The sequence below is a fragment of the Methanomassiliicoccales archaeon genome (genome assembly GCA_013415865.1).
Lineage (GTDB): Archaea > Thermoplasmatota > Thermoplasmata > Methanomassiliicoccales > UBA472 > MVRC01.
Window position 1 is genome coordinate 1 of the sequence record CP058896.1, and the last position, 230686, is coordinate 230686.

Genomic DNA, 230686 nt, shown 5'->3' on the forward strand with positions numbered 1-230686 from the left:
TTTAATACGACCTGGCCCAATTGAAGCTATGTCAATGCCGACCGATGCAACAGACTCATCCGTGTAACCAGGTTTAATACGACCTGGCCCAGTTGAAGCGCCTTCGAGAAGCTGCAGCATATCCATGAGGCGACGATGTAACCAGGTTTAATACGACCTGGCCCAATTGAAGCTGCCGCTGCCCGATCACCTTCGCGTTGTGCTCGTCGTAACCAGGTTTAATACGACCTGGCCCAATTGAAGCTCTTTCTTCTGACCATCTCCGTGGTACAGTACGTAGTAACCAGGTTTAATACGACCTGGCCCAATTGAAGCTAGCCGGTCGCTCTCTCATTGGCGCAGCGCATTGATGTAACCAGGTTTAATACGACCTGGCCCAATTGAAGCGATTCTCCAAACACAATGTATGCGATTCTGTCAATGTAACCAGGTTTAATACGACCTGGCCCAATTGAAGCACAAGCTCGACACTGACAAGGATGGTTCCATATCCGGTAACCAGGTTTAATACGACCTGGCCCAATTGAAGCGACGCGTTGACGAGGGGAACCCACCAGTTGGCACCGGGTAACCAGGTTTAATACGACCTGGCCCAATTGAAGCCGAAATGAAAAGGGGAGAAATGGAAATGGATACAAGTAACCAGGTTTAATACGACCTGGCCCAATTGAAAATCAATAAATTTTAGCTGGACCTAAACTGAATAACCTCAGTTCAACGTTGATTTATAGCCACGTTTGAAGGTTTGAACAATTATCAAACGTGCAGAGTTCATATACTAGTTGATCCGAGAAGGTGGACCGTAAGAGGGAAGAATGCTAGGATCTCCACCGATCATATCGACGAATGGCCTGACGAAATATTATGGCAAAAGGAACGAGGTGAAGGCCGTACAGGATCTGACCTTCGACGTCTTCCAAGGAGAGACCTTTGGGCTTTTAGGCCCCAATGGGTCCGGGAAGACCACGACCATCAGGATGCTCAACGGTATCATCCGCCCGACGAAAGGCACGGCGACGGTGAACGGCTTCAATATAATTGATCAGGCGGAGGATGTGAAAAGGTCCACTGGCCTCCTCGCCGAGTCGCCGGGCCTCTATGAGAAGCTGAGCCCCAAAGAGTATCTTCAATTCGTAGGCTCGCTTTATGACGTCCCGAAGAGGGCCCTGGAGGACAGGGTGGAGAAGCTACTAACATTATTTCATCTCCAAGATCGAAAGGACGACCTCATGGAAGGGTTCAGCAAGGGCATGAGGCAAAAGGTATTGATAGGTGCGGCCTTGGTGCACGACCCGCCCATCGTCTTCCTAGACGAGCCCACCTCCGCACTGGACCCAAGGGCCGCCCTGATGGTCAAGGACCTCATCAAGGACCTCTCCTCAAAAGCGAACAAGACCATATTCATCTCCAGCCACATCTTATCGCTGATCGAGGAGGTGTGCGACCGGGTGGCCATCATCGACAAGGGAAGGTTGGTCGCCATCGGCAGCGTCGACGAGATCGCCGAGATGACAGGAAAAGAGACCTTGGAGGCGGCCTTCATATCCCTCACCGGCGGCGAGGACAGGTCCGAGCTGTTATCCTGGAGGGGGGACCCTGCGGACGCCTAAGTGGCTCATCATGGCGAGGAACGAATACTACCTCAGGACGAGCGGGTTCAGGAGGTACAGGAAGCTATTTCCTTATGTCGCCTTCCTGTCCTTGGCCATCTACATCCTTTTTCTGTCCCCCGCGATGTTCTCGGCGACGTCTGAACTGACCAAAGAGTTCATCCTATCAGAGCAGGCGCTGTCCTTCATGCAGGTCATACTTTTTGTGATATTCATCTCTGTCCTCACGATCCCGGTCATGCAGACGCTACAGGACACGAACGTCACCCCCTTGGAGACGCTGCTCTCGACACCGATAGAGGCAAAGGACGTCCTGATAGGAAAATATCTTGGCTCATTGCCTACATATGCCATCGTCATATCTCTGATGGCAGGGACCTTCCTTGGACTGTTCATCCCCTTCGGTCTTTCGGTCGCACAGGTGGTGATATTGGTCATTGTCTTCGTCCTGATCGTCCTCATAGCGCTATGGGCAGGGATCGTCCTGGCTGCAGTCATAAAAGCAAGGTTGGCAAGGAGCCCTCGGGGGAGGGATGCAGGTCAGGCCCTGGCCCTCCTCATCGCCCTGCCCCTCGTGGGCGTCATATATGCGGTGATGAACGGGGGATTGTTGAGCGCGATGCAGGGTGATGAGACCTCATTGGCCAGTGCGCTTTGGGCGGTCCCAAGCTCCTGGGGGGCGGACGTCGTCCTCTCCTTCCTGAGGGCCCCTGGAGGTCTGGGTCCGGAACCTATTAAAATGGCCGCAGAGATACTGGGCCTCTTGTTTTTCTTGTTAGCATCCATATATGCCGGGTCCAAGCTGTCGGGGAGGTTCTATGACCTCGAGCCTGTCTCTTTCAGCACATCCAGGGCGCCAAGGGAAGGAAATGCGCTTAGAGTGATAAGATGGTTGACGGGGGACGGACCCTTCTCCACCGTGGAGGTTACCGTGCTCAAGGATTATGGAAGAAGACTGGAGAACGTTTCCAGGGTGATATACATACTTGGTCTGGTGGTATTGATGGAGCTATTCATCCTAAGCTCCCTCCCCCGAGGTAATTACGTGAGCATCGCCCTCCTGACGGTCTCCTGGATGATGGCCTTCCTTTGCGTGTTCGTGGTCGGGGAGGTCACGGCGAGGGGAAAGGAGAACCTTTTCGTCTACCGGAAGGCCCCTGGTGGTGAGACGCGGTTGGTCCTGGCGAGGGTGGTCCAAGGGTGCCTTGTCGTCCAGCCTATATCGGCCATGTCGGCGGTGATAGTGCTATTGCCGTCCGGAGTGTCCTTCTGGCAGGGCGCATCGCTCACCTTCGCGCTCATATGGGTCTCCACGGCCTATGTGATGATGTCCATCGGACTTTTCCTTCTCTCTCCAGCTTTCTCGGAAAGACCTTCTGAGATGATAGGGAATGCGGTCTCCATCCTTGCCATATCTTTTTTCCTTTATGTGCTATGCGTGGTCCTGTATGGCCAGACCTATGGCATATGGGCATTGGCCCTGATGAGCACGGCCATCGGGTCGGTGATGCTGTTCCTTGGCAATAAAAAGATAAGAGCTGTCGAATGATGATCGTACCTGGCATCCGACCTCGCGCAATGATCGCAACAGTCGGCCCGGAAGCTGCTCATACCTCACGCTCCCTGAGCTTCCTCACCAACCAATCGATGTGGCGAGTGTACCTGATGTATTCATCCAGTCCGTAGCATTTATATAGAAGCACTAAAATACCGGGGCTCAAGGAGGATCTAGTTATGGCATATGGTATGGGCAGTAATCAGCCGATCATTATCCTCAAAGAAGGAACCGAGAGATCGAAGAACAAGGACGCGCAGTTCAACAACATCGCTGCCGCCCGCGCGGTCGCCGATGCAGTGCGCTCCACTCTCGGCCCGAAGGGAATGGACAAGATGCTGGTCGACTCGCTGGGGGATGTCGTCATCACCAACGACGGCGTCACGATATTGAAGGAGATCGATGTACAGCACCCAGCGGCCAAGATGGTCGTGGAGGTCGCCAAGACCCAGGACAACGAGTGCGGTGACGGCACGACCTCGTCCGTGATCATCGCGGGCGAGCTCCTGAAGAAGGCCGAGGGCCTCATAGAGAACAACATCCACCCCACGATCATAGCGAACGGGTACAAGATGGCGGCCAACGAGGCCATCAACATCTTGGACAACATCGCCATCACGGTGACACCGAACGACTCGGACATGCTCCAGAAGGTCGCGCAGACGGCCATGACCGGCAAGTCCGTCGGCGGTCAGAGGGACTTCCTCGCAAAGCTTGCGGTTAAGGCCGTCCAGGCCGTCGCAGAGAAGGTCGATGGCAAGTACAACGTCGACGTGGACAACATCAAGGTGGAGAAGAAGACCGGAGGCTCCATCGCCGACACCGAGATCATCGAGGGCATCGTCATCGACAAGGAGAGGGTCCACCCGCGCATGGCAAAGCAGGTGAAGAACGCCAAGATAGCGCTCATCTCGGCCCCGCTCGAGATCAAGAAGACGGAGGTCGAGGCAAAGATCCAGATCCGCGACCCCGCCTCGATGCAGCGCTTCCTTGAGGAGGAGGAGAACACCCTAAAAGGATATGTGGAGAAGATCAAGGCCTCGGGCGCGAACGTCGTGTTCTGCCAGAAGGGCATCGACGACCTCGTGCAGCACTACATGGCCAAGGCCGACATCTTTGCCTGCCGCCGCCTAAAGGAGTCCGACATGGAGAAGATCTCCCGTGCGACCGGGGCCAACATCGTCGGTAAGCTCGACGAGCTCACCGAGAAGGACCTGGGCAAGGCCGAGATGGTCGAGGAGAAGAAGATCGGCGAGTCCGACATGGTCTTCATCACCGGCTGCAAGAACCCGAAGGCGGTCAGCATAATCATACGCGGAGGCACTGAGCACGTCATCGACGAGGTCGAGCGCGCCCTGCACGATGCATTGCGCGTCGTCGGCGTCGCGATCGAGGACGGAAAGGTCGTCCCAGGCGCCGGTGCCCCTGAGATCGAGCTCTCATTGAGGCTCGCCGCCTATGCATCCACCATCGGAGGACGCGAGCAGCTCGCGATAGAGGCGTTCGCCAACGCGATGGACGTGATCCCATGGACGCTGGCCGAGAACGCTGGCCTCGACGCGATCGATGTCGTCATCCAGCTCAAGAGCGCCCATGAGAAGAAGGGCGGCAAGAACATGGGCATCGACCTTGACTCCGGAAAGCCGGCCGACATGTTGAAGCTGAACGTCATCGAGCCGCTCCGCGTCAAGACCCAGGCGGTCAAGTCCGCGGCCGAGGTCGCGAACATGATCCTCAGGATCGATGATGTCATCGCGGCAAAGAAGGCCCCGCCGGCACCACCCGGTGGCCAGGGCGGACAGGGCGGAATGCCGGGCGGTATGCCTGGCATGATGTAAGAAGAGCGCAGGCGCTTACAGGACCCTAAACCACTTCCTTCCATCTAATTTTATTATAACCGATGCAAAATATTATAATCTTCTTGACCTATCTCCACGACCAGAGGAGAGAAAATGTCATCCTTTATCAAGGTCATGATCTGCATGATAGTGACGGTCCTGATAGCAACCTTGGTCATACCCCCCGTGGCCGCAGTGGATGCCGAGGCCCCTGCTTGGCAGGAGGGCGAGGTCTGGGCCTATGGTAAGAAAGTATATCTGGAACCAGCGATGAGCGAGCTGATAGGGTCTGTGGAGGAATTGCTGGAGCAGTCCGGTACCGGCTCTCTTGAAAAGGCATATATCAACGGCTCCGTGGAGGCTTACACCTATTGCAAGGTTACATCAGTGACAACGAACGAATGCGTCATGGAGGTCTACATAGCGGTCGGCCTCGACGCGGTCGTCGACATCAGGGCGAACATGATGATGTCCGTACCTGGGACATATTGGATCTGGGAGTCGAACATACCTAAGGAACAGGTCGCTGTCACCGTGCAGGGTAACGCTGACCTGATGGCCTTCGAGAAGGCGACGATCACCTTCGAAAAGAGCTCGATGGCCCTGAAGTCGATCACCTCATTGACATCTTTCAAGGCCGACGTCTCACTGGAGGCAAAGAACCTTGGTGAGAAGATAAGATTCGAGGGCGATGAGAAGATAATCACAAGGGCAGAGGACATCGACCTTGACCTTGAGATGGACCTTGACATCAACACGATGTTCGAGTTCGACCCATACCTCGACATATTGGACTTCCCGATCGCGGTCGGTGAGGAATGGACGGTGTACTCTGTGATGACCGCGACCGGCAATGTCAGCGGGAGCCTCGATGCCCACGGTCTTCCAGAGGGAGCGCTTGAAGACCTGGTCCAACCGACGGTCGGCGAGCTGACGTTCCCGTTGGACTTCTCCACGTTCACCGGACAGATCGGGGACCTGCACGTCGAGAACGGGCAATTGGATGGCGCCTCAGAGACGATATCGGCAGATCTGAGATGCACTTCAAAGCTCGAAATAGAGGATGAGGTCCATGGAGAGCTCACCGTGTATGAGATAAAGGTGATGGCAGAGGACGGTTCGACATCGACCTTCTATTACTCCCCTGAGCTCTGTATGTTCTCCTCAATGAGATTATCCGGCGAAACCGTCCCCGACGACATCTTCGAAGAAATCCCGTTCGGTATAGCTCCAGAGGAGGACCTGGTCATAGGTCCGATGGAACCAAAAAAGGCGGCCCAGGGCATCTATGATGTCAGTGGCATCGTTGTCGCCGAAGGGGTCGATACCAGCGACGGAGATGATAATGGCCTAGGTCTTGGCATCATCATGATCGGTTCTATCGCGGCCTTGGTCGTTGTCATACTGGCCTTTGTCATCGTCAAGAGGAAGAAGTAAAGAACCTATTTAGGAATATATGCCTCGGGACCCTCCGGGGCGGACTTGATTTTTTATCCTTGCTGAGCACTTCAGAGGTCATGTTCGTTCGTTCCATAGATCCGAGGAATGGAAAGCTCGTGGCCGAGACCCCTTGCACTAGACCTGAGGATGTTCAGACGGTGTTGGCGAAGGCGAAAAAGGCCCAAAAGGCCTGGGCCTCGATGGAACGGTCTCATAGGATAGAGGTCCTGAGGAGGGCCGAGGAGATCTTCCAAAGGGACAAGGAGGAGATCATCGACCTGATACAGAGAGAGGGGGGATTCCCTCGCAGGGACATCGCCGGAGCGTATGCGGGTGCCCTAAGGGGCGTCGAGTACTACGCTGAGCAATATTCGAAAAGAGGGGTTAGAAAGTTAGAACTGGATCAGAATTCATTGCCTTCCACCGAGGCCGAGGTGGAGTTCGTCCCGCACGGCGTGATAGGGCACATCGGGATCTGGAACTATCCTTTCTGGCAAACGATGATCACCGCCATTCCTGCCCTCATGGTAGGCAACGCGATAGTCTTCAAGCCATCTGAGCATACCACATTGACCGGGCTCAGGATCGAGAAGGCTCTGAAGGAGGCAGGCATCCCTGACAATGTGTTCAACGTCGTGGTCGGAGGCAAAGAAATCGGCGAGGAGATGGTGAGGTCCGATTTTGATGCGATCGTCTTCACCGGAGGGATCGAGACAGGTCTGTCCATCATCCGCAATGCAGGGATCAAACCGTTGATCCTCGAACTGTCAGGCAACGATCCTGGCATAGTGTGCGATGACGCTGATATCGTGCAAGCGGCAAGAGGGATAGCCAATGGCACATTCAGCCACGGAGGCCAGGTCTGCATCAGGATAAAGCGCGTCTATGTGACCAGAACCGTTGCCGATGAGTTCCTTGAGGAGTTCCTCAAGGTCGTCGATAGGATAGATGTGAAGGAACGTGTGGGACCATTGATACGCGAGGAGGCAAGGACCTCGGTGCACGCATCGGTAATTTCGCTCATCGAAAAGGGAGCGAAGCTCTTGAGGGGGGGAAGGTACATCGAGGGCGAGGGATATTATTATGAACCGACCGTGCTGCTCGTGGACAGGTCCATCGATATCGACAAAGAGATCTTCGGTCCGGTCTGCCCCATCATCATTGTGGATAATGAAGAAGAAGCGATAGAGCTTGCGAACAGGTCAAGATATGGCCTTGGGGCAACTGTGTGGTCTTCTGACAGAACGAAGGCAAGGGCCATGGCATCGAAGCTCGAGGCGGGGACGGTGTGGATAAATGAATGCGGAAGGACGTTGACGGGAGGAGAATATTTCCAAGGTTGGAAGTGCAGTGGGATCGCCACCTCTCAGGACAGACTATCGATGTTCATGAAAAAGAGGACGATCATCCATAATACCTCCTGCGAGCCCAGAGGGCACTGGATGAAATAAATTAATTTTTTATATAAAACAAATTATGCTAAATTAGTTTAACAATTATCGAAATCTAATATAATAATTAAATAAGAGCAATACTTCCTTTTTTCCCCTTTCCAACATCGGTCCCATAGTCTGTCTGTTTAACATAGCAGTCCTGACATCTCAATCGCGAACCGACCGTGATCCCTAGACGCTCTATCAGATCTGTATCATCATCCCATAGGGCCAACCTACAGTCACCAGTATCATCCTTGACCATGATGTTTCTTACCTTTCCAGGTCTCCCATCTTTTCTTATAAATTCTCTGGGTGCGAAGATCTTCACCACCTCGACCTCCATGGTGACCTCTTCTCTATCCTTCAGATCTACGATCTTTTTCACATTGGCCATCTCAACACCGATCCCAGGGGCCTCTTTTATCGTGAAATTCAAATGCCCATGTTAGATGGCCAATTATCATCAGGAATATAAATTCAAGTAATCAATATTGACGTAAAATAATATACTTGGTAACTATACAACATTAAATTTATTATATTTTACATTTTTATCAGCTTCAGCCCGATGTCGCTTAAATTAAATTTCGGATTGTTTTAAGTTATTCTAATTAAAATTAGCATCTATCTAAATCAACTAAAATATATCAATATGATATTTTACAACACTGACCAAACAATCCATCACAAAAACCTTTATGTCTGACAAATAAATATCATTCGTCTGTCATTAAGCTGACATAAGGGTGGGATGACATCTGATGCGTGCTGCCATCTACGCAAGGGTCTCGACCGAAGACCAGGCGAAGGAGGGATTCAGCATCGCCGCCCAACAAAAGAAACTGATCGCTTATTGCAAGGCGAGAGGGTGGCAGGTCGCTGGTGAATACATAGATGAAGGTTATAGTGGCAGGAGCACGAACAGGCCATCATATCAAAGGATGATGTCCGAAAAAGATCTTTGGGACGTTTTGGTGGTCCTCAAGATGGACCGTATCCACCGCAATAGCACTAACTTCGCGTTGATGATGGACGACCTCCGACATTGGGGAAAAGAGTTCAACTCCATGCAGGAATCGTTCGATACCACTACGGCCATCGGTCGTTTTGTCATGGATATAATCCAGAGGATCGCTCAGCTTGAGAGCGAGCAGATAGGAGAAAGGGTAAAGGTCGGGATGGTCCAGAAAGCAAAAAAAGGGAAGGGCGTCCTTGGTTCTGGGGTGCCCTATGGATATCGCTTTCATAACCATCATCTCGAGAAGGTCCAAGAAGAGGAACAGGTCGTCAAGGACATTTTTTCCATGTATCTCGATTGTCTTTCTCTGAACGATATCGCATCGTCCCTGAATGCCAAGGGAATACCTACAAAACAATCTTCCAAATGGGAGAAGGCCACGGTCAGGAACGTATTGACCAACAAGCTCTACATTGGGATGTTGGAGTGGGACGGGATAGCGCAAAGGATGCCTGAGATCGCCATCGTGGACAATGATAGATTTTGGGAGGTCCAGGCACTTCTCGCTCATAGGAGGAGGAAACATCACGTTTTAAAAAACAAAGCGGAGAGGGGAGTGGAGATAAATGCCTAGGGTCGCCATTTACGCAAGGGTCTCGACCGATGACCAGGCCAAGGAAGGATATAGCCTTGATGCTCAGCAAGAGCGGTTAAAAGCCTATTGTGAGGCCCAGGGGTGGGATATTTCAGGCATATACGTCGACGATGGCCATTCAGGAAGGAACACAAAAAGGCCTGCCTATCAAAGGATGATGGAGGAAAAAGACTCTTGGGACATTATTCTGGTCATGAAGATGGACCGTATCCACCGTAACAGTAAGAACTTCATGATAATGATGGAGAATCTGGAGAAATGGGGCAAAAAGTTCACGAGCATGAACGAATCGCTCGATACATCGAATGCCGTAGGTAGATTTGTTGTGGATATAATCCAGCGCATTGCCCAGCTGGAGAGCGAACAGATCGGGGAAAGGACATATATGGGCATGAGACAAAAAGCCGAGACCAGCAATGGTCTGCTCGGTTTCAATGCACCATATGGTTATCGGATGGAGGGAAAAAAACTGATCTTAGATGAAGAGGAATGTAGGAATGTCCGGGCGATCTTTGATATGTACCTATCTGGAAAAAGGCTCGTAGATATTGTCAGGGAACTGAACTCTGGTGGGATACGGACAAAGAGGGGAAAAGAATGGACGATCTGGTCTGTTAAACGTCTGCTCAATAACCCCATTTATGCTGGATTTATCAGATGGGATGGGATAGTATCGCTGTCCGATCATTCGCCGATCATCACTGTAGAAGAATATGGTAAGGTGCAAGCGATGGCCATTGCAAGATCTGGAAAGAATGGGACAAGGCACGTCTTTGAACTTCCAAGAAAAGCGCCAGTATGAACAAGAATCAATATCTGGAGAATCCAAGAACAATCGTTTATTATTTAATCTTTTTTCAAATTATCGATTTATATTCAAAAATAAAAAATAAATGAAAAAATGTTTCATTCTATTCTGTTTTAACGAACTTAAAGAGCTAGGTTTATATATTCTTCCATTGAGCATATGGGATACAAGGACTGTGATAACGGTCCTGGTGACAAAACTAGGGGGGACATGGGAGATGGGGTGTATGAGGTCGAGTTTTGACAATTTTATCTGTCAAGCTCGATATCTGAAGCCTCGATCTTTTCCCTTTGTCCATAAAGAGGAGAGATATATATGGCTGAGGAAAAAAACATGCATGTGAAGGTAGCGATGGCCGAGGTGTTTGGCCTTGTGCTGATCGGTTTCATCGCCACCTTGGTAGGAATGTTTGGATTGGAACAGTATGACGACCTTAACGTCATCATCGGGGTGGCACCGACGGTCGGTCTTTTGTTGCTCGTCGCGACCATTGTCGCATACCTGAACGAGAATATCCTGCTCACTGGGATATTCGGTGTGTTGGCCCTTTTCCTGATGGCGTTCGAGGGCATAATACAGCATGACGCAGCTGGCGCGACAGCTATAGCATTCGTAGGGGTCATATTGCTAGTGATGGCTCTGGTCTCGTTCGCACAGCCGGTCAAGATGTTGCCAATCCTGCTGATTGTAGCGGGCATCGCATTCATCCTTTTGGCCCTGTGGTGGGCAGAGGGCGATCTGTTGAACAACGATTACAGGATGATCACTGGCGTCTTCTGGACCCTGGTGGCGGTGATCGCTGTCTACATGGCCGCGGCGATATCCCTGCTCGTTGTAAAAGGGAAACCGGTCCTGCCCCTTCTAATAAAGGCATAAGCGGGGCATAACGGACTCAAACCTTTTATTATTAATTTCTTATTATTTATTAATGTTCTAAAATATTCTAGATTTATATTTTATTAATAATATTACATGAAAATTTTTTTATTTCAATCTCGTAATATCTCAATTGGTCAGCTAGGTGTTCAATGCATCTTATCCTAATAATAAAAATGAACCAATGGATAAGAACATCGGGTACCTTGTTGAGGTGGTGCTATTATGGCTGAAGATAGAAATATACATGTAAAATTGGCAATGGCAGATGCACTTGGCCTGTTATTAATAGGATGGATAGCCTTTATGGTCGGCATGTTCGGACTGGACCAGTTCGACGCTGGCGGTCTAGATGCGATCACGGCTGTGAGCGGCGTTGTAGGGTTGGGCCTTATCATCGTCACAATTGTGGCATACCTGAATGAGAATCTCTTAGCAACGGTGATCTTCGGTGTTCTGGGCTTCTTTTTCCTTGCATTCCCAATGATCTCCTCGACTGGGATGCCGTACGAGGCCGGAGCCTCTGCAGTAGGTTTCATAGCGCTTGCCCTCTTCATTGCGGGGGTGGTCTCTCTGTACCAACCGGTCAAGCTGCTACCGATACTGCTCTTCATTGCGGCGATATCCTTCCTCCTGATGGCGCTCTGGTGGAATGAAATGGACAGCTCCGAAGGATTCGATAACAACTTCAGAGGACTCATGGGGATGGGAATGACCCTGGTATTCATGGTCGCCACGTATATGGGAGCAGCCATCTTGATGATGACCATCCGGGGCAAGGCTATCCTTCCGCTTCTGATAAAGTAAGGTTGGACCCAACAGATAACAAAACCCTTTATCGCCCATATTTTTCGTGAAGTTCATATTCATCTTATGGCCATTCGACCTCTGGAGAAAACAATATGCCTGAAGACCCAGAGAGGTGGACCGTAGTGGACATCGATGACGCCATCTCGCTTTCGATGAAAAGAAGGTCTAAGGGCATCAGGACGGTCCTAGACCTTTTGGGAGAGAACATAAGGTCCCCGACGGGGGCAGATGAGGTCGTGCGAGGCTATATGGAGCTCATCGACAGGATATCGATGGAAGGACTGGGCAGCTCTATCAGCGTAAAGTTAAGCGCTCTTGGCTATATGGCCGATGTAGATGGCGCATTCAACAGATTGTATAGAATCTCAGATAGGGCCAGATCGAAGAGTGTGGGATTCGAGCTGGATATGGAATGGACACCGATGGTCGACCATACGATCGAGGTCGCTGAGATGTGCAGCAAGGCCGGGCACCCAGTGACCCTGGCGATTCAAGCGTATCTCAATAGGTCTTCCGATGATATCGGGTATCTCCAGAAGCGCAATATCAGGGTAAGGCTGGTCAAAGGGGCGTATCGTGGAGAGGTCTCAGATTTCAATGAAATACAGAAAAGATTCGTCGGACTGCTCTCTCAGCTCGCCGACTCGAAGAAACCATTTGCAATAGGGACCCATGATCCTGACATTATGAAATGGGTCGGTGAGATGATGATCGGTTCAAAGGACCAAATCGAGCTAGGATTCCTTCGAGGATTATCCGACGCGACAAAGTATCAATTTTCTTCGAACGGTTGGAAGGTGGCAGAGTATATACCGATAGGCCGGGACATCAAGGCTTACGTGGGTAGGCGAGAGGCCTACCTGAAAAAATTGGGTGAAATTGGAAGATATCCGGCACCTTAACGATAGAGAATTATCTTAATTTCCTAAAAACGTCCTTTTTCAACGTCTTACATACCCTCTATGACCGTTAATTCACCCTAATTTATTTGATATTCGGGAGACCGTCTTTTACTAAAATGAATATTTTTGAACATTATACTATAATTATTAATAAAACAATTAAATTTATAACTATTTGTTATAACATTAAAATTATAGTAATTATTTCTATATATTATAATTATAATAACTATAAATACTACATAATATATAATATACTAAATACTATGGGGTGGTAATGTCTTGAGCGATGAAAATAAGACTAGCATTCAAGTCTCAACTGAATTAAGGGACAGATTATACCGTCTTAAATTTCGTAAAACTTATGAACAGTTTTTAAGGGAGCTCTGCGACCTATACGAAGAAAAGGAAGCTACAAAACCACAGGACCAATTAAAATGAGTTCGAAATGGTGAAAAGAATAGATGAAGGATATACCATATACTACTCAATCTTATGATGCCCGTCCTTTTGTAGAAATTCCAAATATGGACAGCGATAGTGATTATTTTTTAAGGACCAATAATCTATATGGCATTGTCCCCCAAATCTTACTCATCAGATAGTTTAGATCATTCCATTCTATCTAAATATAGAATTTTAAAAAAATGATAATAAATTTCTACAGATATTTGGACATATTGAATTGGTATTAATTTATTTGAAGAACTGGCCGGGTTCCAAATCCATCCTTCAATTATTATTTCTGAGTTTAGGCCTCCTATAGACCAAGACTAAGTTGATGGGTCGCGATAAATATTCCTTTGGAAAATCCTTAAGTGGGGGTAAATCCTACCAATTTATTTGTATTTAATTTTTAATCTAATAAATAATATGCGTTAACGATATCAACTATATTTTTTAATATTTAATTTAAAATTGAATTTAGCTTTATCTACAAAGAGAGAATAGGTGAGCATTTTCTCATTTTTAATTTAATCGAGAGGTGTAGTATATATTGAGATTTGGCAGTTGATGCCGACTTTATTCTAATTTGGAATTGGAATGGGGGCATTATGTTCTAAAATCATATATGTTTAGTTCAAAGCTAAAAAATATTATGTTATTTAGATAGTAAATTGATAAAATATAGATTTACATTTAATATTCCCATTACCCAATTTATCTATAAAATTGAAAATAAATCAAAAATAATGATTTTAAAATTCCACATATACAATTATAGTTGATTTAGGTATCAAATTAAAAATTATTATATAATTACGATCAACGAATAATTTATTTTATAAATATAATAAACATATTAATAAAATTATTTTGCTCGTTTACATGATAAAAAATTTAAAATAATTTTTCTAAATAATTATTTATTCATAAAAATATTTATAATGAACAGGGTACACTTATACATAACAAACGATAGGCCAAGAATCATATTACGATCAGAGTAAATCAGAAAGACTTATTCTAAGTTAGAAAATCTCTGGCCGAATTTGGGACTCTGTGTCCTATGTCACACTAAAATGACATAAATAAACAAGGATAAATAAAAAGGGAGTGAACATATGGGTCTGTTTGATAAGATCAAAGGAGCACCTGAGGCGAAGATGACAAAAGAGGAGGCATTCGCGGGCGTTGCCCTGGCGGCCATCGCGGCAGACGGGGTAATCACCCAGGAAGAGGCGAACCAGATGATCGTCTCGATGTTCAGAATGAAGCTTTACGAAGGCATGAACGACAGGAAGTTCAACGAGATCCTCACTAACGACGTTAATGTGCTGAAGAAGGAAGGACTCGATGCCTTGCTGGCGAAAGCAAAGGAAGCTCTTCCGTCAGACCTCCGAGAAACGGCTTTTGCCGTCGCTACTGACCTAGCACTCGCCGATGGTAAGATAGCCAATCAAGAGAAGGAGATCCTCGAGAAGATCGCCAAAGCCATGGAGATCCCTGAGGAAAAGGCCGTCAACATCATCGAGGTCATGTTGATAAAGAACAAAGGCTGATCTTTTTTTATAAAAGTCCGGCCAGATGGCCGGCATGCATTTCTTATTGTTCTTTGATATCTGGAAACCTTACAGCCTTGGATGGCTTCAACAGTTTCACCCCGTCCGCCCGCATGAGCATGTTGGTCAGGGCACTGAGCGAACACAAAGTACCTCTCCCCTCGATCACCTCGTCCGTTCCAGCGACCTTTGCTATGATGAGGCCATCGGCCCTTATCTCGATCTCAGTGCCGAGTTCCGTCAATCTTTTTAGCACGATATTGCCCATTGCCCCCATCGACTTCTCCATCCAACAATGTTTCATCGGGCAGAGGTTGCAATAGGCCTTGAACCTCTTTGCCGATTCCCCTATGATCAACCCCGCCGCTATCTCTGCTTTCGTTGTTCCATATGCAATGCAACAAGCTGCCACATCCTTGGCCAGGACATGATCCCCCTCCAATATGCTGACCTTGATGCCGCCTTTACTGACCCGATACACGTTCTCGAGCCTTCTCTCATACTTCAATTTGCCAGTGTTCCTTGCTCCTCTCAGTCTCTGTCGTACATATTGATGGATGTCCTCGTTGCCAAGTATCGCTTTTGCTATGGCGCAGGTAGGACAATAGGAGATCGAGGAATGGCTCAGCTCGTTGCCCTCGCTATCGAACATGATGGCCCTGACACCGAGCCCCTCTCTTCTGATGGTCGTTCTCCCTCCATTGAGCTGAACGTACTCCAGTGCAATTACCCCAGGCGTCAGAACCCTACCATAGCCATAAAGCGCGGCCATCTTTGCGATCTCCTCGATCGAGCTGACACCTTCTCGTCGGAGCTGCTCAACAAACTTGAACGGCATAGTTCCGGCCTCGATCTCGGCAGACAATATGGCAGGGGACCAAACGATATCAAACCCTTCTCCAATGACCTTTCCCCGGTCATCACGGACGACCGCTCTGATACCATTTGGCTCTTCATATGCGCTAACCCCCCCGCCCTCCTCGACGATACCCTCAAGTACGCCGTGGCAGAGACCGCATGCCCCCTCTTCCGGACCTAGGCTCTCACACCGCTCCCTGACACGCTCTGAGAAGCTCATCGGACCACCAATATTGTTCACTGGACAGCCACCTGAAAAAGGTATCGGACCTTTGTTCGCATAAGGTCTATGGGACTATCACCACGGGGACCTTTGACTGCTGAGACACCCTTAGCGACACGCTTCCTGTGAACATTCCTTTGACAGCACCTTTGCCCCTGCTGCCCAGAACAACGAGGTCTGCGCGCTCCGAATGTTCAAGGATCTTGACCGCTGGATGGCCAAAGTCGATATCTGTCCTGAACGGGACCCCCTTTGAACTAAGATGTTCAGAAGCCTTCTTCAGTTCGGCAGCACCTATCTTGGCGCCGGTGTCAGCCCATACTTCCTTTGCCCCCAACATCGGATAGTCGGCCGGTCCAACGACGAACAGCAGCGTTACCTCTGCACCAAGGCACTTGGCCAGCTCACTTGCGAACTCGGTCGCTCTCAATGAGTTCTCAGAGCCGTCCACCCCTACCAACATCTTCGCGATCTTTTTCATGACAACACCTCTATTATACAATTCGCGCAGGGGATTCAAAAAGATGCCGACCATATAGGACGATATTTGAACAGGTCTACAAGGCCAGACCGAAATATTGAAGAAAATTAAATATAAGTCGTATGAAATATATTCTCGATATCAGGATGGGATTTGGGATGCACAAGAGGAATCTGTCGTTGGTGATAATAGGAGCGCTTCTTTTGCCTCTGTTGGCGGTCATGCTAGCCCCCTCAAACGTAGCTGGCCTCCCTGGCACAGGGCAAACGCAGATATCATGGGTCTCGGCGACCATTGATATGACATCTAACCCAGGGTCGTCGGTTTCTGCCGCGCTTGACTCTGAGGGTTTTGTTCATGTGAGCTATTACGCCGAGGACGATGCCTTGAGAGCGATCATGTATGCTACCAACAAGGATGGGACCTGGGCGACCCAAAGGGTGGACAGCTCATCGAACATGGGCTCCTTTAACTCGATCGCCATAGATGCAAACGACAGACCCTGGATCATCTATTATGACTCGATAAACAAGGACCTCAGGTATGCCACGATGAAGAGCGATGGAAGCTGGGCGAAAGGCCTCGTGGACAGCTCCTCCGATGTTGGTAAATATTGCGACATCGCCTTTTCGCCTGCCGGTTCTCCGGCCGTCTCCTATTATGACGCTGATGGTATGTTAAAGGTCGCATTCTTCGACGGCTCGAAGTTCAAACCGGAAGCTGTGGCGAGCATGGCCGCTGGTTCTACTTGGATAAATTTCTTCAGCGATGGAAGGCCGGTCGTCGTTTACAGGGACATGTCGACGACACACCTCTATTATGCTTTGAAGACAAACGGTGAATGGTCGGAGGAGCCGATAGATGGGACACCGGCAGGGTCGATCAGCGCGGCCACCATGGGACCAGATGACAGGCTCATGGTCACGTATACCTCAACAGCAACCGGCCTGCTAAGGTTCTCGTCGTTCGATCATGGCAATTGGACATCTGAAAACTTACCAGCGTCAGTGGCCTCATCCGCCTCAAAGAGCATCGCTGTGGACGGTTCAGGTTCAGTGCACATAACATATTACTCGACGACCGATGGCGCGCTCATGTATATGGACGGCACAAGCGGCATCTGGGACTCAAGGCCCATCGATACGAATGATGGTGCAGGGGTCGTGAATGCGGTCTGCGCCGATAAAATAGGAAAGATCTCAATGGTATATGTGGAGAGCAGCGGTGTCAGGTCCACTCTGAAATACTTGTCGAGCAACATGGCTGTATGGAAGGTCTACAAGGTTGATACGACCGGCGGAAACGTTGGCAGGTCGAACGACATCGCTGTCGATCTTAATGGTAAAACGCACCTGGTCTATTTCGATGGAAATGCATTGATCTATGCCACGGATGTGACGGGGTCCTTTGTCTCTACAATTGTCGACGCCCACGCTGGTCAGAACCCGAGCATCGCCGTTGATGTTGATGGGGCGGTGCATATAAGTTATCATGATCAGGTCGGAAAACATCTGAAGTATGCATCCAACCAAGGAGGGGAATGGACAGTAAGGACCATAGACAATAGCGACAACGTCGGCTATCGCAGCGCAATAATAGTAGATCCCACTGGAAATATCACGATCATCTACACTCAGGACGAGCTGAAGAATCTCAAGTATGTCGTTGGAAAGAACAACGATTGGCAGGGGCTCTTCAACCTGGACGGCTCGAAACTTGTGGACACCTACAGCAGACCAAGCCTGTCCTATGACAAGGATGGGGTGTTGCATTGCAGCTACATAAGGTCCCAGCATCTGTACCATGTTCAAAGGTCACAGGCCGGATGGTGGGGGGTGCCCACACTGGTCGACGGTGACCTGGAATGCAGTGGAGATACCGACATCGTCGCCAACCCATTGGGGAAGATATTCATCTCCTATCACGGGGAGAGCAGCAAAAAAGGGCTGAGACTGGCCATATTCGATGGGACCTGGACGAAAGATTGGGTCGCGAGCAGCGCCGTCTATGACCAGGGGAACTGGAACAGTCTGACGTTGGACAGATATGGCCAGCCCCAGATAGCTTACAGTGGGCCATATGGAAATACTCTGGAGTTCGCAGCATGGTATGGGAGCCTCTGGCAATTCTCAACGTTATCATGGGGGGGAGTGGACGGCATCATATCCTCATCAGCGGCCCCCTATGGCGCAGCAAGGATAGCGTACTATGACGAGGATGATAACGCGTTGAAGATGGCAATGCACCTGACAACGCCAAGTAAGATGTCATTGTCGATCTGGCCGGACAAAGGCTCAGCCTTTTTAAGCTGGACGGGACCGATATGGAATGGCGGCGCCCCGGTCACTGGATACAAGATATACCGTGGCGAGAGCCTGACCGACCTGAAGGCCTATGTGAACCTACCAGCGGACACCTACTCCTACAACGATACCGACGTTGAAGATGGGAAGACATATTACTATGCGATCAAGGCCTGCAACTCTGAAGGTCCAGGCGATCTTTCGGATGTCATCAGGGCGGAGATACCCGGGGAGGGCACCAACATCGATTATACTGTGCTGACCATCGTTGCGGTGGTAGCGGTCGCGGTCGCATTTGTCGCTTACGTGGTGTTGACCAGAAAGAAACGCTAAGTGGACCAAACATCTTCCTCTTTTCATTTTTCCCTGGGTCAATTATTTATCTTACCTTATGATAGCAGAATGTGGTCATTAACGTGGATTGGACCGAGCTTTACCGGCCGAAGGACCTTGGGGAGGTCCTTGGGAACCCCAAAGCAGTTAAAGAACTAAGGGAGTGGGCCATTTCCTGGGAGACAGGACGTCCGACCTACAAGGCCGTAGTTCTCATGGGCCCTCCAGGCATAGGTAAGACCTCCACCGCGCTAGCATTGGCAAGGGAGTTCAACTGGGGGGTGGTGGAAATGAACGCGTCGGACCAAAGGAACGCCGACGCCATCAGAAAGATAGCGGTCCGCGGGGCACTGTCGGAGACCTTCTCGGACACAGGAGAGTTTCTTTCATCGAAGGACGGTCGGAAGAAATTGATCGTACTCGATGAGGCGGACAATATTTTCGGCAGGGAGGACCAGGGTGGAATACCCGCCATGGCCGACCTTATCCGACAGACGAGGCAGCCAGTTATCCTGATCGTTAACGACTTCTATGAGCTTGGCAGAAGGAGCTCTGTCATAAAGACCGAGACGAAGCAGATCAGGTTCTCAAAACTCCAACCGGCCACAGTAAGGAACCTTCTCAAACGGATAGCGGGTGACCAAGGGGTCGAGGTGGACGAAAAGGTATTGGTCACCATATCTGAAAGGTCGAATGGTGACCTCAGGGCGGCCATAAGGGACCTTCAGGCCGTCGCCACTGGAATGGAACACGTGAGGGAGGAGGACATCAAGGGCCTTGGCGACAGACTATCAAAAGGCTCGATGTACGACCTTATGGCCGACATCTTCCAAGGAACGAGCGGGGCCAAGGCCAGGAAGACTATGAACGATGCTGATGAGGACATAGATTATGTCATGAAATGGGTCGACGAGAACATCCCCCTCGTATACAAGGAGCCAGAGGAGCTATTCCGTGCATATTTGCACCTTTCGCGCGCCGCCAATTATCTGGCATGGGTCAACAGGCGTCAATATTATGGGTTCTGGTCATACGCCGGCGAGATCATGACATATGGCGTGTGCTCAGCAAAATCAAGCGTCCGAAGAGGATATGTGCAATACAATTTCCCCAGACTGCTCCTGCGCCTCTCAAGAAGCAAGGACTCAAGAGGAACGAAGGCCTCGGTGACGTTGAAGATAGGGATAGAGACCCACACCTCGATCAAGCAGGCCGCTGATGACGTACTACCATATTTCAAGGAGATCTTCAAGCGGGACCAGCAGTTCAGGTCCAATATGGCGGCGAAGTTGGCCTTGGACCAGGAGGAGGTCGCCTTCCTGCTCGAACAGAAGGTCGACTCCGCGGCCGTCAAGCATGTGATGCAAGAATTAAGCCTGGCAAGAGGGCCTCAGGAAGATGGGTCTGAGACCGTGCGGGGAAGGCTTGATGCCCCTAAGGGTAAAAAAGGCCGGAAAGGCGCCAAGGACAACGATCTGGAAAGCTCAGAGGTCCAAACGGAACAAAAGGTTGATAGGAAAGAGGTCCTAAAGGATAAAGCGAATAAGGAAGAACGAACGCCCGTTGAGCCTAAGACCGAGGAGCCCAAGGGGAGACAGAAGACGCTCTTCCAGTTCTGAGCTGATATCTATGAAGGACGACCTCAAAGGGATACTTGAAAAGCAGCAGTATAAGCTGACCGGGGGCCACGCCGCGGTGAAGCTATGCCATTGGATGAAAGAATCCCTTCTGAGGGGGCGCTCCTGCTATAAGCAGGACTTCTATGGTATCAGATCGCACAGATGTCTTCAGATGACGCCGGCGGTGAACGATTGCACCCATAACTGCCTGTTCTGCTGGAGGGTCCGGGGCTTCGAATCATCGGTGAACAAATGGTTGGAACCTGAGGTCATGTTGGATTCCCTCATAGAGCATCAGAGAAAGCTCGTGACCGGGTTCAAAGGCGATCCCCGATGTTCAAAGCAGATGTGGGAGGAGTCGCGCGACCCGAAGCAGGTGGCCATCTCCCTTGCAGGGGAGCCTACCATGTACCCACATCTCAGCGATCTCATAGGGCTATGTCATAGACGAGGGATGACGACGTTCCTGGTCACCAACGGAACATTCCCGAAGGTATTGGAGGAGATGGATGAGCTACCGACGCAGCTCTATGTCACCGTGGCCGCGCCGAACGAAGAGATCTACAAGAGAATATGTGTACCGCGGATACCCGATGGATGGAGCAGGCTCATGCAGACCCTTGAGCTTTTACCATCTCTCTCCACAAGGACCGTGATCAGGCACACTTTGGTCAAAGACCACAACATGGGCTGGGAGAAGGAATATGCAAAGCTAGATGTCATCGCTGGTCCGACCTTTGTTGAGCCGAAGGGATATGTTTTTGTCGGAGACTCTAGGACCAGGATGTCCATGGACAACATGCCTTCCCATAATGACATACTCGAGTTCGCAAGAAGGGTGGGCGAAGAGATCGGTATGGTCGTATTGAAGGATAAGAAGGACAGCCGGGTGTGCGTCCTTGGGCCTCCAGGGACGGACACAAGGGTCCCAGGTCTTCAATGAGCCCTCAGGGTCCGTTCTCTATCTGGACCATAATCACAGTTATTTGAACGACGAAAAAAATGCGGTCAGGGAGGGACATCGAACAACGCATAGTGTGTCGCTCTCTGAACCTTTTCTTCCATTGACCCCAGGATGTGAATTAGGAAGATCAGAGCAACATCAGTCGACCCCCTCTGAATACGATCGATGATTTGGCTCATGCCGCTATCGCCTGGGATGGGCCCAGGTCCCGGTGATAACCTTGATCGGTGAACAGGACGATATGCTATTTTCATAGCCGGTCAATGTTGCCTATGTGTTCTTCGACCTGTCCTGTCCCAATGGCCCGACAGAGGTAATATTAAACACGGTATTCCCTCGACCATTGCGGATTATTCATATCCCCAGATTCAACAGAACACAGGTCATCTCTGCGACGGGTCACCTTCCATCCGAGCGTTCACTCGGACCTTCAGGTCATTCCATTCTTGGTCATATGAAGGAACGGCCCTCTAGATATTGTAAACAGCCACAAAGAGCACGACCCGCATCAGAGACGTTTGCTCATATGGACTGTCTCGACCTTGAACCCTTCATGTCTATAGAGTGCAAGAGCGGCCTCGTTCTCTGCACCCGCATTGAGCCAAAGCGACCCAGCATTCTGCTTTCTGGCCCATTCCTCCGCCTTGGAGAGGAGCATCGAGCCTATCCCCCGTCGTCTGTGCTCAGGCCTTACATATATATCCAGGACCCATCCGCAGAACTCACCGGTACCGAGGCCTATCTCTGTGGATACCCAGATGAACCCCGCTCTTACACCACAGACCTCTGCTATGAAGGCGGCCTCGGGCTTCTTAGCGTTCCTATGGAAACGCTCGATGTTCTTTCGTGCCTGGTCTCTCAGGGTCTCCAAAGATAGTTCTCCACGGCGCTCGGCCCGCTCTGTCAGGAGGGAGCTCTCGATCAATCCTTCCTCGATGAAGTCCCAATCATCCTCTGTGCCATCTCTTATCACGATGTCGCTCATGTCCTCATATCACTTCATCCTGATCGTCTCGAGGTTCATGGGCGCCTTTGTCTCTATATTGAACTTCTTATAGATGGCGCTTGCCAGCTCCGTACATTTATGCTCCTCGCCATGGCAGACGATGATGCGCTCAGGTTTTGGTTCGAGCGTGGCTATGTAGTTTATGAGCTGCCTTCGGTCGCTGTGTCCTGAGAACCCATCACAGGTCTCGGTGTTCATCCTATAGTTGATGGTTATCGGCTTGCCCTTATCCGTCATCTGGATCTCGGTCACTCCCTTCTGTATCTTCTTTCCGATCGTGCCCTCGGCCTGATAACCTACGAACACAAGGGAGTTGAGCGGGTTGTCAGCCCAGGCCTTTAGATACTCGAGCACAGGCCCGCCATTCATCATGCCGCCCGTCGCGAGAACGACACAGGGTTCGGGATCATTGCAGATCTTTTCCCTCATCTCTGTCGTCTCGACCCTCTTGAAGATATCAGACAAAAACGGATTCTGTCCCATCTGGAATATCTGCGTCCGAAGCTGGGAATTAAGGTACTCTGGATATGCTGTGTGAATGGCAGTGGCCTCAAAGATCATCCCGTCAAGGTACACCGGTCTCTTCTCGATCTTACCGGTCCTCATCTGCTCTTCGATGACCAGCATGACCTCTTGGCTCCTACCGACCGCGAAAACAGGGATCAGGACCTTCCCTTTGTTCTGGAATGTCCTATCGATTATGTTGCGAAGAGTGGTCGCGGCATCGGTCCTTGACGGCTGGATATCATGGTATCCCCCATATGTGGCCTCGATGACCAGCGTCTCCAACCTTGGGAACTTGTTAGTAGTGGCATTGAAAAGCCAGGTCCTTTCAAACTTCATGTCCCCGGTAAAGGCGATGTTGTAGAGCCCGTCCCCGATATGGAAGTGGCATACTGCTGAACCAAGGATGTGCCCAGCATTCTGGAATGTAAGCCTGACATCTGGAGCGATGTCGGTGGTTTCGCCATATTTGAGGGTGATGCAGTGCTTGACCACGTTCCTGACGTCATCAGAGTCAAAGGGCACCTTTCGGTTCTCTCCTGCAGAGACCTTTAATGAGTCCAGCAATAAAAGGGACATCATGTCCCTCGTAGGGGCCGTGCAGTAGATCGGACCGTCGTAGCCGTACTTGTACAACGAGGGCAACAGCCCACAATGATCAATGTGCGAGTGAGTGATGATCACGCAATCCAAACGGTCAAGTGGTTGTATCTCTGGCGCATCAAAGTAAGGCCTTGAGGAGTCCGACGCGTCGATGCCGCAGTCGATCAAAATCTTGCTCTCCTTTGTCGACAGCAGCGTCGCCGACCTTCCGACCTCGCGATAACCTCCTAGAGCGGTCATCCTGAGCCAACTTTCGCCTTCGATCCTGGGTCTTGCCAGCCTCCTGCCTACCTTTTTAAGGAATTCCTTCCTTTCGGCCTGAACCTTTTGGTGCCTGAGGTAGTTTCGGATGTCCGATACTGTCTTCGAAGGTATAGGTGGAGCACGGACCACCTTAGGGGCCCAACCGACCTCTTTCTTGATCTCATTGAGAACAGCGCCTTGCTTTCCTATGACGATCCCAGGTGCCATCGCCTCTATCGTCACCTCGCCCGTCTCAGGCTCGAAGTAGATGTCAGTGATCTGCGCCTCTTCAGGTATTATCTCCCTTATCTTCTTCTCGACCTCATCCGGATCTGCGAGCATGGATGGGTCTGGCCTTATCGCCACGCGCTTCCGCAGTCCTTGAGCAAGCTGCCTGACGATGTCATTGTTGGAAGCAAAAGCTTCTAGGTCTTTTGTATAGATGACGACAATGGGGCCCTCAAAATCAATAGAAGTTATGTTGATGTGGGAAGGTACTATCTTCCTCACATGTTCGCGGGCCTCTTCGAAAATCCGTTCTGCGCTCATACAGGTTCACTTTTGAAATTTTTTTGGAAATTAAATGGAGATCAAAGGATGAAACGAAGGTAGGGTTTACGGCTTTGGAACGGTTATGCCCATTCTAGAAGCCCGCTTGTTTATCTCATCGTCAGAGACCTCAATGAACCCATCGCTCGTAATGGTCACGACCGCCATCCCATCTCCGCTCGCTGAGTCCCTCTTGACCGCGGCGTTCAAGCTTCTGATGGCCAAGTTGATCGCCTCATCCAATGAGAGGTCCTTCTTGTAATGGTCCTCAAGGACACCATATGCAAAGAGACTGCCTGAACCTACAGATACATAATCGTCGCGGATACATCCGCCCGCGGCATCTATGGAATAGACATGGCCGCCCTCTTTGTCATATCCGCCGATGATAAGTCCAACATAGAAGAAACCATTTGCACCACCACCTCTCCTCAGAATGTTGGAGAGCAATGTTGCGGCAGACTTGACCGTCATAGGGGCCTGGCGCTTGAGCTTATAAAGTTCTACCTCGGCCTTGATATATCTGGCCAATATCTGGGCGTCTCCGACCAGCCCAGCGGTTGTAAGTCCCAGATTGTCGTCGATCTTGAAGACCTTCTGAACTTCCTTGTGGGCTATGATGTTGCCCATGGTGGCCCTGCGCTCGGAAGCGAGGACAACCCCTTCTGAGTTGACTATACCTATCGTGGTCGTCCCAGTCTTTAGTTGCTCTGACATTATGAACACCTTCTAGAACAGGAAAAGGATTACAATGACTACAGCAAAACGGATAGAAGCATCAATATAAATATGTTCCGTATGGAAGGTCAATGCTGGGGAATCTAACTTACACTGTCTGGGAGTGCCCGGTCCTCATACATCTCGGAGGCTATCATGATCAGGAAAAAGGCAATGGCCAACCCCCCCAAAAGTCCGGTGACCAGCCTTAGCTCGTTGAATGATTCGTATTCTGTAAGTGCCTGGGCCCCCCCGTCCATGGCCATAGGGGCCGCCAGCGCGATCACATGCAAGAACTTCGGTCGATATTTCGTGTTAAGGCCAAATATCAATCCAGCAGCTAATCCGATGAATATCCCAAGGTCCCTAGAGCATATTGGCATCTCGTTCCCGTTCAGTGAATAGGTCCTTTCATCCATCTGATGACAATTCATGTCCCCAAAATAGTATATCACCGCGGCGAATGGGTTCATTTCTTCATATTTGGCGGCGTTGTCCACCTGACCTATCTTGCCAGACAGATCGGTAACGCTGCCCTTCGCCAAGGTCAATGGTGCAAGCACCATCATGATGGTCAGGCCAAGTACGATGAGCCCCATCGTCATTTTGAACCTTTCCAACGGTCGCATTTTAGGGAGCATCAGTAATCTCCTTAGGCGCTATGGGTAATAATCCTTTCCTGACGCCGATGATAGATCATAAAAAGATCTTTACTTTTTTGAGGATCGCGGGATGAAGGGGCCAAGGGCTTGATTTATATGTCGGCAAGAAGTTCACGCATTGTGCATTCCGAGATCCCTCCTGAGCTCAAGGCCCTCAGCTCTTTCCATGGACATCTTGGCCCCTATGTTGTTGTCGGATATAGGATGGGCCTTTTCGCCAGGTCAGAGCTCAAAGGTAAGATGAAAGCCACCGTTTATACGGGTCTCAGACCTCCCGTTTCATGCATCGTGGACGGTATCCAATTTTCATCTGGATGTACCCTGGGAAAAGGTAACATACAGGTCCTGGATGGAAATATGGCAAGGGTGGTCTTCACCTCTGAGGATGAGGAGATGGTGATGGACCTGAGGACCACGGTCCGTAACGACATCGAATCGCAGATGACGAAGGAGACCGAGGAGCATCTGGCGATGTCGATATTCAGGGCCCATATGAACGATCTCTTTGACATCAGAAGAGCGAAGAAAGCCAATGCCCAGCGATCAATGACGTCGCAATGAACGCCAAGGCGGCCACAGGCACCCTCCTGGCAAAGTCACAGATGGTGAAGGCGAGATCCCCCTCTCCTAGAAGACCTGCGTTGAAGTAACTGACGATAGCGCAAAGTTCGATGACATAAAGGCCCCCTACGATCGTTAGTTGGGAGGACCCTTCGAATCCAGTAATGCCAGAGACCAACTCATAGAGACTGCCAGTCACTCCGATAACTATAGGTGCGAAGAGCATGGAGGTGTATGACATCATCTCGATGACCGACCTTATCCTTTCCCTGCCTTTCCTTTCGCTCTCCCGAAGCTCCGATATGTACTTAGCAAGGTTCACGGCAATCATACCAGATGACCGGGGATCGAGAGAAGAGGACCTAGCGACCGTCAGGAAGGCGTTCCTTGTCAGGGACGATACGTTGCTTAGGACCTTGCATGATCTGAAGGCCTGCTCCATCGTGAGCCCCTCCGTCTGCAGCCTATGCATTATCTCAGATACCATTTTTTTAAAGGATTCGGACCTGATAGACCTCGATGTAGTTAGCAACGCCGACTCCATGGAACTACCAGAGAGCATGTAGTTGCCGACCTGAAATAGAGCCATGACCAATTCCTTCTCTGACCTGAGAGCTTCTTTTGAGGCCCTTTCCACTTTTATGAACTTCGTATATGCGAATATCGATGGCACGATGGCGACCAAAAAGACGGTCAGATATGGTCGATAGATTTTCATGGAGTATGTCGTGACCCCGATGAAGAATGCTAATGCGACCATGAAGAGGATGGACCTGGTTTCAATGCTCGATGGTCCGAACTGCTTTCTCATCGGGTGCTTGATGAGCGTGGAACGGGCAAAGAGGAAAGTGCACGTGGGAAAAATCACCAACATCAGGAACGCGGCCTGTTCGGACCCTATCGACGAGACCGCCCTGGGATCCCCCATCATCAACTTCATGTCCAACATCGGCACGAGCGAGAAGAGCATCACAGGCAGAAGGACGCCAAACGCGAAAAGGACCATGGTAGGGAAAGAAAGAGAATTGACATAGCGGTCCATTCTTTCTTTGGTGCCCTGGACGACGAGGTGGTTCGCTTTTTCAAGTAATCGCTCAAGACCGATCCTTGACCTTTCGGTGGCGGCCGTCATGATCATCTGTAACGAGAGCTTGAGGTCCCGAACCTCCTCGCTCAAGGAGGAAGAGAATTGGACCAGTCCTGTCCCAACGTCGCTGCTCCAAGCAACTGCCGCCTCCCAGCATACTGACCTGAGACGCGTGCTCAGCGGTCCATCTCCATGTTCTGAAGCATATGATACCGCCCGCTCGATCGACGGGGAAAGGAGCATGCTCATGCTCATCAGACCAACGACCGATGTGGACTCCATCAACATCTCCGTTTCCTCCCTGGACACAAACCTGGCCGGGGCCTGAACAAGGGATACCGTGGACAAGAATGGAATCAATGAAAGGGAGCCGATCATAACCAACATCGCCACGCCCTCGAGCAAAAGAGAGCATAAGAGCGCGCATATCATGGACGCCGTGGAGACCATCATCAGGTCTGTCAAGGCCGCCGAAGAGAGCTCTTCAATCTTGATCTGGTTCCTCTCCATCCATGCCTTGACCTCGGGGGATAGGCGAGATGAGATCAAGGCGACCGACCATCGAGGCGCCTTTAACCTTGAGGACCTTTTGATACGAGCGATGAACCGCTGAACATCATTCATCCTCAACACCATCCTTCGAGCTCTCGCTCGAACTCCTCAATGACCTCTTCAGGGTCGAGGCTACGTTCAGCCATTTTTTTCCAGAGAAAATTGTTACACCTTTGCACTGTCTCAGGTCCAAGAAGATCTTTCACCGATGACCTTTGCGCCTTGACCATCTCCAAACGCATCTGGGCCCTAAGTTTTATATTGTCCAATGCCTGCTGGTAGGTGATACCCCAATCCTTCGCGATCTTCTCGACCACCTCCGACCTTTCCAAAGAGAGAGCGAATGAGCCTCTTTGGGAATGTAATAGTTGTTCGAACTCACCAGGTCCGGACGACTTCCTGACCTCTGCCAGTTCTACAAGCCTTCTTTCCTGTTTCTGAGCCCCGTTAGGCCTGATCAGCCCTAATGTCGCTATGAAGTCAGTGGCCGAAAAGGCCTCTGGTGCCACACCAAGGTCGTGCACGGCCCTTTCATAGACCGACCTCGCTGAGTCACCATGTATGGTGCCAAGAACGGAAGATCCGGCCTTGCCAGTCCTCATGCTTTCGTAGAGGGTCCTCGCTTCGGAACCTCGGACCTCGCCAAGCACCAGGGCCGACTCTCCGAGCCTCAAGGAGACCCTCAACGCATCTTCCGACGCCTCTTCGACCGAACGGTCAATCCCTGGCTGTACTTGTATCGACTGGACTTTGAACCCAAGCCCCTGCATCTGCCTCACGGGAAGTTCCAACGTATCCTCGATGACGATGATGCGCTGTGATGTTGGGAACTCGAACATTAGCGCCGAAAGAAGTGAGGATTTCCCAGCGCCCCTAGGTCCGCAGACCAGTATGCTCGCGCGCCCATCTATCAGGAAAGATAATAGGCCAGCTGTTTCGGCATCCAGACACCCTAGTGCCATCAATCTGAGGAGGGTCCATGGCCTCTTCGAATGACGTCTGAAGGCCATCGCTACACCATGTGGGCTCAAGGGAGGGCCCATGACCGTGGCCCTTGCATCGAAACCGGGGACATCGGTCTCGAGGACGGGGACGGCCTCCGAGAACGGTCTGAGACAATGCTGTTTCAACCGGGAGATGAGGCCGATGGCCTCCTGCTCCTGTGAAGAGATGTTCGTCGATGCCCTCAATGTATGCCTCTCACCGGCCAGACCAGCTATGGTCACGTGCCATCGGTTCTCAGAGCAGGGGGCATCTAAATAAATGTCCTCCACACGGTCGTCGTTAAGGAGGTGTTCCAGTATACCAAGTCCCACCGTATACCTGACGACGACATCAGCTAGCTGCTCTGCCCTCCCCCTAGTACAACGAGGCACCAAACTTTCGTTCGCAATAGTCCATACATATCTTCGTAGCTCAGGTACGCTGATATCTAATGAGGGTGGGGGGGATGACCTGACGTGAGATATCGAAGAGATCACGAGGTCTTTTTCCTCTTTTGGGAGCATGAACTCACTCGGAACTATATGGTACAGATGGCCACCATCGATCGTGGAAAATATCCTGATACGAGCTCCAGACTTTGTAATGTCATCGATGATCTTTGAGCCGGGAGGGATCGAGGGGTCGACAAGGCTGTATGAGAACTCCTTCTGCCCCAAAGGTGACATAGGGGCCTGGGTCTCGGCCTTTTGCCCATATATCCTCTTTGGCAATCGTATCCTGTTGTTGTTCTCTATGTCGGTCCCGGGATGACGGTCAGCGTTTAAAATGCTCATAGTGCTCATTGCTGTGAAGAGATCGCCTATAGTTGTCGTAGAGCACTACAATAACACTAACCTGCGAGGACGCACGTTATAAATGGGCGGAGGCGATGAAGCATCATGGAACTCCTAGCCCCCGTAGGATATAAGGACGCTCTGAAGGCCGCGGTCCTCGGAGGAGCGGACGCCGTGTATATGGCCGGCAAGGATTTTGGAGCGAGAAGACTGGCTGACAACTTCTCCGATGAGGAGCTTAAAGGGGCGGTGAAGTTCGCTCACGATAACAAAGTAAGAGTTTACATTACCGTCAATACGCTGATCAAAGAATCAGAGCTAGATTCTGCCGCGGAGTTCATCAATTTCCTTCATTCGATTGATGTCGATGCGGTGATAGTCCAGGACAGAGGGCTGATGAGATACATCAGGGAGAACACCGCAATGGCCGTCCATGCCTCGACCCAGATGGGCATTCACAGCCTAGAAGGGGCAAGGTGGGCGCAAGAGCAGGGACTTCAGAGGGTAATATTGTCCCGGGAGCTCAATCTAGAACAGATACGGAAGATCAAAGAGGGATCCAGCATTGGACTTGAGGTCTTCATCCACGGGGCACTTTGTTACTCCTTTTCTGGAGGATGCCTTTTCAGCTCGATGCTCGGAGGCCGCAGTGGGAACAGAGGCCTTTGTGCTCAGCCCTGCAGGAAATCCTATAGGTTAGGTGATCAGAAAGGGTTCCTGCTCTCAACCGCGGACACGTTTGGCGTCGATTCTGTGCCAGAGCTTATGAGGATAGGGGTCGAATCTCTTAAAATAGAGGGCAGGATGAGAAGCCCTCAATATGTCTACCTGACCTCCATGGTCTATTCGAACGTCATCAGGAGGGCCAAAGAAGGAAGGAAAGAGATCATAACCCCTAGGGAAAGGGAGCTCCTCGAGACGGTCTTCAACCGTGGTTTCAGCCGAGGTTATCTGAAGGACAGCGAGGTCGTCCAGCCTTTGTTCGCAGATTCCAGGGGGCTACCATTGGGAAAGGCCGTTTCAGAAGGTCATCAGATAACGGTGCTGAGCGACAGGATCTTCGTCGGAGATGGTTTAACATTCTACCGTGGTGACGAGAAAGTGGGCGGATTCCTTGCAAGGGAGATGACAAGGAAAGGTAAGGCGACCATTCTCCGCTCCCCCTTCTATCTGGCCAAGGGAGAATATAGGGCTTACAAGACCAAGGATAGGGAATTCGATGACATCCAGGCAAAGATCGGGTCTATAGACTTTGGCCCAATGAAGGTGATAAGGACACCGGTCCATATTGACCTTCCCAAGGTCAATAGAGGGTCCCGGAAACCACAGCTCTCTTTTTATGTATCCTCGGCCAGCGTGATGGATGTGGTCCTTCCTTATGCGGAAAGGGTCTATTATGAGATGGGAAGGCATTGGGAAGATGCGAGGGAGGTCTGTAGATCCGCGGGCATCGAGTTCGTGCTCATACTGCCAAGGATATCACCTGAGATCCCCGACATTGATGCCGACAGCATCATGGTAAGCACATTAGGTCAGATGTACAAGTACCGGAACAGAAGGTTGTATACACATTATACGTTGAACTACTTCAACTCGTTAACAGTACCAAAGGTCTATCAGCAGACCTTGTCGGTAGAACTTTCACGGAACGATATCAGCGACATCTGTTCTCACACCGATGAACGGCTGGAAGCATATGTTTTCGGAAGGGTCGAGCTCATGGTCTCAAAGGATCCGCGCCTCAGAGAGGGTACGCTGATCGACGAGAGGAACAAGAGGTTCCAGACGTATCGTGACGCACAAGGATATGTCCACATACTCAACTCGTCTGACACATTTTTACTGGATTATCTTGATGAGCTAGAGGCATTAGGGATCGACTCATTTGGCATAGACCTGAGAAGGAGGCATCCCGATTTAGCCAAGTTAGTGGCGGAGGCATATGTAAAGAGAGACCTCAGTATGAAATCGACTATACGAAAAAAGACGGGTGGACTTACGGCGTCACATTTTGAGAATGGTGTTCCCTGAGTGTAGCATGAATGTATAGGTGAGTGAGTTAAATCGATAAGCATTTGAATGGGCCGTGCTCAGAAGAAAATGGTTGATGATGGACGAATATGGTCTAGGAGGCTTCAATGAAGCGATCATGGTCTTGATGATCGTCACAATGGCCGTGATCCTTTTTTCGACATCGCTCTCTTTCTCAGCTGAGCATCTTATAAAAAGCAAAGAGAACGACCGATATGACAAGACCACCGAAAGTCTCTTCGATGTCCTGCAGGACGATATAATGCTGTGGGATGATGGGCTCCTGGTCCTCACCTCATTCCATTTAAGATGCGAGGAGCCCTATCCTGTTCCAGAGGGGGCCCTTGGATATAAGATAACCCTGATAATGGTGTTGGAAAAGGGATCGCCCACTTTTTCTTTCAATAACGGCCTTGAGATGGAGGGCATCGATGCCCATCATGATAAATTTCCAGTGAGCGTCGTCGCACAGACAGGGGACGTTGTCCCGGGAATGATCGAGATGGTGGTGTGGTGAATGTCGCTCAAAGATGATCTTGGGATGGCCCTTATATTTGATTCCCTCGCCTTCCTTACCATCATTTCTGTGATAGGCGTCGCCCTCATGGGCTCTGTTTTATTCACAAATGGTAATTCAGAGATCGGCGAATACGTCTCTTCAGTCCATTCAACGACATTGTCTTGCACATATCGCTCAGAAGGGGTCATGGGCCTGCTGAGCCTAAAAGATGTATTGTCCGTCGCGATCAGCACCATGGACCACGATCTGTGGAAGAATATCTCGATCCAGATGAGCGAGATATTTGATGCATACCTCGAACCACTTTATCGTTTCTATTATGAGGCCGAGATGGGCGGGACCTCGATGTCCTTTGGTGATGGCATCGTTCTTTCTGCCAGAGATATATACACATCCACCATTGAAATAGGTGAGAACCTCAGCTTAACTCTCAGTGTCTGCTATGCTTGATCATTTTAGACGAGGGTCATTGGCCTTTTCTCTAGCGATCGCCTCGGCCCTCCCTATCTCGAAGAACATGAGCACCATGGCCATCATAAGGAGACCGAACATAAGATAGACATGATAATCCCCTAATCCTAGGTCGTAATCTATGATATTCGCTAACACTAGGAGAGCCGCGATGGCCGTGGCCGAATATGCAGCATAGCCAAGTATGCCGGTGCTGACCGTTATGACAACACCCTCTGATCCGCATCTTCTGCAGGTGAAGAACTGAAACCAGCTTCTCTTCTGAATGGTCTTGCAATTCCGGCAGACCAGGAACTTCATGCATCCGAAATGTTACCAAGAGAATAAATCAATTGCCCATCCCTCAATGGAATAACCCCCTTCCTTTCGTCCAAACGTAATCGGGAAGGGACCTATAGATATCCGTGCTCCTCCAGACACCCTCTCTCCTTGAAATGGTCTTCCGCATTCTCGGTTCTTTCAACAACCAATAAAAGATCCGCCAATTCTTTCCAGATATGAGCTGCATCTCCTCCCATCTTGTACCTAGTATGCCGAGGTCCTGGAGGAAATAGAACAACTTCCGGTCGTCACTATCAAGCATGTTATCTATTATCTCGTCTGAATAACCGAAATAGTTCATCACCCGCAGTGCAACCTCGAACGCGGTATTGTCGTCAAAATCCGCCTCCTTTTTGAGAATTGCCACGATGAGGCTTAACTTGTCGCCATATCTATCTTCGATCATACCTATTATGTCAGAAATCACTTTCGCTAGGGATGATAAATAGATTGTCATTTGTCGACATCGTTGAACGATGAAATAATTTTATGTAATAAAAAATATTCAAATTAAAAAGAGGCCTGAACAAGCCTCAATATTTCTTTAGTATCTCCGTGAAGAAACCGGAGTATAATGGCGCGATAGCATTGTTCCCAGTCATCCGGTCCTTGACAGACAGGGTCGTTACATATGCCTTCGAGTTCTTTATGAACAGCATATCATGGCCAACACAAAGCCCTAGGACTATGTTCAGCTGCGTGCCCGCCTGATTTAAAAGTTCCGCTTGATAAACTGGGTTGCAGACAGATTCGTTCACGCTCTTGATGCAATCCTCCGGGGGTATGTCGAACTCACCTTTTTTCATAGAGAAGTTGCGGCAGATGACAGAGCAGACCTCGAACCCCCTCGCCTCCAGCACCCTCGTGAGCTTAATGCCCTCGTCCCTGGCAGCAAGACAAAATGCCACGCCTATCTTTTTCCACCCCATAAGTTCTGCAAAGGCCATGATCTCTGAGATGCGTGGCCTGATGGGTGTAAGCACGCCGTTCACAGGTTGCATCGTGCCCCTTTCTACCTTCGAGGCGGTCTGCATTATTTTTTGGGTCTCTGGCTCATGATAGCGCTCGATGATCTCCTCACGCTTGATGTCCGAAACGTTCGTAGGGCAGTCCCTGAATCTGCCTGGTTCACCCGACTTGCATCCAGCATCGCCACATCTGTCACACCTTGGGAAGTCCATATTATCACAATCAGGTAAAACTTAAGGGAGTTAATATAACATCCTTTAAAAGTCGCATTTAAGAGGTGATACTATTACCGACGCATCCATAATTTTCACTTCAGGTAAGGTCAAATTAGGATCAGAATCAAGATCTGTGAAAAGCTTCCAAAGAAAAGAGATCCCTGATGACATCCATACTATGAAGAGGGTAAGGGATGCATTTTAAATCATAGGTCGGACACATCCCATCAAAGGTCATGGTCATATTAGGTGCGATTACACCATCTATAGTGTTTGAACCTCATGTTTCCAACCTTCTTTAAGCCATCTCCTCAAGAATGCTATCTGATCACCGAAATCACAATCCCAGGAAACAGGAAAATGAGCCTTCTAGATATTTTAACGAAAATAATAAAATTTAATGGCCATCTTGGCCTCGATCCTTTCGGCGGTAGAAAGCTGTTTATGATTTTTAACGATGAGATCTATTTCAAATAATTACAAATACCGTCTCATTAATTTGAGTGGGCCAATTAGATCAAGGCATAGATCTCATATTGCGATGGACCAATCTGTTTGAAGCAATTACCTGAGATTATATGTCCTGCGCCCATGGTATCAACGGCGTGGGACAGATTGTCATAAGGTTTGCTTTTCTCAGAAAAAACAGTTATGAGGTCAACATGCTAAGATCGAGATTGAAAAAAATGGGTGCCTGTTTGCTCGTGCAAACCAAATGCGGTTGAACCGCAGGGCTGAGAACATACCATAATAACTTGATCTGGGTAATGCCAGCGGAAGGAATGGAAATGACGTCGATAAACAAAGGGGACCTATGGTACCAGATGGTCCATGCAGTTGAATTGGTGAGGAAGACCAACCCGGTCGTGGGATCGATCACGAATACAGTGACGGTAAATTTTGTGGCAAATGCACAATTGGCCATAGGGGGTTCTGCGGCCATGGTATACCTACCTGACGAGGGGGAGTTCTTGGCGAAAAATGCTAGAGCCATGTACATCAATGCTGGCACTTTTTTACCAATATATGAACAGACTTTACCTCGAACGGTCAAGGCCTTGAACGAACATAATAGACCATGGGTCTTAGACCCGGTCGGTATAGGGATAGGGGCGCTTAGGACGGAGGTCTTACGATTTATCAAAGAAAATAAACCTAGCGTAATAAGAGGAAACGCCTCCGAGATAATCGCCTTGGCAGGTCTCTGGGGCCTCGACGGCGGGGATGATGAAAAAAGTGTGCGAGGTGTGGATGCCACCGATCCTGTCGCTTCGGCCAGGGATGCAGCGGTTTCTCTGGCCAAGTGGACAGAAGGTGCGGTGGTCGTCTCTGGCGAGACAGACCTTGTAACGGACGGTTCAGTTGAGGTATATTCATTTGGCGGGTCAAAGATGATGAAGAACATAACAGGTGCTGGTTGTTCTTTGGGAGGGGTCGTGGCTGTTTTCTCGTCTGTGGCCTCTCCATTCATCGCGGCGCTGACTGGAACCCAATTATATAATCTGGCCGCCAGTCGGGCCGAACGAAGGGCAAACGGTCCGGGAAGTTTTCAGACACACTTCTTGGACGAGATCTATAGATCCTCCGCAGAGGAGATCGCGAACAATCCTTTTGAGATAAAAGGGGTCTAGATGGATGCAGATAATCGTTTCCCGAGGAACGCAAACTTTTGAGAGAAGATAAGTTGACATCAGGGAGATTTCAAATAACGAGTATCTTCAAGTTCAAGCTCGAAATTAAAAAGGGGAAATTTGGGACTTTAAAATTGTAGTCATTATTGATATCACGTTTTGATGGGAAAATAAAACAAAGGATCATCATGGGGGCGATGGAATTGAAAAAAAGATTCGACATCTCCAACTATCTTGTGGTCGGACCCGAGAACACGAAGGGAAGGCCAGTTCATCACATAATCAAGGAAGCGGTCGGTGCGGGATTCACATGCGTGCAGATCCGTTCAAAGCTAGCATCGGCCAAAGATATGATAGACCTCACGCGCAGCGCCTCTCAGGTCATAGCGGAATCCGACAGGCCCGATAAGGTCGCATTGCTTGTCGATGATCGGCTCGATGTGGTCCTCGCCGCCAGAAAGTATGGCATAAAGGTCGACGGCATCCATGTTGGACAGAGTGACATACCCGTAGACGTGTGCAGAGAATATCTTGGAGAGGATTCCATAATCGGAGTATCCGCAAGGACCATCGATATGTTGGATTACGTTACAACCATAGATGCTGGGTTGATCGATTATTTGGGCGTGGGCCCGTTGCGTGAGACCAGGACAAAACCTGACTGTGGGATGGGCCCGGATGGTAAGGTGAGAACAATGGACCTCGATGAGATATCAGCACTCGCTCAGATGAGCCCGGTACCGGTCGTGGTCGGAGGTGGAGTGAAGCTCTCAGATGTACCGGGACTGGCTAGGACAGGGGTCGATGGTTTTTTTGTCGTCTCTGCCGTCACCGAGGCCGATGACCCTGGATTAGAGGCAAAAAAGCTGGTCGAGGCCTGGAGGTCAAATAAGATCAATAGATCCAGGATCCCGCGCTTGGCATGAGATTAAGAATCTTGAAATAAAATGGTGCAGGGGGTGCGATTTGAACGCACGGACCACTAAGGATAGGATCCTAAGTCCTACGCCGTTGGCCAAGCTTGGCTACCCCTGCTCTACAGCGCTGATGGAATGCATATAATTAATCCTTGCCATCCGCCAGCTTTTCAAGGAACTCGGTGACGTTCCTTATCGCCACCTCGCGTTTCTTAGGATATGTCTGGACCTTCCCCCTGACCGATATGATGTCGTCCCCCTTGGTCAATACCAGCTCTCCCAAGTAGGCCTTCTGCTTATCGATCCTGGCGAATATCTGGCACTCATCATCGACACGGCTTTCGATGGTATCGATCAGCGCCCTAATGTCATCCTTCGAAAACGATGAGAAGAACCTTTTGATGGCCTTCTTGTCCTTCAGGTTACCTTCCAACACCAGGATCTTATTGCCATGGTAACCTGTGGTGACATCCTTGTGGTATTCATCGAGCCCTGATACGTTCTTCAACGCCTGGAGGACCTTTCCCTCATCCTCGGTGGCATGAACGAAGGTTCGAAAATACACGGAACTGATGGTCATCGGGAACAGAAAGGGGTCCGGTTAGATAAAGCCTTCAAAGCTCACTCGAGCTTGACAAGCCTTTCATATCCATAGCCCACGAGGACCCTCCTGAACCCTGAAAGGTCGTAGTCCAATGAGCCGTCCCCGGTGTCGGCCCTCAACGTCTTCAGACCGTTGAGTTTGTTCCTCGTTGCAGCAATTATAATATGATCTATGCCGGCCCTCCTTATGACCTGCGGAGAGATCTGCTGGTTCCCCCTTCCGAAGATGAAACCTTGTCTACCTATCGGCGTAACGACTATCCACACATCTTTTTCGCTCACCATATGTGATAAGATATCCTTTTCGGACGCGTCCTTATGCACCATGCGTCTGTTTTTCACCAGGTCCACACCTAACAATGTCTTATCGATGCCCAACACCTTCCCGACGGCCTCGACCGTCGTCCCTGGCCCAAGCACGTACAATGCATCCGGAACCATCTTGTCAACGATGTAAGAGGCTATCTCCTGTTTCTCCTCCTCTTCCCCCTGGACCTCCATTGTGCCTTTTGGAAGCTGTACGAGATTAATATCATCGATGACCCTCAGATAACCCACGAGCTTGGCGGTCAGCACCCCTTCTCGGAACATGTCCTCGTCGATGTCCATCACCTCGGCCTCGACGGTCCTCCTATTGCCTTTAATGAACGATGAGATGAGCAGGCCCGCATCATGTGGATGGTTGGCGAACACGCCGGAATGCATCTTGACACCGGCCGGTATGCCGACACAGGTAATCGGGCCGTCCACACCCTCCATGACATCCCTCGCGGTACCATCGCCGCCACAGAATATTATCAGGTCACACCCCATCTGGCAGAAGAGCCTTACCACCTCGGTGGTGTCCTTCCCCTGGGTCACCTTTCCAGGATGATAGATGATTTCGTATGTCAACCCCATCTCTTCAAGAAGGCTCCCTCCCATCTCACCTCCCGCGGCCAAGAAATGTATGCCAGAGAGGTCTCCAGCGGAGATCAATGCTTCTTTGGCCCTTGAACGGGCCTTTGGAATGGCACCACGAGCGATCGCCTCATCCTTTGAGGCCCCGTCGGTCCCCTTAAGGCCGACGCTGCCGCCCATCCCCGCATAGGGGTTGATGACGAGACCGAACTTCATAGCCACTTGAACGACATGAACGGATAAAAAACAACAAGTTGCATGGACATGAGGTGCGGCGGCACTTCAACCGCCAGCACCTGGGAGAAATCATTGGGATCTTTTCACATGTGCAGCTGTGCAGGAGGTATCGGCTCAAGCTTAGCCTCACATGCGGACGGTCTGCTGGAGACGACCGCATCCGAGATCAGGGCAGGCCTAGGTCGAACGTGCTCTGCGGCCTCGTTACCGATGACCTCATCGATCTCCTCCCTCAGCGCAGAGAGAAAGGCCTGGTTCGCCTGAGCGCAGAACGAGTCGATCAATCTTATCACATTCCTGTCTATGATGCTGAACGCCTTGTTGAGCGGGAGGTTCTCACCTCCTTTCAACAACATGTCATTCTCGAAGATGTATGTGTTGTTCTCTATCGATCTGAGCTTGGAAACGCCTTCCTTTGCCTTCTCGATGCGCTCACCTTCAAAAGAGAACGGATTGATAGCGATGACGAATGTGAAGGACTTCATCTCTTTAGATATCTTCGCCACAATAGGTGCGATGCCGGTACCCGTCCCACCGCCCATCCCAGCGACAACGAAGACAAGGTCATTGCCCTTGATGACGTCGCGGATGGCCTCTTTGGCACATTCCCCACAATATTCCCCGACCTCGGGGAATCCGTTGGTGCCTTTCCCCTGCGTGACGTCCTTTCCTACCAGAAGCTTAGTGTCGGCAGCCACCCTTTGCAGAGACGATTCGTCTGTGTTTATAGCAACAGTATGAACATTGTTCTTGCAGCTCGAGTGTACGCTGCTCACTATATTGCTCCCTGCGCCCCCTATCCCAATGACGGCTATCTTAGGTTCCGTCATACCTTTCACCAGCGCGCCAACGAGCTGTTCTCGTTTAGCGATATGGTCCAGTTCCCCTGATCTCATTTGATTTCCCCCGGTGTCCATCCTAAGAGGTTTTCACACCGAGCCCCAACCCAGTGTGATGTGCATCCCATCCCTTCCAGCAGGCCCTCCCAAGGCCTTTAAGGCCTATCACATCCTTTCGAGGATCTTCCTCTCCCCATCGAACAGCTTGCCCTTCACTTCTTCGATCTTGTCCTTGGGCAGGAATTCGCGGCGGAGAACTTCCTCGACAGCAGATTCGAAGGAAGAGTAGTATCCCATCTCTACCATCCTCTCGATAATGCTGTGGACCGCCCCGGGCACCCTGATGGATACCCGGTCTGCCGAGTTCTTGAGGTGGATGCCTTCATCACGTTCGATGAAGGAGCGGATGGCGATCCTCGCGAGGTGCGACCTGTTGGAGAACTCAGGATGCTTTTCGACGAAATCATCAATCAGCTCGAGGTCTTCGGGTTCAAGCCTTAGCGATATTCTTTCTCCATCCACTATACCCAGTCCTCTTTCGGTGACAGACTTATGTATGACATTGTCATACTTAGTATTTAATAATATTCCATTTGTTATTATATTGTCATATTCTAATTATAAAATCCCTTGGCCAGAAATATGGTCATTATTGTAATTCCCTGACAATCATCCCGTTCCTCTGCACAAACGCTAATAATGTATTCTTCAATTACCAACGAACTCACAAGGTGCAGACATGCTCAGTAATCCGACCGAGATCGAGGCCAAATGGCAAGAAAAATGGTACTCAAGCAAGATCAATGAGGCCAACCGCGACGGTCGAAAAAAATTCATGATCATCTTCGCTTACCCAGGGGTGACCGGCTATCTTCATGTTGGTCACATGAGGGGATTTTCCTATGTCGATGACATCTCTCGATATATGAGGATGCGTGGATACAATGTGATGTTCCCAGTTGGCACGCACGCGACAGGAAATGGGCCGATATCTTTGGCAAAGAAGGTCCGTGCGGGAGATGAGAACACTATCTCCTACCTCCTCAGGAACGGCTGTCCAAAGGAAAGGCTTGAGGAGCTCAAGGACCCGGTCGGAGTGGTCGAGTTCTTCAACCAGGTATATGTTGAACAGTACTGGCGGCGCTTTGGATTCATGGCCGATTGGCGCAGATTCGCCTGCACCGTTCATGAAGAATATGGTAAGTTCATACAATGGCAGTTCAGAAAGCTCATGGAGGCAGGCCTTCTCATCCAAAAACCATATTATGCTCCGGCCTGCGTGAATTGCGGTCCGGTCGCCATAGATGCCTCTGAGACCGACATCTCCTGCGGTGGGAACGCTGAGACCACTGAGTACACGCTCATGAAGTTCAGGTGCGATGACCTGATATTGTTGGCGGCAACTCTGAGACCTGAGACGGTCTTTGGCCAGACCAATTTCTGGGTCAATCCCGAGGTCGAATATGTCAAGGTCAAGGTCGGGGAGGAGATATGGGTCATGAGCCGACCTTGTCTGGACAAAATGAGATACCAGAAAGAAGGTCTTACAGAGGTCGGAACGATCCATGGCCGCGACCTCATAGGCAAGTTCTGTACCGCTCCGATGACAGGGAGGAGGATACCTTGTCTACCTGCGTCGTTCTGTGACCCGAACGTGGGGACTGGCCTCGTTGTCAGCGTCCCATCCGACGCCCCTGATGACTGGGTCGCACTTATGATGCTGCAAAGGGATGAGGAGCTCTGCAGAAAATATGGTCTCGACGTCGATATGGTGAGGGCGATCGTGCCGATTGCGATCATTGACACCAAGGGCTGGGGCCCTATGCCGGCGGTGGAGATCGTTGAGAGGATGGGCATAACAACGTCCGGGGACCCGAGGCTCATCGAGGCTAAGAAGATAGTTTACAAGGAAGGGTTCCACGCTGGAAGGATGAACTCCAATTGCGGCAGATACTCGAACCTTCCGGTGGACAAGGCCAAAGAGATGATGAAGGAAGATATGCTGAGGGCGTCCGAGGCAGACCTATTCTATGACCTGTCTGAGAAGGTGGTCTGCAGGTGCGGGGAACCTGTTGTGATCAAGAAGGTCACCGATCAATGGTTCATCGACTATGCGAACGAGGACCTCACGGCCCGCAGCAAAGAGCATGCGAAAAAAATGCTGATAATGCCCACAGATTACATGACAAACATACAGGGTGTGCTCGATTGGTTCCGGGAGAGGGCATGTGTCAGACAGGGCAATTGGCTGGGCACGCGGTTCCCGTTCGATGAGAAATGGATAATAGAGGCGATCTCCGATTCCACGCTCTATCCTATTTATTATACGGTCTCTTTGTATGTGAACAACGGCTCCCTGAAGGCCGAGAACATGACCACAGAGTTCTTTGATCATGTCTTCCTCGGCAAAGGAGATATCGAAGAGGTCGTCAACGCGACCAAGCTTGAAAGGTCTTTGATCGAGAAGATAAAGGCCGACGTCGACTATTGGTATCCTCTCGATGTCAATCTTGGCGGAAAAGAGCATATGACCGTTCATTTCCCTGCGTTCGTAAAGAACCACGTGGCGATACTTCCTGAGGAAAAGCTTCCAAGGGGGATCTTTGTCAATTGGTATGTGATATCTAAGGCAGGAAAGATATCGAAATCCAAAGGCGGCGCACAACCGATACCGGGGGCCGCTGAGAAATACGGTGTGGACGCGCTGAGATTGTACTATGCCCATATCGCATCTCCCTTCGCTGACGTCGAGTGGGATGAGGAGGTCATAGAGAACTATGTGTCCAAGGTCGAAAAGGTCATGAGGACCGTGGAGGAACTCTCGTCCATCAGGTCGATGGGCCCCGCGTCAGGGATCGACATGTGGCTGCTCTCACGATTGAACTCAAGGCTCGAGAGGGTCATCTCTGCGATGTCCCAATTTGACCTGAAGACCTTGGCGAACGAGGCCTACTTCGAGATACCGAATGACCTGAGATGGTATGTCAGGCGGGGTGGTGGGAACGCAGAGACCATCTCCAAGGCGCTCAGCGTCTGGGTGAGGATGATGGCCCCGATAACACCGCACATCGCCGAGGAGATGTGGGAGCATCTTGGGAACAGAGGGTTCGTCACAGACGCCTCTTTCCCTGAGCCTGACACATCATTGTGCTCATTGCGGTCAGAGATCGCTGAGGACTATCTCAGGGCATTGATGGACGACATAAATGAGATACTGAAGGTGACCAAGATCGCACCGAAAAGGGTGTTGATTTATACGACGCCATCTTGGAAGGAGAAGGGCATGGTCATGGCCCTCGAACTAGCAGAGAAGGGGGAGCTCAAGGTGCCCACGCTCACAAAGGCCATGATGCAAGATGAACATATCAAGAAGCATGGGAAAGAAGCGTCAGATTATGCCCGAAAGACGGCGGAAGACCTTCTAAAAAGGTCGAAGGTGGAGCTGGATAAGCTGAAGTCAGTATTCGATGAACTTGAGTTCATCAGGTCCGCATTGCCCTTCCTGATAAAGGAGTTCGGGTGTGAGGTCGCGGTGTTCAATGCAGATGACCCGCAGCGTCCAGACCCCCAGAACAAGGCACGAATGGCTCAGCCTCGGAGACCCGCGATCTACGTCGAGTAGGATGCCATATCTTCCACTCCCCGAAAGTAACGCAATCTTAGATATATCCCCGTATGAAATCCTTAATAAGCCATTGCCTGAGGGGGAGGGGCTCGTACGTTATTCGAGGGGTTGGCCAAGACCATAGTCAGACATCATAAGAAGATAATACTGTTGTGGGTAATGCTCCTCATCATTGCCATCCCATTCGCGCCGCTGGCTAGGGATGCAGTTGTCTACGACGACAGGGCGGGCGCCGAGGATCTGGAACTGGGATCGGTCAAGGCACAAAAGTGGATAGACGATAATTTCGCCAGTTCATCGGGCTCTGGATCCATCATCTTGGTCATGGTCTCCCCTGACGCTTTCAGTGCAGAGACAAGGCAGATAGTCTATGAGCTCACCGCCAAGATAATCAGAGGTTCCCCAGTCTTTGGAGGAGAGCTGAAGGACAATGCCACGGTGCAAAGCGTCTACTCTATGGTGTCACAATACGCTGCTGGATATCTGATAGGGACCAACGATGCGTATTATGAGGTCTTCGACGAGATGAACTCGACAAGATATCTCATCTTTGGTATCCCGATGAACTTTAGAGAGATCTACAATCAAACGGTAGATGTCCAGGCTTTGCTTTTCGGCCTTCCTTCAATGTATAAAGACATCTGGGATCAGGTGAACTTCACCATTCCGGGCTCCGCTATGGAAGATATCGATAATGTCACCTATTTCCAGGCAAGAATGTCGGCCGAGGCATATCTGACCTCGAAGGGGGCCGATGAGGTCGAGAGGGCCTTGACGATGTCCTATCTTGAGCACTTCTCTTCATCCTGGAACTCCACTGCACACATCCCGGCGGTCAACAGCTCCTCAACGTCACGGCTTGAGGCCTCCCTGATGTCAGGTTTCGTTTCATTCACCAACGGGACCACCTTCCTATCGATACCAGAGGATGATCGCCTTTTCATTAGCGCCGTCTTTACCTCCTTTTCCCTTGATGATCATGAGGATATTCAAACAAGGAACTCATTCTGCGACGAGATCTTCTCAGGATACCTGACGAAGATGCTCGAGGATATGCCAGGGCAACGCGCCTCATTGGCCATGACCTACTATTCTATTTTCTATCAAGCTTGGACCTCTGATCTGGATGGTGTCAACGAGACCGAATATCGCAACATCATATCGTCCTCGGTCAGTTCAGTATCTGCCCATATTTCAATTGAGGATGCGATGGTGTTCCAGACATTGTTTGAACAACTTGGTTGGACCGGTTGGGAAAGCGATGAGCGCCTATGTCAGATCGTGTCTGAGGTCGTGTCCGAGGTCACAGGTGTGGAGAGGTGGTTGGTCAAAGAGGTGGCCGATGCAGGGCGCAGGCCTTCCATGTTCAAACTATCCTTATTGGCCGATAAGATCGTCCAGAACCGTTCGCTTGCAAATTTCCCTATCCCTTTGGTACCGGCCATGGTTCAAGGTTTCATTAATGTCCCTAAGAACGACACCATGCTGATATTGCTGTCCTTCCGTGGGCCGGGCGGCGAACTTACCTCAGGTTCTGACGATGTGAAGGAGATCAGGAGCATGATCGATGAGGTCCTGGAAGGTCGTCCTGAGGTCAAGATCTATGTCACCGGGACGGGAGCGATTGGACAGGACATAGAGGAATCGGTAAAAAAGGACATCGAGAGGATAGACCCATTCACCATCGCGCTGGTGCTCATATTGATAGGCCTGTATTTCCGGTCCTTCGTTGCCTCTGCCGTCCCTCCTGTCATAATAGGGCTTGGCGTCGGCGTTGCTTATGCCACGGTCTATTTCCTCGGTACTTACTTCCTCGACATCAACTACTACCTTTTGACGCTTCTTTTGACATCGATGCTCGGGGCGGGGTGTGATTATTGCATCTTTATCCTTTCCAGGTATCGGGAGGAAAGGAGAAAGGGTTCCACCAAAGAACAGGCGGTGGTGACATCCGTCACATGGGCGGGCGAGGCGATCACCATATCAGGCCTCACGGTCATCATAGGTTTCGGTGCTCTTTCGTTAGGGTCACTGGATGTGATGAGATCGATGGGGCTCTTGGCCGTGGGCATAGTCTGTGCCCTATTATTGGCGCTCACGCTCCTCCCATCAATATTGATGTTGTTGGGCGATAGGATGTTCTGGCCCTCGATAATCATATCTCAAAGAGGACCTAAGATGAAAGGATACTTCACGAGGAGCGCAAAGTTCGCGATCAAACATGCCAAGGCGATCTTGGCCGTTTCCATCCTCGTCTCGGTCCCAGCATCGTATCTGTCCATCTCGTTGGAGACGAGCTATGATTTCATCGGTACAATGCCAGATACAGAGTCGAAGACAGGACTGGCGCAGATGTCCGACGGCTTCGGCGGGGGAAAGATCACCCCCACCGAGGTAGGGGTCGAGCTGAGCACGTCCATCTTCAATTCGACCGGAGGCTGGGACCTCGACAACATGGACAGGATCGAGGCCTTATGTGCTGCTTTAAGCGAATTGGACAACGTCAATATCGTGACCTCACCGACGAGACCATACGGAGCACCTATAGATTATTCGTCAATATCGGGCAACAGTTCGATCGAGGCGATGCTCTACGATCAGATCATGAGGACAATGGTCGGAGCCAATGCAACGGCAGTGCTGGTGACGGTGATACTTGAGGAGGAACCATTCTCGCCGGTCTCCATAGAGAGCATAAAGGACATAAGGGAGGTAGTTGACGGCCTCGTCCGTTCAGATACCGGGTTCGATGCCATATATGTCGGGGGAGGGACCGCCATGATGTACGACGTTGCGCATACGACGCAGGAGGATTTCAGGACGATCGTGCTGGTCGTGATCGTCCTGATATATGTCGTTCTTCTTGTGATGCTCGGCTCTGTTATAAACCCTATAAGATCGATACTCACCATACTCGTCAGCATCTCATGGACCCTTGCTGGTGCGATGATAATTTTTGAACAAATATTCGGCCAGACAATCAACTGGCTTGTCCCGCTCATCCTATTGGTCGTCTGCCTTGGCCTTGGAATGGACTATGATATCCTCCTTTCCACGAGGGTTAGGGAAGAGACCTATCGCGGCCTCCCCAACAACGATGCCATCATCCATTCGGTCGAGCAGACGGGAGGGATAATCACGGCATGCGGCATCATCATGGCCGGGGCCTTCGGCACGATGATGCTCTCCCAGGGATGGTTGCTCCGGGAATTCGGGTTCGTATTGATGTTCGCGATATTGCTCGATGCAACTGTTGTGAGGATCTACATGGTCCCAGCGATCATGTCCTTGCTCGGGAGATGGAACTGGTGGATGCCGAAGAGGTTAAAAAGGACCTAGGACGCTCACAGCATCGGAAGTAAGGAGCTAGAACTAAGCGTTCCAGTACATCTCATTCGCCCCATCGTTTGAACTTGTCATTCTCCTGTCCTAACCGGTCCAAGATCTTACCCACCACGAAATCCAGCATCTCGTCGACCGTTCTCGGGTGCGAGTAGAATCCCGGGCATGCTGGAAGGATGACCCCGCCTGCCCTGCTGACCCTCAGTTCGTTCTCGATCATCGTCTGTGATATAGGGGTCTCCCTTGGGACGAGGATCAAGGTCCTGCCCTCTTTCAAACATACCGACGCTGCCCTGGTGATCAGCGTGTCCGCGATACCGACCGCTATCTTCCCAAGGCTTGATTCCGAGCAAGGACAGATGACCATACCATCGTACTTGTAAGAGCCTGATGCTATCGGGGCGAACATGTCATGGTCGTCTAATACCAGGTCAGCCAAGGCCTCGACGTCATTGACGCTCATATCAGTCTCCATCTCGACAATTCGTTTGGCCGTATCGGACATTACGAGTATCTTCTCCCCCTTGAGGGATTGGAGCAACCTTATGCCATAGGGGGCGCCGGAGGCCCCGGTCATAGCGATTACGAATCTCACACGTTCGTGTAGGGCGCGCAGGCTATATGAACCCTGTTCCCCTTCAGAGGCATGGCCATATGTGTTCTGAACTAAAGAAATTGTTATATATGGGTACCATATTAGAGGGCGACAGCATTATCATCTATTCATATAGAAATTGAAGTGCTGGTAGAGGTTGATTGAAATGGTTACTATCTATGATGTCCCCTCAGAGAAGGTCATCATGAAGCTCGCGGGAAAGCTGAAGGAGACAAAGGGCATTTCCCCTCCCGAATGGGCCGACTTCGTCAAGACGGGGAGGCACACCGAAAAGGCACCGGTCCAGCCAGACTGGTGGTACACCCGCGCGGCGTCAGTCCTTCGGAAGGTCTACATAAAGGGCCCCATAGGAACTTCAAGGCTTGCAGCCGAGTATGGCGGATTTGCTGACAGGGGCTCGAAGCCCAACAAGGCCGTCAAAGGCTCGAGGTCGATCGCGAGGAAATGCCTCATGCAGCTCGAGTCCAGCGGTCTGGTAGCGAAGGACAAGAACAACGGCCGTGTTGTGACCCCGAAGGGACAGGCACTGCTTGACAGCACTGCCAAGGAAGTTTACGACGAGATCAATAAGTGATCCTGGAGGTATCTGCTATGGAAGATGCTGAGCTGGAGATGCTTCGACGTAAGAAGTTGCAAGAGCTTCAGCAGCAGCAATCCCAGGCCGCCGCGGCGCAAGAACAGGAGCGCCAGATCGAGGCCCAGCGCCAAGCTATAATGCGCCAGGTGCTGACCCCGGAGGCCAGGGACAGGTTGGCGACGGTGAAGCTCGGCTATCCTGAGGTCGCAAGGATGGTAGAGGACCAATTGATAAGGTTGGCCTCCGCAGGACAGATCCCAAAGCCCATCGACGAGCCTACGTTGAAGCAGATATTGAGGAGAGTTGCGCCCCAAAAAAGGGAGATCAACATCGAGAGGAAATGATTGTTATGGCAACCAATAAGCCGACGGCTATGAAGAGACGCCTCATGAAGAAGATGAATCAGAACCGAAGGGTACCTGCATGGGTCATGATGCGGACCAACCGCACGTTCGTACGTCACCCTCACAGGCGGAGCTGGAGACACAGCAAGCTTAAGGAGTGATACAAATGGCAGATGCAGCTGAGGAGAAGCAGGTCGTTTATACAATACCCCTACGGGGCGTCAGGACGGTCCCAAGGACCGAAAGGGCCAACAAGGCGGTCAAGGTCATCCGTGAATACATCATCAGGCATATGAAGGCAGAACCCGAAAAGGTCTGGATAGACACAAAGGTCAACGAGGCGCTTTGGGCCAGGTCCATGCAGTCCCCCCCATCCGTGATCAAGGTCAGGGCGGTACGGTTCGAGGACGGCCTGGTCGAGGTCTCCTTGCCCGAAGAACAGTAAGATCGGTGCCAAGGGAATGTTAAAACTGTCTTCGTATAACGGCGTCGAGTTCGTCGGTGTATATGCAAAGGCGAACGAGCTTCTAGCACTTGCACCAAACGACGCCGAAAAGTTCTTCATCGACGACGTGGAGGAGTCGCTCGGGGTCGAGGTCAAGCGGTCTACCATAGCCGGGACCAATCTCCTCGGCTCACTGATCGCGATGAATTCTTATGGGGCCGTGGTGACCTCTATGGCAATGGATTCCGAGGTCGACATGCTGTCCAGGAAAATGAATGTTGCAAGAATAGAGGACAGGCTGAATGCGGCCGGTAACAACATCCTGGTCAACGACAACGGGGCAATCGTCAACCCTGATGTTCACGAGATGACCTTGAAACTGATAGAGGAGACCTTGCAGGTCGAAGTGGTGCCGTCAAGCATCGCTGGGCACAAGGTCGTCGGGTCTGTCTGTTCTGCCACCAACAAAGGTGTCCTATGCCACCCCGATACAAAGAGGTCAGAGCTCGAACTGATAAGGTCGGTGCTTAAGGTCCCATCAGCGATAGGGACGCTCAACTACGGTTCCCCGATGGTGGGCGCTTCGATCATCGCCAACTCAAAGGGTGGCGTGGTAGGATTCAGGTCAACGCCGATAGAGCTTGGCAGGGTCGAGGACGCGCTGGTCTTATATTGACCCCCCCTTTACAAAGAAAATATCCAATATTCCGTGCTCTTCGGAAGGTCTTCTGGCTGGAACTCCACCTCGTTCCCGACCTTGTTGACCTTCTCTGGTCTGGCCATCCTTTCAAACTCGTCTAACGTTTGGATAGATAATGATAGGCCGCCGACCCGGTAATGCATCGGCACCGCGATCTTTGGTCGTATCATGTCGATTAGACGATGGGCCTCTGCAGCATTGATCGTGAAGACTCCCCCGACTGGAATGAAAAGAACATCCACTTCGCCTATCTTTTCGATCTGGTCTTTGCTCAAGAGATGGCCAAGGTCCCCGAAATGACAGAACCTCACACCGTCGACCTCGAATTTGAAGATGACATCCTTGCCTCTCTTACCTCCTTGCTCGGCGTCGTGGAAGGCTTGGACGCCCAAGATTTTGATACCTTTCTCTGTCCTTTCACCAGGCTCCTTGATGGTCGTAAAATCTCCCTTGACTATCCTGATGCAATTGTGATCAAAGTGGTCGTGGCTGACCAGCACTATGTCCGCTTTGACGACCGGTTGCTTGATACCGATCGATTTCCCATCGTGAGGGTCCGTTACGACCACAACTCCATCTTTGACCGAAAAGCAGGAATGTCCGTGCCAGATGATCCTCATCAGAAGACCTCACTTTTGCTCAGATGGTTCGAACTCCGTACCGCATGCGGGGCATCTTTCGTCCTCTCTGTACACCCTCTCGTTGCATTCAGGGCATATCTCTATCATCTCTTCAAAGCAGGAGACCTCAAGGTGTGCTGGTGACCAATCGATCGCGAGCTGGGATATGCCCGTGACGACCATCAGTCCAGACACCACGACGATGCTCCAGGCCCCTAAAATACCTAAGGTCGAGGACATCATGATCGATGTGATGTAAAGGACCACGCCCGCTAATAAGATGCTCATAAATAGAACACTCTTGCGGTTTTTAGGGTCGAATCTCCATTTGAAGAGCCTGTCCGCCTTGAAAGTCTTTCTTTTTTCAGGTCTTTCAGCCATCAGAGGGGGAGAATCTTTACCACTTTCCAGAATGTTTTCGGGCGCCGGCTCGCTTTTTATCTCCATGATGGGCAAAGCCTCGTCTGCAACTACGGACTCCTTGGTAACAATCTCAGATGAAGGCTCGACGACAGTAGCATCACCACCTACCTCTTCTGGGGCCGGCTCGGTCGCCGTGAACGTCACCGTGGTGTTCGGTTTTTCCTCATCGATCACAGGCCTGACCTCAGGCGGCTCGATCGTTTCTCTTTCCTTGGCCACGCTCTCTATGGTCTTTTCCGATACAACATCTGTATTCTTCTCGATGGACGTGTCGTGATGTCCGACCGGCTCTTTCTTGACGATCGTCGCCTCTATCTTCTTCGATAGATCCTCTGTCACCTCGAGCTGCCTTGTCTCTTTGCTAAGCTTCTCTAGCGCATCTATCTGGAGCTCCCACTCGTCGACCTGATCAAATTTTTGACCGCAAAAATCACACTGCTTTGCCGTGGGTTTGTTCCTTAGGCCACAGCGAGAGCACTCCTTGAACCCCGATCTGTTCTCCATCCTTTCCGACCTTGTAGCATAGTTCTGTCTAATAATTCTTTTGAGTTTGAACTGGTATCGAAAATGTATAAACTAGGTTGTTGAAGACCGCTCCCATTATCAAAACTTATTCTCCAACAAAAACCTAAAAGAACAATGTCATGCATTAATCATATGCAGTTACAACTGGTACGTGATCTAGATTGAGGATTTTGGTCCTAAGCGTTGACAGGGATGATGACTTCGGGGCGAAGACAGGTCTCAACAGCCCCTTCATCGGAAGAGAGGAGAACGTGGAGGCGGCCTTAGCGCTAGGGATCAAAGATGCGGAGGACTCGGACGTCAACACTTGCTTGGCGGCCATTGGCATATACGATGAGATGATAAAAAAGGGGATAGACGCGCATATTGCCACCATCTGCGGGGACCCGAAGGTAGGATATGAGTCCGACATGGTGCTGGCCACCCAGCTGGAGACCGTGCTGGAAAGGATAAAGCCGGACAGGGTGATACTGGTTTCTGACGGTGCCGAGGACGAATATATCTATCCGATGGTCTTCTCTCGGGTCAAGGTAGACTCCGTAAGGAGGGTCTGGGTTAAACAGGCCCCGACAGTGGAGGGCACTTATTATATTTTAGTAAAAATGATGAAGGACGACAAGATAAGGAAGCGGATACTGACCCCTATCGCACTTATAATGTCAGTGGTAGGTGCGTTCGCCCTTATCCCGCGCTTCATCGAGCTCAGCGAGAATCCTGAGGACATAAACGTCCTTGCGAACATGACCTGGGGCATGTTGAGCCTGATTCTAGGGGTCTATCTTCTGGGATATGCGTATAAGGTAGGGGAAAGGACAAAGGCTTGGTTATACCGCACCGCGAATGCTGTAAGGTCTGGTAGCCAGATGATACCTTTTGCTATCTTCGCCATAATATTCTTCTTTATGGGGATATTCTTTGGATATGATTATGCTACGACCGACCCAGATGACGATCCGGTCGTCCAGGTGACCAAGTTCATGAACGGGGTCCTATGGCCATGGACGTTCTCAGCATTATCGTTCGAAACGGGCAGGTTCATAAATTACTATCTATCGAGATCGAAGGTCTATTGGCAGTATATGGTCGCCGCGGTCACAGTGCTCGCGACAGGTTTCATCGTGCAAGGTGCCTTAGATGCCACATTCTTCTTTTTAAAGGAGCCCAATGTGGGTGAGACGATGATCTTCTTAGAGTTCATAGCAGGATTCCTTCTGGCTGGATTTGGAGGGCTTCTCAACGTCACTTTGAGGAATGTGGCTGAGAAAAAAGGAGAGGACGTCTGCAACAAGGTGGAGACGATCGACTACCCCGAGGCCTGAGGTCAAAATGGATTTTGAGAGATGGGAGCCTTATTATCTCAGGATCTTGAGCGAGTTCGGGTATTCCCGAGCAGAGGATGAGAAGGCGGCTAGAATTATCGATTCGTTGGTTCCTGATGAGAATATCATATCGATCGAGGAGATCTGTATAAAGGATTGGTCGACCGTAAGTGTGCTAGGTGACGCACCTTCTCTATCAGATGCCCTAAAGAAAATGAAATTAAGGGGGATCATTGTTTCGGCCGGTCCCGCCACTGCGAGATCGCTTGAGCTTGGAATTATACCAGATCTATTTGTGACCGATCTTGATGGGCCTGTTGAGGCAGACATTAAGGCCAATGAGAAGGGCTCAATAGGGGTCATCCATGCTCATGGGGACAATATTGATCGGATCAAGACATATGCTGAAAGGTTTAGGAAGATACTATTGACGACCCAATCGGCCCCATTTGGCAGGCTCCATAACTTCGGGGGATTCACTGATGGGGACAGAGCTGTAATGATGGCCCGGCATTTAGGGGCAAAAACCATCGATCTCGTTGGATTTGATTTCGAGTCCCCAACATTAAAAGAAGGGTCAGAACCGAACACTAAGAGGAAGAAGCTCCAATGGGCGAAAAGACTGATATTTGAAGAAAATCCCGATGACGTGATCATAAGGATGGTCTAGTTCAAGTTGGACAGCGAAAGGTCTTCGCACAATATATAATGACCCTAAATGCACGGGCAAAAATAAAAAAATAATAAAAATGGATAATCCAGAATTATATTATTATATATAGTATATATATACAATATATAAATAATTAATTGTATATTTATATATTATGTGCAATTATAAAAAATATCCTGTTATCTTATATTAAGATAGATTATTATCAAGAATAAAATAAAATTTTTGTCATTATGTCAAGATTTTTCAATTTTGTTGATAAATATTACTTAAGAACAACAATCAAATCGCCTTTTACTGATTTTTTCCCTGCTGGCCATCAGATTTTTGTTCTCAAATTTCTCGCAACGTATATATAGCAACAAGCACCTTTATTGAATATCTCTCACTCAGTATTTTGAGAGTAAGGAGGAAAGTGAATGGAAGGAACGGGAATAAAAATGCCTGACGATAAACAAATGAAGAAGGGCAATAAAAATAAAATAATGGTGATGGCCGTTGTTGCAATTTTGATAATTGCAGCGATAGGAGCTGTTGTCATACTAAACAATAATAAGAAAGATATAAAATTGGACGTCACATCAGATGCAACGACGATTACGGCTGGAGAGAGAATTTATTTTGATGCCAGTAAAACCAGTGGCAATCCAAACAAATTCAATTGGAGGTTCGGTGACGGCATTGAAGTGAATACGACCGACGGCCTCATATCGCATGTTTATCAGTATCCTGGAAAATACCTGGTGGTTGTTAAAGCATCAAATGATGGTAAAAGTGCTGACAATCTTAAATCCCCAATATCAATAACAGTGAACAATCCAGACCCCCCATCCATACCAGATGATACAACGAAACCATATGTTGTCGTCGCGGTAAGTTGAACTCAGATCGCTTCTGGAACAACAGTTAGTTTCGATGCATCTGCGTCTCTTGGATATAAATATGGACAAGACCCAGACGTCTCATTAATCGAGAGCTTTTCCTGGGACTTTGGAGATGGCTCGCCTATGGTAATTGGGAATTTGTCAGTAGCTGGGGCAGTTGAACACACATATACTGGGAAAAACGTGATGTATGTTGCAGCGGTGACAATAACAAGCACTGAGGGAGCTTCCCAAAAATATCTTATAACGATAATTGTGAGAGAAGAGGGTGGAAGTGCTGGGAAGACAAAAACATTTGTCGAAGAGACAATAGGAGATCCAGATACACTAGATCCGGCTGTAGACTATGAAACAGCAGGAGGAGAGATACTTCAAAACGTCTATGAAACTTTGATCTGGTATGATAATGAAAGTGCATCAGTACTTAGACCAATGTTGGCAACCGAGGTTCCAACAGTCGAAAATGGAGGGATATCCCCAGATGGGTTAACTTACACTTTCCACTTGAGAGAAGGTGTTATGTTCCACAATGGGGAGATTATGACATCAGAGGACGTCGAGTATTCGATTGAAAGAGTATTGACTATTAACGATCCAAATGGTCCTGCATGGATGCTGGGTCAGGTAATGGTCAATAATTTTGACTATGGTATTGAGCTAAATGCAACAGAAATTGCAAACTCGGTCACATGCCCAGACTCTTCGACTGTCGTGTTCCATCTTGTGAAACCATACCCAGCTTTCATATATGTATTGGCTTTCACAGTGGGTTCGGTGATTTCAAAGAAATTTGTCGAGGAGCATGGAGGAGTCAAGGTAAACGAACAGAATGAGTATGTGAAATATCACACCTGTGGGACCGGTCCTTTCAAATTGGTCGTATGGAACTCTGGTGACAAGATTGTCCTTGAGAGGAATGATAACTATTGGAGACCTCCTGCAAAACTCAATGTGGTCATCATAAAGCAGGTAGCGGACTTCAACGCCAGACTATTGCACCTCCAGAACGGCGATGCTGATTGCATTTATGTTCCAAGAAAGTACATTCAGAGTGCAACAGGGCTGCCAAATACAAGGGTAGTTTCAGGATATGGCACATTCTCTATCGACTTCTTGGGAATGAACCAGGATATCAAGAGTTCAGATTTAGATATTGGTAACATTCCGGCAAATTTCTTTGCAGACGTCAATGTGAGAAAAGCCTTCGTTCATGCGTTTAATTATACCTTGTATTTGCAGAGTCAGATGCTGGGCACCGGTAAAATTGCAAACGGTCCGATTCCAGAAGGTATGGCATATTATGATAATACTACGCCAACATTTACTTTCGACCTGAATTTGGCGAAACAGTATCTTAAGAGTGCCATAAATCCGAACACGGGGAACAGTTGGTATGATGATGGTTTCACCATAACAGTGTTCTACAATTCGGGCAATACCGTCAGGCAGGGCGCAGCCGAAATACTAAAGGCGGGTTTGGAGTCCATAAACTCTAACATCCATGTTACCGTAACTCAGTTGGCCTGGCCGACCTATCTGAGCAATCTTTATGCAGGAAAGCTATCGATGTTCATGCTAGGTTGGGCTGTTGACTATGCGGATCCTGACGACTTTGTACAACCATTCCTTCACCAGAATGGAACTTATGGCGGTCCGCTCGGATTTAGCAACAATACTCTGACCAACATGGTGATGGAGGCCGCAATGGAACTCAATGCGACCTTACGTGCACAGCTCTATAAGGATATAACCAGGGCCTGCTATGATCAAGCATTATACCTATGGCTAGCCCAACCAACAAACTGGCACATTGAGCGTGATTGGGTATCTGGGTACTTCTTCAACCCCATGTATTCAGGCTTGGTGTTCTACACATACGACAAAAATGTATAAACCTTTTAATTTATTATTTTTTTATTTTATTATATATATTTATGCCATTCACCTGTAATTTATTATTTATCAATAAAAATCCTTTTATAGCATCAATCCTTTTTGTAGAAATGGTGCATCCAGTTGAGGCTAGGTACTTTCATTTTACGAAGACTTTTATTGTTGATCCCCGTATTGCTGGGGGTATCGATAATTGTTTTTGTATTGATGGGTTTCAGTGGAGACCGCTGGACAGCATATACCACATCAGATCATCCCAGTCAAAAACAAATATGGGCGATTGAAGAAAAATATCACCTAAATGATTCTACACCCGTCCAATATTATTATTGGATCAATGGGGTCGTTCATGGTGATTGGGGTTACTCAAAAACTGCCCGAGCACCAGTAACGGAAGCTATTGAAAAAAGGTTCCCTGTCACATTTGAACTTGCATTGGTAAGTACATTCATCGCAATTTTTGTAGGTGTAACAATTGGGACAATCTCTGCAATAAAAAGAAATAAACCGATAGACCACGTGGTGCGCTTTGTAGCATTGATAGGTGTATCAATACCGATATTTTGGTTGGCATTGTTATTATTACAAACCTTTTATTTAAATTTAGGTTTGGCTCCATTGGGTGGACGAATATCGTGGGAGTATGACCCTAACAATCCGTTATCTTCAAATCCAATTGAGCCCGTCACAAATTTCTATTTAATCGATTCTTTGTTAATGGGCGATCTCCACATATTTTTAGATGTGGTCTGGCATCTGATGCTTCCGTCGATATGTCTGTCTTTTGGAACCATAGCTATACTGACGAGGATAATGAGATCGAGCATGTTAGAAGTAATGAACATGGATTACGTAAAAACAGCTAGAGCTAAGGGCTTACCAGAAAGGATTGTGTTGAAAAAACATGCTAGAAGAAATGCATTGATACCAACAACAACTGTGATGGGCCTAGCGTTTGCAGGTTTGTTGAGCGGGGCCGTTATAACCGAGAGCATTTTTGGGTTACGAGGATTGGGTAAATGGTCTACTGATGCTTTATTAAATAACGACCAAGCTGCAATTCTTGGATTTACCATGCTAATAGCGATTACCGTGGTTTTAGCGAATCTCATTGTGGATATTATGTATGCCTTCCTTGACCCGAGAGTTAAACTGGAGTGAAAACATGGGCAAGAAAGAAAAGGTTAGTAAATTGGTATCGAAATTTTTTGATTCTATAATAAAATCATATACACCAAGAATCAGAGAATTAAGATTATCTATGTATTTGATGTCCAAAAGTTTATTGGCCATGTTAGGGCTTTGTATTGTTTTAGCCATGGTTCTTATTGCTATTTTTGCCCCGGTGTTGGCACCACCCCCAGAGGGTTGGACTGAAACCAATATCGTGCCAAAAAATTTTAATCAGGGCATAAGCCCGCCCGGCTCAACATATATAGATAATAATGGAGAAAAATATACGTATATTTTTGGTACAGGAGAGGATGGGTCAGATATTTATTATGGAGTTATTTGGGGAGCAAGAACATCCATATATATTTCTCTGATCGTGGTCGGATGTGCAGCGATTATTGGAATCGTATTGGGTGCAATTGCTGGTTATTATGGTGGCAAGCTCGACGAGATTTTAATGAGAGTAACTGATGTATTTTTGTCTATACCTGCATTAGTTCTAGCGATGGCGGTAATCGCAGTCCTCAAACCTTCTTTAGAAAACATAATCATATCTTTAGTGATTGTATGGTGGCCATCATATGCAAGATTGATCCGTGGTCAGGTATTGACCGTTCGGGAAAATACTTATGTCGAAGCAGCTATGGCGATAGGTGCAAAGAAAAATCGAATATTGTTCAAACACATATTGCCTAATGCAATTTCTCCCATGCTTGTCAGTGCAACAATGGACATCGGGTCCGTGGTACTCACTACATCTGGATTGAGCTATATTGGCTTTGCACCACCAGGTATTGCTGAGTGGGGAAGGATGGCTTCGGAAGGTGCTTCATACATTGTGGGATATATTGTTTATAACGGACATCAGTACAGCCCATACTGGATTATATTTTTCCCAGGAATGATGATATTCTTGTTTGTAATGGGATTCAACCTGTTGGGGGATGGGCTCAGGGACATATTGGACCCAAGGTTGAGGAGATGAATTTATGAGTCAAGAAAATATTATTGAGATCAATGATTTGTATATATCTTTTTACACCAGATCCGGTATCGTAAAAGCCATTGATGGCGTTAACCTCACTATTAAAAAAGGAGAAACACTAGGTTTGGTTGGAGAAACAGGTTGTGGTAAAAGTGTAACTGCAAATAGTATCATGAGACTAATCCCCCAACCGCCTGGAAAAATCGAAAATGGATCGATTTATTTTCTTCCCCCAAAGGGGGACCAAGCTGAAATTGAAGAGTTAGAAGAAAAAATCGATTCTATTAAGAAAATCATTCTTTCTGGCGATTACAAAGATTTGGAAAATTTAAATTCGGAGTTAAAGAGGCTCGAAGAGAACTTACAACGTAGCAAAGAGATTAACGCTTGTAAAGTTCAATTAGAAGAATATAAAAAACAACCGAGAAATGAGGAAATAAATAATAAAATTAAAAAAATCGAAAAGAAAATCGAAAAGCTCCTTGAGGAATATGATTTATTGAAACGATCCAAGGGATATATGCAACAAATTCGAGGTAAATATATATCGATGATTTTTCAAGAACCTATGAGTGCATTGAATCCAGTAATGACAGCTGGCGACCAGATAATGGAAGTATTATTGTTACACGATAGAAAACAACTTGCAATAGGTGCAATAAACCGGTTGGAAAAGGAATTGGACATATATGTTAGTAAGAAGAAGGTTACAAAAAGTAAAAATTCTAAAGGAGAATACGAGTGTGATAGATGTAAAGCAATTGTAATCGAAGGGCAGGATTACTGTCCTGGATGTGGTAATTATTTCGAGGTTAAACCTTTTAAAATAGTTAGGAAAAATTATTTAAAATATCAGCTAACGATTCTACGTCGTATTAAAAATAGGTCGAATAGTAGGATACTTTCATTTTTCAGTAAAAGGGAATTAAGACGAGAGGCTTTGGACCGTGCTGAACGGATGCTGAGACTTGTAAGAATTCCAGATCCTGAAACGGTGGCCAAATCATATCCTCATGAATTAAGTGGCGGAATGCAACAACGTGTAATGATTGCAATTGCTTTAGCTTGTAAACCTCAATTGTTAATTGCAGATGAACCTACAACAGCCCTCGATGTCACAATACAGGCTCAGATTTTAAAATTGATGAAAGATCTTCAGGAGGAGACTGGAACTGCAATATTACTAATTACTCATAATTTAGGAGTGGTCGCCGAAATATGTGATAGAGTTGGTGTTATGTATGCGGGGACCATGGCCGAAATCGGTCCAAAAATGAGTGTATTTAAAGAACCATTCCATCCTTATACTCAGGGTTTGATAAACTCGATTCCAAAAGTAACATCTGATATAGGTAGACTTGAGACGATTGAAGGTAATGTTCCAAACTTAATGAAACCGCCTTCCGGTTGCCGTTTCAACCCAAGATGCCCTTACTCGATGGAGATATGTTCTAAAGAAAAACCTTCCTTGGAAGAAATTCAACCAGGTCATTTTGTTGCTTGTCATCTTTATCGCAAGGTGAGAATATGAATGATGATGGTGAGATACTTATCGAAGCGAGATCCTTAAAAAAATATTTTCCAATAAGGGGAGGGTTTCTAAATCGAAGCATCGGTAGCATCAAAGCTGTTAACGATGTTACATTTCAAATTAGAAAAGGAGAAACATTGGGGTTGGTTGGCGAAAGTGGTTGTGGAAAGACCACTACAGGAAGATGCCTCCTTATGTTAACCAAACCAACTCAGGGCAATATTTATTATAAAATGCCAAAAGAAACTAGGAAAAAAATGCTGGAGCTCGAAGAAATTGAAGCGAAGCAAATGAACAATGGATCCTTTTCAAGTTCAATGAAAATAGATAAATATTATCCAAAAAATAAAATGAATAATAAACAACGCCATTCGAATCCCGAGATGGCCGAGTTGATCGAGATTCGAAAAAAATATTCATTGTTATATAAAGATGAAGAATCGATGAGAAGGACTAGAAGAGAAATGCAGATTGTGTTTCAGGACCCTTATTCCTCTTTAAATCCTCGAATGCTGGTAAAGGACATAATTGCGGAACCAATTTTAGTTCATGGTATATTGAACAACATAGAGGCCGCTCAAAGAGTTCAAGAATTGATGTTGAAGGTTGGATTAAATCCGGATTATATGTATAGATACCCTCATGAATTTTCTGGAGGACAAAGGCAAAGGATAGGGATAGCACGAGCCCTTGCCCTGAATCCAGATTTAATAGTATTAGATGAACCCACATCGGCCCTGGATGTCTCGGTTCAAGCCCAAATATTAAACTTGTTAACCGATCTACAGTCTGAGCTTGGCCTAACATATTTATTTATTTCTCATGATTTAAGCACCATAAGATATATGTGTGATAGGATTAATGTTATGTATCTGGGCAAGATTGTCGAGTCGGGGACAAAAGATCAAATTTTCAAAACCCCATTGCATCCTTATACCGAGGCTTTATTGTCAGTGATTCCAGTTCCAGACCCAGAGGTAAAACGTAACAAGATTGTTCTCAGTGGAGACGTCCCATCGCCATCAAACCCACCAAAAGGTTGTCATTTTCACACAAGATGTCGGTATAGACAAGAAATTTGTGAAGTTGAGGAACCATTATTGGAAGACAAAGGAAATGGTCATATGGTCGCCTGCCACTTCCGATGAGAACATGGCAAAGAAACGTATAATAACAATTAGGGAGGAATCCGACAAGGATGATTCATTTCAAGAACCAGAGGAAATGACCTGGGGACAATGGTTTAAATCCAAGCTCATTTTGTATTGGTTTGTAGTATTATCTTTGATGACAGGTTCGTTTGTTTCATTGGAGATCAACAGGAAAGAAAACCTTGATTTCAAGTATTTAATAATAGTAATATTCCTTTTAACGTTCAGTTTTATTCAAATTATTATATATTCAAAATTATGGGGAAAAAATGGTATTTGGAGATATCAAGGCTAGTGAAGTATTATTGAAATAATAAAGAATAAAGAATCATTATATCAACGTAGAGTGTTTCCCAGAATCGGGGCAAAACCTTGACCGTCGTCAGCATGGAGGATGTTATCTCAGCTTTGAAGAACACCCTCGGCAGGAAGGGTATGACGGAAGAGGACATCGTAAAACTGGCCGAGTATCTCATGAGCTTCTTCGGTTTTGAGGGAGAGGTCATCGATAACAGGTTGACATCCGAGGACCGTGATGTATTCTACATGCTCGAGGAGGAAGGATTCCTCACCACAACCCAGGAAGAGGTCCACCTAAAGAAGGGCAAACTTTGGAGGATCCACTACTGGATACTTAAAAAGGACCAGATATTGCGCCTGGCAAAGAGGTCGAAGGAGGAAAGGGCCGAATCGGATGATGCATCGGCAGTATATGCTCAGATGGGCGATGACATCTGGAAGGAAAGGAGGCCGTGACAGAAACCCTTTGGCTGGCAGCTATGTTTGAAATACCTAATTCTCCTTTTTTGCCTCAAGGTTTATCATGGTTAACGGCTACATAATAGCGCTTGTCGTATTGGTCGCATGGACGGCCCTTCTGTTCTATCTGAAGAAAAAGGATATCCTTCAGAAGTACAACATGTCGAACTGGGGCCCTTTCATCATGTGGAGGACACAGAAGGGGAAGGACCTCATAGAGAGGCTGTCCCGCCCAAAAAGGTTCTGGAACGGGTATGCAGCATTGTCAAAGGCGATCGTTGTCGTCACGATGGCCTTCATGGTAGGCCTACTTGTATGGGAGGCCTTCCTTGTATCGAGGATCCCGGCCGAGTCTGCGCCTGGTCCTGAGATGATGCTCGGACTTCCTGGCATCAATCCATTGATACCTATCTGGTATGGAATTTTAGGTCTGGTCATTGCGATCGTGGTGCATGAATATGCCCATGGGATATTGACAAGGGTGAGCGACATAGCCGTGAAATCCCTAGGTCTGGTCTTTGTCGTCTTCCCGATGGGGGCGTTCGTTGAACCGGACGAGGAGGCGATATCCAAGACCGCGAGGAAGAAAAGGATGAACATCTATGCCGTGGGGCCCGCGACCAACATCATTCTTGCCTTTTTATTTGCCTTCCTGTTCGCAAGCGTGGCAGTAGCATCGGTCGAACCTGTCGATGATGGGCCAGTGGTCCTTGGGGTCTTGAACGGATCTCCTGCAGATATGGCAGGCATAGGATATGGTTATCAAGTTCTCAAGCTCAATGGGGTGTACATCGATTCGATCGACTCCTGGTATAAGGCGCCATCAGTACAACCTGGTGACAATGTGACATTGACATATTATTACAAAGGAGAGGAAGGGGTAAGGACCGTAACGTCCGGGTTAATTTTGACAGGAGTATCATCTGGGCGTCCAGCTTATGAGGCAGGGATGAGATCGGGGATGATGATAGTCTCCTTGAACAACACTCCGATCAGGAATGACCAGGACCTGAAGGATGCCCTTGATAAAACTCAACCAGGGCAAAGGGTGAACGTCACGGTGTGGTCTTTCGATCCGACCTCTAATATTTGGTATGTAGAGGAAGGGATCACGAATGTAACCCTTGACAGCAAGCTCCAGTATTACAAGGACAACAATATCGCGATACCTGAGGATTTCAAGGACATCGGGTTCTTGGGGATCAATTCCGCCTATCTTGGGATCAGCGTCATGGAACCAAAGGAGATCCTCGCCTGGCTGAGGGACCCTTACGATGGGGTGACCGATGCTGGCGGGTTCTTCCAAGCGTCGCTTAGATACATCGCACTGCCGTTCTATGGCCTGGCACCGGTCGAATCACCATTGACAGACCTCTTCCAACCAACTGGTATGTTCGAATGGATGGGGGCAGGAATGTTCTGGACGTTCTCGAATTGTCTCTATTGGATCTTCTGGATCAACCTCATGGTAGGATTGACCAATGCCCTTCCAGCAGTACCAATGGACGGCGGTGTCATTTTCAAGGACGGGCTTGATGGCCTTATAATGAGGTTCAAGAAGAACGCGACAGAGGAGGAGAGGAAAGCTATAAGTGCGAGGATCGGTAAATTCGCGACCTTCATCGCATTGTTCATTCTCTTCTTGATCATCTGGCAGATGATCGGTCCTAGGATATTGGGATGAGATGGACACTAGCATCCCATTAAAACTTTCTTTTTTATTTCATGTTACATTCAGGGCATTTATCATAGTCCAGAGAACCAAAGTTAGAGAAGACCTCGTAGACACAGCCGCATCTGATGCACTTCTTAAAGGCTATAAATGGAGACCTGAACAGTTCGCATCTCAATACTCTGACCTCCGTGAGCTCCTGCTTTCTCAGACAGACATCTGCTATACAGTTGTCACATAGGCTCCTTCTTCTGATATTCACCCAACGGTGCTCACCGATCTGAACTTTCGTCAATCTCCTGCACCTTTTCGGTTATCATCTTGATATTGCGAATATTTAATTGTGTCACACAAAAGATTGAGCATGTGTCGAGATAAAATGAAAAAATGATTTAATGAAATGGTTTGGGATACAGACCTTAAATGACATTATTCCTCAGCCGGTCATGCAGCTCTCCGATCTTACCTTTGTTCCAACTATTGATCTTAGAGAAAAACCCGGTGACACGGGTTATTCCCTCAATGTTGACCGAATGGCAGTAAGGGCAACTGTCCTTCAGGCCGCGAACGGTCTTCCCACAATCTAGGCAAGAGGTAAACTCGGGACTAAATGCTATCTGCGCGTTCTGCGTGGTCTCGAAGGTCTTTTTGACAAAGGCAGCTATGCTTTCCGCCGGAGGTTTGTGCTCTCCGAGCCACACATGCGTGAGGGAACCTGCATCTATCAAGGGGTGGAACACACCCTCTTGTTTGACACGCTCTATGGCGCCTATATTTGCACCAACATTCAGATATGTGGAATTGGTGTAATAGACCTCGCCCGTGCTCTTGTTCCCCTTTATGACGGTCGATGTCTGCAAAGGATAATATTTCTTATCCAACTTTGCGAACCTATACGAGGTGCTTTCAGCCGGGGTCTGCTCCAAAGGCATCTTGATCCCATATTTTGCACCGATCTCCTCCGCGTCCTTCTTCATGGCCGCGATCACCCGAAGTCCGAACTTCATGGCATCTTTCGATTCATGAAGCTGTTGGCCGGTATGATATTGCACCATCTCGTTCAGACCCACCATGCCGACGAGGAAAGAGGCTTTGTTGAACCTGTAATATGGCTCCCCATCCATCTCCATTGTCAGCAAAGCGAGAGGTCCGTGCTTGCCCATTCCAAGCAATTTACCTATGAACTCACGCTTCTGCATATGAGACCTAGCGACTAGGTCGACCCTCTCGTGCAGCAATCTGAACAATTCGTCATCGTTCTGATGTGCCTCATATGCGATACGTGGGAGGTTTATGGTAACGTTCTGCATTGCCGAGTACCTCATTTTCCACGGGGTCTTTGCATCATCCAGGTCGCTCTGCTCGAGCTTGAATGTAAGTCTGCAGCACTCTGAGATCTTGGCTGTGTTGCCACGGTCAAAAACAAAGTAGGTGTTGCCCTTCTCAGAAGCGACCTTTGATATCTTATAAAGGAACTCCTCATGGCCGTCTGTCTTGAAGAACTTGTCCGTCATATGGACATTTGGCTTAGGGAAGAAGAACGGCCTCCCTAGAGCGTCACCCTCAAGATAAACGTCGAACAATGCGTTGATGAACCTCTGGGCCTCAGGAACGTAATCTTTATAAGTGGCTCCTGTGAACTCCCCTTTTGGCCCAATCGCCGGGACATCTTCAAAGTGTTGCGGGCATTCCCAATATAGATTTAGATCGCTGAAGATCGACTGCCCACCTCTGGCAACCGCTTGCTGTGCAAACTCGAATATGAGTATTTGAGCAAGCTGCTTCATACGTTCATCATCGACATTGACTAGGTAGGGAGCAAGGAACAGGTTGAAAGCGTCCCATCCGATCGCTCCGGCAAAATTGCCCTGTAATGCAGCCGAGAACTTCACGACCTGCTCGATCAGCACCTCTGGATGCTTTGCAGGTTTAGCGATCGATATCGCATTCGGGAGGTTCAATCCAAATTTTTTAACATACTCTATGGATTGTCCACTGCAATACGGGCGGTCGATCATTCCTAGGTCGTGCAGATGGATATCGCCTCGCATGTGGGCATCGGCCATTTCTTGGGTGAATACCTCTAACAAGGCGAACTCCTTCTTTATCCTCTCCGCTAAGGTGAGATTGGTCGCCTCGGGCCCATGCGGAACATTTGCATTCTCCTTGTTTGGGCTCATTATGATCTGTCTTGCATCATACAATGGTACTCCAAGCCTTGTGTGCTGTCGACGTATTTTAGACAGCCCATATTCGACAAGTTTTGCATTGGTGAGCTCTCTTATCAAAGGAGCCGTGATCACCTCGATCTCCAGCTCTGATATCATTTTCTCTACTTCTCGGGCCACTATAGCCGCGGCATCCTCGCTGATGGTCGTTTCACGGATCAAAGCATCATAGATCTTAGACCTGTCCCATTTCCTTATCTCTTCATCTGAGGTCCTTACGAACAAGGACAATTCTGTCGATTCTTTATCATCTGAAAATACTACGCCCGGCTCCATCATGTCTCCGGGCTCCTTCGTTGATGCGGTTGCCTTCATATTATTACTCCCTGCAATTAAAAAGACCGCATTGTCCCATCCACAAATGAGAACGCGATCCCACCCATTTATTGCTGCAACTATTTGGATTATACCCCAGCTTTAAATCGTTTTTTGAACTTGATTTGGTAAAAAATGCTTATTAGCAAATCTTTATTAGTTATCATATCTGTTACCAATTCTGTTATCACATGTTTCACCCAGATAGGGATTTTCGTTTCATAGTCCTCGAAACTTTGACTGAAGAGGGTAAGTCCATCAGTTCGCTATATAAAGAATTGAACAGTAAAGGATACAAAATAAATCGATTGTTACTTACAGGCTATCTTAGGGCATTAACAGACCTTAAAATAGTGAAGGAGAAAGAAATCCCTCCTGCAAAAATATACATCCCGATCAGAGGAAAGGAACGTACATTCTACGAGGTCATTGGAGATAAGGCAAGACAGATATACCCTATGGAAAAGGTGAATGAGGTTATACTTTTCACTTTGAACAAACTCTTTAAGAGAGCCGTCTTCGTGGAAGAACTCTCGAAGGCAGGTATAGAGGGAAATATACCAGGGCGTCTTGCCACTCCAGAGGAAAGGATGGAGGCAAAGAAGGTCCTATCACGTTCTGGGTTTAAGATCCCGGACAGTTCCCGGGCTTATGTGATGGACCATCAACCAAGTGAGGACCTTGAAAAAAGTTATGTCGAGCTCATGGAATCTCTATTGGTCGAAGGTCATGACATTGGTTTCCTGATTAAGGAAACAAAGCAGACGAAGTTGAACTTCTGACCGTTCTACATTATAAAAAGGTATTATACCTTCTCAATTCATACGCGGTCGCATGAGCTTGAAGGCCCTGGTGGAAGAAATAAAAAAGTATCCGGGGGTGACCCGAAAGCACACAATTTCCGAGGTCATCAATTTCTTCCCAAAAGTCAGCAACCGTAATGTATTGGCATCTTATGGCGAAGATGCTGCTGTTGTCGAATGGGAGGATGACAAGGTCCTGCTTCTCGCCGCTGATGGTATAATGGAGGCCTTGATGAAGGCAAATCCTTTCTATGCTGGTTATTACGCGGTCCTTGTGAACCTTCATGATATCGCTGCCATGGGCGGGATACCAATAGCTATGTTAGATGTCCTCTCTGTTAAAGAGGAGAAGGTCTGTGGACACGTAATGAAGGGGATGGAGGCGGCGGTAAAAAAATTCGCTGTGCCTATAGTCGGAGGGCACACGCATCCTGATTGCAGCTATAATGCGATCGACATCGCTATTGTTGGTTATTGTGAGAGCAAGGAACAATGCATATACAGCCATACCGCCCAGGCAGGTCATGATGCGATAATGGTGATGGACCTTGATGGGTTCTATCCAGAAGGTCTTTATTTTGCATGGGACACCACTAGCAAAAAAGATGCCGAGCTTGTACGAAAGCAGATGCGGGTGATGAACAAGATCGCCAAAAGGAGATTATGCAACTGTGGGAAGGACATCAGCAACCCGGGTGCCCTTGGGACCATGGGAATGATGCTTGAGACGTCAGGGAAGGGTGCTACCATTGATATCACCAAGATACCAAGGCCCGAAGGGGTGGATCTTGCTAGATGGTTAAAATCCTATCAAGGACTAGGTTATGTCCTTGCATGCGATCCATCAAATTCCAAAGAGATTCTCGACATGTTCGCAGCCGTGGGCGTCGATGGCGCGGTTGTGGGCAAGATCGACGACACCAAGGTGATGAAGATAACTGACGGGACACAGACCGAGGTACTTTTCGATTTCAACAAGGAATTTATTACTGGGTGCGCTCCAGCCAAGAGCACGTCCGGATGGGAACCCATCAGCTTTGACAATGGCAAATAAAAAGTGCTAGGCCACGAAGGTTGCCGTTCGGGTCGCCCTAGGTTTGCCATGCGCAAGCTCCGCCCCGCTCCCCTTCGAGCGTAGGTAGTCCGCGGTTAGGCTGCTCCCGTCAGGGCCTGACCCGGTCCCCGCGATTAGAGCAAGGGGCGCAACCCTCCAGCTGCGCCACGATGCAGCCACCGACCCCGCAGGACAGGACATCAGCACCTGCTCATGGGCCTAAGGCTCTCCGGATACGACGTCCCCCGCTGTCACCCCCGCGTATCGACGATTTCGGTGTACAAGGACACGCCGAGCGTCCCGGTCAAGCCTAGCGTCCCAGGATTACGACATTGACGTATTTAAGATACTTGGTCTGAGCTTGGGCATGCTTGACCGAGGTCACGCGCCGAGACCTCCCGAAAATGGTAATAATATCCTGCTGCCAATAGAGAACAGAAGCTCATGGTGTTCAACACGACCCCCTCAAAGCCTGAATGGATCAAGGTCAAGGCACCTGTAGGGGGTGGATTCTCGCAAGTCCGCGACACCCTTCGGTCCTTGGGGGTGCGGTCTGTCTGTGACCCTTCGCATTGCCCGAACATCTATGATTGTTGGTCCAAGGGCACCGCTACCTTCTTGATCCTAGGAGGCACCTGCACAAGGGGCTGTCGGTTCTGCTCAGTGCCCGCAGGAAAGGTAGGAGACCCCGTCGACCCGACGGAGCCGAAAAGGGTGGCCGAGGCGGTGGTCCGTCTAGGCCTAGAGCATGTCGTGATAACCTCGGTCACCCGCGATGACCTTGAGGACCAAGGCTCTTCTATCTTTTATTCGGTGACAAGGTCAATTAAAGAACGCTCGCCCCTTTGCTCGGTGGAGCTTTTAATCCCGGACATGGCCGGTTCAGATAAGGCGATAGCAGATATCCTCTCTTCTCATCCAGATGTACTAGGCCACAATATCGAGACTGTGGAGAGGCTCACTCCTTACATAAGGCATCCACAGGCATCTTATCGTAGATCTTTGAAGGTCTTGTCCCTCGCGAAGGAGATCTGGCCATCGGTCCTGACGAAGAGCTCGTTGATGCTAGGCCTTGGTGAGACAAAGGATGAGGCGATCAAGACCTTGTCTGACATCAGAGATGTCGGGACCGACATAGTTACCATCGGGCAATATCTCAGACCTGGTAGGGAACAGATACAGGTCGACCGTTACATATCACCAGAGGAGTTCAAAGAGATGGAAGAAATCGCAAAGGACCTGGGATTCTTACATGTTTCCTCAGGCCCGTTCGTCCGTTCATCGTACATGGCAAAAGAGGCGTTCAACAAAATAAGGAGGAAAGGTCGTGCTGATCGAGGATTTTGACCCGTTGAAGGGGGAGATGTTGCGCATTTTGGATGTGGATGGGAATGTGAATAGGGAGCTTGAGCCGGAGATCGATGACAGTACGCTACTGCGCATGTACAGGAACATGTCATTGACCAGGATCGCCGACGATAAGGCGGTAAAGCTGCAGAGGCAGGGAAGGCTCGGCGCCTATCCGCCCAGCAAGGGGCAGGAGGCCTCTCAGACCGGACCCGCCGCCGCGATGGATAAAGAAGATTGGACCGTCTGGGCTTTCCGTGAGCTTGGGAACCTTCTTTATCGGGGGATACCTCTCTCGACGCTCTACCTTTATTGGATGGGGAACGAGGAAGGAAGCAAATTTCCAGATGGTATGAGGATCACCCCTTCTGCCGTACCTGTAGGCTCTCAGGTACCTCATGCCGTCGGCATAGCATATGCCGCGAAGGTCAGGAAAGAAAGGTCGGCCGTGGTGTGTTACTTCGGTGACGGCGCCACCTCGGAAGGGGAGTTCCATGAGGGAATGAACTTCGCTGGTGTCCTGAGGACGCCGAACGTGTTCATTTGCCAGAACAATCAATGGGCAATATCGGTACCAAGGACCAGGCAGACCGCCTCAAGGACCATCGCCCAGAAGGCATTGGCCTATGGGTTCCCTGGGATACTGGTCGATGGGAACGACGCCCTTGCCATGTTCGCAGCGACGAAGGAGGCCCTTGATCGGGCACGTAATGGGGAAGGTCCGACCTTGATCGAGTCATACACCTATAGGATGGGGGACCATACAACGTCCGATGATGCCACCAGGTACCGTCTGGAAAAGGAGATCGCCGAGTGGGCCCTGAAAGACCCCCTGAAGCGGTTCAGAAGATACATCGAGGAACGTGGGATCTGGAACGAGGTCAAGGAGAGGGAGATGCAGGATGGTATAGCATCTTTCGTCGAGGCCGAGGTAAAAAAGGCAGAGGGCCATCCGAGACCGACGCTAGAGGATGTTTTCAGGTACACCTATGCGGAAATGACAGATGACCTAAAAGAACAGATGGAGGCCCTCTCCAAGGCCGCCCACGGCAGGAGCGAGGAATGATCATGCCTCTCATGAACATGGTCCAGGCCATCAATGCTGCTATGAGGGAAGAGATGGAGAGGGACCCTACAGTCGTCTTGTTGGGAGAGGATGTTGGGGTCGACGGGGGCGTCTTCAGGCTCTCGGAGGGGCTTTTGGACAGGTTCGGTCCGGAGAGGGTCATCGACACGCCCTTGGCAGAGGCCGGAATAGCAGGTGTCAGCATAGGTATGGCCATGAACGGTCTACGTCCGATAGCTGAGATACAGTTCATGGGGTTCTCCTATCTGACCCTTAACCAGATGATATGTCACGCGGCGAGAATGAGGAACAGGACGAGAGGGAAGCTGACCGTCCCGATGGTCCTACGGATGCCGTACGGCGCAGGGGTGAAGGCGCTGGAACATCATAGCGAGAGCACCGAGGCGCTGTTCTGTCATATCCCTGGGCTGAAGGTGGTCGTGCCATCGACGCCCCTTGAGGCAAAGGGCCTTCTGACATCCTCGATACGGGATCCGGACCCCGTCATCTTCCTTGAGCCTACCAGAAGCTATAGGATGTTGAAAGAGGAGGTCCCCGAGGGTGAGTATACTGTCCCATTAGGCAAGGCAAGGGTGGTGCAGGAAGGCTCTGATGTCACGGTGATAGGGTGGGGGGCGATGGTCCCCCAGATACAGAAAGCGGTCGACATCACGTCATCGAGCGTGAGCTCAGAGGTTCTTGACCTGAGGACCCTGAGCCCGATAGATTGGCGGTCGGTCCTTGCATCTGTCAGGAAGACCGGCAGGTTGGTCGTCGTGCACGAGGCCCCGAAGAGCTTCGGCGTGGGGGCAGAGATAGCGGCCAGGGTGGCGGAGAGAGAACTGCTCTCATTGGAGGCCCCCATAGAAAGGGTGACGGCCCCGGACATCACGGTACCATTGCCGAAAGGAGAGGACCATTATTACATATCCCCTGAGAGGATAGCGGACGCGATCGAGAGAGCGGCATCGTTCTGAGGTGAGAGCATGGTCAAAGATTTCAAGTTCCCGGACCTGGGGGAAGGCATAACCGAGGGAGAGATAAAGAAATGGCTCGTCAAGGAGGGCGACGTCGTGAAACAGGACCAGACCTTGGCGGAGGTAGAGACCGACAAGGCCGTGGTGGAGATACCATCCCCATCACCCGGAAAGGTCCTGAGGCTGAACCATGGTGAGGGGGACATTGTAAAGGTCGGCGAGACCCTTGCCGTCATTGGAGAGGAAGGAGAGACCGTTGGTCCGACGATGGACCAGATAAAGGAGGAAATGAGGCCGCAGGAAAGGAGGGGGTCGGTCTCTGTGGTAGGGGAGCTCCCGACAGAAGAGGTCGTAGTATCTTCCAAAGAAGTGGCGCGGACAACCACGTCAAAGGGGGTCCAGGCGACCCCGGCCGTCCGGAAGTTGGCAAAGGACCTTGGGGTCGATATATCGATGGTGAAGGGCAGCGGTCCCGAAGGAAGGGTGACCGAATCTGACGTGCGCTCATTTGGAACGGCGGAAAAACAAAAGACGAAGGTCGTCCCGAAGTTCGACCTGTACGGATTCGTTGACAGGATCCCTATCAAAGGTGTCAGAAGGACCACGGCAAAGCACATGATGGAATCACAGCAGAATGTTGCCGCGGTGACAGCGATGGACGATGCTGACATCACCGACCTGGTATCACTAAGGGAGAAAATAAAGGACCAGGTCCTGAAAGAGAAAGGCGTCAAGATAACCTACATGCCGTTCATTATAACTGCGGTGGTAAAGGCATTGAGGGACCATCCTCTGCTCAACTCCGTTGTGGACGACAAGAACGAACAGATAGTAGTCAAAAAGTACTATAACATCGGGATCGCGGTCGCGGTCGATGATGGCCTGATCGTCCCAGTTTTAAAGGCCGCTGACCAAAAGTCCATAGTCGAGATCGCACAGGAGGTCCAGAACCTTTCCGAACTAGCTAGGACCAGGAAGCTGGACATCGCCGACCTCAAGGGTGGGACGTTCACCATCACCAACTATGGGGCCTTCGGTGGGACCTATGGTACTCCAATCATCAATTACCCAGAGGTCGCTATATTGGGCACGGGCAGGATAATGGATGTACCCAGGGTCGTGGACGGCGTCATAAGGGCCAGGAAGATACTCCCATTGTCCCTGACCTTTGACCATAGGGCGTTGGACGGGGCGGAGGCCGCAAAGTTCCTGAACGACCTGAAAAGGCATCTTGAGAGCCCCGAGCTGATGCTGATTCCGCCGGTCATCGACTGAGGTTCCAATCATCAGAACGATAGCGGGATAGGGCAAGAGACCCTGCCCTGGCCTCTTCATCCATGCTCATCTCGCCCAGGTACCACTGCTTACCTTTGAGGAAGGATGCCATCAAAGCCCTCAGAAGGCCGTCCAGGGAGGTTCCAACGAGCTCCGATGCCCCGACCACCCTTTGTCCGTAAGAGGAGATGTTCTTGTCTGAAACTTTGGTCCTGCCCACCTTGAGCACCTTGAACATCCTCTCCCTGTCGACCTTGTACAGCACCGTCCCATGCATCGTAAAGACGCCCGATCTTCTGGTCTGGGCATTGCCCGATATCTTCCTCCCATCAATCACCACGTCATTGATGGGCGAAAACTCTGCGCGCAGTCCGAAGGTCCCCAGGGCATCGATGATCCAGCTACAGACCTCATGATAAGAGGCGGAAATGTCCGGCCCAATGTACCTTTCAGGACAGATCACGCTGTATGTTATCTCCCCATCAGTATCGTGGAACACGGCCCCCCCGCCGGTCCTTCTCCTTATCGCATCGATGCCAAGCTCGTGACATGCGTCGAGGTCCACCTCATCGCGCATGCTCTGGAAACACCCAATGGTGACCGCTGGTGGCGACCATCCGTAGAACCTTATGGTCGGGGGCGACTCGTTGAAAGAGATCGCCTCGGCTATGGCCTCGTCGATGGCCATGTTGAGCGCCCCGTCCCTTATTGCAAATGGCAGAAGCCTCCATCTCTCCCTGAGCATCATCCATCACCCAGAAGCTCTGTCAGGTCGTCCACCGTGAAACCGATCAATATGATGCCATAATCCTCCACGGTCCTGTTCAGGACCGCCCTCATTGTTTCAACGTCTTCGGTCCTGAGCCCTACGAGGGACCGTTCCATCTTTTCGAGGCCCTCTTCGGGATGAACAAAGAAGTCACCCTCTATGCGGACCGATACTATCTTCCCATCCTTCCTTTCGGTCCTGACCCTGACAAGTTTTCCTCCTGGGACCTTCTTCTCTCTTGATCTATCCATGGATGGCTCTCACTTACCCGATGCCCATTCCTTCATCTTATCGAGGCTTATCCTATAACCGCACAATGCCTTCCCCTTCCTTTCATTATAAAAGGCGGGGACCCCTAGCTCCCCTCCACAGGCCTCAGAGATGACATCTCCATATTCCTGCATGAGCCTCTGGTTCTCCTGGTTGTGCCATACCTCAAGATGCTCCAGCTTGATGTTCAATTCCTTCTCAAGCTGCTCTACGGTCGGTCTTATCTGTTTACAATGCGGGCATTCCCTACCCCAGAACCAGATCAGCCTCTCTCCTTTTTTCGTCACTCACGACCCTCCTTTTTGACAAATAGACCACACCAGCACTCGCCCAGCTCTTCCCAATTCTTCTGTCTAGGGAAGTTGCATGGGCAGATCAGCGCGAGGTCCTTGACCGGGTCCCCGCTAGGTATCCTACAAGGGCAATATCTCGCTCCCATGTTCTTCAGGTTCTCAAGCACGCCCGAGCACAACATGGATATCTCATCCTCTTTCGAGGTCAACCTACATTTAGGATTCCTCTCTGCGAAATCCTTCCATGACCCGATGACCTTTTGGTCAGTGTCCAATGGTTCGGTCCTTGGACCAATTATCCTCATGGCCTCATCATGGTCACTGAGGACGAACGCATGGACAGCGCCACAGGTAGGACATATCTCGGGAGGTCTGTTTCCATAATGGATGTCATTGCAAACATGACATCGCCACATCTTCTTTGCCATGAGCAACCCTGTTTAGTAATGTCAGCAAAGGTATAATGAATGTTACCGACAAGGCCATGATCGCGGATCTACCTATAATGAGCTATCATTCACCTTCGACCGCCCATAAAAAATGTCACAAAGGACCGTAACCTATATGTTGGGATTCGGGGTTCGCCCCGAACATGTCAGAATCGATATCATCACAGGCAGAGAAACTCTTTAAGGCGATGAAGCAGGCAGGAGCGGTCAGCGAGGACAAGGCGCTATCAGCGGAGAAGGCCACGACTCTCTCCAAGTTGCCGAAGGCGCAGTGCATGAACGCCCTTCAAGAATTGGAGAAGAAAGGCATCGTGAAGAAGAAGTCGAAGAACGTGGCCGTCTCGTACTATCTTGCAAAGACCGAGCTTTGAACACTATCAAACCCGGCCGCTATGGCGGCCTTTTTTTCTAAAACACTGCCAGGTCGACCACCATAAGTACCATGGATATCACGAATATTGACATGACCACCGTCGTGGTCGCCCTTGCCCATTCATAGCTATAATATTTGAAAAGGGCCATCATCGTGACCGCGGCCCATCCGAAAAGGGCGGTCAAAAGGAGCAGCAGGTTCACCAGGCCTATATGCCCTGTCAATGCCAATACCACTGTTGCACCATAACCCGAAAAAATGAGGATGGCCTGCACACGGGCCATCATGTTAACGCCGAACCTATAAGTCATATTCCTTTTTCTTGAACGGATGTCCGCCTGTTTGTCCGGGAATTCCACCCCTATGATCGCCGCAAGGCCGAACAGGAACAGGAGGATCGAGTATGGTAAGAGGACAGAAGGGAACGAGCCCGAGATATAATATGCGCTTATGAAAGGTACACCGAAAGCAAGCAGAACTGCAACCAGGACCTCTCCGAAGCCACGCTCCATGAACCTAAATGGTCGTACAGAGTACCCCCATGCCAATAATGCGGTCGATATGAACAAGGGTAATAAAAGCTCGCGGCCATCGGTCTCTTTTTCGGCATATATCACCAAGGATACGGCGATGGCCAAGGTGGCCACGGCCAATGATAGGGCGGTCGATGCACCTATTTGGCCGGTCGCAACGACGCCGCTGCCCCCAGAAAAGAAGGTCGTCCGGGCATACCTGTCGCCTGACCAATCCGTGTATTCGTTGATAAGACCGGCCGAGAGCTGCACCATGGCGATCGCTGCAAGCATCGCGATGCTCCCTCGTTCCATCACCTCGTTCAGGTCCGTAACTGAGAACGCCCCTATGCCAAATAACAACAAGGAGGCCAACATGAACTGAGGACGCATCAGTGAGATAAGGTTGAATGCCACATACCTAACATAAGATGGCCTCAACAATCTTGACCAAGACCTTTTCATAAGACCCGCTGTCCCCTCATGGGCAGGCACACCCTTTAACTATGCGCCCGGCCTTTCAAAGCTCTTGGTAACCGTTATCTTGGTAACCGTTATATCCATTACTCCCGTTCCCTCATCCGATGTTCGAAGGGCTGTTGATCTCGGCGACACTGCTGTTCTTCATATTCGACCCGTTCGCTAGCCTGCCGATATTCATCAGTCTCACCCATGACCAAAAAGAGGACCAGATGACAATGAGCGCGAACCGTGCCATATTGGTCGCTGGTATGTTGTTCGTGATATTCGCGTTCGTGGGACAGCAGATTCTGGACATCTTCAGCATATCGACCGATGGTTTCCGGATCGCAGGCGGCATCGTCCTGTTGATGATGGCCGTCGAGGTGGTTTTTGGCCTGGAACTGACCAAACAAAAGAAAGGGGACGTGGCATGGGTCATAATCGCGACCCCGGTGCTTACCGGTCCGGGTGTGATATCGACGGCGATCCTTCTCGTGAACATCTATGACCTGCCGACAGTACTTTTGGCCGGAGCCTTTGCCCTGGTCCTCACCTGGATATTGCTCAGGAACGCCGTCTTTATAGTGAAGATGATAGGTCAGACAGCCATTGACGTTCTGTCCAGGATCATCGGCATGATAATCGCTGCATTGGCGGTGGAATATATAATGTCCGGTGCCATCGATTATATTGCCAACTATGCCCCTTCGGTCATTTGGTTCCTATCGGTCTGAAAATGCCCGCTCGGAGATAAGGTCGGCAGCTTTATTATCACCGAGCACAAGATAAGAAAGGGCATTTCAGGAACGGCGAGATCATGGTGACAAAGAAAGAAAAAGAATGTCGCAAGTGCGGAGACGAACTGGTGCTGGATGAGACCCCAAAGCTCAAGATCAACGGCAAAGACGTCGGCATCAATGACCTTGATGAGATAATGAACGAGGTGATGGCATTGGGCCTGAAGGATGAGACGGCCATAGGCAGGGAGCTGTTGTCAAGGGTCAAGGCCAATGATTTCGTTCCAAGGTCCGTTGAAAAAGAGTATGAGAGAGCGTTGCTTGAAGAGTACAATAGACGGTCCAGATGAGAACGCTGTATCATTTGACAAAAGGTTTATCCAAATACCTGACGATAAAACCCGTCCATGACCGAGAACGACCTAGAACTACTGGTCGACGATGCCCATCTGACGGCACTTGACCTTTCGACGCACATCCTCGAGCACGCGAACGCGTTCAGGCTCCTGTCCTTCAACCCTGATTATCTGGGAAGGAGAAGGTTGCGGTATATGATCCTGCTCATCATGTTCGATGAGGTGGGAAAGCTCATGGAGATAATGAAGGACTGCGAGCGTGCCGTTACCGCGAAGGACCCATACGTCAGGGTCCGTGGATTCTTTTCAAGCAATAAAAAAGGGGAGGCATTTGAGAACATACTAAAAGAGCTCAGCAAATCGGAGATGCTCTATGCATTGTTCAAAAGAGTGATGGGGAGACCCCCGTCAAACGTAGACTTTGAAATGTTTAAGGAGGAGCTCATCAAAGGCTCGGAGCACCTGGACTCACAGTTGAGAGCAATGATGTATTATGACATCAGAGGCCGGTCTGACGGGTCGTCAATGATCCCAGAGGATAAGGTTGTCGATATGTTATTTGAAGCGATAGTCATGAACGTCGAGGGGGCAAGGGAGTTCATCCATGAATGGGCCAGGGCCAAAGAGCTTGACCTCACCTATATTTTGAGGCCTATTAAGGTCGAGACATGTCCTGGCATTAAGCTCTGGACGAAGGAAGGCCTGCAAGCATCTCAAAAGGACGTCAGGAGGTGATGTCCTGTCGTTCGATGAATATGAGATCGACCTGAACGCAAAGTGCGTCTGTGGATGCATGGAGGGGAACAGGATACACAAGATATACCGATTCCCCAACGATTATGGCGCGTCCGTCGTGAACAATCCCGAAGGACTGCACCTTTTCAGCGGAGCGTTCCGAATGTATGTCCTCAGATATACATCACCGCCCCCTGAGAATTGTTGGGAGATCGCTGACGATACGCCGATCACCGATGGTACATTGGAACTCAAGGACTGGGGCGAGGTCGAATCGGTCCTTAAAAGGATAATGGCGCTCCCAAGGCCGTAAGGAAAACATTGTATATACTTAATGCTGGAATAGATTATCGAAAACGAGGTCGTTCGAAGGAAAGAAGAAGGGCATCCTCATGATCAGGGACGTCACCGAGGCGCTTTTCAATGATATATTGAAAAGGTCAGAAAGACCTATCGTCGTAGAGTTCTGGTCCCCTGGCTGCTCGGTCTGCAAGGAGGTAGCGCCGATCTATGAATCCGTGTCCGAGGAGATGGCCGATGAGGCCATCTTCCTACGTGTCAACACAGATGCGAATTTGAACATGGTCAGACGTTATGGCGTCCAGGGAACTCCCACCTTCATGATCTTTTGTAAGGAGGGCAAGTTGAGTGAAATCGTCGGGATGACATCTGCCACGATGTTAAGGAATACTATAAGGGACGTCGTCAGGTACAGGACGTCCTGCAGGGCCAAGGGCCGCATCAATTACGATATAGATGGTTATGGCTGACCTCGAAACATAAATTAGGGCATTCCGCGTTTACATGCTTCATGTGGAAGGAGCTGAGGCTGGACGATTGGACCAAGGCACGTCGCTCCAGTCTTGCTGATGTCAGGAGGCCTGTCGAGGACATCATCTCAAAGGTCAGGTCGGAGGGGGATGCGGCGCTCATCGAATTGACAACGCGCTTTGACAAGGTCGAACTGGACTCGATCAGGATCACAGAAAAGGAGGTCCAGCAGGCAAGGGAGATGGTCCCTAGGGAGCTTGTGAGGGACCTCAAGAAGGCCGCAGAGAACATACGTCGCTTCCACAAGCTCCAGAAGCAGAACGATATCTGGTTCAAGGAGGTCGAGCCTGGTCTGATATTGGGAGTAAAGACCACTCCCTTGGAGAGGATAGGTGCATACGTCCCAGGAGGAAGGGCGTCATATCCGTCAACTGTGCTGATGTGCGCGATACCGGCGAAGGTCGCAGGCGTCAAGGAGGTGGTGCTATGCACCCCTCCCCCGGTGAACCCTCTTACGCTCGTTGCCATCGACATCGCCGGGGTCGATGAGGCTTACAAGGTCGGTGGGGCACAGGCAATTGCTGCCATGGGGATCGGGACAGGGTCGATCCGCCAGGTACAGAAGATCGTAGGGCCAGGTAATGTCTACGTGACCATGGCCAAAATGCTCCTCAGAGATGAGGTGGACATTGATTTTCCTGCGGGCCCGAGCGAGATCGCGGTCATGGCAGATTCCACGGCAGACCCATCGTTCATTGCTGCAGATATTTTGGCCCAGGCGGAGCACGACCCGAACTCGGCCTGCATATTGGTGACGACAGACCCCTCTCTTCCCAACAAGGTGGAGAGGGAGCTGATGTCGGAGCTCGAGAGCTCTGAGAGAAGGTCGATATTGGAGCGGTCCATGATCAATACAGGGTACATTATCGCAAAGAACCTAGAAGAGGCGGCGGCGATCATTAACCAAATAGCACCAGAGCACCTATCGATACAGATGGCGAACGAGATGGGGGCGCTGAACTCGGTCCACAACGCCGGCTCGATCTTCATCGGAAGGTATGCCGCCGTGGCATGCGGGGATTATGCTTCGGGCACCAATCATGTCCTGCCTACGGCCGGATATGCCAAGATCTACTCAGGGCTAGATGTGAACCATTTCTGTAAGAGGTCATCTATCCAGATGATAGACAGGGTAGGCCTTGAGAGGATAGGACGGACAGTCATCGACCTGGCCAGAGCAGAGGGGCTGGATGCACATGCCAGATCGGTAGAGAAGCGTTTGAAATGATGTTCATGCACCTGCTCGCTCATTACCTCCGATATCTGTTTCCAGCAAGATCACATCAATGATCGGATCTCTGTTAGGTGACCGAATCTTCCTGATGTCAGCCCCAAAGAGGAAGGTTGTGGAGCCGATCGATCATGACCTCAGAGAGGTCGATCCTATCGTGGTCATGTTCCTTCTCGAAAGTCGGTGTTTTTCCAACAATCCTATCAACTGCGACGATCTGGTAGATCTTCATTCTGTCCTAAACACTATCCATTGTGAGAAGGTGAGGTCCAACGAGCAATGCTATTCTTACAATGCTTGGTCAATACCTTTGTCCTTCATCCTAAAGACTATAAACTGAAGAGGAAAAGGGATGGCATGTCATCAAGTTTTGAGCACCAGATATGTGTTGAGGAGGGTGGCCATCGTCAATAGAACATCTGTCATAAGATATACGAATATTATTAATCCTGGCTCTTGGAATCAAGGTTCAGGTGGAAAATGCCCATCTCGGAATTGGCCATGGATTACATGAGACGTTGGGTCAACGACCTCAAGATAAAAGGGTTCAAGGACGTCGAGCTTGTTCAGGCCAGATTGCCGTATATAGAAGCAAAGAGGCCCGACGGTCTGAAGATGAAGGGCTTTGCTGCCTTCGCCCCGAAGGACCTGGACATCAAGCTCTGGAGCGGGATAGAGGAGGCCTTTGATGACGGATATGTGGTCTTCCTTGTGGTCCCTGACGAGATGGTCGATTCGGCCGAGGACTGTCTCCGTGTTTGGAAGATATCTGACAAGGTCTTCCTTCAAAGTGTAATGAAGAGAAAGGAGGACTGAGCACGCCTAAATGGATGATCGTAGACCTTCACTCATCATCCAGGGACGGTACATCACTCCATTTTCATATTGGCCAAAGCCTTGATCGTGAGTGGGAACAAGTGTATCTTATTATCGGCAGCATCCGCCATCATCCTCTGGATGTCGTGATCGTATTCTTCTCGGCACATCCGTATTATCTGCTTTGCCTCGATCATCCCGAAGCGAAGGACTACCTTTGCCACAGCCCTACCGACAGGATTCCTCATGCTCCTCCCGCCCCATTGGTCGATCAGCGCGCCCGCCCATTTCAGGTTGTGCTCCCAACAATCTAGGAACAGCTCGGTGTGCGCCTTGGTCATATCATTTGGACCAAATGACCTCTCACCATTCACAAATTCGGCCGTGGCAACAAAGAACAGCGGGACGATCAAGGAACGATGTTCTTTCAACTTGTGAACAAGCTCTATAGTTGCACGTACATCCTTCTCACTCTCTCCAGGTAATCCCATGATCAATGTGCCGCAAGGGACCCAGTGGTTCTTCCTGCAGACATCAAATCCTTCCACCACGATATCCTGCCACCTCTCAGGTGAGAACGGCCTACATTTTCCATTCATGTGGGCCCTCATGATGTCTGCAGACCCAGACTCGATCCCGGTCTGGCCTCCCAACCAGTTCTCTTCTGAAAGTTCCATTATGTCAGAGATCTCACCGACGGCCTCTGGGGCAGACGCGGCGCTCGCCAAGGCAAAATGACTGATCGAGATCCTTTTAACACCTTCAATATCCTTTACCGATCTGAACAAAGAGACCAGCTTCTCCTGGTTGACCGCTACTCCCTTGGCCCCATACCTGAGGACATCCTCTGAATGCAACAAAGGCTGTCTTCCGAATCTAATGGTCGTTCTAACATCCTCTAGAATGTCCTCTAAAGTCCTACACCTGTACCTTGCCATCGTCGGAATGCAGAATTCACATCCCCTCCCGCACCCCCTGGCGATCTCTATGATGCCATCTATTGCCGGTTCCTTGATCTTTTGAATACGTTCGATGGGCGTGACCTCTCCCATCACCATCCCAGGAACCTTTTGGCCTGCCAGTATCCTTTTGAAGAGATCTGCGACGACCAGTTCCGCTTCCCCGACGAACACGGTATCTATGCCAAGCTCCCTCCTTATGCTCTCCTGTGTGAGCTGCCAGGCGCCCGGTCCCCCGACGACGATGTGCGGTCTATATCTCTTCACCGCCGGGTCATTTAAAAGCTCTCGGAACTTGATCTTCATGTAGGCCTCTCCCCCAAAGATGCCTGTGAAGGTCGATGTGGCCGGCCCTATCCCCAAAGGGTCGTTCTCAGTTATCCCAAGTATCTTTGTTCTAGGACCTATCACCTTGTCCAGTTGCTCGGGATGGGCAACTATGACGTCCTCATTGCTAAACCCAGATTCCAACAAGGTCGCCTGAATCTTTCTGGTCCCGCAGGGTGAGACCGGAAGGGAACCATCAGGTCTCGCACGGACCGGAGGGCAGAAGATGCTGAAGTACAAAGGCGCTGGGAATACCGATTCTGGCACTACAGAGCTGAAACCGAGGAAAATGCTTCCCCCATACTCGCTAACCAGGGTCCTGTCTGCTGTGAGCACGATCGGATAACCTTCTGTCCTCTGAAGTATGTTCATCCCCCACATAAGATATTGATCAGATCAGGGTCGCTCTAAGATTTTCATCTAAATATTAAGATATTTATTCTACCAACATTCTATATAGCGGTCCTCGGACTCTTACCGACAAATACCATTACTTTCTGCCTAAAGCCGTTGTAAAAAAGGGAATGGTGGGCCCAAAGAGATTTGGACTCTTGACCTCCCGGTTATCAGCCGGGCGCTCCAACCAGGCTAAGCTATGGGCCCTGTGGGTTCTCCGAATGACGCAATCCTTTTTAAGACTTGCCGTCTCCTCATGTTCCTGATCCCGTGACCTGGAAGCTGGGAAGTCTAACATAAGATCTATGCTCTTGTGATCGCTTCCATTACTCGGCTGAATATTTCTTTTCCCCGGGGCGTCACATGATATAACCTGGATTTGCTATCCATCTCAATATATCCTGCGGCGACCAAAGACCTGATGTGGAATTGAAGATGCCCCTTCTTTTTTCCCATCCTCCTTGCCAGATCTGTGAGCCCCCCCTCTTCCTTTAATAAAGTTGACATAATATTCACCCTCAAAGCATTCGCCAAAGGGGCCAAGGCCTTTTCGACCTCTTCAGGCCTTTTACAAGAAATGTTATCTGATGCCTGCCATACCCTTTCCGGTCCAGGGATGTAATGGGAAAAGGCCCTTGAGATATGATAGTAGGAGCGCATCTGGTCGAACACACTCCTTGAAAAGATCAAATCACTTGAGCTGGCACCTAGGCGCAGCAAGAACCCCCCCTCAAGCTCCTCCAATTGTTCCAACGCCTTCTCTGGTCCTTCTTTCTCGAAGATACTTATGTTTTCGTCGATGAGATCATCAAGCATTTTTCCGAACGGAGCTGAGCGCCTGGTCCCTTCTCTGGGGCTGAGACCCTCAAGATATTTTTCCACCTTTTCATGCAATATCGAGCGTATCTGCTCTCCCATGACCTCCCAAAGATCTTCCTGCTTTATCACGAACGACGGTCTTTTGAGTTCCCTGATCTCCCTTCTCAACGACTCGAGCTGAGCTCTTATCTCCTCGTTACTGACCATGGTAATGTAATAGAAAATTATGTCATAGAAATACATTAATATTACGCTCATCTTTGGATGTTATTAACAAAATTGCGAGGATATGATGACCAGGATCGCCATCGTTGCCTGTGAGACCTTCAAAAAGGCCCTTGAGATATTGACAGAAGGGGATCGCGACTTTGTCCATAAAGAATATCTGGAGTTTGGGCTTCATGAATGGCCAGAAGACCTGAAGCGCACCGTGATCGAGAAGGTGAATTCTCTCGAGGGAAAGGTGGATGCTGTATTGCTAGGTTATGGAACATGCAACTCTCTCAGGGACATCACCTCAAAATTGAAGGTCCCGACCTTGACCTTCGAGGCTGATGATTGCATCGGCGTCCTTCTTACCCCAGCTGAATACGATAAAGAGAGGAAAAAATGTGCCGGGACGATGTACCACACACCTTATTTCGCAGAGATGGGCGTAGAGTGGTTTGAGAAAAGAATGAAAAAAGAGATGCCCAACTATGAGGAGCTTGGGATCACTACCAAGTGGTTCTTGGACCAGATCTTTGCTGGATATTCAAGGGTGTTGTACATCGACGACGGGCTTGGGGACAGGCCAAGATGCGAAAAGCTCTCCAAAGATTTCGCAAGAGAGATGAACCTTCGTTTTGAGTCCCGATGTGGGACATTGGAGCTTTTAGAGGCCGCAATAGCCCGCGTCAAAGAGATGGCTTCGAAGACCAAAAAGAATGAGCAGGTATTCGGATAATCGACTTGAAAATGAATATGGTGGGCCCAAAGAGATTTGGACTCTTGACCTCCCGGTTATCAGCCGGGCGCTCCAACCAGGCTAAGCTATGGGCCCCGATGGTCTGACCGAATGGCTATTTCCCTTTTAAGCCTTCCGAATGCTCATATGTCGCCAGCATTCATGTGATTTCATTACCGAAGTATTATTCCATATCCGAGAGATGTTATCTTTTACTGTGTTATTTTCAAGTAACTTCTATCAGTATTCTTTGGACATCCCGATGCGATCAAGCATGACCGCGGCTCCCCCGAAAACACCTCATTATGATTAAAGAGGCATCACGCGTCGATATGATGATGGAATATCCATTTGCATTACCCACCATCAAAAACCTTCCAATGGCACATTTGGGCAGCGTATGAACAAAGTCTGCTTAAAATTCGTCTTATCTGATCTTCATGGTTCGACGGATGAAAGCGGTGTTTTCAGAGGGGACCTTCATGACCATCTCACTCTTGTCGTTCATCCAGACCTCTTGCATATTATCAATGAGATTGCAATATTACCATCCTGATACTGTCTAGGCCTTGCTCTACGATCACAAATAATAGAAACAAAATAATTTTTTAGACCGGCATACGCCGGTCATTGACAATTTAATTCCTGAAGGAGATCGAGTACTCGTAGTTCTTTGCACCAAAGTACTTAGCCACGAACTCTGCGACCTTCTTGGGTCCGAACTCCTTGCAGCTGAAGACATCTATGTATGCCCTGTCCGTGTCCTCTGCGAAATGCCCGGATATACATGAAGTCTCGATGAGCTGGACCAAGGAATAACCCTGCACTCTGGGGTCTTTCCCAAAGCGGACCACGATCGGGTCGCCGAACCTGTTCATATCTATGTACTCGCAAAGGTCTATGACGAACTGGCTTATGACCTCCTTGCTCCGTATCTTTGCTGGGTCACAGTCATGGCAGTCTACTGAGACCAATAGACCCCATTCTCCGCCCTTCTTGTATCTCTCGATCACCTGCTCGTCGCTCATCAATTTTCCCATGTTCGGACTCATGCTATACATGTAGGGTTATCGCCTTCTGGGGTGGGGAATGTCCACACCTTAATTTTGGCGAATGACATATTGTGGTATATAAAACTATAACCTAGATCATGAAATAAGACCCCTATGTATGGGATTCTGGCTTGCCACATGTGAACATGGAGCATACCAATCTAAAGAACCCTGAAGGGAGCGCCCATGAGCATTTGGATCATATTTTTTTGAACTTCAGGGCCCCAGAGTTCATGCAATAGCGAAGACCGTTCGGTGTGGGGCTATCCATGAAAAGGTGACCCAGGTGACCACCACATTGGGAGCATCGGACCTCGGTTCTCACCATTCCATGACTCCGGTCCTCCTCGGTCTCTACCGCATCCTCCCTGATAGGTCTCCAAAAACTTGGCCATCCCGTGCCCGAATCGAACTTGGCGTCTGAAGAAAAGAGCTCATTGTCACAACCTGCGCATAGATAAATTCCCTTCTTGTGATTGTCCCAATACTCGTTCCTGAATGGAGGCTCAGTGCCTTTCTTTCTTAAGATCATATACTGGGTCGTGGTCAGCTCTTTTCTCCACTGATCATCGGACTTCTCCACCTTATACATCAATTTCCACCATATCACTCGAGGCAGCATCATTTATTTATCAATTATCGACAGACCTGGTCATTAAAAAAACAAGGTGATCGATCTTGGCCATATACCGTCTCCACTTTTGTGGAGGAATTATCACCGATAGTCCACACCTCCGGCTCAGGGACCTTCATAAATAATTTCCAGGACCTAATCCTTCAAAAATCTAGGTCCGACCGACCAGTCAGGGAATGTATTCACCGTCAATAATATTCTGCTTTACGATTCTCATCATTGAAAAGGCGGCAAGAAGATTATTGGCATCTCCAACCTACTTTGTTGAAACGTTTCTTAAGGTGAATGATCAGGCCATGACCTGGGTCTAGAAACGATTCGCATTCCACATTATGAATCGGACTATATTGAAGACCCCTACATCACGAGGTCCCGAAAGGGTCCTTTAAGGAACCAATGAAGGGAGGACGACAGGGGCTGGAAAATATAATACGGTCCATCACATACCTTTACTGATCCGACATGACAGGCGGTCTAAAGAACAGGGGCAGGACGAAAGCCGATGTAGATGAGAGGCGATCGAGCCTGGAAGAGGCCACAGGGACAAAATTAGAACACATCGGCTCATATTCGTTCGACCCTATATTGGCGCAGAAGAACATAGAGAACATGATCGGGTGTGTCCAGGTCCCGGTCGGATTCGTTGGTCCGCTGGCAATTGATGGGGACCACGCCAAGGGGGAGTTCTACGTGCCATTGGCCACTACAGAGGGGGCCTTGGTCGCCTCGGTGAACAGAGGGTGCTCGGCCATCACGGCTTCAGGTGGAGCAAATGTCATCATCATCAAGGACGAGATGACGAGGGCGCCTGTTTTCCGGACAGAGGGGGTCAAGGACTGTAGAAGAGTGGCAGACTGGGTCGCCTCGAACTTTGAGAGGATCCGATCAGAGGCGGAAGGCACAACATCTCATGGAAAGCTCGTAAAGGTCAGATCTTTTGCCTCAGGGCGGAATCTATACCTCAGGTTCTCGTATAACACTGGTGACGCTATGGGCATGAACATGGCGACCATCGCCACAGAGGCCGCAGCAAGGTTGATCGAAAGAGAGACGGGCGCCGTCTTGGTGTCTGTCTCGGGCAATATGTGTACTGATAAGAAGCCGGCCGCGATCAATTCGATAGATGGAAGAGGGAAGATCGTTCTTGCGGACGTGAAGGTCCCTAGGTCCGTGGTGGAGGACAAGTTAAAGACCACTGTGCCAAGGGCGGTCGAGGCATGTTATAGGAAGAATAACATAGGGAGCGCCATGGCCATGTCATATGGCCACAACGCTCACATGGCCAACATCCTCGCCGCCGTGTACATAGCCTGTGGCCAGGACCCGGCCCAGGTCGTCGAGGGCAGCATGGGCATGACCACATGTGAGGACGTCGACGGGGACCTATACATCTCCGTACGCCTGCCATGCATCGAGGTGGGATCGATAGGGGGCGGTACCAGGTTGCCCTGTCAGAACGAGGCCCTTTCGATCATCGGATGCGCTGGACCAGGCAATGCTAAGAAGCTCGCAGAGGTAATCGGGGCGACCGTGCTTGCAGGAGAGCTATCGACCATAGCGGCCCAGGCCGCTGGTGAGCTTGGCAAGGCCCATAGGTCTTTGGGGAGATGAGCTCAGGAAGGGTAATATAAACCGAATTTGTTGAAGGAAGCATTATGCCAGTCATCAATTTTAATGTCAACGACCTCGTAGGGCTGATCGGGACCGACGCGCCTGTGGAAAAAATCCTCGAACGGATCCCGATGATAGGGGCCAGCCTTGACAGGTACGATGAAGGGACGGGAGAGGCATCCATCGAGTTCTTCCCGAACCGGCCAGACCTATATTCGGTAGAAGGTGTGGCGAGGGCGATGAGGGCATTCCTTGGGATCGAACCAGGTATGAGGCGATATGAAATTGAGAGCTCTGGCATAAGCATGACGATCGAGAAGACCGTGGCCGATGTGAGGCCATACGCCGTTGCCGCCGTGGTCAAAGGGGTGAAAATGAGCGACCCTCTCATAAGGTCGCTCATGGAGCTCCAAGAGAAATTGCATCTTACGGTCGGGAGAAAAAGGTCCAAGGTCGCGATCGGAGTGCATGACCTAGACAAGGTCCGTCCCCCATTCGTATACAAAGGCGCCGATCCTGACAGCGTATCCTTCATCCCTTTGGCCAAAGATGAAAAGATGACGATGCGCGAGGTTTTGGAGAAGCATGAGAAAGGGGTCGATTATAGGCATCTGGTAGATGGAAAACCTCTTTTCCCTGTCATCTTGGACAGGAACGGTGATGTCCTCTCATTCCCTCCCATAATCAACGGGGCTTTGACCACGGTCACAGAACAAACGAAGAACATATTCATAGATGTCACAGGGACGGACCTGCCCACCATCTCCGGTGTCCTCAACATCGTCGCGACCTCCATCGCGGAGCGGGGCGGGAGGATCCAGACGGTCAGATGCCCTGGGGGTGGGATACTCACCACACCTGCAATGAAGCCTAAGGTCTGGGACCTGGATGTCAATTTTGCGAACTCGTGGCTCGGGCTCTCTCTGACACCTGAGGAGATAGCAAAGGACCTGGCCCTTATGGGCTATGAATGCAAGCTCACAAAGAAAAAGCTCCGGGTCCAGGTCCCTCCGTGGAGAATGGACATCATTCATCAGGCGGACCTCGTGGAGGACCTGGCCATCGGTCATGGTTATGAGAATTTCGGTCACACCTCCCCTAGGTTTCAGACGATAGGAGCTGAAAGGACGACAGAGAGGGCAGCAGACCTCGTAAGGCAGCTCATGATAGGTTATGGGTTCTGGGAGGTCACCACCCTCACCTTGACATCAAAGGACGACCTCTTCAAAAAGATGAGGGTCCCAGAGCGCCATGTTGTCGAGGTCATGAACCCTGTGTCCGAGGACCATACTTGCCTCCGGGACAAGTTGTTACCATCGATGCTGATGGTCCTCAGGAAGAGCAAGCATAGGGACCTTCCGCAGAGGATATTTGAGGTCGGGGATGTCGTCATAGACGCGAAGAGAAGAAGGCACATCGCGGCCTTGGCGGTCCATTCAAAAGCATCTTTTACAGAGATCAAGTCAGTCGTCGAAGGGCTTATGAGAGATATGTCATGTAGGATCGACCTGATCCCGAGCCAGGAAGAGATGTGGTTGCCTGGAAGAGGTGCGCAGGTCGTATTCGAGGGCAAGGACGTTGGTTCTTTCGGGGAGCTTCATCCAGAGGTAATAGTGAACTTCGATTTGGGATACCCAGTGGTAGGTTTTGAGCTGGACCTGGATGAACTTGTGAAGGGCAAGGCCGAGAAGCTGTTGTAAACCCATACGACAAGAGGCGCAGTCCTCAGCAATATCTCTCAAGCTGAGAAAGGAACTCCTTGGCCTGTTCTATGCCCTTTTCCCAGAATTCCTCTGTCTCGAGATCGAAGCCAAGCTTTTTTCCCAATTCTGAGACCGACAAGCTAGAACCAGACATCAACAGCTCGTTCATCTTCGGAACGAAGTCCTCCCCCTGCTCCTTGTAGAGACGGTAAAGTGAGAAGACGAACAGCTGTGCGAAGATGTACGGATAATTATAGAACCTGAGATAGGTCATGAAATAGTGTGGTACCCTTGCCCATATCCAGCTCGAGCCAGGGGACCATTCCACAGAATCTGACATAAATCTCCCCCTTGCTTCTTCCCATAGTCGACATACGCTCTTCGCATCGAGGCTCTTTCCCTTCTCTATGGCATCATAGATGCTCTGCTCAAATGCGTACCTGGCCCCCACATGGAAAAGAATATAGGTGAACGTGTCGAGAACGCTTGCGAGCACTGCCTTCCTTTCTTCATCATTCGTTGCCTTTTGCAACATGTGGTCTGTCAAGAGAAGCTCTCCGAAGATGCTCCCGCACTCAGCTATACAATAGCTGATCAAGCAGTTGCTCGGGTTCTGCCTTTGTGTGTAAAGATATGCATGTACAGAATGCCCCAGTTCGTGCGCCTGTGTGAAGACATCATGAAGGTTTCCATTGAATGACATCAGTATATATGCCGACTTTTTCGATACCCAATCATCACAGAATGCACCGGCCACCTTTCCCTTCCTGACCTCCCCATCTATATGCCTTTCATCGAACATCCTGTTGATCCACCTCCCCCAGGAGGCATCAAACCTTTCATATGCCTCAGTGACGATCTCCCTAGACTCTTCCCATGTATACTTTTTCTGAGAGAGGCTTACTGGTGCCAGGATATCGCAGTCTGAGATCTTGGGAATACCGAGCAATTTGGCCTTGGTAGCGTAGTATCTTTTTCCGAACTCGATATTCCTTTCGACAACTGACATCATCTCCTTGATCGCCACCTCTTCTACATCGTTGAATATCAGGCTTGATTCGATGGGAGATGAATATTTCCTGAGCCTGCTCATCTGCAGGTGGTCGGAGCATATCGAGTTCAAGGCCTCGGTCCAGATAGTATCATTCGCGGAAAGGACAGAGTTCACCGAATCATGCGCTGCCCTACGTACCTCCCTGGCTGGGTCGTTAGCATAGTTCAACACCTCACCGAAGGAAAGGTCCTTTTCAGTACCATCTACCTTCATCTTGAAGGTCCTTGTGCTCAGCCAGCTCTTTTGTAACTTGGACCATGCGTTGATACCATTCTGGTCCTTCATCAGGATAATCTTCTCCTCATCTTCGGAAAGAACATGCGGGGCCGCCTTCGCCTGCCTCTCAAGATAATGTTTATACTCAACAAGCTCCGGAGAATCTATTAACTTGGGGTCCTTGACAAGGCGTTTTCCAAGCTCGATGTCAAGAAATGCAAGATGTTGTCCGCTCTCAGTACTTGATTTGGACTGGGCAGCGTAAAGTCTGTTCGAGACCGGGTCACTAGTGTCGGCCGTATACCTAAGATGACAGTACTTCACAACGCCCTCGTATTTTAAAAAAAGCGCATCTTTCTCGTCCAGCATCTTCTTTAGACCTTTAGGGGATAGCTTACCGATCTTCCCATGGTATTTCTCTGAGAAGGCCTTCGAATCTGTCACCATTTCCTGTAGCTTCATAATGATCTTTTCAGGTTCTTCGTCTTCCACGAGCTGTGAAAGGTCCCATTTCATTTCTGACATTATCTGCACCTGTCCGGCGGGATACCTTCGACCGAATGGTTAATCCTATCGTTGAAATTATCCTTGAAGGGCCGAATCGTTTAAGAATTCCAAAGGAATGACCTGCCAAAAAGCCGAGGTAGCTAAGTCCGGTTTACGGCGCCAGCCTTGAGAGCTGGTGGTACCCTGTACCACGGGAGTTCGAATCTCCCCCTCGGCGCCATCTGCCGGAACGTCATACATGAAAATTATGTTTATTGACCGATCTGGAAATAGCATTTGGTTAGTTTTATATTGTCTGACACATATATCAACCTCTAGAGGGATGGGTGATCGCCCTTTATGACCACCAATGCATGATCGATGCATCTGATGATCATCAATCGTTCAATGTGCCCAGGGGATGCGGTCATGATCAGATGTGCGGATCTTGGCGAGGATGGAAGATGCCAGGGAAAGTATAGAGGATTCTCCTGTATCAAGGACAAGTGCCGCTCCGAGGAGGCGAAGAGATGCGCTTGGAGCACTGAGGAAGGTTTCTATTGCCTTAAGTTCAATAGGTTCGAGTGCATCGGTCCTGAGAACTGCGGCACCCTTGAGGACTATAAGAACTTCATAAGGTTACGCAGAGAGAGGTCTCACTCTTCCTGATAAAGCTCTGGCCGGATCCTTGGGACCATTGCGGCCATAACGGCATATTCTGTCAGCTCCTTCCTTTTGAGGATGCCACCGGTGAGGATGCCTATCGCACCGCCTTTGTGACCGTTTTTCTCGGTGCCGAAGATGGAATCGACGGCCTCACCCACGCTCATACCTCCCAGAACTTTCTTCTCTATCGATGGGGGGTACCGGAAACCAGGCCCATGACCATGCGTCACCTTCCCCATCTTGTCAATTATAGCACATTGCTGCACATCATATATGCCATCATCGGACCTATAGACGCCGGCCTCTATACCGACTCCCAGGTCATACCCCTCCAAGGCGAGCATCGCCCTCCTTCTGGCCCCCCTCAGTATATCGCCATGGAATGGTTGCTTCCCAACGCCCGAGTCCGTCTCTGTAGAGTCCACAATCACATCGTCGAAAAGCCTCGACATAACATTCCTTACCGCCTCTACCTTCACAGGATTGATTGAACCGACCCTGACCCGTAGAGGTCTGAGCAGCTTACCGTTGCTATCTATCTCCCCTTCCAGTATCCTCGTCGAGCTGATCGGGCAATAATCTTCTGCCATCACATAGGGCATCCTTACCAGGATGAGCGGTGGATTACCTCTCTCCTTCCGTAACGCATTGATCTCCTCAGCGTTCTTGGTGGTCTCAGGCGAGACCACTAGGGCCTCAAGCTCCCTCATTTCCACGGCGAGAGTAAATGGATCATCGATCGAATGCAACATGAAGGGTTTGCCCTTCTTCGAGGCGTACGAATGCACGACAAGGCATCTATGCTCAAAAGGGGTCACCTTGGCCTTCCTTTGCCTGACATACTCATCGGACATGACGCCTATGTGTATCTCCTCGCCCAGCTCGAAGGCCTTATCGATGAGCGACCTGTGCCCTCTATGGAGGACATTGAACGTCCCCCCGACACCAACGACCTTCATCACAAGAACAGCAGAGCGACTATCAGAACTATGAAGCTTATGGCATAAAGGAAGAGGAGCTGGCGTTTCTTCCTTTGCATGGTCCCTACGCTCTCGTTCCTGCATTCGGGGGAACAGAACCTGTCCTCGCCGACGAATGCCTTTCCACAACTGCGACAATGTCTATGTTGCGCTATCTTAGGGACCGCCATCAGACGTGTAAACGTCGAGAGATAGTTAATCCTTACTCCACGGCCTCTCAGAGATTTTTCTTGAACCTTCCGGGCGGAACGCTCAAACGGAACCTCAGCCCCCTCTTTGTCCCTTCCACCGAAACATCGAACCCCGATGAGCGGAGTATATCTCTGGAGAACCTTAATGTTCTTATATACGCCCCTCCAGAGTCGGTATCGAACAACCTTTCAAGGTCCCGTTCATCATAAGGAGCACCATCATCCTCGATCACAATGACCAATCGTCCATGGTCTTCATTGGTCCGCACCGCAAGGAACGTGGCCTCTCTATCCTGTCTGAGACATTGCTCCAACAGCCGTTCCAATGCATTCCCGATCTTTGCACTGCCGAAGACCGAGTATCCGTCGATATCTATCGAGACCTTCAACCTGGTAGCCCCAGAACCTTCCAAGGCCGCATCTATGACATCGGCCAAAGGCATCCATTGGTGAGGTTCTGCATCCATGATCTCATATGATTTTGCGATGGCGAGGGCCTTCAGGACCTCCTCCGCGTCTGATATCGCCATCTCGACCTCTTCCCTATCCATGTCGTCCTGGTATCTGAACTGCAACAACTGAAGATGTGCCATGAGGACGGTCATCCTTTTCTCTATCTCGATCCTCATCAGCTCGGTCATCTCCGATAAATATTTGTTAGCATTGATGGCCTGACCCTCGGCCAGGACCTGTTGGGTCACATCATGGAAAATGCATACGAGACCTATCGCCTCTCCTCCATCTCCTTCGATGACATTGGCGGTGAGCTCAGAATAGAACTTAGAACCATCCTTGACCAAGAAACGATATCTGTTAGTCTTGGCCTTTTCACCTTTGATGATCTCTCCAAGGTCCCTGGTCAAAATCTCCTTGTCGGGGCCATCGACAAGGTCTAGCAGACTTTTACCAACAATATTGCCTCCCTGACCGAATCTCATGTCGGCCCCTGGTGATGACAAGGTCACTCGGAAATTACTATCGATGACGAAGATGGGGTCGCGTGCGGTCATAAGGAGTGTTCTGCAGGCCTCCTCAGAAAGAGATGCAGGTCTACGCTCCGTGAGGGCCCCTTCCGCCTCGATGAAGCTCAATAGGAAATGCCTTTCTCCCTGGAACTTTACGTTCTTCAGCGAGGCCTCAAAGTTCTTGCTTCTGCCCGTCCTCAGCCTTGCGGTCCATCTGAATCTTCTTGTCGAACCAGTTTGGATCTCAGCCAGGCCTCGGATAGCCTCTTCGGCGGTCAGCCCACCTTCTTGTCTCTCGCTCCAAAGTTCTATGAAGCTCTTGCCTATCAGTTCACTGCTGTCAAATCCAAGCAGCTCTGCAGCGGTGGTGTTACATTCTTTCACGACACCTTTTATCAACAAGATACCGACGGGCGAGGAGTTGAACATCACATGATAACGTTCCTCACTTTCACGCAGAAGTTCTTCGACCTTCTTCCTTTTCGTAATCTCTTTCCCATTGAATACCAAAAAGCCCTTCCCGATGTCATCTCTTATCTTGCTGAAGGACCCTTCAAAGTAGGCTATCTCTCCATCGCTACGCCTGACCTTGTATTCTAGCAGGTCCGAGGTGCCTTTCCTTCCTGCATCCATCTGTTGTTGGAGCTTTTCATTCTCCTCCGGATGAAACAGGTTTGTGATAGGAGAGCCGATGATGCTCTCAGGGCCATATCCCAATATTTTTTTGACAGATGGCGATATGTATCTGACCGTCCCCTCAGGGTTGATGATTCCGAAAACATCAAGGGAGTTCTCGATCATCGCCCTGAACCTCTCTGCATTGTGCTTCACTGCCTCTATCGCTTCCCTTTTCATCACCATGTGCCTTACCAGGTTCATCAGTTCTGTGAACTGGACCCTAGGATTTCCGCCTTTATTGAGATAGAAGTCCGCGCCATTGTTCAGCGCTTCGATCGCCACTTCTTCCCCCCCTTTACCAGTGAACAATATGAACGGTACATCGATGCCTTTCGACCTAAGCTCTTTCAAAAGGTCCAGCCCGTTCATGGATGGCATCTGATAATCACTAATTATCACATCAAAGTGCTTCTTGTTCAGCAACGGAAGGACATCTTTTGCACTATTGCATATAGTGACATTAAGATCCTCGTTCTCTCCTTCTAAGAACTCTTTGGCAAGCTCAAGGAGGATCGGATCATCATCAACATAAAGCGTCTCTATCAATGCCCCACCCCAAAATAAACCGTTTTCATTCCTTAAAGACAATTTTAATTAAATATAACTTTTTAAAATCCCTGAGGTCGGAATCCCACTGCCCTGAGGTCCAGCTCGTGGTTCATCACCGTTATGCAATGGTCCGCATGGTATGAGAGAGGGCCTATGCTTATCACCTCTTTGGTCCGAAGGTTCAGCTCCCCCTCCTCCTCCGGGGTGAGGTCTTTATGGTCGCTCAGAACGAACGTCACATCTGTAGGGTAGTCCAGTTGCCTGTAGAACTTACCATTCTCTTTCATATAAATTATACTACTATGTCCAGAGATATCGGACAGCACCTCTTTGAAGGACATTTTTGAGACATAGACCCCAGGTGAGCTCCTGGTCTCTTTATCACTGCTTTTGAGAAGGGCATTCCTGACAAGGGCTCCTGTGCTTCTTTCGTCTGGGTTAAGGTATCTTAGTTCCTCTCCTACAAAACGTACCGTCCGGGGTGGGTCCTCAGGTCCTTGCAATATGAGGTAGACCTCAACATCGGTCCTTATGCTGTGTGAAAGAAAGAATGCTGAGTTCACACACCGAAGTAGAACATCAAGCCTTCCGGCACCACCTGCAAGATCATCCAATTTAAAGTCTGGAGTCGTTCTCGCCTTATGGCCAACTATGACGAAACGCCTCAAGACCTTTCACCTAGGCCCTGATTTCCCATCTGTTTCATCAATTGTTTCCTTAGCTTGCGGTTGCCCATGAAACCTTTGACAGCCTTCTTTGAATTGTTGAACTGTTGAAGAAGTTGCCTTACATCCTTCGGGTCGACCCCCGCCCCCCTTGCGATCCTGTTAACCCTGGAGGCCTTGATGATCTTAGGTTCTTCCATCTCCTCTTCGGTCATCGAATCCATGATGATCCTATAATTGTGCAGCCTCTCTTGCGTCTCTTCGATATTTATCTTGTCCTGAACATTTCCCGGGAGCCCTGGAAGCATCGACATGAGCTTTTGCAGAGGTCCCATGTTGGTGAGCATCTCCATCTGTTCATACATCTCACGCAACGTGAACTTACCAGACATTATCTTTTTCGTGGTCTCCAGTGCCTTCTCCTCGCTTATGTTCTCTTTGGCGACCTCGAACAATGATTCAATGTCCCCCATCCCTAGAAGTCTTGAGATGAACCTCGATGGTATGAAGGGGTCCAGATCCTCCAAATGCTCTCCGACACCGATGAAGATTATGGGGGCCTTTGTCCTAGAGACGGCACTTAACGCACCTCCCCCTTTAGCTGTACCGTCGAGCTTAGTGAGGATCACGCTCGTGACACCGACGGCATCATGGAATGCCTGGGCCTGCGGTCCTGCCTGCTGACCTACAGAGGCATCTAGGACCAATATCCTCTCGGTAGGTCTAGCGACCTCCGCCACATCTTTTATCTCCTGGATAAGATCCTTTTCAAGTGAGTGCCTACCGGATGTATCAATTATGATCACGTCAAGATTGCTGAAATGCCTGATACCGGCCTCGACGATCTTGACGGCGCTCTTCTCACCGGGTATCCCAAAGAAACTTATGCCCACCTTTTCGGCTATCTGTTTCAATTGGTCATATGCTGCTGGCCGGTGGACATCCGCGGCTATCACCCCGACCTTCAGGTTCTTTTTATGGAAGTATCGGCCAAGCTTTCCGGTAGTTGTTGTCTTTCCTTGACCATAAAGGCCTACCATCATTATCGTCTGTTTTGTAAGAGGTATCTGCTTCCTTTCTCCAAGTATCTTGACAAGCTCCTCGTATATTATCCTGATGACATGTTCTTTAGGGCTCTTGCCCGCAGGGGGCTTCTCGGAAAGAGCACGACGCTCTACTTCCTTTGTTATCTCCAGTACCAACTTGACGTTCACATCAGCTTGCAACAGGGCACGTTGTATGTCCTTGGTGATCTCCCTGACCAGGGCCTCGTCGACCACGCTCGATCTGGCTATCTTATGGAGGACATCCTTCAATGATTTACCTAGACCTTCTAATACCATCTGACGTGCACCTTGCTATGCACAATCCCCCGCGGATATAAAATGCTTTTAGTGACTGGATTCGATCATCGACAAGGCATCTTGATCTTGAAGTTCATTATTTTCGACAAAAAGGTTTGGGAAGGGCTAGCCTTGTCAGAAGGGATGGGATGCACTCTGAAAACTAGCCCAGACCTTCCCGGAATCTATTATAATTGTCACGATATATATACTTTTTCTCAATATAATTGGCAATTATTTCATCAATAATGGGGAAAAAATAAATGGTTTATTGATAGTGTTTTGTAGCAATATCAATTATAGCCAGATTTCTGCATCATCATGAGGTCCTCGGTCGAGAGCTTCTCTCCCTTCTTGAACTTCTCGAAGATGTCTTCTGCCTCTTTCTGGGCAACAGTGTCGTCCTTCTTCCTACGTGCCTTCTTGGCCTTCTGCCTTAGCCCAGTTATTATCTTATCATAGTCGTGCACCTGACGGATGCTCTCGATATGCTTATGATGCTCTTCATCCGCTAGGTTCTTTGTCTGTAGGAACATCTCTTGGGCCTTGTCAGCCTCTTTTCTCAGGGCGTCGGCCTTCTCATAAAGTTGGATCATTATGTCGTGCTCAGCCTGAGCCCTCTCGGCGAGCTCTGAGACCTTTTTATGCTCTGCCTCCGCCGCTTCTCTCGCCTCACGAAGTTCCTTGATGGCATTCTTGACCTCGGCGGACTGCTCAGATGCTTTCTCTTTTTCTTTGATCTCCAGGCTGAGCGCCTTCATCTTCTCGACTATCTCTTTTTCCTTGTCCTTGGTCAATGCCTGTGATTGGTGGTAGAATTCGAGCTGCTTAAGGTCTTTTTTAAGCTTGGATATCGGGACCTGCTGTGCGCCGTCCTTTGGGGTCTCTTTAGGGGCGGTGGCCTTCTTCAGCTCCGCGACCTTCTCGTCGAGGGCACGGACTATCTTGTTCTTCTCATCGCGCACGGCCTTCGCTGCCCTCACCTGTTCATTGAGCTGGTCACGCAGCTCGCGGTGCTTGGCCGCTTCATCAACCAATTTGCGGACCTCTGCGTTCAGTTCGTCGCGCTTCTGTACCCATTCCTTGGTCTTTTCGTTCAGTTCATCACGCAGTTTTCTATGCTTCTCAGCCTCGTTATTGTTGGCCATTCGCTTCTGGTCGAGGTCCTCTAAAAGTTCGGTCATAAACATTCACACCCAATCAAGGTGGCTCACTTCAAACGAGTTGGACATAAAACATTTTATTTATAATGTTTTCGGCAGGACAGGTACATTTGGAACGGATTGCCAGAACTATTGATCATCGTTCTTGCCATCCTCCTCCAGGTCATCATCGACGTCCATTGGCGCATCCCTTTTTTCTAGCTCGATTTCCTTCCAGCTACCATTGTTCAATCGCATGGACCCGTCCTTCATCTCGAACTTCACTTTCAACCTTCCTTCTTCAAAATAGATCTGGGCCGTCTTTACCATCGATATATAATAACAGACGCGTTTACCTTGCTGGTTCAATCTTTTTTCGGTGCATGAGATAAGACCGAACCTCTCAAGGTCTTTGATCCGTCTATAACAGGCAGCTATTGGGATCCCATGCTGTTTTGAGATGTCCTGGGCGCATCTGGGGGCTCTGACCGTGGCAACTAGTATCTTGACAGCATAAGGGTCGGTCAATAATTGAGAGACCAAAAGCAGGTCCACCGTTCTACCCCCGTCCCTCACGGTGATATTCTGTAATTTAAATAACTCTTCTGGACATTCGTTCAGATCATCGGTACGAGCTCAGGTGCTAATATTCCGTCCTTCTCTTTCAGCTCCACGTGATAATATGGGGTGAAGGGCTTCTGTCCGCATACGAGCAATGCCCCATCTTCACATTCCATCTTAATATGCATCTTTGAATGATATGCCAGATAGGGAAGGGAGGATGACATCCCGGTCGCAAAGGCAACGATCACGTTACCGCTCCTTTTTATCGTGTCAAGGAACGCCGTTGTCTCTGGCATCACATCTCTCCCATAGAGGTCCTCAATGGCGTCGAAACCTAGCAATACGACAAAGGGCTTCTCCGTCTTTGACATCTGGTAACTCAGCCGGTCCCACCTGAGGTCGATCGACGCATTCTCACCTTCCATTATCCTTATGTAATTACGCTCCCCACCTCCCCTTTTTCCATTATCCAACACACATAGGCGCTCCGCAAGGCGATCTGAACCCGACAAGACTTTTGCTTTGGCCTCCATCGCATCATAATCTGGGGGGCTCTGTGGGAACCAAAGCACCCCCCTTTTTCTCGCAATGTGGTCAAGAACAAGGCGCTCTTCGAACCAATCTAAGAAATCCTGTGGTACATGCTTACCTATCTCTATCAGGGTCAGAGCACCTTTTGGAGGCCCTTTGAACACGGAATCAAAAGAATCGTGGCCGAAACTTACCCTATTGGGATCGACCTCCTTGGAAAGGTTCGGACCGATCGTTCTTGGCAGCCTTTCATAGCTCTGGGCATCAAAAACATTGATCCTGCCATCCTTCAGAGTGAAAAGATATTTCCATCTTGTGACCGACGACCCTCTAAGTTTCTCGATCACCAGATACCTGATTCGTCTGCCCTCTCTCTCCCCTATATGTAATGAGACCACGCCATCCCCTAGATAATCCATGTGACTTTTATCAGAGAACTCGACAACATAAACAATGTTGCAGTCGGAATGCTCGACCAGATCCTTCTGCAACGTGGTCATGATCTTCTGGGAGCTTACACCATACAGCTCAGAAAGCGCCTCGATGGAATCAAGAACTATCAGGGACCTGGTAGGAAGATTGTTCTCAACCACGTCGTATGCCAATTCGATCTCTGGCATGACGACCCCCATCTCCAAGACCATCGACCCGTCCTCAGAGAACGGCTCTATCTCTTCGCCATCCGGTCCGATCTCACCGTTCTCTATCTGCCCTTCAAGCCTATGCAGCTCTGTCCTAACGACGGAGGGGGAACGGTCCTGGTCCCGCATGGCGTTCAAAAGGTCGAAAGTTACGTTATTGAAGCTATCCCTGTTTCCGATGTTCTTCTCTCTCTCCCTCGGGGCCGCTCTCCTTAAAAATTTTTTTCCAGCTTTAATGATCTCGTTGGCCCTTGCCTTCTCCCTCAGCCATGGGAATTGTCTAAAAAGAGCCTCATCTGAGACCCTGGTCGAGAGATAGTAATCAATCTGCTCAGAGAACATCTCTTCGATCAACTGAAGAGCAAAGGTGGTCTTACCAGTCCCTGCCTCTCCTTTGATGATGAGCGAATGTCCGCCAGGTGAGCGCAAGAAATCAAGCATCTCCTTCGGCGTCCGCCCAGACGATAACGTGGTCTGCTCCATCGCTGGCAAAAATCAGGATGAACGTATTAAAGGATTTGTGGATAGTTATCAAGAGCTCAGAATCGACCGCGAGGTCTCATAACGCTGTCATATAAAACTTAAGGGTCGATATCGAGGCGCAAGTTATTAAATCGCGGGGGGAGATTGAGGGAACCTTATCACAGGGTGTAAAAAATGCTTCTATGCCCACTGGACTATCGCTACGGGCGAAAGGAGATGAAGAGGATATTCTCAGAGGAGAACCGTCTTCTAACGCAGCTCAAAGTAGAGGCCGCTCTAGCAAGGGCCCATGCCAAGTTGGGAAACATTCCTAAAGAGGCTGCTAGAGAGATCACAAAAAAGGCCGATCTAAAGTATGTCTCCAACGAAAGGGTCAAACAGATCGAGACCGAGACAAAACACGATGTCATGTCGATGGTGAAAGCCCTCTCAGAACAATGCGGTGAAGCCGGCAAGTACGTTCATCTTGGCGCCACATCAAATGATATCATAGATACTGCCAGTGCGGTACAGATAATGGAGGCGTTAGACCTTCTTGATAAAGACCTGGACAATCTTATCAGAACCTTGGCAAAGATCGCAAAGAAGCATAGGATGACCTTGATGGTGGGCAGGACCCATGGGCAGTTCGCCATCCCAACTACTTTTGGTTTCAAGGTCGCTGGCTATTTGTCCGAGGTCATCCGGCACAAAGATCGCCTGGCACAGATCCGACCCCGAGTTTGCGTAGGCAAGATGTCCGGGGCGATAGGCACAGGGGCCGCCTTGGGGCCAAAAGTGCTCGACATTCAGGACATGGTCATGAAAGATCTTGGTATCGGTGTTGAGGAAGCAGCAACCCAGATCGTCTGCCGTGACAGGTATGCAGAGCTTGTCTCGACATTATCGATCATATGCACATCCTGTGAAAGGTATGCGACGGAGATCAGAAACCTGCAACGATCCGAGATCATGGAGGTCGCCGAGGCCTTTGATGTAAAAAAGCAGGTAGGGTCCAGCACAATGGCCCAGAAAAGAAATCCGGTCATTTCAGAGAATATATGCGGTCTGTCAAGGATAGTGAGAGCATTCGTCATACCATCTCTCGAGGACATGGTCTTATGGCATGAGAGGGACCTTACCAACTCGAGCGCTGAGAGGTTCATCCTGCCACATGTCATGGTTCTGACGGACGAGATACTCATCAAGATGGAGCAGGTCTTCTCAGGGCTGGTCGTCTATAAAGAGAACATGCTCAGGAACATCGAATCCGCGAACGGATTGATAATGGCCGAACCGGTCATGATCACATTGGCATCGAAAGGGATCGGCAGGCAGGAGGCGCATGAACTAGTCAGGACCGCGAGCATGAGAGCGGAAGAGACGGGCAGACCGTTCCTTGAGATGCTCCTGAAAGATAAAGAAGTGACTAATTTGATCTCTAAGGAAGAGCTTGAGAGGGTGATGGACCCTAAGAACTACATCGGTGTGGCCCCAGAACTGACAGATAAGGTCGTCGCAAAAGCAAATTCTGTTCTGGCAAATAAGTAGTAAAGACCATTGTGGAAAAGGATATATTCAGGTTTATGATAACGGGGACCTGACGGGCAGCTAGATCAGCTGGAAGATCGCCGCCTTCGCAAGGCGGAGGCCAGGGGTTCAAATCCCCTGCTGTCCACTCATTTTCACTATCGCCTTCCTATTGCTCACAGTTATAGATTATCGACAGATGAAATATTTGTTCATAGACAAAATAGCTAAATTGGCTAAGGATAATAGTTTGCTGCATTTCTATACATGTTAATTAAATAATGTTGATATAATAAATATTATAGGTCATATGAAATCATCAAAAATATGTATATATATTTAATAATAAATATAAAATCTCACGAACAAATTCGACCGTTGATTTTTATATCAAATAATAAAAGATAAATTGGGAAGGGAGAAACCTAATAAATACCCTCAGTCAAACTCCGAATTAACTTTATCAATAGAACGTTCCTTGATACTGACCAGTTATCGGGCATCCCATGCACTTCTTTGACCTGAACGATGGGCATTCCGAACACTTGCCCTTCATCCCACACGGCGGATGATCCAGTCGTTCAAAATTCAGCACGGTTGGAACTATAAAATCTCTCTCTGATGTGATCACGATATTGAAATCAACGTCAGTTACTGATGGATTGGATCTGATATGACCGTTGACGATAGATTCGAGCGTTGTAATGCTCTCACTGAAGAAAAATAGGCAGAGATTGTTCTTTCCCGATATCGTGAAACCATTTGCGAAATAAGGGCAATCGCCGAACATCTCAAGGATCTCATTTGGCCTAGTTGAGGAGATGTCGACCTTCGCAAGATACAGACCCAGCTTAAGAGGATTTATTCCTGTCAGGTTCTCCAGCGCACCTCTTTCTCGCAGTTTTGAAATTCTCATGGCCACCGAGGGTTGCGACAAACCGATCTTCTTCGCGATCCTTTCCTGAGAGACCTCTGGGTCTTTCGCATACATGGATATTATCGTCCTGTCCTTATCATCGAGCATCATATGACCACTGAACCTATTAAATATAATAATATCAATTTATATTGTTATAAAATATAATCATTTATTTGATATATTATAAGTTCGATTGTAAACTTAAGGTGGAAACATGCCGATGTACTGCAATCAATGTCAGCAGACGGCCAAGGGGGTCGCATGTACAAGCCGTGGCGTCTGTGGAAAGAATGAAGATGTTCAGAGCCTTCAAGAGATGCTGATATATGGTCTCAAGGGAATCGCTGCTTATGCTTATCATTGTCGGGTCTTAGGAAGGAGAGACGAAGAGGTTGACGCTTTCATGCATGAGGCCCTCTTCAAGACCCTCACGAATGTTGATTTTTCAGTAGAGGACCATTTCAATATGATCATGAAAGCCGGGATGATGAATTATAAAATAATGGGATTGTTGGACAGGGCGAACTCTGAGCGATTCGGTGAACCCACTCCCACCACGGTCTTTACTGGCATAAGGAAAGGGCCTGGGATCCTGGTAACGGGGCATGACCTGGTGGACCTCGAGGCCCTGCTTGAACAGACAGAAGGCACCGGAGTAAATGTGTACACGCATGGAGAAATGCTCCCTGCACATGGTTACCCAGGGATCAGAAAATATGAGCATCTCATCGGCAACTATGGATCGGCATGGCAGAAACAAAAGACCGAGTTCGCCGAATTTGGAGGTCCGATACTTGCAACGACTAATTGCGTGCTTATACCTCCAGAAAGTTATAAGGATAGGCTCTACACAACGGGGATCACAGCCATCGAAGGAGTAAGACACATCGACAGGAGCGATTACTCAGAGATCATCTCCCACGCCAAAAAGATAGGGGACCTTGCCGAACGTCAAGGGATCAATATCAGCACAGGATTCCATCATAAGGCGGTCCTCGCCCTTGCACCGAAGATCATAGATGCCGTAAAATCTGGAAAAATAAGGCACTTCTTCCTGATCGGAGGTTGCGATGGTGCAACGCCAGGGCGGGATTATTATACCCAGCTAGCGGAAAAGGTCCCGAAGGACTGTGTCATTCTGACCCTTGCTTGCGGGAAATATCGTTTTAATGATAGACAATTCGGAACCATAGCAGGAACAGAGATCCCACGTCTTTTGGACATTGGGCAGTGCAACGATACGTACTCAGCACTTCAAATAGCAATGGCGTTGTCCCAGGCGTTTGGTGTGGAATTGAACAAGCTTCCGCTGAGCATCGTACTGTCCTGGTTCGAGCAGAAGGCGGTCGCGATAGTATATACTTTGTTAGCACTTGGCGTCAGAAATGTTAGGATAGGGCCAACCCTACCAGCATTCGTTTCGCCTAACAATTGGAAGCTTATACAAGAGAGGTTCAATTGGATGCCCATCGGTGACGTCGATTCGGACCTGAAGGCGATGTTAGGCTAGTGAGGATAAAGTTCAAACCTTTTCCTTCATCTCCATTGATCTAAGACCTGAAGGACCTTATCATGTTGCTTTAAGGCAATGGACTTGAACCAATCTACGGTCACCACCGGCTCGTAGGACGAACAATCATATTCCATATGTACGACGACCGTTCCTATCCAAAACCACCCATCTATCAATATACCATCTGCCGAGTATTGAGTATAGAACTTCGAGCCATCGCCCATCTTGAGGTCCTTGTAAAGGGATGGGTCGTCAGAAATGAAAGACCTATTGAAATTATAATGGTATAAGGCCTCAGCCTCTTCTTGAGTGGCACACACACAGATCTCGATGGTCATGAACTTCCAATTGGTCAACGGGTCAGTAAATTCGACAAGGAACTCGGCCAACGCATAACTTCTCAGGCCCAACGATATCATGTCCAACGGTATATCGGTGCTCACGGAGCCCAACTTGTATTCAGTTCCGAGATCGATCGGGGACAGTACCATCCCATCTGCTCTCGGCACGATCACTTTTTTCAACGTAATGACCGTGGCCATTTCGGTCATCGGGCCCTCTCCCTCCTCGTTGAATGCGCTCACTTGAACAGAATATTCTCTCATTTCTTCCAATCCGCTCATGACCATGTTGGTCGTGTTTATGGTAACTACATCTATCAGAATCCCGTCGTCATCATAGATGTACACCTTGTAGCCAATAACATCGGATGACCCAACAGATTCAGGTGGTTGCCAGGAAATCGATATCTCCCCCTCTCCTGGAACCAAGGTAAGACCGGTCGGGGCAGGGGGGACCTTGCCATCATCAGTGCTTCTCCCAGATAATAAGATGAACCCTGCTATCACTGAGATCATCACGACAAATGAGACCATTATCGAAAGACGCTTCCCCCTCATAGGGTCACCCGGCGGACCATCCCTTTATCCGTTCAAGTTGTTTTGACATCAGTTCCTTCACCCACAGGTCCTCGACATCATATTCTTTGAAAAGCCACATGGTAAAAATGGCCAGCCAGTTCCTATATCGGAAAGACATTACCTTGATCCTTATGGAATGCATCAGCTCCATCTCATAGACGACGCTCTCGTCTCCGATGTTCGGCACCTTGGGCATCTCGGACTCAAGCCCCTTTCCGATCTCTCTGAAAGCATCCTTCGACACAGAATCATCACCGTAATCGAACAAGACCACCAAGAGCTGGGCCAACTTATCCATTGAGGGGTCCTCAAGAGCAAAACCTTTCACTTCACGATAGATGTAAGGTCTTTCATCCGTGAGCTTGATCTTTTCAGGGATTATCGGTCTCCACCCCTCACCCAGCTGGTCAGATGTTATGGAGAACCTCCTATCTATTTTGTTATAGGGGTCCTCTACAATATTGTTTACACCGCCTTTCTTGTTCTTCTTCCGCATCGCTCGCACTTCGCTCTAGTAGATCGCGACGGCGATTTAGATACATTACTGTTGGACGTGTGAAGGTATGGAAATAGTAATAAATTTTCACCTCTGGCATCGACATTCTAAGAGAAATGATTATCAATCCAGGCATCGATCGTGACAATTACCATGTGCGGAAGGTTCGTGATAGCCTTCACCGAAGGATTTCATGCCAGGTTCAAGGTACCTGTCGATGAAATAGAGGTCAAGGTGAGGTACAACGTTGCCCCATCTCAATTCGTGCCCATCGTTATCAGCGAAGGCTCCAATAAACTTGAGATGATGCGTTGGGGCCTGATCCCATCTTGGACGAAGGAAGAGGGCACTGGCCTGAAGCTGATCAATGCAAGGTCCGAGACCGTCAACGAAAAGAAGATGTTCAAGAGATTGATGGAAAGGAACAGGTGCATCGTCCCGTCCACAGGGTTCTTCGAATGGATGAGGACGGACTCTGGAAAGTACCCATATTATATCCATAGAAAGGACAATAAGTTCATGGCATATGCGGGCCTCTACGACCGTTGGAAGACGCCCGCAGGTGAGGTGATAAGTTCTTTCACCATATTGACGACAGTGGCCAATGACCTGATGAGGCCCATACATGATCGGATGCCCGTCATACTTTGCAAAGAGGACGAGGACCTTTGGCTCACAAAAGCGGACCTGGATGAATATGACCTGAGGAGGATGTTCGCGCCTTACGGTCAAGAGGACCTGGAGGCCTATCAGGTTGCGAAACTGGTGAGGAATCCGGCCTTGGATATCCCAGAGCTCATAATGCCCGTTGATAAGCAGACAAGAACGGTCCAGATGAGGTTCTGACCATCATTTTTTAGAATCTCTGAAATCCTTGAAACGGCGGAGCGCCCTGGCCTGTCCATTTGCCATCGCCATATAACTGCCTGCCATTATGGCCTCGAATATCTCGCCGTCCGATGCACCATGTTTGCTCGCCTGTCGGAGATGTATGTCAAGACAATATTCCGCTCCCAAGGCCGATCCGGCAGCTATGGCTGCAAGTTCCAATGTCTTGAGGTCCAGATGTCTTGGTTCGAGCATCAGGCTCCTCGAGAAATCAGAATGACCTATGAAGAGATCTTCTTCCTCGGATATCATTCTGGATATGAAAGGTACGATGCCATAGGCCTCTTCGATCCTTCTCAACCTTTCCTCCACTTCTTTGGCCTTTTCTCCGTCTCTCTCTTCCCCCAAGTCCCTCCCTCTTGTCTGATCAGACGAGGAAGAACGCCATTGTTGGCTAATATAATCTTTTGGTGAAGAGGAGGAAAGGATAAGACCGTCCTCCCATTTCCTATCACGATGTTGTTGAGGGTATGGTCGGTCAGCAAGTCATTCGGAAATAAGGAGGTGCTAAAGGATGTCAGCCTCCAGATCAATGAGAGGGACCGCGTGGCTATCATCGGTCCGAACGGTGCAGGAAAATCGACGCTGATCAAGTTATTGCTGGGTGAGATATCTCCAGACACTGGGGAGGTCACGAGAAGGACCAATAGGATATGCTACCTTTCGCAGTTCCCTGATCATGGACCAGATGAGACCATCGGAGAGTGCGTCAGCAGATGCTCTCAGACATCTTCCAGTATATTGAAACGCCTTCGGGAGCTCGAAGCGATCATGGTCACCCATTCGAAGGAGGTTGACATCAACGACGTTGTCAATGAATATGCACAACTCCAAGAAGAGTACCAGAATGCCAACGCTTATGACGATGAGACAAAGGTCAAAGATCTTCTGGCAAAGGTCGGTATCGGTAATTTGAGCATGTCCAAAAAGATCTTGGATCTCAGTGGAGGAGAGAAGACCAAGGTAATGCTCGCAAAGGTGCTGATGCAGGCTGAAGACGCCGATATGCTTATTCTTGATGAGCCGACAAGCCATTTGGATATGGCAACAACAGAGTGGCTGGAGAACTACCTTTTGAAGTTCCAAGGGGCCATCGTGCTGGTGTCGCATGACAGGTATTTCTTGGACAGGACCATCACCCAGGTCCTCGAGATAGAAGATGGAAGGGTCAGACACTTCAGCGGCAATTATTCGGACTATGTTGTAAAAAAGAAGCTGGAGATCGAGAGGCAAAGGATCGCTGCTGAGAAATATCAGGCAGAGAAAGAGAGGTTGGAGAGGATCGCCGAGGAGCAGCATGCTAGGGAATGGTTCAAATCAACGCATAAGACACGACTTAAAATGGTGGAGAGGTTGGAAGAGGTCGAAGCTCCTGAGGAGAGGCCAGAGCTCAAGATCAAGGTAGAATCGTCAGAGAGGTCTGGAAAAAATGTCATAACCACAAAGGGCCTCAATGTTTATCGAGGAGAAAGGCAGGTGCTGTTCGACATCGACCTGGAGCTGGAGGTCAAAGATAAGCTGGGGATATTCGGGCCGAACGGGTCCGGAAAGACGACCTTCCTCAAGGCATTGCTTGGTGAAGTGAGATGGGACGGCGAGCTGTGGATGGCACCTGGTGCTTCTATAGGATATTTTGGACAGGGTCATGACCTGCTTGATCCGGAGAAGACCCCGGAAGAACAGATGATCGAGGTCCTCGGCCGACAGGCCAGAGCAAAGGCCCGAAGCCTCCTGGCAAGGTTCTATCTCAAGGCACATGAGGTGGACCGGCCGATATCGACCCTGTCAGGAGGAGAGAGGGCAAGGGTAGCGCTCGCGATCCTCCTGTCGGAGAAGCGGAATTTTCTCCTGCTTGACGAGCCGACGAACTATCTGGACATCCAGGCTCGTCAGGCGGTCGAGTCAGCATTGAAGGAATATGAGGGCACAATGATCATCGTAACGCATGACAGATATCTCCTGGACAGTATTTGCACGATGGTCGGTGAGATGGACAGGGGCAGGCTCAATCTGTTCCGAGGGACCTATTCCGAATACAAGGGCCGGAGACAGGATATTAAAGAAGTGATAGAGGAGGCGGGGGTTTACAAGGTTATATCAGGATTCACCGATTGGACAACCAGGACGAGATACCGCGAAGGAGATAAGATCGCAATAGCCCAAAGCGAGATAGAAAGGTTCCGATGGGCCTTTGAGGCGAAAAAACTAAAAAAGATGAGCGGCTCGGAGCTGAAAAAGGTCAGAAAATGATATCGCTGGATTTTTCAAAAACAATCTGGAAGACAGCTCTCCTCATAACCCTTCCGTGATACCTTTTTTCAAGGACCTTCTCTCTGCTCTCATCGGCCCTTAACATGGAAAAAAGTTCTTCTATCTCACCATCCTCGAAGTAATGATATCTGATACCATCACCTCGGATGAAAGTACGGTCTTCCACCACCTCGCCCTTTCCATACCTCATGTCACGGACCGAGAATGCCTGGACATACAGCATACCTCCAGGAGATAAAACCCTGGCCACTTCGCGAGCTGCCTTGGCCCTATTTACTTCAGTTAGATGCTCCAGGATATGGAAGCAGACGACGCTGTTAAAAGACCCGTCTTTGAAGGGCAGGTCTGTTACATCACCCTCGACGAAATAGACCGCCCCATCTCTGACAATGGGCTTACATCTCATCAAAGCGTTCCTGGAGATGTCCAGACAGACGGGGGATACTCCGCTCGATATCAAGGCAGACATCGTTTTCCCGTTACCGCATCCGAGCTCCAGGACCCGTGGCCCCTTGATCCTGAAAGGCAGGTCAGTTGACCCCCTCCATATCGTTCCCTTGCTCAGGTATTGATCTTCCCAGACGTCCTTGTCCGAGGCCACAGATATCCTCTGAGAGCGTTCATCTGATAATAATATTTCACAAGATCATCAGATATCCTTCACCTGATGCATTGAAATCCTACTTCTGAGATATGATGCCTCACGAAGGGCAACAATGGAAGAGAATGTGATCGTTGTTCGGGACTTGGTCAAAAGATATGGAGATCTCTGCGCCGTCGATGGCATCAACTTTCATGTGAAAAAGGGGGAGGTATTCTCGATCCTTGGGCCCAATGGGGCAGGGAAGACGACCACGGTTGAGATGATGGAATGCTTAAGGAAGCCCACATCAGGCTCGATCGAGGTTCTTGGATTTGATGTGCTTAGACAGGCAGATGAGATAAAGAAGAGAGTGGGCATCCTGCCTCAGGACTTCAATTCGTATGACCTTCTTACCGTAAGAGAGAACATCGAATATTTTGGTGCGCTATATGAAAAGAGCATCCCGACAGAAGAACTTCTGGACGCTGTCGATCTGAACGACAAGAAGGATGAGTATTTCAAGAACCTTTCCGGCGGCCTAAAGCAGAGAGTAGGCGTTGCCATCGCTATGGTCAATGACCCTGAGATAATATTCTTGGACGAGCCTACGACAGGTCTCGACCCCAAAGCGAGACGGGAGGTCTGGGATGTAATAAGGGATCTGAAGAAGAAGGGGAAGACCGTCATTCTCACAACGCACTACATGGAAGAAGCTGAGGTCCTCTCGGACCGACTTGCGATAATGAACTCCGGCAAGTTCATCGCCTATGATACTCCAAGGGCCATAATCCGAGAGTTCGGGCATGGAACGATGTGCCTGATAAAGAGCTGCAACGACAAGGTCTTCAGCATATTGAAGGCAAATGGTCATAGGTGCGAGCTAAAAGATGGGGATGTCCAGTGCTGGCTGGAGGAAAGGTCTGACCTAGGGGAAGTGATCAAGGCCTTAGATGCCGAGGGGGTCTATTATGATGAGATCCTTGTGAAAAGGTCTAGCCTGGAGGACGTTTTCCTGAGATTGACGGGAAGAAGTCTGGAGGAGATGGTAGAATGATCAAGAGGATAATCATCGACATAAAGGCGACCATGAGGATGTTCATCAGGAACAAGGGGGCGGTCTTTTGGACTTTTGCATTCCCTGTTCTTCTTATACTCATCTTCGGGGCGATATTCAGTGGAGCGGGCGATGCGACATATACCCTCTATGTGCAGGACCTTGATGATGGCATCGTCTCAGATCAATTCATAGAAGCGCTCGAATCAACCGGGGTCCTAAAGATAAAAATGATCGATATCAATGTGAACGCGACCTCCTACATCAATGATAACTCGGTCACTAGCTTCCTCATCATTCCAGAGGATTTCTCAGAACGAGTGACGGCCTCTGACCAGTCAGCATATGTTGAGCTCAGGCAGGACCAGACGGCACAATCATCCAACATCGTCCGGAGCATAGTAGGGGCGGTGGTCAATGATTTCAACCTTAAGCTATCCAATGGAAGGGAATTCATCGTCGTTGAGGATGCTGCCATAGTGCAGGAAGATCTGAACTTCATCGATTACTTCCTGCCTGGAATAATCGGCCTGACGGTCATGACGAACTGTGTGTTCTACATGCAGGGGGTACAGAGCAGATATTATTCGACAGGCATCTTCCGGAAACTTTCAACGACGCCCTTCACAAGGTTGGAATGGTTGGTCTCCAGGGCCATTTGGCAGATGGTGTTGATGTTCATGTCGGTGGGCTTGATCATAGTGGTCGGCATGGTATTCTTTGATGTCAGATTGACGATCACGGTCGAAGCGGTGCTCATGATAATCACAGGATCGATGCTCTTCACTGGCCTTGGAATGATGATCTCGAGGTTCTCGAAGGATGAGGAGTCGGCGAATGCAGCGGCTAGCGCTATAACGTTTCCGATGATGTTCCTATCAGGTTCCTTCTTTGCCTTGGAATCGATGCCTGGCTATCTGCAGATCATCGCCAAGGTGATACCGTTGACATATCTCAACAACGGCCTTAGGGACACGATGATCTATGGCAATGCCGAGTCTGCGTTGTTCAACCTGGCCATATTGACGGTCATTGCCGTGGTCTTCATGGGGATAGGTTCTTACATATCGAGGTGGACAGAAGACTGACGGGACCATAATAAGGCAGGCCATGACAAGATCGGATCTTTTTATCATGGTCCCCATCATTTAATTTATCAATGAGCATAAAAATCCTTTCTGACCGGGTTTTAAGGATCCAACATCCAATCATGAACCCATAGATCAACATTCCTCAGCTCCTGGGGATTTAATATAATCAAGGACGCCCCCTCCTTGAATTTATACACCAATAAATACGAAAGAGACCGTTATGATCCAACTTATATAGTCACACCCTCCCTATCTTTCATTGATGAACGATGGCCCTGTAAAGATCGAGGTATTCGCCGTACTCTGCGCAAAATGCAAAAGGATGGAGCTGGTCGTCCATGCGGCCTCCGAAGAGCTTCCAGATATCGATGTGGAGATTGTGAAGAACCAGGACCTTATATCATTGAGAGAAAGGGGGGTCATGGCGAACCCTGCGCTTATAATAGATGGCGAGATCGTAGCCCAAGGAACGGTCCCATCAGTGGAGGAGACAAAAAGGTTGATAATCAAGGCGCATGAGAAAAGGATGAAAAGGGGAAGGTCAGATTGATAGAGGTCCCGAATGAGATAAAATATCGATTTTGGGCACCTATCTATGATGGGCTGATAAAACTACCCTACGTCAGGGAAGCGCGAAGAACTTCGTTGTCGCACCTAAACTTAAGAGCGGGCGATAATATACTTATTGTCGGAGTAGGCACTGGGGAAGACCTATTATTCATAGGGCCAGATATTCATATTGTCGGTGTCGATATCACACCATCCATGATCAAAAGGGCAAAAAGAAAGATTCACAGGGCAACATTGGACCTGGCCATCATGGACGCGGAAAATTTAGCCTTCAGGGACGGCTCCTTTGACGCCGTCGTCCTGTCTCTTGTCGTGACGGTGGTAAATAGGCCAAAGGTGGCCTTGGACGAGGCGGTGAGGGTCGTGAGGCCCGGAGGTCAGGTGATCATTTTCGACAAATTTCTCAAGGGAGGGCGTCTAGGCATATCAAGGAGAATGTTGAATGCTGGATTAGAGATCCTTGCCACCAAAATAAATGTCCGGGCCGAGGAGATCATTGACACCTCGAAAGTCGAGATATTGATGGACAAACCAATTATGATGAGAGGTAACATCCGCTCGATCCTCCTTAGAAAAAAACCTTCACCATCTGATCCGGGGACCTAGGACCGATCTCAACATGTCCCTGTGATCATGTTGTAAAGGCATGGAGAATTCGAAGGGCCCCGATCCTGTATGAAGTAGGACATGATATTCACCCTCTTGTTTCTGGCCCAATACCGCCGAGCTGATATCCTTGATATCGATCTGGAAGTTGGCCTCGCTTTCGGCCATCGCGTCATCGATGCTCATATCATGATATCTCAGCGCGTATGTGACACCACATCCGCTGTCGGCATCTCGCCTTGCCATTATCGCAAGCCCTGCGCTTTTTGGCCGGACAGGAGAAATTTCGTCGGTGGGAAGTGCCTTACAGAATATCAATCTGGCATCGGTCACTATGATTGTCCAGACACCTGCGAGGCGGCCCTCCCCGTGGACGTAGGGAATGAGGCCCAATCTCCTCTCCGGCCTTTCTTCAACTATTCTTCCGAACTGGTCCACTGCCCTTTTCTTCCCGCAATAAGGGCAGAACATCATATCCTGTGAGACCTCCCTTCCGCAGGCCTTGCAGCTTACCATGGTACCTTCCATGTATGAGGTGATAGATAATCTCATCTCGGTCTTCCGACACACGACATGTAGATGACCGATTCCTTTTCGCCGTCCAATCCCAGGATATGGTTGGCCTCATCATCGTATATCGCAGCGACGTGGCAACATGACAGGCCCACCGCGGCACAAGCAAGGGCAAGGTTCTCTGCTATATGGCCCACATCGATGCACACGTACCTATAGGCCCGTTCACCGTATTTCCATCTCGTCCTTTCGAAAAGGCAAGACCATAATATATCAAAGGCCGCCTCTTCAAGCATATGCTGGTCCAGCCCTGAGGCCGCGACCCTTCCCCCAGCAGCACCTTTGTACAATAGTTCCAGCCCATGTGCCCTGATGTTGTAATGATAAATGCCTTTCTCGAGGCCCTCAACATTGTTCACGCAAACATAGGTCTCAATGGGATAGAGCGCTCCCGCCGAGGGAGCGGTCCTGAACTCATGGCCTTTTTCTTTCCTGTTGATCCCGGTCGATGCCCAAAGCAAGTAAGAGATCTCCTCCATTGAGCAAGGTTCTCTAGAGAACGCCCTACCGCTCCTTCGTTGCATCAGGCATTGGTCCAACGTCTTTTTTCCGAGAAAGACCTTCTCCAAGGCTATCATTTCTATTGGACCATATTCCTTGTATGTATCAGGCTTTGAGCTCCAGTCCAATACCCGCTCGCCCATTGCCCCCCTTCTGTGCTTCGTCTCTCGCCAGAACCTTTCTCCGATATCGTTAGACAATGCCACCCCTCCTTCAGGCCTCTACAAACTCATATCTAAGATGATATTTGTTCTACCAGTATATACAGATCGGAATAGCGCGACCACCGACCCCTCATTTTATCGCTTGACCGACTAAGGATTATGGAGCACACAATGATAAAGACCAGTAAGCAGTGCCATTGCTAAAGAGATGATCGAGCTGAGAATGACCTCCTCCGCGTAGATTTGAATGTTGGGGCACCCTCGTTGATGCACTCCATTATCAAAAATTCAAATGCCATAAATGGCGATCATATTCATTCCATTGGTCGCTAGAATCTACCCCTTGAACCGCCACCTCCAGTCCCGCCTCCACCAAAGCCCCCCCTTCCCCCTCCTCTTGTGAAAAGGTACGGGATGAGCAAGAGGACCCTGCCCTTGGTCACAATGGTCAATAATATAAAGACGACAACGAAGATGGCCAGTTGCCAGCCGTTCAATGGAATGAACCATATGGGGTATTCCTCCCATGGGTCGTTTCCCTCGGAGATATACTTTTCATCGAGCTCCAGGCCGATGGCATAAATATAAAGGGTTATCCCCCATGAAAGGTCTCCCTGTTCCATCGCCGGGATCAGATATTCATTCTCGAACCCTTTGAGCACGAAACCTGATAAAATATCAGAGACGCCATCTCCGGTGACCGTCCTCCATCTGATGTCTCCCACCTCGGGGACAAGGAAAACGACCAATACCCCGTTGTCCTTCCCTTCTTGCCCTATACCGTTCTTCTCAAATGTTCTTATGGCGAACGTATTAAGGTCGTAGCTCCCTGTATTGTCGACTATCAACAGCGCGATCTCGCATGAATTGTTGTATTCAATATAGGTGCAGAAATCCTGTAGATCGTTATAGTCCGATTCCTGGAGGACGCCGACCTTGTCATTGATATAAGGCTCTAGAGTGGGGATGCCCTCGTACTTATCATTATCATCGCGCAAGTAGAAGTAAAAGAGCGCGACTGCGATGACGATGGTCACGACCACAATGATTACTATGGCCTTATAGGTCTTCTTCCTGTCCATCTCATTACCCATCAAAGACCTAGGCTGTCATCTGGAAGTTCACTTCCCCAATATGGTCTCTCTTCAAATCCCCACATGCCTGCAAACAGCATCGTCGGGAATGACCTGATGCTCGTGTTGTAATTTCTGACAGCGTCATTATAGACACTTCTTGCATAGGACAATTGTTCTTCAAGGTCTACGACCTCGGCCATGTACTGCGAGACAAGCTCGTCAGCCTCGAGTTGAGGATAATTCGTCCACGTTGAGAGGACCAGGATGAAATTTGTATCAATCTGAGAGCTGATGTTGATCAAGGTCTCATCATCTGCCCCTTGGTTCAACGCTTGTTGCCATTGTGTTTGGAGCATCGTCAGATTGGTTATCAGGGAAGATTCATAGACCTTATAAGCATCCACCTGCGGCAACAATTGACCTAAAATGTTCACCTTGGTAGTATATCTGTTCTTGATCAAGGATGAAGCTGAGTTCACATCCTGTTCCTTGCCGACAACATTGTTGTAAGCAAGCACGATCCACAGGAGCATTATTACTACTATCGCAATAGTGACGGTTATGATGAGTATCTTCTTATTAGACGGACTCGCCATGTCTGGGATTAATGTAGGTACAGATATTGAATCTTTTGTTACTTGGTCATTTCCAAGAGGGTTTTGGACCTCCTTGTGTCATTATGAACGGCAGATAAACAAGCTTTGCGTCACGGCATGTCAGCGAGTAGTCTAGTTTCTGGAGGACCCCAGGTTTGTCCGCCTGTATCGTCACGAAGATAAAGTCTGCGACCTCCTCGGCCTCTTCGTTTGATAACTTCAGAGGCAGTCTTGCCACCTCACCAAAATCAAGTCTGGTCGAGTATCTTGGAGGGTTCAATGTCAATTCCATCGCCAGATGTTTGAACGTTCCAACATCCAGTTCGGACGCCGGGATGAACATAAAGATGGACCCTGCGCCGTTCTCCCCCCTGATAAACTCTGCAAGTTTGGCGAACGACCCCCCAGATATCTTAGAATCGTGGATCGAGAAATTGCACCAGACACGCCAAAAAGGCATGAACTTCTTGTCGGAGGTTGCGTTCCTGACATAATCTGCGATCTCATAGTCAAGTACCTTGGTTTGTCCGTTTCTTATATGCATCGTCTGGCAATTATCGCAATAGAAGACGATGTCCTTCATCTTGGAGTAAATGGGCCTGGAACATTGTGGGCATCTGACCTGTAAGACCCTCATTATATCCTTCCCCCTAGGTCGATGCGACCTTTAAGAATGTCCTCCACCAAACCGATGTTCTTCACCCCGTCAAGACCATATTTTTTATCAGGAAAATCCCCCTCGATGATCTCAGAGCCGTGCCTGAAGAAAAGGTAGCCCCCAAAGGTAATAACGGCCCCGGCCGCAAGGCCGATAATAGAGAACAATGGGTCAGCGCCGGCCGATGCACCGAAAAATAATGACCCTGCGGCGACCAGGCCTCCGACCGTCGTTCCTGCCGTTATTGCAAGGCTCTGGAACAATGCATCGCCAGGTGCCCTTCCTGATATAACCTGTCCAGAAACGCCATCAACGGTATAGATGTACATCCTCTCTCGGTATGAATAGCGCACGACCCATACTGGATAATAGATCATCGAGATCCCTCTTGGGAGGACATGGACCTTCTCGAAGGTCACATGCGGCACTCTTGATTCCCTTCGGGCCTGGTCCATTGCCATCGACCGCATCCTGTTCAAGGCATCGTCCTTGCTGGTTGTCGCCTCATAGGTCGGGATGTTCTCAAAATCCTCGAGGACGGTCTCACCACTGAGATTTCTAAGTTTTTTGATCCCCAGGTCACCTGGGTCACATGCGATCTCTGAGTACCTGTAATCGCTCAGGACCATCTCCTCTTTTGGGATCCGCTCTGTCCTGGTATGCCCTTTGGAGTCCGAATAGGTCCTTTCCTCATATCCACATATCCATCCCATCACCCTCATGGTGGACGACCAGAACGGTAGATAAATAGGATATACCTCCAAGACCTTTGCCAACCTTTTCAAATCCCTTGCCTTCCATCCTTTGCGGAACCAGGTATTTGACAGCGCGATCGCAGAATCTTGGCTCACCCTGTTCTTGAAAGCGATCGTGGCAACCCCATTATCGCCCTCGATGAACAGCATCGATCCGCAATACTGACAATTGATGGCCCTTTCCCCCTCTTCAACATTGACCGCGCCCCCGCAAGCTGGACAATCAAGTCCCACAGATATGCCCATCTTACAACCTCCTCGCCACCCAGAATGATGCCAAGAATATGCCCGCCATGGTCACCATTATTAAAACCCCAGCGAGCATCGGGTTCCAGATCGCCAGTAGCCCTTCGATCAAGAAAGCTAAGAAACCGGTCGTAGCAACGGTCATGTATCCTGCGGAGGACCTCTTAGGGAAATCCCCTGCGAAGACCTCGCCCGAGGTTGCTGATATCACGACCTTCCAGTTCTTGCCCTCGAAGGCATAGTCAAGAACATAGATAGGGAAATACACAAGTGCCTGCTCCTTTGCCTTCCCAGGCAACCGTCCGAGGTATGAGGTCATTTCTATATCTGGGATCACCATCTCGATCCCGCCGACATTGAAGTTTTTGTCGAATATCACCATATCCCCGGCAGGCACCTTCAACGAGTGAAGACCTGGCAGGGTCGTGGATGCTGCAGGTTCCACAAAAACCTGGTCGGTCCCATTTACATCCCTTTTAAAAAGATAGACGGGAAAATACCTTTTTTTTAGGCTAACGATATGGGCCAATCTATCAAGATCCTTTGCCCTGGTGGAACCACCCGCCCATCTTTTGAAAATACCTACGACAGAATCCTCATCTATCGCAAAGCTCAAAATATAATAAAACCCAGCTCCGCTTTTATCGATGAATATCTCTGATGAACAATATCGACAACGGACCAACCTGTCCTTTACATCATACTCGACAGGCGCCCCGCATTTCGGACAATTGAAGATGGCCATCTAGCCACCTCAGCTTATGGTGTTGCCGCACTCTGGGCAGAATTTTGCCCCAGCCTGAACATCCGATCCACATTTTGGGCATTTCCTCCTTTGCAGGTTCGTCCCACACTCTGGGCAGAATTTGGCATCTATCGTTACAAGGGTTCCACACTTAGGACAGTTGATCTTCTCCATTACCATCTTGGACCCACAATTGGAGCAGAATTTGGCCGATGAGGCGTTCTGGGACCCGCATTTTGGGCAAAGGACATAAGCCGTTGCGACCTGTGGAGCGGCGCCTCCTTGTGCAGGTGCATTGCCTTTCATAGAATCCAGCATCTGATAGCCCAGGCCGATCCCCGCACCGACCCCGACGCCCACACCCGCAGCCCCCCCAGACGGGTTCTGCGCAGCCTCTCTTACCGCCTGACCGGTCTGGTATTGCATATAATTCGCTCCCACAACGGACATTGAGGACCTTGTATCCACTGCCTTTTGTACCTCATCGGGGAGCGATATGTATAGTCCAGAAACCTTATCGATGCCAACACCGTAAAGTTCGAAATGGTTCACTGCCTTTGAGAGCACAAACTGCTCGATGTTCATCAGCTGGGATGCCAGGTCAGCTACCCCCATTCCCTTGCTCTTCATCTCTCCGATGGCATTGTAGACAAGGATGACCATTTGTTCCTTTATCCTCTCCTCGACCTCAGCGGAGGTGGCATAGTTGAAGGTCCCGACGAACTGGTTGACAAAATTCTCGGGTTGGACGACCTTGTACCTGAACTCTCCGAAGACTCGCAGGTTGACCATCCCGAACTCGTTATCGCGGAATTGATATGGCTGTTTTGATCCGAACTTACCATCGAATGCCCTTTTTTGAAGATAAATGACCTCAGCCCTCTGTTCTACCCCAGCCAATGACTTCAAAAGTTTTCCTACCACCGGCGCATTTTGACTGGTCAGGGCATATCTATCAGGGCGGTCAAAATATGTCAGGACCTTTCCATCTCTAAAGAAGACAGCTATCTCGTCTTCCCGGACCACGATGTTATCGTTCATCTTTATGTTCCTAGGCAAACGGTACATGATGTTGCCACGCTTCGTCGAGTCCTCCCATGCGAAAGTTTCCGATCCGATAAGGCTCATCTCATCACTGCTCCGTTCCCTGGATCACCGAAAGTCGCTTTCCGAACTTTTCTTCAAGCTCATCTAGCTTCGCCATGATCTCTTTGAGGTCAGCCTTTATCATCGTCTCATCTTGGCTTACGATGGAAGATGAGAGACCCTCTATACATTGATCTATGATGGCCAACGTCTGTAACATGGCCAGGTCCCATTCATAGAGTCTGTTCATCTGAGAAGAGTCCATGCGAATGTCCGAGACAAGGCCGGAATAACCCCCCTCGGCATGGTCTATCTGCCCTTGAAGCTTCTTGATCTTGAGGTCGATGTTGCCTGCCATCTCAACGTTCTTGCTCAATGGCATTATCGAGATGAGCTCTGAGCGCGCCTCGTCGACCTTGTCTCTCTGGTCTTTTAGCTTTTTAACGAGAGCCATCCTGAGCATTTTGTCTGAATCCCTGAGGTCTTCTCTGATCCTATATCCACGGTATCCAGGGACGATCAATTGGATCTTTTTAAGGACCCCACGGTCCTCCTCGACCCTCTGTCTGATGTCTGCCATTTTTTCCCCTGAGGACGAATATCAAGGGGTCTGATATTAAAAGCATCGTCCTGGCATTCAATAACGAGGGCACCTTTCAGGTTTTTTCTTTGAGGTCGACCTCTCCGCCAATAACCCATCCCATTATTGTCATAAAAACGACTATAAGAAAAAAGATCGACTCATCCGTGAAATAATACATTATCTCCCCGACAATGATGCCTGAAACAAAACCGAGGAGGGCAGCTGCCATCTTGTTGGATATTTTCCTCATCAGTGCCCAGCTCCTGTCATGTTGGTTAATGGTCGAAGGGAAGATTAATTTTATTGTACGGTTAATTTTAGTCATTTGTTGGGAATTCTTAATTCCAGTATTGTCATTTTCGATGTTATGTTCAGTTAATATAAATATATATTAGATGTTTGTCTAATAAAATTCTGACAATTTTCATATATCGACGCATAGATGCGCATCGGCTAATCATAAAGCAGGGAGCGTATCGAGAATATGCAAATAATAGAGAACTCTAGGTCTACAACCGGAACAAACACCCGCGTGAAGGATGTCAATCCAACGAGCGGGATGTGCCCTTTGTGCATCGAGGAATGCAATGTTCTGTGCGAGGTCGGTAAGTCGGCCTTCCGAGGGAGAGAGGTCTTGTATCCATCCCCCGAGTATTTCGGAACCAGCACCGCCTCTTCAAACAAGGATTTCTTTTTAGACTGGTCTCATTTCCAGATAATGGCCGAACTGATAGGTGCATACGGGATCGAACAGTCCCCGGATAAGGCATTCTTTGAGAACGTTGACATCTCGACCAAAGTTGCGACCAGAAGCAAGAAACCGATAACATTGAAAATACCGCTTGTGATCGCAGGCCTAGGATCGACCGCCGTAGCGAAGAGGAATTGGGAGTCTTTGGCTAAGGGTGCCGCAATGGCCGGGATAATCGAGACCGTCGGCGAGAACGTTTGCGGAATGGACCCAGACGCCGTCTATTCAAAAGGAAAGGTGCAGAGGTCCCCGGATATGGAGTTCAGGATAAGTTCATACCGCGAGCTCTGGGACGGAAAGCATGGTGACATAGCCGTCCAGACCAACGTGGAGGACGGTCGAGGCGGCGTCGATGAATATGTCATGTCAAAGCTTGAGGTCAATATTATCGAGCGTAAATGGGGACAAGGCGCTAAGGCCATCGGAGGAGAGGTAAGGTTGACCACCTTGGAAAGGGCGCTAGAACTAAAGAAACGCGGATATCTCGTCTTGCCAGACCCTGAGGACAAAGATGTTCAGGCCGCATTTAAGGCCGGAGCGTTCAAGACATTCGAAAGGCATAGCAGGGTCGGTTTCCCTGACCTGAACTCATTCGTTGAGGATGTCGATAGATTGCGTTCCGCAGGAGCTAAGTATGTTTTCCTTAAGACCGGTGCATACAAGCCTGAGATAGTCGCATTCACGATGAAGGCCGCCTCAATGGCAAAGGTCGATATGCTGACCTTCGATGGCGCAGGAGGTGGTACTGGCATGAGCCCGGTCCAAATGATGAACGAGATGTCCACGCCTACCGTTCACCTTGAAGCCCAGGTTCTCGAATGCGCAAAGATACTGCAAAAGAAGGGCAAGTTCATCCCAGACATGATCATGGCAGGCGGTTTCGTGAACGAGACCCAGATGTATAAGTCCATGGCGATGTCAAACATCGGTGGAGGCCCTCTTATCAAAGGGATAGCGATGGCCCGATCCCCCATATTGGCGGCCATGAAGTCACAGTACTTCGCTCGCCAGGCAGCTGAGGGAAAGCTGGCGAAGAGCTTCGCTGATGAGTATGGTGCAGACCCTAACAAGTTTTTCATACTGGCTCCAGAGATCAAACAGATGTTCCCGAAGAAGGTTCTTGGGAAGGACATCCCATGGGGAGCGGTCGGTCTGTATACCTACTTTGATAGGATAGGTATCGGTCTTAAACAGATGATGGCAGGTTCAAGAAAGTTCAAATTGGAATATCTTGACCGTAGCGACATAATGTCCTTAACCCCCTATGCGGAAAAGGTCACTGGCATACCAACGCTCGAGAACTATTCCAACAGGGTCATGCCTGGGATATTGGAGTATTGGGACGAGTGATCTCTTAAAAAACCTTTTACTTTTTTCATATTTGGCATAAGATAATATTTTTATAATGGACATCACCATCAGCTTTTAACCGTTCCCAAGTGGGGCGGGGGTCACCGATGAGGTGAGGGCGGAACTTTCTTAGGAGGAGAGGAACGCACAAACGGGTTTGGCAAGGGGGAGGCCGAACCCTTTCCAAACCCTTTTTCACTTGTTGTTAGAGAAGTTTTCATGCTATTACGACAACTCATTAATTATCACCTAATGTTTGTCATATGTTTCTTCTAAAATGATCCCACTTTCTATATGATGATAAAAATAGGGATGGTCTTTCGACTTCTCATCGCTAAAGTAAAAATCTTCTTCTTAGGTTCAGCCACGTCGTTATATTTGGGGAGGATCAAAATATTGTAGCCTCTTCTTATAGTCGTTTATAAAGAAATTAACAGCATCGCTGAACAGAAGAAAGTCACATTTTTTCCAATTCCCCTTCCACGGAGCTCGTTTCAAGAACTAAATCATATATCCTGTCGGCAGCCCGTCAATCATTGCAAACTCTTTTTGGAAGGAAGATCGAGAAATAAAACAAATTATCTTGATGGTGTTAGTCCAATCGGATATCTTGATAGGCAAGGTATGAGATGGTATCAGTAAGGCACAACAGATTGATCACAGAGAACAGCCCATATTTATTACAGCATGCATACAATCCCTTGGATTGGTATCCTTGGGGAGATGAGGCGTTCGAAAGGGCCAAGAAGCTTGATCGCCCGATTTTCCTTTCTATCGGTTATTCGTCATGTCATTGGTGCCATGAGATGGAAAGGGAATGTTTTGAGGATGATGAGGTCGCAGAGGCATTGAATGCGGACTTTGTCAACATCAAGGTAGATAGGGAGGAACGGCCCGACATCGATGCGTTGTACATGAAGGCGTGTCAAATACTTACTGGAAGAGGAGGATGGCCTTTGTCAATCTTCATAACTCCGGATCGAAAGCCATTCTATGCAGCGACCTTCATACCTAAAAATTCAAAATATGGGATCCCGGGAATGATGGATATCCTTCCTACGATCGTTCGGATTTGGAAGGAAAGGAGAGAAGATATTTACCAGATTGCAGAGATGGTATCTGGCTCTCTAGAACGAAACGATATTGATACAGCGGAATGTAAGCTAGAGCAATTCGACAGATATGTGTTCGAAGGGCTTTTGACTACCTTTGAAGAAAAGTATGGCGGATTTGAGGTGGCACCGAAGTTCCCCTCCCCTCACAAGGCGATGTTCCTCCTACGGTATTGGTCGACGACAACAGATCAAAGGGCCTACTCAATGGCAGAATATACTTTACGAAGGGTCTGCCTCGGGGGTATAAGGGATCATTTGGGGGGAGGGTTCCACAGGTATTCGACCGACAGACGTTGGAAGGTCCCACACTTTGAAAAGATGCTGTATGACCAAGCATTGCTGTCGATCGCCCTGACCGAGATGTTCCAAGCATCCAATGATCCATTGTTCAGAGAGGCCGCTATCGAAACGATCGATTATGTCCTCAAAAATCTTAGGGACAAGAATGGAGGATTCTTTTCCAGTGAGGATGCCGACGGTCCAAATGGGGAAGGTGCGTATTATACCTGGACATTGCGGGAGATAGATGAGATATTGGAAAAAGAAGAAGCGGTCCTTATAAAAGATATCTATGACCTGAGAGAAAAGGGTAATTTCAGGAGTGATGAAGGAAGGCTTGATGGAAGGAACATATTTCACATGGAGAGGGACATCAGAGAATATTGCAGGATCAAAGGTCTCAACGAGCTTGACGTCGTTGCCCTGCTAAATAGGGCCAAACTATCATTGAAGAAGGCAAGAGGGAAGAGGCAAAGGCCTGCATTGGATGACAAGATCCTCCTGGATTGGAACGGTTTGATGATCGCGGCATTATCAAAGGCAGGAAGGGTCTTAGAGATCTCGGATTATATAGACGAGGCGGAGAGGTGCGTCTGGTTCATAGAAAAAAACATGGTCGCAGGCGATGGGAAATTGTTGCATAGATATCGAGAGGGAAGATCAGGGATCAACGCATTCCTCACAGACTACTCGTATTATGCATGGGGGTTGATCGAACTGAATCAGGCGACGATGAAAGAACAGTATCTAGAGCTTGCCTCAAAGCGGGCAATCGAGATGAATGAGATATTCTCCGAACCTGAAGGTGGGTTTGTCATATCCAGAGAAAAAGATATGATCGCAAAAGAGATGGAGGTGTATGATGGCGCTATACCTTCTGGAAATAGCGTGGCGATCTATGTGAATACCCTTCTCTCGACCATATCAGAGGGCAGTTTTAAAAAATTCGCTGAGAAGGCCATCAAAAGATTGTCGGGCGAGGTCACGGTGCACCCAGAAGCCCACTCCTTCTTCGCTATATCTGCCATTCTGCATAGAGATGGGGTTACTAGCATCAATGTAGGCAAAGAGCATGGGATGCCAGGTAGTGAGATACGTAAAATGGTCGATCGAGCTCCTTTTTTTGACGTTATCATATCTGTTCAAAAAGAAGATGAGCTTATCAAGGGTACCATGGGCCAGGTCTGTAGTTCAAGGACATGTCTAAGTCCATTTGAGAACATAGAAGAATTGAACCTGCAATTAAAAAGAGAGAAAAGAAAAGCGGGTGGTTTTACATCAGATAAGGTCAAAGGCAGCTGATAGTGCACCATCCTCCGCCTGTCGATAATTCTGCCCAGTACCGATGATTATGACGTCTCCGTCCTTTACCTGGAACATACTTCTCAATTCAGCAGAGAACGCCTTTTTATGTACATCGAGGTTGTAATCCGGGAGGATCCATAGCTCACCGCCTTTTACAACGATGGTGGTCGCCCCCTCAGCACCGGCCTTGACCGCAGCGTCCCTTTGCTCCACACCGATCTTGATCTTGTCCGCCATCGACCTGACAAGCACAGCGACCGCCGTTTGCCCTATCGAGCTGTCTGATTTGGTCACCAGTCCGACCTGGATCGGGAAGCCGTTGAGGAAGTCCAATCCTTTCTTGGATATCGTCACCCCTGTCTGTTTTATCTCCACCAGATCATGGTCACGTAGGTACTCCAATATGGTCCTCATGCTTCCCTCTCCGACACCTATCGTCTCTGCAAGCTGTTTTCGCCCCCGGCGGCGGCCGTCGGCGATCACTGCCAAAGTCTTATAGACATGATAGTCTGCGAATCGATGTACGGGTCCATAGCGGGAAAGGTCGATGAGCTTCATGGGTCAGAATACCGTCACTTTGCCATTTACAACTTTCTCTGTGACCTTGCCTATGTCGTCTAGCCAGTTGTCAGCAATAGCTCGCGCCTCGTTCTGCCATTTCGCAGCTTTTGCCCTTGCTTCCGGGGCAAGGAAGAGCTGGACACTGCAGGTCTGGGGGTCGCTGATGGGCCTCCCGATCTGTGAAAGTATGCGGACATGGGCCTCAAGAATGTCTCCCTTACCTGCTTTGACAACGTCAGTGGCTATCCAATTCGCCAAAATGTTGTACATCTTCCCAACATGGGTGATCGGGTTCTTACCTGCGCTCGCCTCCATTGACATTGGGCGGTATGGGGTAATCAGACCGTTCACGCGGTTTCCACGACCTACGGACCCATCATCCCCGTTCTCAGCGCTCAATCCTGTTACAGTGAGATAATAATTACCTGAATCGGGGTTGTCCGCATGATTGATGTCTACTTTGATGTTATAGTCTGTATACTTTACAGCATAGTCGTGGACGAGGTTCCTCATCTCTTCGACGACACTTGAATAATGGTCGGCATCAGGAATATAACGGTCCACCATGGCGCAGGCGATGGTCATGGTGATATCCTTCCCATTCCGGGCGCACATTACCTTTACATCCTCGCCGGTCTCCTTTAGTTTCTTTTTCATGGCACCGTTGATATATCTCTCGGTCTCCAAGCAGACGGTCTCAGTCTCAGACAATGGCGCATATGAACATCCAAAAGAGGTGTCGTTGGCAAGCAAACATCTGTTACCGCTATAATCTGGGGTGCATTTCTTTTGCAGTTCATCGAAGTTTTGGATCAGGTCCTGAGAACCCTTTCCGATCTTGCAGTCGACTATGACATCATTCTCTATGTCTAGGTTCGGGAACCTTTTCAGGTACTCCTTTGCTGCATTTATTGCTGTGGTGGAATAAGGAAGTCTTTCCCCGTTGACCTGGGTTATTGCCCTTCCAACGAGGAGGATGTATATCGGCTCGAGCATCCTTCCACCTCCGAATTTCGGTGCGCTCTGACCTCCTACGACCTCGTTCTGATCGGTATTGTGGTGGAGTATCTCTCCGCAATATTCAAGATACATCTTGCAGAGGGCTCTTGATACTGATTCCGCCAATCCATCCGAGATGCTGTCCGGATGTCCGATACCTTTTCTCTCCACAAGTTCCACATTCTGTTTCTCGATGGGGGTAAGGTCGACATTCTCCACGATAATGTTCTTAGCGACCTTACGGGCTACTGGCTTTCTCAATTCAGGATTTCCTTTGACTGTCTTTGCCATTTATATTCACCTTTTTCATGGACCGCGTGACATATTTTATCATGCTGGCCTGACACTCTTTTTCGAATGCGCGTGGTAGTTTTTTCCCCGATATAAGTATGATTGACTCTATTATTCATTTACGAATATTCATATAGGAATAATAACATCCCTAATCACATGAAGTTTCCCGAGGAAACGGAGATCAAAAAGCTAAGGAAAGGACTGGACATTACTCAAGCTGAGCTTGCTGCCATGTCAGGTGTGAGCCAATCCACGATCGCGAAGATGGAACGTGGCGCGATAAAAGGAAGCTATGAATCTGTCACAAAAATATTCAACGTCCTGGAACAGGAGATGAACAGAAGAAAACAAGGTCTCAGGGCCAGGGACGTTATGACGCCCAACGTAATCTCCATACAGATGTCTGATTCGGTCAGGCATGCTTCGGATCTTATGCGTCAGAGCGGTTATTCACAATTGCCTGTCTTCGATGGAAAACAGCATGTAGGGAGCATCAGTGAATATGACATTTTGAGCATGCTCCGTGAGGGCCGGAAAATGGAGGATCTCGGCCAGTTGCATGTATCGGAGGTCATGGCCGATCCATATCCTATCGTGAACGAGGATACTCCCGCTGAGGCGTTGACATCGTTGCTGTCAACGACCGATGCTGTCATGGTCTCAAGAAAGGGCTCGATCGTGGGCATTTTGACCAGATCAGACATACTCAAATTGCTATCATCTTAAGCCGTCATTCTCTTTGGTGCACCTTTACTATATCAAGGTCGTTCGGTAGAAAGGTGTTCGGGAACACTTCTTTCGCTTCTCTCAATAAAGATGACGTGTCCGAATATCTCCCGCTCACATGCACCAAGTATAGTGAGATGGCCTCTGCCTTGACCGCCACCTCAGCGGCCTGTCTCGCGGTCGAATGGCGATATCTGTTCGCTTTATCCTTCAACTCTGAATCGGTGGTCGCCTCATGGACCATGACGTCACATTTCATCGCCGCCTTGACGAACATGTCATTTGGTAAGGTATCTCCTGAATAGGCGAGCTTTAATCCAGGTCTTGCCGGTCCTATGACATCTTCGGGGCTGATTATCCTATCATCTAGAATTATCGACCCTCCTTTTTGAAGCCTTGAAAATGCTGGACCTTCATTGACCCCTAGTTCCTTTGCCTTGATTGGGTCAAACCTTCCCATCCGTTCATCTTCCTTTAGGATGTAAGAAAGTGAATTGGGGATATGCAAAGCCTCAACAGCAGCGACCTTATAACCTTCCCCTTCCACCTCATCTTTAGGCCTCAGCTCCCTCCAGAATATATCAAAGGCAAGATCATAGCTCCCCAACATTATGGTTGCCTCTATGACATCCTTTATTCCCTTTGGCCCATATATTTCAAGAGGCTGCGCCCTACCAGAAAAGTTCATTGACTGGACAAGACCGAGCAGACCAAGGAAATGATCTCCATGAAGGTGGGTTATGAATATTTTATCGATTTTCATGAAGGAGAAAGAAGAGCGCATGAACTGTCTCTGTGTGCCTTCCCCACAATCAAACAACACCATCTCCTGTCCGGTCCTGACCGCCATCGCCGAGGTGTTCCTCTCAGGCGTTGGAATGCTGCCACCTGTTCCAAGAAATAAAATTTCCACGTCGTTCTCATGGTCTAGGAGGGATTAATCATTTTCTCGGTATCAGCAGATACCCGCTTATGACTTATGAAGAAAATCACAAGACCGATTATGGCCATTATGGTCGCGATGTACATGGCGCCGTGGTAACCCAGGACATACGACGCCGCCCCTCCCACCATGGCCCCGATGATCGCCGAGATGCTCAGCGAGGACTGGAGCAGCCCTGCACTCGTACCTTTCTCGTCATTTCTTTCCATCACATATTTAATGCTCCCGACATAAAGGCAGGACCATGCTGCAGCTATCGATACCTGTGCAGGGATTATCTGCCATGCCTCTGTGGCCAATGTGTACGAAGGGAATGTGATGATGGAAAAGATGAACCCAAAGGTGACAAGCTTTACCGAACCATATCTGTCCACCATCTGCATGAAGACGAATTGGCTCATGGCATTGACGGCGTATATACCACCGATGAACCAAGCAGCTGCGCCAAGGTCCTCTAGGAACAAAGTATAGATGACCCATATCATGTTCGCTCCTATGTGCCTGAACATGATCGAGAGATAGACGGGAAGGTTGCGATGAATGATCTCCCTTGGAAAGAATGGCACCTTATGGTGAACTTCGTTACCGAAATCGATCGTCAGGGAAACAATGAAAGCGCATGCCATCAAGATAGAACAGAACAGAAATATCTCAAAATAGATGCCAATGATACCGACCGCGAACGTCCCTAGCCCAAAGCCCATTGCCCCGTACGCACTGAATTTCCCGACCTTTTTATCTGAATCATACACGTGAGCAAGCAACGCTGAGGGATACATTCCCGAGCAAAGGCCCATGATCACCCTTACAATGAACAACGACTCAGTGCTTCTGGCAAATATCAGAAGAAATATCGATAAGGAGGTCATCAGCAGGCCTGTCTGTAGGATCATCTTCCTTCCATGTACGTCCGAAAACCTGCCAAAATAATACGATGACAGAAAAAGAGAGGCGTTGAACGAGGCGGTTATCATGCCAATTTGGATCGTGTCCGCCCCCAGATCATTACGCAACATGTTAGGGATGAGCAACGCTGAACCTGACATCGCCGCGCTCGATAGTAGCTGTATCCAGGGCGCTTTCATGATCTGCCCGACTCTTTCAATATAGAAAAAATATTTAACTAAAATTAATGACCGAGCGAACCGATTTTTCTGTCCACTTTGGACCTTTTCTTGTATTCCTTGTAATGGTCCTTACATAGATGTGCCCTTTTTTGACCTTCTTTCATGTCCATGCCAGCCTTGGTCGCGGCTTCCATGGAAATAGACCTTTCGGACTCTTTATCGCATCCCTTCACCCCGCATCTATCCTCGGACCTCACAGGGGACCTCCTCTCTGCCATGATGGCATGATATATTTTTCTTTATAAAATAAATTCCTTCGCTGGAACCTGCTTTCTAGGCTCACAAATCACATCACCAGATATTCTTGATATACCAACATGTCGTTCTCTTTGACGATGATAAAAGTAGCTCCTTCCATATTATCTGCTGACTTTTCAAGGTTAGGTGAGGAGGTAAAAAGGCTCGAGATGAGCGGTGCGGATTGGGTGCATGTCGATGTGATGGATGGGATATTCGTCCCCAACATAACCATCGGTCCTTCGGTCATCAAGAGCCTCAGACCTCATACCCATCTGCCATTTGACGTCCACTTGATGATAACTAAGCCAGAAAGGTACGTAAAGGAGTTTGCATCTGTAGGTTCAGATTACATAACAGTACATGTCGAGGCCTCCGATACAGTACGACAATGCATTCAGATGATTCACGCATTTGGAAAAAAGGCCGGCCTGTCGCTCAACCCTGCGACCCCGTTCAGTATGGTCCGGCCCTATATTTCGGAAATAGACCTTCTGTTGATAATGACCGTCAATCCCGGTTTTGGTGGTCAATCGTTCATGTCTGATGTTGTTCCGAAGATCTCAGAGGCTAGAAGGGCAAGGGACGAGGCAGGATACACTTTCGAGATCGAAATAGATGGTGGGATCAACGCAAAGACAGCGAAGATATGCGTGGAGGCCGGAGCTACCGTTCTCGCTGCCGGGAGCTCTCTGTTCGGTTCTAAGGACATGAAGGGGGAAATTGAAAGTTGGAAAAGATATTGATTTGTCCCATCGCTCTTTATAGAGGTATTTAAGGCAAACAGATGCCTTTATGGTAGGTTACGCATTACCCCCTATCAATATATATACCCTAAAGCGGGAAGTACCATGACTAGGATAGGTTCAAAAAAATCATTGGTTTACAAGCTGGGCATTAAGGACGGGTTCAAGATATATCTGCACAACCCACCTGCAAATTATAGACAGTTCCTAGGCAGGCTCCCGAAAACGGCCGAGGAATTCGATAGGCCCATTGCTGACATGGATTTCATACAAATGTTCGTCACCTCGAAGAAAGATCTTATTGATCAGTTCCCTAAGATGATGGCCTATCTATCTCCAGCAGGAATATTGTGGGTCTGTTGGCCAAAAGAATCTTCGAACATCAAGAGCGACCTGAACGGCATGTTGGTAAGGAACACGGGAGTATCGAACGGTCTGACCGATGTCAAAGTATCATCAATAGACGATGTTTGGTCCGGTCTTAAGTTCATAAGGAAGAACAAGGAAAAATGAGATCGGAGGCGGTCTGTCATGAAGTTCTCCATATCCCAGAGATGGGTCATAGTCTTGCTCACGGTGGTCCTTCCGGTCATCCTTTTAAGTGTCTCAATGGTGTTTGCCTCTAACATCTGCACCTTCATGGCCATTATGTTCTGGATCGGGATGGTGCTCATCATGGCATTTATTCCATATCAAAAGGAGACAGCGTGATCATCGCACGATCTGACCGAAGGCCATCTTGTTGCTCACCCGCACTATCTTGACCTTATATATCTGTCCCTTCCTTGTTTCTGGAACTATTACAACGAACCCTTCGACCTTTCCAACGCCATCCCCTTGCGATCCAAGATCGGTTATGGTGATGTCATAGACCTTCCCCTCTTCCACCGGTTTCTTTCCCTTAAATCCGTATTCATCCTTCATGACCTAATATAGGGGCATCGCTCACTATTCAACCTTTCCCGCTTCGTCAGTTTTGTATATCCTCTGACGTATCGTCGGTAGAGGTTGGTCAAATGGGGGTGAATCTGTCTGACCTTGTGAGATTCCATGAGGTGGACCAGATACAATTAAAGGGCAAGACCGTGGCGATTGATGCCTATAATGCCATATACCAATTCCTGTCCGTGATCAGGCAGCCCGATGGGACGCCGTTGAAAGACTCTCGAGGCAGGGTCACCTCTCACCTTTCGGGATTACTGAACAGAAATGCCAACCTGATCGAGATGGGGGTCATACCAGTATACGTTTTTGATGGAAAACCCTCCAAGTTGAAGATGGCGACAATAGTGGAGAGGTCTGAAAGAAGGCAGAGGGCGCAGCAAGAGTGGAAAGAGGCCGTGACCGTAGGAGACCTTGAAATGGCCTACACCAAGGCTCAACAATCGGCCAAAATAACGAACGAGATCGTAGAATCATCCAGGGTTCTTCTTGTATATCTTGGGATCCCTATAGTACAAGCTCCAGGAGAAGGAGAGGCACAGGCCGCATATATGGCTCAGAAAGGGGATGTCTGGGCAGCATCGAGCCAGGACTTCGATTCTCTTTTGTTCGGCGCCCCAAGGCTCCTTAGGAACCTTACCTTGGCCGGGAGAAGAAAGATGCCCGGGAGGAATGAATACAGGGATGTGAAAATGGAGATCGTAGAATTGCAAGAGGTATTAACAGACCTCGAGCTCTCGAGAGAGCAGCTAATCGATCTTTGCATAATGATGGGCACCGATTTCAACGAAGGGATAAGAGGAATAGGCCCGAAGAAGGGTCTTAAACTTATCCGGGAACATGGAGACCTTCCCAGGGCAATCGCCTCGCTCAACAAAGAAATGCCAGAGTATGAACAGGTCCGAGAGATATTCCTCAATTACGAGCATATTGATGATTATCGATTGGAACTTGCCCCCCCAGACAGAGAAAAGGTGATAGAAATGCTCGTCCGGGAACATGACTTCAGCGAACAGCGGGTGATCGGTGCATTGGACAAGATATTTAAAGGTCGTGAAAAACCTCCAAAAGGCAGTCAGAGCAGTTTAGACATGTTCTAGGAAATCAACACACCCCCTCATTGTCAGATTTTTAGAGGGCATCAATTATTTATTACGGGGCCGATACCCCATAAAGCCTGTGCGAACTCAACGAGGATCTCGGGGGATTCCAGAAACCTCGTTCAAGTAATAGTTTCTGCTCGGGCAAAGAGGGAAGGCGATGATAAAGCCAGTCCAAGGCAATTACAATCCTGTCGAACTCGAGAAACAGATAAGGGAGCAATGGAAAGAGACCGATGCATACAAAAAGACCAAGGAATTCAGGTCCACGGGTCCTGACTACTACTTTGTCGATGGTCCGCCATACACAACGGGGTCTATCCACCTCGGAACGACCTGGAACAAGACGATAAAAGACACTATAATTCGTTTTCGAAGGATGCAGAGATATAACGTCTTTGATAAACCTGGCTACGACATGCATGGCCTTCCCATCGAGGTAAAGGTGGAGCAGTCGATAGGGGTCAAGAACAAGAAAGAGATCGAGGAGTACGGGATCGACCGCTTCGTCTCCACCTGCAAGAACTTTGCCGTGGAATTCCAAAGAAAGATGAACGAACAGTTCAAAGAGCTCGGGGTATGGATGGACTGGGACAACCCGTACCTAACCATCGCACCATATTACATCGAAGCGGCATGGTGGACGCTCAAGAAAGCATATGACAAGGGACTTCTGGTATCTGCAGACCGCGTTCTGCCCTGCTGTCCGAGGTGCGAGACCGCCCTGGCCGAGGCCGAGATAAATTATTCAGATGAAAAGGACCCGTCGATCTATGTCAAGTTCCCGCTCAAGGACGACCCCAAGGTCTTCCTACTGATCTGGACCACTACACCATGGACCCTTCCGGCCAACCTTGCGGTCGCGGCCCATCCCGATTTTAAATATATCAAGGCTAGGTACCGAAGGATCGGAGAGACCGAGACGGTCATAGTGATGAAAGATCTGGCTGACCAGATAGGAGAGATCGCAGGCTGGGAACAATATGAGATATTGGAAGAGATAGAAGGAGATGACCTGGTCGGGTTGGAGTACGCCTCGATATTCGAGGAATTGGTCCCCTATCAAAAGAACGTATCAGGCAAATGGGTCCACAGGGTCATCGCCTCTAAGACGGTGGAGGCCTCCAATACAGGCCTCGTCCATATAGCTCCTGGTTTTGGACCTGAGGACTTCGAGCTTGGCCGAGAATATGGAATAGAACCTTTCTGTCCGGTCGATGAAACTGGTAAGTACACAAAGGATATTGGTGAAACATTGGCCGGCATGTCAATCAAAAAGGCCAACCAAATGATCTTGAAGAACCTTGAGGACAGGGGCCTTCTGTTTTCCAACTCGACCATCGAGCATAGGTACGGTCATTGCTGGCGCTGCAACTCGCCGATATTGTTCAGGACGACAAACCAATGGTTCCTGAAGGTCACCCAGGTAAAGAATCAGATGCTAGAGGAGATCGATAGGATCAGGTGGACCCCAGATTGGGCCGGCTCCTCGAGGGAATATGATTGGGTCATGAACGCGAGGGACTGGTGCATCTCAAGACAGAGATATTGGGGCATACCCATCCCCGTCTGGACCTGCTCGAAATGCGGTGAGATAAAGGTGATAGCCACCGCAGATGACCTGGAGAAGGGCAGCGGTTACAGAAAGGATATGGACCTCCATAGGCCATGGATCGACGGGGTCACATTTACTTGTCCTAAATGCTCATCAACGATGAGACGCGTGCCTGACGTGCTGGACGTATGGTTCGATTCCGCCGTGGCTTCCTGGGCCCAATTGGGCTATCCTCGGAAGCGGTCGGAGTTCGATAGGCTATGGCCGGCCAAGTGGATAGCTGAAGGCCATGACCAGACCAGAGGTTGGTTCTATTCACAATTGGCGGCGGGCGTGCTGGCTTTCGGAAGGGCACCTTACGAGTCCGTCCTGATGGTAGGATGGATGTTGGACCCGCAAGGTCTGCCAATGTCAAAAAGCCGTGGAAATGTCATCGAGCCAGAAAAGGTCGTCAAGGACTATGGTGCAGATGCTCTTCGATTTTATCTCCTAAGATCTTCGGCACCTTGGGAAGATATATCGTTCCAGATGGAAGGTGTGAAGAACGCCAGAAAGATGTTGAATGTACTGTGGAACGTCGTGAACTTTGCGACCACATATATGTCGATAGATAATTTCGAGAGGCAAAAGGTCGACGATGACCAGATATTCGCACATCTCAAGCCCGAGGACCGATGGATGATCTCCAGGACAGAGCGTATGAAGAACGAGGTCACAAGGGACCTCAGCGCATACGACCTCCACAAGGCAACAAGGGCATTGGAGGAGTTCGTCCTCAATGACCTATCAAGATGGTATGTGCGGCTCATCCGTGACAGAATGTGGAAAGAGGAAGGGGACATAGACAAGGTCACGGCATATGTTGTTCTCTATGACACCTTGATGTCGTTGAATGCTATGTTAGCACCAATATGTCCGCATATAACTGAACGCATCTACGCTCACCTTGATGGAGCGAGAGAGACCGTCCATATGTTGGACTGGCCGGTAGCGGACCTAACGAAGATCGATGACCGTCTGGAAGCGGCGATGAACGTCGTCATGGAGGTCGTGGAGATCATCACGAGGGAAAGGCAGAATAAGAACATGAAGCTGCGTTGGCCATTGAAGAGGATGATCCTTCTTCCGTCAACTACCGATTCGCTCGAATCGTTGAAGCAACTTGAGGACATCCTATTGCCGCAGGCGAACGTCAAGAGCATAGAGTATGTCGCACCAGGGGAAGAATGGAGCGAGAGCATCCTCAACGTAATCCCGAACCCGAACGCCATAGGAAAGGTCTATAGGCAATGGGCGAGCAAGATCGCGGTACTATTGAGATCAAGACCAGCCAAGCTTGTCAAGGAGAGCATTGGGAAGGGAGAATACACCTTGGGCATCGAAGGGCAGTTCATAAAGATAGAGCCTAACATGGTGTCCTTTGAGACCACCCTTCCAGAGCATGTGGTTGCTGTAAAATATTCTGGTGGTGAGATCTACCTTGATTTTGAGATTACTCCGGAGATAGAAGCGGAAGGATATTCGAGAGAGGTCATCAGACGTATCCAGCAGATGAGAAAAGACATGAAGCTTGACGTCGAGGAATATATCGCGGTCGAGATAGCCGCACCTGTCAAGATCGAAGAGTACTTGAAGATATGGCAGGAGCATATTATGTCAGAGGTCCGCGCTAGAAAGTTCCAGTTCTTCCTCGAACCAAAAGGAGAATATAAGATAAATTGGGAGATCGAGGGTGAAAAGCTTGAGATTGCAATTACCTCCCTCCACATCAAGGAGGCCGTCGAAGAGCTCATGAAGATCCCTGGGATGGTTGCGAAGAATGCGGTCTTATTGGTCGAGGCGGGCTATCGGACAATAGATTCGCTCAGAGGGATCAGCGAAGAGAAGCTATGTGAGGTCGACGGACTTCCAAAGAACGATGCCAAGAAGATAGTTCATGTGTTGACCAGGTCAACAAGCGTTGTTGCTAAATGCGAGAAATGTGGTTCTGAGCTCAACGAGAAAGGGACCTGTGACAAATGTACATGCACAGACCTAGTTCTATCCCCCCTCCCAAAAGAGAAGATGATGAATGTACTTCTCCGCATACCCAGAATGAATAAGGTGAAGGCCGAGCTGGTGTTCGATGCGGGATATAATTCTTTAGGCAAATTGAGATCGGCGAGCAAAGAAAACCTTCAGGCCATAAATGGGCTAGGGTCGAGGACGATCGAAAGCATAGTATCATATGTCCAGGAAGGTGGATTGGAGAAATGCGTCCTTTGTAGAAAATGCGGGGCAAGCATCGGACCGGACATGCTCGCATGTCCATCTTGTTCGACGCCCGTTACGTCAGAGCAGGACGAAGAAGACATCGGACCTCAGAAGGTTGAGCAAAAGACCGAGCCTACGAGGAAAGGAATAGAAGAATTGGAGAGATCGTTCACCTACCTCATCAAGGAAGAAAAACCGGAAAAGGCCTACGAATTCTTCGAGAAGGAGATCAAAAAGGGTTCCAAGGGTTTCTGCGTGACCAGGAACTATCCTGTTAAGATCAAGGCCAAATATGATATTGGCGACACCCCAATGATATGGTTATCCAATGTGGGTAAGGAAAGCTCATTGAGACCGAAGGACCTTGAGAAACTATCCTATTCGTTGGAACAGTTCTTATCATCCAGCGGAGGCATCATTTTGCTTGATGGTCTAGAATATTTGATAACCAACAACAATTTCCTGACCGTGCTCAGGTTCGTCCAATCATTAAGGGACCAGGTAGCGATAAACCATTCAATATTATTGATGGCGTTGAACCCTTCGACCCTAGACCCCCATGAGCTGAACCTACTCGAGAAAGAGGTTGATGGGACCATCTGAAACTTTTTCTGATAACTATTTTATAATTTTATATTTATTATATAGGTGGGGGTGCACATGTGAGCGTATGTAGGTTTGCCATTCCTAATAATATAACCTCCTTGTGCATGAAAGGCACCTCCAGGTCGATCGATGGGGTTGCTACATTGGTCTTCCACGGAGAACAAGAGTTCATACCTCTCTCTTGCGACGCGGCCATGTTCAAACTTTGTCCCTTCAAAGAAGGCCCCAAGGGGGTACGATTGACAGCTCAGGGGACAGAGGAATGTGTTCATTGCGGAAGGACGCACATCCCTGGATCGTTGAACAGTAGACTTTGCAAGGAGTGGTCCCTGTTCATAAAGGCCTATGAAGAGATGAAGAAGGAGCTTCCAGGAAAAAGGAAGTATTATGTGGCTGGAACAACAGAGCAGGTCTTCTCTGACGATTGTGATGAATTTATCCGAAGACATCTTTGGAACAAGATCAAGAAGGCGATCCTGCGGAGGGACAGATATACCTGTCAAGAATGCGGACGGACCCACAGAGAAAGGACCGAAAAGGACAAAGGAACTATCGTGCTCGAGGTCCATCACATCGTTCCGAGGTCCCTTGGGGGTACCGACCATCCTGGGAACCTTAAATCATTGTGCAAACAGTGCCATCGAAAGTATACAGATGCCATCATTGAATTGATAAGAGAATCATCTAGGGCGGAGAAGTTGTTACAAGAGGCAAGCTTTGGGCAAATCTTACTCGATGATATAGATGTGGATGATCTGGCCTTCGATGATTGATATTACCGTTTTAAATGTTGTTTTTTAATGTTATTATAGATAATAATTTATATATATCTTATAAATGAATCTACAAGCTCTAATAGATGAGATTTAGCATAAAAGCAGGGACGTTAGTTGGTCTAGCTGGGCTTATTTACTTATTTTACACACGGACGGATGTTATCTCAAGTATGATATTTTTGATAATAGGGACGGTCATGGCTATCATCATTATTCGTTCGATCTCATCGATCGCCGATAAGGAGCATCAACTTAGGGTTCACGTCGAAAAGGATCACGTTGCTGAGCGCCCAATAAAAGACACCATTCAAACAGATATTCATCAAAATGTCTTATCAAAAATTGGAAGAAGATAACCACCAAACAGGTGTTTCACTTATTTATTGACCAGCAATGTTTCGATCAACACATGTCTCTGCGATCGTGCATCATATATTCCAGCAAGCGGCTTGAAATAGATATCAGAAAATTGTCGAACATATATCGAGATAAATTATGAGATATCACCCACTGGTAATTTAGGACCATCAATATCGAAGAGCTGTCCTCAGCCTCTTTAATATTTTTACTAAGCCAGTTAGTGGATCATTAAAATTGGAACACCATGAATAAGATTGACGGAACAAGGACGACATTTGTCATACTGTTTTTACTGTCATGATCATGTAAAAGGTGTTCCATCAAATATCCTTTACCAATTTACTGAGACCTGGCACAGTATCATACGAATCCAATTCATTTGGCGTTATCCATCTATATTCTGTATGTTCCCAATCGATGACGACATTTGGATCCTCTGTATCGAATATGAAAGGGTGTATGTGCCATATGTGACCATCCCCTCTGACGGTCATCACAGGTAATATCTTGTACAGTTTGGGGTCCATCTGACCCACTTCCTCTGCAATATCCTTATAGGCCGTCTCTAAGGGGGTCTCCCCTTTTTCAATATATCCGCTGATCCCGGCCCATTTCAGTTTGTTGGTGGCCACTTTCTCGCTCCTCTTCATTATCAGTATCTTGCAGCCATGCCTCAATATGCACGTCACCACCGAGGACTCCTTGACATCCAAAATCTCGACGGTGCCCTCATCCCCATCAACTATTATTTCATCATCATCTCGGATAAGTTCCAGGTCTACCCCGTCAACCATAGGGACACCTGCCATCACCGCTCCCGTGGCCACTATGGTCTCAGCGGCTCTATTGATTATCGCCGAGGGAAGCTTTCTGTTCTTCTTGAGGTCTAAAATAGTATAAGAACCGACGGTGGACCCCTTACCTCTTTCGAAAGCGAATACTTTTCCAACGATATCAGCTCCTTCCTTTCCTGAGCTGACTGTGAGCCTTCCTGTCGAAGTGTCGACACCGCCCAGGAAGCTGAAAGGACCGTTTATCACGACAGCCCTTCCACGACCAAGCCCTCTTGATATGCTCCTGCCCCTCAATTTCACATTACCAGCTCCAATAGTGAAAATGCATCTTCGCAAAGGCATTTCTGAGAGCACAGACCGGGGAGATAATTGCACGCTTTACAAGAGTTCGATGCAGTTACCTTGTGGTTCTTCTCTATCGGGGCGACCACCATGCAGGTGTCCGTGACGACCTTTCCGAACCTCTCGAGCACGGCGGTCTCTTTTGGGCACCAGGTCTTCACCCTTCTCGAGGTGCAGAACCATATCTCGATGTCCTTCCTCTTCTTCCTGCCATCAAGATACTTTGCCAATGTCTTCATCTCCGTCTCGGAAAGATGAGGGCATCCGAGTGCTATGAGGTCAGGCTCCTTTGAAGTGGTCAGACGGGCCCTCATCTCATCCAGCTCTTTCCTATCGATTTGAACTCTCTCAAGCCCCCCAATATCCATGTTCTTAGACTCAGGGGTCATGTTCTCAATATGGAAAAGTGCGACAGAGCCTGCTGCCGCCATCGCCGCCGCCATTATCTTTATCTCATTGATGTTGGGTCTTATCCCTTTAAAAAAAGGTATAGATGCCCCTAGTTTTAACCCAACCGCCTGTCCCAACAGTGAATAGTCAAATATCTCATCGCGTGGTTCGGCCTCGATGACCACTGTAGGTTGTCTGTTCTCCTCAAGGTGAAGACCATATTCGGGCGTTTTGCCAATTATTGCTGCGGCCAAAGCCCCCGGTCCACCCTCTCTATTTGTCCTTGCTCCCAGGATCGAGTTGGCGAAAGACAATGCCGACGACTCTGCCCACGCGATCCTCTCTCCTTTTGATGGGGAGTTGCCAGCCAGATATGGGGTACATGTGCAGTTTGTTTCAACACCCATCTGCGAATAGTATCCGATTATCTCTAGTTGTTTTTCTGCAAAAGATCTGTCGACGCCCATCTCCTTCCAGCGGTCCCGGTCCATGCCAGCCGGGTTCAATGTGGTCTTGACACAAACCTTGGTCCCTTTAGAGACCTCCTTCAAGAATTCTAAGCCACCCTCCCCGATGGTCTTATATGAAACGCCGGAGAGATGGGCAGACGTTATTGGGACCAGCCTTTTTGCATCATAGATTTTGCCAAGCGCCACAAGGAGTTCCATCGCCATTCTCTTAGATTCTCCTTGTTCTCCTGCTAGGACGGACTCCTCTTCCTTGGTCAGATACATACGGTAGATGGTTACCCTCTGACTAGAATAAAAAAGGTTCGAAAAATCTCAGGGCGCCTGATCATTCGGGTGATGCTAATGACCTATGACGATACCATTAGGCAAATACAAAATTCACCTTCAATTTTTTATAATATATGATCCTGAATAAATTAAGCGGGCCCGTCGGGATTCGAACCCGAGTTCGAGGCTCCGGAGGCCTCTGTGATATCCAAGCTACACTACGGGCCCAGCTGCGTGGCTATAGAAGAACCCTTCATTATAATTTACTATAGCCTCATCGATACGGAGCAGGTACATAATTATACTAGAATATTGAAGATGGGAAACCTATCGAGCCCAATAAAAATTATCAGATTCAAAATCGACGGGCACCAACAGTATGAAAACGTTTAAAACATGTTTTTCACGCTTGATCCATATAATTTTTCAATGATGATGAATGGTGAAAATTTTAGAAAATAGTGAAACATGAAGATATTTAAAAAGGTGTTTCACTTCTTCTTTGCGAACTCAGTGTAACCGCAGCGACCGCAGGACACACGGTCCTCATGTGTCGCTAGGAAAACCCCAGGACCGCATTTTGGACAGTGTTTCTTCTTTCTCTCTATCTTTCCATCCTTACCGACGGCATAGGCATCTTTCTTCGCGATGCGCACTGTCTTGGCCTTTGGGGCCTTCTTGTCATCTTTTGCCATTCAGATCACCATCACTTCTTCGCAGATTTCGCGCCGGCGGTCTTGGCCTTTTTTTCAGCAAGCCCATGACGGACGAGCATATAGTTCTTCTCAGACCTTTTTACGCCTTCGATGGTCTCATAGACCTTTGCATATCCATGGCTTATGCCCGAACCTGTCTCGGTCGAGGTGTTGTCGATAATTACGAGCTCTTTCTTGGAGTTCATCGCCTCAGCCACCTTCTGACGTAGCTCGTCCCTCTTTGGGGTAGCGGCCCCAACATGCTCGACCTTGAATCTGACCTCCCACCTTTTCTGGAGCAGGTTCTGCTTCTTGCTCTCTATCTCAAACTTCAAACTGATTCCTCCATTTCGTATATCATGCGTTTAGCGTTGTCCCTTACCTTTTCGTCAACCTCTACGACCGCTATCCCTTTTCCCGGCAGCCCGTACACAAGGCACGTACTGTCCGGCGCAATGGCGGCACAGACAAGACCCGCCAGGTCCTCCTCCCCATCCACCCTTATCCTTGTGGGATGGGCTGAGTACATGGCCTTTGATACTGCAGAGACCATCTCTGGGGTTATCATTCCCGGAGGGTTGCGCACTTTGACGTTCTTACCTGGAAGGTTCTTTGCGCTGTGCTCGAATGCCGTCATGGGCACCCTCTCGGTCATATTGTCGTAGATCGCAACATGAGGCAGAATGCCGTTCTGGACCAATGCGAGGGATACAACATCCCCTACACTGACGACCTTTGAACATCTTTTTGCAGCTGCCATCGCCTCAGATTCGGTCATCAGTTCTCCAAACGGCATGCTCAGCACCCTTCTCATTTTTTCTGGAAGCTTCCAGCCATTGACGGGCACACGGAGCTCAGCGCACCTTGAGTGCGAACTTGCCGTTGACATTTATGCCCATCCTTTTTGCTATCTCCGACCTGGTGTGGTCGATGATTATGACATATCCCTGCCATTCCTTCGAGGTCTGATTACCACAAAGAGGGCATACATCCTCCTCTGTGATGAAGCTGCAGTTCTTACAGGCCTTCAATATTTTCAAGCAGCTGCCCCCTTCTCCTCTTGCTTTTCAGCTTTTTTCGCTCGTTCCTCGGCCAGCCACTCGAACTTGCCTAGACCGGACTGTCTCATGGTCAATCCTATCTTACTTTCCCTTGGGTTGCGCTCATTTAAAGATATGGAGACGATCCTCGACCGTACCTTGTCCTTTAACTTGATGTCACGTTTCGTGTCCTTTCCGATCAATCTCTGTCCCGCATCGTCTATGTCTATGCGATCATCCATTACCTGGCTGATATGCAACAATCCATCAAGAGGTCCGAAACGCACGAAGGCCCCGAACTTGATGACCTCTACGACCTCTCCTTCGATGACCTCTTGGTTCTGTGGACGGAAGACCAATGCGTCGAATCGGACCGTCTGATATACCGCCCCATCTCCGTGGACTATCCTGCCAGGTCCAACTGGGACGATGTTCTGCACCATTACTGTGAGCGAATCACCTTCTATCCTCCCTTCATACGACTCTCGGGCCAATTGATGAACGATGGAATCGAGTTCCTCGCCGAGCATCTCTGGAGGAATTCGGACAACGTTCTCACGTTGTGTCAACAAATACATGGTATACCCTCGTAACTAACCTGCCATACGGTAACCCATATTTAAACATTGACAAAAATTTTGGTAGAAAAATCAGATGCTGGACAAAAGAAAAAATTAAAATAAAAAGGGGTTTAGAGGCCCAATACGATCACACCGGCAAATACCAGCGTGATAGTGGAGAGCAGCTTGACAAGCACGTGCAATGAAGGGCCAGCAGTGTCCTTGAACGGGTCACCGACAGTGTCACCGACAACCGCAGCGGCATGCTGAGGGGTCTTCTTCAATCCTTTTGACTCAACATACTTCTTCGCGTTGTCCCAGGCGCCACCACCGTTGTTAAGGACGAGAGCCATCAGCACACCGGCGATCGTCCCGACCATCAACATGGCACCGACCGCCATATAAGCGGTCACTGAGCCATATGAATAGTACATGAAGATACCGAATGACACCGGTACGATCACAGGCAGAATGCCTGGGAGTATCATCGCCTTAAGCGCGCCCTTGGTGGATATATCCACACATTTGGCGTAGTCTGGCTTGTCATTGCCCTTCAAGATGTTCGGGTTCTCCCTGAACTGACGGCGCACCTCGGATATCATGTCCCCCGCGGCCTTACCGACGGCGCGGATCGCCAAGGATGAGAACAAGAAGACCAGCATCGCACCGATAAGAGCTCCGACGAAAACCTCTGGCTGAGCAATATCAACGCTGTATGCCGCGGTCGGGTCTGCATAAACGGCCCACTTGACCGGGTCGTGGGAGTAAAGCTCCTCTGCGACCTTGTCAAAGAAGGCGCCGAACAATAGGTAGGCTGCAAGAGCTGCAGAGCCCATCGCATAACCCTTCGTGAGGGCCTTGGTCGTGTTGCCCACGGCGTCGAGCTTGTCCGTCCTGTTGCGTATCTCATCAGGCTGTTCGGACATCTCGACGATACCGCCTGCGTTGTCGGTGATGGGGCCAAAGGTGTCCTCTGCGAGCACGAACGCGCATGGAGCGAGCATGCCCATTGTCGCAACTGCAGTCCCATATAGACCGTATTGGAAGACCAGGCCAGAAGAGGCGCCATCAGGGGCGGCCATTTGACCAAGTTCGTAGGCACCGAGGAGGGCTGCGACGATGGCCATTATCGGAAGGAAGGTCGTCTCGAGACCGACCGCGAAACCGCTGATGATGTTGGTGGCTGGACCTGTCTCGGAAGCCTTTGCTATCTCGCGGACCGGGCGGTATTCGCCTGCGGTGTAATACTGCGTGATGTAAACTATAGCTATGCTGAGAATGACACCGACTATGCCACATCCCAGGAAATAGATCCAATTGTCTCCTAGGAGCTCGCTTGCTGCAAATCCGAACAGTGCAATGGCGATGATGCAAGACACATAGTAGCCACGGTTCAATGCCTTCATCGGCTCCTCGTCCTCGTTCCTAAGCTTCACGAGCATGATACCGATTATACCTGCAAAGATGCCCAGGGCACGGGCAACAAGCGGGAAGAACACGAAACCAACTTCACCTGTGGCCGCATACAGGAACGCACCTAGGATCATGGCTCCGATGTTCTCTGCCGCTGTCGACTCGAAGAGGTCTGCACCACGACCGGCGCAGTCCCCAACGTTATCGCCGACGAGGTCTGCTATGACCGCGGGGTTCTTTGGAGAGTCCTCAGGAATGCCGGCCTCAACTTTACCGACCAGGTCAGCACCGACATCGGCTGCCTTGGTGTAGATACCACCGCCTAGTTGTGCAAAGAGGGCGGCGAATGAGGCACCAAATGCATAACCGACAGCAAGGAGAAGCGCTTCGGTTATACCCTCATCAACACCTGTGACCATCTCAGGGGCTTCAAGCCACCAGAACATGAAAAAGACCCCGGCGACCCCGAGCAGGCTCAACGTGACGACCGATATGCCGGAGACCGCCCCTCCCCTGAAGGAGACCTGGAGGGCCTCATTCAAGGAGCGCCTAGCGGCACTGGCGGTCCTGATGTTCGAGTTGACAGACACATACATTCCGATGTATCCTGACAACGCCGAACAGGCAGCACCAATAATGAAGGCCACGCCGGTCAATGGGCTTATGGCCACACCTATTAGCGCAGCAATTATGATGCTGATGATCGCGATCGTCTTGTACTGGCGTGCGAGGTAGGCCATCGCCCCTTCTTTGATGGCATCGCTAACGAACCTCATCTCTTCGGTCCCAGTGTCCTTCTTGAAGACCCATCGGGTCAAGAAAGCCACGGCGAGTATCCCTACCAGGCCCGCTATGGGAATTGCATAGATCAATGGATCCAATTCAATCATTTTTTATACCCCTATTTAGCAGGTTATGCCCGAATAAGGGTGCTTATATAAATCCCTTGTTCCTGTCACACCACAGTTTTTCGCATTCTGGCTACGATTGAGCCTGTTAACGCTTGACATGGATGATTTTATTGATGGTGTTCATAGAACTGATGCAATATCGATCATTTCGAACTTTAACTCTTCATAATTGCGATGGTATGATCACATTCCTTTACATGGATAAAATATATAATATTATGAATAATATATTAAGCCGTGGCAGATTTCAGCAACCCGGATTTCTTCTATCATGCCTTATTGGCCGTCGGCACTGGCGCATTGGTAGGTCTGGAAAGGGAGCATCACAGGGACGATCTTTCGGTGCTCGCTGGCCTCAGAACATTCGCTCTGATATCATTGTTCGGTTTCATGACGGCATTCCTCGCAACCGAGGAGGCCGATCTTATCTTTTTGGTCATGATCGGCGTACCAGTGGTCGGCGCATTGGCATTTCTCCTTGCCATAATAAAATTCCTGAAAGGGTCGCCAGGGATGACCACACCCATGGCCATGATCGTCACCTACTTCAGCGGCGTTCTTGTAGGATATGATCTATTGTTCGAGGCGGCCGTCCTTACGGTCGTGACCACGTTCTTGTTGGTCTCTAGAAGAAGGACGCACATGCTAGCAAAGATACTTGACGATGATGAATTGATCGGTGCCCTTCAGTTCATCACGATCGTGGTCATCTTGTTCCCGATCACCTACTTCCTCAGTCTTGAAGATCCTCTTGACGTTCTCAACAGGGGAGGAGTTCTGGACCTCAACTACATTCTGACAATGGTGGTGTTCGTGAGCAGCATCTCTTTCGTTTCTTTCTTAATAATAAGAAAGGAGGGGGCGAAACGTGGGATGGAGTTCTCAGGTCTCCTTGGTGGACTGGTCAATTCTGCAGCGACCACGGCATCTTTATGCAACATAGCCAAGGAGAGACCACATCTCGCCGAGAAGGCTGCGACAGGGATCTATCTGGCCACCGGGGTCATGATGATACGTAACCTGATTGTCGTCATGATCGCCGACCCAGATATGAGGACCGCGATGATACTGGCCCCTTTCATATTGATCGCGGCCGCGGTGGCCCTAGTTTTAGGCATCGTCAGGGACATGAACGGCCCGGAAGATACCAAGGTCGAGATGAGGTCTCCCTTTGCGATAGGACCGGCCATTAAATTTGCTATGTTGATATTCATCCTCTCGCTTGTGACCTATGGCGCTGAAAAATACCTAGGGAACAATGGCATCTACTTCTCCTCTATTGCGGGGCTCATCTCATCAGCAGCGGTCGCCGCTTCTCTGGGCAGTTTGGTATCGTTAGGTGATATTGGAGCTAGGGTTGCCGCGGAGACCATCATGGTCGCGACGACCTTCTCGTGCATCGGTAATTATCTGATAATCAGGACCATGAATAAAAAAGTAGAAAAAATTGCAGCAAAAAAGATGCTGGTGATAACGATTACATCGGCTCTCATGTCCTTCATAATTATCTTATGGTGAAGACCGTGCCCTTTCTGTTCAAGAATATGTTTTATATCTATATGGCCTTACAGTGGCGATACATTGACCGACGGTGACCTGATAGGGCTTTTCCTCGTCTATGCTTACGTCGGCACAATGGTCATGGTCGCTAGCAAATGGCAGTTTCTGAAAAGGACGAGATTGCACCGAAAGTTCATACATGTAATGATCGGGAACATCGTGCTGTTCTGGTGGATCTTTGAGACAGATTGGGTCATGTCCCTTTTGGCTGCGGCCCCCTTCGTTCCTTTATTGATATTGTTCTCCAAGGAGGGTTCTAGGGGAGACGTCCCAAAAAGCAAATTAGAGAGAGAGGTTAAGAACTCGGTACTGGCCGAGGCTTCGGTGGACGGTCATAAGCTCGGTCTTGTCTACTATGCAATATCATGGACCCTGCTTGCGTATTTTTCATTCGATGATCTCATGTTAGCCTCCATTGGCATAGTCTGTATGGCATATGGTGATGGCATGGGAGGTCTTATTGGGAAAAGATATGGCCGTAGGAAGATCCATAAGGACAAGAGCATTGAAGGGACGTTATCTGTTTTCATATTCGCCACATTGGCGTGCTTTTTCGTCATCGCTTATTACGGCTTCCTTAGCTCGGAAGGTTACTACGCGTCTCCAATCATCGATCTGCCTACGATGATTCTGGTATCTATCAGTATCGCCGCATATGTGGCAGTCGTAGAGCTTTATACGCCGGGAGAATATGATAATCTGATAATACCTTTAACGTCAGTGATCATCCTGAAATTCTTGGGGGTATAAATTGAGGTGGATGGTCGTCGATGGCATCGACGGCTCAGGCAAGAACACGGCGGCACAGATCATCAAGGAATGGTATGAGGAAAGAGGAGTGAGAACGAAGATCATGGCACACCCATCCGCCAGGAAATGTGGCAAGGTGGCAAGAAAAGCCTTGCAATCGCAAGGGCCGCTCATGAGGGTGATCGCGTCGGTGTTCTATATCATCGATGTATTGATGTCCGTTTCTCAACTTAAAAAAATGAAGGATCAAGATATCGCGGTCATTTTTGTGAGATACCTGATGGGCACCGCCTATCTACCAGAGAGGTTCATGGGATTAGGATATGATGTCTTTGCGAAAGTATTGCCGATATCTGAGGCCATGGTGCTCATTGACGTACGTCCAGAGATAGCGCTGAAAAGGATACAATCAAGACCTGATGTCAAGGAGATGTTCGAGGACCTTGGGAACCTTGAGAAAGCCAGGCGAAAGGTTCTCAAGCTCTCTGAGAAAGGATGGAGGGTGCTGGACAATTCCAATGGCAATGGAGAACTTGCGATCGAACTGTCGTCCATCCTCGAGGACTGGGAGTCGCGTTCCGTCACGACCTTTCCAAGATGACCGTTAACCCGATACCGATGATCAAGGCAATAGAGGTAAAGGTCAGGACCATATCAAATCCAGACGATAAATATACTGGACCGAGCACCAATGGCGATATCGCATAGCCCATGAACCTTGAGCTGTTGAAGACCGAGGAGACGGTTCCCTTGATCTCCGACACCAGCTCCACCACAAGCGCAAAAAGCGAGGCCCACAATATCTGCGCTCCCGTTCCCAGAAGGACCAATGCCATGGCGAACATCCAGATCGTGGTTGAATTTGCCATGAGGATCGTTGTTGCCAATAATATGAGAAGGCCCAAGGCCGCCGTCCTAGACCGACCTATCCGGTCCGACAATGAACCACCGAACGGTGCGGCAAAGATACCAGCGCCTCCTGTGAGCGCAATTAATATCCCGATCAGACGGCCCGACGCATCAATGGGCGGCCTTGCAAGGACATCTGAGACAAAAGAAAGAGCACCGATATAGCAAAAGAAGGTTACGAACCCTATCGCGGATATTAAAAGAACGCCTTTGTTCTTTAAAGCCCTGGGAACGTTGCCCATCATTGAACCTATCGACACTCCAGACGCTACGAAGGACGCTCCTTTATAGGTCTTGAGAATCGCATAGTTGCATATCAGGCAAAGCAGAGCTATTACGATGAACACGATCCTCCAATCCCATTCTGAGAAAGCTCCTGCCATCAGAGGCCCAAACGCAACACCACCAGTAGTAGCGGCTGCAAGGAACCCCATGTTCCTACCTCTGCTATCGGAGGGCGTCACTTCTGCCAGAATTGCGACGAGCACGGGATTGACGAATGCATAGCCGAAGCCTTGGACCCCTCGGGAGATATAGAAGGTCATGACATCATTGCTCGATGCGCATAACAGAGCTCCAATGGCATAGACCAAGAAGCCGAACGTGACCACCTTCCTTCTTCCATATATGTCCGAGATAGAACCAGAGAAGAAACTGAAGATCGCGAATGGGAACATGTAAAAGGAAATCGACAGAAGGACCTCGGCTACAGATATCCCAAACTCGACCTCCAACAGTGGTACAATGGCAAGCACTGAGTTACCAGCAAGAGGGCCGGAGAATGCACCCGCATAGACAGCGAACTTGGCATAACGGCTCTCGCTCATCTATAGGCCTCATCTGACCCTTTTGATGTTGGCACATTCGACATCAGGTTCTTCAACGATCTCTATCAGCTCGCCCCGGCAATGCGGACAGGAGTCTCCCTTCTTGCATGGTTCTATATGGATCATGACGTTGGTGTTCGGCAGGTTCGCCTCTATCTCTGCCTCTATCGTATCGCATAGGTCATGGGCTGCGGCGACAGGCATGTCCGAACGAACGATAAGCACAAGGTCTACGAACCTCTCAGCTCCGGATTTCCTTGTCCGAAGGGCCCTGAAGGCTATGAAGTTCTTGCTATAGAATGCCAGAACGCATTTGATCTTCGCTTCCTCCTCGGGAGGCAGCTGCTCATCTACAAGCCCTTTGCTGGCCTCCCTTGTAAGTTCCCATGCTGCCTTCACTATGAGAACGGCGACGATGATGGCGACAACAGGGTCGAGCCACTCATAACCTGTGATCCTGATCAATACCAGACCGATCATAACTCCAACAGATGTCATGACATCCGTCCTGAGATGGAGACCATCAGCCTGGAGCGCCATCGAGTCTGTCTCGATGCCTACCTTGTAAAGCCTATTGGACACAAAGAAATTGACGATCGCGGATATGCCCATGATGACTATGCCGACCCCAAGGAACTCGACGGGGGCGCCTTTTATGATCCTCATCGTCGCCTCGTAAACTATCAACATTGCTGCAAAAAATATCAGTATGGCCTCGACCACCCCTGCATAGTTCTCATATTTCCCATGACCATAAGGATGGTCCTTGTCTGCCGGTGCACCGGACTTCCTGACGGAATAGTTAGCTATTACCGCGGCGACCAGATCGATCATGGAGTGGATGCCTTCCGAGATGACCGAGATCGACCCCATGAATATACCTGCAACTAACTTCAGGATGACCAAGAATGAATTGCTATAGACCGATAGCAATGCAACCTTCTGCTTCTGCAATTTTATCCGAATGGCATATTGGTACGTGTTTTTAGGCTTTCTGGTCTTTGATAGGAATAAGGTCATTTTCACAAAGACAGCAAACCTTTTTTATCTCCCATAACTTGAACGACCTGGGACCTATATGGAAGAAAGAAAGGTCAAGGATATAGTCATTAAAAAAGGCATGACCGTCGACGACCTCATCAGAGAGATGAAGGAATCCGGGGGGTTCACTGGACGGAAGGTCGCGGATGCGGTAGATATCCTGGAGAAGATGGTCAAGAGCGAGGGGTGCATAAAATTCTTATCATTCCCCGCCTGCCTCATGGCCACCGGTACGAGAGGTGTGCTGGTCGAGCTGGTGAAAAGAAGGCTTGTTGATGTGATAATCACGACCTGTGGGACATTGGACCATGACCTGGCAAGGGTCTGGAAGGACTACTATCACGGGGATTTCTTCATGGACGATGCGGAACTGAGGAGGGAAGGCGTCAACAGGTTAGGGAATGTTCTCGTTCCTGACGATTCCTATGGCCTTATTCTTGAAGAAAGATTGATACCGATGTTCGAGGAGATATTGGAGGGGAGGAGCTCGATCTCGACCAGAGAACTGATCGATGAGGTGGGTGCAAGGATCGATGATGAGAGATCCCTTTTATATTGGGCGCATAAGAACAAGGTCCCGATCTTCGTACCAGGAATAACCGACGGTTCATTTGGAAGTCAGATATGGATGTATTGGCAGACCCATAGGAAATTGCATATGGACCTGTTCCAGGATGAACAGGACCTCTCTGATATAATCTTCCATTCAAAAGAGACGGGGGCCTTGATCGTCGGGGGCGGTATTTCAAAGCATCATGTAATCTGGTGGAATCAATTCAGAGGCGGGCTCGATTATGCGGTCTATATGACCACAGCTCCTGAGTTTGATGGGTCTTTGTCCGGGGCACAGGTACGAGAGGCTGTCTCCTGGGGGAAGGTCAAGGAGACCGCGTCTCATGTGACCGTGGAGGGAGATGCGACGATCACTTTGCCGATGGCGGTTGCCAGCTTGGTCGAGAGATTGTGATGAAAAAAGTATCGGTCGTAAAAGGGGACGGCATCGGGCCCGAGGTGATCGATGCCACCTTGGAAGTGCTCCATAATATGGACCTGCCGATCGAGTTCGTCGATGCGGAGATGGGGCTTGAATGCAATTCCATTAAAGGAGCGTACATCCCAGAGGCATCGATAGAGGTCATTAAAGGCTCGGACTGCTGCCTTTTCGGTGCGATCACATCACCACCGTCCAATGTGCCAGATTACAGGTCGCCCATCCTTTACCTCCGAAAAGAGTTCGGACTTTTCGCCAACGTGAGACCCGTTAAAAGACCTTGTCCAGATATCGGGATCATCGACCTTGACCTGACCATCATCAGGGAGAACACGGAAGGTATGTATACAGGGATCGAAAGAGAGGAGGACGGTGCTGTCATTCTCGAAAGGAAGGTCTCCGAAAAGGCGTGTAGAAGATTGGTCAGATATGCCATCAACCATTGTATAAAAAATGGGATCGGCACCCTCACCTGTGTCCATAAGGCCAATGTCCTGAGGAGGTCGGACGGTCTTTTCAGGAGGGTTTTCTTTGAGGAGATGGAAGGAACATCCATCAAGGCCAGAGAGCTCCTGGTGGACGCCGCGGCGGCGGCCATGGTCACCAGGCCCTTGGAGCAGAGATGTTATGTGACCCTCAATCTATATGGGGACATACTTTCAGATGAGGCGGCGGCGCTCATTGGCGGTCTGGGATTCGCCCCGTCAGGGAGCTATGGTGAAAAATTTGCCTTGTTCGAACCCACCCACGGCTCGGCACCCGATATTGCGGGCAAGGGGGTTGCCAATCCCACTGCCGCTCTCTTATCTGCATGCATGATGTTAGAATATCTCGGTATGGAAGGTCACGCAATAAGCTTGAGGTCTGCATTACAGAGAACTCTCCTCGATGGGGTCAGGACACCAGATGCCGGGGGGAGGTCAGGCACACTCGATTTCAGCCGTCAGGTGATAAAAAGGTTATCTGTTCGGGATTAATCGAATGACAGAAATATCAGAACGTCACCTTGAACAATCGGTCAAAATATGTCCGAGGCGTCTTTAAAAAAGGCGGCCTTTGCGGCCGGATGTTTCTGGGGCGTCGAATCCGCATTCAGAGAGATCAAAGGTGTCGTAGATGCCCAGGTCGGATATATGGGCGGGACATTGGAGAACCCCACATATAAGCTCGTGTGCACAGGAAGGACAGGGCACGCAGAGACCGTTGAGGTCCTTTATGACCCTTCGATCGTGGGTTATGAAGACCTACTTGATGCTTTTTGGAAGATGCATGATCCAACGCAGCTGAACAGACAAGGGGTTGACATAGGGTCGCAATATAGATCGGTCATTTTCTACTACGATCAGGAACAAAGGGATATGGCAATGAGATCTAAGGAGAACCTCGAAAAATCTGGCAAATTCTCAAGACCAATAGTCACGGAGATAGTCCCTGCCACGAGATTCTGGAGGGCGGAGGAGTATCATCAAAGGTACAATGAGAGACATGGATTGCGGTCATGTCATCTGTAAACATAGACACGTTTAAACCACCGTTTATCGATGCAAGTTCTGGTCATTGTAACGTGTTATCTCTTCTCATCGTATGGACGAACTATCGGACATATGAATTAAATAATAAGGCCATCATCCAATCTCAGGGCCGGCCATGAGATTGCCCAGCATGTCTCCTGTAGGACGATCGGTCCATATATCGGTAATAAAACCCATTAACGGTAGAATCACTTGTGAGCTAGGTATACACCGCCCGAGGGGATAATACAGATGAATGACAGTTGCATAGCTGCCGTAAAGATCGACCAGGACCTGTGCAGCAGATGCGCGGTCTGTTACTCGCTCTGTCCTTTTGAGGCCATAGAGCGAAGGTCCGAAGATGGAAGGTTAAGGATAGACATACAAAAATGCCAGGTATGCGGGATATGCTATAGTTCCTGCCCATCTGCCGCGATCGATATGGCATATTATGATTACGATGACCTTATCGGAAACGTTCAAGAGCTGAGGGTCCAAGAAAAAGCAGATACCCTTGTTGTCATGTGCAGAGGCAACACAGCGAATAAAGATGAGGTAAAAGAGATCCTGTCCCAAAATGGTCTCGAAGGATGCGGTCACATCTCCATAAGGGTACCGTGCGCAGGTCGAATTCCTACCGATTTTATATTCAAATCTTTGAATTTGGGTTTCCAGAGGATAGTTTCTGTTCAATGTCAGGATGGTTTTTGCCGAATGAAAGAAGGGACCGGCATCGAGACCCGACGTCTGATGCTCAGTAAGGCGGTATTGAAACAGCTAGGTTTTGCAGAAGATTCTCTGATCATGATAAAGCATTCGAGGAAGGCCGTTTGGATCTCCAAAGAATGCGTGGGGTGCGGTAAGTGCTATTTCATATGTCCCTACGAGGCCATATTGGCAGAACCCTTCTCTTCCCCTAGGGTATTGACGGACAAATGTGTTGGATGCGGGGCCTGTCAACTGGTCTGTCCACATCATGCCATCCAAGTGAAAGGTTTCGAGTTCGATACCATATTGAATTCGTACCAAAGGCTGGCGTCCAAGATGAAGGCATCAAATAAAGCACCGGCCATCATGGTCTTCAGCTGCCAATGGTCTGAATATTCTGCCCTTGACGACCCTTTAAAATTGCTCAAGGAACACAATGCCATAGTTCTGGAGGTACCATGCTTCAAAGGATTGGACCCGGTGCATATGATCAATGCGCTCAGGAGCGGTTTCGATGGGGTCATGGCGGTCATCTGCCCCGCCAAGGACTGTAAGCTGCAAAAGGGAAGAGACACCTCCGAAAGACAGTTGGAGGTCCTTCTGAGCATAATCGAAAGGTATGGGCTTAGAGATAGGTTCGAGGTCCATGAACTTTCCCCAAGATGCGAAGGAGAGTTCGACCGTAGGTTCAGGGATTTCATTCAGAAGATATCCACACTATCGAGATGCGGTAGGGATGCCCAGGGAGGTATGTGATGGCCTATAGGATCGTGAAGAAAAGATGCTTGGCCTACAAAGAGACCTTATTCGAGGTCGAGGCCCCCGAGATAGCGGTTAAGGCCTTGCCCGGTCAGTTCGTCATCGTCATCCCGAAGGACGGGAGCGAAAGGGTGCCCCTTACAATATGTGACTATGACCGAACAAATGGGACCATATCTTTTGCATTCCACAGTGTAGGAAAGACGACAAAGGAGATGGAAACTTTCAAAGAAGGCGACCATCTAGCAAATGTCACAGGCCCTTTGGGCAATCATTCTGAGATCAGAAAGTTCGGGAAGGTCCTGTGCATCGGTGGCAGCATAATGGTGGCCCCTCTTCTCCTTCAGGTCAAGGCCTTGAAGGAAGCAGGCAACCATGTGACGACCGTGCTAGGATGCCGCAGCAAGGAGTTCTTGTTCATGGAAGATGTCGCTCATGCATATAGCGACAATGTCCATATAGCTTCGGATGACGGCAGCGTCGGCGAAAAGGGGATCGGCTTCCTCGAAGGCCTGCTGAAAAAGGAAAGGTTCGACAGATGCGTAGTCATGGGACCTGTCGTGATGATGAAACAAGTGAGCGAAATGACCAGACCTTATGGCATCCCCACGATAGTATCGCTTACGCCCATAATGATCGATGGCATGGGCATGTGCGGCGTCTGCAGGGTATCGGTAGGTGGAAAGATGCTATTTGGCTGCGTGGACGGCCCAGAGTTCGATGGCCATTTGACGAACTTTGACGAACTGATAAAAAGGCAACGTTCAATGCTTCCAGAAGAGAGGATAAGCTCGGTACTTTGGGAGATCTCGGGAAGGTGCAGGTGTGAAAAGGACTGACGCCCTAGACAAGAGCCCTGTTCATACAGATGATATGAGGCACGCGGTCGAAATGCCCAAGCAGCATCCGAAAGAGCGGGTCAGGAACTTCAAGGAAGTAGCCTTGGGATATGATGAGGAGATGGCCAGGAAAGAGGCGGCCCGCTGTCTGCAATGCAAAGACCCTCCCTGCCGTAAAGGATGCCCTGTGAATGTTCCCATCCCACAGTTCATCAAGTGCATAAGTGAAGGTAGGTATGCAGAAGGGATCGCCACGATAAAGACGATGAACGCCCTTCCTGCCGTGTGCGGGCGAGTATGTCCTCAGGAAGAACAATGCCAGCTCAGATGCGTGCGTGGAAAGAAAGGCGAACCGGTCAGCATAGGTCGTCTTGAAAGATTCTTGGCGGATTGGGAAAGAGAGAGGGGCTTTAGAATACCTGACAGGGCCCCCCCTACCGGAAGAAGGGTTGCCGTGATAGGTGCTGGGCCTGCAGGTCTGACCGCGGCATCTGATCTGGTCAAGCTAGGACATTCTGTGACCCTTTTTGAGGCATTACATGTGGGAGGGGGCGTTCTCAGCTATGGTATCCCTGAGTTCAGATTGCCCAAGGATATCGTCCAGAAGGAGATAGAGTATATTCAGTCCCTAGGGGTAGAGCTACGCCTTGGTAATCTAATAGGGAGGATCCATACTATCCGCGAGCTCATGGACCAGGGGTTCGATGCGGTCTTCATCGGGAGCGGAGCAGGTCTGCCCCAATGGACCGGTTGTCCAGGGGAGAATCTAGGTGGGATATACTCCGCCAATGAGTTTCTAATAAGGGTCAATTTGATGAAAGCATACTCATTTCCAGAGAAGGACACACCGATCCGCATAGGAAAGCACGTGGTGGTGATAGGAGGAGGGAACGTCGCCATCGATTGTGCAAGGATATCGATGAGGTTGGGTGCCACCGTCTGCCTCAATTATCGGCGGTCAAGGAACGAGCTTCCCGCACGCAAGGAAGAGATCGAGAACGCGGAAGAGGAGGGGCTTATATGCAAGTTCTTGAGCGCGCCGGTCGAATTCTATGGGGACGATAAAGGCTGGGTAAGGGCCATAAGGTGCACATGCATGGAGCTCACGGAACCAGATGCGAGCGGGAGGCAGAATGTAAGACCTATAGCATGTTCAGACTTCGAGATGCCTGCCGACACTGTAATCGTCGCAATAGGGCAAACCCCCAATCCTATCATCCAACGCACGACCGAGGGGTTGATGACCAATCCGAGGAATGGGACGATAATCGTAGATAGTGAGGGACGTACGAACATCAAAGGCGTCTTCGCTGGAGGCGACGTGACGACAGGGGCCGCGACCGTGATAAGCGCGATGGGAGCGGGCAGACGCGCCGCAAAGGCGATACATGATTATCTGATGGAGCTCGGCCCGAAGGAGGTGGTCCCACGTCAGACAAGCTGAAGATAGCATTCTATTGGGCGGCGAGCTGCGGTGGTTGTGAGATCGCGGTCCTTGACCTCAACGAAAAGATACTTGACCTTGTCAAGGTCGCCGATATAGTGTTCTGGCCAGTTGCCATGGACGTCAAATATAAAGACGTTGAGGCGATGCCAGAAGGCCACATCGACGTCACCTTCTTTAACGGTTCCGTGAGGAACAGCGAACAGGAGCACATGGCGCATCTATTGAGGTCCAGATCTAAGATATTGATAGCGTTCGGTGCATGTGCCCATGAAGGGTCTGTACCGGGGCTTGCAAATCTCAGTGACGCCGGGGAGATATTAAAAAAGGTATACGGTGAGGAAAGAGACGCGACCGTACCTGCCCCTATAACAACTGTACCTGAAGGAGAATTGAAGGTCCCCCAGTTCTATGACACGGTGAGGACCTTGTGGCAGGTGGTGGAGGTCGATTATTATCTCCCCGGGTGTCCCCCGCCCGTCAAGCTCATCGCTGCGGCGATAGATGCCATCGTGAAAGGAGAACTTCCTCCTAAAGGCTCTGTGCTTGCACCATTACCATCAGTATGTGATGAATGCCCTAGGACGAGGGAGCACAAAAAGATAAAGAGCATATATAGGGTGCATGAGAAAGTTCCGGATCCTGAGAGATGCCTGATGGAGCAGGGCATAATATGTATGGGCATGGCCACAAGGAGCGGATGTGGTGCACAGTGTTTGAAGGTCGACATGCCATGCACGGGTTGTGGAGGGGCCACTCCGAATCAATCTGATGTCGGCACAGGGATGATGACAGCACTGGCCTCTATCCTCTGCCTTGATGCGGAGCCGGGAAAATACACCGATGAGGAGTTTGACAGATTAATATCCCAGATCAAGGACCCGGTGGGGATATTTTACATGTACAGCCTCCCATCGTCCATCCTCAGGCGGAAGGTGATCGGAAAATGAAGGAGATCATGATCGACCCGATAACCAGGCTTGAGGGGCACGGTAACGTGTCCATCTTCTTAGATGAAAATGGAGAGGTAAAGAATGCATATCTGAAGATACCAGAGCTGAGGGGCTTCGAAGCCTTCTGTGTAGGTCGGCCCGCCGAATTGATGCCGATACTCACAACGAGGATATGTGGCGTATGCCCGGTCGCCCATCATTATGCCTCGGTCAAAGCTCTGGATGCGGCATTTGGGGTGGAGCCTCCCCCCGCTGCGAAAAAGCTGAGGGAGCTTCAGTACATGGGCTACCTGATCTATGACCACACTCTTCATTTCTATTTCCTCGGTGGACCGGACTTCATTGTTGGTCCGGACGCACCCATAGAAAAAAGGAACATCCTCGGGGTCATAGAGAGGGCCGGCATGGATGTGGCAAAGGAGGTCATCAAGCACCGTGCATATGGCCAGAAGATCACCGAGATCATCGGTGGGAAGGCCACGCATCCCGTGAGCGGTCTGCCGGGGGGGATGAGCAAACCATTGAGCGAGGAATCAAGATCGTCGATATTGGAGATGGCCAGATCGTCATTGGAATTCGCCAAGTTCACATTGGGGATGTTCCATGAGGTCGTCCTAGAGGACCCCCGATATGCTTCGATGATCGGGAGCCAGACATACACCATGAGGACCTATTACATGGGGATGGTCGACGATAATGACAACGTCAACTTTTACGATGGCAAGATCAGGGTCGTCGACCCTGATGGGGAAGAGCTCACAAAGTTCGAGGCTATGGAATATCGTCAGCACATTGAAGAAAGGGTGGAGCCCTGGACCTATTCGAAGTTCCCTTACCTCAGAAAGATCGGATGGAATGGGTTCAAGGACGGCAAAGACAGTGGCATATACAGGGTGGGGCCGCTAGGTCGCCTGAATGCTGCGAAGGGGATGTCCACCCCCCTTGCTCAGAAGGAGTACGAACTTCTTTTCAGAACGTTGGGAAAACCTGCACATGGCACCTTGGTGTTCCATTGGGCACGGCTCATCGAATTATTATACGCTGCCGAGAGGGCTGTGGAGCTGGCAAGTGACCGATCGATCACATCCAAGGACATTAGGAACACACCCGGGACGCCTGGAGAGGGCGTAGGCATCGTCGAAGCTGCAAGAGGGACGCTGATCCATGATTACCGCTTGGATAAAGACGCTCTCATAAAGGATGTCAACATGATAGTCGCAACGACCAATAACTATCCTGCCATATGTATGAGCATCCGGGACGCGGCGAAAGGCCTGATAGCTGATGGGATAGTGAATGATACTGTTCTGAACAAGGTCGAGATGGCCTTCAGGGCGTATGACCCTTGTTTCGGCTGTGCCACCCATTATGCCATAGGAAAAATGCCTTTGGAGATCAGGATATTTGACAATTTAAATAATCATATAGGGACTCTTACCAGAGGTCTGTGATCCTGAGGTGTAGGACCACGCCGAGATATGGAGATGTATCGCATTGATAGATTGTTTCCAAAAACTGACGTTCGATCTTCAAGTGTGGCTAGATGGCGCGGGTTGCATCGTGATCGCTGGAATAGGGAACCCGATACGGTCCGACGATCATGTAGGCGTCAGAACGGTCGGGCTCATGAAAGGAAGGGTAGAGGGAAGAGTGCATCTCATCGAGTGCGAGACCGTCCCGGAGAGCTTTATTGACGAGATCGTTGCCATACGACCTACACACGTGCTTCTGATAGATGCCGCATTGATAGGTCTGGGACCGGGAGAGGTCAGGTTGAGCTCTGTTGAGGAGGTCTCATTAGACCCTCCGATATCAACGCACACGCTCCCTGTGAAGGTATTCAGCGAGTATGTCAGGATCATGACAGGTGCCAAGGTCGGATTCATACTGGTCCAACCCAAGGATGTGAACTTTGGAGAAAAAATGACAGGAGAGGTCGAGAGGTCTGCACAAAAAATAGCGGATATCTTGATAAAGACCGTTCAACGGCCTTCGAGCTGCCCGTCGATATCAGAACCTTGAAAGAATTATAGATGGTGCAGGGGGTGCGATTTGAACGCACGGACCACTAAGGACTAGACCCTCAATCTAGCGCCGTTGGCCATGCTTGGCTACCCCTGCAGGTAAACCTCCGAATGTAGGGGTCGGTTATTAACCTTTGCCTGAACTGAACAGCGATGCGCTCGCAATGACCGGTCGGTCTCATTCGATAGATTTAATATCGCCGACTCTCTCATGCTGAATGCCAGGAGAGGAAGGGCGGCCGACGGTAGGGCGAAGGCCCAGCTGAGGAAGTTCCCCCCTCCACGAGAGCGGTGGGCCGCGCGAGCGGCCTGGTGAGAACCAGGGCAAGGACGCAGAAACGACACAGCCCGTGCAAAAGGATGATCCGTAAGTCGGTGACGTTCCTCGGGATCTGGTGAAACGGTGACTCCCCACCGGAGCAAGCCCAAACAGCTGGGATGACGATCTCAGGACCGGCGGGTAGGGCGCTTAGTTGAATGCCGCCTGAAACAGAAGGGGGACTACTATCCTCACCTGGCCACTTTCACTACAGAATTAGGGGGATGATGCTAGTTAGCATGTACCGTGACATTGTGGGTCATTATTATTAATATCAAGGTAGTTACCCCTCCGTACGACCGGTCCAGATATTCAGGCGGCCGAAGAACAGAGAATCCATGAAGTGAGGTGTTTACCATCAATTATTGGAATCCCAGGATGGAACAGATGCCGATAGAAGAGCTGAAAACGATGCAATACAAGCTGCTGAAGACGTTGGTTTACAAGCTCTACAGCTTCTCTGAGTTCTATCATTCTCGTATGAAGGCGGCAAAGGTCCATCCCGACGATATAAAGAGCTTGAAAGATATCACCAAGCTCCCGTACATGTATAAGAGCGACCTGAGGGACAACTATCCCGACAGGCTCTTTGTCACTCCTAGGGATGATGTGGTCAGGTTCCATGCGTCGTCCGGTACGACAGGGAAAGCGACCGTCGTTGGTTACACCCAGCACGATCTAGATGCCTGGAGCAATTCTCTCGCCAGGGCGTTGACCTCATGTGGGATCGGACGTGGGGACACGGTACAGGTCAGCTATGGTTATGGGCTTTTCACAGGAGGGCTTGGGCTTCATTATGGGGCTGAGAAGATCGGCGCTGCGGTATTGCCTGCGAGCGTTGGGAACACCGAGAGGCAGATCGAGCTTATGATGGATATGAAGGTCACTGCCATCGCCTGCACGCCATCATATCTCCTCCATATGGGGGAGGTAGCTCAAAGGATGGGACTTAGTTTTCAAAAGGACACTAAACTAAGGAGGGCCATACTTGGGGCCGAACCATGGTCAGAAAAAATGAGAAAAAGGATACAGGACGATCTGGGCATCATGGCCTATGACATCTATGGGACCAGTGAGCTCTCTGGCCCACTTTTCACCGAATGCCATGCGCAGAAGGGGATACATGTGTGGGGCGACTATGCATTGACAGAGGTTCTGGACCCAGATACTCAAGAGCCTGTCTCTGATGGAGAACGGGGAGAGCTGGTGGTCACAATGTTACAAAAAGAGGCTCTCCCAATAATCCGTTACAAAGTTGGGGACATAACTACAAAAGATGAGAGCATATGTGAGTGTGGTAGGACCCATCCGAGGATCGGTCGTATCCAGGGTCGGGTGGACGATATGCTCATCATCCGTGGTATCAACGTTTTCCCTTCGCAGGTGGAGCACACCTTGATGTCGATTCCTGAGATCGGTCCGCATTTCATGATCGAAGTGGACAGAAAGGGAGAGCTCGATGACATGCTGGTCAGGGTGGAGATAAAGAGAGAGTACTTCAGTGACAAGATAGACGATCTGATGAAGATCAAAAAGAAGGTCTCCCATGCTTTAAAAGGATCGTTGAATGTCGCCGTGGACGTCGAGTTGGCGAACCCTGATTCTTTGCCTAGGTTCGAGGGCAAGGCAAAGCGTGTGATCGATAGGAGGAGGATCTGATGACGTCTGAGCATTATCTGAAGCAGGTATCGCTGTTCTCTGAGAACAGGCCGGGACAGTTGGCGGCCTTCGCCAAGGCGTTGGAGGATGAGGGCATCGACATATTGGCTTTAAGCATAGCAGAGGCGGAAGGTTTTGGTGTCATTAGGGCGCTCGTCTCTGATCCGGAAAGGGCGGTTGAAAAGCTATCTGACCTTGGTTATATGGTCCGGATCACAGACGTCATAGGTGTGAGGATGAGGGATGTCCCCGGTGGGTTGAGAGAGATGGCGGAATTGCTAGGGACGGCAAACATCAACATAGATTATTCATATGCGTTCAGTGGAAAACATGGTGCAGTCCTGATATTGAGGGTTGACAGACCAGAGGAAGCGGTCCGAAGGTTCAGTTCTAAGGGGATCGCCCTCTTGTGCATGAGCGACCTTGAGTGATCGGAGGGCCGCTTTTTCAGCGGATTCTGCGATTCGGGACTCTATCAAATAGGTCAAATTTCCAACGACCACCTATTTTCTGATACCTGGCACAATATATATTTTATTAAAATGATGATTTTTAACTATTTTGTCAACATTTAAAAATTATGAAAAATTTACTTTTTATTCGCTATTTTAACGCTATTATCTTCATCATATGTCATTTCAGCGAATAATGAACTTGTACTCACATGTGCAAAATTCCAATAATTAGGAGGGAGTGAAGATGGATTTCAAAAGCGGCAAGATGTACCTTATCGAAGAAAGGGTCCCTTTGAGGACGCACCAGTTTTTAAGAAAAGAGTTGGCGAAGGGGAGGCCGGCCCTATATATCTCAAAACATTCACCTGCTCAATTGATGATGCAGTTCACAAACCTCCATGAACCTTTAACGACCAAGTGGCTTTCACCTAGGCCAGACGATGATTGCATACCTCCGATGAATCTAAAGATATTCGAGGAATACCTTCACAGTTTCCTTGCTAAAAATGAGAATGGGATCATAATATTGAACGGGATGGATGTTCTGGAGATGTGGAATGGCTTCAAACCGGTCCTCAAAGTAATAAAAAAGGCACGAGAAAAGGTAGGAGAGAATGGGGCCAGTAATTTCATTATAAGTCTCGATCCCAAGAACCACTATGATAAGCAATTGGCCGAACTTGAGAGGGTGTCGGACGAGGTGGTTGTCAGCAATACTGAGGCCTGAAATTTTTTAGCAATAATCTTTTCGATAGTAATATTTCTAATGACGGACATGACAATGGCATGCGGCCCGCCATCGCCTCGATCTTGACCGGGGTCAGGGAGGATACTGTTTCCGGTTGCTCAGAGATGACATCTAAGCTATTACAAAACCTTAGGTCGTTGCTGAATACGAACAGAACGATTACTAGGGCTGAATGGCAGGAATTTGTCGGTGAATTAAGAGATGCCAGACCTGGAATGGCGCCTTTCCATAATATCGCCAACATGATCGAGGCCAAGGCATCCGATCCTGCATTAACAAATTGGAACGATGCCATGGCCGATATGGTGGACGAAGTATTACAAGAGCTCATGAACTCTGCCAGCGAAATATCGGAAAAGTTCCTCGGGCTCGTGCAGGGGGGCAAGTTCTTGACCATCTCGTACTCGAGCACCGTCATGTCCACCTTGTTGAGAGAGGCTAGAGATAATGAGATAATGGTCTATGTTGCAGAGTCGCTACCACTGGGGGAGGGCAGGACAACGGTCAAGAAACTGGCCTCGCATCGTATACATACGAGATTGATCACTGACAGTATGATAGGTTCAGTGATCGACGAGGTCGATTGTTGCATCGTGGGTGCTGATGCGATAACCAAGAACGGAGTATTGAACAAAGTTGGCACCAGAGCACTTGCCGCGACCTGTATGACAGCTGGAAAATCATTTTACGTTCTCAGCAGTGAGATAAAGATAGCCAATATTACCAGCATCGACCTGAAGAGGGCCACGAAGATGCATGATGGTTTCACGGATATGTCCCAGATTTTCGAGCTCACACCCCTTGACCTGGTCGATACCATCGTGACCGATAAAAGGGTCCTATCCCCAACGTCATTGGTGTGGAAATGATAAGGTGACGTGTTGGGCCATGAGCCCGAATGAATGAAGATCTTGCTATGTTCTTCTTCTGACGAAGAGAGACGTTTTGAGAGACATTCACCATCAAGGTCTACTTCAAATGGGAAATGATATTTGCATAAGATCGCATCTCGATGGTCAAAATCTTTGGTCCTGGTTTTGACAGTTCGATGACTGGACGACGACAGGTTCGGCAAAGGCCGACGTTTTGCTCACCTTTACAACCTTTACTTCCAGCTCTTGGCCGACCTTTGCCCCCTTTACGAAGATTATCAGACCCTCGATCCTTGCTATACCATCTCCCTGCTTACCTACATCGGTGATTCTTACCTTTAACAACTGGCCCTCTGAAACCGGGCTCTTGTTTGGAAACTCTTTTCTTCCTTTGAACTTCATCGTCCTCACCTCAATAAGGAAATGAATTCATTCACCAATTCATCAAAACCTTGTGCCATGATACATAGGTCCCCATTAGTGATCGTCTTTATCTGGATCGTCACAAAACCCATCTCGTTCTCCATACAGATCCTGTTGGGCGCCCTGTCTGTTGTTCTAAGCCCTTCCCCCGAAAACATTTTCTCGGCAAGGTCTAACACCTCCTTCGGGGACATACTTATCTTTTTAGAGGTCCTCATAATACGATCCGAATCCTCATAAGAAATGGTGAAGATAATAATATTCCCGATCAGAGGAAAATTTTGATTATCTATCTGCTCGAATTACAGCATAATGTCATCCATTGAACCTCCTCTCACAAAGAATGCCTTGGTGGTCCTCAAAAGAAGATACCTCAGAAAGGATACGAAAGGCACCATAATCGAGACACCAGGAATGATGATAGAGAGGGTCGCGGATAACATTTCGTCCGTTGATTATCTCTATGGTGACAGAGATGCGGATAAAGAAAAAAGTGAATTTGTCCAGGCGATGCGGACCTTGCGATTTCTGCCAAATTCGCCAACATTGATGAACGCAGGGACGTCCATACAGCAATTGGCAGCCTGTTTTGTGATCCCGGTCGAGGATAGCATCGAAGGTATTTTTAATGCAGTGAAATGGGCGGCGATCGTGCATCAGAGCGGGGGCGGTACTGGTTTTTCATTCTCAAGGCTAAGGCCCAGAGGTGACATTGTTGCTTCCACATCAGGCGCGGCATCTGGACCGCTTTCTTTCATGAAGGTCTTCGATATCGCTACCGAGGCCGTCCGCCAAGGCGGGAGGAGGCGAGGGGCCTCAATGGGCGTCCTGAGGGTGGACCATCCGGATATAATGGAGTTCATCCATTCCAAGGATGATAAGAGGACACTCTCTAATTTCAACATATCGGTCGGCATAACGGACGAATTTATGGATGCCCTTACTCGGGGCGATCATTTTATTCTAAGAAATCCTAGGGACGGCTCGGCCGTTGGTGAGGTCGAGGCAGTAAGAATTTTCGAAGAGATGTGTTCTTCTTCCTGGGCATCAGGAGATCCGGGGGTTCTGTTCCTCGATACGATAGAAAGATCGAATCCGACCCCCAATGTCGGGACCATAGAGGCGACCAATCCTTGCGGAGAGGTCCCATTGCTTCCGTTTGAAGCCTGCAATCTTGGATCGATCGACCTGGTCAAGATGTATGACCGTAACAAGGGAGATATGGATTGGGACCTTTTCAAGGACACGATCTCGTTAGGGATCCGGTTCCTTGACAATGTTATAGACGCGTCAAAATATCCTCTTGATCAGATCACCTCAATGGTCAAGGGCAACCGGAAGATCGGGCTCGGTGTCATGGGATTTGCAGACCTGCTATTGTTACAAGGCGTTCGATATGGGTCAAGGAGCAGTTTCGACATCGCAGGCAAACTGATGGATTTCATGAGATCGGTCGCTGATGAGGAGTCGAGGTCGATCGCAAGCAGTCGAGGACCGTTTCCGAACATAGAGGGGAGCAAAGTAGATCCATCAAGGCGTAACGCAACTTTGCTATCGATCGCCCCTACGGGAACTATCAGCATCATTGCTGGTTGCTCCAGTGGGATCGAACCTAATTATTCTTTTTATCTTGAAAGAAGAGTTCTAGATGGAGAGATATTGGTCGAGACAAATCCGATCTTATTAGAAATGCTTGACCTGGAAAAGGTCGAGACGGACCGGGTCATCAAAGAACTTTCTAAAGGCGTCCCGCTCAAAGAGATCTCGACCGTCCCTGAATATATAAAAGAGGTCTTTGTCACTGCTCATGAGATCGACCCCTTGCTTCAGGTCGATATGCAGGCCAAATTCCAGGAACAAGTCGACAATGCGGTCTCTAAAACAATAAATCTTCCCATGAGCGCTACGCCCGACGAAATAGGCAAGATCATGATCCATGCTTTCAAGAAAAAATGCAAAGGCATCACCGTCTATCGAGAGGGGTCCAAACCAGGACAGGTCTTAAGCCTGGGAACTGGAAAGGTCGAATGTTTTACCTGCGGAAAGCTCGGATGAACAATGAAGTTCGACGGACCCGTTTGGATCGTTCCCGCATCCTCCTTTCATTCAAAACGCAATACCTCCGCTGGTGATACCCTGCTGGCACCCCTTGCCGCAGGATAAACGCATAACAGTGTAGCTATCAAGGCACCAAAACCTATCAAAACTATCGGACGCCAATTTATTACAAACTCAAAGTCGTACCCCTCGGATACGAGGTTCGTGTAGAGCTCGTAACCTACCATTATACCCAAGAGGGAACCTATGATTATTCCTAGGGTAGATATGAACGCCGATTCTAGAGCAAAATTCGCCACGACCATCGACCTTCGATATCCTATCGCCCTCATCATCCCTATCTCAAGCTGTCTTTCTCGGATCGACCGGATGGTTATTATGCCAAGACCAGTTATCCCAATGATCAACCCCATCGCAAGGTAAGCTTGGAACAATGAAAACATATTGTTGATATTGCTTGTCACCTGCCGAGCTATTTCCTTGACGTTGACTGTAACGACGCCGTAATTGCGGAACTCTCTTTCCACGAGCACGGCCTGTCTACTCACATCCAGCCCTTCGCGGAAGTTCATCAGCAGTATCGTTGGTCCATTCGCATGGTGGTTAGCATATACCCCTGCCTCTGACATAAAGACGCCGTTGAAGAACTGTTGCTTCATTATGCCGATAACGGTCACATTCTCATATTCGCCTGAGAGCGACTTTAATCTGATAGACTGACCTATCTCGACGGCACCTTCGTAGACAGGGGCCCCGAAACCCGCAGACTGTGCAGCCCAAGAACCATCTACGATCACGAGCGACGGGTTGAACACTGCGGCCCTCCAGACGTCTTCCTCATTGCGGAAAAGGGATCTATCCCAGTCGCTCAATGGGAATTCTCCCTCAGTGTAGAATCGTTGGTTGAAGCCAATTATGGAAGTGCTTCGTTCAAACTGGCGTTGTGACCCTGTCATACCGTCTATTCCTGTGAAATTGGCCTGGATGGGCATTGCCGGTAACCCGATAATGTTCGTCACGTTCTCTTTTTCAACAAAACCCCCGGTTGTGTTTATGATCTCCCAAGGGTCCTCTTCGAAAGGGACCGGCAACTGCTTTATCGCAATGAGGTCGAAACCCCCCGATGATTCGATCACCATCCTCTCTATGTTCACATTTAGTATGCCTGAAAGCATACTTAGTACGGTGACAGTGAATATAACCAGACCGAAGATGAATATGCTGAGCCCTGTCCTGAACTTGGCCCTTAAAGGATAAGATGCTGCGGTCTTTATTACCGCCCTGTAACCTTTCTTGAACGGAGCTATTTTGAGCAAGAAGGATACCAGGACATCCGAATTGAAGATCACCAATATCAGTGCGGATGTTACCATGAACAAACCTGAAACGATGAAGATCTCGATACCACTGTCATAATCGAATATCTCAAAATCTCCCTTGGGTATCCAGATGAACAACGTGAGGCCACCTGCCAAATTCCACGCGATCCTATCTCCCACCCATTTTCTTATAACAAGCCCCAAAGAGATCGTCATAAGAGAGAGACCACCGAAGGCCGGGCTCAGGTCCTCTACTCCGATCCCTATGAACATGATGACCGCCCCAATAACGATCCCTAACACGCCCAATCGAAAAGACCTTCTATCGCTCTTGGAGATAGGTGGCTCTGGTATATTCCTGACAGCTCTCACTATGTTAAGCTTAGAGATCCTCACCGTTGCTATATAGACTGTTCCCACGGTTATCAGGAATCCAGCTATAGAAGATATCATCAAAGACGATGTCTCGAAGTGAAAGTAGTCGATGATGGGCACGCGGAAAAAGTCAAATGTTCCTGAAATGGCCCATATCATGAAATAGGCTAATGCAAGGCCCACTAATGCTCCGACAGCGGTCGCCATCGTCGCATAGAGAAGTCCCTCATATGTGAAAAGCCTCTCCAGGTCTGCCCTTCTCATCCCAAGGGCCCTTGCCATCCCCATCTCGCTTTTGCGCTCCTCGCCCAGCATCGTAAAGATGTTTATGACAAGGACTATTCCTGCTATCACGGAGAAAGAGCCGAAGACCAAAAAAAGGTCCGATATCGTAGCAAGATTCTGTTTTCCTTCATCAAGTATCTGTTTAACGTCCGCGACCACTTTAAGCCCCGTGGTTCCTTCCAATGGCCCTATCAGCGCGTCAATGCTGTTCCTTACCTGGCCATTATAATAAAACCTGTCGCCTTCAAATGATTCTGTCTTTATGAAAATATAATTCACCTGACCAATCACCCCGGTCATTGATCGCAATGTTTCAATATCCACAAAGACCGATGTGCTGAGCCCGTTCAGCCCCGGCTCGTAGTTATTCACTATCATTTCGACAGTGAATGGCACGATCAGGTCCCCTTTTGTCAGAACGATAGTATCACCGAGGTTTGCTCCGAGATCGATCGCATCATCGACGAATAAATAACATCCATTGACCGATGGCCCGTTCATTATCTTGTTTCCCGAAACATCGACCCATCCACCGAAACGCGTCCATATGCTTGAGTTGGTGCCCATGACCAAATAAGGGGATTTGCTGCTCAGGTCCGTGCTCGGATTATAAGCAACGAACCTCTCCATGACCATGCTTGCCGCGAATTCAACATGGTCTATCTTTTTAATATCTTCCACAAGCGGTCCAATGGCCGCCTCATCAAAATACCTTGCCGAACCTTGGTCGTCGTTAGCTGCAATAACAAATGAGACCTCGCCCGCCCCTTTTGTTATCTCTTGGACGATCATGTTGTCCAAAGTGTCGCCCACCACAAAGGACGTTGATATTATCGCTGTTCCGACCATCAGTCCTGCCACGACAAGTATGGTCGTTCCCTTGCGCCGAAACAAATTTCTGTGGGCCATTTTAAAAAGGACCCTATGTCCTAAAGCGTCGATAGAGATGAACCCGATTATGATGAAAACAATGGCCAACCAGGAATAAGGTGATGGGACGAAAATGAAGGCGAAGACGATGATAAGGAGAAAGATCCCGGCCTTCATTATAAAACGGAAATTCAACGGTGACCTCTTGGCCTCCTTTCTCAATTTAGTTTCAGACATTTTATCATCATTTCTTCTGGCCATCTTCTTCACCCAAGCTGCTTTATCTCTTCAGCAATGGTAGAAGCTCTTCCGTTCTCAGAGATGATCTGACCATCACGCATGTGTATGATCCTATCACATCTCTCACCGATCTCTGGGTCATGGGTGACGATGACAAATGTTTCTTTGCTCTCCTCATTGAGCCTTCTCATCAGTGAGACCACGCTATCAGCGGTCTTCTTATCAAGATCACCTGTAGGCTCATCCGCCCACACAAGGGCCGGCCTATTCGAAAGCGCCCTTGCTATGGTCACCCTCTGCCTTTCGCCGCCTGAGAGAGCGTTAGGTCTTAGAAATGCCCTCTCCTTTAGCCCGACCTGTTCCAGGAGTTCCAGGGCCCTTGTCCTGGCCTCTTCCGGTTCCGCACCACTGATCAACAATGGGAGCTCAACATTCTCGACCGCTGTGAGAACTGGAAGAAGATTGTAAAATTGAAACACGAACCCCATCCTTCGAGCTCTAAAATCACTTTTCATGTCATCTGACATAGAAGTTAGCTCAGTACCTTCGATGAACACTTTGCCATCTGTGACGTCATCTATCCCTGAAAGACAATTTAGAAGCGTGGTCTTTCCGGAGCCGGAAGGCCCCATTATAGCGACCATCTCTCCTTTATCTATATCCAGAGAAACGCCTTTTAAAGCCTCGACGATGATATCGCCCGTCACGTATCTTTTTTTGACGTTCTCACATCTAATTATAGGCATGGGCCGCACCTTAAATGACCGTCGATAGTATGGGACCAGAGCGTTAAAAATATTTACTGAGAAATGCCCCATAATTTTAAACTCATATCAACGTATATAATTATATTATATTATATATATAATATTATAATATTTTTTACTAAGTTTCTAAAATTGTATATAATTATACAATATAGTTCAATAATGTTATATATTGCATAATATATCCCGCACATCATGAACATAAAATTCAATCAGATAAAAATCGGTCTTGACATTGACGAGATCCCTAAAAAATGGTATAACATCGCCGCTGATTCGCCAGAACCGATACCTCCCATATTGAACCCAAAAACAAAGGAGCCAGCTCCTCCAGAGGCGTTAGAGGCAATATTTCCAAAAGGCATTATCAGACAGGAGATGTCGACCGACCGTTATATCGACATCCCTGAAGAGATAAGGGAATCTTACGTGTTGCTCGGCAGACCTTCCCCTCTCCAAAGGGCGATACGGCTCGAAAAGGCCCTCAAAACTCCCGCGAGGATATACTTTAAAAGGGAAGACCTGTCCCCCTGTGGAAGTCACAAACCCAACACGGCGCTCCCCCAGGCTTATTATAATCTTAAGGAAGGGGTCGAAAACCTCACGACTGAAACAGGAGCGGGGCAGTGGGGAACCTCCCTTGCCTTGGCATGCTCCTTCTTTGACATGAAATGCACGGTATTCATGGTCAGGGTCAGCTATGACCAGAAACCTTACCGACGTTACATCATGGAGACCTACGGGGCCAAGGTGCATGCTTCTCCAAGCCTAGAGACAGAATACGGAAGATCTTTGCTCAAAGAGAATAAGGACCACCCAGGGTCACTGGGGGTAGCGATCTCCGAGGCCATAGAGCTCTGCGTGAGATCAAAGAACACGAAATACGCCTTAGGATCCGTGGCGAATCACGTCATGTTGCACCAGACCGTCATAGGTCAAGAGGTCAGATCACAACTTGAGAAAGTGGATGAAAAGCCAGACTATATGATCGGATGCGTTGGGGGAGGAAGCAACTTCGCTGGGTTCACATTCCCTATGATAGGCGACAAAATACGTGGAAAATGCGATGCCGAGTTCATCGCTGTCGAGCCGAAGTCGGTCCCCTCCATAACTAAGGGAGAGTACAGGTATGACTATGGCGACACTGCTGGTATGACCCCGTTGTTCAAGATGTACACGCTAGGGCATGACTTCATCCCTTCACCGATCCATGCTGGCGGACTAAGATATCATGGTATGGCACCTACCGTGAGCCTGATGGCCAAACTCGGTCTGGTCAAAGGAATGGCATACGATCAGCTGGAGGTCTACGATGCTGCCATGCAGTTCGCAAGGGCGGAAGGAATCATCCCAGCGCCGGAAAGTAGCCATGCTATAAAGGCGGCCATTGACCTGGCGGTAGAGGCAAAGAGGAAGAACGAAGAGAAGGTCATCGTGTTCAACCTGTCAGGACATGGCTTGTTGGATATGTCCGGATATGCGAAATACATCTCTGGAACAATGAATGGCAATTGAGAACGCTTGGTCCCTTACCTAAACGCTTTATTTATCTTTTAATAACCCTCAAATATTCTATTTGTTTCGATAGCTGTGGTGAGGAATTGAAGGCCATCATCGTTCATGGAGGTGCTTGGAACATTCCTGAGGAACTGCATGAGGCTCATATCAAGGGGTGTGCAAAGGCCGTCGATATCGGATATGACCTACTTAGGTCAGGGAGTGGTTCGTTAGAGGCGGTTTATGCCGCGGTCGAGTTCATGGAATCTGACTGCACTTTCGATGCTGGGTGTGGTTCATTCCTCAATGCTGCGGGGGAAGTGGAGATGGATGCGATAATCATGAACGGTAGGACGCTCGAACTAGGAAGCGTCGCTGCCATAAAGAACGTCAGGCATCCGATCTCTGTGGCGCGGATGGTCATGGAAAGAACAAAACATTGTATGCTGGTCGGTGAAGGGGCAACAAAATTTGCAAACAGCGTGGGGATAGAGCTTATTCCGACCGAAGAGCTGGTCTCGCCTAGAGAGCTGGAAAGATGGAAGATGATACGCTCGACAGGCTCATATGAACAAAAGGACTCGTTCACCTCGTTCAAAGAAGGACCTATGGGCACGGTCGGTGCGGTCGCGATCGATGATGAGGGGGACATATGTGTTGCAACATCGACGGGGGGGACGCCCAACAAGATGGTCGGTCGGGTCGGCGATTCCCCGTTGGTAGGATGTGGTACCTATGCTGACAACCATTCAGCAGGTGTCTCGGCCACCGGCTTTGGTGAGGCCCTGATGAAGATTTGTATCGCCAGAAGGATATGCTGTAATGTTGAGAAAGGTATGGATGCGCCAACAGCCGCCTATGAAGCAATAAGGTATTTGGCGGATAGGGTCGATGGGCATGGGGGGGTCGTGGTCATTGATAAAAAAGGGAATATTGGATATCATTTCAATACACCAAGGATGGCGATAGCGTATGTTGATAAGGACGGAAAAAGAACGTCAACGGTCTTAAAGTGAATCATATTATATTTCATACCCTATTATTGAATAATTTGTATAGTTGGGAAGTGAGAAGAACGACGGCAGATGCTTTTTCATTCACCCCGTCCAGGATAGCAAATGTGACCCTACCATTGGCAAAGGGGAACGTGACCTTGGACTATGGAATGACATATATCATTCCGAATGAGAGCATGGAGATGTCGTTGGAGATAATATCAAAGCTCACGCTCATGACAGATGACATTATATGCCTCTCAAGGATGCATCCATCACACATCGCTGAAAGATGGCCTTCGGCAAAGATAAGATCCTATTGGCTGACTCAAAGGGCGGGGGAAGGGAATGTTTCACCGGACCAGCCATCAGCTGTAAAAGGCGTCCTCGAATCATTCATGAGGAAAAAAGGTGGCGCGGTCGCAATATTGGACGGCTTCGAGCATCTCTCTGTATATAACAATTTTCACATTCTTAACGTCATGTTCGAGGAGCTTAACGATGTCGTCATGGAGACGCGGTCAATCCTTTTGGTACCTCTAGATCCAAGGTCTCTTGATGAGATGTCACTTGCGAGGCTCCGGAGATTTGCCGAGATCGTTCTTTGATCAGAACCTCCGCTTCAACTTTAGGGAAAAAGCTCCAGATCTTCTCGAGATCATTCTGTTCGAAGGCCAGTGGGTCCATGCTGACATATAGCTCCCCCCCCGTTGAGCTTCAGTTCTCTGCCCATCTCTTCCAATCCGACCAAGACCCTCTTGATATCATTCCACAGTAGGAGATATTCCAGCCCATCCAGGAATACCATCGTCCTTTTACCTTTGCTTTCCTTCTTTATGCACTTGACCAAGTGCGATACGCTTTTTGGGGATATGACATCTTTTCCTTTGTTGCCGGTCAACCAGAAGAATTTTGGCCCCGACAGATTAAATTTTTCCGAGACGTACTCCGGATGAAGTCTAGATATGCATATGCTGTATGATCCGTCTGAGATCAGGTCCCCGAACGCTTTGAATCCTAGTCTCGGATATCCCTCGACTATCATCACAACGTTCTTTTCACATCCATTAATTATCATTTGAGACACCTTTCCCATGTACACCCTTTCGTGTTATCCATATTTAAATTGGAACTGAGCATGCTCTTTTTTTCATATAGTCTACTTTTTACAAAGGACCTCAGGAGCACGATAATTGTTTTAGATGGTGGCGATATTTGTGTCTGTGAACCGAGGGTCGAGAAAGTCGTTGCTCACGGCCCGTGAGAGGGTGTTGGTCCACCTGCTGCCTATGCAAAAGTTCGCCCAAGATGCCAATGTGCCCCGTTCTGTGACGCAGGACGGGATCGCAGAAGCGGTCGATGTTGGACGGAACAATGTAGCGAAGATACTTCAGGAGCTTGAAGATGAAAAATTGATCGAGGTCTCGACCAGACATGTTAAAGGTCTGCCAAGTGTAAGAAAGGTTTATTTCCTTACGCACGACGGGTTCGAAACGGCAAAATCTCTGAAAAATGAGATGGAGTCGCTGAAGATAAAGGTCATCGATCTTAAAGGAGAGGTGCATGAAGATGAGGTTGGAAAATTAGCCTCTTACATTCCTGGAAACTATTCTTTCCTTGAACTTGCGAAAGGGATCGAAAGAGGAGTTTTTGACTGTAGGTATTTTCACGAGTCAAAGGTGAAAGAGGAGCGCAGGTTCGTCGATTTCACCGATAAAAAACCAGCCGTCCATACCTTTTTTGGCAGGGAGAAGGAGATGAAGGTCTTGATGGACCTTATTACCTCAGATTCGCCGAAAGCGGCCGTCATCTTCGGGATCCCAGGGATTGGTAAAACGACCCTTATAGCTAAATTCGCGCAGGAGGTCCGTGACCGCACCAATGTGTTCTGGCTAAAGGTCCATGAATGGGTCAACGTCAAAGGTCTCCTAAGACCTCTCGCAGAATTTCTTTCTCAATCTGGAAAAAAGAATTTGGAGTGGTATCTCGGGCAGACAGAGTCTCCTAATGTAGGAGAGGTGCTTCAGATACTGACCAACGATCTTCGGAACGTCCCGACCTTGCTGATTTTCGATGACGTTCAAAAAGGGGAAGAGGCGGTAAAGGACCTCGTGAGGGCGATCATGGAAGTACTGGAAGATATGCAATCGGTGAGATTGGTGTGTGCCACTAGAGATCTACCTCTGTTCTATTCCCGTTCGCTTGTTGTGCAAAACAAAGTGAGAGAGATTCAGCTGGAGGGTCTTGACAAGGAAAGCTGTGTTAAGATGCTCAAGGCGAGATCGATCCCTGATGATCAGATGCAACAGTTGATCAAAATCACGGAGGGACATCCTCTATTTCTCGAGCTGATAGAGGATGTAAAGAGCGCCTTGGGGAAGAACATCCGGATGTTCATCGACCAGGAGGTGATTTCGAAACTTGATGTTGCAGAAAAAAGGATAATGAACGTTGCTGCAGTGTTCAGATATCCAGTCATCATCGACGCTTTCTTCATTACGGAAGAAGAGATGAGGAAAGATCTTCACGGTGAAGACATCGGGTTAGAGGATATAGACTACACCATCTCCTATGAGACCGTGGACTCACTTCTTGCAAAATCGATCCTGCATGAATCTATAGGCCGTACCATAGGGATGCATGACCTTCTTAGAGAATTCACATATTCACGATTGACCCCTAGACAAAAAACCATGTATCATCGCGCCGCCTCAAAATTCTACATTCAGGACAGTTCCCTTTCATCCCAAGTTGAAGCACTTTACCACTGTATCATGGGAAAAGAGCTGTCGAAGGCCGTTGAGATCGCGGCAGGTAGAGGTGCCGAGATCGTGAGGCGCGGATATTCGAACCAATTCGCGCCATTGCTCGAGAAATTGTTGGAGGAACCAAGCATCAAGGAGAGGGAAGAGCTTCTACTCTTACATGCTGATGTGATGGACCTCCGTGGAGAGTATGAAAAGGCTGTCATGGAGTATTGTGAGGCTATCAAGTTGATACCACCAGAATCTGAAAAGAGATTATTGGCGGATATCCATCGGAAGATCGGTGCAATTGAACTTAAAAGGTCCAGATATGACCGGTCCATGGAATCTCTTACTCTCGCGTTGACCATGGCTACCGAATCGGGGGACCCGCTGACCTTGGCAGAGGTACATTATGACCTAGGGGGGGTATACGAGAGGCGAGGTCTTTATGAGCTGGCAATGGAAAATTTCCGGTCTGCGGAGAAATTTGCTGAAAAGGCTGGTAACCGAACAGCGTTAGGAAGAGCCTTGTATGGCCATGGGAGAGTGAGAGCGGGCCTGTCCGATTTTGAAAGAGCTGTAGACCTTAAAAAGTCAAGCCTGTCGGCTTTGGAAAGGGCCGGTGACATTAATATGATGGCCAAAGCCTGCATCGGTCTAGCAAACGACCTAAGACAGATCGGTCGGACAGATGAGGCACTAAGATATCTTGAAAAAGCGGTGGACCTGGCCAATTCGATTGGGGATGTCAGTACCTTAGCTTATGCCCTTTCCAATATGGCAGCAGAATATCTTGAGAGAAAGGACCTTGTCAAGGCCGAGGCCCTGATCCATAGGTCGGCAGAGATATTCGAGAAGATCGACGATAAGATGATGCTGGCAAGCACCCATATGTTCAAAGGTTTCCTTTTGAAGCTTAGAGGTGACTGGGAATGGTCCAAGGAAGAATTCATTCAATCTATCCAGATCACCAAGGGCCTTGATGTTCCCTCAAGGACCTGCCATTGGATATTCGAAATATCAAAGGTTTATGCTGAGATGGGAGAGTCCAGTGAGGCGAAAAGATTGTTCATGGAAGCCAAAAAGGTTGCAGAAAAGATTGGCAACTCCAAGTTGATGTCCATGGTGGATGAGGAGATGGCCAAACTATGAAAAGAAATGAATTGATAAAGGGTTTCAAAGGGAGGGAACCCTTTAGCTCAGAAGGCCAAGATGTGCGGGTCTGTGCCCGGGATGATGTGCGGGTCTGTGCCCGGGATGATGTGCGGGTCTGTGCCCGGGATGATGTGCGGGTCTGTGCCCGGGATGATGTGCGGGTCTGTGCCCGGATGATGTGCGGGTCTGTGCCCGGGATGATGTGCGGGTCTGTGCCCGGGATGATGTGCGGGTCTGTGCCCGGGATGATGTTGAAGTCAGAATCTGTTGAGAGAGAGAACCCAACTGCCGGGAGAGCCGCTCCCACGATCGCAAACATGCCTATTAAAATGGCAACCGAGCCGAGTACGGCCAGCAACATTTTTGGGAACTTCATCATATTCACCTTTCATGAATTTTTATGAAAGGTGTGTGGCTTTGTGAGTATTAAAATAGTATTTGAGCATGCTACAAAAAAGATTATATACTAAACATTTTAAAATATGTTATATATTATATTATTAATGATTTATATATCTGTGAGAAATGAGTCCAAATTGCTAAAAAGATTGAAATAATAGACCTCTTCCTTTATTCCATCATTGCATGGATATTTCTGATCATGATGTAAAGGGGATCGTTTTCGATTTTGATGGCACACTGGTAGAAAGCACCATAGATTATGCAGCGATGAGGGATTCTATACTTCGGGTAATCTCAGATTACGGTGTGCCCCAGAGCCTAGTATCCCGAAACAAATCGTCAGCGGATAACATCATTGTTGCATTGAACTATTTATCGAAATTATTGAGCCATGACGAACTCATTGAATTTGAGCATGATATAGATCGAGAATCTATCAAAATAGAACTCAGTGAAGTAGAGAAGACCAGACCTGTCAAGGGAGCTTGTGAGGCAATAGATATGCTCCGTGATAGAGGCATCAGAACAGGCATATTAACCCGAGGTTCAAGGGAGTATGTTGAAAAGGGACTTAATATTGCAGGATTTAAATTCGATAAGCGGTCGATAGTTTGCAGAAATGACCATAGATTGAATGAGGCAAAGCCAAACCCTCTCTCCATGATTCGAGCGGCGAATGCAATAAAGACCCCCATCGATAAATGCGCATATGTCGGAGACCATATTATGGACCTTAGATGCGCGAAAGGTGCCGGTGTCATTTTTATCGGTGTTCTTTCGGGCTATAACGACCTCGAGAGATGGAAAGGTTCTATGGTTGATGCATTGCTGAACAGCGTCGCTGAACTTCCGGCCGCATTGAAAAGACCGTAGAAAAAAGAAAAAAAATTATTGGAAAGTTGTTGGATTGGGGATAATATGAGAACAGTCCTTTCAACCAACGCTCCTAAGCCTGTTGGTCCATATGCCCAAGCTGTTATATCACATAATATGGTCTATTGTTCTGGACAGCTCGGGATCGACCCAATAACAGGGAAACTTGTCACAGGAGGGATCGAGAAAGAGGCGGAAATGGTCTTGAATAACCTAAAAAACGTTCTGGAAGCTGCAGGCTCATCATTGAACTCTGTCGTTAAATGTACGATATATCTCACCGACATGACAAAGTTCTCTTTTGTTAACGAGGTCTATGGCAGGTTTTTCGAGAATAATCTCCCGGCAAGGACCACGGTGGGGGTATCTTGTCTCCCATTCGATGCAAAAGTAGAGATCGATGCTATAGCTGAGATCAGGTCTTGAGCCTTACCGCATCGATTTTCATATCCTCATATTTTGTTTCAAGTTCTTTTTAACGCACAGGGCAACAGGCACAATGATCTTTATCGCCTAATCTGACCTCATAAGGAGGTCTGTGTATCTCAATCGTACAATAGCCTCAATGGACCGTCATTGATGTCACGTCATTGATAATCGCTCTTGATTCTTCCTTGTCCACGCTAATGATGTTAGATATATCGTACTCTGTTATCTCAGGTACATCTGCAAGGTTCCTGATAAATTCGTTCATCGCACTCTGATTTGGGAATGTGCATATGATATGAAGCCTTCCATTGCTCATCACAAAGACCTGTCTGGCATATTGGATCTTTTGAAATCGCTCCGAGACCTTCTTGACATCTGATGGTCTCATCCTTACATTGAGCATCACGCTAAAACCACCGAGCTTCTCTGGATCCAAACGGGCCGTGTATCCTTTTATGATACCTAGGTTCTCCATTGCTCCGATCTTGCTGCTAACAGTTGGAACGCTGACCTTCACCTTCTCTGCTATCTGCCTGAATGAGAGCCTTCCATTCTCCATTAGCACCTGCAAGATGTTGATGTCTGTGTTATCTAGGTTCATGAATTTCGAAAATCTTAATCTGTTTATAAAGATAATCCCCGAACAAAATATACGATTGAAAGAATTATGGTTGGTTTCCATTTAGGAAATATGATATTTTACAAATGTAAACCATCAAATAAATGAACATAGGGCTACGATAACATACCTCATGAGAGAGATGGATGATGGGCAAACATATGCGAACCCGTCCAAACAGAAAAGGAGAAGGGCAAGCTTTGGCGTCACTGGTATGACGTGTGCGACATGTGCTCAGACCATTACAGAAGCATTAGAGGATCTAGAAGGGATAAATAAAGCCGATGTGAACCTCGTAACGGAGAAGGCGACAATCGAGTATGACCCATCGAAGGTGGACATTGAGAAAGTGACCAAGGCCGTCTCAGAAGCGGGGTATGGAGTGATCGTGAACGAGATAACGGTCAGCGTTTCTGGAATGACCTGCGCGTCGTGCGTTAAAACTATTGAAGAAAGTTTGAAAGAGCTTGATGGGGTCTTCTCGGCAAATGCTAATCTTGCCACTGAGAAGGTGATGGTGAAATACGACCCTGAGAAGGTACGGTTGGGACAGATAAAACAAGCGATCCGTGATGCTGGCTATGAGGTATTGGAGGCAAAGACGATCGATGCGGAACGAGATCTGAGAAAAAAGGAGATGCAGAGGCAGAAAAGATTGCTGATCTTCGCACTTTCCTTGGCAATACCGACAATGGTCTTGATGCTGTTGATGATGTTCACATCATTGGGTAATGACCATTTCATCCATAAGAACGGAAACTATATTCTATTTGCAATGACAGCGCCTGTTCAGTTCATAGCAGGCTATCAATTCTATATAGGAACATACAAGGCCTTGCGCAACAAAACGGCGAACATGGACACCTTGATCGCGGTCGGAACGAGCGCCGCATTCTTCTACAGCGCAGCGATAACTTTCTTTCCAGGATCGGTCCCATATGATGATGTCTACTATGACAGCGCTGCAATGATAATAGCCCTCATCCTGTTCGGAAAATATCTCGAGGCAAAGGCCAAAGGTAGCACTTCGGAAGCGATAAGGAAGCTTATAGACATACAGGCCAAGACAGCGACCATCTTAAGAGATGGCAAAGAGACCGAGATCCCTTATGAGGATCTGGATGTCAATGATATCATGGTCGTGAGGCCAGGGGAGAAGATACCTACCGATGGGGTGGTGGTCGAAGGTCGCTCAGAGGTTGATGAGTCTTTTATAACTGGAGAAAGTCTTCCAGTGCATAAAGAAGAAGGTTCCGTCGTTATTGGCGGATCGATCAACAAGAACGGCCTGATGAAGATAAGGGCCACCAAGGTTGGAGCTGACACAACGCTTGCACAGATAATCAAGTTGGTAGAGGAAGCTCAGACATCGAGGGCCCCCATCCAACGGTTGGCCGACCGGGTCGCGTCCATCTTCGTTCCTGTCGTCATTCTGATCGCACTCACGTCCTTTTTATTCTGGCTCTTCATCGGGACAACGGTATTCGATGTCAATGAGGCGCACTTCCCCTTTTCTTTGACGATCTTCATCTCGGTCCTGGTCATCGCTTGTCCTTGCGCTTTGGGGTTGGCCACCCCTACGGCCATAATGGTGGGGACCGGAAAAGGGGCGGAGATGGGGATATTGATCAAAAGCTCAGAAGCCTTAGAGACCGCAGGGAATGTTCAGGTGATGGTGTTCGACAAGACTGGAACGCTCACGAAAGGAGAGCTAGAGGTCATCGACATCGTTGGGATAGGATATCGACCAGAACAGGTTTTGTCCATCGCCGGGGTGGCCGAGAAAGGTTCCGAACATCCAATAGGCCAGGCGATAGTGAGAAGAGCTCAGAAAGAAGGACCGTTGTCTGACCCAGAGTCCTTTGAGAATATTCCGGGGAAGGGGGTCAGGGCCATGGTCGATGGACATATCGTCCTTGTCGGTTCTAGAAGGTTCATTGAAGGGGAGGGGGTCCAGACCGCGCCTCTCGATGAGGTCTTGTCAGACATGGAGGAGAAAGGACACAGCGTCATGGTATTGGCGGTCGATGGAAGGGCGGTTGGGGCAATCGGGGTTGCCGATGTCATAAAGGAATCTGCATTGGAAGCCGTCGATGCATTGAAGCGTATGGGGATCGAGGTTGTAATGATCACTGGGGACAATAGGAAGACCGCGAGGGTGATCGCCGATCAATTAGGGATCAACAAGGTATTGGCAGAAGTGCTCCCAGAAGAAAAAGCTAAGGAGATAGTAAAGCTTCGATCCGAGGGGAAGGTCGTTGCGATGGCGGGCGATGGTGTGAATGATGCGCCTGCCCTAGCAAAGGCGGACGTGGGGATCGCCATAGGGTCCGGGACCGATGTCGCGATCGAAGCGGGGGAGATAGTCCTGATCAAGAACGACCTCCGTGACGTGGTGGCAGCTATACAGTTGAGCAAGAGGACGATAAGGAAGATCCGTCAGAACCTCTTCTGGGCCTTCGCTTACAATAGTGCTGGAATCCCTATTGCAGCAGGAGTGCTTTTCCCTGTCTTTGGGATCTTGTTAAGCCCGATAATCGCCGCTGGGGCCATGGCCTTGAGCTCGGTGTCGGTTGTCACAAACGCTGCATTGTTGAAATCATATATCCCTGAGATAAAACAAAAAGGAGGTGAATGAGCTGGCAGTAGACCCCATATGCAAGATGCAGGTAGATGAAAAGACCGCGAAATGGAAGTCGGAATACAAGGGAAAAACCTATTATTTCTGTGCGCCGGGATGCAAGAAGAAATTCGATTCCGACCCAGATAAATATCTGAAATGATAGATGTGAAGTACTTTTTCATTTTTATTTTTCCCAATCAGTTTATATCGATAGAACAGACTAACCTTATCAAATGAATCAGATGAGGCCAAACCTCGTGATTTTCGGCCGCTCTAAGAATACGGTCAGAGAATATTCATCTGTTCTTCGCAACAAAGGTCTCGACGTCTTTCCAACGGTCGAGGTCGTCGATATCGATCCTTTGCTCAAGCTGAAAAAGGTAGATGGGGTGATCACACTACATGAAGGAGACATAGATCTGACGAAGAGCGTGGTCGAAAGGGTGAGGTCCCATGACCTTGGTCCCCCCATCATTTGTATGATGGCTCGGCTTGACAAGGAACTTGTTCTATCGTTGATCGACCAAACGGATGTCCATTTCGTCGAGGGTGGCATCGAGGATATCGATGTCTGTCTCTGCAAGATACGAATGTTGATGGATAAGAAAAAAAGGCTAATGCATCCCGCATCATCCGATCTGAAATTATATGAGACCATCCAGGATATGGTCGATTGGTCGTGGAAGATAGGTCCTGAAGGTCAATTTGTATATAGCAGGACGTCCAGATCGGTGGCCTTGGGATATGATAATCAGGACTTGACCTCGATGTCGATCTTTGATCTTGTCCCTGTGATAAACAGGGAGGATCTTTCTACAAGGCTCGAAAGTGCAAGGGCCAAAATGGCCCCGTTGAAATTGGATGACCTGAAGATCGTCTCGTCATCAGGAAGGGTACTGCACTTCATTGTAAGGGCGATCCCTCTACCGATGATGGACGGGTCTTTTGCAGGGTTCATAGGATTCTGCATCGATAACACTGAGAAGGTCGAGGCCTTGGAAATGGCCAACAAAGCCCGCGAATGGAATTCTCTGATCATAGAGTCCATTCCAGAGGCCATCGTGGTGGTGAAGATGGATGGTGAGGTCGTTGCCGCGAACGTAAAAGCTACCGAGATGTTCGGATATCGTTCGCAAGAAGAGGCCATTGGAGAACAAGCATTGGACCTCATCCCTGATTACGAGAAGGCTCGGGTCACAGAGGACCTGGCCTTGGTGAAAAAAGGCGTATGTCTAGGCATCAGGAGATACGATGTCCTGAGACTAGATGGCAGCTCCTTCAAGGCGGAAGTGAACTACGCAAGCCTTTTGAACGATATCACGGGAAGACCTGAGCTGCTGGTCCTTATTATAAGGGACATCACCGAGAGCGAAAGGGCGGCAAATGAGCTGGAGGTAAGCAGGTCACGGTACAAGCAGATCCTTGAGAACATCCCAGGATTCATTTTTGAGACTGACATGGACCTCTGCCTGACCTTCATCAGTCCTTCGTGCAGGGCCTATGGTTTCTTTGAGGAGGAGCTTATCGGAAAACCCCTGTTCGACCTGATTTCAGAAAAAGACAGGGTGAAGATAGCAGGCGAGCTTGAGGATAGGCTTGATGATCATAGCTTCAACAACATAATCTTCAGGATGCCCGATGCGAAAGGCAAGGAACGGGTCATGATCATGAGCGGTTCGCCATTTTCAGGCTCAGGCAATACCCAAATGGGTTATCGTTGCATCGTCCGGGATGTGACCGAGAACATGTACCGTCTCAGGGAGATGGACGACACTTGGGTGCTTTATAACATGAGCCTAGAGAACATCGGCGAATACATCTGGGCAACAGACCTGGATAGAAGGATAACATACATAAGTCCTGAGCTGAGAAGGACCTGTGACATCGCCACAGGCATGAGCATTGATGAGGCTTGTACCAATACCATGGAGCCCTCTTACCGGCAGCGATTGATAGAATTGTTAGATCAAATGCTCCCAAAAGAGCGATCATTAGAGGAGGGCGACAGGGCATCGAGAACGATAGAGGTCGAGATGAAGAGAAGGGACGGTTCAACTATATGGATCGACCACAGGATCTCGATCCTCAGGGACGCTTCCGGTTCCCCCACTGGTATTTTTGGCCTAGGAAGGGACATCACGGAGAGGAAAAGATCGCATCAGAAAGCTCTTGAGTCATTCAATCTTTTGAAAAATGCATTTTGGAAATTTCCCGATCCTTTACTGGTGGTCGACACCAAACATAGAGGGCTTCAAGTACTAGACTGCAACAAAGCATCCATTCAGGAATTGGGATACGCATATGATGAGCTCGTTGGCAAGCGGCTTAACGAGATCGTAATGGGACTGGACATCGAAAAAGTGCTCGATCTGAGGGACAGGATGATCAAAGGTGAGAGCGTCACCATAGAAGGGGTGCATAGGAGAAAGGACGGGTCTCTTTTTGATGTGGAGACGAAGATGTTCCTGGCAGAGATGGGCTCTAGGCCTGCGGTCTTCTGCTCCACAAGGAACATAACAGAGCTTAAAAGAAATATAGCATGCCATGAAAGGGAACGCTCGGAACTTTTGATGTTAAAAAATGTCATCAGGTCGATCGGGATCTGTAACTTTCCTGAAGAGCTCCTGGAAATGATAATGCCAATGGTAAGGGAAGGCATGGGGTTTGATTTGGCAGCCCTTTTCATTTTTGAAGAGGGGAGGGTAGAGATGTTGCGTTTTGATGGGTTGGACGTTCACAGTCCATTAGAGATGTTCGGTGACGACCCATTTATCAAGGCATTTATCGTCAATAAGATTGTTCAAAATGGACCTGAGTTCTATGATCAAATGTCTGATGGTCCATATGGGGCGAAGGAGCTAGGGATCGATGCTTTATGCTCTCTGCCGTTCTCCATGGGAAAAAAGCGTTATATCAGTATATTGATGGCCAATGTCAAGAATAGAGAGTTCACACGATCAGACAAAGAGACGTTGATCTCGGTCTGGACCCTTTTGAACGAAGCAATAGAAAAGTATCACCTAAAATCGCGATTTTGAAAACAATGATGAGGGGGGAAAACCCCCACCTCGATCATTCTCAGTGTTTCTTTTCCTTAGGATGCTGATGCACAGCCTCGGCCCGCTCTTTCTTTGCACGCTCCTGCTCGTACATCTCCATCCTTTCCTCTACATCTTTGCTCTTCGGGATGGCCTGCTTTACGACCGCCATAGCACCCATTCCCAGCTCGAAGAGCATGGGTGGGATCTTGATATTTCCTCTGATAGACGTACCCACCATCTTCCCAGGGTTCATAATGTCGGTGGGGTCGATGGTGTTCTTGATCATGCGTATATATTTTGCCCCTGGTCCCCGTATCTTGTCCAGGTTAGATGCGAAGAACGAACCGAAACCGAGAGGACGACCACCATATTCATAGGATATGTCTGATAGCTTGCTGTTGAACCCGAAAGATGTGAGGTTCACAAGGTTGTCGAAGTCCGCCAGGTAGTAGGGCATGAACATCACTGTGTTGCGGTCCGCGACCGTCCCAATTATCGCCCCGGTCATGTTCAGCTGGTCCAAAAGCTTGTTCGTCCTCTTTGTGAACTCAGCAAAGTGCTTCAAGGGGACTATCACCTCACCAGGGATGCTGCCGAGTCCTATCTCGCGGACCCTGAACTCGTAACAGCGCTCCTCCCATTCATGTTCGGCGACCTCATCGCTCATCCTTTTTGCCCCATGCTTGGCCATGATCTCGTCAATGACCTTTTCCTCATAGGCGACGACCTCCTTTGCACCCTCGAGCTCGATGTTCACCATAGCTCCTACCTCGGGGGCGTGGCGCCCTATCTTCCGGAGCATCTCAAAGTGCTTTCCATCTGAGAAACCTATATGTAACGGGTCAACGCGCTTGCGGAGTATCTCCATGAGAGGCGCCCCTGCGGCCTCTAGGCTATCAAAGGCATATGATAGTGCCTTCATGACCTCTGGTGCAGGTACCAACTTCAATGTAACCTTGCAGATCAGTCCCAAGGTCCCTTCAGAGCTGCATATGAGCCTTTGAAGGTTATAACCCGACATGTTGTCCGCAACAAGGTCGAAACCGGTGTTTATCAGGGTGCCATCAGGCATTACCACCTCCATGTTGCGGATGTTATCTGCCGCCCCTCCGTACTTCATTGATCCCATTCCGATGCCGCCTGTGGAGATCCACCCTCCTATTGTGGCTGATGGGAAGGAAGAAGGGTACGAACCGAGAAGAAGGCCTTTTTCAAGACATGCCTCGTAGACCTGTTTCCACGTCGCTCCTGGCTGCACTGTTACCGTGAGATCTACTGGGTTGATGTCAAGGATATTGTTCATAAGGCCAGTAAAATCCACCAATATTCCACCAAAGACGGGCATGGACCCGCCCAGCCCCCACGTCGAGGAGCCGCGCGGTGTTATAGGTACTCCTTCCTCATAGGCGATCTTGACTATCTTGACCACATCATCAGTGTTCCTAGGCCTTACGACGACATCTGGCACGTTTTTGAATGCAATCTGCGTCTCCTTTGGCAAAGGTGCAAGGTCGTGGCTGTAGAGCAACCTTTCCATCTTGCTCGTCTTCACGTTCTCGTGCCCGATCGCGTCCCTCAGCCTGGAAACGAGCTGGGGGTTTGCCGTGTTATCCTCTTTTGAATCCATCTGTAACCCTCAGGTCAATGATGTTAACAAGATTGTAACCCGAAACTCATCATCCTATTTTAAATGTATTGCATACTGGCGATGGTGGAAACTAAATATCCCTTCTAAAAGAATAAACGTTCATTTTTATATGGATGTCAGAAAGGTGGTCCGAGGATTACTGGGTCTCTGGGTACTTCGAACTCCGGCACCGTCAAGGGCATCTGCAGATCTCCGAGATCGTTGAGCCGTGTTCGCCCGTTCTCCGAACTGACTGGCCCGTCCTTGGACGGCAGACATGTTCTGGAATCCGCTCGAGGGGCACAGGTTTTTCACACTGTGTTTCCTTGTTGCGGACCGAAGCAAGAGCTTCGCAGCGAGACAGACACCATGGACATCATCCACAAATGATGCTGATATCAGTCTGCTTTCTCCAGAGCCTTTCAGCCTCCGGACCGTATAATATGTAGGATGCCCTGAATATAAGTAATCTTCGGAGCCGAAATTTCGATTCTTCCAGATGGGGCTCTATGCGTTGCAATCGTGACGATTGTCGTCATTTCTTAGCCTTCTTCAGTTCCTCCAATTCTGCCCTTTTTTCAGAGATCTTCTTTGAGATCTTCTCCATCCTGGCCTCGGTCTTGGCCTTTATCTTATCATATTTCTCCTGGCTGATCTCCTTTCTCTCAAGCTCACGGTGATGTTCGTCCAGCTCTTTTCTGTAGTCGGCCTTTAGAGCGTTCAATTTTTTTATCTTCTCCTCGATCTTCTTGATCTTGTCCCCGAACATCCCTGCTCCTCCTTTATGATGTAATGAACCATGTCGATCTTAAACTCAGACCTCTGACCCTGATGTGAATCAGCTTAGCTCGTTCAGTAACCTTGGCAATACCGATTCCTCGATCCTATGGAGATGTGCCGGGCAATCGCAATCTGAAGAGCCGAACCCTTTGCATACCACCTCTGAACCGTTGAACCTATCGATCGTGCCATTGATCTCGCATTCATTGTCCGGCCCTTCAACGAGGAAGGCTGAGATCGGCTCAGCGACCTCCAATAGGTAATCTATATGCCAATGTCTCTTTTTTTTCTTTGAGAAATGCCGTCCGACCCTTGATTCTAGTCCGCTCTGGGCAGAGCCCACATAGGCATATAAACCCGCTTTGAAGCTACAACTCCCTAACGACCCTATCTCAAGGGTAGTATCCTGTGCGAGGTCGATTATGAGAACGTAGGAGCCCCTATGGAGCGACCTTGTTCCCTTCACAACCGCAGCGGCATCTCTCATCTCAGACCTGCCTTATCTCGTCTTTGATGCAAGAGAAGCTACGCGCTCCCCAAGAGCCCTTGCGGCCTTCATGCTCTTTTCGTCACCTTTTGCGGCCCCGAGATCTCTGACATAAGAATGCGCAAAGGCATAGGGGGGCAGGACCATACCTTGCAGCGTCATAAAGTCCAAAATGACCGAGGTCGTGAGCTCGTGACCTGCCCTCCCACCTACGGCGATGACGCCTCCGACCTTTCCTTCCAGCTTCTTGCCCATCTTTGAAAGCAGGTAGGTCCTGTCAAGGAAGGCCTTGGTCTGTGATGTCATGCTTCCGAAGTAGATCGGAGTACCTATGATGATCGCATCAGCCTCCATGAGCTTGGCATATATCGGCTGCATATCATCCTCGATCAGGCACTTCCCACCTTGCCCACAGGTCGGATGTGCCACGCAGCCTTTGATGTCCTTCCCTGCCAACGTTACTATTTCGACCTCTGCGCCCTTTGACCTTGCTCCTTCCAATGCCTCAGCTACCAAAAGCTCGGTGTTCCCGCCCGCTCTTGGGCTCCCGGATATGCCTATAACCTTCAAGGTTCCACCTGGATGACAATGACCGTGACCGATAGTAAAATTTGTCGATTGAGCCGTTGCGCTTGAAGACCTGAGACAATGCCTAGGTTCTAATCTTTCGCTCGTGACCTGTCCTCAGATTCCACCTGGCTCCTCGTCTTGATCTTCATCAGGATGCTCCCTTCCATTCTCGAAGGACTGATCGTGGCGATCTCTCTTAACTTCCTTCCATATATCTCCAGGTCGGCTATCTTGTCCTTGAACTTATCATATGGTACCTTGGCCCTGACCCCATCTACATGAAGCACCACTGGGGCCGGTCTCAGGTTCTCCTGGATCGCCTCTAGCTCGTCTAGGCGGTCCTTTATCTCAGCAGGATGAACGAAAAGAGGGTCAAGCTCAATGTCCCTTCTGCGGTCGGTTATGATCTTTTGGACCTTGCTTGCGACCTCCTCGAGCTTTTGGATCTCCTCTGCCCTCCTCATTCTTTCTACTTTTCTTCCGATACCGCAGACGAGCGCTTCGCAGTAGGGTAAGGAACTGAACTCTGGTCCGCATGTGGCGACCACTGGCACCTCGATGTCCTGCCAGAGCTTGTACTTGTGTTTCTCGACGCATTCGCGGAAATTGCCGACCACGAAGACGGCAGCATCATATTCATTGATGATCGCCTTTTCCTCTGCATTGATCTGAGCGGTCTGTTTTCCCTTTCCACGGGCAAGCCCCATGACGACCGTGATGGCACCATATCTCCTGAGCGTCTCCGCGATATCGCAGATGGGGTGGGGCATATGATGCCTCCCCAAGGTGGGACCAACAACCACTATCTCGGTCCCGGCGAGAGGGACGTCAAGTAATTTACCTCCAAGCTCTCGGGCCTTCGCCTCGATGATCGGTCGGTCCTCCTCTGGTATCGCGAATGTCACCAATATTTGCACCTGGATCTGGGTCTTCTGGACGACAAATCCTCCGATATCCTCGATGAGCTCATAGAACTCGTTGATCTTATAGACCCCTCCGTCGAACATCAGCACTTGGTACATCAGGCCGCCTCCATCTTATGGTGGACCTCTTCCGCCTTCTTCAGCCAATCTGCTTCAAAGCCATGCTCGGTGTTCGCTATCGTAAGAACATCGGAAGACGAGAATGTATGACGTATCTTCAGTCCTTCTGGGACGAGCTTCCATATCGCATCAAGGACCTGCGCCCTCAGCTCTTCTTCCGGATCGATCTTCATCTCCCAAAAGTCCATCCTGGTCACACCAGAGACGAATACCTCATACCTGGTGAGCTGTTCGACCCTGTCCCTGCCATAGGTCTTCCACAAGAGGGCCAGAAGCCTGGGCGCGTAGTTCTCGTCCGTGATGCTCACCATCACTCCCCCCTCCATGTCCTCTAGGTTTGCGACCTCATGGACCGATCTGGCACCAGCGGCCTTTCTCATACGGACCGAAATAACAAAAAGGGGGTCCTCCGGTCTTATCAGAAGATGCACTCTCTCTAGGACGGTTGTAATGCCCATCTCGAGGAGTATCCTCTCAAATATCTGGGCATAGGTCTCGGCACCTTCTTTGTCCGTTCCTTCGACAATCATCTCCATGATCAATGTCCCTCGAGGAAACCAGAGGACAGTAAGGCCGCTCCCGCCGCCCCGATGTACTGTGAGTTCGGAGGCACGATCGGCCTTTGTCCCAATGTATGCTCCACCGCGGTGACGAGGCCTGAGATCAAAGAGGTCCCCCCGACCTGGATCACAGGTTGCCTGACATCTATCTCCTGCAGCTGTTGCTCATATATCTGCTCAGCGACGCTGTGACATGCCGCTGATGCGACGTCCTCGATGGTGTGGCCTGCTGCCAACGAGGTCACGAGGTCCTGTATGCCGAATATCGAACAATAGGAGTTCATCTGGACCTTTCTGTAATCCCCTTTGTCCGCGAGGGCTCCCAGCTCAGTGATCTCCACCTTAAGCCTCTTCGCTGTCAATTCCAAGAACCGTCCAGAGGCCCCGGCGCAGATACCTCCCATAGTGAAGTTGTCGGGGATGCCGTCCCTGACGGTGATGGCCTTGTTGTCCATCCCTCCAATGTCGATGATGGTCGCCTCACCTTTCTGGCGGTCCGCCAACCATACGGCCCCCTTCGAGTTCACTGTCAGTTCTTCCTGCACTAGTTTGGCATTGTACTTCTTTCCGAGCGTGAACCTCCCATAGCCAGTGGTGCCTATCGCCTCGATGTCGCTCATCTTTACCCCCGCCTGGGCCAGGGCCTCGCTCACAGCTGTCTCGGCCGATGAGAAGACATCTGCAGTAGGGGTCCAGGCCTTGCCTATTATCTCATTGTCCCGCAGGACCATGGCCTTGGTGGTGGACGAGCCCGAATCGATCCCCATGGTCAGGCCCACCTGGCGTTCCCTCGCCAAAAGCTCCTTTCTCTCCACTATCGTGACCAAGGCCTCCATCCTTGTAAGCAGCTGGCCCGCCTTCGTCCTCTCGGTGAAGCTGTAAGTGACCACAGGCAATCTGGTATTGTTCTGGATATATTTTCTCAGCTCGGTACGGACCAATGCGGCCTCTGCGCATCTGAAGCAGGACGATATGAACACCGCATCAGCATCATATCTCTTCTCAGCAAGCGATTCTGCCCTGGCTATCATGAGCTTGAGCTGTGGGCTGACCGGATTGAACCCAAACTTCTCGACGGCTGAATTTATCCTCTCCATGTCCACATCAGGATAGACCATCCTCGCCCCTACTGCTTCGGCGGCCTTTTCTATCTCAGATTGTACCCCAGAATAATCAGTTCCGCAGGAGAGCTGTGCGATCTTTATCATTTCTTCAATCCCTCCAGGAATGCCTTGAGCTTCGCGACCATGGCCTTAGCCTCATCTTCATTGGATGGGTAGTCAAGTTCTATGACCGGTATCTTCCTTTTCCGGATCAATAGCTTCATCATCTCGTTGGTCCTCGCACATCCAACGCAACCGAACATGAATGGAGCGTCCTCCATTATGACGGCCGCCTCGGCCTGCTCTATCAATGGCCCGTAGACCGCAAGTCTTCCCCTGATACCAGATGGTACTTCTATACCAGCATATTTAAGGCCTTTTTTCACATCATCCACCGTTATGTTCATCGGCGGCGATTCGATCTCCCTGTTCTCTATCTTTTCCTGCAGCGCTGCCATGACGCTAAGAGGCTCATGACCAAACCTCTCCACCAGGTCGAACAATATCAGGCTGTTCGGTGGAACGATGAGCACTTTCATTGAATATCCTCCCTGCAGATCCTCTGGAGTTCTTTGACCGGAAGTTTGCCCTTCTTGGAGATCTTAGGTACAGGTTCTCCTCTCTCTATGCACTGGAGTCCTTTTTCAACGAGCACGAGATCTTTCCACTCCTTCTCCAGCTGGGCAAAGCCCGGTCTCGAGCCTTTATGGGCCCTGCACCTTCGCTGGTCACCGACCGGGAATCCCCTGACCTTTGTGAAGATCCTGTTGGGATCGATCCTCCTTACCTCCTCCACTGTCCTCTTTATCTCGTCCTTTTTACCGGATACGACGACCCCGAAGCAGGTCTCTTTGATCACAACATCGAGGTTCATCGAATGTATCGTTCTTGCCAACTGCGCCGGCGTGAACTCTGAGTCTGGGGCGAGAACAATATAGCGGGTCTCGTGATCGGTCGTCATTTCGTGGTCACCTTTTTCTTCGGGCTGTTCCTTTTTCTCACCGCAGCCTTCTTGACCCCGTTCTTGGGTTCCTTTTTCCGCGTCACCTTTTTGTCGGGGTCGACGGTGGTCTCCCTTACATAGACGATGTCGCCATCTTTAAGCCCGTTCATCATGGTCGAAAGGTCTCCTACATATCTGCCCACAAGGTTTGTACCATGGGCCTCCTCACCGGTCGGACCGAACTCGTTGCTATCTTCGAGCCTGATGCCTATGATCCCGCGGTTCGGCCTTGACATGTTGGTGACCCCGATGTCGCATTTTCTGCTAAGTTCTCCAAACGACGGCTCTGGATATAGCTTGGCCCCAAGACTGTCATCGCCCTCGAAGGTAACCATCGGCATCCCCTCATAAGTGAAGTGCACCTTGACGGTCCCGATCGGTTTATGGTCCAGCCCGGTCATCTTCTCAATGTACCTGACCGTGTTCGGGTCTTTGTCCCGGTACAAATACCACGTGGTTATCTTCGAAGGGTCGGTCCCGAACGTCTCAACCTCGCCATCCTCTATCGCATGGATGGTGAGCTCCGGTTCCTGTTCAACAATGACCATATCGTCTTCCACAAGGCCCGTCCGTTTTTGTCTCAGACCACGGGATGACAGGAATTCCATACCTTCTCTTTGGGTCATTCCAATGACCATCACCCTCATCGGGTCAGGAACGACCGTCACCCTTTCACCTTTAGGGGCCAGATGTATCAGCTGATGACCATTACATATCTTTCCGATGATGTTGTGAGATGGTGCCACCTGCCTACGCCGCTGATAGAAATAGATCCTTCCCATCCCAGGTCCGGTATGCCTCACGGTCACCACGTCCTCCTCCCTGATGTCATGGGCCTCCTCCACCAGGTTGACATCCATTCTTGTGGAGGATGCTGTGAAGGACTCGGTCTTATCTGTGATGGTTATCGTCCCTTCTCCTTTCTCAAGGGCCACCAAAAAATGTTCGACAGAAACGGGGGAACGGTTATCGAGCTTTACAGCGACATAGGTCTCGACCGACATGCCTTCCTCGAGGGGGGTCGAGATGTCCGTGGTCGCGAAGGCGTCCTTCGAGCTCAGCTCGATTATCACCGGCTCGACCGATATGACCTTATCTGTCTCTTCAAGGATGTCCAGCACATGCCTTCCTCTTGTTACTCTACCGAATATGGGAGAGGCGACACCGTAGGAAGCCTCATGGTCCATCCTGGCGATCATTATGTATGTTGTTCGATTGTCGTAGCCTCCGAGGGCGAACAAGCAATCGTACTTTGTGAACTTAGATGGTTCCCTCGATGGTGTTGCTTTTGAGATGAAAGAGCCGATCGCGGTCACCTTGGATGTCTGCCACCGCACTGTTTTTCCAACCAAAGATGGATACGACTCTTTCCAGAACTGTAGCCATGGTCCATCCTTTATCTTGATGACGAAAGATCCTTTGTTTGTTGTTACCTCGAACTCGCTGGTCTCCTTCTTGACCTGCTCCATCGATCGTATGAGCGCAATGGCCGTTCCTTTCTTGTACGGTTGCCCGCTGATGACGTCCGCGACCGTCGCATTGTCACTGACGTCCATGGGAACCTTGTTGACTATAATTTTCATCTGGTCAAGTCGTGAGGGCATTGACCTAATTAAATAATTTGCCATAAAGAATCGTTATGCCAGTGAATGAATCGGGTCTTCTTTGGTCGCCTTTCATCCGTCTATTTATTTATATACGATAGTACAGTTGAAGCATGTGAACGTCGATAATGTGCTGGCCTCGGTCGAGAAGCGGATGAGGTCCGTCCCCGGAATAATCGACTTCCAATATCTGGACGAGGATTTTAGAAAAGAAATCGCAACAGCGGAGAACGCCTGCGAGGCCAATGGTGCCTGCGGAGGCCTGATGCCCTTTGTAAACACGGGCGTCTGGGAGACGCTCCGAAGGAAGTATTGCTTCATAATCGTCATAAGATCGAGCATCTCATTGTTGGAACCTTCAAAGGATCTCGTATACATCATGGATAAAAGAGGACAGATCATAGGGGAATATCTGACACCAGAGCGAAGGGAGGAATATCACGGTAGAAATGATGTACAGTTCTTTGGTGAAGATTTCGTCCTGTACCTTGACGTTCAACCTGAAGGTGAGCCGTTCTTTGTATTACCGGAGATACCATTCCATTTCTTAGATGACGTCGATGGTGTCATCGATGTTACGTCAGGTTCGATCTCGACCTTGAGCGACGATATCATCAGGAAGAAGCTTGGACATTTAGATTCCAAACATTGGACGCATCTGGTCGGGTTCAACATTGAGAACGAGGGTGTGTGAGATAGAGGAACAAGATTACCGATGATAAAATGGGCGCATAATAATAAACGATCAGGCCCATTTCTTTACCTTCATCACGATCTCATCCAATTTCGCCTGGGAGATCGTTGTTCCTCTTACAACACCAGTGATTATCTCCTTGATCTCGCCCTTGGTGCCGATATTCTCCTTCTTTGGCATGACGACCCTCGTCTTGACACCTATCTTCGCGAAATCCTCGAAGTCCACAGGGGCCTGGCACACTATCACTGCTGGCAGATCCACATTTCTAAGTATGAGCCTTGCCTTGTAGATTATATGGTTCTTGACGTTGCCAAGATGGATCAATGCCACCTTGAACTGCTTGATCCTATCGATCTCTATCTGGTCAAGACCGAACAACGAGCTGGTCGACGCATCTGGAGCATCAGCAGGCACACCTGACCCTGCGTTGATGACGATCACGGATGTCTCAATGCCTTGCTCCCTAAGCTCATAAGTTATCTCACAGACGGGCTTGGTGATATGTCTCTTGCCTGGGCCCATCGCAACGGCGACCACCTGCCTTCCGGATTCCGATATCGTGGCCCTTTGTGCCAGCGACCCTCCTACGCCCAGACCTCTTGATTCTCTGCATTCGACGAAGCGTGTCTTTCTGCCAATGCTCTCCTTCACTTATTCCCCTCGCTTGACACAGGTTGCTCTTGGCATGACGCATACTCCGCAAGCTCGCCTTCGGTCATCGAGGCGACTATCTCTTTTGGAGAACCGATGGCAACGATCTTGCCTCCTTTCATCATCGCCACCCTGTCACAGCAATCGAGCACAAAGTCCATGTCATGCGAGACTATAATAAATGTCTCCCCGAGCTCCTTTCTCGCCATCAAGACCGATTTGGCCACGGAGTTCTTTGTGATCGGGTCCATCGTACCCGTAGGTTCATCAAGTATGACAAACCTCGGCTCCTGTATAAGGACACGTGCCAACGCTATCCTCTGCTTCTCTCCGACAGAAAGGTTGTCCGGATATGCATAAAGTATTCTGTCGATCTCCTTCGAGGTGAACCCTATGCCCGACAGCACCTGGATGACCTTCATCTTTGCCAGTTCAGCTGGTAATTTCATCCCGATGCAGATCGTAAGGTTCTGAAGGACGGTGTTGAATGGATATAGCGAGTATTCTTGATGCAAAATACCTATGTAAGGAGTGGCACGTCCCCTGCCCTGCTCCCCCATCTCAGACATGTTTATCCACTCGTCCCCTATACGGACCGCCACAAGTCCTCCGGTGGCCGGTGTTATTCCAGAGATCATGCGGGACAATGTCGTCTTTCCTGCGCCAGAAAGCCCGACCAGGCCGAATATCTCCTTCTCTTTGACATCGAACGAGACATCATCTACCGCTTTGACGACACCTCTCATTATCGAATAATAATATTTCTTGGCATTCTCGACCCTGATGATGACATTGCCAACGCTGACGTCCATCATCTCATCGGTCTTCTCGAAGCAGACCTCGAACTCCTTGGTGACGTCCTTTGGGGCCCCATGTTTCATCACTTCTCCGCTCTCGAGCCAGATCGCGCTGTCAGAAAGACGGTTGATGGCCTTTGGCCAGTGCGAGGAAACGACCATGGCCATGTTCTTCTTTTTAACAGCATCGTTCAAGGCCTTGTGCACCATCTCGGCGGTCTGAGGGTCCAGGGTTCCGGTAGGCTCATCAGCCAAGAACAATATCGGGTCCTTTGCCAATTGTCTCGCCAACACGACCCTCTGCTTTTCTCCTCCAGAAAGGTCGCGGGCTATGTGCATCGTCCTATGCTCCATGTTCACGAGCTTCAAAAGCTCGATGGCCCTTTCTATCTTGTCCGCGTCATTGATCCTCGGGCCCATGGCCTCGAATATGTTCTCTATGACGCTGTTCTCACCATACAGCGCGAATGTCCTTTGGAGCATGATGGCGATCCTCTCTTTCATTGCCATTCGAAGAGGGTCCCTCTCTGGCAAGTTCCAGAAGTCGATCTCCTTTATTGTCGTGTTCGAACCGCATCTGCTGCAAGGGGCGCCTCTCTTAGGGATGTCCAACCTTCCGCATTTTTGACAATGATTTACCCTATAGATTATGCGTCCTTGGTCAGGTCTGTAATCATTGCTCCCCCTGAGGATGTGTATCAGGACCGACTTTCCAGCTCCGCTCCTTCCAATTAGGCCAAGCGTCTCCCCCGGTCTCAGGGTGGCACTGATATCTCTGAGGACCAAGTTTCCATTAAAACTCTTGCTGATGTTATCAATTATGACGAAAATCTCATTGTCCTCAGGCATGGGTTGCTGAAAAGAGTCTAGCACTAATATACTTTTCTATACCCTGTTAAGATAAGCTACCCAGATGATTAAAATATTGTTAATACGAGTTCACAATGTTTATATGGATGGATTATATATCCATCCATAATGTCCATGGCTTTCAATTCATATTTTGCAGGTGGCCCGACCCCCAAATATTCCATGTATCATATATGGAAAGCTTATCAGGTCATAGATAAACGTGGGCCCATCGGGAGAAAGGCATTGGCGGAGGCATTGCAGATAGGGGAGGGGTCCATAAGGACCATCCTTGACAAGATGTCGCGCGAAGGTAGCATAGAGAATACCAGAATGGGAACGGTGATAACTGAAAGAGGTAGGAAGAGGTTCGAGAACTCGGGGATCTTTGTCGCCCAGGTGGACCTTCAGGACCTAACATTGGGGAAGCATAATTGCGCTGTGCTCATAAAAGGGATGGGCTACAAGATCAAGATGGGGTGCGAGCAGAGGGACGAGGCGGTACGTTCAGGGGCTGTGGGTGCAACCACACTTATCGTGAAAGAAGGAAAGATGGTGTTCCCAGGCGATGAGGACTTTCCAGACCAATCACAGGTGGCCCCCTTGAAAAATGTGTTCCGGATGGAAGATGGCGATGTGATCATAATTGGGACGGCCTTCAGCTATGATGCTGCGGAGAAGGGTGCTGTGACCGCTGCGTTGGCCCTGAACAATCAATCTAGGAGATGTTGGACAGAAGGGACCACTCTATTAAGCCAGGACACAGAGGCGGATGACCTCAAATGTCTTTGTCTGGCAATCCATGAGCTTTTGAACCGTACCCCAGTGACGATGAGGAGCAGGAACAGGCATGGGGTCAGGTGTGAGGACGGAGAGGTGGTCGACACAAACTTCACAGGACCGATGCTTGAGGAGGCTCTGAGGCGAGGACAGATCATCAGGAAGACGGCCAACACTGGCCCTTTCCGAGGCATGCCTGTCGTCGTGGTTCCGATAATGAGAAAGAAAGAAGCGATCGCGGCAATAGGTACATTGGATATCAGTAAGGCCACGGTCTATGAGATGATGTCCAAGAGAAAGGAGAGGGTATGAGCATCGCTATCCCGACCTGATTTTCATTTTTTGTTTCGGTTGATCTTCAATGAAAACTCTAAGATCTTGGTCGCAGAACCATTTCTTTTTGGTGACCTATTAGTGATCGCGAATCAGGAAAGGGCGGTCGAGCTCGACTTCCTCCAAGATTTTTTATTGTTATCCTTAAAGGATAGATATTACTGATATTTCAGATAAATCAGAATTAATTAATATCTATACTTCATATCTATGTCTATGTCACAAAAAGGGTCATGTGTCCCTATGGATTACAAGGTAGAGGGCATCACGACCATCGATGAACGAGGCCAGATGGTTCTGCCAAAACAGGTTAGACAAGCAGCGAGAATTATGCCCGGAGACCGCTTGGCTGTGGCGATCGGTCATCGCGAAGGAAAGGTCTGTTGTATCCAATTGATCAAGATCGAGATGATCAATCAGAAGATCGAAGAGCTCCTTTAAGGTGATAGGATGGTCATGTTGAAAGCTGGCACAGAATTGACAACTGCTGATAAGATGGAGCATCTTCTCATCAGGCTTGGGTATAAAAGAGGGGAGCACAAGGTGGAGCCAGGTCTTTATTCACTTGGAGATCCCACAGATATGTCCCCAGTGTTTGTTACAGCGAATTATAAATTGAGCTTCGATGCATTGAGAACTGGACTTAAAGGTATGGACGCGTATATCTTGGTCCTTGACACAAAGGGAATCAATGTCTGGTGCGCCGCTGGAAAAGGCACATTTGGTACGGAAGAACTTGTCGCACGTATCAGCTCGTCTCGCCTTGAGGAGATCGTTAGACATAGAGAGCTGATCCTTCCCCAGCTCGGAGCTCCTGGCATAGCTGCCCACGAGGTAAAAAGAAGAACGGGGTTCAATGTGATATATGGACCTGTCCGTGCCTCGGATATAAAAACGTTCATGGAAGGTGGAAAGAAGGCAGACGAAAAAATGAGGACCGTTACTTTCCCCATGAAAGAGCGATTGGTGCTCATTCCCGTTGAGCTGAAGAATTTTTTCATCTATGCTCTGGCATTTTGCATTCTTGGTTATCTTACGGCCGGACCCTTCGGATTGATGGTCGTTCTATCCATCTACCTAGGGGGTCTTGTCCTGTTTCCTATTTTATTCCCTTATCTTCCAACGAAGGACTATTCGACAAAAGGTATGTTCGTAGGAGGGTTGATCTCCATCCCGCTCATTGCGGTGGCGCTATGCAAATGGAAAGGAATTGACACCATAGATTTGGTTGCGTATGAAATATCGATCGTATTATACTCGCTCGCATTCACTGGGTACCTAGGGCTCAATTGGACCGGCGCGACCCCTTATCCATCAAGAAGCAGTGTCCGACGAGAGATATTCAGATATATACCTGTCATGGCCTTGTTCGCCATCGTCGCTACGGTCCTTACTTTGCTCGCCGCACTATTTAGGTCAGGGGGGTGGTGAGATGGGCTCAGGATGTGATTGCAGCAAGACAGTTCGTGCCCAGGTTAATACATTGCGATATGACATGAACAGATGCGTGAACTGTGGCAGATGCTCCCAGGTCTGCCCTCACAGGGTCTTCGCGCCTGGGGACTTCAAGGCTTCGCTGGTAAATTATGAGCGATGTATGGAGTGCGGAGCTTGTATGACCAATTGTCCCGTTGGAGCGATCAAAGTGGACAGCGGGGTCGGATGTGCATATGCGATGATCACGTCTGCATTATTGGGAAGGAAGGAAGTGACCTGTGGAGAGGATTGTTGCAGGTAAATCTGGCAGACCATAGAAAAGATAATTATGGGGGGGCCCAGATTCGGCCTGTATGAGCGAAGATGTGGTCCTTAACGTCGACCCAGGTGCTTGCAGGTTCAAAGGGACGGTGACCTGTCATTTCAATGGGGACAAGGTGTCTGTAAGGTTGGAATGCGGTTGTCCATATGTTAGGAAACTGGGCGAGTCGTTGAGGGAACTTTCGGTGGAGGACATCATCCACATGCCGTTCGGGGAGAACAAGGTGTATATTCATGGTGGCAGGACCCTTAAACATTCTGTATGCCCCTATCCCATGTCCATATTGAAATGCGCTGAGAGCTGTGCGGGATTCGCATTGAAGAAGGATATGCACATGGAATATGGCAAGGGACCCTAAGATCGGATCGGGCTTTTTATCGCCCATCCGAGAGGAACTCGTCTATCTTCTCTGACCATATCACAGCATGGGGCCCTGCCAAGTACATTGCAACGAGCATGGCCTCCCTTATCTCGTCCTTTGTCGCCCCCAGCTCTATCGCTCTCCTGGCATGGACGTCTAGACACTCTTCGCATTTTAGAACGCAGATGACGGCTATCGCGATCAGCTCTTTCTCCTTGTTGGAAAGATTTCCGTCCTTGAATATTGTGTTCTTATAACGATAAAGGGCGTTGATGACCTCAGGCTGTTCTTTCATTATCTGTGTCAAGCTCATGATGGACACGAGCGGTACACTTGGATATATTACTTTCAAATCGTAGAACAAGGTCTGGAATGAGAGATTAGAAATATCTTGGTCCCCTGTACATATTTGGAGATGGGGAATGATCGAACTCAGTGACCTATATGGAAAGGAAGTCTTGAGCTCCAATGCGAAATTGATCGGGGTCGTCGAAGATGTGGCGTTGGACCTTGCAAATTGGAAAGTGCCAGCAATCGGAATAAAGATAAACAAGGGAAATGAACTTTATCTCAACAAGAAGAAGAAACTGGTGGGCCAACAGGTTGCCATGGTCAAGGTCGAAGCGGTCCGGTCCATCTCGGACATGGTGACGTTGAACGTTGAGATGGAGAATATGGGCAACACCGTCCTTGAGGATTACAAAGCACAGAACACCCTAGAAGACCAGGTTGGGAAAAGAGTGCTCGACAAGAGCGGAAGGGAGATCGGCACAGTAAAAGATTTTCAGATTGACATGGAATCGAGCTGGTCCATACCGATGTTCGAGGTTGTGGTAGATAAGGTGCTTGTAGACGAGCTTAAGGTCAAAAAGAAGATCGGGGTGAAGCCCACGATCAAATTGAGGACCTCCGATGTCAAGAACGTTGCGGACGTGTTCTTATTGGGCATCGATGTGGGTGGCATAAAGGACTATCTGAGCAAAAAACCTGCCTCACGTGTAGATTGAACATCATGCCAAATAAGATGGATAATAATTATTAAGTTCCAACCCGTTCACCGCCCCGATGTCGTCTTTAGAAACTGCAATTGACATCATCAAGGGGATGAAGGGGACGCTCAAGGTCTTCCCGCTCGACATGGAGACGAGAGAAGGTGTCGCCAAAGTAGAGCGTTGTATCAAATCCCAGATGGGGATGGAGGTTAAGAATGAGGGCGTCGAACAATGTATGCAGAGAAAACACGTCCTTTGCATCTTGAAGAATAAGGATTTCAGACCTCCTCCGGAACCAACGGTATTGATGATGGCCGATGATGGCATAGTCGTTGGTATCGAGGTCATACCTGGTGAAAGGGAGAAGTATAAAAATAGGGACAATGTCCTCTGGCTCTGCGAAGATTTTGTGATCTTCATGGATGTAAAGCCCCAAACTAGGGAATATTTCTTCATGCCCCCGGTATCATTCCCAGAGCTCGAGTCGATACCTGGCGTATCACGAGTCGTTTCATGTTCACCATCGCCTTTGGGGGATCTGGTGGTAAAGAACAGATATGGCATAGAGGATGACCCAAAGAACGCTACGATCTTTGTCGGGTTCGACAGTGAAGATTAAACTGCCTGGAAATGGTCTGAAGTGAAACAATTCTTTCCGACCTTTCTGATCAGATGATTAAAAAGATCGCGAATTTCGTCCCCGATAGAGATTAAAAAAGGTTTTCATCCGACTCCATAGACGTCATAAAATTTCGCTGTTGTCTCATATAGATATTTCCCAATGCCTGCTGTTGTGATATGTCATCCATGTATCTTCATGAAAAATAAGCGAAATAATGAATAATCAAAAATTGTCGGACCTGATATCATCGTAGCCGAAAAAACGCTGATGGTATCTATTCGGATATCTGGTGTTCTCAGGGCTCGTCAGATATGATTATGCCTGGCATTTATCCTATGATAAGGAGGCCCCGATAATCCTCATAAGGCTTGAGAATTCAATCATGCCCTGACATCTCAAGAAAAATGAGCGATATCTTGTCGGACAGAATGTAAGGTGCAATAAAAAGAAATGGAAAGGTAAAGGGTTTGATGCTCAGCCTCCACCACTTGGGGTGGCGTAGGCATGCCGTTCCGCCTTCATGAGCTCTTCCTTCATGCGCTCTATCTGTTCGATGGAGAGCCCTTCCGCGCGGTCCTTGACCGAGGATGCCTTGTACTCGCCCTCCGAGGCCGGTTCCAGGTATTCGACCCTGTAGACTAGCTTGTTGTCGAGCTCGATCCACTCGACCCCTGACTCGGAATACTTGTCGACGACCTTTCCGACGGTCCCGGTGTTCTTGTACCTGGCGAAGTCCCCAATCTCCATTGGACCACCTTACTTCGCGGGTATGATGACGGTCCTCTCGCCTGCTGGCATGAACTCGCGGAGACCGCCGCGGCCGAACTCCTTCGTGATGTTCGCGAAGTCGAACGGGAGGTTCTTGTCGGCGAAGGCGATCTTGATGAGCGGGTTGCATGCGTACGCATCCCCACGCGCAAAGTGCGGGGCTCCTGCGATACCAGCATATCCGGACAGGTGACCGACGTTCATCGCGTAGTTCGGGTAGTTCGGTCCACGGAGCTCGTGGGGCAGACCCTCATCAGACCTGTACGACAGCGAGTTCGCTGAACCGCACTGGTCCTGCAGGTCGTATCCGTAGAACCCGAGGCGGCCTAGGCGCTCACGGTGCTGCAGCATTGACAGGTACCAGGCGTTCACACCAGCGTTGGCGTTGGCGGTCGCCATGGCGACTCCGATACCGGTGGCGGCAGCTGCGACGGTCGCACGCTGGGAACCTCCGAAGTGGGCCTCCATCGCGGCCGGGTAGCGCTCGTACATCTCGAGGGCGTAGGAGTTGATCTCCGTTCCGAGCTTCTCGATCAGGTCCATGGTCGGCTTGCTCTTGCAGAAGCCACCGTACTTGGACTTCACGAGGTCTGCGGCATAGTAGACATAGTCCTCGAGGATGTTGTCAGTGTAAGCCGCGGTAGCATACTGCGTGAAGCCGACACCTCCAGACATGTACGATCCAAGGTAGATCTGGTCGAAGATGACCGCACCGAGCGCGACTACCTCAAGGGCTGCGCGGCATGGGTCGTCCGGGTATTTCCTGAACGACTGTGACATATCTGCAAGGAATCCGAACGGTATGCCACCGGGCTCGTTCGGGCCACGTGCACGGCGGGCCGGCATCATGGTACCCATCTCAAGCACGGACGCGTGCTTCGCGGCGTAGGCGAAGTCGGCGATCGCTGCCTCACCGGCGGCAAGCTTGTAGGCGCTGATGAACGACATCGAGATCTGCATCGCAGACCACCTGGACATCGTACCTCCATCGCAGACGCGGCCGACTATGGTCGGGCACCTGATGACCTGCCACAGGGACTTTCCAACGGCCTCCTTAAGCTGCTTGGCCTGGTCCGCTGGGAACTCCTTGTTGATGTTGATCACATAGGGCTTGTCGATCTCGTCTATAAGCTCGTCGTCTCCGGAGAAGACCTTAACATAGCAGTCCGCGGTAAGCGCTGGGCTGCACTCGGCCATGTGCTCCTGAACGACCGCGCCACCAGGCATAGCATGGTTGACGGTCTCCAGGTAGTGGTTGATGGTCTCTGGGGTGACTTCCTTACCTAGCCTCTTCTCAATGACATTGTGTGCCGTGTCGAGGCCGGATATGACCGTCCTGCGGATATCGTCCCAGCACTGCTGCATAGCAGCGTTGTTGACAAAGTGCAGGTCATCTGCCTCGACATAGATGTCAGTGTGGTTCAGCTGGTATGGCATCAGGACACGCTGTCCGAGAGGGACACCGATATCCTGGTTCATCATCGGGATGCCCCTTTCCTTGGCGATCTTGTTAGCCTGCTCAACCCACTCCCTCTTCCTCTTCGACTGCTTCCAGCCTCCGAAGGTGTAGTAAGTGGTGTTGACCTCGGTCGGGGCCTCCTTGAACTTCTTCTTCATTGCTGCCATGAACAACTTGTCTTTCTCTTTGGCCATTGTGATCACTCCTTAACGGCGAACGGCTGGAAACCGCACAGGGTCCTTAGCCTGTGTATCCGAAGGTTCTGGCTCATGACCTCGGGGTCGTCCCTCATGTCCACGTCATCAGCGCGGAACATCGTGGTGTGCGCCTTCAGCCACTTCTCGTCCATGGGCTTGCCGACGGAGATCGGCTTGTCCAAGGGGATGGCGACCTGGTCCTTCACATACTCAACCTCGCCCTTCTTGGCGTTCCAGCGATACCTCTGCCATGCATCGAACATCAGGCCGTTCTCATCAAGGCGGCAAGCGTGCCCGTGCACGGTCGCGCCACGGATCCCGGTCCTGGCTGGGTCAAAGGTCTCGTTGTCGATGTATTCCTTAGCGACCTTCTCTAGGTCCCTCTCACGCATCTCGATGATCTGCCTTCCGGACAGAGTACCGGTATCGATACCCCTTATCCTCGACATGTACATCTGGGCCCTGACATATGGGATGGCCGGCGCGAAGTATACGGAGTCAGTGAACTGCACGTACCTGATCCTGTCTCCCTTCTTGGCTCCCTCTATCGGGGTGACCAGCTGCCTTATCGGGCAGTCGGGCTCGGTGCCCTCCTCCAGTGGCGGGTGGATCGACTTGTAGTCCTCACCGGGCTTCCTGTGGCCCAATATGCGGACGACGTCATCCATCGCGACATCGCGGAGCTTCTCGAGCTTGTAGTTCGGGTCAATGAACTTGCGCCTGTTCTTCGCAGGCGTAGTGGTTCCTGGGTAGAATTGCCTCTTGTATGCCATGATTTTCACCTCATCTTCTTATAGTCGGTGACAGTCGGCTTGAACTTGTTATATCTCCCCACCTCAAGGCTGAACCCAAAGGGCAGGAGCTCTTTGCAGACCTCCTCGATCTTGGCCATGGCCTCATCGATGTGCTCGACGTCGTCGATCTCAACGAATATGCGTCCGACCATCAACCTTAGGTCAACCTCGGATCCCTTCACCTTGATCTTCTTCCTCTCAGTGTGCTCGTTCGGCAGACCTTTGCCTTCTCCGGCCGTCAATTTGTCCGGAAGCGATTCACCGCTTACTGTGATGTGACGAACATGGGGAACATCGTACACTCTGTTCAGCAGTTTCTCGGTGGTCTCCGCCTTCAGAAGTCGGGCGGGGAATATCAGGATCTCAGGCAATGGGACCTGTTCTTGTAGGGTAGTTCTAGCCATTCTGTTTCACCTTAGAAGTTCTTCTTGATCTTCTTGGCCTCCTTACCGACCATCTTCAGGGGTGTCTTGAACTCAGGTATGTCTCCGAAGACATCCTTCATCAGGCTCGAGGTCGCCTCTGCCGAGAACATCTGGGTACCAGCATCGAGTGCGCATCCTGCGGCGATTACCGGGATGACTACGCCCTTCGCGTGCTTGGTAACGACGTGGTTCCCATGGAACAGACCTGGGCCCCCACCACCATAGATCGAGTGGCTGAAGAATGACATACCGACCGAGGTACCCATCGAGCGTCCGTAGTCAGCTCCTGGCAGGGAGGTCTCATGCTCCAGCAGGTCGTTGTAGTACAGAATTGTGGACGGGATACCCTGTGCTGCCCTTGCGGCACCGATGTTGACCATGATCGCGGCCAGCATACCAGCGGACGCGTAGGCGTTCCAGAGCGGGTAGTCGTTGGTGGTCATCTCGACGAATCCAGATGCCATCTTCTTTCCCTTCTTGATGACCTTGTCCTCAAGTGCGCGCTCCACGAGGCTCTCGACGACGGTACCGACCGTTCCGGTCTTGCCGTTCGCCTTGACGAGGTCGTAGACCATGTTGTTCGCGTTCAAGCCCTGGTAGGCAAGAGCGAGAAGCTGCTGGCGCTCAAAGGGTCCGATCGCATCACCCATCTCAAAGGCGGCCGCCTGCTCGAATATGGCCGCGATGGCTGCTGCGTTCATGGCGTTCCTGCCCGTCAACATGACGTAGTGGTTGGCCATGACGTTCCTGAGGGCGTAACCTGCACCCTCGTTCAGCTGCGGAACATCCAGGATCGTCTTCATGACCGATCCGAGGAAGTTCAGCGTCTGCGGGTAGCGTCCCCAGATAGCTGCCTTGACCATGCTCGCCTGGAACATGTCCACATCGAACTGGTCAATGATCGCCTGGGTGAGCGCTGCCGCGGCTGCGGTGAATCCAGTTGTATATTCAGCACCGGCTTCGAGCCTTGCGGTCGGGGTGATGATTATCATCTTCTTGCCGTCGGCAAGCAGATTGACCTCAGTGTCATCATCCTTGTTGACCTTCAGGATGTCCTTTACCCTCTTTGCTATCTTTTCTCCGTTGGCCACTATCGGAAGGTCCATCTCCCTGCCCCTGAGGGTGCCGCCTCCGACCTTTGCCTTCTTGAGCGCTCCCTCAAGTGCGGCAAGATCGACCGCATTGACCCTCTTAGCAAGAGATACGGTCCTCTTAATGGCCGGGTTGTACAACGGGCTGATAGCCTCGAGAGGGACATCCTTCTCGATCAGTTTGCCCCTGTCGTCGTACAAGTCTATTTTGTCCTTGTATTTTGCCATTTTATACCTCCTTTCTCTAACTCAATTCTCATTGAAGCTCAATCGAAAATCAATTGCTCCTCAATGAAAATTGGCTCCCCTTGCGGGCTAGGAATTCTCTTTTTGCTAATATAAACTTGCGCTTGGATGGATAAACCATCCACCATTAACAATAGGTAAAACATGTTCTAAGGCCAGACAAAAAATGCTCTATCTTAACAGCTTAAAAAAAACAATCGTTTAAGGCCGTTAAACGCATCCTATTTTAACGCCCTTAAGTTAATATTTCACCTTTCTTGATTTTAGGCATCCTGCAATTCTTTCAAAGTATATAATACCTTTAACGAGTCACTTCGTTTCAGGTCGAAGGATGTCTCTCTCAACATATCCCTCAAAGCTTTGACAGTATCAGGAGGCAGTTCCTTTTCAGCTATCTTGAAAAGCGCAGCATAAGTCCTTCGAGGATAGAATATCTTCTTCATATGATCGATGAGCATCTGTTCCTGGGTGATCTCTATCACACGCTGTTTGACTGCATTTGAAAGGAAAAATCTGATATTGACAAGCGGCTCCGACAATGGATAGTATGTCTCTGGATCAAAGACCAACGCGACCTCATCGTCCCCTTCGATCACACCATCCCTGTACATTTCGAATATCTTCCCCACCCCGATCATACCAAGATCTGCCAGTTCCGCTGCCCTCAATGCGCCCATGCTGCCACCACCGACCACAGTGATCCCTTTTTTCAACAGGGAGATGATCTCCCTATGGCCCACGGAGGACTCGCTAGAGAAGACCCCGTCTATTATCCCGACGTACCTCACATCATCGCTTAATCTCGGGATATCCCCTCTTCTGATGGGAGGTAGATAAATGGCATCGAGGATGGACTTCGCCTCCTCGTGTGAAATGCTCATGCCGACGAATACCGCGGTCTTCATCTACCACACGCTCTCATGAGTCTAGCACCTACCCTGTCAGGGTCTATTGCGAATATCTCGGCCCCAGGAACAATGACCCGCACTACCGGGATGCCCAGTTCCTTTCTGGTCAGATCACAGACCAAGACCTTGTCCAGACCAACCCTTGAGAGTCTTCCCGTCAGGACATTTATATCTTCAAGTATGTCATTGGTCGATAGGTTTTCCAGGTCTACCAGGTCCCTCCTCTGTCCACTGTCCTCGAACCATAGTCTATTGATCCTCTTCACGCGTTCATAACCAAGAGCCCGGTTCCTGTCCGCATGGACCGTGTCCTCCCTGGCCCCATGTATCTGGGTCAGGCGGCTTTGTGCCACCTCGATAAGTGCCTTTATGGCGGCGACCTCTGGATCTGGATTAGCTCCGATGCCAAGCGTCAGAAGACCTGGGTCCTTTGTCTCGATGTCGTCAGCCGCGACCGCTACAACAGGCATGCCGATATCGCTGGTGAGGTCCTTGAAATGAAGCTCTATGCCTTTGTCGGTGAACATGCTTGCCACCTTCTCAGCTCTCGTCCCAGATATGTCAAGGTCAGAGTTCACCCTCCTCCTCCCTTCGCATATGGACCAGGCATCCCTCTCGATGACCTCACAAAGGCCATGCAAGATCGCCTCCTCAATATTATTACCTGATGCCAAACCGTTGGTATTGGAACGGAAGAGCTGGAGGTCCGCCCTCGGATAGTACGGGTGAAAAACCGCACAGGCAGGTACTTGGATTTCTTTTCCTGAGCATATATCGAACGCCGGGACCCACGCTATCGGGTATTGTGAAAGCTGATATCTGACCGCCGGAGGGATGATGAGCTCCATTGGGTCCAATGCTCCCACCATGTCTTTGACCCTTTTCCAGACAATGATCTCATCCCACATCTCTGCACTATAGCGCTCGATGCCTTCCATTATAGCCGAGACCTTCGCCTGCACGGGGGTAAGCCCTTTACCGTTGTAAACGGAAATGGCCCCTCCTTTCGCCTCCGGTCTTATACTTGAGAACACATAGATGCCCACCCTGTCCAGCCCAGTGATGTCAGCTATCCTCGTGATACCAGCGATCTTTCTCAAAGGTTCGATCCTCTTGAGAGCGTCTTCTGCCGCGACAGTCCTGTCCCCATGTTGATCTGGGTACTTCGGCCTGCTGACAAGCTGCATCATCGGGTGTAACGTGGTCGATTGATAAATCATTAGTCCCCTCAGACCGCATTGCTAGCGAGCATATCCAGTTCTGCATCGGGATTTAGGACCAACCTTTCAATAAGAATGTCCACTTCGACGTTCTGTATGCCAGATATCTTAAGGATCTTGCTCTGTATGAGCTCATAGAGGAGGTCGACGCTCTTGGTGTACACCTCGCATATCAGGCTGTGGTCACCGAAGACCTTGTAAATGGTCTGTATCTCCTCAAATTTCCTTAGCTCTTCGATGGCATGGTCGATGAGATTGCCTGATACTCCAATACCTATCAGGGCCCTCATCAGCCCCAGCTTTGACAGGTTTGTCGTCAAGGTATAACTTGAGATGTATCCTTCTTTTTCAAGTCTTGATATTCTCCTGGATACCGTGGCCTTGGATGTCCCTGTCTTTTCTGCTATTACTCCCAAGCTCTGTCTGGAATTTTCACGGAGCATCCTGAGGATCTTGAGGTCTAACTCGTCCATGGGCTTTTCCCCAAGTTCATTTTACATGAAACGTTGTTACACATTATTGTATGTTCATGCTAATAATGTTTTACGATCAAGAAATAGACAAAAGATAAAATGATGAATAGGGTTTGTTTGGATTTAGGACTTCGCCCTTGACTTCGGGATGGCGGACTGGGCCATCTTTTCTATCGCGGCCACCGTACCTTCAAACTTGTTCCATGGTATGCCTACCAACATCTCATCGGGACTTATATCGCTGGTCTTACGGCATCCAAAGCATCCGAGGGATATGTTCACGTTGCCTGTGTCGATCGGTATCACGGTCGAATCCACGCAGGATGCTTGTACCGCGGCCATCTCAACGGTGACCCGTCCACCTTTGTCATAGGTCTGGGCGGCCGGTATTATCCAGAACATCTGCTCGGGCTGCCCTACGACGACCACCACGTCCGGCTTGACCAATGCCTTGCTCAATGGGCTCACCACGGTAGCGATAGTGGAGCCGGTGGGCAATGATGGGCGTACCGACATCGTTCTTGCGGCCGCTTGGTCCGTATCGTACATTCCCATGTTATGATGGAACTCTCCAGACCTGACCTTCTCGGGCAATGGGGTCTCTCCTAGCGCAGATGCGCCGACTGGACATGCGTTCTTCTCAGCTGGAATGCAAAGAACGGCCCCTTTGCGCGCTTTCATTATCGACTGACAGTGCCTCATGGCGCTGTCGACGACCTGATATCCCTCAGGTATGCTCTGGCCCTTTTTTATCAAGGTCACTGCCACCGGTTCTGTCTTTAATCCCAAAGCATCCACCAACTTTTTTGACAGTTCTGCATAATTGGACACGGTTAACACCATGAAAAGGACCGGCTCAGCGATTATTAATATCTGTCGGATTTTTCAGATAGTGCCAGCACTTATAGCATTTCTGTTCGTTGCCGATCATCTGGTATTATTTTTTATTGACCGCGAGGATGACCCATCTGTCATAGAAAGGGTCCCGGTCGTTCTCGAACACTTTTACCTTTCTCCCTTTCGGGCACCATCTTTTCACCATGTCCGCCTCTTCTTTCGTCTCGACGGTGATCAGTGTCGATGATGACAGCGTGAACGCATCATCGATGATCTGCTTCCAGAGGAACGAGTTGAACTCTGCTATCTTACCGGCCATGAGGACCAGCCCGTATTCGACCGGGTCGATGTACATCCTTGCTCTGGTGCCATCGATCCTCATGGTCTCATGATGGTACAGACGGCCTTCGTGGAGCCCTCTTGACAACAATGAAGGGTCCAGATCATAGGACACCGCTCTCATGCCCAGCCTATGCAATGCCGCGGAGCCGAGGCCAGAACCACAGCCTACATCAAGACAGACCTTGTCCTTTAGCTCCCCGTCAAAGGACCGTCCGATCAACCAGGCAACGTCAAGCATCCTCTTTTCATTAAAATCCTCAAGGGCCGGCTTGTTCTCAGACTCGAGCAATATCGAGAAATATTCTCGGGTGGCCGCAATGAAATCAGACCGCTTTGTGCTATAGACCTCCAGATCGTACCTTTCAAGGGCTTCTATCAACGCATCGGTCGGTTCTCTATGTAGCAGGGAGATGGCATACCATCTATCCGCCTTGACGGCCATGGCTATCGGCCTCTCTTCCTCATCAATTATGACCCTGGCTTCCTTTCCATCTATCGTCAGGAACTGGTCGGTATAGACATTGTCGATGAGCCATTCATATGCCGGTTCAAGGAAGAAGACCTCGTCGAGCCCAAAAAGCGTCGCCACCATCATCTTATCGGCCCCTGGACCGACGCCGCGGTAGAATAAGTTATCCATGGTCCTTCGGTCAAAGGAAGTCCATCATCCTTCTTTCATACTCGGCCATCAGGGCTTCCCGATATTCCTTCTCCTCTCCATCGGGGACCATGAACCTTGCCTTCACCCTTGTCATGAGCTCGTCGGCGATGGCCGATCTCTTATCCAACCTCATCTTCATGACCTCCTCCAGGATGCGGTCCAATCCTGGAATGACGGCGACCTTATCCTTAAGCACCAACCTGTCGCTCAATACCTCGACACCCAAGGAGGAGCTGCATCCTATGCACTCTATGTTTTCTTTTTTCATCATAGACCCTCCTGCCAGCATCCAGGCCGTTATTATACTGAGGGGGACGTGATATAAGGTTTATGGTCTTTGGTCCGCTGTTTTCATTAAAGGCCGAGGGGCATCAGCATCAGTTAAAAATAGAGATACCTCGTTCCCCCAGGATTGAGAGAATGAGATTGGCCGTGGTAGGAACTGGATATGTCGGCCTTGTGACCGGGGCATGCTTCTCCCATCTAGGGAACGATGTCACGTGCATAGATGTGATAGAGGACAAGGTCAAAATGATAAATTCAGGGAAGGTCCCGATCTTCGAGCCAGGCCTAGAAGGTCTTGTGACGGAGGGTCTTGCCTCAGGCAGCTTGAGGGCGACCAGCGATTTTTCGGTCTTGAGAGATGTTGATGCCATCTTCATATGTGTAGGGACCCCTTCGTTCGATGATGGCTCTTTGGACCTCAGGTATGTGAAGGAGGCCGCATCGCTCATAGGGGATGAGATATCAAAGAGCGATGGGTACAAGGTGGTGGTCATGAAGAGCACCGTTATGCCAAGGACAACAGAGGATGTCGTCATTCCAATTTTAGAAAGCTCATCAAATAAAAAGGCAGGTGAGGACTTCGGCGTCGCGATGAACCCTGAGTTCCTGAAGGAGGGGGCGGCCGTGCAGGATTTCCTCAGGCCAGATAGAATAGTGATCGGGGCTATGGATGAACGCTCCTTGAGGGTCGTTGTCGACCTATATCGTGGTTTTGACTGCCCTATACTGAAGGTCCCTTTGTCCACGGCCGAGATGATAAAGGTAGCGTCGAACGCTTTCCTTGCGACAAAGATCTCCTTTGTGAATGAGATGGGCAATATCTGCAAGGAGATGGGAATAGACTTCAGACAGGTCGCTGAAGGGATGGGCATGGACCCTCGGATCGGAAAGCTATTCCTCAGAGCTGGATGCGGTTATGGGGGCTCCTGCTTCCCAAAAGACCTTGAGGGGATCATCGCAGAGGCAAAAAGATACGATGTGAGCACGCATATTTTGGAGGCCGTAAGGAAGGTCAACAAGGACCAGCCGATCAGGCTCGTGAAGATACTGGAGAAAAAGATGGACGTAAAAGGTAAGAACGTCGCGGTGCTGGGGCTGGCATTCAAACCAGATACTGATGATATCCGCGAGGCGTCATCACTGACGATCGTAAAGGAGCTCCTCTCCAAGGGGGCCAGGGTGAGGGTCTACGACCCAAAGGCCATGGAGAACTTCAAAAGGCGTTTCCCAGAGATCACCTATTGTGCCACCGCCAAGGAGTGTGTCACCGGGGCGGATGCTGTAATGATAGTGACCGAGTGGAAGGAGTTCGCGGACCCTGCTCTGTATGGGGAGGTCCCTGTTATTGATGGTAGGGGCGTCGTCAGAACGAAGAACTATGAAGGCATTTGCTGGTGAACAGATGAAAGCAGTAATTCCAGCGGCGGGTTGGGGCATCAGGTTCCTTCCGTTGACCAAAGAGCAGCCTAAAGAGATGATCCCGGTCGTGGACAAACCGACGATACAATATGTGGTCGAGGAGGCATTGGCCGCAGGCATCACTGATATCGTCATTATAACAGGCCGACATAAGCGCGGCATCGAGGACCATTTCGACAGGTCATATGAGCTTGAGGCCGTCCTTGAACGTGGCAACAAGAAAGAGTATCTGAAAAAGGTCCGTGACATATCCAACATGGCCGACATACATTTCATAAGACAGAAGGAGCAACGAGGCCTTGGGGATGCTGTGCTCAAGGCCAAGCAGCACATAGGCGATGAACCTTTTGCAGTGATGCTCGGCGATACGATATACAGGTCCAAGGTGCCGGTGGTCAAGCAGCTCATGGATGTGCATAAGAGGACCGGACGGTCGGTCATCGCGATAGAACCTGTCCCAAGAGAGAAGGTGAAGGATTACGGGATAATCGCAGGGAGAAAGGTCGATGAGGACCTATATCTGATCGATGACCTTGTTGAAAAACCGCTCCCAGAACTTGCACCATCAGATCTGGCGATAGCGGGAACTTACATCTTGACCCACGAGATCTTCGAAGCGATCGAAAGGACGCCGCCTGGTCTGAACGGGGAGGTTCAGCTCACTGATGCCCTTCGGTTGCTGAGGAAAAAGCAGGAGATCTATGGATGGAGGTTCGAAGGAAAACGTTACGACATAGGGGATATGATAGGTTGGCTCAAGACGCAGGTGGAGCTCGGCCTTCTTCATCCTGAGTACTCAGCGGCCCTGAAGGAGCACATAGAGTCGCTGCTCAATAAGGAAAAGGAGATTGATAAGTGAGCAGGCGAATGGACATGAGGTTACAGGACATCCTTAGGGACAATAGGGTGATAATTACAGGCGGAGCGGGGTTCATAGGTTCGAACCTGGCAGAGGTCCTTGCAGAGAAGAACAAGGTGTTTGTGTACGATGACCTCTCGAGCGGAAAGGTCTCGAACCTGGACGAGCTGGACGTCGAACTGATCGTTGGGAGCTTATTGGACCTCGACCTTCTGAGAAGGTCGTTCAAAGGGATGGATTATGTCTTCCATCTTGGAGCGATAGCCTCGGTGCCAAAGAGCATCCAGGACCCGATAAGTTCGAACCTCACGAACCAGAATGGGACGTTGAACGTGCTCACGGCCGCAAGGGACTGTGATATCAAGATGGTCGTCAACGCCTCCTCCTCATCGGTATATGGAGATTCTTCTTTCTTGCCAAAGAAATAGGATATGATGCCAGACCCCATATCGCCATATGCTGTCTCAAAGCTTGCGGGTGAGTATTATTGCAAGGTCTTCACTAAGGTCTATGGGCTCCCAACGATCTCCCTCAGGTTCTTCAATGTCTTCGGGCCAAAACAAGACCCGAGCTCCGAGTATGCTGCCGTGATACCGAAGTTCATCGATATGTCGAGGAAGGGCAAGCCTCTCACGATATACGGGGATGGAAATCAGACCAGGGACTTCACATATGTCCTGGACGTCGTACAGGCGTGCCTCAAGGCAGCGGTTGCCAAGGGCTGCGGCGGTATGGTCTTCAATGTTGCCAGGGGAGAGGCCATCTCTCTCAACGATCTTGCAAGGATAATTTTATCAAAATTCGGGAAGACGGTCGAAGGGAATGTTGTTCACCTTCCGCCAAGGAAGGGAGATATCGTGCATTCGGTTGCGGACATCTCACTGGCGAAGGCCATGATCGGTTTCATCCCAGAGTTCACCGTAGAACATGGTATAGACCAGATGATCAGGCACGGATAGGTGGATGGCCTATTTGTCTAGTTAATGTAAAGAGATGGCGAGACTGGGATCGGTGACCACATAAAGCAGGGATATGTGCCATGGGACCTTGATCTTCGTGTTGAAAGACCTTAGGGAAATCTTTTTTTTCCGACAAGCGGATCAATGGATGAGCGGTCCAAAGGATGGACCAAGATCAACTATCCCATTCCCATTGATAGTCCCGCCGATATGACCACCACATTCTAAAACCATATAGACCGATGGTCCTCGGTCCGTTGGAGACGCAGACCTTGTCGACGCGGGTCCCAGAATGATGTTTTAAAATCGATGTGGTCTCTTTAAATTTTTTTAAAACGACAACAGATTATTATAGCCAGTAATCCGATCGGACGCTGATGTCCGATAAATCGATGTGTTATCCTTATCCAGGTGAATATATTCTAGGCGAGATTGGGTCCAAGGTTGCGGTCCTGATCATCGGCAGAGGGGCTGTAGATGTGCCTTCCAGGTTGTTCAAGATAAAGGGGATCATGAAAACGGAGAACGTCGGATTGGAAAAGGTCATTCTGAACGTCATTTCAGACCCATCCATCCGCTTCTTGGTCGTTTGCGGCAAGGAGGAGTTTGGACATTTTCCAGCAGATGCTATCATCAACCTGATGAAAAACGGGATAGGTGACGACAAGAGGATCATAGGTGCAAGAAGCGCGATCCCTTTCCTTTGCTCTGTGCCGAGGTACGCCATAGAAAGGTTCAGGTCCCAGGTGACCTTGGTCGATCTTGTCCATCCAAAGGATGTCGATGAGATCGTCGCGATGGACCCCATATATCAGTTCGACGATGAAAGGAGGAGGGAGCTCATCGAAGAGCTGGAAAGATTGAGTGAGGTTAAAATTGAGGACTTCCCATATGGTCCTATGAACATCGAGGTCCGGGGCCTGATGCAGGCAAGCGACTCCATTGGTAAGACGATGCACAGGACCGCCGATGTCATCATCGAGGGGTTCCTCAGGATGCCCTCGGAGGCCTTGAACACGAGGTCCGGGTTCGCAATTGTGGACGAGCATTTTGGCATTGGGATCGACCCTGTGGGTGGCAGTGTTTTCCAATCTCCGAACCTTGAGCTCGCAGGAAGGATGCGCATGTATTTTACGGGGTGCTGACATGTTCAAATTCCAAAGCGAACAGATATCATTCGATGTCGGGGGAGTCCGTTTCGGGGGACAGCCTGGCAAAAGAAGGACGGTCATGGTCGGGTCGTTATTTTATCCTCGGCACAGCATCGTTCAGGACCGGATCGAAGGAGTCATAGACCAACCTAGGACAAAAGAGGTCCTGGAAAAGATGATGACCGCCTCAACCGAGACTGGATGTCCAGCAGCGGTCATGCTATTCGCTGAGACGTCCAACGCGATGAGGTCATATATCCGACAGTTCTCAGAGATCTCGGACCTTCCTTTCTTTGTTGATTCCCCCAGCAGAGACGTACGGCTTGATGGGATACGGTTCGCAAAGGAGATCGGGCTTCAGGACAGGGCGATATACAACACCCTGAGCGCAGGTACAGATGAGAAGGAGCTGGCGGCGATGTCCGATGTCGGGGTTGAGACCGCGGTCCTGCTCGCCTTCAACCCGATGGACCTGACGGTAAAAGGGAAGATATATCTGCTGGAAGATGGGGGCGGGGTCCTCAAGGAAGGCCTGATAGATATGGCAAAGAAAGCAGGGGTGAAGAACCTCCTTCTTGATATGGCCGTCCTGGCAGCTGAGCAGAACGCGGGAAGTGCGCTCAGGGCCTTGTTCATATCCAAGGCAAAATGGGGGCTGCCCTGCGGATGCGCGCTTCATAATGCAGTGGAGTCCTATGCCCCTCTTTTGAAGGCCTCTAAGAACGACCCTAGGCTCTATAGGTACGTGGACACGGCATCATGTGCGCTCCCTATGATGGCAGGGGCAGATTTTGTGATGTATGGACCGATCGAATCGGCCCGAAGGGTGATGTACTCCGCTTCTTTCACTGACGAGCTTCTGTGTCATGCGACGGCAGACATCGTTTACGAAAGAGAAGGGGATAAAAGGCATAGATGAAGGTCTGAATACCCAAAACCGAACTTCACGGTATCTCGACCTTGGAACCTGCCCACATCAGGTCCATGTTGACGAATCGGTCAGAGAACATCTTGGTGGCAGTGAACCCTGAGCAATGCATTGGGGCGATCCGTTCGACATTGAGGTTCTTGAGGTTCTCCATGGTCTTTAGAATGCGGTCGTTGTTGGCAGGTGTTGCCGAAAGATGGAAGCCGCCCATGACCATGTAGACCGGCCTTCCGGTGGATTTCTTGGCCTGATGGACCATATTGATGACACCAGGATGACCACAGCCGGTCAGGAGGACCGTTCCTTTCTTCGTTGTCACATATAGCGCCTGCTCTTCGACCATATTGTCAGGCACAAGTTGGCCTTCCTCCTCTCTATAGAAACGTGTCTCACTCTCAAAAGGGTACAGTCTTGGGACCTCCCCCGAGGTCCTTATCCCAGGGACAAGTTCGATGGGTGTCGAGGATAGTTGCAGATTTGCTCGGGAAAGTGCGGTCAGGGTTCCCTCTGATGCGGAAACATCCCTCTTGGAACCGTCATGAAGCAGGGCGATCTTTTTTCCTGAGAATGTCTTTGGATGTGTATATATCGGCACCCCTGCCTCGATCATGATATTAAGGCCACCAAGATGATCATAATGGCCATGAGATATGAAGACCAGGTCGATATCCTGAGGTCTGAACCCTAAAAGGTCAAGGTTCTCCTTGAAGACCATCTCTGAAGCGCCCGTGTCGAAAAGCACGTGCTTCCCCGTGTCCGTCTCGATCAGGATGCTCAGCCCATGCTCCGAGATGAAGTGCCTGTTGCTGCTATCTACCCTCTTGACCGATTTTGTGCTATCGAACGACGTTCCTGCATGATTCTCTACGACAGTAAAGAACTTCACAGAACTATCATCCCCGGTTGACGATCTTGAGCTCGCTGAAGTTGTAGCACTTTTTCGGGCAGACCGACTCACAGTTCTTGCAGGCCGTGCCAAGACAGTGTTCCGTCTCTACCTGGATCTTGAACTTTCCATCGCCCATCTCGTATACTTTAAGCGCCCTCTCTGGACACTGCTTTTCGCATTTACGGCAACCTATGCACTCGGGGAAAGAGCCCACCAGGTAGACACCGACATTGTCCAATACCTTGAGCCCTCTGTGACCTATTATCGGTATGTCAGAAGATACGATCCGGATTGTCTCCTTCGGCCTCTTTATCGGTGGTAACGGACGGTAGCCCTTGCCTGCTAGCATCTCGTTGAACATCTCGAATGGCATGCCTTCATCCCAATAGGCGATCTCGTTGACATAGATCTCCTCGAACGTCTTTGAGGTGGCGAACATGATATGCTTGGAGCTTATGGCATCCGCCACGTCCTGCATCTTGTCAAGGCCATCGTCATCGACCAGGATGTCATACGCCATCATCAAGGAGGTGTTTCCAGCCTGGACCGTCTTATCGAGCACCCTTGGGACCAACCCAACCGTTTGGGCCTTGATCGGGTCCACATAGGTTCCTGATGCGCCTGCCAGATACATCGTCTTGACCTCCTTGTCATCTATCCCCACCTCCTCTATGAGGGTTCGATGACCGGCCCTTATCGCTCCCATAGCCTTTCCCGCCTCATGCAGGTCAGACTCGTGGAATGTTATACCGTTCATCAGGTGCATCTTGTGGTCAGGGGTGTCGATGTATGGGAGCTTGATCACCCCTGTCTCCAGGCCCATTGCGACGCAGGCGACACATCCTGTCCCCGTGATGCCTCGCGCGGTGTTGTTCGTAAGTATCCTTCCACTGCCGTCCCTGGGGTCGATCAACGCCGTCTGAATGGGTTTCAATTTCTCATCGAGCACATAATTATACCATTTGCCGCCTGGCCCCAGAGAGAGGTCCGAAATGGCCTCGGGGGCCGCCAACATCCCATATTCGATGGACTGTCCTTCCATGGCCGGTCCCGCTGCAGCTGACCCGGTATAAAGCTCGCCTTTGTACATAAGGCCCATCTCGGCATTCGTGCCGTAGTCTGTGACCATGCATGTGCCCTTCTCCTCGAGCATATTGGTCTTCATGATCATGGCCAGGGCATCGGCCCCTATCTCATGTCTAATCGATGGAGGTATGCGTATCTCCGCGGTCTTCTTGACCGATGTGAGGCCAAGCTCCTCCGCCTTGATGGTATGGGCCTTTCTCTCGGGCACCTTTACATTGAGCTTCTTCAACATCGACTGTCCAGCGAATGCCAGGTCCCTTATCTCGATATTTTCGAACATCGACAACTGGGCCGGATTCCCGCAGATCGCCATACGAACGATCTCATTTGGTTCGGCCCCATGCATCGCGATGAGCTTGTCGACCGTCTCAATGATTATCTTATGCCCCACTTCAGACCCGTTCTCCAACCAGAAATGAAGGTGGTCCATGATGTTCGCCCCTGGAAGGGGGTGCCTCATGGTTATCGAGGTCGATAGGATCTTTCCCTTTTTGTCAAGGTCGACAAGGTGGGAGCGATATCCGCTTGTTCCCAGGTCAAGTGCGATGCCGTAAGACATTGGTAATCCTCTGTCCCCTTACTGTCCTATCCGTATTTAAAAATTAGAGATAATTACATACACTGGACGTTTTTATGTTCCAGGATGGACGACGCTTACCATCGAACATCATTCCAGAATACATCTGACTCAATTCTAACTGTTTGGTTTTTATAGAAGCCCATAAAATATGACCTCTATGACCCCCCGTCAAAGATTTGACGCCGCCATGCGCCTCGAACCCGTAGACAGACCTCCTGTTTTCTATCAGCATCTCGGTGCGGCAAAATGGGTGCTCGAACATACGGGGCTCAAGATGAGAGATGGGTTCCACGACCCCGACGTTTTCTCAAAAATCTGCCTGGCGGCGCATGAGCTATATGGTTTCGACAACCTGATGGCGGGATGGGGGGACCTTCTGATAGAGGCCCAGGCCCACGGTGCAAGATGGAAATTCCCTGAGCGTGATTTCTACCCTCGGATAGAAAAATATCTTGATGTCTCCATGGTCGATGGCCTAACCCCTGTCGATCCAATGAGCGACAGATATTGGAGCATCCCGTTGAAGGCGGCGTCGGAGATGATGTCCAAGGTCGGTCGCGAAACGCCGGTCATTGGATGTGTGGACTCTCCGATGCTTGTTGCGTGTGAGACCATCGGAATGGAGACCCTGCTCATCTCTGCACTTACGGACCCTGGGATGGTCCATAGGCTTGTATCGATCGTCACTGAGTCGTGCAAAGCGTATGGAGAGGCCGCTGAGAGGATCGGTATGGATACGATCTTCTGTGATAATTCATCAGCAGGGATCGAGCTGATGTCGAAAGAACAGTGTTCGGATCTTGACCACAGATACCTAAAGGACCTCATGTCCTCGTGGCGGAGAAGGGGTATCGCCACCGTGCTTCATAACGATTCGGCTGGTCCATATTTAGACCTCCAGTGCGCCCTGCTACCAAAAGGCCTCACATTCCAGGTAAAGTCTGTTGACCTTATCAGGACCTTTGATCTTTTGAGGGGGAGGATCTGCGCGTTCGTAGGCATAGATCATCAGGAACTGTTGTTCAGAGGGGCTCCGGTGGAGATCGAGGCCGAAGTGTCGAGGGTAATAGATTCTTGGGGAAACCATCCAGGGCTCGTCATCGCATCTGGCTGTGAATTGCCGTATAAGACGCCCATCGAGAACATATCTGCTCTAAAGAACGCCGCCATCAGATTTGGCATGAATAAAGGGTCGCCTCAGAATTGATAGTGGCATAGTGAAAGGTCAACTAATATCGATCAAATTAATGTATGACCAAGTAGAAGGTTGGACGCTCTGGTCCAAGAGCGTTCAAGGAATATTCTCCTAATATCATCTCCTTTCCAAAAATCACCCGGGCCAATGGTCAATGACGATTCTGTTGAAAAGTTGATGCTGAAAAGTATGGATAGTTGAAAGGGGGCTTGCGCCCCCTTGTAGTGTTTATAGTTCTTCAGCCTTTGACACCCTTCACCATGGCCTGGATGTTGGCCAATGGCACGCGGGCTGCGAGACCGCATCCAGGTGCGACAAGGTTGAACCCTGCTGCCTTGACGCGCTTGGCCATCTCCAGGTTGTCCTCAGGGGTTCCCTGGAGCAGCGGACGGACCACACCTACGTTTCCAACAAGGGCTGTCCGTCCTCCGACGAGCTCGACGGCCTTCTCAGGGCTGACCTTCTCCTCGATGGAGAGGCAGTTCGCTCCCGTAGCGATCATGTGGTCGAGCAGGATGGTCGTGTCACCGCAGATGTGCAGGCATGTCTTTGCCTTACCTGCTTCAGAGAATGCCTCTTTGATGTAAGGCTTGGCGAACTCATCGAACATCTCACCGGACAACATGTCGGTCGAGGCCGATGGGTCGCTCATTACAATGACGTCGGCCCCCGCCTCTGCCAAGGCCTTGACATACTGCTTTTCGAGCTGCGCGGATGCCTTGATGAACTTCCTGACCGGGTCTGGGTCAGTTATCATCCAGAGCAACAGGTTCTCAGTGCCTACAAGGTGTCCCGCGATCGTCAACGGACCGGTGGTCCCGACCACTATCGGGTATTCGTTGCCTACTTTCTGCTTGCAGAGCTTGATTGCCTCGACGACGGTCTTTGCACGGCCCGTAACAACGTTCTTCGGAATCTCGATGGGGCTGTCCGCCTCGAATCCGTGCTTCTTAACCATCGGCGTGCGGTCTTGCTTACCCAGGTCGACCGCGCATCCCATGATCTCGGCTTCGACGGTGAGACAGTATGGAAGCCTTACGGACTCGAGCCCGGTGACCTTGGGGATGGCACAGGAGAGCTCGGCCATCTTGTTCGCATCGGTATGGGCATCTGGCCAGTAGACCTTCGCGACGTCCATGACATCGACGGTGACGCTCTGGGTGAAACAGACCACAGGGGGCCTGTCCAATTTCTTCTTCTCAATGGCGGCAATGACGCGCTCTTTCGGAGTCATGTGGCTTGACATCTATTCTTCCTCCATTCTCTCTTAACACTATTAAAATTGTTTGCGGTGTCGGATAATTAGATTTCGTTTACTTAAAGGATTCTGCTTTCCAACATTGGCCTTTCCAGTCACCTGAAAATATGTCTCAGGATTTATGAAATTTGACGGGTTGGAATCAGATACAGAGATCGTGATGCATCCTATTGGTCCGTGGATCAGATAGCAAGAGCGGCGACGAACAACATCAACAGGAAGATCGCCGTCAATATTTCAGCTCTCCTCATACGGGGGCTGCTGTGATCATCCCTCATATTCCATGTCAAGATGATCAATATGCCTGCCCCGCTCATTCCCAGCCCGAATATCCCTACGGTGCTTTCCAAAATTTTTCCAAGACCAGCAACGTCAATATCTGCTGCTGCGACAGAGATGACGATCCCCTCTAACGAGATCAAGGATGCCGTTATCAACATAAGAGTAATGGTAAAACTTCGCACGAGCGGGGTGGCAAACAATTTCATCTTTCTGGTCAAAAAAATCCCGAGGCAGATCATTGAGAGGATGACTATCTGGGCTCCGAACAACAGGACGATCGCGTGGGGGAGGGTCAAAAGTCCTGTGACCTTTGTTTCACCCGCCAATGCGAACACCTCTATGCCTATGCCCGCCAAAAGGATCGCCGAAAGAATGCCAACGGATTCAATAATGAACCGCCTTCCAGGGGTCCTGTTCCTGGTCCACCAACCTGCCAAGGACAAGGCGGAGAGCATGAATATGACCGCAAAGAAGGCGCCCATGTACATCTTCCCCGCCGCGAACTCATTCCCCAGCTCGAAGTAATCCGCGAGAGCGCTTAGATATGTAGAGCCCAGCATGAAGACCGCGACTATCGCTAAAAAGAGCACTTCAAAGACGGTTCTGGTCCTCCCCTTAAAATATTTCGTACCGTCCAGGAGGAACGCAAAGATCAATATGAATGAAAGGATGAAAACCAATACGCCGGCCAAGGTCATTTTTCCCTCGCCGACATTCATTATCAATGCTGTCCTTAATGGAGATGCAACACCTATAAGAATGGCCCCCACTGAGGATAGTCCTATCGAGGATGCGATCCCTACGACCCATGAGATTGGATTCGTTACTTCTTTCCTACGATTCACCCACAGGCTCGATGAAAGGGCTCCGATACAGAAAAGCTGAGCTGACAATAATGCTGATGCGACCATTCCATAGGTCTCTCCCTCCTCGAAGGTTACCTTTGTTGCATTAACCGTTAAAAAAAGACCTTCGAACATCACACAGAGGCTGGATACCAAGAAGAGGAGATGTAGGACCTTTGATACCTTTGGCCTCGAGGAGATATTTTTGAGATCGATCGCGAACCAACCTGAAAAAATGATTATCCCTAAAATGATAAGTTGGGCCCCGGCCATCAGGACCGTGCTCTCTCTTAACCCCCCGAAACCTTCGACCATTGCGGGTGATGCGTTTATCGCAAGGGCTCCGCCCTCAATAATTATCGCAAGACCGAGCAAAGGCCCGAGCAACCGTCTGATATCAACCTTCAATCGTCGCTTCCCCCGTATCGCCAGTGTGACCACTCGATAAACATTCCCTAAATCGCATCTTTATTGATTAATCTTTCATTACCGATTATCGGATCGGGATGGTTCGGCCATTGAGACCATTGAAGGATGTCATATCAGTACTGAATGCTGAAAGGAACTGGAAAAGAACAATAAGACCCAGATATAAAAAAAGAATAAAGGGTTAGTTTTGCTAGCTATTTTAAGGTCCTCTCGAACCTGAGATCGCGGCCGCCCAGATCCCTATTCCAAATATCACAGAGTAACCTCCGGCAGCCCACAGGATCTCTAAAAGCCCCTCAGGTGGGATGACCAACGCCCATACCCCAACGATGAATGAGAAGAAGCCCGTTATAAGCAACAACAGGAAGGATATCTTCCCGACCATTTGCTTAAGCCCAGTAGGCATCATAAAAGCCTCGACCACCCTCATCAGGCCCGCGATCAGGGCGAAGATGCCGAAGTACATCAGCATTTGTTCCGAATCCAGATCAAGGAACAATACCAACAGTCCTAGGATGAAATATATCACACCCTCTATGAGAGGCAATAGCTTCATCTTTGCCAGCATCGATCCTTTGAAGAATCCTACAATGAAAACAATGCCTGAAAACAATAGGAACCCTGCGAACCATAGAGTAAGGTTCGTCAAGTTCATGTCCGATCTCACATACGCTATGAATCCGAATATCACAAGGAAGACTCCGAACCAAAGGTAATGCCACCAATCTTTGACGATATCCCCCGTGTATCCCACATTTTCGTGCTCTGACATCTCTTCTACCCCTCCTTAAGGGATGCTAAAAGATTGAATTTTGTTGAATAAATAGATATCGGAAAAATAAATGATTCCTGATTAAAAGAATGGGCCAATAGTGTTATTTATAAATAAAAAATAAAAATGAAAGAGGTGAAAGGTGTTTTACTTCAGAAGGCTCGCTGCGACCTTGACCGCCTCGTTGGCGTCGTAGCCGTAGCCGTCCGCACCGATCTGCGCGGCGAAGTCCTTGGAGACCGCTCCACCGCCGACCATTGTCTTGATGGCGCCCTTCTTCCCCATCTCCTTCAACATGCGCTCGATCTCCTTCATGCCAGCAAGGGTCGGGGTCATCAATGTTGAGGTGGCGATGATGTTCGCGTTCTCTGCGACCGCCTTGTCAACGATTGTCTTAATCGGGATGTCACGGCCAAGGTCGAAGATCGTCAAACCGGCGCCGGTCAACATTGCCTTGACAATGTTCTTACCGATGTCGTGAACGTCTCCCTCAACGACAGAGATAACGACCTTGCCCTGGGCGCCTGCGGAAGTCTTGTCAAGCTTCGGCAATGCCACATCCAAGGACTGATAGAGGGTCTGAGCGGACAGGAGAACCTGGGGCAGGAAATACTGCTTCTGCTCGTACTTCTGGCCGACGATCTCCATGGCCTTGCTCAATCCATCGAAGATGATGGTCTTCGCGGAAACGCCCTCTGCCATGAGCGCCTCGGTCAATCCCTTGGCTTCCTTAACCTTTCCCTTTACAACGACTTCAATCAACTGGTCGAGTGTTGCCATTTACTGCTTCCTCCTAGTTCGATCATCAAAGAATTTTGCTCGCAAATTACAATGGACGATTATAAACCCTTGTGTGGATGGATATATCATCCATATATTCATACCGCACTATCGTTAATATCAAGGCCTCATACTAGATTTTCAATTATATTTGTTCTTTTTCCACAGCCGGGGCAAGCGCCGTTCCTAATCAGGACCTTTATGTTCGAGTAAGATGGGCAGAACCTGCTGACCTTCTCGCCCATGAACACCAGGGGTTCAGATCCTGCCGCCTTTCTCTCTATCCACGTCTTCCCACAATCCGGGCAGATGGTGTCCCTTCCAAAATCATCCCCGGGCCCGCCCATGTAAACGAATTTTAGACCGCATGCCAGCAGCTCACGGCGGGCGACCCCCAGGTCCTCGGTTGAACTTACTGGAACATTCAACATTCTCCTTCCCGGCTGGAAGCGGAACAGGTGCACGGGGGTCTCCTTGTCCAATTTTCTCATCACCCATATTCCGAACCTTTCTATCTGTTCTTGGGTGTCTGTCATCCCAGGGATCATAAGATAGGACAGTTCTATGTGCTTTGACCTTTCAAATGCCATTTCGCATGTCTCGAGGACGGGCTTCAGCGAACCTGAACAAAGGTCCCTGTAGACCTCGTTCGAGAAACCTTTGATATCCACTTTAACGGCATCAACGGCGTTGATGAGATCTTGCCTTGCTTGACCTTGGATATATCCATTTGTGTTAAGGATGATGGACAGACCTTTCTTCTTAGCATACAAAGAAACACATATTATGTATTCAGACCATATAGTTGGCTCATTGAAAGTGAAGGCAATTCCTATGGCCCCTTTATCTACGGCCTCAGATACCAGCTCTTCGGGCGATATGAACCTGTATGGTACATCTGAATCAGGTCTGGATATGAATTGGTTCTGACAGAATTTACAATCTAGGTTGCACCCGTAGCTTCCTACGCTAAGCAACCGGGCCCCTGGTATATAGTGGAAGATCGGTTTCCTTTCGATCGAGTCGATGGTGCTGACCGTGACCCTTCCATAGTTCTCTGAGAAAAGCGTGCCCCCCGAGTTCGAGCGGACCTTGCAGAAGCCTTTTTCACCTTCCCCTATCAAGCACATCCGTGGACATAGCTCACATTGGACCTTTCCTTCGTTTTCGAACCACCAACGGCCTCGATGGAGGTCGACGGCCTTCTCAATAATCGTCCTCTTCATCTTGGGAAGCCCCGCACACAGGACATTTCACTTGATCTTTCTTCAGCACACTTCCACACACGATGCATTCCGACGTCCCCACCCGCCTCCTACCGCATATGTAAAGGTATTGCTGATTAAAAAAATACGCATAGAAGCAAGATCGCTCTGTGGGATGAGAATTAACAGAATTCAGCATTGGCAATAGAAGGAGGCACCGCTAAAGGTAACGGATATATAAGGCTGTAGCTCAGATAATGTATGGAGCAGATATGGACGCCGGGGGGGCCGTTCTTGTAGCATTGGTCGTGATCCCATCCATCGCAGCCATATTGGTCGCAATTGGCGACAGGGAATGGCACGTCAAAGTGGTCGTTCTGATATCCTCATCCGTTAGCATCATCCTCGCTCTGACCGCCTTGTTGTTAATGGTATCTGATGGAACAACCTTCTTGATGGTCGAGAGGTCCGAACTGGGAGAGCCTGATCTGGCCATCGTTGTAATGGATATATTGACAACCTTTGTCCTAATATATGTGGGATATTCCAGGAGGAACATCTCGATCCTCCTCCTGGCATCGATGATCTTGATCACTTCAATTTTCATTGAACTTCTGGTCAAACAAAGAGGCGACGACCCTGTGCTGATGGCCGATCATCTCGCCGTGATAATGCTGTTGATAACGAACACTGTCGGTGCTGTCATCTGCATCTATGCATTGGGCTACATGTCTGGCGACCGACGGCAGAACAGGTTCTTCGCCTTTATGCTGCTCTTCATCTCGGCCATGAACGGCGCGGTCGTGAGCAACGACCTGGTTTGGTTGTTCATGTTCTGGGAGGTCACGACGCTTTGTTCGTACATGCTGATATCGCATGATGCCACTGCAAAGGCCTACGTTTCTGCAGAGAGGGCGCTGGTCTATACTTTGATCGGCGGGTTGGCCTTATCATCCTCATTCATTCTTATCGCCGAGGATTTCCCGACCTTGGAGATCTCGGTCATGGAACCTTCGATGATGACCGACATCGTCGTAGTTTCCATACCCATGATCGTTATCGCTGCATTGGCAAAGTCCGCTCAGCTACCATTCCAATCTTGGCTGGTAGGGGCTATGGTCGCTCCGACCCCCGTCTCTGCATTGCTCCATTCGGCCACCATGGTCAATCTCGGGGCCTATCTGGTCTTAAGGTTTTGGCATTTTTGGCACTTCTATGATTATTTGGGCTGGGGCCTTGTGGCGATAGGTTCCATTACATTCCTCTCTACATCCATATTCGCCCTGAGACAGAGCAATTCAAAAAGGGTCTTGGCCTATAGCACGATAGGCAATCTGGGCCTTGTCTTCGTTTGCGCAGGCATTGCGACCGAGATCTCAGTGGCCGCGGGCGTGCTCTTGCTCTTTTTCCACTCGATCGCGAAGGCCTTGCTGTTCCTTGCAGTTGGGATGGTCAAGCACACGACAGGGAGCGAAGATATCGAGGACATGCAAGAGCTGAGGCAGAGAATGCCTCTGGCGGCATTCTCGATCTATGCCGGTGTATTTTTAATGGTCTTTCCTCCGTTCGGGCTTTTCGTGGCCAAATGGATGTTGTCCGAGGCCGCGGTCGCCATGCCGGCGGTCGCTCTGGTCCTGGCGGTGGGACTGGGGGCAACAACGGCATATTATGGGAAATGGTTGGGGAGGATGTACATGTCCCCGAGCGGGTCCACCAGGACCCCTTTGAAAGGTAAGAGCGTGGGGCGTTATTACTCCTATCCGATATTGACACTGATCGCAATGGGGGTCTCGCTGAGCTCGATTATATCATTGGTCATAGGTGGATTGGTGGACCCCTATGTTACCTCTGGGGCCGAGGTCGATATCTGGGGGGTTCTGAGGACCGATACTGGCGCGGTGCCTCTGTTCGCCTTGTTCATCGTGATGGGCGTGTGCTTTGTTCTCTTCTCGCTGTACCTGGCCCCTGGCAAGGATGAGATGGATGTGGAATATACTTGCGGGGAGCCGTTCCAGGCCGTGGTGGGCGGCGCATATCTATACGATGAGAGGGCGGAAAGATGGGGCATCGTGATCTCCGAATCCACTGCCTTGGCGCTCATTGTGCTGTTGTTGATATCGCCGTATCTGGACATCGAGGTGGTCCTATGACCGACATCATGACGGCCCTGGCGCTTACGGTCCTCGGCCCTTTATCGGTAGGTCTCCTCTTGGGGGTGGACAGAAAGCTGACGGCGAGGATGCAGAACCGTGTAGGGCCGCCGATCCTCCAGCCGTTTTATGACCTCATAAAGCTCTTTGGCAAGGAAAGAAGGGCCGATAACCAGGCCCAGATTTCCTATGCGGCGGCATGCTTGTTGCTCCAGATGGTGGCCTTCATCATCTTCGCCACCGGCGGTGACCTTCTGGTGGCCTTTTTCGTGAGCGGTGCCGGAAATCTTGCATTGGCCTTGGGGGCCTTCAGCTCCAGGTCTGCTTTCGGTCAGATCGGGGGGCAGAGAGAGCTGCTGCAGGTGCTGGCCTATGAACCGGTGCTGTTCCTCGTGATATTCATGTTAGGGTGGTGGAACGGTTCATTCCTTTCTGACAGCTACTCAGACAACCTCTTAGGTGTCATGATTCTTGTTCTGGTCGCAATGATGCCGGTCGTCCTCATTGTCATGCAGAAGTCACCTTTCGATATCGCCACAGCACACCAGGAGATCGTGTCCGGCGTTTATGTGGAATACAGCGGTACCTATCTGGGCATTCTTGAGCTCGCACATTGGTTCGAGCTGGCGTTCATCTTCGCTGTGATGACCTTGTTCTACAACGATGATGATGTGGTCCTCTCTATCGCAATAAAGGTCGCCATTGTTCTTGCCTTTGTGTTCTTTGCAATTTTGATAGACAACTCCTCAGCAAGGCTCACCAGGTGGGATATGATCAAGCTTACATTGCTCATCGGGATCGGTCTTGTCTCTGTCAACATGGCCGCTATTTGGTTGCACACCGAGGGGGTCTTCTGATGAGAAGGGATGCTGCGACAAGATCTCCTTGGATACTCCATTTTGATACTGGGTCGTGCAACGGTTGCGACCTCGAGGTCTGGGCCCTTTTGACGCCCCGTTACGATGTCGAGAGGTTTGGAATGGTCAATAAGGCGAACCCGAAGCATGCGGACATATTGTTGATCACTGGCCCGGTGACCAGGAAGGCCGAGGAAAGGTTGGTCAACCTTTATAATCAGACGCCGGAGCCCAAGCTCGTCATCGCATGCGGCGACTGCGCTTCAAATGGTGTGCCATTCTTCGACTGTTACAACGTCTGCGGTGGAGTGGACAAGGTGATACCGGTCGACATGTACGTCCCAGGATGCAGCTGCAGGCCTGAGGCGATCATGGACGCTGTGGTCAAAGGGATAGAGCTATGGAAAAGAAAGGCCCAGGAGGAGAGGTCATGAGCGCCGCAGAGATCGATGTCAGAAAAAAGCTTGAAAAGATGATGTTGAAGGCGCCCAGGCCTAGGCTGGTGGACATCATGGCCGCCGACAGAAGGGACGGCACCTATGACCTCATCTATGTCTTCCAACACGAGGGGTCCTTGGTCGACCTGAGATATGTGGTGACCGAGGACGAGGAGATCAGCTCGATATCGGACCTATATTCCGGGGCCCTGTGCATGGAAAGGGAGATAATCGACATGTTCGGCCTGAAGTTCAAAGGCGTTGAGGGAGGTTTCCTGCTGGACAAGAACAGCCCTAAGAATCCATTGAGGCTCCCCAGAAAAGAGGTGGAAAAGGATGCCTAGAAGCTCGGTCATACCGTTCGGGCCACAACATTCGGCCTTCTTGGAACCACTCCATCTTCGATTGGACATCGAGGAGGAGGTGGTGGTCGGGGCTGAGATCTCATACGGTTATAACCACAGAGGGATGGAACATGCTCTGGCCCAGGATTTCAGGCGTTCGCAGTTCTTATGCGAAAGAGTGTGTGGGATATGCTCATTCCACCACTCCTCGGCATATGTCCAGGCGATGGAGCGCCTTTATGGCATCGAACCACCGGAAAGGGCGAAGCTGATGCGGATGATCATGATGGAGGCCCAGAGGTTGACAAGCCACCTTTTGGCGCTCGGCCATATCGCAGAGACGGTCGGTTATGAGAACCTCTTCATGCAGTTCTTCCGCGAAAGGGAGGAGGTCATGATGCTCGTGAACAGGGTCTCCGGAGGCAGAGTGCATTATTCAATGAACGCGATCGGGGGGTTGAGGAAGGACGTTCCATACGAATCGCTGAAGGACATAGAATCAACATTGGACAGGCTCGAGCCCAGGCTGATCGAGCTGCAGAGGATCGTAAGAAAGGATACAACACTGCGTAAAAGATTGATAGGAGTGGGGGTCCTGTCAAAGGAGGCGGCATTCGACTGGTGCACGGTAGGACCTACCGCCCGCGGCAGCGGGCTCCCTCATGATATAAGGCTGACAGGGTTCGATGGATATGGTGTCGACGGGGTCCGCTTCAGCCCGATATCCTATGAGGAGGGCGATTGCTATGCCCGTACAATGGTGCGCATGGACGAGGTCATTCAGTCTGTCTACCTTATGAGACAGGGAATCAACCTGATGAGGGACGGCCCATATGCAACGACCGTCAAGGGAAACCCCCCTTCCGCAGATGCCTACGGGAGGGTAGAGGCTCCGCGAGGGGAGCTGATGTATTGGATAAGAGGAAAGAACGAGGTCCAGCTTGATAGGGTCAAGCTCAGGACCCCTGCCCTGGTCAACATCCCTGCCGTTACGGCCATGATCAAGGGGGCCAGGGTCGCTGATGTGGCACCGATAACCATTTCGGTGGACCCATGCATCTGCTGCACGGACAGGTGATCCTTTGTCGATGATCATCTCCAGCCTTAGGAACCTCTTGTCCCGTCCATATACTGTCAGATATCCGTATGAGGATGCTCGGATACCTCCGAACAACCGGGGCAGGGTCGTATGGGATATGGAGAGATGCATATGGTGCCGACTTTGCGAGAAGAACTGTCCGACCAAGGCCATTTCCACGGACAAGCAGGCCAAGACCCAGAGCATCAATCGCGTGAGATGCATACAATGCAGAACATGCGTCGATATCTGCCCGACAAACACCATCGCCATGGAGCCAGGATATCCAGAGCCTGGCCCCGTGAGGGAGATACACATCTATGCGGTCGGTATGAAAAGGCATGAATATACTATCACCTCGATGCCCCCGAGCGAGAGGGACGAGAAGAGACTGAGGAGGAAGTGAGATGCCCTCGGGTCTGGAGATCTAGGAGTTCACTGAGCTTGTAAAATATATCTCGTTCTTTTTCAGCGTCATCGGGGTCGCAACGGTCTCTTTTGGGGGAGCAAGGGCCATCTATCAGATATTTGAGAGATGGACCAAGAAACAGGCCATTGATGTCCATGGTGTCAAGGTCGGGTTCGTCCAGCTTATCATCCTCGGTCTGGACTTTTTCATCGCCGCGGATATACTCATGTCATTCATTGCACCGACCTTGGACGATCTCGTACTTCTTGGGACCGTCGTTGGTATCAGGACCGTATTGAGCTTCTTCCTTTCGCGGGAGACGAAGGAATAGCAAGGCCGATGACGCCCTCATGATCATATTGTACTCGTCATAGGACCTTCCTGATGGATCTTTCATGTTTTGTCAATCGCGCTTCCTTGATATCATGGCTTGTCCTTGTCAGGGGGCAGTCAGTTCTATATGATCGGCCACTATCGATATTCTATAGGGGAGTCATTCTACCTAGTTTTATAGAAGATCCCTAAGATGGTTAATTTCTAAATTGCTCCTGTTTTGAATTATTTTTCTTGCAAAACCTACTTCATGATCTACTTCATCAACGGTCGGAAATTTCCCTCAGACCAGAGAGCCCCCTGAGCTCTCCCAAGGGGAGCAACCCGATGTCAGAACAACCATAGACCTTGGCCCTGCCGATATCCAAATGGGCCAGCACAGGGGAGATCGTTCTTCCACCATATCCCGATGTGTAATCCGTGCCTGGCGCCAACGGAGAAAAGGCCGGCAGTACGACGATCCTTTCCTTCTCAAGATGAAGGAAGCAAGGTAGCCTGACATTGGCCCGCACCTCATCGAAGACCTTCACGGAGGGGTGTTCATGCCCGATGACAAGCGGCCTTGAATCAGTGGGGGTGTGACCATGCATCAGTGTTATACCGCCTATGATGAACCTTTCCTCCACATTTATGCCGAGCTTAAAGGCGATGTTCGGAAGGTAATTATCATGGTTACCTCGGGCAACATTGACCTCGCTCGATTCCTTGAGCAGCGAGAGGATGGATCGTACCTCTGCCAGCTCTTGGCCAACATTCCTTGAGAATTCATGTTTCAGGTCGCCAAGGATGACAACCCTTTTAGGCGAGTACCTATCGATGATCTCGATCAGCGCCTCCCTCATGTTGTCGGTCTGGAACCTTGGAAGATGAAGGCCGTCCGCCTCCAGGGCGCTCTCCAACCCTATATGCAGATCGGCGATAACTATGGTCGCCTCATGCTCGAGCCAAAGACACCGGTCATTTGTGATCCTCGCTCCGGGAAAGACCTGATGCGTCCTCATGGGCACCTACCGATATGATATAAAGCAGCATCTTCAATGATTGTATCGGTACTTTCTGTTCTGTAGAACGATCTAGATGACCTCATATCGAAGAATCGACCTCTGGCGTTAATGGAACAATCATACTGAGATCATAGGCCATTCGAATCAAAATTGATAGCGAGCCCTAAGGGTTAATATATCGTCCTTGGAGGTTCGCTCCGGTAAGGTGCAAACTCATGCAGGCACTCGAAACTTCGAAGCTCATTACAGAGGAATACTCAGCGAAGATAATCCTTGCGACAATGGGCCGACCAAGGAATGCTTTTGAGTTGAGCGAGAAGCTTGGGATACCCATAGCGGCATGCTACCGCAAGATCAAGGTCCTTGAGAAA

231 protein-coding genes, 7 tRNA genes, 2 other RNA genes, 3 pseudogenes, 1 CRISPR repeat array and 1 riboswitch (1 of these 245 cut by a window edge) are annotated in these 230686 nt (G+C 49.5%); of the genes and pseudogenes, 129 read left to right on the forward strand and 114 right to left on the reverse strand.

The features are described from left to right. A CRISPR array of direct repeats spans positions 1 to 674; the repeat unit is 27 nt; unit sequence TTTAATACGACCTGGCCCAATTGAAGC. Between the two features lie 141 nt (positions 675 to 815). From HPY73_00005 to HPY73_00025, 5 genes are all read left to right on the forward strand, one after another. Next, positions 816 to 1610, forward strand: a complete 795-nt coding sequence (locus tag HPY73_00005; GenBank protein QLH73991.1) for an ABC transporter ATP-binding protein — start codon at positions 816 to 818, stop codon at positions 1608 to 1610. Between the two features lie 10 nt (positions 1611 to 1620). Continuing rightward, positions 1621 to 3159 carry a hypothetical protein gene (locus tag HPY73_00010; protein QLH73992.1) on the forward strand — a complete coding sequence of 513 codons (1539 nt, stop codon included), beginning with the start codon at positions 1621 to 1623 and terminating at the stop codon, positions 3157 to 3159. Positions 3160 to 3344: 185 nt separating this feature from the next. After that, positions 3345 to 5003 (forward strand): TCP-1/cpn60 chaperonin family protein, encoded by a 1659-nt coding sequence (locus HPY73_00015; GenBank protein QLH73993.1) that lies wholly within the window; start codon positions 3345 to 3347, stop codon positions 5001 to 5003. Between the two features lie 114 nt (positions 5004 to 5117). Then, positions 5118 to 6440, forward strand: coding sequence for a hypothetical protein (locus HPY73_00020; protein QLH73994.1), 1323 nt, complete (start codon positions 5118 to 5120; stop codon positions 6438 to 6440). A gap of 80 nt (positions 6441 to 6520) precedes the next feature. Beyond that, positions 6521 to 7894, forward strand: a complete 1374-nt coding sequence (locus tag HPY73_00025; protein QLH73995.1) for an aldehyde dehydrogenase family protein — start codon at positions 6521 to 6523, stop codon at positions 7892 to 7894. A gap of 67 nt (positions 7895 to 7961) precedes the next feature. Here the strand turns inward: HPY73_00025 and HPY73_00030 are convergent, their stop codons facing one another. Further along, on the reverse strand, positions 7962 to 8315 hold the full coding sequence (locus tag HPY73_00030) for a hypothetical protein (GenBank protein QLH73996.1): 354 nt from the start codon (positions 8313 to 8315) through the stop codon (positions 7962 to 7964). 325 nt (positions 8316 to 8640) lie between these two features. Here HPY73_00030 and HPY73_00035 point away from each other — a divergent pair, with 325 nt between their 5' ends. The 7 genes from HPY73_00035 (at position 8641) to HPY73_00065 (ending at position 14891) form a co-directional block, all read left to right on the forward strand. Next, positions 8641 to 9471 (forward strand): recombinase family protein, encoded by an 831-nt coding sequence (locus HPY73_00035; GenBank protein QLH73997.1) that lies wholly within the window; start codon positions 8641 to 8643, stop codon positions 9469 to 9471. After that, a complete protein-coding gene (locus tag HPY73_00040) occupies positions 9464 to 10294 on the forward strand; it encodes a recombinase family protein (protein ID QLH73998.1) in 831 nt (276 codons plus the stop codon). Before HPY73_00035 ends, HPY73_00040 begins: the two co-directional genes overlap by 8 nt. A 321-nt stretch (positions 10295 to 10615) precedes the next feature. After that, on the forward strand, positions 10616 to 11176 hold the full coding sequence (locus HPY73_00045) for a hypothetical protein (protein QLH73999.1): 561 nt from the start codon (positions 10616 to 10618) through the stop codon (positions 11174 to 11176). 225 nt (positions 11177 to 11401) lie between these two features. Continuing rightward, a complete protein-coding gene (locus tag HPY73_00050) occupies positions 11402 to 11983 on the forward strand; it encodes a hypothetical protein (protein QLH74000.1) in 582 nt (193 codons plus the stop codon). 95 nt (positions 11984 to 12078) lie between these two features. Continuing rightward, entirely contained in the window at positions 12079 to 12888 is an 810-nt protein-coding gene (locus HPY73_00055) for a proline dehydrogenase family protein (GenBank protein QLH74001.1), read from the forward strand. A 282-nt stretch (positions 12889 to 13170) separates the two neighbouring features. Further along, on the forward strand, positions 13171 to 13329 hold the full coding sequence (locus HPY73_00060) for a hypothetical protein (GenBank protein ID QLH74002.1): 159 nt from the start codon (positions 13171 to 13173) through the stop codon (positions 13327 to 13329). Positions 13330 to 14453: 1124 nt separating this feature from the next. Continuing rightward, entirely contained in the window at positions 14454 to 14891 is a 438-nt protein-coding gene (locus HPY73_00065; GenBank protein ID QLH74003.1) for a tellurite resistance TerB family protein, read from the forward strand. A gap of 43 nt (positions 14892 to 14934) precedes the next feature. On the opposite strand, the gene HPY73_00070 is transcribed toward HPY73_00065, so the two are convergent. Both HPY73_00070 and HPY73_00075 read right to left on the reverse strand, forming a co-directional pair. After that, a complete protein-coding gene (locus tag HPY73_00070) occupies positions 14935 to 15969 on the reverse strand; it encodes a hypothetical protein (protein ID QLH74004.1) in 1035 nt (344 codons plus the stop codon). 67 nt (positions 15970 to 16036) lie between these two features. Beyond that, complete coding sequence (locus HPY73_00075; GenBank protein ID QLH74005.1) at positions 16037 to 16453, reverse strand: universal stress protein; 417 nt, start codon at positions 16451 to 16453, stop codon at positions 16037 to 16039. Between the two features lie 158 nt (positions 16454 to 16611). Here HPY73_00075 and HPY73_00080 point away from each other — a divergent pair, with 158 nt between their 5' ends. From HPY73_00080 to HPY73_00090, 3 genes are all read left to right on the forward strand, one after another. Continuing rightward, positions 16612 to 19089 (forward strand): fibronectin type III domain-containing protein, encoded by a 2478-nt coding sequence (locus tag HPY73_00080; GenBank protein ID QLH74006.1) that lies wholly within the window; start codon positions 16612 to 16614, stop codon positions 19087 to 19089. Between the two features lie 83 nt (positions 19090 to 19172). Then, entirely contained in the window at positions 19173 to 20708 is a 1536-nt protein-coding gene (locus HPY73_00085) for a replication factor C large subunit (GenBank protein QLH74007.1), read from the forward strand. A 10-nt stretch (positions 20709 to 20718) separates the two neighbouring features. Beyond that, positions 20719 to 21651: a 4-demethylwyosine synthase TYW1 gene (locus HPY73_00090; GenBank protein QLH74008.1), complete on the forward strand. Its 933-nt coding sequence runs from the start codon at positions 20719 to 20721 to the stop codon at positions 21649 to 21651. A gap of 529 nt (positions 21652 to 22180) precedes the next feature. Here HPY73_00090 and HPY73_00095 read toward each other — a convergent pair. From HPY73_00095 to HPY73_00110, 4 genes are all read right to left on the reverse strand, one after another. Beyond that, positions 22181 to 22657 (reverse strand): GNAT family N-acetyltransferase, encoded by a 477-nt coding sequence (locus HPY73_00095; protein QLH74009.1) that lies wholly within the window; start codon positions 22655 to 22657, stop codon positions 22181 to 22183. 9 nt (positions 22658 to 22666) lie between these two features. After that, the gene (locus HPY73_00100; protein ID QLH74010.1) at positions 22667 to 24577 is read right to left on the reverse strand and encodes a beta-CASP ribonuclease aCPSF1; all 1911 of its coding nucleotides are present in this window, start codon (positions 24575 to 24577) and stop codon (positions 22667 to 22669) included. Between the two features lie 66 nt (positions 24578 to 24643). Then, positions 24644 to 25294 carry an archaeal proteasome endopeptidase complex subunit beta gene (gene psmB, locus HPY73_00105; GenBank protein ID QLH74011.1) on the reverse strand — a complete coding sequence of 217 codons (651 nt, stop codon included), beginning with the start codon at positions 25292 to 25294 and terminating at the stop codon, positions 24644 to 24646. A 104-nt stretch (positions 25295 to 25398) separates the two neighbouring features. Continuing rightward, positions 25399 to 25935, reverse strand: a complete 537-nt coding sequence (locus HPY73_00110) for a DUF2085 domain-containing protein (GenBank protein QLH74012.1) — start codon at positions 25933 to 25935, stop codon at positions 25399 to 25401. 117 nt (positions 25936 to 26052) lie between these two features. On the opposite strand from HPY73_00110, the gene HPY73_00115 reads away from it, so the two are divergent. Continuing rightward, positions 26053 to 26517 carry a formylmethanofuran dehydrogenase subunit E family protein gene (locus HPY73_00115; protein QLH75578.1) on the forward strand — a complete coding sequence of 155 codons (465 nt, stop codon included), beginning with the start codon at positions 26053 to 26055 and terminating at the stop codon, positions 26515 to 26517. Here HPY73_00115 and HPY73_00120 read toward each other — a convergent pair. Together HPY73_00120 and HPY73_00125 are read right to left on the reverse strand one after the other, a co-directional pair. Continuing rightward, positions 26468 to 28240 (reverse strand): hypothetical protein, encoded by a 1773-nt coding sequence (locus HPY73_00120; GenBank protein QLH74013.1) that lies wholly within the window; start codon positions 28238 to 28240, stop codon positions 26468 to 26470. The two genes, HPY73_00115 and HPY73_00120, sit on opposite strands and share 50 nt — an antisense overlap. After that, positions 28231 to 29934 (reverse strand): type II/IV secretion system ATPase subunit, encoded by a 1704-nt coding sequence (locus tag HPY73_00125; GenBank protein QLH74014.1) that lies wholly within the window; start codon positions 29932 to 29934, stop codon positions 28231 to 28233. Before HPY73_00125 ends, HPY73_00120 begins: the two co-directional genes overlap by 10 nt. A 105-nt stretch (positions 29935 to 30039) precedes the next feature. Between HPY73_00125 and HPY73_00130 the strand changes: the two genes are divergently transcribed. The 3 genes from HPY73_00130 (at position 30040) to HPY73_00140 (ending at position 32935) form a co-directional block, all read left to right on the forward strand. After that, a complete protein-coding gene (locus HPY73_00130) occupies positions 30040 to 31965 on the forward strand; it encodes a U32 family peptidase (GenBank protein ID QLH74015.1) in 1926 nt (641 codons plus the stop codon). 73 nt (positions 31966 to 32038) lie between these two features. Then, positions 32039 to 32482, forward strand: a complete 444-nt coding sequence (locus HPY73_00135; GenBank protein QLH74016.1) for a hypothetical protein — start codon at positions 32039 to 32041, stop codon at positions 32480 to 32482. After that, the gene (locus HPY73_00140) at positions 32483 to 32935 is read left to right on the forward strand and encodes a hypothetical protein (GenBank protein ID QLH74017.1); all 453 of its coding nucleotides are present in this window, start codon (positions 32483 to 32485) and stop codon (positions 32933 to 32935) included. It abuts the gene before it with no gap. Here HPY73_00140 and HPY73_00145 read toward each other — a convergent pair whose 3' ends face one another. The 3 genes from HPY73_00145 to HPY73_00155 form a co-directional block, all read right to left on the reverse strand. Continuing rightward, positions 32936 to 33256 (reverse strand): hypothetical protein, encoded by a 321-nt coding sequence (locus HPY73_00145; protein QLH74018.1) that lies wholly within the window; start codon positions 33254 to 33256, stop codon positions 32936 to 32938. A 43-nt stretch (positions 33257 to 33299) separates the two neighbouring features. Beyond that, a complete protein-coding gene (locus HPY73_00150; GenBank protein ID QLH74019.1) occupies positions 33300 to 33683 on the reverse strand; it encodes a hypothetical protein in 384 nt (127 codons plus the stop codon). A gap of 127 nt (positions 33684 to 33810) precedes the next feature. Continuing rightward, positions 33811 to 34458: a DUF1847 domain-containing protein gene (locus HPY73_00155; GenBank protein ID QLH74020.1), complete on the reverse strand. Its 648-nt coding sequence runs from the start codon at positions 34456 to 34458 to the stop codon at positions 33811 to 33813. A 679-nt stretch (positions 34459 to 35137) separates the two neighbouring features. Further along, positions 35138 to 35260, forward strand: a riboswitch (TPP riboswitch). Between HPY73_00155 and thiM the strand changes: the two genes are divergently transcribed. Next, entirely contained in the window at positions 35250 to 36092 is an 843-nt protein-coding gene (gene thiM, locus HPY73_00160; protein ID QLH75579.1) for a hydroxyethylthiazole kinase, read from the forward strand. (Overlaps the previous riboswitch by 11 nt.) Before the next feature lie 197 nt (positions 36093 to 36289). Then, positions 36290 to 37018, forward strand: coding sequence for a thiamine phosphate synthase (locus tag HPY73_00165; GenBank protein ID QLH74021.1), 729 nt, complete (start codon positions 36290 to 36292; stop codon positions 37016 to 37018). 22 nt (positions 37019 to 37040) lie between these two features. Here the strand turns inward: HPY73_00165 and HPY73_00170 are convergent. The 5 genes from HPY73_00170 to HPY73_00190 form a co-directional block, all read right to left on the reverse strand. Then, a tRNA-Leu gene (locus HPY73_00170) sits at positions 37041 to 37127 on the reverse strand. A 27-nt stretch (positions 37128 to 37154) separates the two neighbouring features. Beyond that, a complete protein-coding gene (locus HPY73_00175) occupies positions 37155 to 37589 on the reverse strand; it encodes an exosome protein (protein ID QLH74022.1) in 435 nt (144 codons plus the stop codon). A 41-nt stretch (positions 37590 to 37630) separates the two neighbouring features. After that, positions 37631 to 38728, reverse strand: a complete 1098-nt coding sequence (locus tag HPY73_00180; protein QLH74023.1) for an ATP-NAD kinase family protein — start codon at positions 38726 to 38728, stop codon at positions 37631 to 37633. Positions 38729 to 38832: 104 nt separating this feature from the next. Next, entirely contained in the window at positions 38833 to 39645 is an 813-nt protein-coding gene (locus HPY73_00185; GenBank protein ID QLH74024.1) for a hypothetical protein, read from the reverse strand. 108 nt (positions 39646 to 39753) lie between these two features. Further along, positions 39754 to 40110, reverse strand: a complete 357-nt coding sequence (locus tag HPY73_00190) for a hypothetical protein (GenBank protein QLH74025.1) — start codon at positions 40108 to 40110, stop codon at positions 39754 to 39756. Positions 40111 to 40327: 217 nt separating this feature from the next. Between HPY73_00190 and leuS the strand changes: the two genes are divergently transcribed. Continuing rightward, on the forward strand, positions 40328 to 43210 hold the full coding sequence (leuS, locus tag HPY73_00195) for a leucine--tRNA ligase (protein ID QLH74026.1): 2883 nt from the start codon (positions 40328 to 40330) through the stop codon (positions 43208 to 43210). A 111-nt stretch (positions 43211 to 43321) separates the two neighbouring features. After that, positions 43322 to 46552, forward strand: a complete 3231-nt coding sequence (locus HPY73_00200; GenBank protein ID QLH74027.1) for an MMPL family transporter — start codon at positions 43322 to 43324, stop codon at positions 46550 to 46552. 52 nt (positions 46553 to 46604) lie between these two features. Here the strand turns inward: HPY73_00200 and HPY73_00205 are convergent, their stop codons facing one another. After that, the gene (locus HPY73_00205) at positions 46605 to 47150 is read right to left on the reverse strand and encodes a UbiX family flavin prenyltransferase (GenBank protein QLH74028.1); all 546 of its coding nucleotides are present in this window, start codon (positions 47148 to 47150) and stop codon (positions 46605 to 46607) included. Between the two features lie 166 nt (positions 47151 to 47316). Between HPY73_00205 and HPY73_00210 the strand changes: the two genes are divergently transcribed. From HPY73_00210 to HPY73_00230, 5 genes are read left to right on the forward strand one after another with little or no spacing between them, the layout of a single operon-like run. Next, a complete protein-coding gene (locus HPY73_00210; protein QLH75580.1) occupies positions 47317 to 47745 on the forward strand; it encodes a 30S ribosomal protein S19e in 429 nt (142 codons plus the stop codon). Between the two features lie 17 nt (positions 47746 to 47762). Then, on the forward strand, positions 47763 to 48092 hold the full coding sequence (locus tag HPY73_00215; protein ID QLH74029.1) for a DNA-binding protein: 330 nt from the start codon (positions 47763 to 47765) through the stop codon (positions 48090 to 48092). 5 nt (positions 48093 to 48097) lie between these two features. Beyond that, a complete protein-coding gene (locus HPY73_00220) occupies positions 48098 to 48253 on the forward strand; it encodes a 50S ribosomal protein L39e (protein QLH74030.1) in 156 nt (51 codons plus the stop codon). A gap of 5 nt (positions 48254 to 48258) precedes the next feature. Further along, entirely contained in the window at positions 48259 to 48537 is a 279-nt protein-coding gene (locus tag HPY73_00225; GenBank protein ID QLH74031.1) for a 50S ribosomal protein L31e, read from the forward strand. Between the two features lie 16 nt (positions 48538 to 48553). Further along, positions 48554 to 49213, forward strand: coding sequence for a translation initiation factor IF-6 (locus tag HPY73_00230; protein ID QLH74032.1), 660 nt, complete (start codon positions 48554 to 48556; stop codon positions 49211 to 49213). A gap of 8 nt (positions 49214 to 49221) precedes the next feature. Here the strand turns inward: HPY73_00230 and HPY73_00235 are convergent, their stop codons facing one another. After that, entirely contained in the window at positions 49222 to 49857 is a 636-nt protein-coding gene (locus HPY73_00235) for an MBL fold metallo-hydrolase (protein QLH74033.1), read from the reverse strand. A 9-nt stretch (positions 49858 to 49866) separates the two neighbouring features. Beyond that, positions 49867 to 50784 carry a hypothetical protein gene (locus HPY73_00240; protein QLH74034.1) on the reverse strand — a complete coding sequence of 306 codons (918 nt, stop codon included), beginning with the start codon at positions 50782 to 50784 and terminating at the stop codon, positions 49867 to 49869. Between the two features lie 182 nt (positions 50785 to 50966). On the opposite strand from HPY73_00240, the gene HPY73_00245 reads away from it, so the two are divergent. The 11 genes from HPY73_00245 (at position 50967) to HPY73_00295 (ending at position 62857) form a co-directional block, all read left to right on the forward strand. Further along, positions 50967 to 52124: a DUF373 family protein gene (locus tag HPY73_00245; protein ID QLH74035.1), complete on the forward strand. Its 1158-nt coding sequence runs from the start codon at positions 50967 to 50969 to the stop codon at positions 52122 to 52124. Positions 52125 to 52131: 7 nt separating this feature from the next. Then, a complete protein-coding gene (locus HPY73_00250) occupies positions 52132 to 52794 on the forward strand; it encodes a DUF115 domain-containing protein (protein QLH74036.1) in 663 nt (220 codons plus the stop codon). A gap of 422 nt (positions 52795 to 53216) precedes the next feature. Continuing rightward, positions 53217 to 53678 (forward strand): PKD domain-containing protein, encoded by a 462-nt coding sequence (locus tag HPY73_00255; protein QLH74037.1) that lies wholly within the window; start codon positions 53217 to 53219, stop codon positions 53676 to 53678. A gap of 126 nt (positions 53679 to 53804) precedes the next feature. Further along, positions 53805 to 55574: an ABC transporter substrate-binding protein gene (locus HPY73_00260; protein ID QLH74038.1), complete on the forward strand. Its 1770-nt coding sequence runs from the start codon at positions 53805 to 53807 to the stop codon at positions 55572 to 55574. A 123-nt stretch (positions 55575 to 55697) separates the two neighbouring features. Next, entirely contained in the window at positions 55698 to 56735 is a 1038-nt protein-coding gene (locus HPY73_00265) for an ABC transporter permease (GenBank protein QLH74039.1), read from the forward strand. Positions 56736 to 56739: 4 nt separating this feature from the next. Continuing rightward, the gene (locus HPY73_00270; GenBank protein QLH74040.1) at positions 56740 to 57732 is read left to right on the forward strand and encodes an ABC transporter permease; all 993 of its coding nucleotides are present in this window, start codon (positions 56740 to 56742) and stop codon (positions 57730 to 57732) included. A 4-nt stretch (positions 57733 to 57736) separates the two neighbouring features. After that, a complete protein-coding gene (locus tag HPY73_00275; protein ID QLH74041.1) occupies positions 57737 to 59263 on the forward strand; it encodes an ATP-binding cassette domain-containing protein in 1527 nt (508 codons plus the stop codon). Next, a complete protein-coding gene (locus HPY73_00280; GenBank protein QLH74042.1) occupies positions 59260 to 60411 on the forward strand; it encodes a dipeptide ABC transporter ATP-binding protein in 1152 nt (383 codons plus the stop codon). Before HPY73_00275 ends, HPY73_00280 begins: the two co-directional genes overlap by 4 nt. Positions 60412 to 60415: 4 nt before the next feature. After that, a complete protein-coding gene (locus HPY73_00285; GenBank protein QLH74043.1) occupies positions 60416 to 60709 on the forward strand; it encodes a hypothetical protein in 294 nt (97 codons plus the stop codon). A 77-nt stretch (positions 60710 to 60786) separates the two neighbouring features. After that, positions 60787 to 61170, forward strand: a complete 384-nt coding sequence (locus HPY73_00290) for a hypothetical protein (protein ID QLH74044.1) — start codon at positions 60787 to 60789, stop codon at positions 61168 to 61170. 67 nt (positions 61171 to 61237) lie between these two features. Next, a complete protein-coding gene (locus HPY73_00295; protein QLH74045.1) occupies positions 61238 to 62857 on the forward strand; it encodes a site-2 protease family protein in 1620 nt (539 codons plus the stop codon). 34 nt (positions 62858 to 62891) lie between these two features. Here the strand turns inward: HPY73_00295 and HPY73_00300 are convergent, their stop codons facing one another. Together HPY73_00300 and nrdD are read right to left on the reverse strand one after the other, a co-directional pair. Beyond that, entirely contained in the window at positions 62892 to 63140 is a 249-nt protein-coding gene (locus HPY73_00300) for a hypothetical protein (protein ID QLH74046.1), read from the reverse strand. A gap of 124 nt (positions 63141 to 63264) precedes the next feature. Next, the gene (gene nrdD, locus HPY73_00305; protein ID QLH74047.1) at positions 63265 to 65388 is read right to left on the reverse strand and encodes an anaerobic ribonucleoside-triphosphate reductase; all 2124 of its coding nucleotides are present in this window, start codon (positions 65386 to 65388) and stop codon (positions 63265 to 63267) included. A gap of 191 nt (positions 65389 to 65579) precedes the next feature. Here nrdD and HPY73_00310 point away from each other — a divergent pair, with 191 nt between their 5' ends. Further along, on the forward strand, positions 65580 to 66170 hold the full coding sequence (locus HPY73_00310) for a hypothetical protein (GenBank protein ID QLH74048.1): 591 nt from the start codon (positions 65580 to 65582) through the stop codon (positions 66168 to 66170). Positions 66171 to 66222: 52 nt separating this feature from the next. Next, entirely contained in the window at positions 66223 to 67245 is a 1023-nt protein-coding gene (locus HPY73_00315; protein QLH74049.1) for a methanogenesis marker 2 protein, read from the forward strand. 4 nt (positions 67246 to 67249) lie between these two features. Here the strand turns inward: HPY73_00315 and ffs are convergent. Then, positions 67250 to 67561: signal recognition particle sRNA (gene ffs, locus HPY73_00320), an RNA gene on the reverse strand. A gap of 128 nt (positions 67562 to 67689) precedes the next feature. Here ffs and lipA point away from each other — a divergent pair. From lipA to HPY73_00340, 4 genes are read left to right on the forward strand one after another with little or no spacing between them, the layout of a single operon-like run. After that, a complete protein-coding gene (lipA, locus tag HPY73_00325) occupies positions 67690 to 68592 on the forward strand; it encodes a lipoyl synthase (GenBank protein ID QLH74050.1) in 903 nt (300 codons plus the stop codon). A gap of 16 nt (positions 68593 to 68608) precedes the next feature. Further along, complete coding sequence (gene pdhA / locus HPY73_00330; protein QLH75581.1) at positions 68609 to 69658, forward strand: pyruvate dehydrogenase (acetyl-transferring) E1 component subunit alpha; 1050 nt, start codon at positions 68609 to 68611, stop codon at positions 69656 to 69658. Between the two features lie 2 nt (positions 69659 to 69660). Continuing rightward, on the forward strand, positions 69661 to 70635 hold the full coding sequence (locus HPY73_00335; protein ID QLH75582.1) for an alpha-ketoacid dehydrogenase subunit beta: 975 nt from the start codon (positions 69661 to 69663) through the stop codon (positions 70633 to 70635). Between the two features lie 9 nt (positions 70636 to 70644). Further along, complete coding sequence (locus tag HPY73_00340; GenBank protein ID QLH74051.1) at positions 70645 to 71910, forward strand: 2-oxo acid dehydrogenase subunit E2; 1266 nt, start codon at positions 70645 to 70647, stop codon at positions 71908 to 71910. Here the strand turns inward: HPY73_00340 and HPY73_00345 are convergent. Genes HPY73_00345 through HPY73_00360 form a run of 4 tightly spaced genes read right to left on the reverse strand, consistent with a single transcriptional unit; the run spans position 71900 to position 73670 of the window. Then, positions 71900 to 72655, reverse strand: coding sequence for a lipoate--protein ligase family protein (locus HPY73_00345; protein ID QLH75583.1), 756 nt, complete (start codon positions 72653 to 72655; stop codon positions 71900 to 71902). The two genes, HPY73_00340 and HPY73_00345, sit on opposite strands and share 11 nt — an antisense overlap. After that, positions 72655 to 72930: a hypothetical protein gene (locus HPY73_00350; protein ID QLH74052.1), complete on the reverse strand. Its 276-nt coding sequence runs from the start codon at positions 72928 to 72930 to the stop codon at positions 72655 to 72657. Before HPY73_00350 ends, HPY73_00345 begins: the two co-directional genes overlap by 1 nt. 9 nt (positions 72931 to 72939) lie before the next feature. Beyond that, a complete protein-coding gene (locus tag HPY73_00355; GenBank protein QLH74053.1) occupies positions 72940 to 73236 on the reverse strand; it encodes a thioredoxin family protein in 297 nt (98 codons plus the stop codon). After that, positions 73233 to 73670, reverse strand: coding sequence for a hypothetical protein (locus tag HPY73_00360; GenBank protein QLH74054.1), 438 nt, complete (start codon positions 73668 to 73670; stop codon positions 73233 to 73235). The genes HPY73_00355 and HPY73_00360 overlap by 4 nt, the downstream gene beginning before the upstream one ends. 164 nt (positions 73671 to 73834) lie before the next feature. Here HPY73_00360 and HPY73_00365 point away from each other — a divergent pair, with 164 nt between their 5' ends. Further along, entirely contained in the window at positions 73835 to 74062 is a 228-nt protein-coding gene (locus tag HPY73_00365; protein QLH74055.1) for a hypothetical protein, read from the forward strand. Positions 74063 to 74099: 37 nt separating this feature from the next. On the opposite strand, the gene HPY73_00370 is transcribed toward HPY73_00365, so the two are convergent. After that, positions 74100 to 75041: a prenyltransferase gene (locus HPY73_00370; protein ID QLH74056.1), complete on the reverse strand. Its 942-nt coding sequence runs from the start codon at positions 75039 to 75041 to the stop codon at positions 74100 to 74102. A gap of 119 nt (positions 75042 to 75160) precedes the next feature. On the opposite strand from HPY73_00370, the gene HPY73_00375 reads away from it, so the two are divergent. The 8 genes from HPY73_00375 to HPY73_00410 all read left to right on the forward strand — a co-directional run bounded on the left by HPY73_00375 (position 75161) and on the right by HPY73_00410 (position 79744). After that, complete coding sequence (locus HPY73_00375) at positions 75161 to 75772, forward strand: MarC family protein (protein ID QLH74057.1); 612 nt, start codon at positions 75161 to 75163, stop codon at positions 75770 to 75772. Positions 75773 to 75855: 83 nt separating this feature from the next. After that, complete coding sequence (locus tag HPY73_00380) at positions 75856 to 76125, forward strand: hypothetical protein (protein QLH74058.1); 270 nt, start codon at positions 75856 to 75858, stop codon at positions 76123 to 76125. A 57-nt stretch (positions 76126 to 76182) separates the two neighbouring features. Further along, positions 76183 to 76866, forward strand: a complete 684-nt coding sequence (locus HPY73_00385) for a hypothetical protein (protein ID QLH74059.1) — start codon at positions 76183 to 76185, stop codon at positions 76864 to 76866. 58 nt (positions 76867 to 76924) lie between these two features. Then, a complete protein-coding gene (locus tag HPY73_00390; protein ID QLH74060.1) occupies positions 76925 to 77179 on the forward strand; it encodes a hypothetical protein in 255 nt (84 codons plus the stop codon). Between the two features lie 79 nt (positions 77180 to 77258). Continuing rightward, a complete protein-coding gene (locus tag HPY73_00395) occupies positions 77259 to 77636 on the forward strand; it encodes a thioredoxin fold domain-containing protein (GenBank protein QLH74061.1) in 378 nt (125 codons plus the stop codon). A 41-nt stretch (positions 77637 to 77677) separates the two neighbouring features. Next, positions 77678 to 78925, forward strand: a complete 1248-nt coding sequence (hisD, locus tag HPY73_00400) for a histidinol dehydrogenase (protein QLH74062.1) — start codon at positions 77678 to 77680, stop codon at positions 78923 to 78925. Positions 78926 to 79019: 94 nt separating this feature from the next. After that, positions 79020 to 79268 (forward strand): hypothetical protein, encoded by a 249-nt coding sequence (locus HPY73_00405; protein ID QLH74063.1) that lies wholly within the window; start codon positions 79020 to 79022, stop codon positions 79266 to 79268. A 140-nt stretch (positions 79269 to 79408) separates the two neighbouring features. Next, on the forward strand, positions 79409 to 79744 hold the full coding sequence (locus HPY73_00410; protein QLH74064.1) for a hypothetical protein: 336 nt from the start codon (positions 79409 to 79411) through the stop codon (positions 79742 to 79744). Positions 79745 to 79797: 53 nt separating this feature from the next. Here HPY73_00410 and HPY73_00415 read toward each other — a convergent pair whose 3' ends face one another. The 3 genes from HPY73_00415 to HPY73_00425 form a co-directional block, all read right to left on the reverse strand. After that, complete coding sequence (locus tag HPY73_00415; protein ID QLH74065.1) at positions 79798 to 81402, reverse strand: B12-binding domain-containing radical SAM protein; 1605 nt, start codon at positions 81400 to 81402, stop codon at positions 79798 to 79800. A 153-nt stretch (positions 81403 to 81555) separates the two neighbouring features. Then, positions 81556 to 81633, reverse strand: a tRNA-Ile gene (locus tag HPY73_00420). A 96-nt stretch (positions 81634 to 81729) separates the two neighbouring features. Continuing rightward, positions 81730 to 82503 carry a winged helix-turn-helix transcriptional regulator gene (locus HPY73_00425; GenBank protein ID QLH74066.1) on the reverse strand — a complete coding sequence of 258 codons (774 nt, stop codon included), beginning with the start codon at positions 82501 to 82503 and terminating at the stop codon, positions 81730 to 81732. A 34-nt stretch (positions 82504 to 82537) separates the two neighbouring features. On the opposite strand from HPY73_00425, the gene HPY73_00430 reads away from it, so the two are divergent. After that, entirely contained in the window at positions 82538 to 83191 is a 654-nt protein-coding gene (locus HPY73_00430; protein ID QLH75584.1) for a DUF1638 domain-containing protein, read from the forward strand. An 18-nt stretch (positions 83192 to 83209) separates the two neighbouring features. Here the strand turns inward: HPY73_00430 and HPY73_00435 are convergent. The 3 genes from HPY73_00435 to msrB all read right to left on the reverse strand — a co-directional run bounded on the left by HPY73_00435 (position 83210) and on the right by msrB (position 84835). Then, a tRNA-Ile gene (locus tag HPY73_00435) sits at positions 83210 to 83287 on the reverse strand. A gap of 542 nt (positions 83288 to 83829) precedes the next feature. Continuing rightward, positions 83830 to 84219 (reverse strand): S-adenosylmethionine decarboxylase, encoded by a 390-nt coding sequence (locus HPY73_00440; GenBank protein QLH74067.1) that lies wholly within the window; start codon positions 84217 to 84219, stop codon positions 83830 to 83832. Between the two features lie 223 nt (positions 84220 to 84442). Next, entirely contained in the window at positions 84443 to 84835 is a 393-nt protein-coding gene (gene msrB / locus HPY73_00445; GenBank protein QLH74068.1) for a peptide-methionine (R)-S-oxide reductase MsrB, read from the reverse strand. 504 nt (positions 84836 to 85339) lie between these two features. Between msrB and hmgA the strand changes: the two genes are divergently transcribed. Both hmgA and HPY73_00455 read left to right on the forward strand, forming a co-directional pair. Next, entirely contained in the window at positions 85340 to 86488 is a 1149-nt protein-coding gene (gene hmgA / locus HPY73_00450; protein ID QLH74069.1) for a hydroxymethylglutaryl-CoA reductase (NADPH), read from the forward strand. 44 nt (positions 86489 to 86532) lie between these two features. Beyond that, positions 86533 to 88188, forward strand: coding sequence for a phenylalanine--tRNA ligase subunit beta (locus tag HPY73_00455; protein QLH74070.1), 1656 nt, complete (start codon positions 86533 to 86535; stop codon positions 88186 to 88188). A gap of 25 nt (positions 88189 to 88213) precedes the next feature. On the opposite strand, the gene HPY73_00460 is transcribed toward HPY73_00455, so the two are convergent. After that, positions 88214 to 89986: a M3 family oligoendopeptidase gene (locus tag HPY73_00460; GenBank protein ID QLH74071.1), complete on the reverse strand. Its 1773-nt coding sequence runs from the start codon at positions 89984 to 89986 to the stop codon at positions 88214 to 88216. A 112-nt stretch (positions 89987 to 90098) separates the two neighbouring features. On the opposite strand from HPY73_00460, the gene HPY73_00465 reads away from it, so the two are divergent. Then, positions 90099 to 90188 (forward strand) — tRNA-Ser (locus HPY73_00465). Positions 90189 to 90337: 149 nt separating this feature from the next. Continuing rightward, on the forward strand, positions 90338 to 90616 hold the full coding sequence (locus HPY73_00470) for a hypothetical protein (protein ID QLH74072.1): 279 nt from the start codon (positions 90338 to 90340) through the stop codon (positions 90614 to 90616). Here the strand turns inward: HPY73_00470 and yjjX are convergent. From yjjX to HPY73_00510, 8 genes are all read right to left on the reverse strand, one after another. Further along, positions 90604 to 91203, reverse strand: coding sequence for an inosine/xanthosine triphosphatase (gene yjjX, locus HPY73_00475; protein QLH75585.1), 600 nt, complete (start codon positions 91201 to 91203; stop codon positions 90604 to 90606). The genes HPY73_00470 and yjjX overlap by 13 nt on opposite strands. A gap of 368 nt (positions 91204 to 91571) precedes the next feature. Continuing rightward, positions 91572 to 91763, reverse strand: a complete 192-nt coding sequence (locus HPY73_00480; GenBank protein QLH74073.1) for a DUF2116 family Zn-ribbon domain-containing protein — start codon at positions 91761 to 91763, stop codon at positions 91572 to 91574. Between the two features lie 47 nt (positions 91764 to 91810). Next, positions 91811 to 93973, reverse strand: coding sequence for a PAS domain S-box protein (locus tag HPY73_00485; protein ID QLH74074.1), 2163 nt, complete (start codon positions 93971 to 93973; stop codon positions 91811 to 91813). A gap of 62 nt (positions 93974 to 94035) precedes the next feature. Next, positions 94036 to 94644 carry a tRNA (pseudouridine(54)-N(1))-methyltransferase TrmY gene (gene trmY, locus HPY73_00490; protein QLH74075.1) on the reverse strand — a complete coding sequence of 203 codons (609 nt, stop codon included), beginning with the start codon at positions 94642 to 94644 and terminating at the stop codon, positions 94036 to 94038. Then, positions 94641 to 95984, reverse strand: coding sequence for a signal recognition particle protein (ffh, locus tag HPY73_00495; GenBank protein QLH74076.1), 1344 nt, complete (start codon positions 95982 to 95984; stop codon positions 94641 to 94643). Before ffh ends, trmY begins: the two co-directional genes overlap by 4 nt. Before the next feature lie 293 nt (positions 95985 to 96277). Beyond that, positions 96278 to 97168: a phosphoserine phosphatase gene (locus HPY73_00500; protein QLH74077.1), complete on the reverse strand. Its 891-nt coding sequence runs from the start codon at positions 97166 to 97168 to the stop codon at positions 96278 to 96280. 108 nt (positions 97169 to 97276) lie between these two features. After that, on the reverse strand, positions 97277 to 97681 hold the full coding sequence (locus tag HPY73_00505) for a winged helix-turn-helix transcriptional regulator (GenBank protein QLH74078.1): 405 nt from the start codon (positions 97679 to 97681) through the stop codon (positions 97277 to 97279). Between the two features lie 62 nt (positions 97682 to 97743). Continuing rightward, positions 97744 to 99345 (reverse strand): hypothetical protein, encoded by a 1602-nt coding sequence (locus HPY73_00510; GenBank protein ID QLH74079.1) that lies wholly within the window; start codon positions 99343 to 99345, stop codon positions 97744 to 97746. A gap of 174 nt (positions 99346 to 99519) precedes the next feature. On the opposite strand from HPY73_00510, the gene HPY73_00515 reads away from it, so the two are divergent. Continuing rightward, entirely contained in the window at positions 99520 to 100875 is a 1356-nt protein-coding gene (locus HPY73_00515; protein ID QLH74080.1) for an adenylosuccinate lyase, read from the forward strand. 54 nt (positions 100876 to 100929) lie between these two features. Continuing rightward, positions 100930 to 101002: transfer RNA gene (locus HPY73_00520), tRNA-Ala, on the forward strand. Positions 101003 to 101317: 315 nt separating this feature from the next. On the opposite strand, the gene HPY73_00525 is transcribed toward HPY73_00520, so the two are convergent. After that, positions 101318 to 101881 carry an Lrp/AsnC family transcriptional regulator gene (locus HPY73_00525; GenBank protein QLH74081.1) on the reverse strand — a complete coding sequence of 188 codons (564 nt, stop codon included), beginning with the start codon at positions 101879 to 101881 and terminating at the stop codon, positions 101318 to 101320. Between the two features lie 112 nt (positions 101882 to 101993). On the opposite strand from HPY73_00525, the gene hcp reads away from it, so the two are divergent. Further along, on the forward strand, positions 101994 to 103283 hold the full coding sequence (hcp, locus tag HPY73_00530; GenBank protein ID QLH75586.1) for a hydroxylamine reductase: 1290 nt from the start codon (positions 101994 to 101996) through the stop codon (positions 103281 to 103283). A gap of 26 nt (positions 103284 to 103309) precedes the next feature. On the opposite strand, the gene HPY73_00535 is transcribed toward hcp, so the two are convergent. Then, entirely contained in the window at positions 103310 to 104185 is an 876-nt protein-coding gene (locus HPY73_00535; GenBank protein ID QLH74082.1) for a fibronectin type III domain-containing protein, read from the reverse strand. A gap of 4 nt (positions 104186 to 104189) precedes the next feature. Then, the gene (locus HPY73_00540; protein ID QLH74083.1) at positions 104190 to 104702 is read right to left on the reverse strand and encodes a hypothetical protein; all 513 of its coding nucleotides are present in this window, start codon (positions 104700 to 104702) and stop codon (positions 104190 to 104192) included. A gap of 153 nt (positions 104703 to 104855) precedes the next feature. On the opposite strand from HPY73_00540, the gene HPY73_00545 reads away from it, so the two are divergent. Then, positions 104856 to 105548: an SOS response-associated peptidase gene (locus HPY73_00545; protein ID QLH74084.1), complete on the forward strand. Its 693-nt coding sequence runs from the start codon at positions 104856 to 104858 to the stop codon at positions 105546 to 105548. Positions 105549 to 105551: 3 nt separating this feature from the next. Here HPY73_00545 and HPY73_00550 read toward each other — a convergent pair whose 3' ends face one another. Further along, a complete protein-coding gene (locus HPY73_00550; protein ID QLH74085.1) occupies positions 105552 to 105938 on the reverse strand; it encodes a carboxymuconolactone decarboxylase family protein in 387 nt (128 codons plus the stop codon). A 108-nt stretch (positions 105939 to 106046) separates the two neighbouring features. Between HPY73_00550 and HPY73_00555 the strand changes: the two genes are divergently transcribed. Beyond that, positions 106047 to 107840: an ABC-F family ATP-binding cassette domain-containing protein gene (locus HPY73_00555; protein ID QLH74086.1), complete on the forward strand. Its 1794-nt coding sequence runs from the start codon at positions 106047 to 106049 to the stop codon at positions 107838 to 107840. Here the strand turns inward: HPY73_00555 and HPY73_00560 are convergent. Further along, a complete protein-coding gene (locus tag HPY73_00560; GenBank protein ID QLH74087.1) occupies positions 107830 to 108462 on the reverse strand; it encodes a class I SAM-dependent methyltransferase in 633 nt (210 codons plus the stop codon). The genes HPY73_00555 and HPY73_00560 overlap by 11 nt on opposite strands. Before the next feature lie 115 nt (positions 108463 to 108577). Here HPY73_00560 and HPY73_00565 point away from each other — a divergent pair, with 115 nt between their 5' ends. The 4 genes from HPY73_00565 (at position 108578) to HPY73_00580 (ending at position 111765) form a co-directional block, all read left to right on the forward strand. Continuing rightward, on the forward strand, positions 108578 to 109498 hold the full coding sequence (locus HPY73_00565; protein QLH74088.1) for an ABC transporter ATP-binding protein: 921 nt from the start codon (positions 108578 to 108580) through the stop codon (positions 109496 to 109498). Further along, the gene (locus tag HPY73_00570) at positions 109495 to 110586 is read left to right on the forward strand and encodes an ABC transporter permease (GenBank protein ID QLH74089.1); all 1092 of its coding nucleotides are present in this window, start codon (positions 109495 to 109497) and stop codon (positions 110584 to 110586) included. Before HPY73_00565 ends, HPY73_00570 begins: the two co-directional genes overlap by 4 nt. A 265-nt stretch (positions 110587 to 110851) precedes the next feature. Next, the gene (locus HPY73_00575) at positions 110852 to 111139 is read left to right on the forward strand and encodes a thioredoxin family protein (protein ID QLH74090.1); all 288 of its coding nucleotides are present in this window, start codon (positions 110852 to 110854) and stop codon (positions 111137 to 111139) included. A gap of 95 nt (positions 111140 to 111234) precedes the next feature. Beyond that, positions 111235 to 111765, forward strand: coding sequence for a methyltransferase domain-containing protein (locus HPY73_00580; protein QLH74091.1), 531 nt, complete (start codon positions 111235 to 111237; stop codon positions 111763 to 111765). On the opposite strand, the gene HPY73_00585 is transcribed toward HPY73_00580, so the two are convergent. The 10 genes from HPY73_00585 to HPY73_00630 all read right to left on the reverse strand — a co-directional run bounded on the left by HPY73_00585 (position 111742) and on the right by HPY73_00630 (position 118998). Further along, positions 111742 to 112281, reverse strand: a complete 540-nt coding sequence (locus HPY73_00585; protein ID QLH74092.1) for a zinc-ribbon domain-containing protein — start codon at positions 112279 to 112281, stop codon at positions 111742 to 111744. The two genes, HPY73_00580 and HPY73_00585, sit on opposite strands and share 24 nt — an antisense overlap. Before the next feature lie 32 nt (positions 112282 to 112313). Continuing rightward, a complete protein-coding gene (locus HPY73_00590; protein ID QLH74093.1) occupies positions 112314 to 113039 on the reverse strand; it encodes a SagB/ThcOx family dehydrogenase in 726 nt (241 codons plus the stop codon). A 293-nt stretch (positions 113040 to 113332) separates the two neighbouring features. Beyond that, complete coding sequence (locus tag HPY73_00595; protein ID QLH74094.1) at positions 113333 to 114085, reverse strand: TPM domain-containing protein; 753 nt, start codon at positions 114083 to 114085, stop codon at positions 113333 to 113335. Positions 114086 to 114096: 11 nt separating this feature from the next. Further along, a complete protein-coding gene (locus HPY73_00600; protein QLH74095.1) occupies positions 114097 to 114675 on the reverse strand; it encodes a LemA family protein in 579 nt (192 codons plus the stop codon). Positions 114676 to 114721: 46 nt separating this feature from the next. After that, on the reverse strand, positions 114722 to 115312 hold the full coding sequence (locus HPY73_00605; protein ID QLH74096.1) for a hypothetical protein: 591 nt from the start codon (positions 115310 to 115312) through the stop codon (positions 114722 to 114724). Further along, the gene (locus tag HPY73_00610) at positions 115312 to 116334 is read right to left on the reverse strand and encodes a hypothetical protein (GenBank protein ID QLH74097.1); all 1023 of its coding nucleotides are present in this window, start codon (positions 116332 to 116334) and stop codon (positions 115312 to 115314) included. The genes HPY73_00605 and HPY73_00610 overlap by 1 nt, the downstream gene beginning before the upstream one ends. 1 nt (position 116335) lies before the next feature. Then, positions 116336 to 117079, reverse strand: a complete 744-nt coding sequence (locus tag HPY73_00615) for a zinc ribbon domain-containing protein (GenBank protein ID QLH74098.1) — start codon at positions 117077 to 117079, stop codon at positions 116336 to 116338. 9 nt (positions 117080 to 117088) lie between these two features. Then, the gene (locus HPY73_00620) at positions 117089 to 118207 is read right to left on the reverse strand and encodes an SPFH domain-containing protein (protein QLH74099.1); all 1119 of its coding nucleotides are present in this window, start codon (positions 118205 to 118207) and stop codon (positions 117089 to 117091) included. A gap of 4 nt (positions 118208 to 118211) precedes the next feature. Next, a complete protein-coding gene (locus tag HPY73_00625; GenBank protein ID QLH74100.1) occupies positions 118212 to 118745 on the reverse strand; it encodes a hypothetical protein in 534 nt (177 codons plus the stop codon). Positions 118746 to 118821: 76 nt separating this feature from the next. Continuing rightward, positions 118822 to 118998, reverse strand: a complete 177-nt coding sequence (locus HPY73_00630; protein QLH74101.1) for a hypothetical protein — start codon at positions 118996 to 118998, stop codon at positions 118822 to 118824. A 234-nt stretch (positions 118999 to 119232) separates the two neighbouring features. On the opposite strand from HPY73_00630, the gene HPY73_00635 reads away from it, so the two are divergent. Both HPY73_00635 and HPY73_00640 read left to right on the forward strand, forming a co-directional pair. After that, positions 119233 to 120849 carry an FMN-binding glutamate synthase family protein gene (locus HPY73_00635; protein QLH74102.1) on the forward strand — a complete coding sequence of 539 codons (1617 nt, stop codon included), beginning with the start codon at positions 119233 to 119235 and terminating at the stop codon, positions 120847 to 120849. Positions 120850 to 121478: 629 nt separating this feature from the next. After that, positions 121479 to 123545, forward strand: a complete 2067-nt coding sequence (locus HPY73_00640; GenBank protein QLH74103.1) for a thioredoxin domain-containing protein — start codon at positions 121479 to 121481, stop codon at positions 123543 to 123545. On the opposite strand, the gene HPY73_00645 is transcribed toward HPY73_00640, so the two are convergent. Both HPY73_00645 and HPY73_00650 read right to left on the reverse strand, forming a co-directional pair. Continuing rightward, complete coding sequence (locus HPY73_00645) at positions 123522 to 124106, reverse strand: DUF4443 domain-containing protein (GenBank protein ID QLH74104.1); 585 nt, start codon at positions 124104 to 124106, stop codon at positions 123522 to 123524. The genes HPY73_00640 and HPY73_00645 overlap by 24 nt on opposite strands. A 3-nt stretch (positions 124107 to 124109) precedes the next feature. Continuing rightward, on the reverse strand, positions 124110 to 125399 hold the full coding sequence (locus tag HPY73_00650; protein ID QLH74105.1) for a methionine adenosyltransferase: 1290 nt from the start codon (positions 125397 to 125399) through the stop codon (positions 124110 to 124112). A gap of 159 nt (positions 125400 to 125558) precedes the next feature. On the opposite strand from HPY73_00650, the gene HPY73_00655 reads away from it, so the two are divergent. Next, on the forward strand, positions 125559 to 126128 hold the full coding sequence (locus tag HPY73_00655) for a CBS domain-containing protein (protein QLH74106.1): 570 nt from the start codon (positions 125559 to 125561) through the stop codon (positions 126126 to 126128). 4 nt (positions 126129 to 126132) lie between these two features. Here HPY73_00655 and rnz read toward each other — a convergent pair whose 3' ends face one another. The 3 genes from rnz to HPY73_00670 are packed head-to-tail and all read right to left on the reverse strand — an operon-like array spanning position 126133 to position 128416. Next, positions 126133 to 127041 (reverse strand): ribonuclease Z, encoded by a 909-nt coding sequence (gene rnz / locus HPY73_00660; protein ID QLH74107.1) that lies wholly within the window; start codon positions 127039 to 127041, stop codon positions 126133 to 126135. A gap of 14 nt (positions 127042 to 127055) precedes the next feature. Next, on the reverse strand, positions 127056 to 128156 hold the full coding sequence (locus tag HPY73_00665; GenBank protein ID QLH74108.1) for an MFS transporter: 1101 nt from the start codon (positions 128154 to 128156) through the stop codon (positions 127056 to 127058). Between the two features lie 44 nt (positions 128157 to 128200). Next, positions 128201 to 128416 carry a hypothetical protein gene (locus HPY73_00670; protein ID QLH74109.1) on the reverse strand — a complete coding sequence of 72 codons (216 nt, stop codon included), beginning with the start codon at positions 128414 to 128416 and terminating at the stop codon, positions 128201 to 128203. Positions 128417 to 128533: 117 nt separating this feature from the next. On the opposite strand from HPY73_00670, the gene HPY73_00675 reads away from it, so the two are divergent. The 3 genes from HPY73_00675 (at position 128534) to HPY73_00685 (ending at position 129892) form a co-directional block, all read left to right on the forward strand. Continuing rightward, a complete protein-coding gene (locus HPY73_00675; protein ID QLH75587.1) occupies positions 128534 to 129181 on the forward strand; it encodes a ribulose-phosphate 3-epimerase in 648 nt (215 codons plus the stop codon). A 105-nt stretch (positions 129182 to 129286) separates the two neighbouring features. Then, entirely contained in the window at positions 129287 to 129694 is a 408-nt protein-coding gene (locus tag HPY73_00680) for a DUF3052 domain-containing protein (protein QLH74110.1), read from the forward strand. Positions 129695 to 129712: 18 nt separating this feature from the next. Further along, the gene (locus tag HPY73_00685) at positions 129713 to 129892 is read left to right on the forward strand and encodes a hypothetical protein (protein ID QLH74111.1); all 180 of its coding nucleotides are present in this window, start codon (positions 129713 to 129715) and stop codon (positions 129890 to 129892) included. Here HPY73_00685 and HPY73_00690 read toward each other — a convergent pair whose 3' ends face one another. Then, on the reverse strand, positions 129893 to 130105 hold the full coding sequence (locus tag HPY73_00690; protein QLH74112.1) for a TRAM domain-containing protein: 213 nt from the start codon (positions 130103 to 130105) through the stop codon (positions 129893 to 129895). A gap of 92 nt (positions 130106 to 130197) precedes the next feature. Here HPY73_00690 and fen point away from each other — a divergent pair, with 92 nt between their 5' ends. The 5 genes and pseudogenes from fen to HPY73_00715 all read left to right on the forward strand — a co-directional run bounded on the left by fen (position 130198) and on the right by HPY73_00715 (position 136410). Next, positions 130198 to 131223, forward strand: a complete 1026-nt coding sequence (fen, locus tag HPY73_00695; protein ID QLH74113.1) for a flap endonuclease-1 — start codon at positions 130198 to 130200, stop codon at positions 131221 to 131223. A 160-nt stretch (positions 131224 to 131383) separates the two neighbouring features. After that, a pseudogene (locus tag HPY73_00700) lies at positions 131384 to 134713 on the forward strand (isoleucine--tRNA ligase). A 129-nt stretch (positions 134714 to 134842) separates the two neighbouring features. After that, a pseudogene (locus HPY73_00705) lies at positions 134843 to 135004 on the forward strand (hypothetical protein). A 69-nt stretch (positions 135005 to 135073) separates the two neighbouring features. Next, positions 135074 to 135634 (forward strand): DUF835 domain-containing protein, encoded by a 561-nt coding sequence (locus HPY73_00710; protein QLH75588.1) that lies wholly within the window; start codon positions 135074 to 135076, stop codon positions 135632 to 135634. A 59-nt stretch (positions 135635 to 135693) separates the two neighbouring features. Further along, complete coding sequence (locus HPY73_00715) at positions 135694 to 136410, forward strand: HNH endonuclease (GenBank protein ID QLH74114.1); 717 nt, start codon at positions 135694 to 135696, stop codon at positions 136408 to 136410. Between the two features lie 683 nt (positions 136411 to 137093). On the opposite strand, the gene HPY73_00720 is transcribed toward HPY73_00715, so the two are convergent. From HPY73_00720 to HPY73_00760, 9 genes are all read right to left on the reverse strand, one after another. Next, positions 137094 to 137867: a DUF126 domain-containing protein gene (locus HPY73_00720; GenBank protein ID QLH74115.1), complete on the reverse strand. Its 774-nt coding sequence runs from the start codon at positions 137865 to 137867 to the stop codon at positions 137094 to 137096. Then, positions 137864 to 139033 (reverse strand): aconitase X catalytic domain-containing protein, encoded by a 1170-nt coding sequence (locus HPY73_00725; protein QLH74116.1) that lies wholly within the window; start codon positions 139031 to 139033, stop codon positions 137864 to 137866. Before HPY73_00725 ends, HPY73_00720 begins: the two co-directional genes overlap by 4 nt. 157 nt (positions 139034 to 139190) lie before the next feature. Continuing rightward, positions 139191 to 139264 (reverse strand) — tRNA-Arg (locus HPY73_00730). A 263-nt stretch (positions 139265 to 139527) separates the two neighbouring features. Next, positions 139528 to 139731, reverse strand: a complete 204-nt coding sequence (locus tag HPY73_00735) for a 30S ribosomal protein S27ae (protein QLH74117.1) — start codon at positions 139729 to 139731, stop codon at positions 139528 to 139530. Positions 139732 to 139742: 11 nt separating this feature from the next. Next, positions 139743 to 140066 carry a 30S ribosomal protein S24e gene (locus tag HPY73_00740; GenBank protein QLH74118.1) on the reverse strand — a complete coding sequence of 108 codons (324 nt, stop codon included), beginning with the start codon at positions 140064 to 140066 and terminating at the stop codon, positions 139743 to 139745. Then, the gene (locus tag HPY73_00745; GenBank protein ID QLH74119.1) at positions 140063 to 140620 is read right to left on the reverse strand and encodes a GTP-dependent dephospho-CoA kinase family protein; all 558 of its coding nucleotides are present in this window, start codon (positions 140618 to 140620) and stop codon (positions 140063 to 140065) included. The genes HPY73_00740 and HPY73_00745 overlap by 4 nt, the downstream gene beginning before the upstream one ends. Then, complete coding sequence (locus HPY73_00750) at positions 140586 to 140771, reverse strand: DNA-directed RNA polymerase, subunit E'' (GenBank protein ID QLH74120.1); 186 nt, start codon at positions 140769 to 140771, stop codon at positions 140586 to 140588. Before HPY73_00750 ends, HPY73_00745 begins: the two co-directional genes overlap by 35 nt. Beyond that, entirely contained in the window at positions 140768 to 141349 is a 582-nt protein-coding gene (locus HPY73_00755) for a DNA-directed RNA polymerase (protein QLH74121.1), read from the reverse strand. Before HPY73_00755 ends, HPY73_00750 begins: the two co-directional genes overlap by 4 nt. Before the next feature lie 113 nt (positions 141350 to 141462). Continuing rightward, complete coding sequence (locus HPY73_00760) at positions 141463 to 143634, reverse strand: sodium-translocating pyrophosphatase (protein QLH74122.1); 2172 nt, start codon at positions 143632 to 143634, stop codon at positions 141463 to 141465. 258 nt (positions 143635 to 143892) lie between these two features. On the opposite strand from HPY73_00760, the gene HPY73_00765 reads away from it, so the two are divergent. The 3 genes from HPY73_00765 to HPY73_00775 all read left to right on the forward strand — a co-directional run bounded on the left by HPY73_00765 (position 143893) and on the right by HPY73_00775 (position 146566). Then, entirely contained in the window at positions 143893 to 145173 is a 1281-nt protein-coding gene (locus HPY73_00765; GenBank protein ID QLH74123.1) for an MgtC/SapB family protein, read from the forward strand. 63 nt (positions 145174 to 145236) lie between these two features. After that, the gene (locus tag HPY73_00770; GenBank protein QLH74124.1) at positions 145237 to 145965 is read left to right on the forward strand and encodes a hypothetical protein; all 729 of its coding nucleotides are present in this window, start codon (positions 145237 to 145239) and stop codon (positions 145963 to 145965) included. Positions 145966 to 145975: 10 nt separating this feature from the next. After that, positions 145976 to 146566, forward strand: a complete 591-nt coding sequence (locus HPY73_00775) for a thymidylate kinase (GenBank protein QLH74125.1) — start codon at positions 145976 to 145978, stop codon at positions 146564 to 146566. On the opposite strand, the gene HPY73_00780 is transcribed toward HPY73_00775, so the two are convergent. Continuing rightward, entirely contained in the window at positions 146547 to 147701 is a 1155-nt protein-coding gene (locus HPY73_00780) for an MFS transporter (protein QLH74126.1), read from the reverse strand. The genes HPY73_00775 and HPY73_00780 overlap by 20 nt on opposite strands. Positions 147702 to 147710: 9 nt before the next feature. Further along, the gene (locus HPY73_00785; GenBank protein QLH74127.1) at positions 147711 to 148721 is read right to left on the reverse strand and encodes a cation transporter; all 1011 of its coding nucleotides are present in this window, start codon (positions 148719 to 148721) and stop codon (positions 147711 to 147713) included. A gap of 58 nt (positions 148722 to 148779) precedes the next feature. Here HPY73_00785 and HPY73_00790 point away from each other — a divergent pair, with 58 nt between their 5' ends. The 9 genes from HPY73_00790 to HPY73_00830 all read left to right on the forward strand — a co-directional run bounded on the left by HPY73_00790 (position 148780) and on the right by HPY73_00830 (position 157969). Further along, positions 148780 to 149709 carry a deoxyhypusine synthase gene (locus HPY73_00790; protein ID QLH74128.1) on the forward strand — a complete coding sequence of 310 codons (930 nt, stop codon included), beginning with the start codon at positions 148780 to 148782 and terminating at the stop codon, positions 149707 to 149709. Then, positions 149709 to 150710, forward strand: coding sequence for an isocitrate/isopropylmalate dehydrogenase family protein (locus HPY73_00795; protein QLH74129.1), 1002 nt, complete (start codon positions 149709 to 149711; stop codon positions 150708 to 150710). Before HPY73_00790 ends, HPY73_00795 begins: the two co-directional genes overlap by 1 nt. A 48-nt stretch (positions 150711 to 150758) precedes the next feature. Next, positions 150759 to 151244, forward strand: coding sequence for a peptide-methionine (S)-S-oxide reductase MsrA (msrA, locus tag HPY73_00800; protein QLH74130.1), 486 nt, complete (start codon positions 150759 to 150761; stop codon positions 151242 to 151244). A gap of 252 nt (positions 151245 to 151496) precedes the next feature. Next, positions 151497 to 152708, forward strand: coding sequence for a hydrogenase iron-sulfur subunit (locus HPY73_00805; GenBank protein ID QLH74131.1), 1212 nt, complete (start codon positions 151497 to 151499; stop codon positions 152706 to 152708). Then, positions 152708 to 153550, forward strand: coding sequence for a sulfide/dihydroorotate dehydrogenase-like FAD/NAD-binding protein (locus HPY73_00810; protein ID QLH74132.1), 843 nt, complete (start codon positions 152708 to 152710; stop codon positions 153548 to 153550). Before HPY73_00805 ends, HPY73_00810 begins: the two co-directional genes overlap by 1 nt. Before the next feature lie 34 nt (positions 153551 to 153584). Continuing rightward, entirely contained in the window at positions 153585 to 154994 is a 1410-nt protein-coding gene (gene gltA / locus HPY73_00815; protein ID QLH75589.1) for an NADPH-dependent glutamate synthase, read from the forward strand. After that, a complete protein-coding gene (locus HPY73_00820; GenBank protein QLH75590.1) occupies positions 154991 to 155944 on the forward strand; it encodes an oxidoreductase in 954 nt (317 codons plus the stop codon). The genes gltA and HPY73_00820 overlap by 4 nt, the downstream gene beginning before the upstream one ends. Next, positions 155941 to 157398 (forward strand): Ni/Fe hydrogenase subunit alpha, encoded by a 1458-nt coding sequence (locus HPY73_00825; protein ID QLH74133.1) that lies wholly within the window; start codon positions 155941 to 155943, stop codon positions 157396 to 157398. The genes HPY73_00820 and HPY73_00825 overlap by 4 nt, the downstream gene beginning before the upstream one ends. 43 nt (positions 157399 to 157441) lie before the next feature. Beyond that, positions 157442 to 157969, forward strand: a complete 528-nt coding sequence (locus tag HPY73_00830; protein QLH74134.1) for a hydrogenase 3 maturation endopeptidase HyCI — start codon at positions 157442 to 157444, stop codon at positions 157967 to 157969. A gap of 12 nt (positions 157970 to 157981) precedes the next feature. Here the strand turns inward: HPY73_00830 and HPY73_00835 are convergent. Beyond that, positions 157982 to 158068 (reverse strand) — tRNA-Leu (locus tag HPY73_00835). A 126-nt stretch (positions 158069 to 158194) separates the two neighbouring features. Between HPY73_00835 and rnpB the strand changes: the two genes are divergently transcribed. From rnpB to HPY73_00860, 5 genes are all read left to right on the forward strand, one after another. Beyond that, positions 158195 to 158487: RNase P RNA component (gene rnpB, locus HPY73_00840), an RNA gene on the forward strand. 160 nt (positions 158488 to 158647) lie between these two features. Beyond that, positions 158648 to 159949: a phenylacetate--CoA ligase gene (locus HPY73_00845; GenBank protein QLH75591.1), complete on the forward strand. Its 1302-nt coding sequence runs from the start codon at positions 158648 to 158650 to the stop codon at positions 159947 to 159949. Next, positions 159949 to 160380: an acetolactate synthase gene (locus HPY73_00850; protein ID QLH74135.1), complete on the forward strand. Its 432-nt coding sequence runs from the start codon at positions 159949 to 159951 to the stop codon at positions 160378 to 160380. The genes HPY73_00845 and HPY73_00850 overlap by 1 nt, the downstream gene beginning before the upstream one ends. 268 nt (positions 160381 to 160648) lie before the next feature. Next, positions 160649 to 161131, forward strand: coding sequence for a DUF835 domain-containing protein (locus HPY73_00855; GenBank protein QLH74136.1), 483 nt, complete (start codon positions 160649 to 160651; stop codon positions 161129 to 161131). Between the two features lie 59 nt (positions 161132 to 161190). Next, positions 161191 to 162021: a hypothetical protein gene (locus HPY73_00860; protein QLH74137.1), complete on the forward strand. Its 831-nt coding sequence runs from the start codon at positions 161191 to 161193 to the stop codon at positions 162019 to 162021. 147 nt (positions 162022 to 162168) lie between these two features. On the opposite strand, the gene HPY73_00865 is transcribed toward HPY73_00860, so the two are convergent. Continuing rightward, positions 162169 to 162426: a TRAM domain-containing protein gene (locus tag HPY73_00865; GenBank protein QLH74138.1), complete on the reverse strand. Its 258-nt coding sequence runs from the start codon at positions 162424 to 162426 to the stop codon at positions 162169 to 162171. Between the two features lie 5 nt (positions 162427 to 162431). Further along, on the reverse strand, positions 162432 to 162665 hold the full coding sequence (locus HPY73_00870) for a hypothetical protein (protein ID QLH74139.1): 234 nt from the start codon (positions 162663 to 162665) through the stop codon (positions 162432 to 162434). Positions 162666 to 162759: 94 nt separating this feature from the next. On the opposite strand from HPY73_00870, the gene HPY73_00875 reads away from it, so the two are divergent. Then, positions 162760 to 164502 carry an adenosylcobalamin-dependent ribonucleoside-diphosphate reductase gene (locus HPY73_00875; GenBank protein QLH74140.1) on the forward strand — a complete coding sequence of 581 codons (1743 nt, stop codon included), beginning with the start codon at positions 162760 to 162762 and terminating at the stop codon, positions 164500 to 164502. Positions 164503 to 164549: 47 nt separating this feature from the next. On the opposite strand, the gene HPY73_00880 is transcribed toward HPY73_00875, so the two are convergent. After that, the gene (locus HPY73_00880; GenBank protein ID QLH74141.1) at positions 164550 to 167591 is read right to left on the reverse strand and encodes an FtsX-like permease family protein; all 3042 of its coding nucleotides are present in this window, start codon (positions 167589 to 167591) and stop codon (positions 164550 to 164552) included. A 29-nt stretch (positions 167592 to 167620) separates the two neighbouring features. After that, positions 167621 to 168340, reverse strand: coding sequence for an ABC transporter ATP-binding protein (locus HPY73_00885; protein ID QLH74142.1), 720 nt, complete (start codon positions 168338 to 168340; stop codon positions 167621 to 167623). A gap of 216 nt (positions 168341 to 168556) precedes the next feature. On the opposite strand from HPY73_00885, the gene HPY73_00890 reads away from it, so the two are divergent. From HPY73_00890 to HPY73_00900, 3 genes are all read left to right on the forward strand, one after another. Further along, the gene (locus tag HPY73_00890; GenBank protein QLH74143.1) at positions 168557 to 169876 is read left to right on the forward strand and encodes a TrpB-like pyridoxal phosphate-dependent enzyme; all 1320 of its coding nucleotides are present in this window, start codon (positions 168557 to 168559) and stop codon (positions 169874 to 169876) included. Between the two features lie 86 nt (positions 169877 to 169962). Beyond that, positions 169963 to 170874, forward strand: a complete 912-nt coding sequence (locus tag HPY73_00895; protein ID QLH74144.1) for an isoaspartyl peptidase/L-asparaginase — start codon at positions 169963 to 169965, stop codon at positions 170872 to 170874. A 50-nt stretch (positions 170875 to 170924) separates the two neighbouring features. After that, a complete protein-coding gene (locus HPY73_00900) occupies positions 170925 to 171461 on the forward strand; it encodes a DUF835 domain-containing protein (GenBank protein QLH74145.1) in 537 nt (178 codons plus the stop codon). A 50-nt stretch (positions 171462 to 171511) separates the two neighbouring features. On the opposite strand, the gene HPY73_00905 is transcribed toward HPY73_00900, so the two are convergent. Continuing rightward, positions 171512 to 171931 (reverse strand): DUF835 domain-containing protein, encoded by a 420-nt coding sequence (locus HPY73_00905; protein ID QLH74146.1) that lies wholly within the window; start codon positions 171929 to 171931, stop codon positions 171512 to 171514. Between the two features lie 124 nt (positions 171932 to 172055). Here HPY73_00905 and HPY73_00910 point away from each other — a divergent pair, with 124 nt between their 5' ends. The 4 genes from HPY73_00910 (at position 172056) to HPY73_00925 (ending at position 176456) form a co-directional block, all read left to right on the forward strand. Further along, positions 172056 to 174752, forward strand: a complete 2697-nt coding sequence (locus HPY73_00910) for a tetratricopeptide repeat protein (GenBank protein QLH74147.1) — start codon at positions 172056 to 172058, stop codon at positions 174750 to 174752. Beyond that, complete coding sequence (locus HPY73_00915) at positions 174749 to 175159, forward strand: hypothetical protein (protein ID QLH74148.1); 411 nt, start codon at positions 174749 to 174751, stop codon at positions 175157 to 175159. Before HPY73_00910 ends, HPY73_00915 begins: the two co-directional genes overlap by 4 nt. A gap of 181 nt (positions 175160 to 175340) precedes the next feature. Then, positions 175341 to 176030 carry an HAD family hydrolase gene (locus tag HPY73_00920; protein ID QLH74149.1) on the forward strand — a complete coding sequence of 230 codons (690 nt, stop codon included), beginning with the start codon at positions 175341 to 175343 and terminating at the stop codon, positions 176028 to 176030. 45 nt (positions 176031 to 176075) lie between these two features. Then, positions 176076 to 176456 carry a RidA family protein gene (locus HPY73_00925; protein QLH74150.1) on the forward strand — a complete coding sequence of 127 codons (381 nt, stop codon included), beginning with the start codon at positions 176076 to 176078 and terminating at the stop codon, positions 176454 to 176456. A 136-nt stretch (positions 176457 to 176592) separates the two neighbouring features. Here HPY73_00925 and HPY73_00930 read toward each other — a convergent pair whose 3' ends face one another. Then, positions 176593 to 177060 (reverse strand): Lrp/AsnC family transcriptional regulator, encoded by a 468-nt coding sequence (locus tag HPY73_00930; protein ID QLH74151.1) that lies wholly within the window; start codon positions 177058 to 177060, stop codon positions 176593 to 176595. Between the two features lie 160 nt (positions 177061 to 177220). On the opposite strand from HPY73_00930, the gene HPY73_00935 reads away from it, so the two are divergent. The 3 genes from HPY73_00935 to HPY73_00945 all read left to right on the forward strand — a co-directional run bounded on the left by HPY73_00935 (position 177221) and on the right by HPY73_00945 (position 182739). Beyond that, positions 177221 to 179716: a copper-translocating P-type ATPase gene (locus HPY73_00935; protein ID QLH75592.1), complete on the forward strand. Its 2496-nt coding sequence runs from the start codon at positions 177221 to 177223 to the stop codon at positions 179714 to 179716. A gap of 1 nt (position 179717) precedes the next feature. Beyond that, positions 179718 to 179861 (forward strand): YHS domain-containing protein, encoded by a 144-nt coding sequence (locus HPY73_00940; GenBank protein ID QLH75593.1) that lies wholly within the window; start codon positions 179718 to 179720, stop codon positions 179859 to 179861. 82 nt (positions 179862 to 179943) lie between these two features. Continuing rightward, complete coding sequence (locus HPY73_00945) at positions 179944 to 182739, forward strand: PAS domain S-box protein (GenBank protein QLH74152.1); 2796 nt, start codon at positions 179944 to 179946, stop codon at positions 182737 to 182739. Between the two features lie 40 nt (positions 182740 to 182779). Here the strand turns inward: HPY73_00945 and HPY73_00950 are convergent, their stop codons facing one another. The 10 genes from HPY73_00950 to HPY73_00995 all read right to left on the reverse strand — a co-directional run bounded on the left by HPY73_00950 (position 182780) and on the right by HPY73_00995 (position 191498). After that, positions 182780 to 184369 (reverse strand): FAD-binding oxidoreductase, encoded by a 1590-nt coding sequence (locus HPY73_00950; protein QLH74153.1) that lies wholly within the window; start codon positions 184367 to 184369, stop codon positions 182780 to 182782. Between the two features lie 535 nt (positions 184370 to 184904). Beyond that, positions 184905 to 185138: a hypothetical protein gene (locus tag HPY73_00955; protein ID QLH74154.1), complete on the reverse strand. Its 234-nt coding sequence runs from the start codon at positions 185136 to 185138 to the stop codon at positions 184905 to 184907. 69 nt (positions 185139 to 185207) lie between these two features. After that, complete coding sequence (locus tag HPY73_00960; GenBank protein ID QLH74155.1) at positions 185208 to 185636, reverse strand: GIY-YIG nuclease family protein; 429 nt, start codon at positions 185634 to 185636, stop codon at positions 185208 to 185210. Positions 185637 to 185648: 12 nt separating this feature from the next. After that, the gene (locus tag HPY73_00965) at positions 185649 to 186206 is read right to left on the reverse strand and encodes a flavodoxin family protein (GenBank protein QLH74156.1); all 558 of its coding nucleotides are present in this window, start codon (positions 186204 to 186206) and stop codon (positions 185649 to 185651) included. Positions 186207 to 186295: 89 nt separating this feature from the next. Further along, positions 186296 to 187228, reverse strand: a complete 933-nt coding sequence (locus HPY73_00970) for a methanogenesis marker 7 protein (protein QLH74157.1) — start codon at positions 187226 to 187228, stop codon at positions 186296 to 186298. Further along, positions 187228 to 187785, reverse strand: coding sequence for a methanogenesis marker 17 protein (locus HPY73_00975; GenBank protein ID QLH74158.1), 558 nt, complete (start codon positions 187783 to 187785; stop codon positions 187228 to 187230). Before HPY73_00975 ends, HPY73_00970 begins: the two co-directional genes overlap by 1 nt. 2 nt (positions 187786 to 187787) lie before the next feature. Continuing rightward, complete coding sequence (locus HPY73_00980) at positions 187788 to 189017, reverse strand: methanogenesis marker 15 protein (GenBank protein ID QLH74159.1); 1230 nt, start codon at positions 189015 to 189017, stop codon at positions 187788 to 187790. Beyond that, the gene (locus HPY73_00985) at positions 189014 to 189451 is read right to left on the reverse strand and encodes a methanogenesis marker 5 protein (GenBank protein QLH74160.1); all 438 of its coding nucleotides are present in this window, start codon (positions 189449 to 189451) and stop codon (positions 189014 to 189016) included. The genes HPY73_00980 and HPY73_00985 overlap by 4 nt, the downstream gene beginning before the upstream one ends. Next, the gene (locus HPY73_00990; GenBank protein ID QLH74161.1) at positions 189448 to 189873 is read right to left on the reverse strand and encodes a methanogenesis marker 6 protein; all 426 of its coding nucleotides are present in this window, start codon (positions 189871 to 189873) and stop codon (positions 189448 to 189450) included. The genes HPY73_00985 and HPY73_00990 overlap by 4 nt, the downstream gene beginning before the upstream one ends. Continuing rightward, positions 189870 to 191498 (reverse strand): methanogenesis marker 3 protein, encoded by a 1629-nt coding sequence (locus HPY73_00995; protein QLH74162.1) that lies wholly within the window; start codon positions 191496 to 191498, stop codon positions 189870 to 189872. The genes HPY73_00990 and HPY73_00995 overlap by 4 nt, the downstream gene beginning before the upstream one ends. A 127-nt stretch (positions 191499 to 191625) precedes the next feature. Between HPY73_00995 and HPY73_01000 the strand changes: the two genes are divergently transcribed. Further along, a complete protein-coding gene (locus HPY73_01000; protein QLH74163.1) occupies positions 191626 to 192213 on the forward strand; it encodes a hypothetical protein in 588 nt (195 codons plus the stop codon). A gap of 51 nt (positions 192214 to 192264) precedes the next feature. On the opposite strand, the gene mcrC is transcribed toward HPY73_01000, so the two are convergent. After that, positions 192265 to 192867: a methyl-coenzyme M reductase I operon protein C gene (mcrC, locus tag HPY73_01005; GenBank protein ID QLH74164.1), complete on the reverse strand. Its 603-nt coding sequence runs from the start codon at positions 192865 to 192867 to the stop codon at positions 192265 to 192267. Next, a complete protein-coding gene (atwA, locus tag HPY73_01010; GenBank protein ID QLH74165.1) occupies positions 192864 to 194513 on the reverse strand; it encodes a methyl coenzyme M reductase system, component A2 in 1650 nt (549 codons plus the stop codon). The genes mcrC and atwA overlap by 4 nt, the downstream gene beginning before the upstream one ends. Before the next feature lie 621 nt (positions 194514 to 195134). Between atwA and HPY73_01015 the strand changes: the two genes are divergently transcribed. The 5 genes from HPY73_01015 (at position 195135) to HPY73_01035 (ending at position 197743) form a co-directional block, all read left to right on the forward strand. Further along, on the forward strand, positions 195135 to 195605 hold the full coding sequence (locus HPY73_01015) for a DUF2111 domain-containing protein (GenBank protein ID QLH75594.1): 471 nt from the start codon (positions 195135 to 195137) through the stop codon (positions 195603 to 195605). A 264-nt stretch (positions 195606 to 195869) separates the two neighbouring features. Further along, positions 195870 to 196067: an AbrB/MazE/SpoVT family DNA-binding domain-containing protein gene (locus HPY73_01020; GenBank protein ID QLH74166.1), complete on the forward strand. Its 198-nt coding sequence runs from the start codon at positions 195870 to 195872 to the stop codon at positions 196065 to 196067. A gap of 9 nt (positions 196068 to 196076) precedes the next feature. Beyond that, on the forward strand, positions 196077 to 197057 hold the full coding sequence (locus HPY73_01025) for a carbon monoxide dehydrogenase (protein ID QLH74167.1): 981 nt from the start codon (positions 196077 to 196079) through the stop codon (positions 197055 to 197057). A gap of 1 nt (position 197058) precedes the next feature. Continuing rightward, a complete protein-coding gene (locus HPY73_01030; GenBank protein ID QLH74168.1) occupies positions 197059 to 197364 on the forward strand; it encodes a 4Fe-4S binding protein in 306 nt (101 codons plus the stop codon). Positions 197365 to 197416: 52 nt separating this feature from the next. Beyond that, positions 197417 to 197743: a hypothetical protein gene (locus HPY73_01035; GenBank protein QLH74169.1), complete on the forward strand. Its 327-nt coding sequence runs from the start codon at positions 197417 to 197419 to the stop codon at positions 197741 to 197743. A gap of 16 nt (positions 197744 to 197759) precedes the next feature. On the opposite strand, the gene HPY73_01040 is transcribed toward HPY73_01035, so the two are convergent. After that, entirely contained in the window at positions 197760 to 198059 is a 300-nt protein-coding gene (locus tag HPY73_01040; GenBank protein ID QLH74170.1) for a carboxymuconolactone decarboxylase family protein, read from the reverse strand. A gap of 109 nt (positions 198060 to 198168) precedes the next feature. Here HPY73_01040 and HPY73_01045 point away from each other — a divergent pair, with 109 nt between their 5' ends. Both HPY73_01045 and HPY73_01050 read left to right on the forward strand, forming a co-directional pair. Then, entirely contained in the window at positions 198169 to 198753 is a 585-nt protein-coding gene (locus HPY73_01045; GenBank protein QLH74171.1) for a PRC-barrel domain-containing protein, read from the forward strand. Between the two features lie 58 nt (positions 198754 to 198811). Next, on the forward strand, positions 198812 to 199357 hold the full coding sequence (locus tag HPY73_01050; GenBank protein QLH74172.1) for a hypothetical protein: 546 nt from the start codon (positions 198812 to 198814) through the stop codon (positions 199355 to 199357). A 477-nt stretch (positions 199358 to 199834) separates the two neighbouring features. On the opposite strand, the gene HPY73_01055 is transcribed toward HPY73_01050, so the two are convergent. The 11 genes from HPY73_01055 to HPY73_01105 all read right to left on the reverse strand — a co-directional run bounded on the left by HPY73_01055 (position 199835) and on the right by HPY73_01105 (position 209052). Beyond that, positions 199835 to 200107 carry a DUF2098 family protein gene (locus HPY73_01055; GenBank protein ID QLH74173.1) on the reverse strand — a complete coding sequence of 91 codons (273 nt, stop codon included), beginning with the start codon at positions 200105 to 200107 and terminating at the stop codon, positions 199835 to 199837. A gap of 9 nt (positions 200108 to 200116) precedes the next feature. Continuing rightward, positions 200117 to 201781, reverse strand: coding sequence for a coenzyme-B sulfoethylthiotransferase subunit alpha (gene mcrA, locus HPY73_01060; GenBank protein ID QLH74174.1), 1665 nt, complete (start codon positions 201779 to 201781; stop codon positions 200117 to 200119). A 5-nt stretch (positions 201782 to 201786) separates the two neighbouring features. Then, positions 201787 to 202557: a coenzyme-B sulfoethylthiotransferase subunit gamma gene (gene mcrG / locus HPY73_01065; protein ID QLH74175.1), complete on the reverse strand. Its 771-nt coding sequence runs from the start codon at positions 202555 to 202557 to the stop codon at positions 201787 to 201789. 5 nt (positions 202558 to 202562) lie between these two features. Continuing rightward, a complete protein-coding gene (gene mcrD / locus HPY73_01070; GenBank protein QLH74176.1) occupies positions 202563 to 202982 on the reverse strand; it encodes a methyl-coenzyme M reductase operon protein D in 420 nt (139 codons plus the stop codon). An 11-nt stretch (positions 202983 to 202993) separates the two neighbouring features. Next, positions 202994 to 204322 carry a coenzyme-B sulfoethylthiotransferase subunit beta gene (gene mcrB, locus HPY73_01075; GenBank protein QLH74177.1) on the reverse strand — a complete coding sequence of 443 codons (1329 nt, stop codon included), beginning with the start codon at positions 204320 to 204322 and terminating at the stop codon, positions 202994 to 202996. Between the two features lie 281 nt (positions 204323 to 204603). Then, positions 204604 to 205245, reverse strand: a complete 642-nt coding sequence (locus HPY73_01080) for a TfuA-related McrA-glycine thioamidation protein (GenBank protein ID QLH74178.1) — start codon at positions 205243 to 205245, stop codon at positions 204604 to 204606. After that, entirely contained in the window at positions 205242 to 206435 is a 1194-nt protein-coding gene (locus HPY73_01085) for a YcaO-related McrA-glycine thioamidation protein (protein QLH75595.1), read from the reverse strand. Before HPY73_01085 ends, HPY73_01080 begins: the two co-directional genes overlap by 4 nt. 41 nt (positions 206436 to 206476) lie before the next feature. After that, positions 206477 to 206941 carry an Lrp/AsnC family transcriptional regulator gene (locus HPY73_01090; GenBank protein QLH74179.1) on the reverse strand — a complete coding sequence of 155 codons (465 nt, stop codon included), beginning with the start codon at positions 206939 to 206941 and terminating at the stop codon, positions 206477 to 206479. Positions 206942 to 207064: 123 nt separating this feature from the next. Next, positions 207065 to 207784 carry a DUF169 domain-containing protein gene (locus tag HPY73_01095; GenBank protein QLH74180.1) on the reverse strand — a complete coding sequence of 240 codons (720 nt, stop codon included), beginning with the start codon at positions 207782 to 207784 and terminating at the stop codon, positions 207065 to 207067. A 94-nt stretch (positions 207785 to 207878) separates the two neighbouring features. Beyond that, positions 207879 to 208760: a hypothetical protein gene (locus HPY73_01100; protein ID QLH74181.1), complete on the reverse strand. Its 882-nt coding sequence runs from the start codon at positions 208758 to 208760 to the stop codon at positions 207879 to 207881. Positions 208761 to 208770: 10 nt separating this feature from the next. Continuing rightward, the gene (locus HPY73_01105; GenBank protein QLH74182.1) at positions 208771 to 209052 is read right to left on the reverse strand and encodes a hypothetical protein; all 282 of its coding nucleotides are present in this window, start codon (positions 209050 to 209052) and stop codon (positions 208771 to 208773) included. 149 nt (positions 209053 to 209201) lie between these two features. On the opposite strand from HPY73_01105, the gene HPY73_01110 reads away from it, so the two are divergent. The 5 genes and pseudogenes from HPY73_01110 (at position 209202) to HPY73_01130 (ending at position 214373) form a co-directional block, all read left to right on the forward strand. Then, positions 209202 to 210464: a UDP-glucose/GDP-mannose dehydrogenase family protein gene (locus HPY73_01110; protein QLH74183.1), complete on the forward strand. Its 1263-nt coding sequence runs from the start codon at positions 209202 to 209204 to the stop codon at positions 210462 to 210464. 4 nt (positions 210465 to 210468) lie between these two features. Beyond that, a complete protein-coding gene (gene galU / locus HPY73_01115) occupies positions 210469 to 211344 on the forward strand; it encodes a UTP--glucose-1-phosphate uridylyltransferase GalU (GenBank protein ID QLH74184.1) in 876 nt (291 codons plus the stop codon). 14 nt (positions 211345 to 211358) lie between these two features. Beyond that, positions 211359 to 212303 (forward strand): annotated as a pseudogene (locus tag HPY73_01120) (NAD-dependent epimerase/dehydratase family protein). Positions 212304 to 212680: 377 nt separating this feature from the next. After that, positions 212681 to 213448 (forward strand): hypothetical protein, encoded by a 768-nt coding sequence (locus HPY73_01125; GenBank protein QLH74185.1) that lies wholly within the window; start codon positions 212681 to 212683, stop codon positions 213446 to 213448. A gap of 1 nt (position 213449) precedes the next feature. Continuing rightward, positions 213450 to 214373 carry a hypothetical protein gene (locus HPY73_01130; protein QLH74186.1) on the forward strand — a complete coding sequence of 308 codons (924 nt, stop codon included), beginning with the start codon at positions 213450 to 213452 and terminating at the stop codon, positions 214371 to 214373. A 25-nt stretch (positions 214374 to 214398) separates the two neighbouring features. On the opposite strand, the gene HPY73_01135 is transcribed toward HPY73_01130, so the two are convergent. Both HPY73_01135 and HPY73_01140 read right to left on the reverse strand, forming a co-directional pair. Then, entirely contained in the window at positions 214399 to 215268 is an 870-nt protein-coding gene (locus tag HPY73_01135; protein ID QLH74187.1) for an MBL fold metallo-hydrolase, read from the reverse strand. 7 nt (positions 215269 to 215275) lie between these two features. After that, a complete protein-coding gene (locus HPY73_01140; protein ID QLH74188.1) occupies positions 215276 to 216916 on the reverse strand; it encodes a methylamine methyltransferase corrinoid protein reductive activase in 1641 nt (546 codons plus the stop codon). Positions 216917 to 217124: 208 nt separating this feature from the next. On the opposite strand from HPY73_01140, the gene HPY73_01145 reads away from it, so the two are divergent. Further along, positions 217125 to 218144 (forward strand): hypothetical protein, encoded by a 1020-nt coding sequence (locus tag HPY73_01145; protein ID QLH74189.1) that lies wholly within the window; start codon positions 217125 to 217127, stop codon positions 218142 to 218144. A 226-nt stretch (positions 218145 to 218370) separates the two neighbouring features. On the opposite strand, the gene HPY73_01150 is transcribed toward HPY73_01145, so the two are convergent. The 5 genes from HPY73_01150 to amrS form a co-directional block, all read right to left on the reverse strand. Continuing rightward, positions 218371 to 219378 carry an MtaA/CmuA family methyltransferase gene (locus HPY73_01150; protein ID QLH74190.1) on the reverse strand — a complete coding sequence of 336 codons (1008 nt, stop codon included), beginning with the start codon at positions 219376 to 219378 and terminating at the stop codon, positions 218371 to 218373. A 194-nt stretch (positions 219379 to 219572) separates the two neighbouring features. Next, positions 219573 to 220925 (reverse strand): hypothetical protein, encoded by a 1353-nt coding sequence (locus HPY73_01155; GenBank protein ID QLH74191.1) that lies wholly within the window; start codon positions 220923 to 220925, stop codon positions 219573 to 219575. A gap of 220 nt (positions 220926 to 221145) precedes the next feature. Further along, entirely contained in the window at positions 221146 to 221718 is a 573-nt protein-coding gene (locus HPY73_01160; protein QLH74192.1) for a DUF308 domain-containing protein, read from the reverse strand. Between the two features lie 147 nt (positions 221719 to 221865). Beyond that, a complete protein-coding gene (locus HPY73_01165) occupies positions 221866 to 222498 on the reverse strand; it encodes a corrinoid protein (GenBank protein ID QLH74193.1) in 633 nt (210 codons plus the stop codon). Between the two features lie 128 nt (positions 222499 to 222626). Further along, positions 222627 to 223724: an AmmeMemoRadiSam system radical SAM enzyme gene (gene amrS, locus HPY73_01170; protein QLH74194.1), complete on the reverse strand. Its 1098-nt coding sequence runs from the start codon at positions 223722 to 223724 to the stop codon at positions 222627 to 222629. A gap of 236 nt (positions 223725 to 223960) precedes the next feature. Here amrS and HPY73_01175 point away from each other — a divergent pair, with 236 nt between their 5' ends. The 7 genes from HPY73_01175 to HPY73_01205 are packed head-to-tail and all read left to right on the forward strand — an operon-like array spanning position 223961 to position 229309. Continuing rightward, complete coding sequence (locus tag HPY73_01175; protein ID QLH74195.1) at positions 223961 to 225853, forward strand: NADH-quinone oxidoreductase subunit L; 1893 nt, start codon at positions 223961 to 223963, stop codon at positions 225851 to 225853. Then, positions 225850 to 226710 carry an NADH-quinone oxidoreductase subunit H gene (locus tag HPY73_01180; GenBank protein QLH74196.1) on the forward strand — a complete coding sequence of 287 codons (861 nt, stop codon included), beginning with the start codon at positions 225850 to 225852 and terminating at the stop codon, positions 226708 to 226710. The genes HPY73_01175 and HPY73_01180 overlap by 4 nt, the downstream gene beginning before the upstream one ends. Beyond that, positions 226710 to 227144 carry an NADH-quinone oxidoreductase subunit NuoB gene (gene nuoB / locus HPY73_01185; GenBank protein QLH74197.1) on the forward strand — a complete coding sequence of 145 codons (435 nt, stop codon included), beginning with the start codon at positions 226710 to 226712 and terminating at the stop codon, positions 227142 to 227144. The genes HPY73_01180 and nuoB overlap by 1 nt, the downstream gene beginning before the upstream one ends. Then, positions 227111 to 227491, forward strand: coding sequence for an NADH-quinone oxidoreductase subunit C (locus HPY73_01190; protein ID QLH74198.1), 381 nt, complete (start codon positions 227111 to 227113; stop codon positions 227489 to 227491). Before nuoB ends, HPY73_01190 begins: the two co-directional genes overlap by 34 nt. Further along, entirely contained in the window at positions 227484 to 228569 is a 1086-nt protein-coding gene (locus HPY73_01195) for a nickel-dependent hydrogenase large subunit (protein QLH74199.1), read from the forward strand. Before HPY73_01190 ends, HPY73_01195 begins: the two co-directional genes overlap by 8 nt. 4 nt (positions 228570 to 228573) lie before the next feature. Continuing rightward, positions 228574 to 228975 carry a 4Fe-4S binding protein gene (locus tag HPY73_01200; protein QLH74200.1) on the forward strand — a complete coding sequence of 134 codons (402 nt, stop codon included), beginning with the start codon at positions 228574 to 228576 and terminating at the stop codon, positions 228973 to 228975. A gap of 49 nt (positions 228976 to 229024) precedes the next feature. Next, a complete protein-coding gene (locus HPY73_01205) occupies positions 229025 to 229309 on the forward strand; it encodes a DUF1622 domain-containing protein (GenBank protein ID QLH75596.1) in 285 nt (94 codons plus the stop codon). Between the two features lie 265 nt (positions 229310 to 229574). Here HPY73_01205 and HPY73_01210 read toward each other — a convergent pair whose 3' ends face one another. After that, positions 229575 to 230318 carry a metallophosphoesterase gene (locus tag HPY73_01210; protein ID QLH74201.1) on the reverse strand — a complete coding sequence of 248 codons (744 nt, stop codon included), beginning with the start codon at positions 230316 to 230318 and terminating at the stop codon, positions 229575 to 229577. Positions 230319 to 230530: 212 nt separating this feature from the next. Here HPY73_01210 and HPY73_01215 point away from each other — a divergent pair, with 212 nt between their 5' ends. Next, positions 230531 to 230686, forward strand: the 5' portion of a protein-coding gene (locus HPY73_01215; GenBank protein QLH74202.1) for a helix-turn-helix transcriptional regulator. Its footprint extends 195 nt past the window's final position; only the first 156 of its 351 coding nucleotides appear in the window; the start codon lies at positions 230531 to 230533; the stop codon falls past the right edge of the window.

Bases quoted from the DNA above. Each gene is read 5' to 3' on its own strand.
- HPY73_00140 (QLH74017.1), top strand. From the start codon at position 32,483: ATGTCGCTCAAAGATGATCTTGGGATGGCCCTTATATTTGATTCCCTC.
- galU (QLH74184.1), top strand. From the start codon at position 210,469: ATGAAAGCAGTAATTCCAGCGGCGGGTTGGGGCATCAGGTTCCTTCCG.
- HPY73_01095 (QLH74180.1), bottom strand. From the start codon at position 207,784: ATGGTGTTAACCGTGTCCAATTATGCAGAACTGTCAAAAAAGTTGGTG.
- HPY73_00970 (QLH74157.1), bottom strand. From the start codon at position 187,228: ATGTACCAAGTGCTGATGTTCGACGGAGGGGTCTATAAGATCAACGAG.
- thiM (QLH75579.1), top strand. From the start codon at position 35,250: ATGACGTCGATAAACAAAGGGGACCTATGGTACCAGATGGTCCATGCA.
- HPY73_00070 (QLH74004.1), bottom strand. From the start codon at position 15,969: ATGAGCTTCTCAGAGCGTGTCAGGGAGCGGTGTGAGAGCCTAGGTCCG.
- HPY73_00335 (QLH75582.1), top strand. From the start codon at position 69,661: ATGCCTCTCATGAACATGGTCCAGGCCATCAATGCTGCTATGAGGGAA.
- HPY73_00755 (QLH74121.1), bottom strand. From the start codon at position 141,349: ATGTATTTGTTGACACAACGTGAGAACGTTGTCCGAATTCCTCCAGAG.
- HPY73_00365 (QLH74055.1), top strand. From the start codon at position 73,835: ATGTCAGAATCGATATCATCACAGGCAGAGAAACTCTTTAAGGCGATG.
- HPY73_00595 (QLH74094.1), bottom strand. From the start codon at position 114,085: ATGGACAGGAAGAAGACCTATAAGGCCATAGTAATCATTGTGGTCGTG.
- HPY73_00395 (QLH74061.1), top strand. From the start codon at position 77,259: ATGATCAGGGACGTCACCGAGGCGCTTTTCAATGATATATTGAAAAGG.
- HPY73_00130 (QLH74015.1), top strand. From the start codon at position 30,040: ATGGAACTCCTAGCCCCCGTAGGATATAAGGACGCTCTGAAGGCCGCG.
- HPY73_00950 (QLH74153.1), bottom strand. From the start codon at position 184,369: ATGGATTCAAAAGAGGATAACACGGCAAACCCCCAGCTCGTTTCCAGG.
- HPY73_00555 (QLH74086.1), top strand. From the start codon at position 106,047: ATGTTGTTGAGGGTATGGTCGGTCAGCAAGTCATTCGGAAATAAGGAG.
- HPY73_00955 (QLH74154.1), bottom strand. From the start codon at position 185,138: ATGTTCGGGGACAAGATCAAGAAGATCGAGGAGAAGATAAAAAAATTG.
- yjjX (QLH75585.1), bottom strand. From the start codon at position 91,203: ATGGCAGAAGATTATTGCCCGATCAGCTCGACGAGGATACTGGAAGGG.
- HPY73_00850 (QLH74135.1), top strand. From the start codon at position 159,949: ATGACGTCTGAGCATTATCTGAAGCAGGTATCGCTGTTCTCTGAGAAC.
- HPY73_00015 (QLH73993.1), top strand. From the start codon at position 3,345: ATGGCATATGGTATGGGCAGTAATCAGCCGATCATTATCCTCAAAGAA.
- HPY73_00920 (QLH74149.1), top strand. From the start codon at position 175,341: ATGGATATTTCTGATCATGATGTAAAGGGGATCGTTTTCGATTTTGAT.
- HPY73_01140 (QLH74188.1), bottom strand. From the start codon at position 216,916: ATGTCTTACGGCATCGCACTTGACCTGGGAACAAGCGGATATCGCTCC.
- HPY73_01195 (QLH74199.1), top strand. From the start codon at position 227,484: ATGCCTAGAAGCTCGGTCATACCGTTCGGGCCACAACATTCGGCCTTC.
- HPY73_00670 (QLH74109.1), bottom strand. From the start codon at position 128,416: ATGGCAGAGAGGAGGTCCCCTGTGAGGTCCGAGGATAGATGCGGGGTG.
- HPY73_00875 (QLH74140.1), top strand. From the start codon at position 162,760: ATGTCATCCATTGAACCTCCTCTCACAAAGAATGCCTTGGTGGTCCTC.
- HPY73_00240 (QLH74034.1), bottom strand. From the start codon at position 50,784: ATGGAGAACAGATCGGGGTTCAAGGAGTGCTCTCGCTGTGGCCTAAGG.
- HPY73_00045 (QLH73999.1), top strand. From the start codon at position 10,616: ATGGCTGAGGAAAAAAACATGCATGTGAAGGTAGCGATGGCCGAGGTG.
- HPY73_00035 (QLH73997.1), top strand. From the start codon at position 8,641: ATGCGTGCTGCCATCTACGCAAGGGTCTCGACCGAAGACCAGGCGAAG.
- HPY73_00915 (QLH74148.1), top strand. From the start codon at position 174,749: ATGAAAAGAAATGAATTGATAAAGGGTTTCAAAGGGAGGGAACCCTTT.
- HPY73_00410 (QLH74064.1), top strand. From the start codon at position 79,409: ATGCCCATCTCGGAATTGGCCATGGATTACATGAGACGTTGGGTCAAC.
- HPY73_00225 (QLH74031.1), top strand. From the start codon at position 48,259: ATGGCAGATGCAGCTGAGGAGAAGCAGGTCGTTTATACAATACCCCTA.
- HPY73_00635 (QLH74102.1), top strand. From the start codon at position 119,233: ATGCAAATAATAGAGAACTCTAGGTCTACAACCGGAACAAACACCCGC.
- mcrB (QLH74177.1), bottom strand. From the start codon at position 204,322: ATGGCAAAATACAAGGACAAAATAGACTTGTACGACGACAGGGGCAAA.
- HPY73_00100 (QLH74010.1), bottom strand. From the start codon at position 24,577: ATGAGCGCAGAACGGATTTTCGAAGAGGCCCGCGAACATGTGAGGAAG.
- HPY73_00260 (QLH74038.1), top strand. From the start codon at position 53,805: ATGGTAATTGGGAATTTGTCAGTAGCTGGGGCAGTTGAACACACATAT.
- HPY73_00960 (QLH74155.1), bottom strand. From the start codon at position 185,636: ATGAGAGATGCCGCTGCGGTTGTGAAGGGAACAAGGTCGCTCCATAGG.
- HPY73_00270 (QLH74040.1), top strand. From the start codon at position 56,740: ATGGGCAAGAAAGAAAAGGTTAGTAAATTGGTATCGAAATTTTTTGAT.
- HPY73_00375 (QLH74057.1), top strand. From the start codon at position 75,161: ATGTTCGAAGGGCTGTTGATCTCGGCGACACTGCTGTTCTTCATATTC.
- HPY73_00585 (QLH74092.1), bottom strand. From the start codon at position 112,281: ATGGTAAGCTGCAAGGCCTGCGGAAGGGAGGTCTCACAGGATATGATG.
- HPY73_00145 (QLH74018.1), bottom strand. From the start codon at position 33,256: ATGAAGTTCCTGGTCTGCCGGAATTGCAAGACCATTCAGAAGAGAAGC.
- HPY73_00905 (QLH74146.1), bottom strand. From the start codon at position 171,931: ATGATAATTAATGGATGTGAAAAGAACGTTGTGATGATAGTCGAGGGA.
- HPY73_00805 (QLH74131.1), top strand. From the start codon at position 151,497: ATGAATGACAGTTGCATAGCTGCCGTAAAGATCGACCAGGACCTGTGC.
- HPY73_00155 (QLH74020.1), bottom strand. From the start codon at position 34,458: ATGGACTTCCCAAGGTGTGACAGATGTGGCGATGCTGGATGCAAGTCG.
- HPY73_00345 (QLH75583.1), bottom strand. From the start codon at position 72,655: ATGCTCAGGGAGAGATGGAGGCTTCTGCCATTTGCAATAAGGGACGGG.
- HPY73_00120 (QLH74013.1), bottom strand. From the start codon at position 28,240: ATGGTGTTGAGGATGAATGATGTTCAGCGGTTCATCGCTCGTATCAAA.
- HPY73_00640 (QLH74103.1), top strand. From the start codon at position 121,479: ATGGTATCAGTAAGGCACAACAGATTGATCACAGAGAACAGCCCATAT.
- hcp (QLH75586.1), top strand. From the start codon at position 101,994: ATGTACTGCAATCAATGTCAGCAGACGGCCAAGGGGGTCGCATGTACA.
- pdhA (QLH75581.1), top strand. From the start codon at position 68,609: ATGTTGCGCATTTTGGATGTGGATGGGAATGTGAATAGGGAGCTTGAG.
- HPY73_00990 (QLH74161.1), bottom strand. From the start codon at position 189,873: ATGACGACCGATCACGAGACCCGCTATATTGTTCTCGCCCCAGACTCA.
- mcrD (QLH74176.1), bottom strand. From the start codon at position 202,982: ATGGCTAGAACTACCCTACAAGAACAGGTCCCATTGCCTGAGATCCTG.
- HPY73_00600 (QLH74095.1), bottom strand. From the start codon at position 114,675: ATGGCGAGTCCGTCTAATAAGAAGATACTCATCATAACCGTCACTATT.
- HPY73_01110 (QLH74183.1), top strand. From the start codon at position 209,202: ATGAGATTGGCCGTGGTAGGAACTGGATATGTCGGCCTTGTGACCGGG.
- HPY73_00110 (QLH74012.1), bottom strand. From the start codon at position 25,935: ATGCTCCCTAAAATGCGACCGTTGGAAAGGTTCAAAATGACGATGGGG.
- HPY73_00790 (QLH74128.1), top strand. From the start codon at position 148,780: ATGGAAGAAAGAAAGGTCAAGGATATAGTCATTAAAAAAGGCATGACC.
- HPY73_00645 (QLH74104.1), bottom strand. From the start codon at position 124,106: ATGAAGCTCATCGACCTTTCCCGCTATGGACCCGTACATCGATTCGCA.
- HPY73_00385 (QLH74059.1), top strand. From the start codon at position 76,183: ATGACCGAGAACGACCTAGAACTACTGGTCGACGATGCCCATCTGACG.
- hmgA (QLH74069.1), top strand. From the start codon at position 85,340: ATGACAGGCGGTCTAAAGAACAGGGGCAGGACGAAAGCCGATGTAGAT.
- HPY73_00675 (QLH75587.1), top strand. From the start codon at position 128,534: ATGATAAAAGTAGCTCCTTCCATATTATCTGCTGACTTTTCAAGGTTA.
- HPY73_01030 (QLH74168.1), top strand. From the start codon at position 197,059: ATGGGCTCAGGATGTGATTGCAGCAAGACAGTTCGTGCCCAGGTTAAT.
- HPY73_00025 (QLH73995.1), top strand. From the start codon at position 6,521: ATGTTCGTTCGTTCCATAGATCCGAGGAATGGAAAGCTCGTGGCCGAG.
- HPY73_00785 (QLH74127.1), bottom strand. From the start codon at position 148,721: ATGACCTTATTCCTATCAAAGACCAGAAAGCCTAAAAACACGTACCAA.
- HPY73_00885 (QLH74142.1), bottom strand. From the start codon at position 168,340: ATGCCTATAATTAGATGTGAGAACGTCAAAAAAAGATACGTGACGGGC.
- HPY73_00175 (QLH74022.1), bottom strand. From the start codon at position 37,589: ATGACCATCAGTTCCGTGTATTTTCGAACCTTCGTTCATGCCACCGAG.
- HPY73_01090 (QLH74179.1), bottom strand. From the start codon at position 206,941: ATGGACGAGTTAGACCTCAAGATCCTCAGGATGCTCCGTGAAAATTCC.
- fen (QLH74113.1), top strand. From the start codon at position 130,198: ATGGGGGTGAATCTGTCTGACCTTGTGAGATTCCATGAGGTGGACCAG.
- HPY73_00780 (QLH74126.1), bottom strand. From the start codon at position 147,701: ATGAGCGAGAGCCGTTATGCCAAGTTCGCTGTCTATGCGGGTGCATTC.
- HPY73_01125 (QLH74185.1), top strand. From the start codon at position 212,681: ATGTCCGATAAATCGATGTGTTATCCTTATCCAGGTGAATATATTCTA.
- HPY73_00425 (QLH74066.1), bottom strand. From the start codon at position 82,503: ATGAGCGTAATATTAATGTATTTCTATGACATAATTTTCTATTACATT.
- HPY73_01160 (QLH74192.1), bottom strand. From the start codon at position 221,718: ATGTCAGAGCACGAAAATGTGGGATACACGGGGGATATCGTCAAAGAT.
- HPY73_00855 (QLH74136.1), top strand. From the start codon at position 160,649: ATGGATTTCAAAAGCGGCAAGATGTACCTTATCGAAGAAAGGGTCCCT.
- HPY73_00180 (QLH74023.1), bottom strand. From the start codon at position 38,728: ATGAAGTTCGGTCTCGTCATCAACCCCTATGCGGGGATGGGCGGCAGC.
- HPY73_01080 (QLH74178.1), bottom strand. From the start codon at position 205,245: ATGAAGACCGCGGTATTCGTCGGCATGAGCATTTCACACGAGGAGGCG.
- HPY73_00980 (QLH74159.1), bottom strand. From the start codon at position 189,017: ATGATAAAGATCGCACAGCTCTCCTGCGGAACTGATTATTCTGGGGTA.
- HPY73_01045 (QLH74171.1), top strand. From the start codon at position 198,169: ATGATCGAACTCAGTGACCTATATGGAAAGGAAGTCTTGAGCTCCAAT.
- HPY73_00010 (QLH73992.1), top strand. From the start codon at position 1,621: ATGGCGAGGAACGAATACTACCTCAGGACGAGCGGGTTCAGGAGGTAC.
- HPY73_00095 (QLH74009.1), bottom strand. From the start codon at position 22,657: ATGAGCGACATCGTGATAAGAGATGGCACAGAGGATGATTGGGACTTC.
- HPY73_00630 (QLH74101.1), bottom strand. From the start codon at position 118,998: ATGAGGAAAATATCCAACAAGATGGCAGCTGCCCTCCTCGGTTTTGTT.
- HPY73_01190 (QLH74198.1), top strand. From the start codon at position 227,111: ATGGAAAAGAAAGGCCCAGGAGGAGAGGTCATGAGCGCCGCAGAGATC.
- HPY73_00685 (QLH74111.1), top strand. From the start codon at position 129,713: ATGAAGTTCTCCATATCCCAGAGATGGGTCATAGTCTTGCTCACGGTG.
- HPY73_00065 (QLH74003.1), top strand. From the start codon at position 14,454: ATGGGTCTGTTTGATAAGATCAAAGGAGCACCTGAGGCGAAGATGACA.
- HPY73_00860 (QLH74137.1), top strand. From the start codon at position 161,191: ATGCGGCCCGCCATCGCCTCGATCTTGACCGGGGTCAGGGAGGATACT.
- HPY73_00515 (QLH74080.1), top strand. From the start codon at position 99,520: ATGCTTCTATGCCCACTGGACTATCGCTACGGGCGAAAGGAGATGAAG.
- HPY73_00525 (QLH74081.1), bottom strand. From the start codon at position 101,881: ATGATGCTCGATGATAAGGACAGGACGATAATATCCATGTATGCGAAA.
- HPY73_00210 (QLH75580.1), top strand. From the start codon at position 47,317: ATGGTTACTATCTATGATGTCCCCTCAGAGAAGGTCATCATGAAGCTC.
- gltA (QLH75589.1), top strand. From the start codon at position 153,585: ATGAGGCACGCGGTCGAAATGCCCAAGCAGCATCCGAAAGAGCGGGTC.
- HPY73_00610 (QLH74097.1), bottom strand. From the start codon at position 116,334: ATGGGCATATCTGTGGGACTTGATTGTCCAGCTTGCGGGGGCGCGGTC.
- HPY73_00710 (QLH75588.1), top strand. From the start codon at position 135,074: ATGCTCGCATGTCCATCTTGTTCGACGCCCGTTACGTCAGAGCAGGAC.
- HPY73_00935 (QLH75592.1), top strand. From the start codon at position 177,221: ATGGATGATGGGCAAACATATGCGAACCCGTCCAAACAGAAAAGGAGA.
- HPY73_00460 (QLH74071.1), bottom strand. From the start codon at position 89,986: ATGTCAGAAATGAAATGGGACCTTTCACAGCTCGTGGAAGACGAAGAA.
- HPY73_00650 (QLH74105.1), bottom strand. From the start codon at position 125,399: ATGGCAAAGACAGTCAAAGGAAATCCTGAATTGAGAAAGCCAGTAGCC.
- HPY73_00925 (QLH74150.1), top strand. From the start codon at position 176,076: ATGAGAACAGTCCTTTCAACCAACGCTCCTAAGCCTGTTGGTCCATAT.
- HPY73_00080 (QLH74006.1), top strand. From the start codon at position 16,612: ATGCACAAGAGGAATCTGTCGTTGGTGATAATAGGAGCGCTTCTTTTG.
- HPY73_01180 (QLH74196.1), top strand. From the start codon at position 225,850: ATGACCGACATCATGACGGCCCTGGCGCTTACGGTCCTCGGCCCTTTA.
- HPY73_00405 (QLH74063.1), top strand. From the start codon at position 79,020: ATGTCAGCCCCAAAGAGGAAGGTTGTGGAGCCGATCGATCATGACCTC.
- mcrA (QLH74174.1), bottom strand. From the start codon at position 201,781: ATGGCCAAAGAGAAAGACAAGTTGTTCATGGCAGCAATGAAGAAGAAG.
- amrS (QLH74194.1), bottom strand. From the start codon at position 223,724: ATGAAGAGGACGATTATTGAGAAGGCCGTCGACCTCCATCGAGGCCGT.
- HPY73_01145 (QLH74189.1), top strand. From the start codon at position 217,125: ATGCGCCTCGAACCCGTAGACAGACCTCCTGTTTTCTATCAGCATCTC.
- HPY73_00280 (QLH74042.1), top strand. From the start codon at position 59,260: ATGAATGATGATGGTGAGATACTTATCGAAGCGAGATCCTTAAAAAAA.
- HPY73_00415 (QLH74065.1), bottom strand. From the start codon at position 81,402: ATGAACATACTTCAGAGGACAGAAGGTTATCCGATCGTGCTCACAGCA.
- nrdD (QLH74047.1), bottom strand. From the start codon at position 65,388: ATGAAGGCAACCGCATCAACGAAGGAGCCCGGAGACATGATGGAGCCG.
- HPY73_00625 (QLH74100.1), bottom strand. From the start codon at position 118,745: ATGGCAGACATCAGACAGAGGGTCGAGGAGGACCGTGGGGTCCTTAAA.
- leuS (QLH74026.1), top strand. From the start codon at position 40,328: ATGCTCAGTAATCCGACCGAGATCGAGGCCAAATGGCAAGAAAAATGG.
- HPY73_00220 (QLH74030.1), top strand. From the start codon at position 48,098: ATGGCAACCAATAAGCCGACGGCTATGAAGAGACGCCTCATGAAGAAG.
- HPY73_01040 (QLH74170.1), bottom strand. From the start codon at position 198,059: ATGAGCTTGACACAGATAATGAAAGAACAGCCTGAGGTCATCAACGCC.
- HPY73_00945 (QLH74152.1), top strand. From the start codon at position 179,944: ATGAGGCCAAACCTCGTGATTTTCGGCCGCTCTAAGAATACGGTCAGA.
- ffh (QLH74076.1), bottom strand. From the start codon at position 95,984: ATGGTATTAGAAGGTCTAGGTAAATCATTGAAGGATGTCCTCCATAAG.
- HPY73_00340 (QLH74051.1), top strand. From the start codon at position 70,645: ATGGTCAAAGATTTCAAGTTCCCGGACCTGGGGGAAGGCATAACCGAG.
- HPY73_00825 (QLH74133.1), top strand. From the start codon at position 155,941: ATGAAGGAGATCATGATCGACCCGATAACCAGGCTTGAGGGGCACGGT.
- HPY73_00615 (QLH74098.1), bottom strand. From the start codon at position 117,079: ATGGCCATCTTCAATTGTCCGAAATGCGGGGCGCCTGTCGAGTATGAT.
- HPY73_00665 (QLH74108.1), bottom strand. From the start codon at position 128,156: ATGAAAGCGCCCTGGATACAGCTACTATCGAGCGCGGCGATGTCAGGT.
- HPY73_00050 (QLH74000.1), top strand. From the start codon at position 11,402: ATGGCTGAAGATAGAAATATACATGTAAAATTGGCAATGGCAGATGCA.
- HPY73_00760 (QLH74122.1), bottom strand. From the start codon at position 143,634: ATGATTGAATTGGATCCATTGATCTATGCAATTCCCATAGCGGGCCTG.
- HPY73_00535 (QLH74082.1), bottom strand. From the start codon at position 104,185: ATGAGGGGGAAGCGTCTTTCGATAATGGTCTCATTTGTCGTGATGATC.
- HPY73_01085 (QLH75595.1), bottom strand. From the start codon at position 206,435: ATGCAGCTTGTCAGCAGGCCGAAGTACCCAGATCAACATGGGGACAGG.
- HPY73_00725 (QLH74116.1), bottom strand. From the start codon at position 139,033: ATGTATCTGACCAAGGAAGAGGAGTCCGTCCTAGCAGGAGAACAAGGA.
- HPY73_01150 (QLH74190.1), bottom strand. From the start codon at position 219,378: ATGTCAAGCCACATGACTCCGAAAGAGCGCGTCATTGCCGCCATTGAG.
- HPY73_00295 (QLH74045.1), top strand. From the start codon at position 61,238: ATGGTTAACGGCTACATAATAGCGCTTGTCGTATTGGTCGCATGGACG.
- HPY73_00690 (QLH74112.1), bottom strand. From the start codon at position 130,105: ATGAAGGATGAATACGGATTTAAGGGAAAGAAACCGGTGGAAGAGGGG.
- HPY73_00165 (QLH74021.1), top strand. From the start codon at position 36,290: ATGGAATTGAAAAAAAGATTCGACATCTCCAACTATCTTGTGGTCGGA.
- HPY73_01165 (QLH74193.1), bottom strand. From the start codon at position 222,498: ATGGCAACACTCGACCAGTTGATTGAAGTCGTTGTAAAGGGAAAGGTT.
- HPY73_00975 (QLH74158.1), bottom strand. From the start codon at position 187,785: ATGGAGATGATTGTCGAAGGAACGGACAAAGAAGGTGCCGAGACCTAT.
- HPY73_01020 (QLH74166.1), top strand. From the start codon at position 195,870: ATGGATTACAAGGTAGAGGGCATCACGACCATCGATGAACGAGGCCAG.
- psmB (QLH74011.1), bottom strand. From the start codon at position 25,294: ATGTCAGAGCAACTAAAGACTGGGACGACCACGATAGGTATAGTCAAC.
- HPY73_00890 (QLH74143.1), top strand. From the start codon at position 168,557: ATGAACATAAAATTCAATCAGATAAAAATCGGTCTTGACATTGACGAG.
- HPY73_01175 (QLH74195.1), top strand. From the start codon at position 223,961: ATGTATGGAGCAGATATGGACGCCGGGGGGGCCGTTCTTGTAGCATTG.
- HPY73_00880 (QLH74141.1), bottom strand. From the start codon at position 167,591: ATGTCTGAAACTAAATTGAGAAAGGAGGCCAAGAGGTCACCGTTGAAT.
- HPY73_01035 (QLH74169.1), top strand. From the start codon at position 197,417: ATGAGCGAAGATGTGGTCCTTAACGTCGACCCAGGTGCTTGCAGGTTC.
- HPY73_00735 (QLH74117.1), bottom strand. From the start codon at position 139,731: ATGGCAAAAGATGACAAGAAGGCCCCAAAGGCCAAGACAGTGCGCATC.
- HPY73_00620 (QLH74099.1), bottom strand. From the start codon at position 118,207: ATGAGCCTTATCGGATCGGAAACTTTCGCATGGGAGGACTCGACGAAG.
- HPY73_00005 (QLH73991.1), top strand. From the start codon at position 816: ATGCTAGGATCTCCACCGATCATATCGACGAATGGCCTGACGAAATAT.
- HPY73_00125 (QLH74014.1), bottom strand. From the start codon at position 29,934: ATGAGCATTTTAAACGCTGACCGTCATCCCGGGACCGACATAGAGAAC.
- HPY73_00255 (QLH74037.1), top strand. From the start codon at position 53,217: ATGGAAGGAACGGGAATAAAAATGCCTGACGATAAACAAATGAAGAAG.
- nuoB (QLH74197.1), top strand. From the start codon at position 226,710: ATGAGAAGGGATGCTGCGACAAGATCTCCTTGGATACTCCATTTTGAT.
- HPY73_00055 (QLH74001.1), top strand. From the start codon at position 12,079: ATGCCTGAAGACCCAGAGAGGTGGACCGTAGTGGACATCGATGACGCC.
- HPY73_00500 (QLH74077.1), bottom strand. From the start codon at position 97,168: ATGACCGAACTTTTAGAGGACCTCGACCAGAAGCGAATGGCCAACAAT.
- HPY73_00235 (QLH74033.1), bottom strand. From the start codon at position 49,857: ATGAGGATCATCTGGCACGGACATTCCTGCTTTTCGGTCAAAGATGGA.
- HPY73_00865 (QLH74138.1), bottom strand. From the start codon at position 162,426: ATGAAGTTCAAAGGAAGAAAAGAGTTTCCAAACAAGAGCCCGGTTTCA.
- HPY73_00185 (QLH74024.1), bottom strand. From the start codon at position 39,645: ATGAGATCAGGGGAACTGGACCATATCGCTAAACGAGAACAGCTCGTT.
- HPY73_00370 (QLH74056.1), bottom strand. From the start codon at position 75,041: ATGAAAAGGTCTTGGTCAAGATTGTTGAGGCCATCTTATGTTAGGTAT.
- HPY73_00020 (QLH73994.1), top strand. From the start codon at position 5,118: ATGTCATCCTTTATCAAGGTCATGATCTGCATGATAGTGACGGTCCTG.
- HPY73_00285 (QLH74043.1), top strand. From the start codon at position 60,416: ATGGCAAAGAAACGTATAATAACAATTAGGGAGGAATCCGACAAGGAT.
- HPY73_01100 (QLH74181.1), bottom strand. From the start codon at position 208,760: ATGGATAACTTATTCTACCGCGGCGTCGGTCCAGGGGCCGATAAGATG.
- HPY73_00745 (QLH74119.1), bottom strand. From the start codon at position 140,620: ATGTCAACGGCAAGTTCGCACTCAAGGTGCGCTGAGCTCCGTGTGCCC.
- HPY73_00215 (QLH74029.1), top strand. From the start codon at position 47,763: ATGGAAGATGCTGAGCTGGAGATGCTTCGACGTAAGAAGTTGCAAGAG.
- HPY73_00315 (QLH74049.1), top strand. From the start codon at position 66,223: ATGAGCTTGAAGGCCCTGGTGGAAGAAATAAAAAAGTATCCGGGGGTG.
- HPY73_00570 (QLH74089.1), top strand. From the start codon at position 109,495: ATGATCAAGAGGATAATCATCGACATAAAGGCGACCATGAGGATGTTC.
- HPY73_00995 (QLH74162.1), bottom strand. From the start codon at position 191,498: ATGAAAATTATAGTCAACAAGGTTCCCATGGACGTCAGTGACAATGCG.
- HPY73_00605 (QLH74096.1), bottom strand. From the start codon at position 115,312: ATGAGGGTCTTACAGGTCAGATGCCCACAATGTTCCAGGCCCATTTAC.
- HPY73_00380 (QLH74058.1), top strand. From the start codon at position 75,856: ATGGTGACAAAGAAAGAAAAAGAATGTCGCAAGTGCGGAGACGAACTG.
- mcrG (QLH74175.1), bottom strand. From the start codon at position 202,557: ATGGCATACAAGAGGCAATTCTACCCAGGAACCACTACGCCTGCGAAG.
- hisD (QLH74062.1), top strand. From the start codon at position 77,678: ATGTGGAAGGAGCTGAGGCTGGACGATTGGACCAAGGCACGTCGCTCC.
- HPY73_00275 (QLH74041.1), top strand. From the start codon at position 57,737: ATGAGTCAAGAAAATATTATTGAGATCAATGATTTGTATATATCTTTT.
- HPY73_00910 (QLH74147.1), top strand. From the start codon at position 172,056: ATGGTGGCGATATTTGTGTCTGTGAACCGAGGGTCGAGAAAGTCGTTG.
- HPY73_00510 (QLH74079.1), bottom strand. From the start codon at position 99,345: ATGGAGCAGACCACGTTATCGTCTGGGCGGACGCCGAAGGAGATGCTT.
- HPY73_00350 (QLH74052.1), bottom strand. From the start codon at position 72,930: ATGGATAGATCAAGAGAGAAGAAGGTCCCAGGAGGAAAACTTGTCAGG.
- HPY73_00680 (QLH74110.1), top strand. From the start codon at position 129,287: ATGACTAGGATAGGTTCAAAAAAATCATTGGTTTACAAGCTGGGCATT.
- HPY73_00090 (QLH74008.1), top strand. From the start codon at position 20,719: ATGAAGGACGACCTCAAAGGGATACTTGAAAAGCAGCAGTATAAGCTG.
- lipA (QLH74050.1), top strand. From the start codon at position 67,690: ATGGTGTTCAACACGACCCCCTCAAAGCCTGAATGGATCAAGGTCAAG.
- msrA (QLH74130.1), top strand. From the start codon at position 150,759: ATGTCCGAGGCGTCTTTAAAAAAGGCGGCCTTTGCGGCCGGATGTTTC.
- HPY73_00655 (QLH74106.1), top strand. From the start codon at position 125,559: ATGAAGTTTCCCGAGGAAACGGAGATCAAAAAGCTAAGGAAAGGACTG.
- HPY73_01055 (QLH74173.1), bottom strand. From the start codon at position 200,107: ATGGAGATTGGGGACTTCGCCAGGTACAAGAACACCGGGACCGTCGGA.
- HPY73_00470 (QLH74072.1), top strand. From the start codon at position 90,338: ATGATCATCAATCGTTCAATGTGCCCAGGGGATGCGGTCATGATCAGA.
- HPY73_00930 (QLH74151.1), bottom strand. From the start codon at position 177,060: ATGAACCTAGATAACACAGACATCAACATCTTGCAGGTGCTAATGGAG.
- HPY73_00575 (QLH74090.1), top strand. From the start codon at position 110,852: ATGAACGATGGCCCTGTAAAGATCGAGGTATTCGCCGTACTCTGCGCA.
- HPY73_00360 (QLH74054.1), bottom strand. From the start codon at position 73,670: ATGGCAAAGAAGATGTGGCGATGTCATGTTTGCAATGACATCCATTAT.
- HPY73_00775 (QLH74125.1), top strand. From the start codon at position 145,976: ATGGTCGTCGATGGCATCGACGGCTCAGGCAAGAACACGGCGGCACAG.
- HPY73_00870 (QLH74139.1), bottom strand. From the start codon at position 162,665: ATGAGGACCTCTAAAAAGATAAGTATGTCCCCGAAGGAGGTGTTAGAC.
- HPY73_00985 (QLH74160.1), bottom strand. From the start codon at position 189,451: ATGAAAGTGCTCATCGTTCCACCGAACAGCCTGATATTGTTCGACCTG.
- HPY73_00455 (QLH74070.1), top strand. From the start codon at position 86,533: ATGCCAGTCATCAATTTTAATGTCAACGACCTCGTAGGGCTGATCGGG.
- HPY73_01130 (QLH74186.1), top strand. From the start codon at position 213,450: ATGTTCAAATTCCAAAGCGAACAGATATCATTCGATGTCGGGGGAGTC.
- HPY73_00075 (QLH74005.1), bottom strand. From the start codon at position 16,453: ATGAAAAAGATCGCGAAGATGTTGGTAGGGGTGGACGGCTCTGAGAAC.
- HPY73_00115 (QLH75578.1), top strand. From the start codon at position 26,053: ATGTCGGCAAGAAGTTCACGCATTGTGCATTCCGAGATCCCTCCTGAG.
- HPY73_00540 (QLH74083.1), bottom strand. From the start codon at position 104,702: ATGCGGAAGAAGAACAAGAAAGGCGGTGTAAACAATATTGTAGAGGAC.
- HPY73_00565 (QLH74088.1), top strand. From the start codon at position 108,578: ATGGAAGAGAATGTGATCGTTGTTCGGGACTTGGTCAAAAGATATGGA.
- HPY73_00480 (QLH74073.1), bottom strand. From the start codon at position 91,763: ATGGCGGTCCCTAAGATAGCGCAACATAGACATTGTCGCAGTTGTGGA.
- HPY73_01015 (QLH75594.1), top strand. From the start codon at position 195,135: ATGGAAGATGGCGATGTGATCATAATTGGGACGGCCTTCAGCTATGAT.
- HPY73_00545 (QLH74084.1), top strand. From the start codon at position 104,856: ATGTGCGGAAGGTTCGTGATAGCCTTCACCGAAGGATTTCATGCCAGG.
- HPY73_00310 (QLH74048.1), top strand. From the start codon at position 65,580: ATGTTTCACCCAGATAGGGATTTTCGTTTCATAGTCCTCGAAACTTTG.
- HPY73_00150 (QLH74019.1), bottom strand. From the start codon at position 33,683: ATGATCGAAGATAGATATGGCGACAAGTTAAGCCTCATCGTGGCAATT.
- HPY73_01025 (QLH74167.1), top strand. From the start codon at position 196,077: ATGGTCATGTTGAAAGCTGGCACAGAATTGACAACTGCTGATAAGATG.
- HPY73_00810 (QLH74132.1), top strand. From the start codon at position 152,708: ATGGCCTATAGGATCGTGAAGAAAAGATGCTTGGCCTACAAAGAGACC.
- HPY73_00250 (QLH74036.1), top strand. From the start codon at position 52,132: ATGGATTTTGAGAGATGGGAGCCTTATTATCTCAGGATCTTGAGCGAG.
- HPY73_01105 (QLH74182.1), bottom strand. From the start codon at position 209,052: ATGATGAAAAAAGAAAACATAGAGTGCATAGGATGCAGCTCCTCCTTG.
- HPY73_00040 (QLH73998.1), top strand. From the start codon at position 9,464: ATGCCTAGGGTCGCCATTTACGCAAGGGTCTCGACCGATGACCAGGCC.
- msrB (QLH74068.1), bottom strand. From the start codon at position 84,835: ATGTATAAGGTGGAGAAGTCCGATGATCAGTGGAGAAAAGAGCTGACC.
- HPY73_00795 (QLH74129.1), top strand. From the start codon at position 149,709: ATGAAAAAAGTATCGGTCGTAAAAGGGGACGGCATCGGGCCCGAGGTG.
- HPY73_01050 (QLH74172.1), top strand. From the start codon at position 198,812: ATGTCGTCTTTAGAAACTGCAATTGACATCATCAAGGGGATGAAGGGG.
- HPY73_00390 (QLH74060.1), top strand. From the start codon at position 76,925: ATGGAGGGGAACAGGATACACAAGATATACCGATTCCCCAACGATTAT.
- atwA (QLH74165.1), bottom strand. From the start codon at position 194,513: ATGCCTGAGGACAATGAGATTTTCGTCATAATTGATAACATCAGCAAG.
- HPY73_00440 (QLH74067.1), bottom strand. From the start codon at position 84,219: ATGAGCGACGAGCAGGTGATCGAGAGATACAAGAAGGGCGGAGAATGG.
- HPY73_00430 (QLH75584.1), top strand. From the start codon at position 82,538: ATGACCAGGATCGCCATCGTTGCCTGTGAGACCTTCAAAAAGGCCCTT.
- HPY73_00230 (QLH74032.1), top strand. From the start codon at position 48,554: ATGTTAAAACTGTCTTCGTATAACGGCGTCGAGTTCGTCGGTGTATAT.